The following is a 170403-nucleotide window of genomic DNA, read 5'->3' on the forward strand; positions in this document are numbered from 1 at the left end:
CGCATCGGCCCACCCCGATGTGCGCCTTTTGGGCCTGTTGCCGATCTTTTTCATTCTTATCTTCGCCACGAGCATGCTGCGACGCAAAAACGCTGTGGCGCGCGGTCTGTCCGGCCTTGCCGCCGGCGGCTTTGCCGGCATCATCACCTGGCAGATCACCCATGTCTTGCTGCTCGCGCTGGGCATGGCGCTCTATTTCGGGCTGGCTTTTTCCCGCAGCAGCGACACGCGCGCCACGCGCCGTCGCCACAGACGCGATGACGATGATGGCAACGACTGGTTCAGCGGCGGCTTCGGGGGAGGCTTTGGGGGAGGCTTTGGGGGAGGAGGCTTCGGCGGCGGCTTTGGAGGCGGAGGCGGTGGTTACAGCGGCGGCGGCGGCAGTTTTTCCGGCGGCGGCGCCGGCGGATCCTGGTAAGGAGCAGCAATGGCGATGCAACAATCCCTCTCGCGCACCCTGCGCAGCCTCACCAGCGCCCCCTGGCAGCACCGTTGGCTCAACGACAAAGCCATGCACAAGCTGGAAAGTGTGCTGGCCGAAGCCGAGCGCGGCCACAGCGGCGAAATTCGTCTGCTCATCGAGCGCCATTTGCCCCTGAGCGTGGCCTGGCATCAGGACGTGCGCACGCGCGCCGAAGACTGCTTCGCCCATTTGCGCGTGTGGGATACCGCCGCGCGCAGCGGCGTGCTTGTCTACGTCAATCTTGCACAGCGGCGGCTGGAAATCGTCGCCGATCGCGGCATCAGCGCCGTGGTCACGCAAGCGCGCTGGCAAGCGCTGTGCGACGCAGCGCTGGATGTCATGCGCAGCGGCCAATATGTCCGCGCCCTGAGCCAGCTCCTGGAAAACATCGGCGCGGAGATGCGCACGCATTACGGCATGCCCGACGACCCGCACGGCAACGAGCTGCCCAACCGCATCGAAACAAGATAGGCCTCAACGTGCACGTTTTTTGGCTTGGGGCTTGGCAGGCTTTGGGGGCCCATTGGCCCTGGCCTGCCAAAGCAACTGGCCTGCTTCAAAGCCTGTTCAAGGCTTCGGCTCCAAGGCCCAAAGGCCCAAAGCAGGCTTGGGGCTTGTTGAAATTTGGTTTGCACAGTGCAAAACCGCGCCACAAAAAACCCAAGGCCGCGCTTTGACAAGCGCAAGGCCTTGAAGGCGCTCAACACGGATAGATCGCGCCCAGAATGCGCGGGCCGGCGGCCTGCGTCACCGCCGGCAGATTGCCCGGCAGGCCCAGCAGGCACTGGCGCGCCAGCCAGGCAAAGGCGCAGGCCTCGACCAGCTCGGGGGCCAGCCCCCATTGGGCCGTGCTCTGCACCGCCACCGCTGCGCCCAGGTGGTGTTGCAGCCGCGCCATCACATGGCGGTTGTAGGCCCCGCCGCCGCACACGCCCAGCACCGGCTGGCCTTGCTGATAGCGCGCATAAGCCTGGGCGCAGCTGATGGCCGTCAGCTCCGCCAGGCTGGCCTGCACGTCCTCGGGGCGCAGCGCCGGCGCAGCGCCACCAGCATCGCCCTCTACCTGTGCGCACTGCGCCAGGCATTGCTGCAGCCAGTCCAGATTGAACACATCCAGCCCCGTGCTCTTGGGCGCAGGCTGCTGGAAATACGGCTGCGCCAGCATGCAGCGCAACAGCCCTTCATGCACCTGGCCACTGGCGGCCCATTGGCCGTCCCGGTCGTAGGGCTGGCCGGTGTGGCGCAGGCACCAAGCGTCCAGCAGCGTATTGGCTGGGCCGCAGTCAAAGCCCAACGTCTGCCCTTGGGCGTCGATCAGGCTGAGGTTGGCAATGCCGCCCAGATTCAGCACCGCCAAGCCTGCGCCGCCGCCCTCGGCAGGACCGAACAGCGCCTGATGAAAGGCCGGCGCCAGCGGCGCGCCCTGGCCGCCGGCAGCCATGTCGCGGCGGCGGAAATCTGCCACCACGCTGATGCCAGTGTGCTCTGCCAGCCAGGCCGGGTTGTTCAGCTGGATGGTGTAGCGCTGCAGCGGCACGCCCTGCGGCCGGTGGCGCACCGTCTGCCCGTGCGCGCCAATGGCCGCCACCTGCCGCGCCGCGATGCCGGCTTGCTGGCACAGGCGCTCCACGGCCTGCACGCAGCACTGCGCCAGCGCATTGGCCACCAGCGCCGCCTGGTGCAGCTCGTCCTGGCCGGGGAAGTTCAGCGCCATCAGCACCTCGCGCAGGCTGGCCTCGAAGGGCTGGTGCACATGGCCGCCAACCTGCACCGCCACTGCACCCAGCGCCCCGGTCTGCGCCTGTTGCCCAGCACGCGGCGCAAAACGCGCCAGAACGGCGTCCACACCGTCCAGCGAGGTGCCTGACATCAGGCCGATGTACCAGCCATCGCTGGCATTGGTGGTGCAGTGTGCAGGCAAGGTCATGGCAAAAAGGGGAAATAGTGGCTCGGGGCAGGCGGCGGCCATTGTAGGAGCCTGCCGCAGCCAGTAAGAACGGTTTGCACGCCCCCAGCGGCAAAGCAGGCACTGCGGCCCGGGATGGGATGCAAGGCGCGCAACCACAGCAATGGCCCAGCCATTGCGAGAACGAGCAACGCAGCAGAGCACCTGAATCCGCAGATGCGTACCGCTGCGATGCCCATAGAGCTTTCATAATTCGCACCATGATCGTCTTGAAGAATGTCGTGCTGCGCCGGGGCAGCAAAGTCCTGCTCGATGGCGCCAGCGTCAGCCTGCAGCCAGGGGAAAAAGCCGCGCTGGTAGGGCGCAACGGCGCGGGCAAATCCACCCTGTTTGCATTGCTCACCGGCCAGCTGCACGAGGACGGCGGCAGCTTTTCCATGCCGGCGGGCTGGCGCATTGCGCAGGTCGCGCAGGACATGCCCGAAACCGCCGCCAGCGCCACCGATTTCGTGCTCGGCGGCGATGCGCAGCTGCAGGCCCTGCAGGCGCGGCTGGCCGAGGCCGAAGCCGCCGGCGACGGCCTGGCCATGGCCCAGCTGCACGCCGAGCTGGCCGACGCCGGGGCCTACGACGCGCGCTCGCGCGCCCAGGCGCTGATCCTCGGCCTGGGCTTTGCGCCCGATGAGCTCGAACGGCCAGTCAACAGCTTTTCCGGTGGCTGGCGCATGCGCCTGCAGCTGGCGCGCGCACTGATGAGCCCCAGCGACCTGCTGCTGCTGGACGAGCCCACCAACCACCTGGACCTGGACGCGCTGATCTGGCTCGAAGGCTGGCTGGCGCGCTACAGCGGCACGCTGCTGGTCATCAGCCACGACCGCGAATTCCTCGACGCCACCACCCAGGTCACGCTGCACCTGGAGCACCAGGACCTGACGCGCTACGGCGGCAACTACAGCTTCTTCGAGGAGCAGCGCGCCCTCAAGCTGGAGCAGCAGCAGGCAGCCTTTGCCCGCCAGCAAGAGCAAATCGCCCATCTGCAACACTTCATCGACCGCTTCAAGGCCAAGGCCACCAAAGCGCGCCAGGCGCAAAGCCGCGTCAAGGCGCTTGAGCGCATGCAGCGCATCGCCCCCGTGCTGGCCGAGGCCGAGTTCAGCTTCAGCTTCAAGGAGCCTCTGGCCCTGCCCAACCCCATGCTCAGCGTGCGCCAGGCCGACATGGGCTACCAAAGCAAGGACGGCAGCGAGCACAAGACCATCCTGCGCGGCGTCAAGCTCTCGGTGCAGGCCGGGCAGCGCATCGGCATCTTGGGCGCCAACGGGCAGGGCAAGTCCACGCTGATCAAATCCATCGTCGGCGACATCCCACTGCTGTCAGGCGAGATCATCCAGGGCAAGGGCCTGGCCATCGGCTACTTCGCCCAGCAGGAGCTGGACGTGCTGCACGCTGGCAGCAGCCCGTTGGAACACTTCATCCGCCTGGCGCGTCAGTACGGCGCCCAGCCGCCCAACCCCGCGCGCGAGCAGGATCTGCGCAACTTCCTCGGCGGCTTCCAGTTCAGCGGCGACATGGTCGCCCAGCCCGTGGGCACCATGAGCGGCGGCGAAAAAGCCCGCCTGGTGCTGGCCATGCTCGTCTGGCAGCGCCCGGGCCTGCTGCTGCTGGACGAGCCCACCAACCACCTGGACCTGAGCACGCGCGAGGCGCTGAGCCTGGCCCTCAACAGCTTCGAAGGCACGCTAATGCTGGTCAGCCACGACCGCGCGCTGCTGCGCAGCGTCTGCGAGCAGTTCTGGCTGGTCAGCCAGGGCAGCGTGCGCAGCTTCGACGGCGACCTGGAGGACTACCAACAGCACGTGCTCGAACAGCAAAAGGCCCAGCGCGCCCAGCTCGAAGCCCAGCGCCCCGGCCAGTCCCAAGCTGCCGCCAGCCCCCCTCCCCCCGCCAACCAGCGCGAGCAACGCCGCATTGACGCCCAAAAGCGCCAGCAGCTGGCCGCGAAAACCCAGCCGCTGAAAAAACAGCTGCAAACCATCGAGCAGCAACTCAGCGACTGGCAGGCGCAGAAAACCACCCTCGAAGCCAGCCTGGGCGAACACAGCAGCCCGGCAGACTGGGCCGAAAGCGGCAAGAAAATCAAAGAGTTGCAAAGCGCCATCGACGACGCTGAGGAGCAATGGCTGAGCCTGTCGGAAACCCTGCAGGCCCTGCAGCAAGAAGCCGACGCTTGAACCCTTCAGAGCACTTCAAGTGCCGCGCGGGAAATTTTTCGGATTTTTTTGCGCGGCCTGTCAACGCCCTGGCCGGAGCAGCGTTGAGGGATGCATTGTGATTTTTTGAGGATAGAGACATGAACACCAAAAGCACCCGCATCTGGCCCGACGACGAGCGCGATCGCAAACGCTGAGATTGCCTTCTCTCACCGGCAATCGCGCTGCCGAGCCGCGCTGAGCTGCCTCCAAACAGTGGCCGGCAACCCAATAACTCGAACAACAGTCCATGCACCATTTACACCCCGCCTCTAGGCGGGGTTTGTCTTTTCTGGGATCAAAAAACCGCAATATCCAGCTTTGCCCGCCCCACAAGAAAACAAAAAGCCTCGTTGGAAATCGCAAACATTCGTATCCCACAAGCCATCCGGCCGGGCAAATATTGGTCAAACAACGCCAGCTCGCATCCTCTGTGCTTCATTCAGCGCATGAATCCGCCTCATGCGCCTGGGCTGTCCGTCACTTCCACCAGCTCGGTGGGGCTGGAACCCATGTGGAAAACCCGGCAGCGCATGTCCAGCAACACGCGCTTTTGCGCCTCTGCCTGCTCGCGGTTGAGAAAGACAAAGCGCACCTCCTTCAGTGGTTCGCCCTTATCCAAGCGCTTGTTGAAGCGCCAGTGCAAAATCTGCGCCACTTCACGCGGGGCAATGTCAATGCCCGGATCGGCCCAGGCGGTCACATCCAGCGTCTGCGTTTCGGCCTGGTAGTGCATGGACTGGATAATGCCTTGGCCCTGCTGGAAATAGTCTTGCTCCTCGGGATTCACAGAAAAACCCGTCATGCCACTGGCCAACGCTCCGTAGGTGGTCAGCTTCGGCTTGGCGGCTCGCGCCATTTGCCATTGCGCGGGGTATGTTGCCTGCTTGAAGGCCAACTCATCAATGATCGCGGGCGCGCGGCCCACCAGCATCCGTCCGTCCCCCAGATCACGCTGCGTGGACCAGGCTTGCCAGTACACCGATGGGTCTTCGTAAGCGGTCTCCACCTCGCTCTTGCGCACGATGCGAATCAGATCGCCGATATAGGCCAGCGGCGGGCTGGGGGCAAAGCCGTTACGACCCCGATCCATCACCAGATCCAACACATCGAAGTGGTCACAGAGAAAGTCCACCAGCGAGTGGGCCGCTGCAAAACTGGTTTGCGCTCGAGACAGTGCTTGATCATCCAGAAAGTCGGTTAAATCAAGGGCGATGCAGTGAGCGTGACCAAAGGTATTTCTTTGCTTGTCACCACGCCGTTGCTCGTCGTAGGTAAGCAGAAAAATTTTCCCGAACTGATCTGGTGAGGAGAAAAGCAAGTCTCTTAAAGCGGGGTTGGTGTATATGTCCGGCGTGGGCGGGCCTTCTTTTTCGGTTTTGCCGTACTCCAATTTTCCATTGGCCTTCAAGTTGTGTGCAGGCATCCACTGCTCAATCAGCGCAGTCGCCACCTCGGCCAAAGTGTACCGAGGCGACAAGACGCATTGCATGCGAATCAAAAATGGGGGCCTCATTTTTATTTCCATAAAAATCAATACTCTAATTGGGCTCCACTCTACCCAGAATAATGGCTTTCAGCGTAGCTTTGGAGGCAAATGATCTGCCACCATGAAGCACAGCTTTCGGGTGTTTGGATTGGCATAAATATCTCGAATGGGCGCTTTTTAGGTCTCAACCCATTTTTCGTCGCGCTCGTAATCAAAACCACCCTTGGCCACGAATTGATGCTCAGGCCTCCATTTTTCTAACAGGGCTGTGGCCACATCTGCCAAAGTGTGCTTGGGTGCCAGTGCGCAGCGAATGCTGATGTGATGGGGGTTTCTGACATGCTTCATTTGCTTGAAGGCTCCAATGTGATGGCCCGCTTCAATGGCTTGCTGGCAGTCTGCAGCCCATCCCCAATCGATTCTTTCCCTCCCCCGCGCCAAGATGCTGAAGCGGTTTTGAGACGCGATCGATCAGGCAGCAGGCCTGCCGCCAATGGGCGGCCTGCCTGCAACCAGCGCCGCCAGGGCAGGCGGCCTCATTCGCCCAGGTAGGCCGCGCGCACTTTGGGGTCGTGCAGCAGTTGCGCGGCTGGGCCTTGCAGGATGACCTGGCCCGATTCCATGACGTAGCCGCGCTGGCTCAGCTGCAGCGCCAGTTTGGCGTTTTGCTCGATGAGCAAGATGGTCACGCCCGATTGGGAGATGCCGCGCACGACTTCGAAGATTTTCTCGACCATGATGGGCGCCAGGCCCATGGTGGGCTCGTCCAGCAGCAGCAGCCGGGGCTTGGCGAGCATGGCTCGGCCCATGGCCAGCATTTGCTGCTCGCCGCCCGAGAGGGTGCCGGCCGTCTGGCGGCGGCGTTCGGCCAGGCGCGGGAACATGGCATAGACGTGCTCAGTGTCCTGCGCAATGGCGGCCTGGTCGCGGCGGCTGTAGGCGCCCATGAGCAGGTTTTCCTCGATGGTCAGCTGAGGGAAGATGCCGCGCCCCTCGGGCACCATCACCAGGCCCTGGCGCACCAGGGTGTAGCTGGGTTTGCCAAGCAGGCTTTGGCCCAGGTAGCGGATGTCGCCGCTGGCGGCGGGCACCAGGCCGCAGATGGCGCGCAGCGTGGTGCTTTTGCCCGCGCCGTTGGCGCCGATGAGGGCCACCAGCTCGCCCTGGTGCACGTGCAGATCGAGCTGGCGCACTGCACGGATGCCACCGTAGGCCACGTCCAGGCCGGAGATTTCCAGCATGGGCTGGCCAGTGTGCGCCGCGGCGGTGCTGGCCGAGGCCGTGGTCGCTGCTGTTGCGGTAATGCTGTCAGCCATGGCGCGCACCCTCCTCTGCTGCGGCGGCAGCGTCGCTGGCGGGCAGCAGGCCCAGCTCCTGCGCCGCGCCCTTGCCCAGGTAGGCTTCGATGACGGCCGGGTTGCGCTGCACGGTCTGGGGCTCGCCTTGGGCCAGCACTTTGCCGTATTCCAGCACCAGCACCTGGTCGCACAGGTTCATGACGAGTTTCATGTCGTGTTCGATGAGCAGCACGGTGATGCCACTGGCGCGGATCTTCTCGATCAACGCGCGCAGTACCAGGGTTTCCGATGGGTTCATGCCGGCGGCTGGCTCGTCCAGCGCCAGCAGCGTGGGCTCGGTGGCCAGCGCGCGGGCGATCTCCAGGCGGCGCTGGTCGCCATATGAGAGCGAGGCGGCCACTTCATTGGCGCAGTGGGCAATGCCCACATAGTCCAGCAGCTGCAGCGCCCGCGCTTCGATGCGCGCTTCCTCGGCGCGGGTGCGCGGCCCGCGCAGGATGGCGCCCAGCACGCCGGCGCGGGTGCGCAGGTGCTGGCCGATCATGACGTTTTCCAACGCACTGAGGCTGGAGAACAGCCGGATGTTCTGGAAGGTGCGCGCCAGGCCTTGCTGGGCGATCTGGTGCGGCTTGAGCCGCGTCAAGTCCACGCCCTGGAACAGGCAGCTGCCCGCCTCGGGCACGTACAGCGCGGTCATGACGTTGAACAGCGTGGTCTTGCCCGCGCCGTTGGGGCCGATCAGGCCGAAGATCTCGCCCTGACGGATGGTGAAGCCCACGTCATCGAGCGCCTGCAGGCCGCCAAAGCGCTTGCTCAGGCCGCTGGCCACGAGCAGCGGCTGGCCGATGGCCGGGCGCGCCGGGCTGGCGCTGGCTGCGGTGGTGGTGGTCGATGCCTGCATCATGCTCCGCGCCCCCCTTGCTGGTTGGCGTGCAGCTCACGCTTGCGCACGGCCGAGGGCCACAGGCCTTCGGGGCGGAAGATCATCACCAGCACCAGCGCCAGGCCAAAGAGCAGCATGCGGATGGCGTCCGGGTCGATCACCACGGCGCCAAACAGGCTGTGCTGCAGCGGCTCGACCACGGCGCGCAGGAATTCCGGGAACACGGCCAGCAGCAGCGCGCCGACGATCACGCCAGGCACGTGGCCCATGCCGCCGAGCACCACCATGCACAGGATGGCAATCGATTCGGTCAAGCCGAAGCTCTCGGGGCTGACGAAGCCCTGCATCGAGGCGAACAGGCAGCCGGCCACGCCGCCAAAAGATGCGCCCATGGCAAAGGCCAGCAGCTTGATGTTGCGGGTGTTGATGCCCATGGCCTTGGCGGCCACTTCATCCTCGCGCACGGCCTCCCAGGCGCGGCCGATGCGCGAGTTCTGCAACCGCACGCAAATGAAGACGATCAGCAGCACCAGCGCCATCAGCAGGTAGTAGTACTTCTCCGGCCCGGTGATGCGCCAGCCCAGGATGGTCTCGGCCCGGCCGAAGGCGAAGTCGCCGACGCGGAAGGTGTCGATGCGGTTGATGCCCTGCGGGCCGTTGGTGATGTTGACCGGCGCATCCAGGTTGTTCATGAAGATGCGGATGATTTCGCCAAAGCCCAGCGTGACGATGGCCAGGTAATCGCCGCGCAAGCCCAGCACCGGAAAGCCCAGCAGCATGCCCGCCAGCGCCGCCAGCATCACGCCCAGCGGCAACACGACCCAGAACGGCAGATGCAGGCCAAAGTGCGGCGAGGCCAGCATCGCCCAGACGTAGGCGCCCACGGCATAGAAAGCGATGTAGCCCAGGTCGAGCAGCCCGGCAAAGCCCACGACGATGTTCAGCCCCAGTGCCAGCATCACGTACAGCAGCGCGAAGTTCAGGATGCGCACCCAGCCCTGGCCGGCCACGCTGCCCAGCACGAAGGGCAGCACCAGCAGCACCGCGCCGATGAGCAGCGTGCCCAGCCAGACGCGAGCCGGAATGGCCCGGCGCTGCGGCGCGCCGGGCTCGGGTCGAGAGGGATTGGATACAGCGCTCATGCCCGGTCTCCTGCACGCTCACCCAGCAGGCCGGATGGGCGGAAAATCAATACCGCGATCAGCACGATGAAGCTGAACACGTCCTGGTAATGGCTGCCGAACACGCCGCCAGTCAGATCACCGATGTAGCCCGCGCCCAGGGCCTCGATCAGGCCCAGCAGCAAGCCGCCAAGCATGGCCCCGGGCAGGTTGCCGATGCCGCCGAGCACCGCCGCCGTGAACGCCTTGAGGCCAAGCATGAAGCCCATGGTGTACTGGGCCACGCCGTAGTAGGCGGTGATCATCACGCCGGCCACGGCCGCCAGGGCCGAGCCGATCAGGAACGCAGCGGAGATCACGGTATTGATGTTCACGCCCATCAGCCCGGCCACCTCGCGGTTTTGCGCCGTGGCGCGCATGGCCGTGCCCAGCCGGGTCTTGAGCACCAGCAGCAGCAACGCGCCCATGATGAGCGCGGCGCTGGCGATGATGCCGATTTGCAGCAGGCTGATGCGCGCCTGGCCCAGCTGCAGCACCACCGGCTCGATGACGTGCGGGAAGTTCAGATAGCCGCGCCCCCAGAACATCATGGCCAGGTTCTGGATGATGATGGACACGCCGATGGCGGTGATCAGCGCCGCCAGCCGTGGCGCGCGGCGCAGCGGGCGGTAGGCGTAGCGCTCGGCCGTCCAGCCGATGGCCATGCACACCGGGATGGCCGCCAGCAGCGCCAGGCCCAGCAGCGCCAGCGCCGGCCAGGCCGCGCCGCCGCCGGCCAGCGCCAGCACCACGCTGGTGGCCACCATGGCGCCCACCATGACCACATCGCCATGCGCGAAGTTGATCAGGCCGATGATGCCGTACACCATGGTGTAGCCCAGCGCCACCAGCGCATAGACGCTGCCGACCGTCAGCCCATTGATGATTTGTTGCAAAAAGGTATCCATGCGGGAGCGCTCCAGGCCCCGGGGCCGCAGACGGCCACAGCGGAAGAAAACGACGAGAAGAAAAAAGACGAAAGAAAAGCGCCGCCAGGGCGAGCCCATCCATCAGAGCTGCCCGCTGCCGCCACGCAAAGTGCGCAGCGGCAGCGGGCAGCTTCGTGCAGCAAGATCAATGCGGCGGCGGGCTTATTTGGCCGAATCCACCATGGTCTTGACCATCTCCCACTTGCCGTCCTTGACCTGGTAGATGGTCACCGACACCTCGTTGAGATCGCCGCGCTCGTCGTAGGCGATGTTCTCGCTGGTCGCGCCGCTGCGCTTGAGGCCGGCGAGCTTGCTCAGGTACTTCTCGGGCTTGGCCGAGCCGGCCTGCTGCATGGCGCTGATCATGTTCCAGGCGCCGTCGTAGGCATAGGGCGAGTACACGCCAGGCTCCTTGTTGAAGCGCTTCTTGTAGGCCTCAGCGAACTTGCCGCCCTGGGCCATGCTGTCGATGGGCACGCCCGCCAGCGAGGCATAGGTGCCGTTGGCCGTGTCGCCGGCCAGGCGCAGGAAGGTGTCGCTGCGCGTCATCTCGCCCGAAACCAGCGGGGCCTTGATCTCCAGCGTGGCCATCTGGCGGCGCATCGGGCCCGATTGCGCATCCAGCCCGCCGAAGAAGATCGCATCGGCGTTCTTGGCCTTGATGTTGGTCAGGATGGCGGTGAAGTCGCTGGCCTTGTCGGTGGTGTACTCACGCGCCACGACGGTGCCGCCAGCGCGCTGCACGGCCTTGGCCACCTGGTCGGTCAGGCCCTGGCCATAGGCGGTGCGGTCGTCGATCAGGGCAATGTTCTTGGCGCCCAGATCCTTGACCATGAACACGCCCACGGCCGCGCCCTGCTGCGTATCGCTGGTCATCATGCGGAAGGTCGTGTCGTAGCCCTGCTGGGTGTACTCGGGCGAGGTCGCCATGGCAATCTGCGGCAGGCCCGCGTCGTTGTAGATGCGCGAGGCCGGGATGGTCGTGCCCGAGTTGAAGTGGCCCAGCACGCCCTGCACGCCTTCATCGACGATTTGCTGGGCGACCTGCACGGCCGTGCGCGGGTCGGCCTGATCGTCCTTGGAGACCAGCTCGAACTGGGCCTTGGAGCCATCGAGCTCAATGCCTTGCGCATTGGCCTCCTCCAGCGCCAGCTGCAAGCCGTTGCGCATGTCTTCGCCATAGTGGGCCTGCGGGCCAGTCAGCGGCGCGGCAAAGCCCAGGCGCACAGTCTCGGCCTGGGCCGGGGCGGCCAGCGCGCAGGCTGCGGCCATGCTGGTGGCCAGCAGTTTGAATGTCGTCTTCATGGTCGTTGACTCCTTTGATGCAAGGTGAAAAGCCCACGGGCATGGCCGCAGGCATGGCAATGAGGGAAGCGATTATGGCCTTGACGGGGTGCGCCGCACGCATAGCCAAGGCGCGCTCATAGGGAAAGCGAGGATGCCCTTGCCCTGCCATCCGGCCTTCAGAGGCAGCCGTAATCCCTCCATGGCCACAAATGCCTTGCGGCGTATTGCGAAAAGGTGAAAAATCCAAAGGCCGCTTTGCAGCAGCCCCTTCGGGGCAGTTCGGCATTGCTCCAAAAGCATTGCCTCAATGCCCAATCAAAATAAAAACCATAACAATAAAATTAATTCTTAACCAATGAAAACCTTTTGATATTCCCATGGATTCAAGATGACTTCATCCAATATTCTGCACAAACCATTCCTGGCAGGCGCATTCCTGAGCATTTTCGCTGGAGTGACGATCGCGCAAGTACAAGTGTACAAATGCGGCAACACCTACAGCCAGACCCCTTGCGGCCACAATGCAGAAAAAATCGTGGTGACTCCGGCCTACCAATCGCCGCAACAGACTGACCACCAAGATTCCTACACGCCAACGAGCCGAACCGAGAAGCTGCACCAGCAAATTCGCGCCAGCCAAGACAAACGGCGGCTGCATGACTTGCAAAACCATCTGATTCCCAACCTGAGGCGAAAAATCGCCGCAGACACCGAGGCGTGCGAGAAATCCATTTCTGATCGGGACAGAAGCAAAATCTATTGGCTAAAAAATGTGGCCAAGCAAAACAAAAAAGAAATGGAAGAAATGCTCAATCAATGCCAAAAGAAGGCCGATGCCATGACGGCCAAGCTGCGCCGCCTGGAGGAGGAGGCGCAGGGCTTGTCCTTATCAAAATAATTTCCAAGAAGTCGGCGGCATAGGGCTGCCTTCTTGCCTCTTGCTGCCTGCATTTTTACAAGCATTCATCATAAGACAGAATTTTTCAACATCCAAAACAAGAGACTTCTCGGGGAATCAAAATGCCTTCATTGAATTTTTGCCACAAAAATTTCTTGACCAGCGCATTGCTGATTGCTCTCGCTGAAGCTGCAGGCGCACAAGTTTACAAATGCGGCAATACCTACAGCCAGACTCCCTGCGGGGAAAACTCACAAAAAATAGCGATTTCCCCAACCAGCTCATCGCAGCCACCATCAGATGATCAAGGCGTCCAGCCACAAACCACCCAAGCCGAGAAGCTGCGCCAGCAAATCCGCGCCAGCCAAAACAAGCGGCGACTGCATGATTTGGAAAATTACCTGATTCCCAACCTCAAAAGAAAGATCGCTGCAAACAGCGAAAAATGCAATCAAGCCATTTCCGATCTAGAGAGCAGCAAAATCTATTACATGAAAAATGTCGCCATATTGAATGCCAGAAAAATGCATGACATCACCCAACAATGCCAAAAAAATGCCGATGCCATGACAGCCAAGCTGCGCCGCCTGGAGGAGGAGGCGCAGGGCTTGTCCTTATCGAAATAATCTCCAAAAGGCAGGATGGGCCAGGGCTGCTTTTTGCGCTTTGCAGGCCATGCCCAAACACTTCTTCTCATTCACACCGAGATCTTGATCAAACCCTCAGCCATGCCCTGATGGCGCGTCGATGCTCATCAGGCTGGCATTGCCACCGGCAGCGGCCGTGTTGATGCTGATGGCCACTTCGCGCAGCAGGCGCTCATGGCGGTAGTGCGCGCCCTGGGCCAGTTCTTCAGCGCTCAGGCCCTGCACTGCCAGCAGCGGGCCGCTGCGCTGGGCGGCTTCAGTTTGGAAGGCCAGCAGCTCGTCGGCATCGCCCTCGAACAGCGCGGCCTGCAGCGGCAGCGCGGCGATCTCATCGGGGCGGCACCAGTGCAGCGCCACGTCCTGCGCGGCTTGACCAGGCGGCGCCTCTTGCGCCATCCCTTGCAGCCATTGCGCATACAGCTCGCGCAGTGCCTGGGTGTCGGCCAGCACCATGCCATTGCCCGATTGCGCGCAGGCCTGCCACTGGCGCTGCAAGCCCATCAGGCTTCGCGGCAGGCACCAGACCTGGCCGCGCGGCAGCAAGCGGTAGCGGTTGAATTCGCCAGTGGGGCCTTGCAACGTCCACTCTGCGCCGGGGCGCAGCACTTGCGCGCCAGGCTGCGGCCCGCGCACCAGACGCGGCAGGTACAGCGGCCCGCCGGCCTTGGGGCCGGTGCCCGAGAGGCCTTCGCCGCCAAAGGGCTGCACGCCGACCACCGCGCCGACGATGTTGCGGTTGACGTACAGGTTGCCGGCCTGGATGCGTGCGCTGACCTGGGCGATGGTTTCGTCCAGCCGGGTGTGCACGCCAAAGGTCAGGCCAAAGCCCAAGGCATTGATTTGCGCAAGCAGCGCATCGAAGCCGCTGCGCGGGTAGCGCAGCACGTGCAGCACGGGACCGAACACTTCGCGCTGCACGTCGGCCACGCGCTGCACCTCGATCAGCGTGGGGGCCACGAAAGTGCCCTGGCGGCACACGGCATCGAGCTGCAGGCGCTGCACGCCAAACCCAGCCTCGCGCATCTGCGCCACGTACTGCTCGATCTCGGCCTGGGCCTGGGCGTCGATCACCGGGCCGACGTCGGTGTTGAGCTGATCGGGCCGGCCCACGCGCAGCTCCTGCATGGCGCCGCGCAGCATCTGCAGCAGGCGCTCGGCGCAGTCCTCCTGCACGCACAGCAGGCGCAGTGCCGAGCAGCGCTGCCCGGCCGAGTCGAAGGCCGAGCTGAGCACGTCGGCCACGACCTGCTCGGCCAGCGCCGAGGAATCGACCACCATGGCATTGATGCCGCCGGTCTCGGCAATGAGGGGGATGGGCTTGCCGTGCTCGTCCAGCCGCGCGGCCAGGCTGCGCTGGATGCTCTGGGCCACGGCGGTGGAGCCGGTGAACACCACGGCCTTGACCTCAGGGTGCGCCACCAGCGCCGCGCCCACGGTCTCGCCCGGCCCGGGCAGCAGCTGCAAGGCGTCGGCGGGCACGCCGGCGCGGTGCAACAAGGCCACGGCCTGGGCGGCGATCAGGCAGGTTTGCTCGGCCGGTTTGGCCAGCACCACGTTGCCCGCAGCCAGCGCCGCGGCAATCTGGCCAACGAAGATGGCCAGCGGGAAGTTCCAAGGGCTGATGCACAGCACTGGCCCCAGCGGCGCGCCCTGCAGCGGCTGCGCGGGCGGCAGCGCCGGTGTGTCAGACGCCCCAAGCGCCCCAGGTGTGCCGGGCGCGCTGGCTGCATCGGGTGCGCCGCCCTGGGCCGACGGGGGCGGCGGCTGCAGCCCCAGCTGCCAGCCCTCTTCGGCCTGGCGCGCGTAGTAGCGCAGAAAATCCACGGCCTCGCGCACCTCGGCAATGGCGTTGGGCAGGGATTTGCCGGCCTCGCGCACCAGCAGGCCCATCAGCGGCTGCAGCTGGTCTTCCAGCCATTGCGCCGCGCGCAGCAGGGCCTGGGCGCGCTCGGCCACGGGCGTGGCCTGCCAGATCGGCGCGGCAGCCACGGCACGCGCCACGGCCTGCTGGGCCTGCTCGGGCGTGGCCATGCGCACGTGGCCGACGAGGTCGAAACGGTCGGCCGGGTTGCGCACCTCCTGCAGGGCCGTGCCGTCCTGGCCATCCTGGGCCTCGTCGCCAGCGGAGCCGGCCGGCTGCGCCAGCCAGCGCTGCTCGGCGCTGGCCAGCAGCGCGGCCGAGAGCGAACCCAGGCGCTGCTCGTTGCTCAAGTCCAGGCCCATGGAGTTGCGCCGTCCCTGGCGCTGGTACAAATCCACCGGCAGCGCGATGCGCTCGTGCGGGCGGCCCAGCGGCTGCAGCTGCAACGCGGCCTGCACGGGGTCGGCCACCAGCTGCTCGATGGGGATGGACTCGTCGCCAATCTGGTGCACAAAGGAGCTGTTGGCGCCGTTTTCCAGCAAGCGCCGCACCAGGTAGGCCAGCAGGGTTTCGTGCGAACCCACCGGCGCGTAGATGCGGCAGGGCCGCCCGAGCTTGCCTTGCGCCACAGGGCCGACCACCTCTTCATACAGCGACTCGCCCATGCCGTGCAGGCACTGGAATTCGTACTGGCCAGGATAGTAGTTCTGCCCGGCCATGTGGTAGATGCTCGCCAGAGTCTGCGCGTTGTGCGAGGCAAACTGCGGGTACACCGCATCGGGCGCGGCCAGCAGCTTGCGCGCGCAGGCCAGGTAGGCCACATCGGTGTGCAGCTTGCGGGTGTAGACGGGGTAGCCCTCCAGGCCGTCGAGCTGGGCGCGCTTGATCTCGCTGTCCCAGTAGGCGCCCTTGACCAGCCGCACCATCAGCCGGCGGCGGCTGCGCCGCGCCAGCTCGATCAGCCAGTCGAGCACGAAGGGCGCGCGCTTCTGGTAGGCCTGCACCACAAAGCCAATGCCATTCCAGCCCGCCAGGCTGGGCTCCAGGCACAGGCGTTCGAGCAGGTCCAGCGAGAGTTCCAGCCGGTCGGCCTCCTCGGCGTCGATGTTCAGGCCCACGTCGTACTGCCGCGCCAGCTGCACCAGCGCCAACAGGCGCGGGTAGAGCTGCTGCATGACGCGCTCGCGCTGGGCGCGGCTGTAGCGCGGGTGCAGCGCCGAGAGCTTGACCGAGATGCCTGGCCCCTCGTAAATGCCCCGGCCCTGCGCGGCCTTGCCGATGGCGTGGATGGCCTGCTCGTAGGACTGCAGGTAGCGCAGCGCATCGGCCTCGGTGGCCGCGGCCTCGCCCAGCATGTCGTAGGAGTAGCGAAAGCCTTTTTCCTCCCACTTGCGGCTGTTGGCCAGCGCTGCGGCAATGGTCTGGCCGGTGACGAACTGCTCGCCCATCATGCGCATGGCCGTGTTCACGCCCTGGCGGATCAGCGGTTCGCCGCCTTTGGCGATCAGGCGCGTGAGCGCCGCGCCCAGGCTGCGCTCGCTGTGCACGGCCACCAGCTTGCCGGTGATCATCAGCCCCCAGGTGGCGGCATTGACGAACATCGAGGGCGAATCGGCATGGGCCTTCCAGTCGCCCTGGCTGATCTTGTCGCGGATCAGCGCATCGCGCGTGGCCCGGTCGGGGATGCGCAGCAGCGCCTCGGCCAGGCACATCAGCGCCACCCCCTCCTGGCTGGAGAGCGAATACTCCTGCACCAGCGCCTCGACACCGCCGCTGCGCTTGAGGCGCTTGGCGCGCAGCGCCTGCACCAGGCGCGTGGCCAGCGCGCGCACCTGCTCGGGTTGCTGGGCGCGCGCAGCCTCGATCAGCACCGGCAGGCACTCGGTCTCGGGGCGGCGGTAGGCGGCCGTGATGGCCGCGCGCAGCACCGATTGCGGCTGCACATCCTGCGCCAGGGCCAGAAAGGGCGCGCTGCTCTCCACCAAGGCCGGCAAGGCCGCCGCCTCGGCATCGCCACTGGGCTGTGCCGCGCCCTGGCCCTGCTGCTGCCAATACGCCAGCTCCGGCGGCAGCACGCCTTTTTCGATGGCTTCGATATAAGCCAGCAGCGCCTGCTTGTGCAGCCAATGCGGCGAACAACCCAGCTGCTGCGCCGCCTGGCGCAGGCGCTCACGAATGCTTTCATCGACCTTGATGCCCAGCGTCGTTCCCATGGCGTTTCACTCCATCCAAGCCTTGACAGGCTGGCATTGTAGAAAGGTTAACCATCCAAACATCTGGAGTTAACCATTAAGAAAATCCTGGTAAACCATCGCTGTTGCCTGCACCCAGACAAGCCAAAGCCCCCTGTAAGGGGGCTTGTCGGAAGTAGCGACGTCAGAACGACCGGCCGCCCCGCTCAGCCTGCAGGCCATCCGGAGCGGCAGCGTCATCTGCCGATCAATCTCGCAATCAATCGTCGCGCTTTTCACGCAGCACGGCGCCAGTGCGCGGATCCAGGCGCAGATCGACCCGCAGCCCGGCCGGGTTGATGGCCTCAGCCTCCCAATAGCCGTCGTCGAAATCCAGATCGTGGATGTGGCGGTAGCCTGCACGCTGCAGGCGCGCAATCACCTCACTGGCCGGCAGCACGCCTTGCGGGCCCCAGGCTGGCTGCTGCACTTGTGGTGCGACTGGCGGGCGGTGGCGGTCGTCATCGCCCACTTCACTGAGCAGTTCCAACGTCACCGGATGCAATGTCAGATCCACAGACACCCCACGGCGGTTGATGGCATCGGCAGTCCAGAAGCCGTCGTCCATTTCCACATCTCGCACATGCTGGTAACCCAGGCTGTGCAAGCGTTGCAGCACGTCCTGCACCGAAGCAATCTGGGCCTGGCTGGCGGGGTTGCCCACTTCGGCCACGCGGCCAGCGCCATCGAGCAACAGCTGCACGCGCGTGCCGCCCTGGGTAGTGGCTTCGGCCGTCCAGTGCTGGTGCTTGAATTCCAGATCATGGATGGCCACATAACCCTGGTCTGTCATGGCCTGCACTGCCTGCGAGGCATTGCCGGCAGCCTGCACAGGGCTGGCCAACAGCGCCGCGGCCAGCAAAGCGGCGGCGCCAGCGCCCGCCCGGCGGGCGCGTACAGCGTTCAGGGCAAAGGGGAATGCGGTGTTCATACGGGTTTCCTTTCTTTCAAGTGTGAGGGCAGCCTTGTGATGGGCATGGGCAAGATTGTGAAAAGCCCTGCCTAAACACCGCCTGAAGCCAAGGTTCATCATTGGTTTAGACTGCCGCCCCCACCATTGCCGCCCATGCTTGCCCGCCGCCTGCCTTGCCCCTCTTTCGCCCCCGCGCGCGCTGCCCAGCCAGAGCCTGCCGGGGGCTTTGCCATGCCCTGGCTGCGCGCAACCGCGCTGGCCTGTGCACTGGCCTGTGCAGCGCTGAGCCCGGTCGCTGCACAAACCGATCAGCAGCGCAGCGTGCGCGAGGCCGTCTCCAGCGGGCGCTACAAGCCGTTGGCCGACATCCTGCGCATTGCCGAGCAGCACATCCCCGGCCGCGTGCTGGAGGTGGAGATGGAAACCAGCCGCGTCTACGGCCCGGTCTATGAGATTGAAGTGCTCGACCACAACAACCGCAAGCGCGAAATCAAGCTCCAGGCCGAAACCGGCCAGCTCGTGGAACTGGACGACACCCCCGTGGCCCAGTCGGGGCTGATGCCACTGCCAAGCATCCTGCGCCAGCTGGCGCAGCAGCACCCGGGCCAAGTCGTCGAAGCGGAGCTGCAAGCCTCGCAACAGCAGCAGGCGGTGTACGAGCTCAAGCTGCTGCAGCCGGACGGCCAGCAACAGGCGCTGGTCGTCGATGCGCGCAGCGGCGCCATCCTGCGCGGCGCGCCCAATCCAGGCCAGGCTGCCGGCCAGATGCTGCCGCTGGAGCAGATTCTGGAGCGGCTGCTCGATCAATTTCCAGGCACGGTCATGGAAGTCGAACTCGAGCGCGAGCGCTCGCACAGCGGCGATACTTGGTACTATGAAATCGACATCCGGCTGCAACAAGGCGGCACCATGGAACTGCACGTGGATCCGCACAATGCCGCCGTGCTGCGCCAAAAGCGCAAAGAGTGATTTGCCCATCGCCACCATTGCCGCGCCCGGCTTGAACGCGCGCGGCACAGCCTTGGCATTCACAGTTTCTGGCCATGCTGCCGACCATCCCCATCACGCAGCCCCACCCCATTCCATCACCGCATGCGCATCCTGATCGTCGAAGACGATGCCACCCTGGCCAGCCAGCTCCAGCGAGTGCTCACGCAGGCTGGCTTTGTTGCTGAACACACGGCCGATGGCCAAGAGGCCGTCTTTCTGGCCGAGACCGAGAGCTATGACGCCGCAGTGCTCGACCTGGGCCTGCCCGGTCTGGACGGCATCTCCGTACTGCGGCACTGGCGCGAAAGCGGCTGCCACATGCCGGTGCTGATCCTCACCGGGCGCAGCCGCTGGAGCGACAAGCTTGCCGGCTTCCAGGCCGGCGCCGACGATTACCTGACCAAGCCCTTCATGCAGGAAGAAGTCGTGCTGCGTCTGCGCGCCCTGCTGCGCCGCAGCCAGCCGCTGTCCAGCCAGAACGGCCAAGGCGGCGATACCGTGCTGCGCTCGGGCGGGCTGGAGTACGACTCCGTGACGCAGCGCGTGTACGTGGACGGCCAACACATCGCCCTGACGGCGCAGGAACTCAAAATCCTGGCCTATCTGATGCACCGCCCAGGCGCCACCGTCACGCGCACGGAAATCGGCGAGCACGTGTACTCGCGCGATCTGGACCCGGACTCCAACTCGCTGGACGTACTCATCGGCCGCATCCGCCGCAAGATTGGCGCAGCCCGCATCGAAACCCAGCGCGGCCTGGGCTTTCGGCTCGTCGATCCGCAGCAAGCGGACAACGCCAACTCCCCCAAGGAAAGCCGCCAGGCATGATGCAGCGCCTGGGGCTGACAGCCCGCCTGCTGGCCCTGGGCCTGCTGCCCAGCCTGGCGGCGCTGCTGCTGCTGGGCGCGCTGCTGCAAGCGAGCATGCGCGACAGCCTGCACACTGGCCTGGCCCAGCGCCTGGGCGACAGCGCCGACCGCATCCAGGCCCATCTCAGCTTGGCTGCAAACGGCCAGTGGCGCTACAGCGAAAGCACCCCGGGCGGGGCCTTCAATCAAATTTTCTCTGGCGCCTACTGGGTCTTGCAGGCACCGGACCAAACTCTGTATTCGCGCTCGCTGTGGGATGCCAGCCTGCAACCCCAGGCCCCTGCTGGCCGCAGCGGCCTGCTGCGCAACCGCGACCCGCGCGGCCGCGCGCTGCTCGGCCTGGAGCGCCCCATCGAGCAAGATGGCCAGCAAGCCACGCTGCGGGTGTACGTGCTGGCCGAGGAGACCGACCAGGCCCTGGCACGCATCCAGCGCATCCTCTTCATGGGTTTGGGCGCGCTGTTCATCGGAGCGGCGCTGACCACCGTGCTGCAAGTGCGCTGGGGCCTGCGGCCGCTGGCGCGCCTGCAGCGACGTCTGGCCGGCATGCACGGCGCCGCCCCCACAGACTCCATGCCCAGAGGCGACACTGGGCACACAGCGCTGGGCAGCGGCTATGGCCCTGACCTGGATCCGCTGGCCCATGAGATCGACGCCCTGCTCGAACGCAACACGCGCATGCTGGCGCGTGGCCGCGCCCATGCCGCCGACCTCAGCCATGCGCTCAAGACCCCGCTGGCGCGCCTGAGCGCCGAGGCCAGCCAAAGTCCCCAGGTGCCCAGCTCGCTGGTGCTGGCGCAAGTACAGAGCATGAACGGTCTGATCGAGCGCCACCTCAGCCGCACCAGCAGCAGCGGCGACGAGCATGCTGCCAGTGCCAACCGCCAGGCTGTGCCTGTGTATGAGGTGCTGCAACAGCTGATGCAACTGATGCAACACATCCGCCCGGAAAGAGGCCTGCACTGGCAACTCGACGCCGATCGCAATGCCCAAGCCCTGCGCTGGCGTGGCGACCGCTCCGACCTGGAAGAAATGGTCGGTAACCTGCTGGACAACGCCAGCAAATGGGCCAGCCGCCGCGTGCACATCCAGCTTCAGGCCCCTACCCCCTCCAGCAGCCCCGCCCTGCCACGCCCGGCGCTGTGCATCAGCATCGCCGACGATGGCCCAGGCATCGCCGCAGAAGATCTGCAACACGCAGGTCAGCGTGGCCAGCGCTTCGACCAAAGTACCCCTGGCAGTGGCCTGGGCCTGTCCATCGTGGCCGACATTGCCCACAGCTGGAATGGCCTGCTGAAGCTCAGCCCCAGCCCTGCACTGGGCGGCCTGCAAGCGCAGCTCTGGCTGCCCGCCTGAGGCCCATCGCACTGTACGACCCCTCCTTCAGCGATTTACAAGCCCGCCTCGCCCGCCCACGCAGGCCGGCGGGCATTGGTCGTGCTGCTCAGGTTAGGGGAAGACCACGGCCATTCCTGAGCGCCAAGCGCCACACACAGCCGCATCCAACTTTCCGCCTTTTGCGCCCATCCTGGGATTCTGGCCAGCAAAAATTTAGCAAAAACTATACTTTTATTAGCAGATGCTATAAATTCGCGGTTTTCTTGATTCTGCCTACAAGCCTCCTGCTGCCGGCAGGGCCGAACTGGCCGGAGCGCTCGTAAGGCGAGGGCCCGGCCAGCGCAGTGTTGGGGCTTTCTTCTTTGTGCATCCATCCCAAGGAGTTTTCATGTCTTGCCGTGACAGTCAACGCAACGCCAGACTTCACACCGCCTCCCCCGTTTGCGCTGCCGCCCTGCTGTGCCTGCTGGCCAGCGCGCCGCTGGCGCACGCTCAGGCCCAGCAGAGCGCTGATGCGGAGCGCACGTTGCCAACCGTGAACGTCAGCGTCGAAGAACGCAGCAGCCAAGGCTCGATGCGCCCGGGCGCGTTGCGCGACGAGATCGTCAAAACCGAATCCATCAGCGCCCGCACCATCGAGCGCAGCGGCGCGAGCAACCTCAACGAGAGCGTGGACAAGAAGCCAGGCATTGCCGTGCAGGTCGAGTGCTCGATCTGCAATGTGCGCAATGTGCTGCTCAACAACCTGCCCGGTCGCTACACCACGTTGCTGATCGACGGCATTCCGATGTATTCCTCCGTGTCCTCGGCCTACGGACTCGACAGCGTGAGCGTGCACGGCGTGGAGCGCATCGACGTGGCGCGCGGCGCCGGCGCCAGCCTGATCGCGCCCGAGGCCCTGGCCGGCACGGTCAACGTGGTGACCAAGCGCCCGCTGCGCAACGAGGCGCACCTGCGCACGCAGCTGGGCAACATGGGCTCGCGCCAGGCCGATGCCTATCTGGCGCGGCCGCTTGATGGCGGCGCGCTCAGCGCCACGCTGAACTACAACCGCCACGACGCCTGGGACGGCAACGGTGACGGCATTTCCGAATACACCGGCTACGACCGCCGCCTGGCCGGGCTGGGCTTTTTTGCCGATGACGCCGGCGGCTTCAAGCTGCGCGGCAGGCTGGATCTGGTCAACGAGAAACGCGGCGGCGGCGCGCTGGAGACCTACCGCCGCCCGGGCAGCGTGCAGGCCGATACCAGCGGCAATCCGTTCGACTTCAGCGCCGGCGCGGGCGGCTCGCCCATCGCGCACGGTTGGGTCAACCCTGCCGATGGCTCGCTGGTCGATTACGACCTGGGCAGGCTGGGCTATTCGGAATACATCCACACCCGGCGCGAGCAGTTCGTGCTCTCGGGCACGCGCCCATTGGGCGCTGGCGCGCTGCGGCTGGCACTGGGCACTGCGCGCCATCGCCAGGAGAGCTTTTACGAGTTCTCCGACTACCAGGCGCGCCAGGCTCAGCATTACGCCGAGGCCAGCTACCAGCTGCCCGTCAACGGCTGGCTGCTGACCGGCGGCCTGAACTACCGCTATGAGAACCTGCGCAGCCATGGCATCACCGAGGCGCGCGAGCATGTAGACGGCGTGGACAACTACCGCTATGAAGTTCCGGCCCTGTTCGTGCAGGCCTACAGCACCTTCCTGGACGACCGGCTGGAGCTCAACGGCTCGCTGCGCTACGACCGCCACAACGTCTATGGCGGCATCGTCTCGCCGCGCCTGAATGCGCTGTACCAGCACACCGGCCATGTCTCCAGCCGCTTTTCCGTCGGCAAGGGCTTTCGCGCCCCCACCAGCTTCTTCGAGCAGGACCACGGCATTCTGGACACCATCCGCATCGAGCGCCAGCTGGACAAGCCCGAGGTCTCGCACAACCTGAGCTATGCGCTGAACTACGCCGATGAGCGCCTGGCCGTCACCGGCTCCTACCACTACAACCGCATCAAGAACTTCGCCCTGCTCGACCTCAGCCACACCGATGCTGCGGGCAACCCGGTCACGCTGTTCACCAGCTCGCCAGGCAAAGTCGTGGTGCAGGGCGCGGACGTGAACCTGTCTTACCTGCTCACGCCCGCGCTGACGGTCTCGGCCGCGGCCGAAGTCTTCAACTACCGCTTCCCGGCCGGCACGCTGGTATTCGCCCGGCCAAAATCGCGCGCCTTCCTCTCGCTGGACTACGAGCGCGGCCCATGGGAAGCCATGGCCCGCGTCAACTTCACCGGTCCAATGGATTTGAACCGCTTCCACGACGACGGCTCGGGCAACCAGAACCGCTACAACTTCGATGGCACGCCCAAGCTGAAGAAAAGCCCCAGCTTTGCCACCTTCGACGCCCGCGTGCAATACAACCTGCATCGCAATGTTTCCCTGTTCGTCGGCGTGGACAACCTGTTCGATTACTACCAGAGCAAGAAGGAAAGCCCGCTGTGGGTGGACGCCGAAGGCGGCTACGACGTGACGCACATCTGGGGCCCGATGCGCGGGCGCTACGTCTATGCCGGCGCGAAGTTCTCCTTCTAAACCCGCACGGCCCGGCCCCGGCAGGCCCCGCCTGCACCTGCACCTGCGCCTGGCGGCCCGGCTGACGCCAGGCTGGGGCGGCGCGGTGCTGCTGAGCTGCGCCGCCACGCTGGCACAGCCAGCCTTGGCGCAGGCGCGGGCCTCCCAAGCAACCAGCGCCCAGCCGAGCGCAGACGCGCCCACCCGGCCTGCAATCCAGCCTGCGACCCGGCCCTGGTCCTTCGAGCTGGCCGCGCTCGACGGCAGCCGCTTCGTGCGCGCCAGCGACTTCGCCGGCCCAGTGCTGCTCAACTTCTGGGGGCGCGACTGCCCGCCCTGCATTGCCGAGCTGCCCATGCTGGAGCAATTCGCCCGCAGCCACCCGCAGTGGACGGTGCTGCTGGTGGCCACCGACACGCCGCGCCAGGCGGCGCAGTTTCTGGAACGCCGTGGCATCACCCTGCCCGCGCTGCGCGGCGGGGCACAGGTCGGGGCGCTGATGAAATCCGCTGGCAACCCGCGCGGCGCCCTGCCCTTTACCGTGGCCCTGCAAGGCCGCGCCATCTGTCGCACGCACACGGGCATGCTCAGCACCGCCGAGCTGCAAGCCTTGGCTGCGGACTGCGCAAATCCGCAGCAGCTGCCCACCGCGCAGGGATTTTGAACAGATTCAAAGGAGGGCGATCGGCTGCCTGCCTGCGCTAAGGGTTGTTGAGATTTAGGACCTGTTCACACTATGCAAGGCGGTTTTCGAGGTAAAAGCCGCAGCTGCTGCGCAGTTTTGATCGAAGCCACCGCTGCAACACTGAATCTCAACAGCCCTTGGCCAGCTCAGCCCGCCCCACCCGGCGGGTTTTCACTGCCCCATTGCAGATATTCGAGCTCTTGCTCGGTGAAACCTGCCGCGCGGCGCGCGTCCAGGTTCAGCGGCGGCTTGGGGCGCGGCGCCTCATACTGCGCCACCAGCTGCGGGTACAGGGCCACTGCGTCCAGCCCGCGCTGGTGGCACAGCCAGCGGTACCAGTAATTGCCGATGGCCACATGGCCCACTTCCTCTCGCAGGATGATGTCGAGCACGGCGCAGATGGCGTGCGCGTCCTCGGTATCGACCTGGCGCAGCTTGTGCTGGATCAAGGGCGTGGCGTCCAGGCCGCGCGCCTCCAGCGTGCGCGGCACCAGCGCCATGCGCGCCAGAATGTCGTGCCTGGTCTTGCTGCACATGGCCCACAGCCCTTGGTGCGCGGGGAAGTCGCCATAGTCAAAACCCATGGCCTGTAGCTGCGCGCGCAGCAGCTGGAAGTGACGCGCTTCCTCGGCGGCGATCTTCAGCCAATCGCCATAGTACGAAGCGGGCATGCCGGCAAAGCGCCACACGGCGTCGAGCGCCAGGTGGATGGCGTTGTACTCAATGTGCACGATGGCGTGCACCAGCACCGCACGCCCTTGCAATGTGGCTGGCGAACGCCGCGCCACCTCGGTGTGCGGCGCCAGCCGCAGGCCAGGCGGCATGCCCGGCTCATCGGGCTCGGGCGCGGCCAGGGCCTGCTGCACGTCCAGCTCCATATGGGCCTGGCTGGCGTGCAGCTGCAGCACGGCCTCGGCCTTGGCGGTGGGGTCTTGCCACTGCAGCAGCTGCCGCGCCCGCTGGCGCAGGCAGGCCGCTTCGGTAGCAGTGGGGGTCTGGCAGGCCTGGGTCATGGGCGGCGATTGTAGGGGGCGTTCTGGGCGATGTTCTGGACGGCGGCAGGCTGTGCAGGCTCCCTACAATCGCAGACTCATGCAAGCAAACGCTGCCCACGCAGGGCAGTCTCCAGCCCCACTGCTACCCCCACCACACGAGGAGAAACCCATGGCCCTGTATGAACTCGACGGCATCCGCCCCACCCTGGAGCCCGGCAGCTGGGTGGCCGACTCGGCCACGGTGCTGGGCCATGTCACGCTGGAGGCGCACAGCAGCGTCTGGTTCGGCGCCGTGATCCGTGGCGATGGCGATCACATCCGCGTCGGCGCGGGCAGCAACGTGCAAGACGGCAGCGTGCTGCACGTCGATCCAGACAAGCCGCTGGACATTGGCCGTGACGTGACCATCGGCCACCAGGTCATGCTGCACGGCTGCACGATCGGGGACGAATCGCTCATCGGCATCGGAGCCGTGGTACTCAACGGCGCCAAGATTGGCAAGAATTGCCTGGTCGGCGCGCGCGCGCTGGTCACCGAGAACAAGGAGTTTCCCGACGGCTGCATGATCCTGGGCAGTCCGGCCAAGGTGGTGCGCATGCTCACGCCGCAGGAGATCGAAGGCCTGCGCCGCAGCGCGCGCCACTACCGCGACAACGCACAGCGCTTTGCCCAAGGCCTCAAGCGCGTGGACTGAGGTCGGGCTCCAAGGCCCGCGACCAGCGCCCGCGAGCGACTTGCGCGGCATCCTTGAAAACAGCTGGCCCAACACCATCTGTGCGGCATTCCTTTGCCCAGGCGCTGCCGCGCTCCCCGCTACCGCGCCCCATCTGTCCGCCCCATGTCCGAAATCCAGAAATTCCTCTTTGAAGGCCTGCCCGTGCGCGGCTCCATCGTGCGTCTCGACGCCCCCTGGCAGGAGATGCTGGCGCGCCGCGCCGCCAACACAGAAACCGGGCCCTACCCCGAATGTGTGGCTCAGCTATTGGGTGAGATGAGCGCCGCAGCCCTGTTGATGCAGGCCAATATCCAATTTGACGGCGCGCTGGTGCTGCAAATCCAGGGCGATGGCCCGCTGCGCCTGGCCGTGGCCGAGGTCAAATCCAACCTGCGGCTGCGCGCCACGGCCCAGCTGGCCCCCGATGCCGCTGCCGCGTTGCAGGCCCTGCCAAGCCCCGATCTGCAGGCGCTGTGCAATGCGCACGGCCAAGGCCGTTGCGCCATTACCCTCGATGCCGAGCACAAGCAGCCCGGCTACCGGCCTTACCAGGGCATCGTCTCGTTGACCGACGCTCAGGGCCAGACCCTGCCCTCGCTGGCGGCCACGCTGGAGCAGTACATGCAGCAGTCCGAACAGCTCGACACCGTGCTGCTGCTGGCCGCCGATCAGCGCGTGGCCGCCGGGCTGCTGCTGCAGCGCATCCCCGTCAAGGGCCAGGCCAACCTGGGCGGCGCACTGCAAAACACCGACGAAGAAGACGCGCAAGGCCAGAACGAGCACTTCAACCGCATTGCCACGCTGGCGCGCAGCCTCACGCGCGAGGAATTGCTGACGCTGGACAGCGCCACCATCCTGCGCCGCTTGTTCTGGCAAGAGCAGCTGCAGCCGCTGGACACTGCCGGCCTCGCGCCGCACTTTGGCTGCCAATGCAGTCGTGAGCGCGTAGCCGCCATGCTGCAATCGCTGGGGCAGGCCGAAGTACAAGCCATGCAGCAGGAGCAGCCAGGCCAGCCGCTGGAGATCGGTTGCGAATTCTGCGGCGCGCAATACCGTTTTGACGCTGTGGACACCGCCCAGCTATTCACTCCGCTGGCCACACCTGGGCAGCAGGACCAGCGGCATTGAAAGCCACGCTGGGTTTGTGCGCAACATCCGTGGGGCATACTAGCCGCTTTTGCCCGGATCATGCCCATGAGCCCAGCCCCCAGCACGCCATCGCCCCAGTCCCAGGCCCAAGCAGCCGGCGCCAAGGCGCAATCAAGCAGCAGTTGCTGCGCTTGCCAAAGCGGCTGTGTCGGCAATGCCCCGCCCAGCGGCGCAAGCAACGACGCAAGCAGCAGCGCTGGCAGAGAAAGCGATGCGCAGCCAGCACTCCAAGACCATGCCAATGGTCAGAGCTGGCACTATTTGCGCATTCCCGACATGGACTGCCCCAGCGAAGAGGCCCAAATCCGTCAGGCGCTTGCAGGCATTAGCGGCATTGCACAGCTTCAGTTTCGGTTTGGCGAACGCCTGCTGGGTCTGGCCGCGCCAGCTGCGCAACTGCCTGCTGCGCTGGCCGCCATCCGCGCCGCGGGCTTCAAAGTCGAGCACCTTTCTGCAGCTTCCTCTGCAATTCCTAACGCACGCAGCCGCTTATGGGCCGGCAGCGGCCGGCTGCTGCTGGCGCTGGGCCTGGCCATCGCGGCCGAGCTGCTGTTCTTCACGCACCACGCGCCCGGCAGCGCGCTGACGCAGGGCAGCATGTGGCTGGGCATGGCCCTGGCCGCACTGGCCATTGCCCTGGCCGGCAGCGCCACCTACCGCAAGGGCCTGACGGCGCTGCGCCAGGGGCGGCTGAACATCAACGCGCTGATGACGGTGGCCGTCACCGGCGCCTTTCTGATCGGTCAATGGCCCGAAGCAGCCATGGTCATGAGCCTGTACGCACTGGCCGAAGCGCTGGAGGCTCGCGCCGTGGATCGCACGCGCCAGGCCATCCAGGGCCTGCTGGCGCTGGCCCCGCAGCAGGCCGAGGTGCAGCAGGCCGACGGCCAGTGGCTGCTCCAACCGGTGGCGGACATCGGCCCCGGCGCCCTGCTGCGCGTGCGCCCGGGCGAGCGCATTGCCCTGGACGGGCAGGTCGAGCGCGGCCACAGCACGGTGGACCAATCGCCCATCACGGGCGAGAGCCTGCCGCTGGACAAAGGCCCAGGCGATGCCGTCTATGCCGGCACCATCAATCAGGCCAGCGAACTGCAGGTGCGCGCCAGCGCCCCGGCCACAGACAGTACGCTGGCACGCATCATCCTCGCCGTCGAGCAGGCCCAGGCCACGCGCGCGCCCACGCAACAACTGGTCGATCGGCTGGCCGCCATCTACACCCCAGCGGTATTCGCCATCGCCCTGGCCGTGCTGCTGCTGTTGCCACTGCTGGGCCAGGCCAGCTGGCTGCAGGCGCTCTACCAGGCACTGGTGCTGTTGGTCATCGCCTGCCCCTGTGCGCTGGTCATCTCCACGCCGGTGACGGTGATCAGCGGGCTGACGGCCGCCGCACGCCGCGGCGTCCTCATCAAAGGCGGTGCATACCTGGAGGGCGCGCGCCGCATCCGCGCAGTGGCGCTGGACAAGACCGGCACCATCACCACCGGCAAGCCGCAGCTACTGCTTGCCCAATGCCTGGACGATGCCGCAGACCACGCCGCCACGCACCGCCTGGCGCGCAGCCTGGCGCAGCGCTCGGACCACCCAATTTCGCAGGCCATCGCCCAGGGCCTGGCGCAGGCCACCCAGGATGCGGACTGGCCAGTCGAGGACTTTCAGGCCGTGGCCGGGCGCGGCGTGCAGGGGCGCATTGGCGCGCAGCCCTATGTGCTGGCCAATGCCCGCTGGCTGGACGAGCGCGGCCAATACCCGGCCGAGCTGGCCGCGCTCGTGCAAGCGCAAACGCAGCAGGGCCACAGCGTTACGCTGTTGGCCGATGGCCAGCGCGCGCTGGCGCTGTACGCCGTGGCCGATGCCATCAAGCCCAGTTCGGCCCAGGCCATTGCCGCGCTCAAGGCCCAGGGAGTACACACCGTCATGCTCAGCGGCGACCATCTGGCCGCAGCACGCCACATCGCCACGCAAGCCGGCATCGACGCCGTGCATGGTGAATTGCTCCCCGAGGACAAGCTGCAGGCCATTGCCGCGCTGCAGCAGCGACTGGGCCCAACAGCCATGGCCGGCGACGGCATCAACGACGCCCCGGCCCTGGCCCAGGCCGACATCGGCTTTGCCATGGGCGGCATGGGCACCCACGTGGCCATGGAGGCGGCCGACGTGGTGGTCATGAATGACGACCTGCGTCGCCTGCCCGAGACCATTGCGCTGTCGCGCCGCACCCACGCGCTGCTGTGGCAGAACATCGCCCTGGCCCTGGGCATCAAGCTGCTGTTTTTGCTGCTGGCCATGACCGGCCAGGCCAGCATGTGGATGGCCGTCTTTGCCGACATGGGCGCCAGCCTGCTGGTACTGGCCAATGGCCTGCGGCTGCTGCGCCCGGCGCGGGCCTGGGCCGATGACGACAGACCCATCCAGTAAAAATGCGCCCATGAAAAAGCCGCCCCTTGAAGGGGCGGCTTTTTCATGGGCGCTGGCCGTGCCGGTTCAGCGTTCCGGCATGGGAGCCATGCTTACTGAGCCAGAGCGGCGGCCGTGGCCTGATCCAGGCGGCCGGTGACGGCCAAGCCATTGTCACGCTGGAAAGTGCGCAGCGCGTTGGCCGTGCGCTGGCCCATGCGGCCATCGGCCGTGCCAGCGTTGTAGCCCAGCTCGTTCAGGCGCGCCTGGGCGGCGCGCAAGTTCATGCGGCCGCCGGCAGCAGCGGGCTCGCCGGCGCGAGTTTGCGAAGGGGCCACGCCGCCATCAACGCCGAGGCGGCCGCCGCCGCCCAGGCCCTGACCCTGCACGCTTTGCGAGCTGTAGCCGCGCAGCGAAACCACCATCTGGTTGTAGGCGTCCATGAACGCGGCGGTAATGACCTTGCCCTGCGGCGTGCTGCTGTAGCCGCCCAGGCCGCCGCCAGCGCGGCCAAACAGCCCGCCAAAGCCGCCGATGTCCATCTTGGAGGCGCTGCCCTGCGCCGCAGCCACCTGCACGCCCGAGCGGTTGTCCACCAGCGTCAGCATGGCGGCAGCTTCGCGGCGCTGGGTGCCCGCGCCAATGGCAGCCAGGGCACGGCCGCTGCCGCCGCCGATCAAACCGCCCACTGCGCCCATCAGCGCGCCGGTGTTGTCATCGCTGAAGATGATCTCGGGCGAAAGCGCGTAGTCCGAGGCCACGACCTGACCACGACCAAAGTTGCTGCCACGGCGCATTTCGCCGCTTTGCATCAGCTCACGCTCACGGCTCATGGCGTTCATGCCGGCAGCGCCGCGCTCGACCACGACGAAGCAGTTGGACTGCTGGATCATCAGACGCAGCAGGTTGGCCGTGGGCGGCAGGCGATATTCATTGCGCAGGATGGTGTACCAGCCGGCGGCCTCGTTTTCCACCAGCGATACCGTACCCAGCGGCGAGTCGCAGCGCTCGAGCTGGGTGTTGGCGCCCGTGGCATTGCCACCGGCCGCGCCACCCGTGGCCACGGTGTTGCCGCCGCCCAAGTTCATCCCCATTGTCTGGCACCCGGCCAACGTCAATGCGGCCGCACAAGCCACACCCAAAATACCGATACGCTGCATAAAGAAATGCCTCACTAAGAAAGTTGTTGAATGGTTTGCCGTGCGCAGGGCCACTTGCCAGGGCCAGGCCTTCACACGCGAACACCGAAGCGGCACTGCGCAGCACACAACAGCACGCTGCGCTGGCTTACTTCGGCGAACGGCGAGCGATTCTAGCGGCCGGGGCTGGCTGCGCGAACAGTGCAAACAACATGTTACGCAACCAGCGCGCGCCCTCATCCCGGTGAAAACGCGGATGCCAGAAGCAATAGGTGCGCAGCACCGGGGCCTGTCGCCCCAGGCGCAACTGCCAAGCCCGCAGCGGCAAAACGGCCGAAAAAGTGCGTGCCAATTGCGCCGGCACCAGCGCCACGGCATCCGATTGCGCCACCAGCAGCGGCAGCGTCAACAGGCTGGCGCAGCGGTAGTGGGCCGGCTCTGCCCCTTGCTTCGCGCTGGCCACAGCCTGCACCGTCACATCAGCTCCCCGTCGTTGACGCCTGGCGGCGCTGCCTGCCAGCGCCAACAGGGCCTGCTGTGCTTGTGCATAAACGCCCTGCGGTTGTTGCAGCAGCGCGCAGGCAGCACCAGCCAGGCAGGCGGCGTCCAGCTGCGGCTGCTGGGCCAACCAGTGGCCCAACGGCAGCGGCTGGACGGCGCGGGCCGCGCGGCTGCGGGCCGGGTCAGGGCCGGGCGTGGCGGCATCGGGCAGAGCCGGGTGGCCGCTGCGCGCCAGCAGCACGAAGGGTTGCTCGAACAGCAGCTGCTGCAGCGCGCCTTGCGGCATGTCTTCAAAAGCGCCGATGGCCAGATCCACCGTGCCTTGCAAGAGCGCGGCCTGCACGCCGCCTGCGGCCTGCAACGGCGTTTGCACGGCAATGCCAATGCGCGGCGCATGGCGCTGGCAGTGCGCGACCAGCGCGGGCATGAAGTGCGCCTCGGCCGCATCGAGCATGGCGATGGTGAACTGGCGCTGGCTGCGCGCCGGGTCGAAGTCGGCGCGCACGCGCATGCTGCGGCTGATGCCGGCCAGCGCATCGGCCACCGGGCCGGCCATTTGCTCGGCCAGCGGGGTGGGCTGCATGCCGCTGCGGCCGCAGCGCACAAACAGCGCATCGCCCACCGCCTGGCGCAGGCGCGCCAGCGCCGCACTGACGGCCGGTTGCGACATGCCCAGCGCCTGCGCCGCGCGCGAAACGCTGCGCGTATCCATCAGCGCATGAAAGATCAACAGCAGGTTCAGGTCGAAGCGGCGCAGGCTGTCCAACGACATAGGGGCAAATCCAAGGTTGATTCATCAGCTTGATGAATAGTATTTATAACGCCATCTTTATTGCCAATAACCAGAGCCTGGCCACAATGGCTAGTTCTGCTGCGCCCAAAGCAAGGAATGCAGCACCACATCCAAGGGAATACAAGGAGACACCCCATGCCCACCACCACCGATGCGCCGCTGCAATACCTGAGCGGCTTTGCCAATGAATGGGCCACCGAGGCCCTGCCCGGCGCGCTGCCCGTTGGCCAGAACTCGCCGCAGACCTGCCCCTACGGCCTGTACGCCGAGCAGATCTCCGGCACGGCCTTTACCGCGCCGCGCCGCGCCAATCGCCGCACCTGGTTCTACCGCATGCGTCCGGGCGCGGCACACCAGCCCTTCGAGCGCATGGGCAACGGCGGCATCACGCAGGACTTCCTCGAGCAGCCCACCACGCCCAACCAGTTGCGCTGGGATCCGCTGCCGCTGCCGGCCGAAGGCCAGGCGGTGGACTTCATCGATGGCCTGCACACCATGGCCGGCAATGGCGATCCGCACGCGCAAAGCGGCTCGGCCATCTACATCTACGCCATCAACCGCAGCATGCAGGGGCGCTTTTTCTACAACGCCGATGGCGAAATGCTCATCGTGCTGCAGCAGGGCCGGCTGCGCTTTGCCACCGAATGCGGGCTGATCGAGGCCGAGCCACAGGAGATCGTCGTCATCCCGCGCGGCATCCGCTTTCGCGTCGAGGTGCTCGATGGCAGCGCGCGCGGCTACATCTGCGAGAACTACGGCGTGCCCTTCCAGCTGCCCGACCTGGGCGTGATCGGCTCCAACGGCCTGGCCAACCCGCGCGACTTCCAGACCCCTGTGGCCTGGTATGAGGACGTGGAGGGCGACTTCGAGCTGGTGGCCAAGTTCATGGGCAACCTCTGGCGCGCCAAGATCGGCCATTCGCCGCTGGACGTGGTGGCCTGGCATGGCAACTTCGCGCCCTACAAGTACGATCTGCGCCGCTTCAACACCATCGGCTCGATCAGCTACGACCACCCGGATCCGTCGATCTTCCTGGTGCTGCAGTCGCCCTCGGACACCGCAGGCTGGGACAACATCGACTTCGTGATCTTCCCGCCGCGCTGGCTGGCCGCCGAAAACACCTTCCGCCCGCCCTGGTTCCACCGCAACATCGCCAGCGAGTTCATGGGCCTGATCCACGGCGAATACGACGCCAAGGCCGATGGCTTCCGGCCCGGCGGCGCCAGCCTGCACAACTGCATGAGCGGGCACGGCCCCGATGCAGCCACCTATGAAAAGGCCACCCGCATCGACACCAGCACGCCGCAGAAGGTGGATGCCACCATGGCCTTCATGTTTGAGACGCGCCACGTCATCCGCCCCACCAAGGCAGCGCTGGCCTCAGCGCAGCTGCAGGCCAACTACCATCAGTGCTGGCTGGATGTGAAAAAATACTTCAATCCCGAGCAGCGCTGAGCTGCGGCCAGCAGCGCAACGACAAGCCAAGGCCTGGCGCCTTGGCTTTTTGCTGCTTTGTGTTGCTCTCTGTATTGCTTCGCGCCGCGCTGCCCCTGATACCCCATGACCTTGGACACCGCCATGAACCCCAGCCTGAACATCGACCACACCCACGACGCCAGCGCCACCAGCTGGGTGGCCTCGGCCAACTCCGCAGGCGCTGACTTCCCGCTGCAAAACCTGCCCTGGGGCCGCTACCGCGAAGCCGGCAGCCAGGCTGCCTGGTGCATTGGCGTGGCCATTGGCGACCAGATCCTCGACGCGCGCGCCGCCGGCGTTATCGACACCGACGACATGAACGCCCTGATGGCCTTGCCGCCTGCCCAGCGCCTGGCACTGCGCCATGCGCTGTTCGATGGCCTGCGCAGCGGCAGTGCCAAGCAGCAAGAGTGGCAGGCGCTGCTGCTGCCCCAGGCCCAGGCCGAAATGGCCCTGCCCTGCCGCATTGGCGACTACACCGATTTCTACACCGGCATCCACCACGCCACGGCCGTGGGCCGGCTGTTCCGCCCCGACCAGCCGCTGATGCCCAATTACCAATGGGTGCCCATCGGCTACCACGGCCGCAGCTCCTCCATCGGCGTGAGCGGCCAGAACGTGCGCCGCCCCAACGGCCAGACCAAGGCCCCCGATGCCAGCGCCCCGGCCTTCGGCCCCTGCCAGCGGCTGGACTATGAATTGGAGCTGGGCTTTTTCGTCGCGCAAGGCAATGCGCTGGGCGAGCCCATCGCGCTGGAGCAAGCCGAGGCGCATTTCTTCGGCGTGGTGCTGCTCAACGACTGGTCGGCGCGCGACATCCAGGCCTGGGAATACCAACCGCTGGGGCCATTCCTGGCCAAGAACTTCGCCTCCACCATCTCGCCCTGGATTGTCACCAGCGAAGCCCTGGCGCCGTTTCGCCGCCCCTTTGTCCGCCCGGCCGCCGATCCCCAGCCTCTGCCCTATCTGGATGGCGCGACCAACCGCGCCAAGGGTCAGCTGGCCATCACGCTGGAAGTGCTGCTGCAGACCGAGGCCATGCGCCAGGCCGGCGAACCGGCCGCGCGCCTGACGCTGGGTCGCGCCGACCAGGCCGCCTACTGGAGCGCCGCGCAGCTCATCACCCACCACAGCTGCGGCGGCTGCAACCTGCAACCCGGTGACCTGCTGGGCTCGGGCACCCTCTCTGGCCCGCAGCGCGAGGAGGCCGGCTCGCTGCTGGAGCTGACCGAAGGCGGCAAGCGCCCCATCACCTTGCCCAACGGCGAGGAGCGCCGCTTCCTGCAAGACGGCGACTGCCTGATCCTGCGCGCCTGGTGCGAGGGCGAAGGCGCACGGCGCATCGGCCTGGGCGAGGCCCGCGCCACGGTGCTGCCTGCACCCGCCCTGCCTGCAGCGCAGGTTTGAGGCGCCTGCCGCACCAACCACCCTGCACAACTGCCAAAGCCGCCCGGCCCAGCGCCGGGCTTTTTACTATCATCGAATTAATTATTTTCAATCAGAAAACCAACAACGATAGATCAAAACTAAATACAATCTCGCCATCCCAGCGCAGACTATGGCCTGGCGCCCCTACCCAACCACCCAGCAACCACACCACTAAAGGGTTTCCCATGAACGACCAAACCAAAAAGTGCCCCGTCACCCACCTCACCACCGCCTTTGGCGCGCCCGTGGTGGACAACCAAAACAGCCTCACCGCCGGCCCGCGCGGCCCGCTGCTGGCACAAGACCTGTGGCTGAACGAAAAGCTCGCCAACTTCGTGCGCGAAGTCATCCCCGAGCGCCGCATGCACGCCAAGGGCTCTGGCGCCTTCGGTACCTTCACCGTCACCAAGGACATCACCAAGTACACCCGCGCCAAGATCTTCAGCGAAGTGGGCAAGAAAACCGAGATGTTTGCCCGCTTCACCACCGTGGCCGGCGAGCGCGGCGCGGCCGATGCCGAGCGCGACATCCGCGGCTTTGCGCTGAAGTTCTACACCGAGGAAGGCAACTGGGACATGGTGGGCAACAACACCCCCGTGTTCTTCATGCGCGACCCGCGCAAGTTCCCTGACCTGAACAAGGCCGTCAAGCGCGACCCGCGCACCAACATGCGCAGCGCCACCAACAACTGGGACTTCTGGACGCTGCTGCCCGAGGCCTTCCACCAAGTCACCGTGGTGATGAGCGACCGCGGCATCCCCGCCAGCTACCGCCACATGCACGGCTTTGGCAGCCACACCTACAGCTTCATCAACGCGCAAAACGAGCGCTTCTGGGTCAAGTTCCACTTCCGCACCCAGCAGGGCATCAAGAACCTGACCGACGCCGAGGCCGAAGCCCTGATCGGCAAGGACCGCGAAAGCCACCAGAAGGACCTGTTCGAAGCCATCGAGCGCGGCGACTTCCCCAAGTGGACGATGTACGTGCAAATCATGCCCGAGCTGGACGCCGAGAAAGTGCCCTACCACCCCTTCGACCTGACCAAAGTCTGGCCGCACGCCGACTACCCGCTGATCGAAGTGGGCGAGTTCGAGCTGAACAAAAACCCGGAAAACTTCTTCCTCGACGTGGAGCAATCGGCCTTCGCGCCCAGCAACGTCGTGCCCGGCATCAGCGTCAGCCCTGACCGCATGCTGCAAGCGCGCCTGTTCAACTACGCCGACGCACAGCGCTACCGCCTGGGCGTGAACCACCACCAGATCCCGGTGAACGCCGCGCGCTGCCCCGTGCACAGCAACCACCGCGATGGCATGGGCCGCGTGGACGCCAACTACGGCGGCCGCATCCACTACGAGCCCAACAGCTTTGGCCAATGGCAAGACCAGGCCCAGTACAAGGAGCCGCCACTGAAAATCAGCGGCGACGCCACCCACTGGGACTTCCGCGAGGACGATAACGACTACTTCAGCCAGCCGCGCGCGCTGTTCAACCTCATGAACGCCGAGCAAAAGCAGGCCCTGTTCGACAACACCGCCCGCGCCATGGGCGACGCGCTGGACTTCATCAAGCACCGCCACATCCGCAACTGCCACGCCTGCGACCCGGCCTACGGCGAAGGCGTGGCCAAGGCCCTGGGCATGACCGTGGCCGACGCCCTGGCCGCCCGCGACAGCGACCCAGCCCAAGGCCAGCCTGGCCTGCTGTAATCAACAAAGGGGCGCCCACCAAGCCCCTCCCGAGCTTGGGCCATCGCAGCCCCAATGAATGCCCCGGCGCACCCTACAGCGCCGGGGCTTTTTTTCGTTGGCAGCACAGGGCGCGCCCGCATCCTGCCTCATCCAATGGCCTACGATGCGCGCCATCCCCAGCAAAACCGCCGCCCCATGCCCCACGCCGCCCGCCCGCTGGGCTTTTACGCCCGCCTGTCCATCGCCGCCGCCCTGGCCACCATGGCCCTCAAAGGCACGGCCTGGCTGCTGACCGGCTCGGTCGGCCTGCTCTCGGACGCGATGGAATCGCTGGTCAACCTGGCCGGCGCCGTCATGGCGCTGTGGATGCTGGGCATTGCCGCGCGCCCGGCCGATGCTGAGCACGCCTTTGGCCACAGCAAGGCCGAATACTTCGCCAGCGGTTTCGAGGGCTTTCTCATCATGGGCGCAGCCTGCGCCATCGCCTGGGCCGGGGCCCAGCGCCTGCTCTCGCCCGCGCCGCTGCACGACGTAGGGCTGGGCCTGCTGGTCTCGCTGCTGGCTTCGGCCATCAATGGCGCCGTGGGCATGGTGCTGCTGCGCGCCGCGCGCCAGCACCGCTCTATCGCGCTGGAGGCCGATGCCCGGCACCTGTTTGCCGACGTCTGGACCTCCGCGGCCGTGCTGCTGGGCCTGCTGGCCGCCTGGGCCAGCGGCTGGTGGTGGCTCGATCCACTTCTGGCGCTGCTGGTGGCCGTGCACATCGTGCGCGAAGGCCTGCGGCTGGTGCAACGCTCAGTCTCCGGCCTGATGGACCAGGCCCTGCCGCCGCACGAGATCGGAGCCATCGAGCGCGTGCTGGACACCTACCGCACCCAGGGCATCGAGTTTCACGCCCTGCGCACGCGCCAGGCCGGCGCGCGCAGCTTTGCCGCCATGCACGTGCTGGTGCCCGGCGCCTGGACAGTGCAACAAGGCCACGACCTGCTGCATGCGCTGGAGGCCGCCTTGCAGCAGGCCGTGCCCCAGCTGCACGTCATCACCCACTTGGAGCCTATCGAAGACCCAGCCTCATTCAATGAGCCAGGCCTGTAGATGGCCCGGCCCAGCCTGCTTGAGCGTTGGAGCACCGCCCATTGCAGTGATTGCAAAAAAACGCAGCCACTACTGCCAACGGCCCCATCCCTCCCCATGAACACCCTTGACCTCTTTGCCAGCGCGCCCGAGCCAGCGGCCAACCTGCTGCCGTGCGATGGCATCGTCAATGATTATGGGCTGCTCTATCCCGCCGATGAGGCCGACCGGCTATTGCAGCTGCTGCTGACGCAGATCTCCTGGCGGCATGACGAGGCGGTGATTTACGGCAAGCGCATCGTCACCGCGCGGCAGGTGGCATGGTATGGCGATGCGGCGTTCGACTACCGCTACTCCGGCACGACCCGCATGGCGCTGCCGTGGACGGATGCGCTGCTGGCCATCAAGGCTCGGGTGGAGGCGGCGATTGCCGCGATCAGCCCCACGCGCTTCAACTCCTGTCTGTTGAACCTCTACCGCGACGGCACTGAAGGCATGGCCTGGCACAGCGATGACGAAACCGAGCTGGGGCCGGAGACGGTGATTGCCTCGCTCAGCCTAGGTGCCACGCGCAAATTCGCCTTACGCCACCGGCGCAGCGGCGAGAAGCGCGAGTTGCAGCTGCAACACGGCCAGCTGATCGTGATGCGCGGCGCCACGCAAACGCACTGGCAACACGCGCTGATGAAGTCCGCGCGCGTGCATGCGCCGCGCGTGAACCTGACCTTCCGAACCTTTCGCAGCTTGTCGTCCAGCAGTTGAGCGCCGAGCCAGCGGCTCTGGCTTCAGTGCGTCTCCAGCCCGGCCATTTCCAACTGCGCCACGCGCTGGCGCCAGGCGCGCCAGACCAGCAGCGCCATGCCGCCCAGCTGCAGGGCCAGCGCCAGCCAGTGCAGCGCATCGAGCCGCAGCGGCGGCATGAATGGCGCCAGCCAGGGTTGCACGGCCAGCGCCAGAGGGAAGTTCCTCGCACCCAGCAGCATCAGGGGCAGCATGATGCCCAGCGCCACCCAGCCAAAGCTCAGCGCCGGGCCCAGGCGGCGCATCCCGATGGGCTGCAAGGCCCACAGCAGGACGAAGCCCGCATCGCGCAGCAGCGCCAGCAGCAGCAAGGGCAGTGCGCGCTGGAATGTGCCGGAGCCCGCGCCGGCAGCCGGCCACAGCAGCAGGGCCAGCGTTGCGGCGGCTGCCAGGCACCAGCTCACCGGCCACAAGGGCATGGCCTGCAAGCCGGCCAGCCAGCGCTGCTGGCCCCAGCAGACCTGCACGCGCCGCCATTGCGCAAAGGCCGTTTCGCGCTGGCTCAGGCAGGTCAGCAGGCTGCAGCCCAGGGCCAGGTATGCCGTCACGACCAGCCAGTGCCGGGCACCGGGCGCGTGCGGCCACAGGCCGGCCAGCATGGCCGCGGCCGCCATGCAGCCCAGCGGCATGGCCCAGGGCAGCGCCGGCACATCCAGGCGCATGCCCATGGTGCGCCACAGGGCCAGCAGGTTCAGGCCCAGCGCGGCCAGGCCAAACAGCCAGCCCAGTTCGAAAAAGCCCAGCGGCTGGCCCCACCAGCGTTTGAGGCCGAAATCCAGTATTTGCTCTTGCTGCAAGGTCGAGAACAGCATCCAGGCCAGCATGACCAGCACGGCCACGCGCATGCCGGGCTGATTGCGGCGCTGGCGTTCGGTGTCGATCTTCATCGGCGCGCTGGCCATGGCAAAGGCCTGCAGCGCCAGGCCCCACAACAGCGCCAGCAGGGCCAGCTTGGGCACCAGCCAGACCAGCTCGGCCAGGTGGGCATGGGCCTGTATCGGCTCGGCCAACAGCGGCGCCCAGGCGCCACCCTCTTGCGGCAGGCTGGCCAGGCGCCAGTGCCCGAACCAGGCCAGCGCCTGCGCCAGCGCGGCGCACACCAGCGCCAGCAGCCACATCGGCAGCGTGCTGCCCAGCAGCTTGCCCCAGGCCACTTGCCAGGGGCCCAGCGCGCTCAGGCGCTGCCAATCCCAGGTGTTTTGCACCAGCTCTTCCTGCAGGCTTCTGCCCGCCGTGCTGGCCCCGGGGAACACCGGCGCCAGGCACATGGTGAGCAAGGCCACGCCCAGCACGTTGCGCAGGCGCTCGCCGGGGGCGGACAGCACGGCCACCACCAGCGCAGCCAGGGCCACGAACAGCAGCAGCCACAACCCATGCCAAGGGCCCCAGCGCAGCCAGAGCTGGCGTTGGAATTCAGGGTTGCCAAGCATCATGGACGCTCTCCTGCGTGTGGGGGCTGATCGGTCGGCCACGGGCTGGGCGGCTCGGTTTGCAAGCTGCGCGCGTAGCGCTCTTGCAGGCGCTGACGCAGCGGCCACAGCCCGGCCACCGGAAGGCCTGCGGCCACCAGCTGCTGCACGAGCTGGGCGCGCGCGGCCGCTGCGGCGGGCAGCCAGAGCTGCCATTGCAGGCTGGCCGCAGGTTCTGCGCCATTGGGGGGCAAGTGGGCCTGCCCTGCTGGCAATGGCGACAGGGCCAATGGCGGCGATGCCGGGGCATGGCGCGCTGGCGAGGGCAAGCCCTGGCTGTGCGGCAGCTGGGCCCAGACGGCTTCGAGCCGGGCTTGCAGGGTCTGCTCCTGGCCGGGCGCGCAGGCCAGCTCCAGCAGGTGCGGATAAAGATGCTGGCGCTGCGGCGCGTCTGCGGCCTCTGGCGCAGGCGGCGCCACATCCCCGCCTGCGCCGGCCTCACCCGGCCCAGCAGGCTGGGGCCAGTGCAGGCTGGCGCGCAAATCCTCATGGCTGACGATGCGGCCCTGGCGGATGCTGAGGATGTGGGTGCTGTATTCGTCCAGCTCACTCAGGATGTGGCTGGAGACCAGCAGCGTCATGCCCTGCGCCTGCAGTTGGCGAAACAGCGCCGCCAGGCTGCTGCGCGCCTGCGGGTCCAGGCCACTGGCCGGCTCGTCGAGCAACAGCACCTGCGGGCTGTGGATGATGGCCTGGCCAATGGCCAGGCGCTGGCGCTGCCCGCGCGAGAGCTCGCCCGGGCGGCGCTGCAGCAACGCCGTCAAGTCCATGGCCTGCGCCACCTGCGCCACGCGCCCTGGCAGCTGCTGCCGCGCCACCCCCACGGCCAGCGCGGCATAGGCCAGGCATTGCCGCACGCGCAAGCCTTCGTACAGGCCGAAGAAGTCCGAGAGATAGCCCAGCTTGCGGTGCACCTGGCGCGGCGCATCGATCACCGAAATGCCATCGATGCGGATCTGCCCGGACAGCGGCGTCTCCAGTCCGGCCATGCAGCGCAGCAAGGTGGACTTGCCCGCCCCGTTGGGCCCCACCAGCGCCGTGACGCTGCCGCGCTCCAGGCGCAGGCTGACGCCATCGAGCGCGCGGTGCCCAGGGTATTCGAATACCAGTTGGTCGATCTCGATCAAGGCCATGGCCTTTTGCTCCTCCTCATGGCCTGGCCCGTGGTTGGCGACTTCCGCCGCCCACCTGCCGCCAACAAAAGCCGGACAAACGACAAACAACAGCGGGGCATTGTGCCAGCGCCGCCGCTCGGCTTTGCTCAGCCCAGGTCGCCGGCTGCTGGTTCGCTGCGGGGCTCGGCTTCAGGCTCGCTGGCGCGCAGCAGTTGCTGCATCAGCAGCGCGGTTTGCGCTTCCATTTCGCGCAGCCGCGCCGTCAGCGCCTCATTGGCATAGGCAGGCAGCTGAGGGTCGTGCATCTCGGCCAGCACCTGCAGACGGTGCTCGCTGCGCTCGGTGTAGAGCTCGGCCAGCTCGCGCGCCTTGGCCGGCTCGATGCCCAGGGCCTGCAGCGCCAGCCGCGCGCTGCGCATGGCGGCGTCGAAGGTTTCGCGGATCACGTGGTCGGCCCCGGCGCGGTGCAGCTCGTAGCCATTGCTCTGGTCGTAGGCGCGGGCGATGATGGGCAGCTTCGGGTAGTGGCGCCGCACGAACTGGATGATCTCCAGCGCGCGACTCTGGTCGTCAATGGCCACGATCAACAGCTTGGCATTGTGCAGCCCGGCCGAGGCCAGCAGCTCCGGGCGGTTGGCATCGCCGTAATAGGTTTTCAGGCCAAAGCGGGTCAGGCCCTCGACGGTCTCGGCGTGGTAGTCGATCACCGTCGCGTGAAAGCCGCAGGCGGCCAGCATGCTGTTGACCTGCACCCCAAAGCGCCCATGGCCCAGCAGGATGATGGGCTTGTCGCCACCGATCTCGTCGTGCGGCCGCTCCTGCGCGCCCTCGGGCTGCGCGCCACGCGCGGCCACCCAGTCGTAGAGCAAGAACAGCAGCGGCGTGGCCAGCATCGACAGCGCGATCACCAGCAGCAGGCGGTCGCCAATCAGCGGCGGCAGCAAGTGGCTTTGCTTGCTGATGGACAGCAGCACGAAGCCGAACTCACCGGCCTGCGCCAGGCTGAACACGAACAGCGTATTGGCCGCGCGGGGCAGGCGAAAGGCCCGGCCCAGCACATACAGCACCAGCATCTTCAGCAGCAGCAGGCCCAGCGTCAGGCCCACGATCAGCCACAGCTCCGCGCCCAGCAGCCGGAAGTTGATGCCCGCGCCCACGGTGATGAAGAACAGCCCCAGCAGCAGGCCCTTGAACGGCTCCAGATGGCTTTGCAGCTCGTGCCGGTAGGCGCTCTCGGCCAGCGCCACCCCGGCGATGAAGGTGCCCAGCGCGGGCGACAGGCCAATGACCGACATCAGCTCGGCAATGCCCACCACCAGCATCAGGGTGAACAGGGTGAACATCTCGCGCAGCCCGGTGCGGCCAATGTGGCGCAAGGCTGCCGGCACGATGCGGCGCACGCCCAGCACAATCGCCAGCAGCATCAGCGCCGTGGCCAGCGCCTGCAGCCAGACCGGCTCGCCAGCCAGCAGATTGATAGAGTGATCGACCCCCTCGGCCTGGGCCGCCGCGCCGGCCGCGCCCAGCAGCGGCAGCAGCGCCAGCATTGGGATTGCCGCCACGTCCTGAAACAGCAGCACCATGAAGCTGGCCTGCCCGCCCTGGCTGGACAGCAGGCCCTTCTCGCCCAGGGTTTGCAGCACGATCGCGGTGGAGGACAGCGCCAGAATGCAGCCGGCGGCCACGCCGATCTGCCAGCTTTGCCCCAAGAGCACCGTCACGGCGGCAATCAGCGCCGCCGTCAGCCCCACCTGCAGGCCGCCCAGGCCCAGCAGCTTGCTGCGCAAGGCCCAGAGCTTGTTGGGCGCCAGCTCCAGACCGACCAAAAACAGCATCATCACCACGCCGAACTCAGCCACCTGCTGGATGGTTTGCAGCTCCTTGCCCACCAACCCCAACACCGGGCCGATGGCAATGCCCGCCACCAGATAGCCCAGCACCGAGCCCAGGCCAAAACGCTTGGAAACCAGCACTGCGGCCACCGCCGCGAACAAATAAATAAAGGCGTAGAGCAGGATCTGGGTCATGGGGCAATCATCGGGCAAGCCAGCACAGAGCCAGGCCAAAACCAACGCAGCCAGTCGGCCATCGCGCAGCGGCAACATGCCAGATTCCATCACCTGCGCAGCACATGGTCTGCATGCCGATTCCATCTAGAGCGTGTTATGCACTTTTAGCCCCCCGCAAAAAGTGCATAACACGCTCTAGAATTTGCGCCATTCCGTCCAGGAAGGTCTGCACCAATCCGCCAGCCCAGTGTGCGCTGCGCCGCGTGCAGCCTTCCTTCAACCGCAAGGAGCGCCCATCATGAGCACCAGCTGGCCAATGCAAGAAGCCAAGAGTCGCTTTGGCGAAGTGATCGAGCGCGCCTTGCGCGAAGGCCCGCAGACCGTCACGCAGCGCGGCAAGCCTGTGGTGCGCGTGGTGGCTGTGGCCGGCGCTGACGCGCCGCCTGCACCAACGGCTTCGCAGGCAGGCGATTTTCTGACGTTCTTGTTGCACATGCCCAAAGTGCAAGGCGGCCTGCCTCACATGCCACGCCAGCGCAGTGCGGGCCGCCCGCCGCTGTTTGCCGATGATGAATGAGCCCCCCCTGCAGGCACGCTGGCTGCTGGACACCTGCGCCATTTCGGAGCTGAGCAAGCCGCACCCCGACGAGGGGCTACGCCAATGGCTGATGCAATACGCTGACCAGTGCGTGCTGTCCTCCGCATCGCTGGGGGAAATTCACTACGGCATCGCCTGTCTGCCCACAGGCGCCAAGCGCAACCAGCTCTACGCCTGGGCCAACTTGCTGGCGCAGCAATTCTCGGGCCGCATCATGAGCACCGACGACAACACCTGGAAATGCTTTGGCGAGCTCAAGGCCTCGCTGCGCGCCATGGGCCGCATGCAGGATGCGCTGGACATCGTCATTGCAGCCACCGCCATGGCGCATGGCCTGACCCTCGTGACCCGCAACACCCGCCATTTCACCGATACCGGCATTGCGCTGATCAATCCCTGGAAACCATGAACTACCTCTCCACCCGTGGCGACGCCACCCCCCGCCAGTTCTGCGACATCCTGCTCGAAGGGCTCGCGCCCGATGGCGGCCTGTACCTGCCCGAGCGCTATCCGCAGCTGAGCACCCCCGATCTGGCGCGCCTGCGCGGCGTGTGGCAGCAGCAAGGCTATGCCGCGCTGGCGTTCGAGATCCTCAGCCTCTACATCGACGACATCCCCGCCGCCGATCTGCGCGCCATTTGCGACAAGTCCTACACACAGCAGGTCTTCGGCACGCCTGAAATCACGCCGCTGAAGAAGTTGAGCGACGGCTTTTATCTGGAGGCCCTCTCCAACGGCCCCACGCTGGCCTTCAAAGACATGGCCATGCAACTGCTGGGCAACCTGTTCGAGTACGAACTGGCCCGGCGCGGCCAGCAACTCAACATCCTGGGCGCCACCAGCGGCGACACCGGCAGCGCCGCCGAATACGCCATGCGCGGCAAGCAGGGCATCCGCGTCTTCATGCTCAGCCCGCACGGGCGCATGAGCGCCTTTCAGCAGGCGCAGATGTTCAGCCTGCAAGATGCCAACATCCACAACATCGCCATCGAGGGCGTGTTTGACGACTGCCAGGACATCGTCAAGGCCGTGAGCAATGACTTGGCCTTCAAGCGCCAGCATCAGATCGGCACCGTCAACTCCATCAACTGGGCGCGGCTGTTGGCGCAGGTGGTTTACTACTTTGCAGGCTACTTCCAGGCCACGCGGGTCGATGACGAGCCAGTCGACTTCACCGTGCCCAGCGGCAACTTCGGCAACGTCTGCGCGGGCCACGTGGCACGCATGATGGGCCTGCCCATTGGCCAGCTCGTCGTCGCCACCAACGAAAACGACGTGCTCGACGAATTCTTCCGCACCGGCCGCTACCGCGTGCGTGGCAGCGCCGACACTTACGAGACCAGCAGCCCCAGCATGGACATCAGCAAGGCCAGCAACTTCGAGCGTTTTGTGGCCGACGTGCTAGGCCGCGACGGCGCGCGCGTCAAAACCCTGTTTGCCGATGCGCTGGCGCGCGATGGCCAATTCAGCCTGCCCGCCGAGCTGCAAGCCTGGCGCGATCGTGGGCAAGCCTGGGCCAGCGGCAAAAGCACCCATGCCGACCGCCTGGCCACCATTCGCAACGTGTACGAGCAGCACGGCGTGATGATCGACACCCACACCGCCGACGGCGTGAAAGTCGCCCGCCAGCACCAGCGCCCCGGCGTGCCCATGATCGTGCTGGAGACCGCCCTGCCCATCAAATTCGCCGCCACCATCCGCGAAGCCCTGGGCCACGAGCCCGAGCGCCCCGCGGGCCTGGAAGGCATCGAAAACCTGCCGCGCCGCGTGCAGGTGCTGCCCGCCGATGCAGCGCAGGTCAAGGCGCTGATCGCCCGGCACTGCGCCCAGCACGAGTAACGCGCCCGATGCGACTGCCCTGCCGCAAAGTTTCGATGAAGGAGGATGCACCATGCCCGACCAACAACCACCCCAATCCGCCTGGGCCCGCTTCTGGCAGGGCCTGTTCACCTACCTGTCGGCCGAAATCATCGTCAAGGGCCTCATCGCCATTGTCAGCGTCGTCATGCTGTTCTGGTTTCTGCGCGGGGGGCGCTGAAGCTGCACCAGGGCTTGTGGAGATGACGTGTTGCAGCGGCGGTGTTTTCGATCAAAAAACCGCTTCGCCCACCCAATCTCAACACCCCCTAAGCCCACGCTGAAGCCGCACCGCCATTCCAACGTTTCCATGTTCGCTACCCTCAGTCTGCTCGCAGGCGGCATTGGCCTGTTCCTGCTGGGCATGGTGTTGATGTCCGACAGCCTCAAGGCCATGGCCGGCGAATCGCTGCGCACCGGCCTGGCTCGGCTGACGGGCCGGCCCTTCAAAGCCATGCTCGCCGGCATGGGGGCCACGGCCGCCGTGCAGTCCTCCACTGCCACGACCATGGCCACCATTGGTTTCGTCAGTGCCGGCCTGCTGAGCTTTCAGAACGCCATCGGCGTCATCATCGGCGCCAACATCGGCTCCACCAGCACGGGCTGGATCGTGGCGCTGCTGGGCATGAAGTTTTCCATCTCCAGCCTGGCCATGCCGCTGTTGGGCCTGGGCGCAATCATGAAGCTGCTGGGCAAGCACCGCATGGCCCTGGTGGGCCTGACCATGGCCGGCTTCGGGCTGATCTTCGTGGGCATCGACTTCTTGCAACAGGCCATGGCCGACATGGCCCAGCGCGTGGACTTCACCCCGTTTTCCGACTCCAGCTGGCGCACGCGCCTGGTGCTGGTGGCCATCGGCATCATCATGACGATTCTGTTGCAGGCCTCCAGCGCCGCGCTGGCCACCACGCTGGCGGCGCTCTCCAGCGGCACCATCGACTTTGATCAGGCCACCTCACTGGTCATCGGCCAGAACATCGGCACCACCGCCACCGCGCTGCTGGCAGCCACCGGCGGCAGCGCCAGCGCCAAGCGCACCGCACTGGTGCATTTGCTGTTCAACCTGTGCTCGGCGGTGCTGGCCCTGCTGGCGCTGCAACCGCTGTTTTTGTACGCCATGCAGACCTGGGCGCCCGCCATGGGCGGCGTCAACACCGCCATGGCGCTGGCGGCCTTTCACACCGCCTTCAGTGTGCTGGGCGCGCTGGTGTTCTTGCCGCAAACCTCGCTGCTGGCGGGCATGGCCAGCCGCTTGGTCAAAGAGTCGGCCCCGCCGGCGCTGCGCTATCTGGACAACTCCCTGCAATCGGTGCCTGCGCTGGCCATTGCCGCCGCAGAAAAAACCCTGTGCCTGGGCCTGGCCGATAGCTGCACCCTGCTGGCGCACCGCCTGCAAGGCCAGCCGCTGACGCCCAGCAAAAGCGGCATGCCGCTGGACAAGCTGCTCATCGCCGTCGATGCCTACCTGGCCACGCTGCCCGTGCCGCAATCGAGCAGCGACCAGCAGCGCCTGATCCATCTGCTGCTGCTGATGGATCAGACCCGCGTGCTGCGCGACGATCTGGAGAGCATCGAGCACGCCGAGGTGCTGCGCGAGCGCCCTGCCCTGGCCGAGCTGGCCCAGCGCCTGGCGCCAGTGCTCGAGCGCAGCGCCCAATGGCTGGCCGACGACGCCCTGGCCCTGCGCGAAGACGTGACCGAAGAGCTGCGCCAGATCAGCGCCTGGGTCAATGAGCAGCAGGGCGCAGCGCGCCGTGCCGTGGTCGAGGGCGCAGCCAATTACCGCGTCAGCGCCGCCGCCGCCCTGGAGCAGCTGACCGCACAGCGCTGGCTGGAGCGCGTGACCAAGCACATGACGCGCATTGCCAATACCTTGGGCGAGGCCCGTGCGCTGTATGGGGGATGAGTGAGGTTTTGGGCGCGGCCGCTTGAGCTGGGGCCTGTGCCCGGCCCCTGCCGCCCGCACCGCACAGGCCCGGCAAAAAAATCAGCAAAAAAACTGTCCGGTTCTGCACGGCTGTTTCGTCTTCACGGTTGTACCGCTGGCCGCAAACCCCGGCCCACACTGGCCCAACCGCTTGAAAGGACAAGACAGCATGCCTTCCACCGCCTCGCCCTTCCCGCTCGCACCCGCCCTTGAACCTGCTTCAAAAGCAAGCCCTTCGCCCGCCGCCCTGCCGCACAGGCGGCAGGCCTGGGCCTGCACCGCCGTGGCTTCGGCCTGCGCCTGGCTGGCGCTGACGGCGGCTGCGGCTGCGCCAGCACAGGCGCAAGCCCAACCCAACGCAGCCGCCCCGCAGGCCCAGCGCGTACACGCCATTGCCCTGCCCGCGCAGGATCTGGCCCAGGCCCTGAACGCACTGGCGCGGCAGACCGGCCAGGCCATCTCGGCCGACCACGCCCTGATGGTGGGCAAAACCGCCCCCGCCGTGGCCGGGCAGCTCACCACCGCCCAGGCGCTGCGGCAACTGCTGGCCGGCAGCGGCTTACAGGCCGAAGCCGTCGCGGGCGGCTGGGTGGTGCGCCGCGCCCCAGCCGCCACACCGGCCCAACCCGCCGCTGCCGCCACGCGAGGCGAGGCCCAAACCCTGCCCGCCGTCACCGTCAGCGCCGCGCCCGACTTGAGCGGCACCACCGAAGGCACGCGCTCCTTCACCACCCGCGCCATGGCCAGCGCCACCGGCCTGGCGCTGTCGCCGCGCGAGACGCCGCAGTCGGTCAGCGTCATCACGCGCGAGCGCATCGAGGCCCAGGGCCTGGGCACCTTGAGCGATGCCGTGATGGCCACGCCTGGTGTTCACACCATGCCAAACGACGTGCGCGGCGACCGCATGAGCGCGCGCGGCTTTGAAATCAACAACTACCAGATCGACGGCGTGTCGCTCAACTGGCCCCGGCAATGGGACGCGGGCGAAACCCGCAACAACCTGGCCATGTACGACCGGGTGGAAGTGGTGCGCGGCGCCACCGGCCTGCTGACCGGCGCGGGCGAGCCTTCGGCCAGCATCAACATGGTGCGCAAGCGCGCCGAATCGGACGTGTTCACCGGCCAGGTGCAGGGCGAACTGGGTTCGTGGCAGCACCGCAGCGGCATGGCGGATGTGTCCGCCCCGCTCAACGCCAGCCGCAGCGTGCGCGCCCGCGTGGTGGCCCAGGCCACCAGCCGCGACACCTTCCAAGACCGCGAGCACATCGACAGCCAGCTCTTTTACGGCACGGTAGAGGCCGACCTGAGCCCTGGCACCCGCCTGACCCTGGGCGGCGATTGGCAAAACTTCAAGCCGCGCGGCGCACCTTGGAGCGGCCTGTTGCTTTGGGACAGCGAGGGCCGCCGCATCACCGATTGGCCGCGCGGCTACAGCCTCGCGGCCAATTGGGGCGGTTGGGCCAGCACGCAAAAAACCTTGTTCGCCAAGCTGGAGCACCGCTTCAACGACGACTGGACGCTGAAGCTGGACGCCCAGAACGCCGACAACAATGCCGACCTCAAGCTGAGTTGGCCTGAGGGCGCGCCAGACCGCCGCACGGGAACCGGCGTAGAGCTTTCAAACTATTACGACCAAAGCAAGCACAACCAGAAGAATGTGAACCTTCGCCTGAACGGCGCTTTCAATGCCTGGGGCCGCCGCCACGAGCTGATGACCGGCCTGAGCTGGGCGCGCCAGCGCTGGTGGGCCGAGGCGACCCATGAGGGCGAGTACGCGCTGCCCAACGTCTGGGCCTTTGACGGCACGGTGCCCGAGCCGCCCCGGCTGGCCGAACCTGAGCTGGCGGGCGATGTGCGCAGCACGCAGCGCGCCGCCTACGTGGCCACCCGCCTGCACGTGGCCGAGCCGCTCAAGCTCATCGTGGGCGCGCGCGTGACCGACCTCAAGCGCACCGGCGCCGCCGGGGCCATCGGGCATTACGCGTTCCAGACGCACGACAAACACGTGTTCACGCCCTACATCGGCGCGGTGTACGACCTGGGCGGCAGCTACTCGGCCTATGCCAGCGCCACGCGCATCTTCAAGCCGCAGGAAGATCGCGACCGCCACGGCCAGCCTCTGCCCTCGCTCCAGGGCCGGAACCTGGAAGCGGGCCTGAAGGCCGAATGGCTGGACGGCCAGCTCACCGGCAGCCTGGCCGTGTTCCAGACCACACAGGACAAGCTGGCGGTGCCAGACGGCAACCTGATCGTGCCCGGCACGGTGGACGAACAGGCCTACCGCGCCGCGAACAACGTGAAAACGCGCGGCTACGAGCTGGAACTGACGGGCCGCCTGGCCCCCGGTTGGGACGTGAGCCTGGGCTGGACGCAATTGAGTACCAAGGAAGCCGATGGCGCGCGTGTGCGCCCCCAGCACCCCAGCCGCATGCTCAAGCTCTATACCCAGTACCGCCTGCCTGGCGCGTGGAACAAGCTCACGCTGGGCGGCGGCCTGAACTGGCAAGGCCGCACTTACACAAACACGGAAAACCCCGTCACCGGCGCACCCGAACAACTGCGCCAGAACGCCTACGCGCTGCTCAGCCTGAACGCGCGCTACCAGTTCACCCCGCAACTGAGCGCGCGCCTGGCCGTGAACAACGTGCTGGACAAGCGCTACCTGTCCAACGTTTCGGCCTTCGACCGCCTGCAATACGGCGCGCCGCGCAGCGTGATGCTGACGGTGGATTACCGCTTCTGAGCGCGCCACAAAAATCCGCCCACGCGCCCTTGGCCTGGGCGCACTTGCCCTTCATGCCTGGCGCTCTTTGCAGGCATGGAGGGCAATTTCCTTTGTGGAGATAGGCTCTTCGGGAAAATCGCAATCTCTCTTTGGGAGGGCGGCAACAGAAAATTAATAGAATGCAAACCCTTCCTATTTAGATTGCACGCATCGCGCGTGCTTTTTGCAGCCTGGGCCGCCCAACCCTTCTTGGCTTGCCTTTTTGCTTTGCACGCGCATGTCTTTCACCCGCCATTACGACGAATTGCTGGGCCACTTCACCCGCGCCACGGGCGACCGCGAGGCCGCGCGCGATCTGGTGCAAGAGAGCCACGCCCGCGCCTGGGCGTTGGGGCCGAGGCTGGATGCGGTGCTGGATTTGCGCGCGCTGCTGTTTCGCATCGGCCGACATTTGGTGATCGACGAGGCGCGCCGCCGCCGGGCCGAGGCCCAGGCGCTGCACAACCTGGCGCTGCTGTGCGAGCAGGACGCCGCCCCCAGCGCCGAGCGCTGCTGCGCGGCCAGCCAGCAGCTCGAACGTCTGAGCGCGCGGCTGGCGCTGATGCCGCTGCGGCGGCGCACGGCCTTCATCCTGGTGCGGGTGCATGGCTTCAGCCATGCCGAGGCCGCAGCCCACATGGGCGTGAGCGTGGCCGGCATTGAAAAACACGTGGTGCGCGCCACGCTGGACTTGGCCCCGCGCGCGCTGCTGGCGGCAGCACGCGCAACTGAGTCGCACCAGGCGGATTCCACCGCTGCGGCCGCAGCCCCTGCCGTTATGGCGCAGCCATGAAGATGCCGCTGCCCCACGCCGCCGTGGCGCATGACAGCTTGACGGATGAGGCTTTGATGGATGAGGCCCCGAGCAACGATGCCCTGGTCAGCGAAGCGCTGTTGCTGCTGGCGCGCAGCCACGGCGGCGATGCACAGCAGGCGCAGGCGGCCCAGGCCGAGCTGCAAGCGCGCAGCGCGCGCGAGCCGGCCTTTGCCGCCGCCTGCCAGGCGGCGCGCCAAATCTGGCAGGCCACGGACGGCAGCGCCCTGCGCGAGAGCCTGAGCCTGCCGCCCAGCGCCCGCGAGCGCCAGGGCGCGCCGCGCCGCGCCGTGCTGGGCCTGATGGGCGTGGCGGCGCTGACGCTGGGGCTGGGCGCAGCCGGGCGCTGGCTATGGCTGCGGCCGACTTTTGCGCAGGCGCTGGCCACCGGCCAGGGCGAAATCCAACGCCTGAGGCTGCCCGATGGCACCGAGCTGGCGCTGGATGCGCAAACGCGCGTGCGCGTGAGCCTGTATCGCCAGCGCCGCGAGCTGCACCTGGAGCGCGGCGAAATTCACCTGCAAGTGGCCCCGGATGCAGACATGCCGCTGACGGTGTTCACCGCCCAGGGCCGGGTGCAGGTGCTGGGCACGCGCTTTAGCGTGGCCGTGCGCCAGGCGCACATGCACGTGGCTGTGGCCCAAGGGCGCGTGGCCGTGTGGGCGCAGGCCGATGCCCCGGCCGCCCAGGTCGAACCAAGCGCGCCGCTGGCGGAGCTGGGCGCGGGCCAGCAATTGCGCCTTGGCGCAGGCCACAGCGGCCAGCCCCAGCCCATCGACGCCGCCGACGTGGGCGCATGGCAAGGCGGTATGGAGGGTGGCTGGCTGGTGTTCCACGCCACGCCGCTGCCGGAAGTGGTGGAGCGCTGGAATGGCTACCTGCGCCCCGGCCTGCGCCTGGCGGGCAACGCCCAGCGCCTGCAAGCGCAGCGGCTGACGGGCAGCTTTCCCATCCGCGATCCGGGCGCTTTTCTGGCCAGCCTGCCGCGCACGCTACCCGTGCGCGTACAGCGCCAGGGCGACGGCGCCTGGCTGATTGCGCCGCGCTGATGTATGGCGTTGATGCAACGCATTGATTCGCCGCTTTCAGGCCCTGCTCTGAAACGGCCGTTTTCAAAGCGCACATGTGCGCGATCAAAAATCAAAAAACAGCGCGCCACAGCCAAGGCCACAGCGCCGCCAGCAGGCAGGCAGCCACGCCCCAGGCCACAAAGCGGTTGGCCCGGGCACTGGCGTAGGTCAGCAACAGGCCCAGGGCCAAGGCGGCAAAAGTCAGCAGCCCCAGCCAGACCAGCACTGCCAGCGCCGCAGGCCATTGGCTCAGGCACAGCAGCAGCGCCAGGCCCAGGGCGGCTGCGCCCTGCCCCCGCCTGCGCCGCAAGCTGCCCAGCCAAGGGCTGGGCGCAAACTCATCGCAGTGGCGCTGCATGGCGCTGGCCAGCAGCACGAAACCCGTAAAACTCAAGGCCAGGATCAAGGGCATGGCGTGCCAGGTGCTCATGCGCTGGGCTCCTGGGCAGCGATGCTGGCGGCTGTTGCCGCAGTGCTTGCCGCAGTGGTTACCTTGGATGAGGCAGCAGCCTTGGCAGGCCGCGCCTGGGCCTTGGCGCGGCTCAGCCACCAAGCCACTGCGCCGCAGGCAGCGGCCATCAGCAGCGCAATCGCATCCACGCTGGCCACGCCCCATTGCTGGCGCGCCAAGGCAAACGGCCATGCGACGCCGCCCGTCAAGGGGTTGAGCAGTGGCAGCAGCGCAAACAGCAAGGCCGCTGCGCTCATTTGCTCTTGCCAAGCACGGCCGTGGCTGCGCAGCCAGGGGTGCAGGGCGCACAGCAGCCAGACCAGGAAAAAGCCGCGAATTTCCCACAGCGCGCGATCGGCCAGGCTGGCAGGCAGCAGGCGGTTGAGCCAGAAGTAGCTGGCCGTGGCCACGCACAGCCCGGCGATGGCGGCGACGTTGAGCCGCTCGACCAGCCGGTGCCCGCGCGGGGTATGGCCCTGCTTGGCGCGCTGGGGCAGGCGTTTGACGACCCAGAGCACCATGCCGCTGCCGACCATCGCACAGCCCAGCAAGCCGGAGAGAAACAGCAGCCAGCGCACGGCAGGCTCGGCAAAGCGGCCCAGGTGCGGGGCCACGAGGATGTTGTAGCTGGCCCGCACCCAGGAGGGCTTGGCCGGCGCGGCGACTGGCAAGGGCGTGCCGTGGGCGTCAAAACGCAGGCTGCGGGCGTTGTGGTTGCGCGCGCTCAGGTGCTCGCCCCCGCCTTCGCGCAGCTCCACTGTGGCGCTGGGCGAGTAAGGGGCCTGGATGCTGATGCGGCCCACGCCGCGCTCTGGCCATTGCGACTGGGCCTGCGCCAGCAGGTTGTGCAAGGTGGCGGCGCTGATGGCCGGGGCATCCAAACGCTGCTGTGGCTGCTGTGCGCTGGTGCCTTGCACCGCCCCAGGCGCGGCCGATGCGCGGCCTGCTGTGGCTGGCGAGCCGAGCACTGGCCCCAGCCCGAGCGACTCCATGAAGTACGCGTTGGTATCGCCTTTGTAAACGGCCTGGGTCGGCCAAGGCATGAGCTGGCTGGCAAGCAGCAGCAGCCCGCTGAAGGTGATGACGATGTGAAAAGGCAGGGCCAGCACAGCGCTGGCGTTGTGCGCATCCAGCCAGGAGCGTTGCCCTTTGCCAGGTCGAAAAGTGAAAAAGTCGCTGAAGATTTTCTTGTGCGTGATGACGCCGCTGAGGATGGCCACAAACATCATCATGGTGGCAATGCCCACCAGCCAGCGCGCCCACAGGCGCGGCAGGCCGTACAGCTCGAAGTGAAAACGGTAGAGAAAGCTGCCCCCGCGCGTCTGGCGCGGCGTCAGCGGCTCGCCCGTGGCGGCGTCCAGGTAACGGGTGATTTGCCCTGCCCGGCCAGGCGGCGCGCTGCCTGCCGCTGCCGCCGCTGCGCCAGAGCGCTGGGGGACGCGCCAACTGACCGCCAGCGCCGTCTGCCGGGCGCTGGGCAGGGCAATCGCCCAGCTGTCGGCCTGTGGGGCCAGCCGCTGCAAAGCCTGCAAGGCATGGCCGACCGCCTGCGCTGGCGGCGTGGCAGGCGATGAGGCATGCAGCTCGGGCCGCATCCAGTCATCGATTTCGCTGCGCATGTAGCTGAGCGTGCCAGTGAAAAAAATGGCAAACAGCAGCCAGCCCAGCAGCAGGCTGCTCCAGGTGTGCAACCAGGACATGGCCTGGCGCAAGCCCTCGGGTTTTCCATCGGGCCTCATGCCGCACCCGCCCCGGCCTGCGCCCACCACAGCAGCGCCGCGCACGCCAGCGCGCCCGCGCCCAGTACGCGCCAGACGCGCCAGCCACTGGAGCAGGCAAAAGCCCATAGCAGCGCGCAGGCGTAGAGGATGAAGGCCAGCATGACCGCGAGGGTGACGGCATCGGCGCGCGGCAGGCCCAGCGCCTGCCACAGCAGCGCCAGCAGCGAGGCCGCCTGGGCTGCCAGCACGTACCCCAGGCCCACGCCCGCCAACGCGCGCGAGGCCACGGCCAGTCGATAGCGCCAAGGCAGTGCGGGGGCCGCAGGCCGTGCAACGGCAAAAGATGGGGGGTTGCTTTGCATCATGGTGTTCTTGTGCCTGCCTGCACCCATATGCGCCAAGGCAGCGCGCACTGTGTCTGAGTGCCTATGCAGGGCATGCGCTTTCCTTCCCAGGAACAAAAAAACTGTGCCAGCGTCGCTGACTGACACATTCTTTTTCAAATCATATAAGAATTATTCTTATTCTTGATAACTTTCAATAAAATTTTTCTGCGTGTCCCGCAGCTGCGCACGGCGCTTGGGTGCCTGTGCACGAATCAAGCCAAAAATCCCCCCTGTTGCGCCTGCACGCAGCATCTGAGGGTTTGCACGACCTGCCAAGGCGGCATGTGCTTGCTAGGATAGCGCCCGGCCTGAGCAGGGGTCACCCGCCCCGTGACGGCAGTGGCTTTGCAGGGCGACACACTCGCCCGCACAAGTCGATTTTTCCTGGGTCTTTGCCCCACATCCAAACCCCGCCAGGCCCGGCCCGGCGGGGTTTGCGTTGCAAGAGCGGCAGACCCTGCAACCAATGGTGGACACAATCCACTGGGAGACACCAACCATGCGCAAATCCAAGGCCCCCGCGCAGGGGCCAGGCAAAGGCAGGCTGCGCCTGCAAGTCCCGGAGCCATCGGCGCGACCGGGGCAGAAGACCGATTTTTCCTTCTTGAAGCTCTCTAAGGCCGGCGAAGTGCCCCGCCCGGCCATCGACTGCGCGTATGAGGACACCATCGCGCTGAAGAACAGCCTGATCCGGGTGCTCGACGAGAACCACCAGGCCCAGGGCCCGTGGGATCCCAAGGCCAGCGTCGAGGAGCTGCGCCGCGGCCTGCGGCTGATGATGCTCACGCGCGCCTTCGACGCGCGCATGGTGATCTCGCAGCGGCAGAAGAAAACCTCCTTCTACATGCAAAGCCTGGGCGAGGAGGCCATTGGCGTGGGCCAGGCCATGTCGCTCAACCAGGACGACATGTGCTTTACCTCCTACCGCCAGCAAAACATCCTGCTCACGCGCGGCATGCCGATGGTGCAGATGATGAACCAGATCTACTCCAACACGGCCGACCCGGTGAAGGGCCGGCAGTTGCCGGTGATGTACTCGGCCAAGGACTATGGCTTTTTCTCCATCTCCGGCAACCTGGGCACGCAGTACGTGCAGGCCGTGGGCTGGGCGATGGCCTCGGCCATCAAGCACGACTCGCGCATTGCCACGGCCTGGATTGGCGATGGCGCCACGGCCGAGGCGGACTTCTACACCGCGCTGGTGTTCGCGCAGGTCTATAACGCGCCGGTCATCATGAACGTGGTGAACAACCAGTGGGCGATTTCCACCTTCCAGGCCATTGCCGGCGGCTCCACCGCCACCTTTGCCGCGCGCGGCACGGGCATGGGCATTGCCTCGCTGCGCGTGGATGGCAATGATTTCCTGGCCGTACTGGCCGCCTCGCGCTGGGCGGCAGAGCGCGCGCGCGGCAACCACGGCCCAACGCTGATCGAGTGGGTCAGCTACCGCGCCGGGCCGCACTCCACTTCGGACGACCCGAGCAAATACCGCCCGGCCGATGATTGGCAGCGCTTCCCACTGGGCGACCCGATCGTGCGCCTGTCCAAGCACCTGACGGGCCTGGGCGCCTGGAGCGAGGCCGAGCACGAAGCCGTGCAGGCCGAGGTCGAAGCCGAGGTGCTGGCCGCGCAGAAAGAGGCCGAAGGCTACGGCACGCTCATCAGCGGCCCGCAGCGCACCGCCGCCGATATGTTTGACGACGTGTACGAGCAGATGCCGCCGCATCTGATTGCGCAACGCCAGCAGCTGGGGGTGTGAACATGGCCAAGATGACAATGATTCAAGCGCTGCGCTCGGCCATGGACGTGATGCTCGAGCGCGACGACAACGTGGTGGTCTATGGCGAGGACGTGGGCTACTTTGGCGGCGTGTTCCGCTGCACTGAGGGCCTGCAGGCCAAGTACGGCAAGAACCGCGTGTTCGATGCGCCGATCACCGAAAGCGGCATCGTCGGCGCCGGCGTGGGCATGGCCGCCTACGGCCTGCGCCCGGTGGTGGAGGTGCAGTTTGCCGATTACGTCTATCCGGCGCTGGACCAGATCATGAGCGAGGCGGCGCGGCTGCGCTACCGCTCGGCGGGCGATTTCTCCGCGCCGATGGTGATCCGCATGCCCTGCGGCGGCGGCATCTACGGCGGGCAGACGCACAGCCAAAGCCCCGAGGCGCTGTTCACGCACACCTGCGGCATCCGCACCGTGATGCCCAGCAACCCGTATGACGCCAAGGGCCTGCTGATCGCAGCCATCGAGAACAACGACCCGGTCGTGTTCCTGGAGCCCAAGCGCCTGTACAACGGCCCGTTCGACGGCCACCATGACCGCCCGGTCGTGCCCTGGTCCAAGCATGAGCTGGGCGAGGTGCCCGACGGGCATTACACCGTGCCGCTGGATTCGGCCAAGATCGTGCGCCCAGGCAAGGCCGTGACGGTGATCGCCTACGGCACCATGGTGTTCGTGGCCGAGGCCGCGGCGCAGGAGTCGGGCATCGATGCCGAAATCATCGACCTGCGCAGCCTCTGGCCGCTGGATCTGCCCACCATCGTGCAGTCCGTGCAAAAAACCGGCCGCTGCGTCGTCGTGCACGAGGCCACGCGCACCGCTGGCTTTGGCGCTGAGCTGCTGTCGCTGGTGCAAGAGCACTGCTTCTACCACCTGGAAGCGCCCATCGAGCGCGTGGCCGGCTGGGACATCCCCTACCCGCACGCACAGGAATGGTCGTACTTCCCCGGGCCCGAGCGCGTCGCCCAGGCCCTGAAGAAAGTGATGGAGGCATAAAGCAATGGGTATTCACATCATCAAGATGCCGGACATCGGCGAGGGCATCGCAGAGGTCGAGCTGGTGGCCTGGCATGTGCAGGTCGGCGACACGGTGCGCGAGGACCAGAACCTGGCCGACGTCATGACCGACAAGGCCGCCGTCGAAATCCCCTCGCCTGTGGCTGGCAAAGTGCTGGCCCTGGGCGGCAAGCTGGGCGAAATGATGGCCGTGGGCTCGGAGTTGATCCGTCTGGAGGTCGAAGGCGAAGGCAATGTCAGCGCCGACGAGGCCGCCGCCCCCGCTGCGGCTGCCCCGGCCACAGCTGCCGCTGCCACGCCCCCTGCACCGGCAGCGGCCCCTGCAACCCCAGCGGCCCAGCCAGCAGCTGCACCGGCCCCCGCCGCCAAGGCCCCGGCCAGCGCACCGCGCCCGGGCAGCGCCGCCCCGGTTGCCCAGGCAGCTCCTGCCGCGCGCAACTTTGGCGAAGCGCCGCTGGCCTCGCCTGCGGTGCGCCGCCGCGCCTGGGATCTGGGCATCGAGCTGCAGTTTGTGCCCGGCAGCGGCCCGCACGGGCGCATCCTGCACGAGGATCTGGACGCCTACATGCAGCGCGCCAGCGGCCAGGGCGGCCCGGCCAGCCATGCCGGCAGCGGCTACGCCATGCGCACCGGCGTGCAGCAGGTGCCCGTCATCGGCCTGCGCCGCAAGATCGCCGAGAAGATGCAGGAATCCAAGCGCCGCATCCCGCACTTCACCTATGTGGAGGAGGTGGACGTCACCGAGCTGGAAGCCCTGCGCGGCAAGCTCAACGCCCAGTACGGCAAGGAGCGCGGCAAGCTCACCATGATCCCCTTCATCGCCCGCGCCATGGTGGTTGCGCTGCGCGACTTCCCGCAGATCAATGCGCGCTTTGACGACGACGCCGGCATCGTCACCCGCTACGACGGCGTGCACCTGGGCATTGCCGCGCAGACCGACGGCGGTCTGGTCGTGCCTGTGCTGCGCCATGCCGAATCGCGCGACTTGTGGGGCAATGCCGCCGAAGTGGCGCGCCTGGCCGAAGCGGCCCGTGCGGGCAAGGCCACGCGCGACGAACTCAGCGGCTCGACCATCACCCTCACCAGCCTGGGCGCGCTGGGCGGCATCGTCAGCACCCCGGTGATCAACCACCCCGAGGTGGGCATCGTCGGCGTCAACCGTCTGGTGGAAAAACCCGTGGTGCTGGGCGGCCAGATCGTGATCCGCAAGACCATGAACCTGTCCTCCTCGTTCGACCACCGCGTGGTGGACGGCATGGACGCGGCGCGCTTCATCCAGGCCATCCGCGCCCTGCTGGAAACCCCGGCGCAGCTGTTCATCGACTGACCCACCAAGGGCGGGCGGGCCTGGCCCTTGCCAGAGCCCGCCCGGCACCACTGAAGCGATACCAGACTCTTTATGCAAACCCTTCAAACCAAACTGCTGATCCTCGGCGGCGGCCCCGGCGGCTACGTGACTGCCATCCGCGCCGGGCAATTGGGCATCCAGACCACGCTGGTGGAAGCCCAGGCCCTGGGCGGCACCTGCCTGAACATCGGCTGCATCCCCTCCAAGGCGCTGATTCACGCCGCCAGCGAATACGCCCGCGCCCAGGCCCAGGCCAGCGGCGACAGCCCGCTGGGTATCCGCGTGCAAAAGCCCAGCCTGGATCTGGCGCAAACCATCGCCTGGAAAGACGGCATCGTGCAGCGCCTGACCGGCGGCGTGGGCGCGCTGCTCAAACGTCAGAAAGTCCAAGTCGTGCAGGGCTGGGGCCACATCGTTGACGGCAAGACCGTCGAAGTGCGCGACGCCCAGGGCCAGGCCACGCAGCGCATCCAGTGCGAGCACCTGCTGCTGGCCAACGGCTCGCAGCCGGTGGAGCTGCCCATGCTGCCCTTTGACGGCCAGCGCATCATCTCCAGCACCGAGGCGCTCTCGCCCCAGCAGCTGCCCAAGACGCTGATCGTCGTCGGCGGCGGCTACATCGGCCTGGAGCTGGGCATCACCTACCGCAAGCTGGGCGTGGCCGTCAGCGTCGTCGAGGCCGCGCCGCGCATCCTGCCCGCCTACGACGCCGAGCTCACCCGCCCCGTGCAGGCACGGCTGGAAAAGCTGGGCATCGCGCTGTACCTGAACCATCAGGTCGTCGGCCCGGCCTCGGGCAAAGCCACCGGCGTGGACATCCGCCCCGCAGGCGACGCCAATGCCAAGCCCACCACCCTCAAAGCCGACCAGGTGCTGGTGGCCGTGGGCCGCAAGCCGCGCACCGAAGGCTACGGCCTGGAAGACCTGCAGCTGAACATGAAAGGCCGCGCCGTACAGATCGACGAGCAATGCCGCACCAGCATGCGCAATGTGTGGGCCATTGGCGACCTCACCGGCGAGCCCATGCTGGCGCACCGCGCCATGGCCCAGGGCGAAATGGTGGCCGAGATCATCGCGGGCAAGACGCGGCGCTTCCAGCCCGCGCAAATCCCGGCCGTGTGCTTTACCGACCCCGAGGTCGTCAGCGTCGGCCTCTCGCCCGAAGAGGCCAAGGCCGCCGGCCACGAAGTGCTCAGCGCCCAATTCCCGTTTGCCGCCAACGGCCGCGCCATGACGCTGGAGGACAGCGAAGGCTTCATCCGCGTCGTGGCCCGCAAGGACACGCACCGCATCCTCGGCTGGCAGGCCGTGGGCGGCCATGTTGCCGAGCTGGCCGCCGCCTTCTCGCAATCCATCGAAATGGGCGCGCACCTGGAAGACGTAGGCCACACCATCCACGCCCACCCCAGCCTGGGCGAAGCCATTCAGGAAACCGCCCTGCGCGCCCTGGGCCAGGCGCTGCATGTGTGAGGGGCTGTTCAATACAGCTTGCCCTGTTGACAGCCTCGGCCGAGTCCACGGGGCCCGGCCGAGGCTTTGCAACGCCGCAGAAGACCGCCCAAGTCCGCTTCATCGCCCGCCATGTAGAGGCTTTGAACAGGCTCTCAAGCTCAACACCGCCAAAGCCCAAGACATTGACCGGCTGGCGGACGCCACACACAATCGCTGCAGCCAACCACCAGGAGGATGTGCCATGCCCATCAATGTCGCCCTCGGCAATCACTTCGAGGCCTTCATCCGCGATCAGGTGCAAAGCGGTCGCTTCAACAACATCAGCGAAGTCGTGCAGGCAGGATTGCGCCTACTGCAAGAGCAAGAGGTGCGCAGGCAGCTCGAGCTCCAAGCCCTGCGCGAAGAAATCGCTGCAGGCCACGCCAGTGGCACTGCCCAGTGCGCCGATGCGGTGTTCGAGCGCCTCGAAACCAAGTACGCCTCGCAAGCCGATCGCTGATGCGCCTGGCCCTTACCCCGCTGGCCGAGCAAGACCTCGAAGCCATTGCTGATTACATCGCGGCCGACAACCCCGTACGCGCCCTGAGCTTTGTGCGCGAGTTGCGCGCGCGCAGTGCCAGCGCATTGCCCTCAGTCCACGCAGCTATCGCCTGCGTCCCGAGCTGGGCAAAAGCATCCGTTCATGTGCCCATGGCCGCTACGTCATCTTCTTCGAGTCTGACGAGCACGATGCCGTGCTGATCGTGCGCATCCTGCACGGCGCACGTGATCTGCCCGCCTTGTTCCAGGCAGGTGAACCCGGGGATTGAACCACTGAGCGTTCGCAGCCTGCCAGGCAAACGCAATAGCCGGGCCGCCCGCTGCCCCGGCAGATGAAACAAACCCCTGTGCGCCAATGGCGCACAGGGGTTTGTTTTCAGGCCTCACCACAACGGGCCGGTGCAAGCGGCCCGCTGTGATGGTCAAAGAGCAGGTTTACTTCTTCTTGGCCTTGGCCGGGTCTTTCTGGCCTTCTTGCTGGCCGGCTGCGCCTTCGCCGCGCTTGGGCGCGGGCAGCGAGGCATCGACCTGATCGACGCGGCCATCGCTGTTGCGGTCGACGCGCTGGAACATGCGCATGCCGCTTTGGACGAATTCCTCGGCCTCCAGGAAGTCGCTCTTGTCGGCGTCGAGGATGCCAAAGCGCACGCGCGCCTGGGTCATCTGCCGTGCCATGAGTTCGCTCACGCCTGCGTCAATGCGCAGATCGAACTCGGTGGCGTATTCGCCCAGGCTCAGGCGCCCGTCGCCATTGACGTCGGTGCGCTTGAATTGCTCTTCGCGCACTTTGTCAAACTCCTCGCGCGTGAGCTTGCCATCGCGGTTGAGGTCGTACAAGGCCATCATGCCAGCCTTGCTGTGATTGGTGGGCATGGCCAGCATGTTGGGGCGCTGCTGGCCTTGGCCTTTCTCGGCCTTGTCGCCATGGCCATGCGCTTGGCCTTGGCCCTGTTTGCTGGCAGAGAGCTTCTCCGGCAACTTGCCCTGCGCGAAGGCGGCGAAGGCGCGCTCGCTGGCCTGGTCGTAGCGGCTGCGGCTGACGTGGCTTTGCCCCTCGCCGGCCAGGGAGTTGAAGCGCACCAGCGTCATGCGGTCGATTTCTGCGCGATCGGCCACCATGCCGGCTTGCAGACGCTGTTGGAATTCGCTCACGTACTCCTGAATGTCGATCTTGCCGTCGCGGTTGGCATCGACGCGCTGGAAGTGCTCCATGCGCTGGGCGCGCACCTCCTCGGCAGTGACAGCGCCATCCTTGTTGCCATCCATGACCTGGATGTATTCACCAATGTCATTGCCATGGCCGACGGAGGCTGCGGGCCGGCTGCCCTGTACGGGGGTGGCCTGCTTGTGCTGCTCGGCCGGGGCCTGCGGCTGGGTGCTGGCGCAAGCGGCCAGCAACATGGGCAGCAAGGCGAGGGCAAGGTGACTTGGTTTGCGTGTGGGCATGGCTGTAGAACTCCTTGTCGTTGATGGAAAAACTGTGTCGCAACCGGCAGCGTTGCCACCTGGGCTGCTGGCCTTTCGGCCTGTCCTCAAACTCCTCGCGCCACACCTGGGGTTGTTGAGATGCTTAGTGTTGCAGCGGTGTTTTCGGTCAAAACCCGCTTTGCAGGCCAAATCTCAACACCCCCTTGTCCGAGGCATGGCGCTACGAGCGGTGCGAGGCGCTTGGGAGGACAGGAAAAGCAGGCGTTTATTTTTCAAATTGTACAGAACAATATCAATGCTTATTCTCATTTGTATTTTTGAGCATTGAGCGCTGGCTCCGCAAGCTCAAAAGACCAAGCTGCGCGGCGCATGCGGGTTTTGCAGGAATGCTTCTGCACAAGCAGCCTGCCAAAATGGCTGGGCACACCACAACTGTAACGGAGCGCATCTTGCCATGTCTGGTGCCCCGCCCGATTCCACACAGTCGCTCATTGGCAGCGTTGCAGAGCGGCCTGTTCACAGCGTCTGGATCGACAACGCCCGGCTGCTGGCCTGCGCCGCCGTGGTGCTGCTGCACGTGGCTGCCAGCGCCGTGGTCTATGCACCGCTGGGCTCGGCAGACTGGTGGGCCGGCAATGCCTGGGATGCGGCCATGCGATGGAGCGTGCCGGTGTTCGTCATGCTCAGCGGCTGCCTGCTGCTCACGCCGCACAGCGCCGCTGCCAGTTGGCAGGCGCAACGCCGGCGCATGGCACGTGTGCTGGCGCCGCTGCTGTTCTGGGGCCTGTTCTACAACGCATGGCTGTTGCTGCAGCAGGCCCAGCTGCCAAGCAGCCTGAGTGCGGCCTGGCAGGCTCTGGCGGCCGGCCTGGCGCGATCCTGGCTGGCTGGCGCGCCGCACTTTCACCTGTGGTTTCTGAGCATGCTGGCCGGGCTGTACCTGCTCACCCCCTGGCTTTCGCGCCACAGCGCTGCCATGCCTACGGCACAGCGTCGCGCCCTTTCCTTGGCCCTGCTGGCCATTGCCGCCATGCTGAGCTTGGTGCAGCACGGTGGCCTGCGCCTGCTGCCAGCGCTGTTCTTCACCCTCTGGCTGCCTTTTCTGGGCTACTACCTGTATGGCAGTACGCTGCAGCAGGCACCAGCAACGGCGCCGCGCCGGTCGGCCGCAGCGCCGCTGCTGTTTGGCTTGGCCATGTTGGCCACCATGTTTGGCCTGTATGCCGTAGCGCTGCGCCATGGCCTGGCTGCCGGCCTGTACTTTTACGATTACTTCAGCCCCGGCGTCATCGCCATGTCGCTGGCGGCAGTGCATCTGCTGCGCCGCCTACAGCGCCCCTTACTGGGCAGAGCAACCAGTGCCGTGGCACGCCACACGCTGGGCATTTACCTGCTGCACCCGCTGGTGCTCGACGCCATCGGCAGCTATCGCCTGCTGCGCCCCGACGCGCTGACGCAATGGGCATTCATCCCGCTGGTTGCAGCCTGCACGCTGCTGATCTCACTGCTGCTCAGCGCCCTGCTGGCCCGCCTGCCAGGCCTGCGCTGCGTGGTGTGAGCCAGCCCCTCTCAGGGCTTTCCTGCCCCTCTGGCCTTCTGCGCAGCGCTGCAGCCCCGGCCATCCCAGGCAAAAAACAGACATAGAATCAAGAACGATTCTCATCCCTGAAAATGCTTGGCGCCCACCCCACCTCCCCACAGCCCATGACTGCCGGCGCAGCGCTGGCGGTGTTTGGCCAGCACTATGAAGGCCTGGTGCGCTTTTTGCGCCAGCGCACTGGCTGCAGCGATGCCGCGCACGAGCTGGCGCACGAGACCTGGCTGCGCCTGGTCGTGCGTGCCGATGCCAACAGCGCCCAAGACAGCCCTTGCAGCACAGCACAGCCCATACTGGCTGGCCGCTGGCCCGAGGAGGCAGGCGCTGCCGCCCAACACGATTCGGCTCGGGCCTATATCTATGCCGTAGGCGCACGGCTGGCGCTCAACCGCCTGCGCGATCAGGGCAGGCAACAGCAGTGGATCGAAGTGGCCGGGCAGGAAGATACCGAGCAGCCCTGCCACTGGCCACAAACTCACGCCAACCCGGCCCGCGCCCATGAGTTGCGCCAGGCCTTGGCTGCGATCGACCAGCACCTGGGCCAGCTGGGCCAGCGTCAGCGCCAGGTGTTGTTGGCCCATCGGCTCGATGGCCTGCCCCAGGCCGAGCTGGCGCAGCAGCACGGCGTCTCCATCAAAACCATTGAGCGCGACATTGCCGCAGGCATGGCGGCCATTGAAGCTGCGCTGTACCAATGGCGTGGCGAAGCGCCAGCGACGCTGACTGCGCCCAAAGCCTCAGCCTCAGGCGCAACAGCCACGGCACCCCAGCCCACCATGTCAACCGCGCGCCGCCACGGCGGGCGGCGCCAAGCGCTTTCTGCCCTTCTGGGGCTGGGTGCGATGGGCGGACTGGCGCTCTTGCTGCGCCCCTGGCTGCTGCGCCAGGGCGGGCTGGGCGCGCCGCAATGGACGCTGGCGCTGGACAGCGGCATCGGTCAACTGCAGCGGCAAGATCTGCCCGACGGCAGCCAGCTCACGCTGGATGCCGCCAGTCACGTAGTGCTGCGCTATTTCAGCACCGAGCGCCAGGCCCAGCTGCACCGTGGCAGCGCCTTCTTCGCCGTCGCGCCCGATGCGCAGCGCCCCTTCACCGTGCATACCACGCTGGCCCACATCACCGTACTGGGCACCCGATTTGGCGTGGAGTGGCAAGGCACGCCCCAGTCACCACAGCTGCGCATCGCCGTGCAAAGCGGCCAGGTGCGAGTGCAGCCGCTGCCTGGCTCCCCCGATCAGCCCCGTCCTGCCCCCTTGCTGCTGGGCGCGGGCCAGCAAGTCATGATCGATGCCCATGGCCAGGCCCACCACACCCAGCTGGAGCGCCCCGAGGACGCGGCCGCCTGGCAGCACGGTTGGCTGCTCTTTGACGGCGAGCCACTGGCCGCGGCTGCGCAGCGCCTGGCGCGCTACCACCACGCCCCCATTCGCGTTGCCCCAGGCGCCGCTGCATTGCCGGTGCTCGGTCGCGTGCGCATCGCCATGGCCTACGAGTGGTTGCGCCTGCTGCCCCAATCCCTGCCCGTGCGCGTCCAACGCGCCAGCGACGGCGGCATCGACATCCTGCCCGCGCCGCAGGGCTGATGCGGCGCCAGAGAAGAGCATCCCCATTGCCAAGGGCTCGCGCCTGAGCGCCCTTGCCTACAATCGCGCGCTGTGACTCAACGCCCCATCAAAAGAACGATATGAAAGACGGTGAACGCTTGGCCGCTGTGGATCTGGGCTCCAACAGCTTCCGGCTGGAAATCAGCATCCTGCACAACGGCCACCTGCAGCGCGTGGACTATTTGAAGGAAACCGTACGCCAAGGCGCAGGGCTCGACGCCGACAGCTGCCTGGACGAAGCGGCCATGCAGCGCGGCTGGCAATGCCTGGCGCGCTTTGGCGAGCGGCTGCGCGACTTTGCCCCCAACCAAGTACGGGCGCTGGCCACACAAACCCTGCGCGAGGCGCGTAACCGCGCGCAATTTCTCGAACGCGGCGAACAACTGCTGGGCCACCCCATCGAAGTCATCTCCGGCCAGGAGGAAGCGCGCCTGATTTACCAGGGCGTGACCTATCTGCTGCCGCGCAACGTGCAGGAGCAGCGCCTGGTGATCGACATCGGCGGGCGCTCCACCGAGCTGATCGCCGGCATCGGCCAAACGCCCCTGGAGGCCGTGTCCTTCCCCTTCGGCAGCGTTTCCTGGTCACAGCGCTTCTTCAGCGACGGGCGCCTGAGCGCCAAGGCCTTCGCCAAAGCCGAGCTGGCCGCCAGCGCCATCATTGAGGAGCACCTGGCGCGCTTTGCCCGCTACCCGCGCGAATGCGTCTATGGCGCATCGGGCACCATGGGCGCGGTGGCGCAAATCCTGCATCAACTCGGCGACGCACCACAAACCATCACCCGCAGCAGCGCCGAGCAGCTCAAGGCCAGGCTGATTGCTGCCCAGCACGTGGATCGGCTGTGCTTTGAAGGTTTGCGCGAAGACCGCAAGCCCGTCATCGGCGGCGGCATTTCCGTGCTGCTGGCATTGATGCAAATGCTGGACATCGAGCGCATGCAAATCTCCGACGGCGCCCTGCGCCAGGGCGCGCTGCTGGACCTGATCCAACGCGATGACCACGACGCCAAGCAGCGCGACATCCGCCACAACTCCGTGGCCAGCCTGCTGCAGCGCTTCGGCTACGACCGCCAGCAAGGCCAGCGCGTGGCCGAAGCGGCCACGCACATCTGGGCCGCGCTGGACCCCGGCCACTGGGGCCAGGACGATCTGCAGGTGCTGCAATGGGCCGCGCAGCTGCACGAAATCGGCATCAGCATCGCCTATGAGCGCTTTCACCACCACGGCGCCTACATCCTGCGCCATGGCGATTGCCCGGGTTTTCTGCCCTCCGAACGCGAGCGCCTGGCGCGGCTGATCGTAGGGCATCGGGGCAAGCTCAAAAAAGTCGCCGAGGACATCAGCGGCCAGCCCGTCTTCACCCGCCAGCTGCTGTGCCTGCGCCTGGCCGCCCTGCTCTGCCACGCCCGCCAGCGCCCCCAGCTGGACACGCTGCAGTGGACGCTGCGCAAAAACGGGGCTCTGCGGCTGAGCCTGCCGCAAGCCTGGGCGCAACAACACCCGCGCTCTTTCTATCTCCTGCAGGAAGAAGCCGCCGCCTGGGACAAATTCGGCCTGCACATCGCCATAGAGGCCCAATGATGCAGTGATGGCGCGCCCGCCTCCAGCCCTCCCCCACCTGAAAGGATCCCCATGTTCAATCACATCATGCTTGGCTCCAACGACATCGATCGCTCCCAGCGTTTTTACGATGCCGTGCTCGGCGTGCTTGGCGCGGCTGCGGCCACGCGCAATCAAGCAGCCAGTGGCCAATGGCGCTTGTTCTACCGCCACGATGGCGGCACCTTCGCCCTGACCGAGCCACTCAACGGCCAGCCAGCCACGGCCGCCAACGGCGGCACCATCGGCTTCAAATGCCAATCGCCTGAGCAGGTGCAGGCCTTCCACGACGCCGCTGTGGCCCATGGCGGCCAATCTGTCGAAGACCCTCCCGGCCTGCGCGACACCCCCATGGGCCCGCTGTACCTGGCCTACGTGCGCGACCCCGACGGCCACAAGCTCTGCGCCATCCACCGCCCTGCCGCCGCGCCGGCCAAGGGCTGAGCCCGCTCAGCCAATCTCCAGGCCTTTGCTGCCGTTGCGGATGCTGCCCTCCAAGCCCATCTGGCGCAGCGCCGCCTTGGCATCGTGCATGCGGGCGTTGAGCTCCTGCGTGTTGCCGGTCTTGACCGCATCCACGTAGATGCCCAGTTGCAGGCTGCCCATCCAGTACAGGGTTTCGGCCATGCGCTGCTTCTGGGCCGCATCCATGCCGGCCACGCTCTGTTCGCCGGCCATGGCCGTCTGCAGCTGCTTGACCAGTGGCTGCATGCTCAAGCGATTCAAGTCCTGCTGCTGGGCGATGCCATAGTTCACCAGCACCCAGAAGGCCATGGCCGTGGCCAGGCTGTGCGGCTCATAGCCATCGGCGCGCAGCGCCTGATGCACCTGCTGCACGAAGCCAGCCTGCTGCAAGCCTTGCAGGCGCTGCTCGGCCTGGGCATCCAGGCGCCCTTGCTGGCGCAGGTAGTCGCGCAGCGATTGCACCATCTCGCCACTGACTTGCCGGGCCACGGCCTCGCTGTGCTGGTAGCGGTGCGCGTCGGGCCGCGCCGGGCGCTTGGCGCTGCCCATCGCCTTGCCTGGCTTGGCCGCGCCATAGAGCTGCCGGTACTGCGCGCTGCCTTCTGCCTGGGGCTTGCGCGCTTGGTGCCTGCGGCGGTTTTGTTCGTTGAGCAGCTTGTTCTGCTCCAGCGTGCGCCGATAGGCATCCTCAATCATCCAGGTCGGGTTGATGTAGGCGTCCACATACGCCTGCGCAGGCTGCAGCGGCAGGGTCAGCGCCAAGCCCAGGGCCAGCGCAGCCGCCTGCTGCCGCCTGCACGTTTGCTCTGGGTGACAGCCCTGGCTTCGACGACATGGCCGCGCGCTTGAAGTGCTTCTTGCATGATGTGTCCCTCCTCGGCTTGACGATCAAGAGCCTGCCATTGTCTCTGCACTGGGCTTGTGCCGGGCATCATTTACACTGCCCGTTCCTTTTAATTAGCCTAGGAGGCTCTTGCCATGAAACCCATTCAATTGATTGCCCTGACTGCCTTGGCTGCAGCCCTGACTGCCTGCGGCAGCGCCCGCAAACCGGCCGAGCCGCAGCAGGAAATTGCCAACGTGCCCGTCAGCCCGACCCAAGCCACCGATGGCGTGCTCATCGGCCCCAAGGGCATGACGCTCTACACCTTCGCCAAGGACAAGGCGCACAGCGGCACCTCGGTGTGCAATGACCAGTGCGCCATCAACTGGCCGCCACTGGGCGTGGACAGCAAGGCCAAGCCGATGGGCGACTACAGCATCATCGTGCGCGCCGATGGCAGCAAGCAGTGGGCCTATAAGGGCATGCCGCTGTACTACTTTGCCAAGGACAAGCAGCCAGGCGACAGACTGGGCGATGGCCTGCTCGAGGGCAACTGGCGTCTGGCCCGCCCCTGAGAGCCTGCTCTCTTCTGGAAAGCTCTGCCAAGGCTCGCGCAGAGCTTTCCTTGCCAGATGGGCGGCTGCCATGGGGATTTGAGGTGCTTTTGAAAATCAGCCCAAGCGCAAGCCCGTAGAATCCGCCCCATCATGGAGCCCGTTGCACTCAGTACCATTGTTCTTTTGCCGTTCATTGGCAGCCTGATTGCCAGCGCGCTGCCTTCCAACGCGCGCAACATCGAATCGACCATGGCCGGCCTGATTGCGCTGTTTTGTGCTGTGCAGTTGGCCATGTACTTCCCCGGCATTGCCCGGGGTGAAGTTTACGAGCAGGACTTCCTCTGGCTGGCCAGCTACGGCCTGAACCTGTCCATGCGCATGGACGGTTTTGCCTGGATGTTCGGCATGCTGGTGTATGGCATCGGCGCGCTGGTGGTGCTGTATGCGCGCTATTACATGTCGCCGCAGGATCCGGTGCCGCGCTTTTTCTCCTTCCTGCAGGCCTTCATGGGTTCGATGGCTGGCGTGGTGCTGGCGGGCAACATCATCCAGCTGGCCTTCTTCTGGGAGCTGACCAGCATCTTCTCCTTTTTGCTGATCGGCTACTGGCACCACCGCAAAGATGCGCGCCGCGGTGCGCGCATGGCCCTGACAGTCACCGGCGCGGGCGGGCTGTGCCTGTTTGCCGGCGCGCTGCTGCTGGGGCACATCGTCGGCAGCTACGACCTGGACAATGTGCTGGCCGCTGGCTCGCAAATCCGCAACCACAGCGCCTACACCACGGTGCTGGTGCTGGTGCTGCTGGGGGTGTTCACCAAGAGCGCACAGTTCCCGTTCCACTTCTGGCTGCCCAATGCCATGGCCGCGCCCACCCCGGTGTCGGCCTACCTGCACTCGGCCACCATGGTCAAGGCCGGGGTGTTTTTGCTCGGGCGCTTCTGGCCGGTGCTCAGCGGCACACAAGAGTGGTTCTGGATCGTGAGCATCGTCGGCGCCACGACGCTGCTGTTCGCGGCCTTCATGGCCATGTTCCAGAACGATCTCAAGGGCCTGCTGGCCTATTCGACAATCTCGCACCTGGGGCTGATCACGCTGCTGTTCGGCCTGAATCGGGAGCTGGCGGCCGTGGCTGCAGTCTTTCACATCATGAACCACGCCACCTTCAAGGCCTCGCTGTTCATGGTGGTGGGCATCGTCGATCATGAAACGGGCACACGCGACATCCGGCGCCTCTCCGGCCTGCGCAAGCTGATGCCGGTGACCACGGTGCTGGCCCTGGTGGCCACGGCGGCCATGGCCGGTGTGCCGTTCTTCAACGGCTTTCTCTCCAAGGAAATGTTCTTTGCCGAGACGGTGCTGGTGCACGCGCCTGCCTATATCCAGGCCAGCTTGCCGGTGCTGGCGGTGACCTTTGGCATCTTCAGCGCCATTTATTCACTGCACTTTGCCTACGACGTGTTCTTCGGCCCCAAGGCCGACGACCTGCCCAAAAAGCCGCACGACCCGCCCATCTGGATGAACGTGCCCGTCGGCCTGCTGGTGGTGATTTGCTGCGCCGTGGGCGTGCTGCCCAATCTGACGGTCGGCAGTTTCCTGGCCGCGGCGGCCACGCCCGTGGTCGGCGGCCAGCTGCCAGAATACAGCCTGGCCATCTGGCATGGCATCAACAAGCCGCTGATCATGAGTGTGATCGCGCTGGTGGTGGGCACGGGCCTGTTTTTCTTCGTGGCGCGCTACGTGCGCGGCAAGGGCTATCTGGTCGATTACGCCTTCACCTGGACGCTGACGGGTCAGCGTATTTTCGAGTACACGCTGGCCTCGCTCACGCGCACCAGCCGCTCGCTGCGCCTGCGCCTGACCACCAACCGCCTGCAGTGGCAGATGTTCTGGGTCGTCATGGTGACCTTCCTGGCCGTGGGCCTGCCGCTGTGGCATGGCGGGCTGACGATTGGTGACCGCGCCGTGCAACCGATCTCGCCGGGCTTTGGTGCCATCTGGTTCGTAGGCACCATCTGCGCCATCGCTGCGGCCTGGCAGGCCAAGTTCCACCGCCTGGCCTCCATGGTGATGCTGGGCGCCACCGGCCTGTGCGTGGTGCTGAGTTTTCTGTGGTTCTCGGCGCCTGATCTGGGGCTGACGCAACTGACAGTGGAAATTGCCACCACCATCTTGCTGCTGCTGGGCTTGCGCTGGCTGCCCCAGCGCGACAAGTCCATCCGCCCGGCCAGCTGGGCCATTGACCAGAGCGTGGCCCAGGCGCGGCGCGCTCGCGATCTGGTGATTGCGCTGGTTGCCGGCAGCGGCATCGCGCTGCTGACCTATGCCATGCTCAGCCGCCCGTTTGACGACAGCGCCTCGACCTTCTACCTGGAGCGCGCCTACACCGAGGGCGGCGGCACCAACGTGGTGAACGTGATGCTGGTGGACTTTCGCGCCTTTGACACCTTTGGCGAAATCGTCGTGCTGGCCATCGTGGCGCTGACGGTGTATGCGCTGCTGCGGCGCTTCCGCCCGGCCCGCGAAACCATGGACCTGCCCATGCAGCAGCGCGTGCTGCCCGGCGATTTGATCACCGACCTGTTCAACCCGCGCCAGGCCAAGGACACGGCCATCGGCTACTTGACCGTGCCGGCCGTGCTGGTGCGCCTGCTGCTGCCCATCACCACGCTGGTGTCGGTGTACTTCTTCATGCGCGGCCACAACGAGCCCGGCGGCGGCTTCGTGGCCGGGCTGGTGTTCTCGCTGGGGCTGCTGCTGCAGTACATCGTCTCGGGCACGCAATGGGTCGAGGCCAATCTGACGCTGTACCCGCGCCGCTGGATCGCCTTTGGCCTGGCCTGCGCCATCGCCACCGGCGCCGGTGCGTTCTATTGGGACTACCCCTTCATGACCACGCACACGGCGCACCTGGAGCTGCCCTACCTGGGCGAAATCCACATCGCCAGCGCCATGTTCTTCGACCTGGGCGTGTTTGCCGTGGTGGTGGGCGCCACGCTGTTGATCCTCACCGCGCTGGCCCACCAATCCACACGCGGCCACCGCTACCACGCGCGCAAGCTGGAAGAGGAGGCCGAGGCGCGCGAGGCCGCACGGGTCAACTACATGCGAGCCAAGGCTGCCTATGAGGCCGTGGCGCGCTTCAACGTCGATCCCCAGAACCCGCACAACAGCTGAGGAGAAGGCCACGCATGGAAATCGTCCTGTCCATCGCCATCGGGGTGCTCACCGGCGCCGGCGTCTGGCTGCTGCTGCGGCCGCGCACCTTTCAGGTCATCATCGGCCTGGCGCTGCTGGGCTATGCCGTCAACCTGTTCATCTTCTCGATGAGCCGACTGGGTCTGGCCATCGACAAAGAGCCCGTGCTGCGCCCAGGCGTGCCCCAGGATCTGCTGCACTATGCCGATCCGCTGCCGCAGGCCCTGGTGCTGACGGCCATCGTCATCGGCTTTGCCACCACAGCGCTGTTTCTGGTGGTGCTGCTGGCGCTGCGCGGCATGACCGGCACTGACCACGTGGACGGCCGCCTCTCCGCCGAGAAAAACGAAGCCTCATGAAAGACTGGCTGCACTCCCTGATGCCCCACCTCATCCTGGCGCCCGTGTTGCTGCCCATGGGGGTGGCGGCGCTCATCCTGCTGCTGGGCGAGGAGCGCCAGCGCATCAAGCTCACGCTCAGCCTGATGTCCTGCCTCAGCCTGCTGGGCGTGGCCGTATTCCTGCTGCAGTGGAGCCACCAGCAAAGCTCGGCCACGACCATGGGCGTGTACCTGACAAGCAACTGGCCGGCGCAGTTCGGCATCACGCTGGTGCTGGATCGGCTGGCGGCGCTGATGCTCACGCTCACGGCGCTGCTGGCGCTGGCCTCGGCCATCTATGCCTCGGCGCGCTGGCACCGCGCCGGCGTGCATTTCCACGCGCTGTTTCAGTTGCAGCTCATGGGCCTCAATGGGCTGTTCCTCACGGGCGACCTGTTCAACCTGTTCGTGTTCATCGAGATCCTGCTGGCCGCCTCCTACGGGCTGCTGCTGCACGGCTCGGGGCGTTTTCGCGTACAGGCCGGGCTGCACTACATCGCCATCAACCTGCTGGCCTCCTCGCTGCTGCTGATCGGCATTTCCATGCTCTACGGCATCACCGGCACGCTGAACCTGGCGCACATGGCCAGCATCATTCCCTACGTGGCCGACGAGGATCGCTCGCTGCTGCACGCCGCCGCTGGCGTGCTGGGCGTGGCCCTGCTGATCAAGGCCGCCGTCTGGCCGATGAATTTCTGGCTCACGCGCGCCTACAGCGCCGCCACCGCACCGGCCGGCGCGCTGTTTGCCATCATGACCAAGGTCGGCATCTACATGGTGCTGCGGCTGTGGACGCTGCTGTTCGGCTACGACGCCGGGCCTTCTGCCCAGTACGGCGGCCAGTGGCTGACCTACGCCGGCATGGCCACCATCGCCGTAGGCTCAATTGGCGTGCTCAGCTCGCAAAAGCTGGGCAATCTGGCCGGTTACAGCGCCATCGTTTCATCAGGCACGCTGCTGGCGGCCATGGGCTTTGGCCAGAATCTGCTGACGGCCGGACTGCTGTATTACCTGGTCAGCTCCACGCTGGCCATCAGCGCCTGCTTCCTGCTGGCCGATTTGATGGACCGCTGGCGCAACGACGGCGCGGATTACGCCCCCTACGAGGCCGAGGACGAGGCGCCCTTTCTCACCGCCGATCTGCAAGGCCGGCTGCAATCGCTCAACCTGGACGAGCGCGAGCAGGCCCTGGTGGGCCGGCCCATGCCTGCGGCCGTGGCGTTGCTGGGCCTGGGCTTCATGGCCTGCACTCTGTTGATTGCCGGGCTGCCGCCGCTGTCGGGTTTCATCGGCAAGTTCACCATGCTCACGGCGCTGCTCAATCCGCTGGGCATGGGCGGCTCCTCCGGCCAGCAGCTGGACAGGGATGGCTGGCTGCTGCTGGCCCTGCTGATCGGCTCGGGCCTGCTGGCGTTGATCGCCCTCTCGCGCGCGGGCATCCGCCATTTCTGGGCCTCGCACGACCGCAATCCGCCACTGGTCAAGATCGGCGAGGGCATTCCGCTGGCGCTGCTGCTGGGCTGCTGCGTGACCATGACGGTGCAGGCCGACGACGTGATGCGCTACATGCAAACCACCGCCAATGCGCTGTACGCGCCCGACGATTACATCCAGTCGGTGCTGCAAACCCAGGTCAAGCCCTATCCCACGCAAACCACTGGCAGCGCCGCAGGCTCTGCCGAGGCCGGGGCCAGTGTCGATGAGGCCGCTGCCAGCGCCGCGGCCACGCCCGGCGAGCAGACACCAAGCGGCACTTCGGGGCTGGAGGCCAAGCCATGATCGCCAGACTGTTCCAACTGCTGTTTCCCTCGCCACTGCTGTCGCTGCTGCTGATGGTGCTGTGGCTGGTGATGACGCAAATCTACACCCGGGGCAACGCGCTGCTGGCGCTGGTGCTGGGGCTGGTCATTCCAGTGTTCAGCGCCAATTTGCGGCCACGCTCCAAGCGCATGCGCCACCCGCTGACCGTGCTGCGGCTGTGCCTGACCGTCATGGTCGATGCCTGGCATTCAAACTGGTTGGTGATCCGCATCCTGCTGCAGCCCAGCCTGACGCGGCAGGACACCTCGATCTTCGTGCGCATCCCGCTGGAGATGCGCAACCCCAATGGCCTGGCGGTGCTGGCGGCCATTGTCACCATCACCCCCGGCAATGCCTGGGCCGAGCTGTCCATGGACCGCAGCACGCTGCTGCTGCACGTGTTCGATGGCCGCATCGACGAGCAAACAGTCATCCAGACCGTCAAACAGCGCTACGAGCGCCCCCTGATGGAGATTTTCGAATGAACGGATCCGTGCTGGCCTGGGCCCTGCCCATCACCCTGACCATGCTCGCACTGTCCATGCTGATGGTGACGGTGCGCCTGCTGATCGGCCCCAGCGCCCAGGATCGCATCCTGGCTCTGGACTGCCTGTACATGCTGGGCATGTACGTCATGCTCACACTGTCCATCTACTACGACAGCAGCGCCTACTTCGAGGCCGCCCTGCTGATTGCCCTGCTGGGCTTTGTCAGCACTACGGCCATGGCCAAGTTCCTGCTGCGCGGCGAGGTCATCGAATGAGCGAGGCCGCCACCTTCAACCTGCCGCTGTGGGCGGAAATCATCGTCGCCTTCTTTGCGCTGTGCGGCGGGCTGGTGGGCCTGCTGGGCGCTTCGGGCGTGCTGCGCCTGCCCACTTTTTTCGCCCGCGTGCACGCCCCGGCGCTCATTACCACCGCTGGCATCTGGTGCCTGATGCTGGCCACCATCACCTACTTTTCCGTGCAAAGCGGCAGCCTGGCGCTGAACGTGCTGCTGCTGGGCCTGTTCATTGCCATCACCGCGCCCGTGACCACCATCTTCCTGATGCGCGCTGCGCTGTTTCGCTCGCGCCAAAGCGGCGAAGACGTACCGCGCAGCGTCAACATGCTGCAACTGGCCGTGCCCAAGCTGGCGCCGGAAAAGGACGATGACGCCGGCGACAGCCATAACGATGGCGATAGCGATGGCGGCAATGCCGACGAGACCCGCGATGCGCCCGATATGAACGGGCCCGATATGAGCGCGCCCGATGCGCACTCGCCCGGCCCGAGCCCGAACACGCCCGAGCCAGCCAAGCCGCAATAACTCCGCCCAGCCCCGGCTGGCCGGCATGCCACAGCGCGCAGCGCGTGCCCCACTCCCTGCTTGACCCATGCCTTCTGCCTCCACCGCCGCGCCCAGCGCTTGGCCCTACCCGTTCTGGATCGCCCACCGCGGCGCCGGCCTGCTGGCGCCTGAAAACACCCTGGCGGCCTTTCGCCACGGCGCCTCGTACGGCTATCGCATGTTCGAATGCGATGCCAAGCTCAGCGCAGACGGCGTGCTCTACCTCATGCACGATGCCCAGCTCGATCGCACCACCAATGCCCAGGGCGCTGCTGCGCACTGGTGCTGGACGCAGCTGGCCCAGCTGGACGCCGGCAGCTGGCACGGGCGGCGCTGGGCGGGCGAGCCCCTGCCCACGCTGGCGGCGCTGATGCGTTGGTGCATCGCCAACCACTTCGCGCTGAACATCGAGATCAAGCCCATCCCCGGCACCGAAGAAGCCACCGGCGCGGCCGTGGCGCGGCTGGTGCAAACGCTCTGGCCGGCCGATCTGCTGCCGCCGCTGCTGTCCTCCTTCCAGCCTGCGGCGCTGCGCGCTGCGCAGCAGATCAACGCGCAGCAAATGCGCGCTCTGCTGCTGGCGCAGTGGCAGGAAGACGCCCTGCCCACCGCCCAGGCGCTGGGCTGCGCCGCACTGGTCTGCCAGCACACACTGTGGGATCCACAACGTCTGGCCGCCACCCATGCCCAGGGCCTGCGCGCGCTGAGCTACACCGTCAACGACGTGGCCCAGGCCCAGGCCCTGCAGGCCATGGGCACGGACGGCATCATCACCGACCGGGTTGACGCCTTCAGCCCCGCCGCACAGCCCCCTGCCGCCGTGCGCTGACCCTGCCGGGCGCAGGCCCTGGGCCAGCGCCTGCACCTCGCCTTCTTTTGCCAACCATGTTCAAAAACCTGTTGATCTACCGCATCGCACAGGGCTGGGAGCCCGAGCTGGGCGCCGCCACCCAGGCCCTGCAGGCGCAGCACTTCAGCCCCTGCAGCGCCACGCAGGAGCAATCGAGCGGCTGGCTGCCGCCGCGCGGCCAGGAGCACGCGCCCATGATCGAATCCATTGGCGGGCACTGGATCATGCGCCACGTCACCGAAAGCAAAATCCTGCCCGCCTCGGTCGTCGATGCCCAGGTCGAGCAAAAAGCCGCCGCCATCGAGGCCCAGACCGGGCGCCGCCCCGGCAAGAAAGAGCGCCGCGACCTCAAGGACGAGGCGCGCCTGAGCCTGCTGCCGCTGGCCTTCACCAAAACCCACGGGCACTGGGTCTGGATCGACCCGCGCCAGCAGCTGCTGGTCATCGACGCTGCCAGCCCGCAGCGCGCCGACGCCATCCTCACCGCGCTGGTCGAGCAATGGCCTGGCTTTGTGCCGCGCATGCTGCAAACGCAAGAGGCCCCAGCCTCGGCCATGGCCGCCTGGCTGCAGGAGCAGGCCGCGCCCGGCGCCTTCAGCCTGGGCGATGAGTGCGAGCTCAAGGCCACGGACGAAACCCGCGCCACGGTGCGCTACGCCCGCCACGCGCTGGAGATCGAGGAAATCCAGGGCCATCTGCAAGCCGGCAAGCGCCCCACCCGCTTGTCGCTGGGCTGGGGCGATCGCTGCCAATTCGTGCTTACCGATACCCTGCAGATCAAAAAACTGGCCCTGAGCGATGCCGTCTTCGAAGGCCAGGGCGGCAGCGACGAGCGCTTCGACACCGACGTGGCGTTGACCACCGGCGAGCTGTCGCAGCTCATCCCACAACTGCTCGAGGCCCTGGGCGGCGAGCAAGCGCCCGCTTGAGTGCCAGATCGAGCGCCAAATCGAGCGCCCATTCACGCCGCCGTCAAGACAATCCAGCCCATTCACGCACCGCCTGCCACACCGCGCCATGCCCGAATCCCTGCAACACCTGGCCTGGCTGTGGGTGCCCATCACACTGTTCGCCGCCCTGGCCCAGACCGTGCGCAACACGGCCCAGCGCAGCCTGATTCAGGAGCTGGGCACACTGCCGGCCACGCTGGTGCGCTTTCTCTACGGCCTGCCCTTTGCCGCGCTGTGGCTGGCCTTGCTGCACCTGCTGCCGGCGCAGCGCCCCGCACTGCCCGACATCAGCCTGACCTACCTGGGCTGGATTGCCCTGGGCGCCATCTTCCAGCTCGCTGGCACGGCCGCCCTGCTGCTGGCGATGAAGGAGCGCAACTTCGCCGTGGCCGTCACCCTGAGCAAGACGGAAGTGCTGCAGCTGGCGCTGTTTGCCGCCGTATTCCTGCATGAGCTGCCCTCGCCGCTGGCCCTGCTGGCCATGGCCGTGGCCAGCGCTGGCGTGCTGCTGCTGTCGCTGCCGCCGCGCGACCAGCTGCTGTCCCTGCCTGCCTGGATGAACCGCTGCGCCCTCTACGGCCTGGCCTGCGGCTGCTGCTTTGCCATCGCCACGGTGGGCTTTCGCGGCGGCGCGCTGGCCTTGAACGCCCCCAGCCCCTGGCTGTCGGGCGCCTGGGGCGTGCTGATCGCACAAACCTTGCAAACCCTGGGGGCCGGGCTATGGATCCAGTGGCGCACCCCGCAAGGCCTGGCGCCGGTGCTGCGCGCCTGGCGCATCTCGCTGCTGGCCGGCAGCATGGGCGCGGCCGCATCGCTGGCCTGGTTCACGGCCTACGCCATGCAAGGGGCCGCATCCGTGCGCACCCTGGGCATGGTGGAAGTGCTGCTGAGCTACCTGGTCTCACGCCGCCTGCTGAGCGAACACTTCAGCCGCGCCGAAAAAATCGGCATGGGCCTGATGCTGCTGGGCCTGGTGGTGACCTGCCTGCAGGCCTGAGGCCCGCCCGCGCTCAGCGCTGCAGCGCTTTGTGTGACGGCTATCATTTCGTGCGTCTTTGCGCGTCTTGCCCGCCGTCCCCGATGCCTGATTCAGCCTCTGCCCCAACTGCCGCCTCCGCTGCCACTTCTGCCTTTCGCCTAGCGCCGCTGCTGCTGGCCGCGCTGGTGGGCACCATGGCCATGATGGCCTACGTGGCCATCATCGGCCCCGTCGTGCGCCAGCTGGGCGTCTCGGAAATGGTGGCGGGCATTTCCATGTCCATCGGCGGCGTGTTCTGGATGCTGCTGGCGCGCACTTGGGGCCGCACCAGCGATCGGCTGGGCCGCAAGCCCGTGCTGCTCATCGGCCTGGGCGTGTTCACCCTGACCTATGCGCTGCTGGCCGTGTTCGTCGATCTGGCCCTGCACCAGGCCCTGCCGGCCGCGCTGATCGCCGCCGTGCTGATCGCCGCGCGCAGCATCATCGGCGCGTTTTACGCTGCCGTGCCGCCCACGGCGGCGGCCACCATCGCCGACCGCGTCGCGCCCGAGCTGCGCCACCAGGCCATGGCCAAGCTCGGCTCGGCCAATGCGCTGGGCATGGTGGCCGGGCCGGCCATCGTCAGCCTGGTCAGTGGCTGGGGCCTGCAGTGGGGCTTTTACGCCACTGCCGCCCTGCCCCTGCTGGGCCTGCTGGGCATTGCCCTGTGGCTGCCCGCCGGCCTGCCGCCACAGGCACCGCAAGGCAGCGGCAACCAGCCTGCCCATGCCGCCGCCCCAGCGGCCCAGACCAAGGCCCGGCCCCATCTGCCGCTGTGGGATGCACGCCTGCGCCTGGCCATGGCCACCGCCTTCGTGGCCATGATGTGCGTGGCCGTGGCCCAGGTGGCCGTGGGCTTTTTCGCCATGGACCAGTTCGGCCTGAGCGAGGAGCGCGGCGCGCGCCTGGCCGGCCACGCGCTGACCTGCGTGGGCCTGGCGCTGATCCTGTCGCAGCAGTGCGTCATCCACCTCAAGCGCATTGCGCTGCGCCATTGGGTGATGGCCGGCGCGGGCATCTCCGCGCTGGGCTTTGCCAGCGCGCTGCTGGCCAGCCAGCCCTGGCATTTGCTGCTGGCCTACGCCATCGGCGCCTTCGGCATGGGCTTTGTCTTCCCCGCCTTCCAGGCCATGGCGGCCAATGCCGTGCAGGCCCACGAGCAAGGCGCGGCCGCCGGCAATGCCTCAGCCGCGCAAGGCCTGGGCATGGTGCTTGGGCCCATGCTGGGCACAGGCCTGTACACCCTCTCGCCCGTGGCCCCCTACGCCGGCGTTGCGCTGAGCCTGCTGGCCCTGGCCGCCGCCGTGGCCTGGCATGGCGCACGGCGGCCTTGAAGCGCTCCGGCCACCCGCGCAACAATGCCCGGCGCAGCGCCTGCTGCAATGCCAAACGCCCTCGGATGCACCCACCCCAGGAGCTTTTTTGATGAAACACCGTTTACTCTGGGCAGCGGCCCTGTTGTTACCCGCCACGCTGGCGGCGCAAAGCCTGCCCGCACCGCCGCACGACGCCCAAACCACGCCCCAAGCCGCAACCCAGACGGCAGCCCAAACAGCAGACCAGACGCTGGCCGCCCATCTGCCCAGCCAGGCCCAGCGCGTGCAGGTCTATGCCAGCACGCATTGGTTCTTCGCCGCCCAGCCTTACGACCACCACACATTGCGCGGCATAGTGCGCGGCTGGCTGCAAGATCGGGCGCTGTACCGCGCGCTGGACGATGCGGCCCAGGTGCAGGCCAGCATGGCCCGCCTGCGCGCCGTGCGGGTGCGCACCGATGCCAAGGCACAGGCAACACGGACGGAGCAAGCGCCATGCCTCATCAACCCTTTTATGCTGTGGGACATCAGCGACGGGCAAGACGCACTGACCAGCCTGGCCCTGCCCATGCCCGCGCAAAAGCCCTCCAGCAAGGACAGCCCCGACCCCTTCATCCCAGCCTGCCTGGAGCGCGGCGGGCAGGCTTACGCGCTGGAGGTGAACCGCGCCGACGTCTGGCAAGCGATCGAGCCATTGCTGAAGCCGCCGCGCTAACCGCCCATTTACCTTCGCTTCAACAACAGCAGAAGTGCGCGCTCTGGCGAGCCGCTGCATGGCAAGTCCTTCCCCACAGCTGGGTCAGCATGCTGGCCTTTGTTCAAGCAGCAGCCCACCACAACGTCACTTTCTCCGCTGATTCAAAGACCTTGCTCAGGCCCTAAAATCGCGGCGCTTTTCAGCAATCATTCTTATTTGCGCTGTTTGTCATGACCAATTCACGCCACCGCCATCCCTTGCTGCAAACCTGGCCGCCCGAGTTCGTGGCGCGTTACCGCGCAGCGGGGTATTGGCGGGGCGAGACCATGGCCAGCTTTCTGCAGGCCCAGGCCCAGCGCCGCGCCGATCACACGGCCCTGGTGGGCTACTCAGCGGCCGGCGGTACTAGTCAGCCGCTGGCGCGCTGGAGCTATGCCCAGTTCTGGCAGAAGGTGGAGACGGCAGCGGCCGGCTTTCTGGCCAGCGGCTTGCAGCCGGGCGATCGCGTCGTGGTGCAAATGGGCAATGTGCCTGAGTTTTACAGCGTGGTGTTCGGGCTGTTTCGCGCCGGGCTGATTCCGGTCTATGCCCTGCCTGCACACCGCACGCGCGAGATCGCCCATTTCATCGACAAGGCCGAGGCCTCGGCCTACGTGGCCTTGCAGCAGTACGAGCAGTTCGATTACCGCACGCTGGCGCGCGAGTTGCGGCAGCGGGCGTTTTCGCACGATTTGTTTGAGCAGGTGTTCATCGTCGGCGGCGATGCGGCGGAGTTCACGGCGTTTGACGCCTTCCAGAGCGATGCGGCGCGCCTGCCCGATCTGGCCAGCGCCGATGCCGACCCGCAGGCCGTGGCCTTCTTGCAGATTTCCGGCGGCAGCACGGGCCTGTCCAAGCTCATCCCGCGCACGCACGACGATTACATCTACAGCTTCCGCGCCAGCAATGAGATCTGCGGCATCACGCAGGACAGCGTGTACATGGTGGCCCTGCCTGCGGCGCACAACTTCCCCATGAGTTCGCCCGGGGCCTTTGGCGCTTTTTACGCCGGGGCCACGGTGGTGCTCAGCCCCTCGCCCTCGCCCGAGGCGGCCTTCCCGCTGATTGCGTCCGAGCGCGTCACGGCCGTGGGCCTGGTGCCGCCGCTGGCGCTGCTGTGGGCGCAGGCGGCCAGCGGTACAGGTGGTGCGGGCCAGGCGCACGATTTGAGCAGCCTGCGCACGCTGCAGGTGGGCGGCGCCAAGCTCACGCCCGAGGCGGCGCGGCGCGTCAGCGCTAGCCTGAGCTGCCAGCTGCAGCAGGTTTTTGGCATGGCCGAGGGCCTGGTGAACTACACCCGGCTGGGCGATGACGAGGCCACCGTCATCGAAACCCAGGGCCGCCCCATCAGCGCCGATGACGAGGTGCTGGTGGTCGATGACCTGGGCCAACCCGTGCCCGAGGGGCAGCCGGGCTATTTGCTCACGCGCGGGCCTTACACCATCCGCCGCTACCACAATGACGATGCGGCCAATGCGCGCAGCTTCACCGACGATGGCTACTACCGCACCGGCGACATGGTGCTGCGCAACGCGCGCGGCTACCTGACGGTGCAGGGCCGCGCCACCGACCACATCAACCGCGCGGGCGAGAAGGTCTCGGCCGAGGAGATCGAAGACCATCTGCTGGCCCACCCGCAGGTGTTCGATGCGGCGGTAGTTTCCATCCCCGACGAATATCTGGGCGAGCGCAGCTGCGCTTTCGTCATCGCCCGCCAGGGCGAAAAACCGCGCGCCATCGAGATCAAGCAGTGGTTCAAGGGCCGCCAGATTGCCGCGTTCAAGATCCCGGACCAGATCGTGTTCGTGGACAGCTTCGAGACCACGGCCGTGGGCAAAACCAGCCGCAAGGAGCTGCGCGCCCGGCTGCGCGCGCAGTTGCTGGCGCAAGACGCGCCGGCAGCGCGCTGAGCGCCTGCGGCGGCGGCTCCATCAACGCCCTTGGGCGAATGGGTCGAAGACCTCGATGCCCAGGCCCGCGAAATCCCGCACATTGCGGGTCACCAGCGTCAGGCCATGCGTTTTGGCCGTGGCGGCGATGTAGGCATCGTTGAGCGGGCTTTTGTCCGGCACATGAAACTGGGCCGACAGCAAGGCGGCCTGGGCATCCAAGGGCAGGATGCGCTGGGCGAACTCGGGCAGCAGGCGCATTTTCAGCCAGTTTTGCAAGATCGCTGCCGCCTGTTCATCGCGCCGCGCCAGCAGCAAGATGCCAGTCTGAATCTCGGCCAAACTGATGACGCTCAAATAGGCGTGCTGAATCTTGATGCCTGAAAACCACTGCAGCACCTGGGCATCGGCCCGGCCTTTCTCCGCCTTGCGCAACTCGGAGACGATGTTGGTATCGAGCAGATACATCAATCGCCCCAGTCCGTTTCACGCACTTTGCTGCTGTGCTGGCGAATGCCGGCCAACAGGTCGTCGAAAGCCACGCTCAATGCGCCGCCCAATGCACCCGCTTCATGTCCGCTGGCAAACGCATCGGCCAGGCTTTTGCCCTCCTGCTGGCGGTATTGCTCATAACTGGAGAGCACGCCCACGATCTTGCCCCACTTGGTGATGAAAACAGGCTCATGCTGGGAGAGTTGCAGCATTTGGCTGGCTTTTTGATTGAACTCCCGGGTGCTCACGGTGATCGGCATAGGGCCTCCAATTTGTAGGAATGTTCTACAGTCTAGCGCCCCGCTAGCACACGGGCAAGCTGGGCCGCCTGGCCAGGGCCGTACTGGCCATGAGCCATGACTCTGTTCAAAGTCTCGGTGCGAGCGGGCAAAACGTGCACAATCGCCCGCTGCTGTTTTCCATCTTGGCGGGCCTGTGGCCGGCTGCCTTCTGGCCGCTGCCCTTTTGGCCCCCTATTGCCCACCCACTGCCACGCCATGCGCCTGCCTCTCGACCCCATTCACCTTCGCCTGCTGGGCATGGCCATGATCTGGGGCGCTTCCTGGCCGTGGGGGCGCATCGTGGCGCTGAACATGCCGCCACTGGCGGCGGCGGCGGCGCGTTTTTTGCTGGCCAGTGCGCTGCTGCTGGTGTGGATGGGGCGCAGCGGCCGCCTGCGTGGGCTGCGCAACCTCTCATCGCGCCAATGGCTGGGCCTGGCCCTGGCTGCGGCCACCGGGGTGTTTGGCTATGCGGTGTTTTTCATGCTGGCCTTGCAATCCGTGCCCTCCAGCCGGGCCGTGCTGGCCATCGCGCTCAACCCGGTGGCCACGCTGCTGCTGGCGGCGCTGGTGTTCAAGGAGCGGCTCAATGGCGCCATCGCGCTGGGCATGCTGCTGGCCATCTGCGGTGCGCTGCTGGCCATCGCCAGTGGCGCGCCCGCACCCAGCAGCCAGTTGCCCGGTGCTGGTGATGCCGGCCTGGGCGAGTGGCTGCTGCTGGGCTGCGTGCTGTGCTGGGCGGCCTATACGCTGATTGGCCGCGCCGTCCTGACCCGCGTGGATGCGCTCAGCGCCACCGGCGTTTGCTCGGTACTGGGCGCACTGCTGCTGGTGCTGCTCAGCCTGGGGGTGGAAGGCCCCAGTGCCTGGCACGCCATGGCGCAAGCCCCTGCTGCGGCCTGGTGGTCATTGCTGGCGCTGAGCTTTGGCGCCGCCGCGCTGGCCTATGCCTGGTATTACGCTGGCGTCAAGGCGCTGGGTGCGGGCGCTGCATCGGGCTATATCACGCTGGTGCCGGTGTTTGGCGTGCTGTGCTCCAGCCTCTGGCTGGGCGAACCATTGGGCGCCACGCTGCTGCTGGGTGGCCTGCTGGCCATCGGCGGCATGGCGCTGATGCACTGGGGGCGGCTGCGGGCTTGAGCGCCGGCAAACCCCACAATCTCACTACGCCAATTGCATGGGCTTGCGCCCAGTGGCCTGCCAGTGCAGCAGGCCCAGGGCCAGCCCCGCTGCGGCAAACACCATCCAGCCCATGCCTGCCTCCTGTCCGGGCACGTAACGCGCCAATCCATCGGCCAGCGCTGCGGGCAACCATTTGGCGCTGTGGAGCGCATGCAGCAGCGCAGAGAGCACGGTGGCCCCCATGGCCCAGCGCCACACCACCGTGCCCCAGCCCAACAAGGCCTGGCCCATGGCCAGCACGATCAACACGATGGTCAGCGGGTAGAGGAACACCAGCACCGGCACAGCCGCAGAAAGAATCGTGCCCAGCCCCAGGCTGGCAATGGCAAAGGAAACCAGCGCGAACAGCAGCACCAGCGCGCGGTAGTTCAAGATCGGCCACAAATGGTTGAAATAGGCCGCACAAGCGGCCAACAAGCCTACGGCGGTGGTGACGCAAGCCAGGAACACCATGACCCCCAGCAGCACCGCACCCCAAGCGCCGTAATAGTGCATGGCCACGCCGGAGAGCACCTTGGCGCCGTTGTCCAGCAGGCCCAGCTGGGCCAGGCTCGTGGCCCCCATGCGGGCAATGCAGACATAGACCACGGCCAGCAGCAGCGCGGCCACCAGGCCAGCGGCAAAGGTGGCGCGCATGACCTGGGCCGGCTCGCGGATGCCGGCCTGGTGCACGCTCATCAGCACCAGCATGCCAAACACCAGCGAGGCCAGCGCATCCATGGTGTCGTAGCCGGCCAGAAAGCCTTTGACGAAGGGCTGCGCTTGATACGCAGCCTGCGCCGCAGCCGGCGGGCCCATGGGCGCGACAAAAGTCGAGGCAATCAGCAGCGCCATGGCCAGCAGCAGCAAGGGCGTCAGCACCTTGCCGATGCGGCCGACCAGCTTGCCCGGCGAAAGGGCCAGCCACAGCGCAATGGCAAAAAACAGCGCCAGGCTGCCGATCTCCCACAGTTTGCGCCCCTGCTGCGGCAGCCACGGCGACAGCCCGATCTCAAACGCCACCGAGCCCGTGCGCGGCAGCGCAAACAAGGGGCCGATGGTCAAGTACAGGGCCACGGTGAACAACACGCCGAACCAAGGATGCACGCGCGAAGCCAGATCCTGCAACCCTTGCGCTCTGGACAAGCCCAATGCCAGTACCCCAAGCAATGGCAAGCCTACGCCGGTGATCAAAAAACCCCAGATTGCCGGCCACAGCGATTGCCCTGCCTGTTGCCCCAAAGCGGCAGGAAAAATCAGATTGCCCGCGCCAAAAAACAGCGCAAACAGCATCATTCCCGTGGCCATCAAAAGGCTCAGCGACAAGCGTTGACTGGCAGAAGGCATTTCAGGCACCCCAGAAAAAGATTGTTTGCACCCCTTGCATGGGTGGCGCAAAAAAGCCCTTCATGCAAACCATCGGTGCTGTGATGGCGCGATCTTAGAGCGTGTGATGCAGGCGCGGCGGTACACGAACAGCAATGCGGCAACAATGGCCAAAACGTAACGCCATACACGATTGCAAGCATTTGCAATAGGCCCTCTTCAGCCGCCCCAACCTGTTCTTCAGCCTTGAGCTGCCTCATGCTCCTGACCGGGGGCCTGGGGCCAAACACCGCTGATCCGATCACAATTGTGTGATTTTCCCCACTGATTCGGACGCAATGGCCGCGAAATCGCCAGCAATCTGCCCGCCAGGCGCTGCATTGCGGTATGGAGCCAGTACATAATTTGCGCCACCCCATGCGCTGCGCAGCACCAAGGCCCGCAACGCCAGCGAGCGCGGCATGTCTTCACTCTCGACCAGACAGGCCCCAACCATGCCAACCAACTACCGACTGACGGCGGCCACCGGCCTGCACAAAGGTGATCGCCAATACCAACAAGACCAGGTGGCCATCTACCAGCACCACCGCAGCAAGGAATGTGTGCTGGGCATCGTGGCCGATGGCATGGGCGGGCGCAGCGGCGGGCGCAAGGCGGCCGATCAGGTGCTGCTGACCGCGCGTCAACTGTTCGAGCGCTTCGACCCCGAGACGGACAAGCCCGAGCAGTTGTTGCACAGCATCGTCAAGGATGCGCACCTGGTGATCCGCCTGACGGCCGTCTCCGCCGAGCAGGAGCCGCACAGCACCATTGCGGCATTTTTGATCACGCCGCAGAACCAGTGCCACTGGATCCATGCGGGCGACTCGCGCATCTACTACTTCCAGTGGGGGCGCCTGGTGTTCCGCACCAAGGACCACTCCTACGTGCAATCGCTCATCGACAGCGGCGAGATCAGCGAGGAAGAGGCCACCAACCACCCCAACTCCAACGTGCTGGTGGGCTGCCTGGGCAGCGACATTGACCCGCCGGCCACGGCCTACAGCATCGCCAAACTCGAGGTTGGCGATGTGCTGCTGGCCTGCAGCGATGGGCTGTGGAGCCAGTTCACCCCCCAAGAGCTGGGGCAAACCACGCAAATGCTCAACGCCCGCGATGCGGCCATGTTCCTGGTCAACAAGGCCAATGAACGCGCCGGCGGCAGCAGCGACAATATCTCGGTGGCCATCATCAAGATCGAGCCCCTGCCCGCCGAGCAGCCCCAGCAAACCCTGGATCAGCGCACCGGCTTCAGCACCGACATTTCCGTCTGAGCGCCTTGGCGCAGCGCGGCCCCTGCCGGACAAGACTTCGAGCCTCCCCCCAGCCGCCCGGCCCGGGCGCGATCCTGCCGCCGTGACAAGATCGCGCGCGGGCTTTTATAATCGCCCGTTTTTCCGAGGAGCGTTGCAGCAACTTGCCGCCACAGGCCCAGCGCCGGGGCAATTGCCAGGCTCGGAAATCCTTGACTGTCATTGCACTGCGCAACAAAGGCCGTGCAGCGTCGCACCGGCGCCAACCCATGGCAGTCACTGGCATGGCGCAGCAGCGCCACGGGCCTGCGGCCCGCGATGTCCAGATTTCGCAACGACGCTCAACCGCCCGCAGGCGCATGCGGCGGCAAGAGCGCTTTGGCCCCGGCCCATCCACTTCTTGCTCACGCGTGCAGACACTGCGCTGGCGGTCCCTGTCCACCTGTTGCAATGAACTGGAGTTTGTCCATGAACGCCCAAAATGATCTTCCCCTGGCCGCGCACAGCGTGATTGCCGATCCGTCCCTGGCCGCCTGGGGCCGCAAGGAAATCGCCATCGCCGAGACCGAAATGCCCGGCCTGATGGCCATCCGCGAGGAATACGCCGCCAGCCAGCCGCTCAAGGGCGCACGCATCGCCGGCAGCCTGCACATGACGATCCAGACCGCCGTGCTGATCGAAACCCTGCAAGCCCTGGGCGCTGATGTGCGCTGGGCCTCGTGCAACATCTTCTCCACCCAGGACCACGCCGCCGCCGCCATCGCCTGCAACAGCGCCAATGGCGGCCAGGGCACGCCGGTGTTTGCCGTCAAGGGCGAAACGCTGCAGCAGTATTGGGATTACACGCACCGCATCTTCGAGTTCGGCAACAAAGGCAGCGATGCCGAAGGCCCGAACATGATCCTGGACGACGGCGGCGACGCCACGCTGCTGATGCACCTGGGCCAGAAGGCCGAGAAAGACGCCAGCGTGCTGGCCAACCCGCAAAGTGAAGAAGAGCGCGTGCTCTTTGCCGCCATCAAGGCCAAACTGGCCCAGGACCCGAGCTGGTACACCCGCAAGAGCGCTCAAATCATCGGCGTGACCGAGGAAACCACCACCGGCGTGATGCGCCTCAAGGAAATGTCCGCTAAAGGCGAGCTGCTGTTTCGCGCCATCAACGTCAACGACAGCGTGACCAAGAGCAAGTTCGACAACCTCTACGGCTGCCGCGAATCGCTGGTCGATGGCATCAAGCGCGCCACCGACGTGATGGTGGCGGGCAAGATTGCCGTCATCTGCGGCTACGGCGACGTGGGCAAGGGCTGCGCCCAGGCCATGGCCGCGCTGCGCGCCCAGGTCTGGGTGACGGAAATCGACCCCATCTGCGCCCTGCAAGCGGCGATGGAGGGCTACAAGGTGGTGACCATGGAATACGCCGCCGACAAGGCCGACATCTTCGTGACCACCACCGGCAACAAGGACGTGATCCGCCACGAGCACATGGTGGCCATGAAGAACGAGGCCATCGTCTGCAACATCGGCCACTTCGACAACGAGATCGACGTCGCCTCGCTGGAGCAATACCAGTGGGAGGAGATCAAGCCCCAGGTCGATCACATCATCTTCCCCACCGGCCGCCGCATCACCCTGCTGGCCAAGGGCCGCCTGGTCAACCTCGGCTGCGCCACCGGCCACCCCAGCTACGTGATGAGCAGCAGCTTCGCCAACCAGACGCTGGCGCAAATCGAGCTGTTCACCAAGCCTGAGCAATACCAGGCCGGCCAGGTCTATGTGCTGCCCAAAATCCTGGATGAACACGTCGCCCGCCTGCAACTGTCCAAACTCGGCGCACAGCTGACCGAGCTGACCGACTCGCAAGCGGCCTACATCGGCGTGAAGAAGGAAGGGCCTTACAAGCCCGATACCTATCGCTATTGATCCGCAAGCGCCTGGGTGCAGCGCCTGCCCTTGCAGGCGCTGCGCTCGGGCTGCACAACCACTGCGACCTTGATCCACCCAGCGCATTCGTGTGGAGTATGCTGGGCTTCTTGCTGCGATTTCGAGGAGGACTTTGCCATGCTGCCCCTGCTGATAACCTGGCTGCTCAGCGCGCTGGCGCTGATGCTGGTGGCCTACATGCTGCCTGGCGTGCAGATCACCAACTTCAAGAACGCCCTGCTGGCGGCCGTGATCCTGGGCCTGATCAACTCCCTGCTGCGGCCCGTGCTGCTGGTGCTGACTTTCCCCGTCACGGTGCTGACACTGGGTTTGTTCGTGCTGGTGCTCAACGGCCTGATGTTCTGGCTGGCCAGCAGCTTCATGCGTGGCTTTCAGGTCTCGGGCTTTTGGTCGGGCGTGTTCGGCGCCCTGCTCTACAGCGTCATCAACTGGGCCTTGAACAGCTGGCGTGCAGCAGGTTAAGGCCTGCTGACTGCGCAATGCACTGACCAGACTGCCCCATGCGTGCCGACCAACTGCTGGTGCACCGTGGCCTGGCGCAAACGCGCTCGCAGGCGCAACGGCTGATTGCCGCTGGCGTGCAGTGGCGCCTGCCCGATGCCCCCTGGCAGCCGGTGCGCAAAAACGGCGATGAGCTGCCCGGCGCGGCCGAGCTGCAATTGCTCGATGCCGCCGAGGCGCGCTACGTCTCGCGCGGCGGCCTCAAGCTCGAAGGCGCGCTGCGCGCGCTGGGCTGGCATGTGCAGGGCTGGCGCTGCCTGGACATCGGCCAGTCCACCGGCGGCTTCACCGACTGCCTGCTGCAGCACGGCGCGGCGCAGGTGGTGGGCGTCGATGTGGGCCACGGCCAGCTCGACGCACGGCTGCGCAGCGACTCTCGCGTGCAGGCCATCGAGCACTGCAATGCACGGCATCTGCAGCGCGCGATGGTGGACCCGGATGGCCAGGGCTTTGCGCTGATCGTCGGTGATCTGTCCTTCATCTCGCTGACGTTGGTGCTTCCCGCGCTGCTGCCCTGCATGGATGCGCATACCCGGCTGCTGATGCTGGTCAAGCCGCAGTTCGAGCTGCAGCCCGAGCTGCTGGGCAAGGGCGGCATCGTGCGCGATGCGCGCCACTACGAGCAGGTGCGCCAGCGCATCAACCAGGCCTGTGCCGCGCACGGCCTGCAACTGCTGCACTGGCTGCCCAGCCCCATCACCGGCGGCGATGGCAATCGCGAGTTTTTCATCGCTGCGCAACGCCACGCTGCTGACCTCAATCAATAGCTTCCGCCCCACAGCCAGGCTGTGCCAAAGGCCCGACTGGCTGGGGTTTTTCCGTTTCATTTACGGTCAGGGCTTCTGGCCGCCCGAGCCTGGCCCACTCCTTGCGTTTTCGATTGCCTTCCATGTCCGCTTCCGCACCCAGCCAACCACAGGCACCACGCGCCGCATTGAGTCTGGAATTCTTCCCGCCCAAGACCGAGGCCGGCGCACTCAAGCTGCGCGCCACGCGCCAGGCGCTGTATCCGCTGCAGCCGCAGTTCTGCTCCGTCACCTATGGGGCGGGCGGCTCCACGCAGGCGGGCACCTTTGCCGCCGTGCGTGAAATCCTGGCCGAGGGCCAGCAGGCCGCAGCGCACTTTTCCTGCATCGGCGCCACGCGCGAGAAGCTGCGCGCCGAGCTGGCCGAGCTGCAGGCCATGGGCGTGAAGCGCCTGGTGGCGCTGCGCGGCGACCTGCCCAGTGGCTATGGCCTGGGCGGCGAGTTTCAATACGCCAGCGATCTGGTGGCCTTCATCCGTGAAGAGACCGGCGAGCACTTTCACATCGAGGTGGCCGCCTACCCCGAAATGCATCCACAAGCGGCCTCGCCCGAAAAAGACCTGCAGGCTTTTGCCACCAAGGTGCGCGCCGGCGCCAACTCGGCCATTACGCAGTACTTTTTCAACGCCGACGCCTATTTCCGTTTCGTGGACGAGGCCCAGCGCCTGGGGCTGGATTTGCCCATCGTGCCGGGCATCATGCCCATTCACGCCGCCAGCCAGCTGCTGCGCTTTTCCGACGCCTGCGGCGCTGAAGTGCCGCGCTGGGTGCGCAGCCGCCTGCAAGCCTATGGCGATGACACGGCCTCCATCCAGGCCTTCGGGCTGGATGTGGTCACAAAGCTGTGCCAGCGTCTGCTGGCCGCCGGCGCGCCTGGCCTGCACTTCTACACCATGAACCAAAGCACGTTGGTGCTGGAAATCGCCCGCCGCCTGGGCCTGCCAACACATTGAGCGCGACGCTCGCGCGCAGCCATCGCCCCGCCATGCCTTCTTCCTGCCCTCCGCTTCGCCGTCTGGCCCTGCATGCCAGCGCCATGACGCTGCTGCTGGCGCTCAGCGCCTGCAGCACCCTGCCGCCCCAAAAAGCCAGCGACGAGCCCCCGCCGCAGCCCTGGGATGCCACGCGCCTGCTTGGCCTGGAGCTGCTGCCACCCATTTACGAGCTCGACACCCCAGAAGCCGGCGCTGCGCAATCCAGCCTTGGCCTGCAGCCCAGCCAGGATGTGGTTGACACCCGCCTGACCCCAGGCCTGAAGAAAGAGTTGCCCGCGCCCAGGGCCTCCGCGCTTGCTCCGCAAAGCCTGTACCAGACCGGCGTGGCTTCGTGGTATGGCAGGCAGTTCCACGGTCGCCTGACCGCCAATGGCGAGCGCTACAACATGAATGCGTTGACCGCTGCGCACCGCAGCCTGCCATTTGGCACCAAAGTCTGCGTGCGCAGCCTGGTCAATGGCAAGGAAGTGCTGGTGCGCATCAACGACCGCGGCCCCTATTCCGGCCGGCGCATCATCGACCTCAGCCGCGCCGCCGCCGAGCGCCTGGGCATGGTTTCGCTGGGCCTGAAAAACGTCTCGCTGTGGATCCCCAACGGCCAAGGCCCGCAGTGCGGCGAAGGCGAGGTGCCGCTTCGCGGCAAGGGCCTGCCCCCGCCAGTAAATCCACCGCGCAAAGAGCTGACCAAGGGCGACAAAAAGGCCCAAAGCGGCAAAGCCGCCAATGCCAGCGCAGCGGGCAAGAACAAGCCTCAAGCCTCCAAGGCCCGAGCGCCAGCTCGCAAACCTCGCGCAACCGTTGCAGCGCCCCAGGCTTCGCAGGCCAAAGCGGGCAAAGCCCAGGCTCGCAAACCCAACGCCAACGCAAAGCGCTGAGTCCTCCCCCAGCCATGCCAGCCTCCCCCATGCCCGAGGCCATGCCGCCCGCCCGGGCGCACGACGTCCCCTCGCCCCCGCTGCCCCAAGCCTGGCTCGCCCCCCTGCAGATCGGCCCCATCGCGCTGGCCAATCGGCTGTTCGTCGCGCCCATGGCTGGCGTCACAGATCGGCCCTTTCGCATGCTGTGCCGCCAGCTCGGCGCGGGCTATGCGGTCAGCGAGATGGTGACCTCCCAGCCACATCTGTATCGCAGCCTCAAGACCTCGCGCCGCGCCAACCACGATGGCGAGCCCGGCCCCATTGCCGTGCAGATTGCCGGCACCGACGCGCAGATGATGGCCGAAGCCGCGCGCTACAACATCGAGCGCGGCGCGCAAATCATCGACATCAACATGGGCTGCCCGGCCAAGAAAGTCTGCAACGCCTGGGCCGGCTCGGCCCTGATGCAAAACGAGCCATTGGCGCTGGCCATCGCCCAGGCCGTGGTTGCCGCCTGCCAGCCCCATGGCGTGCCAGTGACATTGAAGATGCGCACCGGCTGGTCCGCCCAGCACAAAAATGCCGAGACGCTGGCTCGCGCCTTCGAGCAAACCGGCATCCAAATGCTCACCGTGCATGGCCGCACGCGCGAGCAAGGCTACAAAGGTCAGGCCGAGTACGACACCATCGCCGCCGTCAAACAGGCCGTGTGCATCCCAGTCGTGGCCAACGGCGACATCACCAGCCCCGAAAAAGCCTGGCAGGTGCTGCAGTACACCGGCGCCGATGCGCTGATGATTGGCCGCGCCGCGCAGGGAACGCCCTGGATTTTCAGCGCCATCGCCCACTACCTGCACACCGGCACGCAAGCCCCGCCGCCGGCCACAGCCCAGGTGCGGCAATGGCTGCTGGCGCACCTGCTCGAACACTACAGCCTTTATGGCGAATACAGCGGCGTGCGCACCGCGCGCAAGCACATCGGCTGGTACCTGCGCGGCCTGCCCGGCAGCGAGGCGCTGCGCCAGCGCCTCAACCAGGAAGAAGACTGCCAACGCCAATGGCAGCAATTGGCCGATTACCTGCAAGAGCTGGCCGAACAATGCCCGCAATGGCCAGCCGCCGTGGGCAGCACACCAGCCCCGGACGACGAGGCCGAAGCGCAGAATGCTCCCGAGGCCAGCAGTGGGGCAGGCTCGCCGGCCAGCGCTGCTTGCTCCCCTTGCCGCCCGTGAAGCGGCCAGCCACAGATGCCGAGGCCATAATGCAGCCAGCCCGTGCGTTGCCCTGCGCCCCATGATGGGGATGGCGCGCTGCCCGTTTCACCCGCACTTTCCTGTGGCTCCATGAACGAACATCCCGCCCGCCCGCCTCAACCACCTGCCATGCCGCATCCTGCGTCAATGCGGCGCAAGGGCATTTACGTGTTGCCCAATGCCGTGACACTGGCAGCGCTGTTTTGTGGCTTCTACGCCATCGTCATGGCCATGCAGCAGCGCTTTGACCTGGCCACGCTGGCGATCTTCGCCGCCATGGTGCTCGACAGCCTCGACGGCCGCGTGGCGCGCATCACCAAGACGCAAAGCGCCTTTGGCGAGCAAATGGACTCGCTCTCGGACATGGTCTCCTTCGGCGCTGCGCCTGCATTGGTGGCCTATGAATGGGGCCTGCACAGCCTTGGGCGCTGGGGCTGGACGGCGGCCTTCGTCTACTGTGCCTGCGCCGCGCTGCGACTGGCGCGCTTCAACGTCAATACCGCCGTGGTGGACAAGCGCTGGTTCCAGGGCCTGCCCTCACCTTCGGCCGCCGCGCTGGTGGCCGGCTTTATCTGGTTGGCCAATGATGCCGAGCACGGCTGGAGCAGCTATCTCTCGCCTGCGGCCATGGCCTGGCTGATGTTTGCCATCACGCTCTACGCTGGCATCACCATGGTGACCAACCTGCCCTTCTACAGCTTCAAGGATTTGCGCGCGCGCCGCTCGATGCCCTTCATCAGCGTAGTGCTGGTGGTGCTGGTCATCGCCATCATCAACATCGACCCGCCTCTGGTGCTGTTCACGCTCTTCGTCGGCTACGCCTGCAGCGGCTTTGTGGTCTACGTACGGCGTCGCGCACGCGGCGAGCCCGTCAGCGTCATCAGCACCTCCACCGATGAGCCTGACGAGCAGGGCCTACATCGTTAGGGGTTGTTGAGATTTGGTTTGCAAAGCGGTTCTCAACACCCCCTTAGCAAAGGCCTGCTGCGAAAACAGGCAGCGCGCAAAAACTGTGATACATTGCCGCGATGCGCAAATTCTCCCTGAACCTACTACTAGCCGCGCCCCACGGGCGGGTTTGGTAGTGCGCGCATTGTTTTTCCATTCTTGGAAAACACCAGAGAACCCAACGGCCCGTGAGCTTGTGCAGCGACGGGCCGTTTTTGTTTTTCCAGGTGTGCCAGCACACCACCGGCTGCACCGGCAACATCCATCCCCATCTGCGAACAGGAGCTAGACCATGATGTTGAAGAACCCCGCCACCAAGTACCGCGCCTTTGCCCCCATCGGCTTGAAGGATCGCACCTGGCCCGATGCCGTCATCACAAAGCCACCCGTGTGGTGCAGCGTGGATCTGCGCGATGGCAACCAGGCGCTGATCGAGCCCATGGACGTGCCGCGCAAGCTGCGCATGTTCAAGACGCTGGTGGAGGTGGGCTTCAAGGAAATCGAGATCGGCTTTCCCTCGGCATCACAGGTGGAGTTCGACTTCACCCGCAAGCTGATCGAGGAAAACCTGATCCCCGAGGATGTGACTGTGCAGGTGCTCACGCCTGCGCGCGCGCCGCTGATCGAGCGCACCTTCGAGGCCCTCAAGGGCGCACCGCGCGCCATCGTGCACCTCTACAACGCCACCGCGCCGGTGATGCGCCGCGTGGTGCTGGGCATGAGCGAGGACGAGATCGTCGAGCTGGCCGCCTCGCACGCGCGCCTGTTCAAGGAGCTGGCCGCCAAGCAGCCCGAGACGAAGTGGGTCTTCCAGTACTCGCCTGAGATGTATTCGGACACCGAGCTGGCCTTCAGCAAGCGCGTGGTCGATGCCGTCACCGAAGTCTGGCAGCCCACGCCCGAGAACAAGTGCATCATCAACCTGCCCACCACCGTCGAGCACAGCACGCCCAACATCTTTGCCGACATGGTCGAATGGTCGCACCGCCACCTGCAGCGCCGCGACAGCATCATCCTCTCGGTGCACCCGCACAACGACCGTGGCACGGGCACCGCCAGCGCCGAGCTGGCCCTGATGGCCGGCGCCGACCGCCTCGAAGGCTGCCTGTTCGGCAATGGCGAGCGCACCGGCAACCTGGACATCGTCAACGTGGCGCTGAACATGTACAGCCAGGGCGTGCATCCGGGACTGGATTTCTCCAACATCGACGAGATCAAGCGCACCGTCGAATACTGCAACCAGCTGCCTGTGCACCCGCGCCACCCCTATGTGGGTGAATTGGTCTACACCTCGTTCTCCGGCTCGCACCAGGACGCCATCAAGAAAGCCTTCGGCGCGCGCCAGGAAGGCGAGATCTGGGATATGCCCTACCTGCCCATCGACCCCAAGGATCTGGGCCGCAGTTACGAGGCCGTGATCCGCGTCAACAGCCAATCGGGCAAGGGCGGCATCTCCTACCTGCTGGAGAGTGAGTACAAGGTGGCGCTGCCACGCAAGCTGCAGATCGAGTTCAGCCAGGTGGTGCAAAAGGCCATGGACAGCGAAGGCACGGAAATGACCGCCCACGACATCTGGGAGATTTTCCAGCGCGAATACCGCCTGCACGAGACCGCGCCCAGCTACCAGCTCGGCGGCGATGGCCAGGCCACCACCATCCAGGCCAGCATCCGCAAGAACGGCGCCCAGGCGCAGGTGCAGGGCCAGGGCTCCGGCCCTGTGGAAGCCTTCATCCACGCACTGCAACAGGTCGGCTGCGACGTGCGCGTGCTGGACTACGCCGAGCATGCCATCGGCGCCGGCGCCGATGCCCAGGCCATGGCCTACGTGGAAGTCGAGGTGGGCCAGCAACGCTGCTGGGGCGCGGCGCGCAACCCCAACATCGTCTCGGCCTCGATCTCGGCCATCCTCTCGGGCGTGGAGCGCGCCGGCGTCGATCTGAGCCAGCTGCGCATGGCCGAGGCCACCACGGCTTGAGCCCCAGGCCCTGAAACAAGCGCCCCAAAAGCCCGTACCGGCCCGCCCGGCACGGGCTTTTGGCTTTCTTGCCCGCCATTGGCGCCAAGGGCAGGCCTGCCCAAGGGCTTTCGCGGGGGGCGAAAAGCGCATAACACGCTCTAGAATCACACGGCGTTTTGGTGCAAGGCACAGCTGCAAAGGCCGATGGCAGGCCCTTTGAGCGATGCCGATTCCCCCCGCGCGACGGCGGCCCAGGGGGCAATTGGCATCAGCACCCAGCCCGATGCGCACAGGCTGCAGCCAGTGGGCCTTGCAAGCAGGTTCATCGGCTGCTCGTTTTTGCGTGACATGGAGCTTCGGTCTATGGAACCCACCATCTGGCAACAAAACTACGACCCGGCGGGCAACGTCTGGGTCTCGGCGCTGGTTGCGCTCATCCCCATCATCTTTTTCTTCCTGGCGCTGACCCGGCTGCGCCTCAAAGGCTATGTGGCCGGCACCATCACGGTGCTGCTGGCGCTGGCTGTGGCGCTGCTGTTTTATCGCATGCCGGTTTCGGCGGCGCTGGCCTCGGGCGTGTACGGCTTTTTCTACGGGCTGTGGCCGATTGCCTGGATCATCGTCGCCGCGGTGTTTCTCTACAAAGTCTCGGTCAAGACGGGGCAGTTCGACGTAATCCGCTCCTCGATCCTGTCCATCACACCCGATCAGCGGCTGCAATTGATTCTGGTGGGCTTTTGCTTTGGCGCGTTTCTGGAAGGCGCGGCGGGCTTTGGCGCGCCGGTGGCCATCACGGCTGCGCTGCTGGTGGGCCTGGGCTTCAAGCCGCTGTATGCCGCCGGCCTGTGCCTGATTGGCAATACCGCGCCGGTGGCCTTTGGCGCCATGGGCATTCCCATCATCGTGGCCGGGCAGGTTTCGGGCGTGGATGCGATGGCCATCAGCCAGATGGCCGGGCGGCAATTGCCCTTCATGACCATCATCGTGCTGTTCTGGCTGATGGCCATCATGGACGGCTGGCGCGGCATCAAGGAGACCTGGCCCGCCGTGCTGGTGGGCGGCGGCAGCTTTGCCATCGTGCAGTTTCTCACCGCCAACTACATCGGGCCGGAGCTGCCGGACATCACCTCGGCCATCGTCTCGCTGGTGGCGCTGACGCTGTTTCTCAAGGTCTGGCAACCCAAGCGCATCTTCCGCTTTGAAACCGAAGGCGGCGCCCAGGCTGTGGCCGCCCAGCAGGCCCAGGCGCAGAAAGAGGCCGAAGTGGAGCTGACCCTGGGCAAGGTGCTCAAGGCCTGGTCGCCCTTCATCATCCTCACGGCAATGGTGACGATCTGGAGCCTCAAGCCCTTCAAGGATTTGTTCGCCAAGGGCGGCGCGCTGGCCGATTGGGTGATTGCCATCCCCGTGCCCATGCTGCACAACCTGGTGCAGAAAATGCCGCCCGTGGTCGCCAGCGCCTCGCCCTATGGCGCGGTGTATTCCTTCAACTGGTTCTCCGCCACCGGCACGGCCATCATGATTGGAGCGCTGCTGACCATCCTGTATTTGCGCATGCGCCCGGCCCAGGCCGCCTGCACGCTGGCGGAAACCTTCAAGGAATTGGCCCTGCCCATCTACTCCATCGGCATGGTGCTGGCCTTTGCCTTCATCGCCAACTACTCGGGCCTGTCGGCCACGCTGGCGCTGGCCTTGGCGCACACGGGCGATGCGTTCACCTTCTTCTCGCCCTTTTTGGGCTGGATTGGCGTGTTCCTCACCGGCTCGGATACTTCGGCCAACGCCCTGTTTGGCGCGCTGCAAGCCACCACGGCCCAGCAGTTGGGCCTGCCCGAGGTGCTGACGGTGGCGGCCAACACCACTGGCGGCGTGACGGGCAAGATGATCTCGCCCCAATCGATTGCCATTGCCTGCGCGGCCGTGGGGCTGGCCGGGCGCGAATCCGATCTGTTCCGCTTCACCGTCAAGCACAGCCTGATCTTTGCGGTCATCATCGGCGCCATGACCACGCTGCAAGCCTATGTGCTGCCGTGGATGATTCCGCACTGATCGCGGCAGCACAGGCCGCCTCCATTCCAGCCCTAGAGCGTGCTGTGCACTTTGCGCCCCCGCGCTGGCCCAAGTGCATCACACGCTCTGATCGAACCTCCATACCGCGAGACTGCAGATGATCATCTCCTCCGCCAGCGACTACCGAGCCGCCGCCCAGCGCCGCCTGCCGCCCTTTTTGTTCCACTACATCGACGGCGGCGCCTACGCCGAGAAAACCCTGCGCCGCAACGTCGAAGACCTGGCCGACATCGCCCTGCGCCAGCGCGTGCTCAAGGACATGAGCGAGCTGGACACCAGCATCGAGCTGTTCGGCGAGCAGCTCGCCCTGCCCGTGGCCCTCTCGCCCGTGGGCCTGACGGGCATGTACGCGCGGCGCGGCGAAGTGCAGGCGGCCAAGGCGGCCTACAACAAAGGCGTGCCCTTTTGCCTCTCCAGCGTCTCCGTCTGCCCCATCGAGGAAGTCACCCCCGCCATCGGGCGGCCCATGTGGTTCCAGCTCTACGTGCTCAAGGACCGCGGCTTCATGAAAAACGCGCTGGAGCGCGCCAAGGCCGCAGGCTGCTCCACCCTCGTTTTCACCGTGGACATGCCCGTGCCCGGCGCGCGCTACCGCGACGCCCACTCCGGCATGAGCGGCCCCAACGCCAAGTGGCGCCGCTACCTGCAAGCCGCGCTGCACCCGCAATGGGCCTGGGACGTGGGCCTGCACGGCAAGCCGCACGATCTGGGCAACATCTCCAAATACACCGGCCGCGTCATCGGCCTGGAGGACTACATCGGCTACCTGGGCGCGAACTTCGACCCCTCCATCTCCTGGAAAGACCTGGAATGGATCCGCGAATTCTGGCCAGGCGCCATGGTCATCAAAGGCATTCTCGACCCCGAGGACGCCAAGGACGCCGTGCGCTTTGGCGCTGATGGCATCGTCGTCTCCAACCACGGCGGGCGTCAGCTCGACGGCGTGCTCTCCTCGGCGCGCGCGCTGCCGCCCATTGCCGATGCCGTCAAAGGCCAGATCAAAATCCTGGCCGACTCGGGCATCCGCAACGGCCTGGACGTGGTGCGCATGCTGGCGCTGGGCGCGGACTGCACCATGATCGGCCGCGCCTTCGTCTATGCCCTGGCCGCGCACGGCCAGGCCGGCGTGGAAAACCTGCTGGACTTGATGCTCAAGGAAATGCGCGTGGCCATGACGCTGACCAGCGTGAAAAACGTGGGCGAAATCACCAGCGACCTGCTGGCCTGATGGACTGGCTGGACAGGTTCTGATACGGAGAACACGCCCATGCCCGTGACCAAGATCGAAGTGCGCCGCCCGCGCAGCCCCGAACAGGTGCAAGCCATGATCGAGGCCGTGTACCAGGCGCAGCGCGTGGCCCTGCAAGTGCCCGAGGGCGACCGGCAGATTCGCTACATCGAGCACCGCCCCGAGCACTTTGCCGTGCCGCCGGGCAAGACGGAGGACTACACCTTCGTCGAAATCCTGCTCTTTCCCGGCCGCTCGCTGGCGGCCAAGCGCAGGCTTTACCAGGAGATCGTGAGCCGGCTGGGCACGCTGGGCATTGCGCCGGGCGACGTATTCATCGTGCTGCACGAGCCGCCGCTGGACAACTGGGGCCTGCGCGGCGGCCAGCCCGCATCCGAGCTGGACTTGGGCTTTCGGCTTGACGTTTGAGGGAGCTGGCAGCCCCACAGCCCGGCAGAAGCAGCCAGCGGCAGGACGGGCGATCGCCCCAGGCGTCAGGCGGGGGCAGCAAGCATTTGCACCACGCGCCAGCGCTGCCCATCGGGACTGTGCAGCACCGCGCCAGCCAGGGCCGGCGCTGTACCGCTGCCGTCACTGTCATCACTGCCATCACTGCTGCCAGTGCGGGCGGGCTGCCACAGCAGCGTGGCGGCAAAGCCGAAGCTGGGGTGGTGCACGGCATCCCAATCCAGCAGCGTGGCGCTGCCGGCCTCTGCGGGCAGGCCGGCAATGTGCATTGGCTGCGCGGGGGAGAGCTGGGCGCAGGCTCCATCCCAGCGGCTTTGGCACAGCCTGTGGACGCGGGCGGCCGCGCCGGCCTCGGGCTGCGCCAGCATGAACACCAGCGCCTGGCCCGCGCCCTGGCTGCACACGGCCAGCAGGCTGTGGCCGGCCAGCACGCGCGCCAGTTGCAGGGGCGGGGTCGCTGGCGAGGGGACAGGCGCGTTTTTGGCCTGCGCCAGCACGGCGGCGTTGTAGTCAGCCGGCGCGGGCGGGCCCAGCATCCAGAAGGGCGAGAGATCCGGCAGCAAATCATGCACGCCACGCAGCAGGGGCGCGCCAATCAGCCAAGGGGCCTGCGCGGGCGAAGGGCCGGGCAAGGCCGCCAGCCAGGCTTCCATGCCAGCCAGGCTGGCCCATTCGGCCGCGGGGGTGCTGGCTTCATCCACCGGCCACACGTCCAGCCCTTGCCAGCGGTCTTGAACGGCCAGCGGGCGCATGTGCCAGCGCAGCAGCAGCGCCTGGCCAAAGCCCGTGATGTCGCCATCGGCATCGCGCGGGCGCGGGCGCATGCCAGCAGCCCACAACTGGCCCTGATGCGCCCAGGCTGCATACACCTGCGCGTCGTCGATCGGGGGCAGCTCCACCGCCTGCGCCGCATCGGCCGCGAACACGCGCACCTGCGAGGCCGCATTGACCAGGAACACCATCAGCCCGCCCGCCTGCGCGGCCACCACGGCCGGATAGGGCGCATCCGGCGGTGCGCCGTCATGCCCCCAAGGCTGCCGGGGTTGAATCACCAAGGGGCGATGGCCGTCGATGAGCGCCAGGATGCGATCGTGCGTGGCCAGCCAAGGCGCCGGGTCGTGCGGCGCTGAGTGGCCCCAGCAGCGCATGGCCTGCCCGGCGCAGCCGCTCGCGGTCACGCCCGGCCAGGGCTGTACGGCAATGGGCGCGCCGCCCTGGCCAGGCGTGACTGTGAGCGCCTGGCCGTTCAGGCCGCGCAGCACAGGCTGGGCCTGGGCCAGAAAGCAGGGGGTGATGTCGGCTGTGAGGTTCATGCGTGTGTGCTTGCCGTGGCATTGGTGCAGCCGGGCTGCTGCGGGCCGATTCTGGCGCATTGCAGCGCCTTGGGGCCAAGCATCAGGCAGCGCCTACACGAGCCACAGCGTCGCATGCCCATGCGGATTGGACATGGTCTGCTTGGCCCGCAAATCCCATCCCGACCGGTAACGCACACTTTGCCGCTCGATGCACGCAGGCTTTCCTTGGCAAAGACATTGAAAGAAATGGCTCCAAGGCCCCGTTCTGATGGGCGCGCGTCATATGCAGGCCCAGGCCGCTGCTTGCGGGGCGTACTGCCGTTTTCACGCATTGTCCGCCTGGCCCGCTGCCGCTAATGTCCCTGCCTGACTGCGGCGCGCGCCAGCACCTGCAAGCGCTTGTCGACATGGGCAAGCAATTTGCGATGCGAAATGGTTTTGAGACCCTTCAAGCTCTGCAAAAATCGCCCCCCAACATCCACTGTGCCGCGCCCGGCCCCTCTGCGTCTCTTTTTCCGCAATCCAAGGCATTCATGACTTCCCACGCCAAATCTCTCTCCGAAGCCGAACAAGCCCTGCGCCTGGCCGCGCTCGAATACCACAGCGCGCCCAGCAAGGGCAAGATTTCCGTCAAGCCCACCAAGCCCCTGTCCAACCAGCGCGATCTCTCGCTGGCCTACTCGCCCGGCGTGGCCTACCCCTGCCTGGACATCCAGGCCGACCCCAGCAAGGCCTCCGAATACACCTCGCGCGGCAACCTGGTGGGCGTCATCACCAACGGCACGGCCGTGCTCGGTCTGGGCGACATCGGCCCGCTGGCGGGCAAGCCGGTGATGGAGGGCAAGGGCTGTCTGTTCAAGAAGTTCGCCGGCGTGGACGTGTTCGACATCGAACTGGCCGAGCGCGACCCGGACAAGCTCATCGAGATCATCGCCGCGCTGGAGCCTACGCTGGGCGGCATCAACCTGGAGGACATCAAGGCGCCCGAGTGCTTCTACATCGAGCAAGAGCTCTCCAAGCGCATGAACATCCCCGTGTTCCACGACGACCAGCACGGCACGGCCATCATCTCCTCGGCCGCGCTGATCAACGCGCTGGAGCTGGTGGGCAAGGACATCGGCCAGGTCAAGGTCGCCGTCTCCGGCGCGGGCGCGGCCGCCATTGCCTGCATCAACGTCATGGAAGGGCTGGGCGTGCGCCATGAAAACGTCTTCGTGGCCGACTCCAAGGGCGTGATCCACGCCGGGCGCGACAAGCTCGACGCCTCCAAGGCGCGCTTTGCGCACCAGACCGAGGCGCGCACCCTGGCCGACATCGTCAAGGGCGCGGACGTGTTCCTGGGCTGCTCCGCCCCGGGCGTGCTCACCGCAGAGATGCTCAAGACCATGGCCGACAAGCCCATCGTGCTGGCCCTGGCCAACCCCGAGCCGGAAATCCGCCCCGAACTGGCCAAGGCCGTGCGCCCGGACGTCATCATCGCCACCGGCCGCTCGGACTACCCCAACCAGGTCAACAACGTGCTGTGCTTCCCCTACATCTTCCGCGGCGCGCTGGACTGCGGCGCCACCAAGATCACGGACGAGATGAAGCTGGCCTGCGTGCATGAAATCGCCGCCCTGGCCAAGGCCGAAGCCAGCGATGAGGTCGCCGCCGCCTACTCCGGCAAGGAGCTGAGCTTCGGCCCCGAATACCTCATCCCCACCCCGTTCGATGGCCGCCTGATCCTGCGCATCGCCCCGGCCGTGGCCGAAGCCGCCGCGCGCTCGGGCGTGGCCACCCGCCCCATTGAGGACATCGCCGCCTACCGCGAAAGCCTGCAACGCTTTGTCTATCAGACCGGCATGTTCATGAAGCCCGTGTTCCAGGCCGCCAAGCAGCAGTTGCGCCGCGTGGCCTATGCCGAAGGCGAGGACGAGCGCGTGCTGCGCGCCGCGCAGGTCGCGGTGGACGATGGCCTGGCCCGCCCCATCCTCATCGGCCGCCCGGCCGTCATCGCCGAGCGCATCCAGCGCGCCGGCCTGCGCATTCGCCTCGGCCAAGACGTGGAAAACGTCAACCCCGAAGACGACCCGCGCTTTCGCCAGTATTGGGAGGCCTATCACAAGATCATGGGCCGCAACGGCGTCACGCCAGAGGCCGCCAAAGCCGCCGTGCGCCGCTCCAACACCATCATCGCCGCGCTGATGATCCACCTGGGCGATGCCGACGCCATGCTCTGCGGCATGGTCGGCGGCTTCGACAAGCATCTGCAGCGCATTCAGGACATCATTGGCGTGCGCCAAGGCAGCGAGGGCCTGGCCACCATCAATGCGCTGATTCTGGACGAGCGCACCCTGTTCGTGGCCGACACCTACATCCACGAAGACCCGGACCCCGAAGGCCTGGTCTCCATCGCCCGCATGGCCGTGCGCGAAGTGCAGCGCTTTGGCTTGCCGCCCAAGGTGGCCTTCGTCTCGCACTCGAACTTCGGCTCCTCCACACGCCCCAGCGCGCTGAAAATGCGCCGCGCGGCAGAGCTGTTCAAGCAGCGCTTTCCCGAGATCGAGTGCGACGGCGAAATGCATGGCGATGCTGCGCTGTCCGATGAAGTGCGTCAGCGCAACCTGCTCGACAGCTCGCTGAGCGCCAGCGCCAACATCCTCATCTGCCCCAACCTGGACTCGGCCAACATCCTCTTCAACGTGCTCAAGGAAGTGGGCGGCAACGGCACCACCATCGGCCCCATCCTGATGGGCGCGGCCGGCGCGGCCCACGTGCTGACCCCCTCGGCCACCGTGCGGCGCATCGTCAACATGACGGCCCTGGCCGCCGCCAACGTCAACGCGCCGCACTGAGCCTGGCTGCGCCGGCTGCAGCACCTGGCCTTGGCTGCCCCCTGGGGCTGCCAGGGCCAAGGCGCTGCAACAGGCCGCCCACCCGCCCTCAGCCAGCCCCGCCCGGCCCATGCCCACCTCGCCCCACTCACCCAAGACCGGCCTGGCCCGCCTGGGCCCGGCCCTGCGCAACTCCTGCCACGGCCTGGGCGCCGCCTGGCAGGAAGCGGCCTTTCGCCAGGAGCTGCTGCTGGCCGCAGTGCTCATCCCCCTGGCCTTCTGGGCCGGGCAAAGCTGGCTGGAGACCGCCGTGCTCATCGCCCTGCCCGTGCTGGTGCTGCTGGTCGAAATCCTCAACTCCGCCATCGAGGCCGTGGTCGACCGCATCGGCCCCGAATGGCATCTGCTATCGAAAAAAGCCAAAGACCTGGGCAGCGCCGCCGTGCTGCTGGCGCTGGCGCTGTGCCTGGGCATTTGGGCCTGGGCGCTTTGGGTCAAATGGGCTGCCTGCTGCACCGCCGGCGCCTGATGCCAGCCCCAAGACAGCGTCAAGGCTCCCTATAATCGCCTGAACATTTTTTACAAAAGCAAACACCTGCACGAACGGCGCCACAGAGCGCCTTGTTTGTGCCCGCGCCAGGCCCACTGGGCTGCGCAGCGCCTGTGTTTCAGGCAGGGGCTGGCGACTTGGCCACGCACGCCAGTTGCGGCATTCATTTTGGAGGGAACCGTGATGTTGAGTTGCATGCGCGCAAAGCGTTTGGCCATGCTGGCCTTGGCCGTCTCACTGGCTGCTTGTGGCGGCGGCGGCGATGGTCAATCCGACAACCGTCCTCCTGCGCCCAACCCAGCCCCTGGGCCACAGCCCGACCCAACGCCATCGCAGCCGCCAGCGCCTGCGCCGGTGCCCGCCCCACGGCCACCTGCACCTGCACCTGCACCTGCACCTGCACCTGCACCTGCTCCTGCTCCTGCTCCTGCTCCTGCTCCTGCTCCTGCTCCTGCTCCTGCTCCTGCTCCTGCTCCTGCTCCGCAGCCGCCATCACCGCCTGCGCCTGCGCCCAGTCCAGTTCCGTCTCCCGCACCCGCACCTGCGCCGCCATCGCCGCCGCCGGCTCCCGCGCCCACGCCTGCCCCTGCGGCAGAGCCCGTACCGCCGCCCACCGCCGGGGTTTGCGTGCCCATGCCTGCCTCTGCGCTGACGGTCAACGTCAAGGACAAAGGCGCCAAGGGCGATGGCCAGGCCGACGACACGGCGGCCATCCAGGCTGCGCTGGACGAAGCCGCCGGCAGCGGCGGGCGCGTCTGGATTCCGGCTGGCACCTACATGATCGACGCCACGGTCAACGCCTGCGGCGGCTGGGGCCAAGAGCGGTGCGGCCTGCAGATGCGCAGCGGCGTGACCGTGCACATGTCGCAGCAGGCCGTGCTCAAGGCCATGCCCAATGGCTCGCGGCACTACAACATCTTCCATTTCAACGATGTGGAAAACGCCCACGTGCTGGGCGGCCATCTGCAGGGCGAGCGCTACGCGCACCGCATCCCCGCCGACGGGCAGCTGGGCGAATGGGGCTCTGGCCTCGTGATGCGCGGCGCGCGCCATGCCGCCATCGAAAACGTCACGGCCCGTGAGTTCTGGGGCGATGGCTTTTACGTCGGCGGCGGCAGCCAGAACGTCAAGTTCTGCGCCGTGGTGGCCGACAAGAACCGCCGCCAGGGCATGTCCATCGTCGATGTCGACACCATCGTGGTGCAGGATTCGGTGTTCAAGAACACGCACGGCACCCCGCCCCAGGACGGCATCGACATCGAGCCATGGGGGCACGCGCAAGAGGCGCTTCGCGAGCACGTCAAGAACGTGACCATCCGCCGCTCGCAATTCATCAACAACGCCGGCCGCGGCATCGGCATGGTGACCACTTACCCCGGCCAGATCGAGAACGTCGTGCTGGAGGGCAACACCATCATCGACAACTCCATCGGCCTGGGCCTGGGCAATCGCAGCTGGAAAACCCGCATCACTGGCAACCGCATCATCAACAGCCAGTACCTCAACATCAGCCTGGAGCCGCTGGCGACCTTCATCACCGTCACGGACAACGCCATCACCGGGCGGCCCGGGGCATCGCTGGATCGCCTGATCGTCGACGAGCCCAACGCCGACGGCAGCCCCAAGCACAACACCATTGCCAACAATCGGCTCGATACTCTGGCCGCCGTGCCCCTGCTGCCGCCCGATGCGGCACCCGTGGTGGCCCCTGCGCCCATCCCGCCCGCGCCCGTGGCCAACCCCTCGCCCACGCCAGCGCCAACCGCTGGGCAATGCGCGCCCATGCCCGCTGCAGGCCAGGCCATCAACGTGCGCGACAAGGGCGCCAAGGGCGATGGCCGCAGCGACGACACCGCCGCCATCCAGGCCGCCATTGACCAGGCCGCCGGCACAAACGGCATGGTCTGGGTGCCCGAGGGCACTTACCTGATCGACCCGGCCAAGCGCCTGTTCATGCGCAGCCACATGACGCTGCGGCTTTCCGACCAGGCTGTGCTCAAAGCCAAGCCCGGCAGCGCCGGCTTCTACGACATCGTGCGCTTCCAGCAGGTGGACAACGCCCGCCTGGTCGGCGGCACGGTGCTGGGCGACCGCCACACGCGCCAAGGCGCTGAAGGCGCCTGGGGCACGGGCGTGATGGTGGCCGCATCGAGCCGCATCGTCATCGAGCAAGTCAAAGTCCAAGATGCCTGGGGCGATGGCCTGGCCGTGACCCAGGACAGCCGCGACGTGCGGCTGTGCAACGTGGTGGCCGAGGGCAACCGCCGCCGCGGCCTGGCCATCGCCTCGGCCCAGGACGTGTTGGTGCAGGGCGGGCGCTACCACAGCACGCACGGCGTGGCGCCCATGACCGGCATCGACATCCGGCCCGGCAAGGACGAAACCATCCACAACGTGCGCATCACCCAGGCGCACGTGGCCGGCAACCGCGGCTACGGCATTTATGCCGGCGTGCCCTACGAGGTCAGCGCCAGCAGCGCCCGCGTCAGCGGGGTGCAGATCGAAGGCAACACCTTCGAGCCCAACTATCTGCGCTCCGTCACGCTCGAGCGCATCAGCGGCAGCAGCATCCGCAACAACCGCCTCTGGCACACCGGCCTGTGGTTGACGGACACCACCTCGGGCAACACCGTAACGGGCAACTACATCCACAGCCACACCATCCTCGACCAGGGCACGGCCAACACCGTCAGTGGCAACACCCTTTTCACCCCCTGAGACCCCACCCGATGCAACCCCGCTTTTCCTTCTGCGTTTACTGCGGCTCGCGCAATGGCAGCAACCCGCGCATCATCGAAGCCGCCCAGGCCGTTGGCCGCTGGATCGGCGAGCAAGGCGGCCAGCTGGTCTACGGCGGCGGCAAATCGGGGCTGATGGGCCTGGTGGCCCAGGCCGCCAAGGAAGCGGGCGCGCGCGTGGTGGGCATCATCCCCACCGTGCTGGTGCACAAGGAAATGGCCAACGAAGCCTGCGACGAGCTGTTCGTCGTGGACACCATGCACCAGCGCAAGGCCATGATGGCCCAGCGCAGCGATGCCTTCGTCGCCCTGCCCGGCGGCATCGGCACCTTCGAGGAGCTGTTCGAGATCTGGACCTGGCGCCAGCTGGGCTACCACGACAAACCCATCGGCATCCTCGACGTGGACGGCTACTACAGCGCGCTGCAGCCCTTTTTGCAGCACTGCATCGCCAACGGGCTGCTCAGCGACTGGCAGATGACGCTGACCACCACCAGCAACAACACCCAGGCCCTGCTGCACGAGCTGCTGCGACAGCTGCAGCAAGGCCCGCAAGCCTCTGCGCCACTGAACGCCCAGGCGGGCAATGCCAGGGCCGCGGCAGGGCTGCTGGGCCGGTAAAATGCGCGCCGCGTTCTGCGCTCGGCGCCACTGCTCAGCGCCAGCGCGGACGCGGCTTTCTTTGTGGTTTGCAGGTGCCGCGCTGACTGGGTTCTTGGCAACCAGGGCAGCGGGTTCAACGGGAACAGGGTGCAAAGCCCTGACTGCCCCCGCAACGGTAAGCAAGGATGGGGGCGCCAGGCCGCCTGCTGCGCACACGCTGCGCCGGGCGGCAGCCACTGAAGTTGGGTGAAGTTCAGACCGCCGATGGTCTGGGCAGCCCTTTTGGGAAGGCGGCGCTCTTGGTCTTGCGAGTCCGGATACCGGCCTGCATTGTCAGGCAGTGCGCGCCCCGGCGTGCACCGCCGGTCACGGTGATCGTCTGCGGGGTGGCGGGCGACAGTGGCACGGCTGCACTGGGCGCGCCTGCGCCTGGCGGCTGCGGGCCTTGGCGCATGCGAATCAGCGCGATCACGGTGGCGGATTTCCTTGGCTGAGAAAACGCCCATGTCCCCAAAACACCTCCCCCTTTTGCCTCTCTTGCTGGCCCTGCCCGGCCTGCAGGCCCAGCCCAACGACACACAACCAGCCCAAACAAAACCCAAGGCCGAGGCCAGCACATTACCCGTTGTCGTCGTCACCGGCAGCCGCGCGCCCACGCCGCTGGCCGATGAGCCCCAGCGCATCGAGGTGGTCGATGCCGCCACCATCGAGGCCACGCCACAGCGCGAGCTGGTGGACGTGCTGAAGAAAAATGCCAGCGTCGATGTGATCCAGTACCCGGGCCAGCTCTCGGGCGTGGGCATTCGCGGCTTTGGGCCGCAGTTCAGCGGCTTGAACCAGCGCACGCTGCTGCTGGTCGATGGCCTGCCGGCCATGACCGACAACCTCAGCACGCTGGGCACTGGCGATCTGCAGCGCATCGAGGTGCTCAAAGGCCCGGCCTCGGCGCTGTACGGTTCACAGGCCATGGGCGGCGTGGTCAACCTGATCACGCGGCGCAGCACCGGCCCGCTTGAGGCCAGCCTCAGCGCCGGCCTGGGCCAGTTCAGCGCGCGTGAGCTTCAGGGCCGCGCCGGCGGCCGCATCAATGAGCGCCTGAGCTTCGACTACAGCGGCCAGTGGCAGGCCGAGGGCGACATGCGCATGGGCAATGGCCAAAAACGCCCGCATTCGGACTACAACATCCAAAAGCACGCACTGCGCCTGGGCCTGCAACTGGCGCCGCAATGGCAGCTGGACTGGCGCAGCAGCCTGTACCGCGGCAAGGACATTGCCTCGCCCGGCGACATCGCCTACGGTCTGCAAAACCAAGGCAGCAAGGATCTGGATCGCTGGGGTACGCGCCTGCAACTGCAGGGCCAGCTGGGCGCGCACGCCCTGAGCGCCAGCGCCTATACCGGCCGTCAGACGGCGGAGAATGCCACCGTCAGCTCGCGCTATGACCCGCCAGGCACCACCTACCCCTACCGCAGCTACGGCGGCACGCTGCGCTGGAGCGGCCTGCAGCTGCAAGACGCCTGGCAATGGGGCGCCGGCGCGCGGCTGGTGCTGGGTCTGGATGCCGACCGCGCCCAGTCCACCTCGCGCCGCTACGACAAGAGCGGCGCCCAGCTCGCGCCCTACTCGGCCAACAGCCGCCGCCAAAGCGCCGGCCTGTACGCCCAGCAAAGCTGGGAGTTCAACCAGGGCGCGACGGTGCTGAACCTGGGCGCGCGCCACGACCGCATCCGCGTGCAGACGCTGGCCACGCCGCTGCTCACCAGCTTCACGCCAGGCAAGGCGAACTTCGGCAAGGCCAGCCCCAGCGCTGGCGTGCAACAGCGCCTGGGCGGCGGCTTCACGGCCCATGCCAGCTACGGCGAAGGCTTTATGACGCCCGATGCCTTCCAGCTCACGGGCGAATCGCTCAGTGTCCGTGACGGCCGCCGCCTCATCACCCGCGGCAATGCCGCGCTGCGGCCCGAATCCAGCCGCAGCTGGGATCTGGGCCTGGGCTGGGAGAACCACGCCTGGCAGCTCGACGCCACCTATTTCGACACCCGCGTGCGCGACAAGATCGTCAGCGTCAAGGCCATCGACACGCCCGAGCAAAGCCTGAGCACCTTTGCCAATGCCCACCGCGCCCGCATGCAGGGCGTGGAGCTGATGGCGCGCTGGCGCTTCACGCCCGGCTGGTCGCTGGGCCTGTCGGGCACGCGCATGCTCAAGGCCCGCGATCAGGTCAAAGGTCAATGGGTCGATGCCAACAATGTGCCCCGGCAGACCTGGCGCCTGGCGCTCGAAGGCCAACACGGCCCTTGGAGCGGCCTCCTGGCGCTGCGCCATGTGGGCAGCCGCAAGGATCTGGACTGGGTCAACCCCGCCACCTACGGCCAGCAGCAAAGCTACGCGCCCTACAGCGTGGCCGACTTGAGCCTGCGCTACCAGTTCGCCGCGCAGCACGCGCTGCAACTGAGCGTGGACAACCTCACCGACAAGTTCTATTGGGAGAAATTCGGCTTCCCGCAGCCGGGCCGCCAGTTCAAGCTCCGCTACATCTGGGAGCTGTGATGAACGCCGCCAGCAGCCCCCCCGTCCCCAACGCACCGCAGCGCCGCACCGACCCCGATGGCAGCGTCAGCGAAGCCTGGCCCCTGCCCACCGACGAGGACACGCTGTGGATGCTGCTGCAGGACGTGTTCGGCCAGTGGTGGCAGCAGATCCACTTCGGCGTCTGCGAGCCCGGCGTCGTCTATGAAATCAAGGCCCCCAACGCGCCGCTGCGCGTGGGCCTGCTTGACGGCTACGCCACCATCGACTTCGGCGCCTGGCACTTTCACCTGTGCATTGGCGAGTTCAAGGGCGTAGCGCCCGAGCTGGCCCATGCGCGCCGCACCGGTCGCGCCGAGCTGTACCGCCTGCTCGACCGCGATGGCGCGCCGCGCAGCTGGGGCCTGCGCCTGTTCACCCACGCCGGGCACCAGCAGCTGACGGTATTCCTGCCCAACCCATTCCTGACCGACGAGCAGGCGCTGGCGGCTACGCCCGACTGGAGCCGTCTGGCGGCCTGGAACCAGCTGCGCAGCGACTACCTGAACCTGCCGCCCGACCCGGCCGACCAGAGCGGCAAAGGCTTTGTGTGCGGCGGCTGAATGTGCGACGGATGAAGCAAGCCCCTGTTGCGGCGCTGGCAATGCTGGCGGCGCTGGCAGGCTGCCAGAGGGCCGAGCAAGCTGGGCTGCCGCCTGCGGCCAGCCCACTGCCACAGGCCGTCAGCGAGCGCCCAGCCACCACTGCCACCGCCGAGGCAACACGCCCGCAGCGCATCGTCTCGCTCAACCTCTGCACCGACCAAATCCTGCTGCAACTGGTCGAGCGCTCGCGCATTGCCGCGCTCAGCCGCCTGGCCAGCGATCCGACCTCGTCCATGCTGGCCGAAGCCGCGCGCGGCATCCCCAGCGTGCGTGGCAGCGCCGAGGAAGTGCTGGCGCTGCAACCGGACTTGGTGCTGGTGGGCACGCACACCACGCTGCACACCACGCAGATGCTGCGCCGCTTCGGCATCCCGGTGCTGGCCGTGCCCGGCGCCGACGGTTTTGCCGATGCCCAGGCGCAAATCCTGCTCGTGGCGCGCAGCACCGGCGATGAAGCGCGCGGCCAGCAGCTGGTGCAGCGCATGCAGGCCGCACAGCAGGCCCTGGCCGCAAGCGTGGCCGCCGAAAACCCGAATGCCGTGCAACGCCCCGCCGCCGCTCTTTACGGCGCCAACGGCCACAGCGCCGGCGCCGGCACCATTTACGACGACATGCTCGGCCTGGCCGGCTGGCACAACGCCGCCGCCGAAGCCGGCGTGCCTGGCTATGGCCAATTGCCGCTGGAGCGCCTGGTCGCCCAGCGCCCCGAGCTGCTGCTCGTGCCACGCTGGGGCCACAACGCACTGGGCGCCCAGCGCCCGCTTCAGCACCCGGTGCTGGCAGAGCTGGGCGTGCAGCGCCTGGAGCTGCCCTCGCGCATGACCGTCTGCGGCGGGCCGTGGAACATCGCCGCCGCCGAGCGGCTGGCCCAGGCGCGCCGCGCTAACGCCAGCTCCCTGCCCCACCCCCACCCCATCACGCCATGAGCAACTTATTGCGTTGGCTGCTTGCCCCCGCCGCCCTGGCCCTGCTGGCGCTGCTGTCGCTGGCCGTGGGCTACATCGACACTCCTCTGCCGCGCCTGCTGCAAGGCGCCTGGCAGGGCGAACTCATCCCCACCCGCATCTTGCTGGACCTGCGCCTGCCGCGCACCCTGCTGTGCCTGGCCGTGGGCGCGGCGCTGGGCATGGCCGGCGCGGCGCTGCAAGGCCTGCTGCGCAACCCGCTGGCCGAGCCAGGGCTGCTGGGCGTCTCCAACGGCGCGGCGCTGGGCGCGGTGCTGGCGCTCTACACCGGCCTGAGCAGCGCCTTTGCGCTGGCCTTGCCGCTGGCGGGCATGGCCGGCACGGCCGCCGCCGTGGGCCTGGTGTTCTTTCTTGCCGGCCGCCAGGCCAGCACCACGCTGCTGATCCTCGCTGGCGTGGCAGTCTCGGCCATGGCCGGGGCGCTGATCGCGCTGGTCATGAACTGGACGAAAAACGTCTATGCCCTGCAGGAAATCGTCTTCTGGCTCATGGGCTCGCTGGCCGACCGCAGCCAGCGCGAAGTGGCCCTGGCCCTGCCCTTCATCGCGCTGGGTCTGGCGCTGCTGCTGCGCGCCAGGCGCGGCCTGCTGGCGCTGTCGCTGGGCGAGGAGACTGCCCACTCCCTGGGCATCAACGTGGCGCGGCTGCGCACCCTGGTGCTGCTGGGTACGGCCGCCAGCGTGGGCGCGGCCGTCTCCGTCTCAGGCAGCATCGGCTTCATTGGCCTGGTCGCGCCGCACCTGATGCGGCCGCTGGCGCGCGGCAACCCGGCGCAGCTGCTGCCACTGGCCGCCTGGGCCGGCGCAGCGCTGCTGCTGCTGGCCGACCTGGGCGTGCGCTGGCTTTACGTGGGCGGGCAGGAGCTGCGCCTGGGGGTGCTCACCGCCCTGGTCGGCGCACCCTTTTTCCTGCTGCTGATCCTGCGTCTGCACCGGGAGGGCCGCGCATGAACACCCCTGCACTGCAAGCCGTGCAGCTTCAGGCCCAGGCCGGCGCGCGCCGCCTGCTCGATGGCGCGCAGCTGCAGCTGGCCGCCGGGCAACTGCTGGGCATCGTCGGCCCCAACGGCGCCGGCAAGACCAGCCTGCTGCGCGCGCTGCTGGGCTGGCTGCCGCTGCGCGGCGGCCAGGTGCTGCTGCAAGGCCGCCCGCTGGCCGATTGGCCGCCAGCCGAGCGCGCGCGCCAAATGGCCTATCTGGCCCAGGGCGCGCAACTGCAATGGCCGCTGCCGGTGCGCGAAGTCGTGGCGCTGGGCCGTCTGCCGCATGGCGACGCCGCCCGGCCCAGCGGCCAGCAGGCCATTGACGCCGCCTTGCAGGCCACCGGCCTGCAAGCCCTGGCCGATCGCAACGCGCAAAGCCTCTCGGGCGGCGAGCGCGCCCGCGCGCTGCTGGCGCGCGCCCTGGCCGTGCAGGCCCCGGTGCTGCTGGCCGACGAGCCGCTGGCCGCACTCGATCCAGCCCAGCAACTGCACTGCATGGCTTTGCTGCGCGAGCAAGCCCGCCAGGGCCAGGCCGTGGCCGTGGTGCTGCACGACCTCAGCCTGGCCTCGCGCTTTTGCCACCAGCTGCTGCTGCTCGAAGGCGGCCGCACGCTGCGCCACGGCCCGCCGGCCCAAGTGCTGGACGACACAGCGTTGGCGCAAACCTTCGGCATCGCGGCGCTGCGCATCGCCCCCGGCGACGGCCAGCCGCCCTGCATCCTGCCCTGGCGCCCCCTGGAACGGCTTTGAAAGATCACGCCAGCCCCGCCCAGGTGCCCGACTAAAGCCGTGCGGATAACCCCATGAAGTTTGCTGGAATTCATAGAATCCGGCGCTTTTTCCCAAAGAGCCTTTGCAAGCGCTGCGGCGCTGGCCGATGGCTGTTTTGCAGGGGCTTGGGAAGGCCTACACGCATCGCTGCGCCTTGTGCATCTGCGGCATCTGCGCACTTCGCCGCCGGGTTCGTGCAGGCCTTGCCTTGCTGATTTTTTGCATTTCTTCCACCCATGGCACGCAACGGGCGCGCACGCGCTGCAAATTCAGAGATGGCCCCTGGCCTGCCGCACGGCCTGGCCCAGGCCAGAGGCTGGTGGCATGCCCTGCCCGCACTGGCCTCACTGCTGTGGGTCGGCCAGGCTTGGCAGATCGCCACAGCCATTGCCGCGCTGATGGCCTGGCAAAACGGCGGCGGCACAGCCGCCGGCCTGCCGCCACCCACGGCCACCATTGGGCAGGCTGCGGCCATCACCGTGGCCCTGGGCCTGCTGCGCGCTGCGCTGGAATACGCTGGCACGCAGCTGGCCTGGCGCCATGCCCGCCGCAGCCTGACGGCGCTGCGCCTGCAGCTGGGCCAGCGCCTGCGCCACAGCTCGCCGCTGGATGCGCGCCGCCCGCCTTCGGGCCAGATCACCAGCGCCTGGATGGAGCAGGCCGATGCCGTGCTGCCCTGGCTGGCGCGCTACCAGCTGGCGCAGTGGCGCGTGCTGCTCGTGCCGCCGGCACTGGCGCTGTGCGTGGGCTGGCATTCCTGGCTGTCGGCGCTCTTGCTGCTGCTGGCCGCGCCGCTGATCCCTTTGTTCATGGCCATCATCGGCTGGCGCGCCCAGGCCATCAGCGAGGCCCAGCTGCAAGCACTGGGGCATTTGCACGGCGATCTGCTGCAGCGCCTGCGCGCCCTGCCCAGCCTGCGCGCCTTGCACGCTGTGGAGGCCACGGCGCAGCGCATGAGCGCGCTGGGCCGCGACCTGGCGCAGCGCACCATGCGCGTGCTGCGCGTGGCCATGCTGTCCTCAGCCGTGCTGGAGCTGTTCTCTGCGCTGGGCGTGGCGCTGGTGGCCGTGTACGTGGGCTTTCACCTGCTGGGGCAGCTGCCTTTTGGCGCCTGGGGCGAGCGCCTGACGCTGCACGAAGGCCTGTTCGTGCTGATGCTGGCGCCGGCCTTTTTCGAGCCGCTGCGCGAGCTCTCGGCCGTCTGGCACGACCGCGCCAATGGCCGCGCCGCGTTGCAGCGCCTACAGACCCTGCTCGATGGACTGGCGCCGCTGGTGCCCAATGCCCAGACTGAGGACGAGGGCCAGAGCGAAGGCCAGCCCCCTGCCGCCAACACTGCCGAGCCCGCCGTCCCCGCAGGCGCTCCGGCCATCACGCTGCAGGCCGTGCAACCGGCGCTGCCGCTGGCCGAAGGCCAGGCCGCGCGCCCAGCCCTTGATCTGCACATCCCAGCCGGGGCGCATGTGGCCATCACGGGCCCCAGCGGCAGCGGCAAAAGCCTGCTGCTGGCCCTGGTGGCCGGGCTGGTGCAAGCTGCCAGCGGCCAAGTGCGCATCGGCGGCCAGCCCATGGATGCGGCCCACGCAGCAGCGCTGCGCCGCCGCATGGGCTGGATGGGCGCGCAGCCTTATTTGTTCGCCGGCTCGCTGCAGCGCAATCTGCGCCTGGGCCGCGCCGCACCAGCCACGCCCGATGACGAAGCCCGCGCACTGCAGCAAGTGGGCCTGGGGGCCTTTGTCCCACAACGCAACCAGGCCCTGCTGGGCGAAGGCGGCAGCGGCCTCTCCGGCGGCGAGGGCCTGCGCCTGGCGCTGGCCCGGCTCGTGGCCGCGCCCGAGGCCACGCTGCTGCTGCTCGACGAGCCCACCGCCCACCTGGACAGCGCCACCAGCGCCCAGGTACTGGCGCAGATTCTGAAGCTGGCGCAAGGCCGCACGCTGCTGCTGGCCACGCACGATCCGCAGGCCATCGCCGCCCTGCCCTGGGTGCTGGAGCTGAACGCCCAGGGCCAGGCCCACTGGCGTCGCCGCCCCGATGCACCAACGCAAGCGATGCGCGCCGCCGACAGGCCGATCGAGGAGGCTCTGCCGTGAGTGAGCGCCAACCCACCCATCTGCACCGCCACAGCCTGGCCCTGCTGTGGGCCGCGCTGTGGCAAGGCCACGGCCGGCGCATGGCCGCAGGCCTGCTGCTGGCCTGCGCCACAGCGTTGATGGGCGCCTTGCTGCTGGGCGTGTCGGGCTGGTTCATCACCGGCACGGCCCTGGCCGGGCTGAGCGCCGCCACGGCGCTGGCCTTCGACATCTTCGTGCCCAGCGCCAGCATCCGCTTTCTGGCCCTGGGGCGCACCGGTGCGCGCTATGCCGAGCGCCTGGTCGGCCATGCCGCCACGCTGGACGCGCTGGTGGCCTTGCGCGAGCGCCTGCTGCGCAGCTTTGCCCAGCCCCCGGCGCAAGCGCCGCAACTGGCAGCCGCGCAGCGCGCCTGGCGCCTGCAGCCCGCGCGCCTGCTGCTGCGCCTGACGCGCGACCTGGACGCCGCCGAGGCCCTGTACCTGCGCCTGGCCCTGCCCTGCGCCGCGGCCCTGGCCACCACGCTGGCCATCAGCCTGTGGCTGGCCTGGCAGCACCTGTGGCTGGGCCTGGCCTGCTGGCTGTGGTTCTGGGGCTGGGGCCTGGGCATCACGCTGTGGCTGGTGCGCAGCAGCAGCGCACTGGCGCTGGCCCAGTCGCGCCATGGCGAGCGCATGCGCCAGCAGGCGCTGGAGCTGGTGGGCGGCCAGGCCGAGCTGACCATGGCCGTGCAATTCGATGCCGCCAGCGAGCGCTGGCGCCAGCGCCAGGCCCAGCTGGCCGCGCTGGAGCTGCGCCTGCAACAGCGCGACGCCGCCGCCGCCGCGGCCTGGCAGGCGCTGCAGGCGCTGACGCTGGCCGCCGCCCTGGGCGTGGCCGCCTGGCTGGTGCTGGCGCGCGACATGCATGTGGCGCTGGCGGCCTTTTTCGTGCTGATGGCCATGGCCGGCATGGAGCCCTTTGCCGCGCTGCGCCGTGGCACGCTGGAGTGGGCCGCCTGCCTGTTGGCCGCGCGCCGCCTGCAGGCCCCGCTGGCGCGCAGCATGACGCCCGCCACCAACGCCACCAACGCCACCAACGCCACCAACGCCAACACCGCCCCCCCCAGCGCCACCCTGCCCGCGCCCGAGGCTGGCCTGGCCGCCCAGTTGCAGCACGTCTGGCTCGACAGTGGCCGCAGCGGCCTGGCGCGCCTGCAGGATTGCTCGCTGACGCTGGCCGAAGGCGAGGTGCTGGCCCTGGTGGGCGCCAGCGGCAGCGGCAAGTCCAGCCTGCTGGCGCTGCTGGCCGGCGAGCTGGCGGCCACGCGCGGCACAGTGCGCGCCCTGCCCAGCCTGGGCCTGCCGCAGCAAACGGCCTTGTTCAGCGACACGGTGCGCGCCAACCTGAATCTGCAACAGCGCGCGCTGGACGATGCGGCGCTGTGGGCCGCGCTGGAGCTCGTGGGCCTGAAGGACGCCATTGCCGCGCGCCCGGCCGGGCTGGACGAGCGCCTGGGCGAAGGCGGCCTGGGCCTGTCCAAAGGCCAGGGTCGGCGTCTGGCGCTGGCGCGGCTGCTGCTGGCCCAGATCCCACAGACCCCACTGTCTGGCACTGGCGCAGGCGGCGCTGGCGCAGCCGGTGCGCTATGGCTGCTCGACGAGCCCACCGACGGCCTGGACGCCGCCACCGCCCAGGCCCTGCTGCAGCGCCTGGCGCCAACATTGCGCGGCCGCAGCGTGGTGTTGGCCACGCACATGCGCCGCGAGGCCGCGCTGGCCGACCGCCTGCTGCTGCTGGAGCACGGCCGCATCACGGCCCAGGCCGTGCATGGCACGGCCGAGTTCGAGGCGCTGCTGGCGCGGCTGCGCGATGGCTGAGCCTTTTTTTGGCAACCCCGGTTTTTTCTCTCACCACTTTTCTTTTGCTCTTTGAACTACTGAAAGGTCTCCCCCATGGATCTCGACATAGTTGGTCTGTCACGGCTGCAATTTGCCCTGACGGCCATGTACCACTTCATCTTCGTGCCCCTGACGCTGGGGCTGTCCATCCTGCTGGCCATCATGGAGACGGTGTACGTCATGACGCGCCGGCCCATCTGGCGCCAGATGACCAAGTTCTGGGGCGTGCTCTTTGGCATCAACTTCGCCATGGGCGTGGCCACCGGCATCGTCATGGAGTTCCAGTTCGGCATGAACTGGAGCTACTACAGCCACTACGTGGGCGACATCTTCGGCGCGCCGCTGGCCATCGAGGCGCTGATGGCCTTCTTCCTGGAGGCCACGCTGGTGGGCATGTTCTTCTTCGGTTGGGAGCGCCTGTCCAAAGTCAAGCACCTGGTGGTGACCTGGGCCATGGCCATCGGCACCAACCTCTCGGCGCTGTGGATTTTGGTGGCCAACGGCTGGATGCAATTCCCCGTGGGCGCCAAGCTCAACCCGCACACCATGCGCATGGAGGTGGACAGCTTCTTTGACGTGGTGACCAACCCGGTGGCGCAGGCCAAGTTCGTGCACACCGTCTCGGCCGGCTACACCGTGGCGGCCGTGTTCGTGCTGGGCGTGGCCGCCTGGTTCGTGCTCAAGGGGCGGCACCTGGAGCTGGCCAAGCGCTCGATGACCGTGGCCGCCGCCTTTGGCCTGGCTGGCTCGCTGTCGGTGGTGGTGCTGGGCGATGAGAGCGGCTACCTCTCCTCCGAACACCAGAGCATGAAGCTGGCCGCCATCGAAGGCATGTGGGAGACCGAGCCCGCGCCCGCCTCCTTCACCGTGGTGGGCCTGCCCGACCAAGAGGCGCGCAAGACGCACTACGCCATCCACATCCCCTGGGTCATGGGCCTGATCGGCACGCGCAGCCTGGATACGCAAATCCCCGGCATCAAGGATTTGGTGGCCTCTGCGCAGCAACACATCCGCAGCGGCCTTGTTGCCTATGACGCGCTGGAGCAAATCCGCGCCCTCAACGGCAAGCAAGCGCCGCAGGCGCTGATGGAGCAGTTCGAGGCGCACAGCGACCGCCTGGGCTACGCCCTGCTGCTCAAGCGCTATGTGGACGATCCGCGCCAGGCCAGCGCCGCGCAAATCGAACAGGCCGCCTGGGACACCGTGCCGCAGGTCGCGCCGCTGTTCTGGACCTTCCGCATCATGGTCGGCCTGGGCTTTTTCTTCATCGCGCTGACGGCCACCTTCTTCGTGCTCTCGGCGCGCCGCCGCCTCGATGCGCACCCCTGGCTGCTCAAGCTGGCCGTGTGGGCCATCCCGCTGCCCTGGATTGCCGCCGAGTGCGGCTGGTTCGTGGCCGAGTTCGGCCGCCAGCCCTGGGCCATCGAAGGCGTGCTGCCGGTGGCCGTGGCCGTCTCCAACCTGGGCGCCAAGACTGTGCTGCTGACCATGCTGGGCTTTGTGGCCATCTACACCGTGCTGCTCATCATCGAGATGAAGCTGATGCTCGCTGCCATCCGCAAAGGCCCCGACGCGCGTGAGCTGCAAGCCCTGCCCGGCGACCTGCCGCTGCCCGCGCACCTGACCGCCAACCCATCCTTTACCCCCCGCGCCGCTGGAGAATCCGCATGATCTTGCATGAACTACTGAACTACGAAGTCCTTCGCGTCATCTGGTGGCTGGTGCTGGGCGTGGTCCTGGTCGGCTTTGCCGTCACCGACGGCTTCGACCTGGGCACCGGCACCCTGCTGCCCTTCGTGGCCAAGACCGACACCGAGCGGCGCGTGGTCATCAACACCGTCGGCCCTGTTTGGGAAGGCAACCAGGTCTGGCTGATCCTGGCCGGCGGCGCCATCTTCGCCGCCTGGCCGCAGCTGTATGCCGTGTCCTTCTCCGGCTTCTACCTGGCCATGTTCGCCATCCTGTTCGCGCTCATCCTGCGCCCCGTGGGTTTCAAGTTCCGCAGCAAGGTCGAGGACAGCCGCTGGCGCAACACCTGGGACTGGATGCTGTTCATCGGCGGCCTTGTGCCTTCGCTGGTGTTCGGCGTGGCCATGGGCAACGTGCTGCAGGGCGTGCCCTTCCGCATCGAGCCGGACATGCAAATCCACTACGAAGGCTCCTTCTGGGCGCTGTTCAACCCCTTCGCGCTGCTGGCTGGCGTGCTCTCCGTGCTCATGCTCACCTGCCACGGCGCCACCTGGCTGCAACTGAAGACCGAAGGCCCCGTACAACAGCGCGTGCGCCAATGGGGCATCGCCTGCGCCATCGGCAGCGCCGCACTGTTTGCGCTGCTGGGCCTGTACCTGGCCAAGGGCGTTGAGGGCTACCGCATCACCAGCGATGTGGTCGTCAACGGCCCATCCAACCCGCTGTACAAAACCGTCGTCGCCGATGGCGGCGCCTGGTTTGCCAACTACGCCGCCGCCCCCGTGCTGTGGCTGGTGCCGGCGCTGGGCATCCTCGGCTTCGTGCTGGCCGCGCTGATGCTGGCCGCACGGCGCGAAATCCTCGCCCTGCTGGCCAGCGGCGTGGGCATCGCCGGCATCATCCTCAGCGTGGGCGTATCCATGTTCCCCTTCATCCTGCCTTCCAGCTCCAATCTGGCCGCCAGCCTGACGGTGTGGGATTCGTCCTCCAGCCACATGACGCTGTTCATCATGCTGGTGGTCACCCTCATCTTCCTGCCCATCGTGCTGGCCTACACCAGCTGGGTGTACTCCGTCATGCGCGGCAAGGTGCGCAACGCAGACGTGGACAGTGAAAAAGGCCACGCCATTTATTAAGCACACCCCAAGGCCGGCCCCGCCGGGGCCGGCCTGTGAACGAATCAACCGTTTTGAAAGGAATCAACGATGTGGTACTTCGCCTGGATGCTGGGCCTGCCGCTGGCCGCCGCCCTGGCCGTGCTCAACGCCATGTGGTATGAGCTGATGGACGACGCCGCGCGCGAACGTCAAGCGCAGCGTTAAACCGTTGGGCATAGCCCAACAACAAACCGCCGCAACGGCCCAAGCCGTGCGGCGGTTTTTTTACAAAGGACGCCAGCCCCTCATCTACACCCCCCTGAACACATCAAATACTGCACTCTCCCTTGTCAAACATAAGGGAACAGTAAACGCGAAGCCGGACACCCTCCTTCGCAGGCGTGACGAGAACAGTCGGAACTTGCAGGAAATGTCTTCATGAGAATCAAAACCGCTTTAACAAAGACCGAAAAGCATCGAAGGGGCGAGACTCAAAAGTAGGCAGAGTGACGCTTCTGGGCCAATCAAATCGCCGATCTGCGCTCATAACAGTGAACTGCACTTGTCACCATCCACACTGCTGCCCCTGTCCATGCCCGCGGCTCCTACAATCCCGATCGACCGTACTTTGGACGGAACCAAGTCTTACAAGCAAATTTTTTGGATTCAAACGTGCCCCAATGAGCGCCCACTTCCAGCAACTCGCCAACTTCATCTGGTCGGTCGCCGACCTCTTGCGCGGCCCGTACCGCCCGCCGCAATACGAGCGCGTCATGCTGCCGCTGACCGTGCTGCGCCGTTTCGATGCCGTGCTTGCCCCCAGCAAGGAAGCCGTGCTCAAGCGTTACGGGCAGCTCAAGGCCAAGAAAATCCCCAATACCGATGCCATCCTCAACCAGATTGCCTCGGACGAGAACGGCAAGCCGCTGGGCTTTCACAACCACAGCCCCTTGGACTTTCAAAAGCTCAAGGGCGACCCGGATCACATCGCCCGCCACCTGGCCGACTACATCAACGGCTTTTCAGAAAACGTCCGCAAGATTTTTGAACACTTCGAATTCGACAAGGAAATCGAAAAACTCGAAGAATCCAACCGCCTTTATCAAGTCGTCTCCCAGTTCGCCAACATCGACCTACATCCCGCCCGCGTGGACAACATCACCATGGGCCTGGTGTTTGAAGACCTGATCCGCCGCTTCAACGAAGCCGCCAACGAAACCGCCGGCGACCACTTCACCCCGCGCGAAGTCATCCAGCTCATGGTCAACCTGCTGCTGGAGCCCGATACCCGCGTGCTCACCCAGGCCGGCGTCATCGTCACCATCTGCGATCCCGCCTGCGGCACCGGCGGCATGCTGGCCGAAGCGCAAAACTGGATTCGCGCCCACAACGAGCAAGCCACGGTCAAAGTCTTCGGGCAGGACTACAACGCGCGCGCCTACGCCGTGGCCGCCTCCGACCTGCTCATCAAAGGCCATCAGGATGGGCAAATCGCGCTGGGCAACACCCTCACCGGCGACCCCTTTCCAAAACACCGTTTCGACTACCTGCTCGCCAACCCGCCCTTTGGCGTGGACTGGAAAGCCGAAAAGAAAACCATCGACCGCTGGCCCGACTTTTTCGGCTACAGCGGCAAACTGCCGCGCATCAACGACGGCGCACTGCTGTTTCTGCTCTACATGATGAGCAAGTTTCAGGACCACAAACCCGGCGACCGCAACAAACCCGGCTCCCGCGCCGCCATCGTCTTCAACGGCTCGCCGCTGTTCACCGGCAGCGCCGGCAGCGGCGAAAGCGAAATCCGCCGCTGGATCATCGCGCGCGACCAGCTCGAAGCCATCATCGCCTTGCCCGAGCAGATGTTCTACAACACCGGCATCGGCACCTTTGTCTGGGTAGTCACCAACCGCAAGGCCGAACACCGCAAAGGCAAAATCCAGCTCATCGACGCCCGCGAACGCTACACCCCCATGAAGCGCAGCCTGGGCGACAAGCGCCGCTATCTGGATCAGGCCGCCATCGACCACATCAGCCGCGAACACGGCGCACTGGAAAACAGCCCCACCAGCCGCGTATTTGACAACCGCGACTTCGGCTACCGCCGCATCAGCGTACAGCGCCCATTGCGCCTGCGCTTTGAAATCACCCAAGACGCCCGCGAACGCTTTCTCAACACCTGCCCGGAACTGTTCGACGCCCTGCAAGCCGTGCAGGACGAACTGGGCAGCGAACCGCTGCTGGACTGGAATACCGTTTGGGAGCGCGTGCAACGCATCTTCAAAACCCTGCCCGCCCACATGGAAGGCTGGGCCAAAGGCGCCAAAGGCAGCGCCCAGAAAAAAATCTTCCGCGAATGCTTTACCACCGTGGACGGCCAGGCCGCCCCGGTGATCGCCAAACACCACAAAAGCGACCCGCTGGGCGGCAATCGGTTTTTCCCCGGCCAAAAGCTGCCTGAAAACTTCACCACCCAGGCTCTGTACGCCCTGCTGGGCCTCTACCCCGACGGCCAACGCGGCTTTATCGAATACGAACCCGACCCGGCGCTGAAAGACGCCGAAAACATCCCCCTCAAGGAAGACATCGTCAGCTACATGCAGCGCGAAGTCAGCCCCTACGTGCCCGACGCCTGGATAGACCGCGAAACCGTGGACGAGCAAGACGGCGGCATCGGCAAAGTGGGCTATGAAATCAACTTCAACCGCGTATTCTTCCAATACCAGCCCCCGCGCCCGCTGGCCGAAATCGATGCCGAACTGGCCGAAGTGGAAAAACGCATCATGGCGCTGCTGGGGGAGGTGGTGGAGTGACAGTCACCACGCCTTTCACAACACAACGGCTGAAATACGTAGCAACAATCAACGACGAAGCCCTTTCAGAATCAGCCGATCCTGAGTATGAAATCGCTTATATAGATATTGGCAATGTTGACTCACAAGGACAAATCCACGACATAGTGAACTATCGCTATGAAGATGCACCAAGCCGTGCCCGCCGTATTGTTCGGGATGGGGATGTCATTATTTCGACGGTTCGGACTTATCTTCAGGCCATTGCGCCAATTGAGAACCCACCAGAGAATTTGATTGTTTCAACAGGCTTTGCAGTAGTAAGGCCATCGAATTTGCTTGATCCGAAGTTTTGCAAGTACGCGCTTCGCGAAAGTCAATTTCTTTGGGAAGTTGAAACCCGCTCCACCGGGGTCAGCTATCCGGCAATCAATGCATCTGATTTGGGTGAGATCAAAATCAGCTTGCCGGATATACATTCACAACGGCGGATTGCCAACTACCTCGACCGCGAAACCGCCCGCATCGACCGCCTGATTGCCGAAAAAGAACGCATGCTGGCCTTGCTGGAAGAAAAGCGCAGCGCCCTGATCAGCCGCCTGGTCACCCGCGGCCTCAACCCCGACACCCCGCTCAAACCCTCCGGCCAGGAATGGCTGGGCGACATCCCCGCGCATTGGGAAATATGGAGACTAAAGTATATCGGACGAGTGGAGAGCGGTAGTGGATTTCCTCCAGATTATCAAGGAAATGAGAACTTCGAACTGCTATTCCTGAAGGTTTCTGATATGAACCTTCCAGGGAACGAGTACTGGATTTCGACATCCAATAATACCGTTTCCCGGGAAATGGCTCACCAGCTCTCAGCAACTGCGCTTCCATCAGGAGCTGTTGTTTACGCAAAAATTGGGGCTGCACTCCTGCTCAATAAGCGGCGAATACTGCAAAGAGAAGCATGCATTGACAACAACATGTCTGCATTTATTCCTAGTCTTGTCACTTCGGAGTGGGCGCACGCATGGCTTTCTATTCTCGATTTTGGTGAATTTGTGAACCCTGGTGCAATCCCTTCATTTACAGAAGGGCAGCAGAAAGAGCTTCCCATGGCAGTACCTCCAATTGAAGAGCAAACAGCAATCACACGATATATTGAAGGCGCTATTGAGCAGACCGGTACATTGGTAGCAGAAATTTCGCTTTCAATCGGACTATTACGAGAACGCCGCTCCGCACTGATCACCGCCGCCGTTACCGGCAAAATACCCCTTAAGGAGATGGACGCATGAAACTAGAATCCCTTTCCCTTAAGCACTGTGGCGGCTTTGAGCAGCTTAATATTTCTTTCGAGCCGGATGCAACGCTGATTGCTGGCGTTAACGGCGTAGGTAAGTCCACTCTACTCAAGGCTATTGGCGTCATTCTCAGCCGTGCACAACGACGAATGAATATTGCAGCGAGTCAGCCTTTATCCTTCAGTAAAGATGATATTTTTATCGGCAGTGATGACGTCCAGATAGTCGCTTCCATGGACTTTAATGGAAGAAAGATTTGCGCAGACTACTTGCAAAGTGCGAACGTAAAAGCGAGAAAAAAGTTTGACCTGTTAGGCGCAACTCCGGAGAAAGCGACAGCCGAATGCTTGGGAGTGTATTTTTCGCCCAAACGCCAATTACCCGGTCAGCCGCGTAACTTGCCCGAAGCCAAGCCCTTTGCCCCGTCCATTGCCTATGACCGCGCTCTGCATGATCGCGAGGTAGAGCTACGCGAGTTCATGCATTGGTTCCGTACCCAGGAGAAGCTGGGCGCGGACAATGAACCGCATCGCCTCAAGGTGCTGGATGCACTGCGAGCCGTGGTCAGCGACCTTATGCCTGAGTTCAGCAATCTGCGCATCCAAGAGCAACCGCGCCTTGGCTTTTTGGTAGACAAGCGTGGTCAGCCTTTTTACCTGCACCAGCTCTCCGATGGTGAACGAGGCCTGCTGGCTTTGGTGTTCGATCTTACCCGGCGCTTGGCCATTGCCAACCCGAACAGCGACGACCCGATTGCCGAAGGTACAGCGCTGGTTTTGATCGACGAAATCGAATTGCACTTGCATCCGAAGTGGCAGCGTGATGTGCTGCAGCGTTTGTGTGACACGTTTAAGGCTTGCCAGTTTGTGGTAACAACGCATTCCCCATTGGTATTGGGTGAAGTGGAAGCGCGTTGTATTCGTTTTCTTGCGATTCAGGAAGACGGCAAGATTGGCGTAACCACGCCTACAGAAGCTTTTGGTCTGGATGCCAACCGAATTTTGCAGGAGCACATGGGGGCGCGAATACGTAATCAAAAAATGGATGAAGAGCTAAAAAACCTTTTTCGATTGATTGACGACGAGAATTTTGATGAGGCTCGCAAGGCTATTAAGAAATTGGAGGATAGTCTCGGGGGAAATGAACCTGAATTGACTCGTGCCAGTTCGCTGATTCATTTTTTGGAAGGAGCGGATTAGTGCGAACTATTCAAAAAGGGAGCGAGCCTCGCAGCCTAACCCAACATAGAAAGCAGGCAGATGCAAGTTATGACAACTATGCCGATAAAGATGTTTTGCGGCAGGCTTTGGTGGCTGAACAGCGTGGCTTGTGTTGTTACTGTCAATCACGTATCCGTGCCACTTCTGATGGCATGAAAATAGAGCACTGGCAATGTCAATCCGATTATCCAGAAAGACAGCTTGACTTCAGTAACATGCATGGTGCATGCAAGGGTAATGAAGGGCAACCTATTAAAAACCAGCACTGCGATACCCGCAAAGGTAATAACGATCTTTGCTTTAGCGTATGCGATCCTGCGCAACCTATTGAGAACAGGATTAAATTTTTGGGGAATGGCATAATCATGGCAGATAATGCAAATATTGATCAGCAAATTAATGATGTGCTGAACCTTAATCAGGGGATATTGGTTGCAAATCGAAAAGCAGTGCTTGAAGCATTTCAGCAAAGGCTTCAACGCGGCAGCCGCATTAACCCAGTGCGTGAGCTACCGAATTGGGATGGCAGTCAGCCCGGAGAGTTGCCTGAGTTTGCACAAGTTGTTGTTTACTGGTTAAGAAAAAAACAAGCGAGGGCTACCTCATGAAACCCACCTCTGAAGCCGCTTTCGAATCTGCCATTGAGGCATCGCTGCTGGCCGGTGGTTATACGCAGCTTGCGGCCAGGGGTTTTGACCGTGAACGGGCGATTTTTCCGGAAGAGGCGCTGGCCTTTATCCGCGCGACGCAGGGCGCGACCTGGGACAAGCTAGCGGCTGTGCATGGCGAGCAAACCGGCGCGCGGGTGCTGGAGTCGCTGTGCAAATGGCTGGATACGCATGGCGCGTTGGCGACCTTGCGCCACGGTTTTAAATGCTATGGCCGCACCTTGCATATGGCCTATTTCCGCCCGGCGCATGGCTTGAATCCGGCGCTGGAGGCGCATTATCAGGCCAACCGCCTGGGGTTGACGCGGCAATTGCGCTTCAGCCCCAAGTCGGAACAGTCGCTGGATGTGGTGTTGTCGCTCAACGGTATTCCGGTGGTGACGCTGGAGCTGAAAAACCCCTTGAGCGGGCAGACGGTGGCCGATGCCATGCGCCAATACCGCCACGACCGCGATCCGCGCGAGCCGATTTTTGTGTTTTCCAAACGCGCGCTGGTGCATTTTGCGCTGGATACCGAAGAAGCGCATATGACCACCTGTCTGGCAGGCAGCGCCACGCGCTTTCTGCCGTTTAACCGTGGTTTTGACGGCGGCGCGGGCAACCCGCCCGACAGCGCCGGGCGCAATTACAAAACCGCCTATTTGTGGGAAGAGGTCTTGCAACGCGACAGCCTGCTGGATTTGCTGGCGCGTTTTTTGCATTTGCATGTCGAAGAAAAAACCGGCGACGATGGCAAAAAGCTGCGCAAGGAAAGCCTGATTTTCCCGCGTTATCACCAGTGGCAGGCGGTGCGGCAGATGGTGGCAGCGGCCGCCCGCGAAGGGGTGGGGCATAACTATTTGATTGAGCACTCGGCAGGCAGCGGCAAAAGCAACACCATCGCCTGGCTGGCGCACCGGCTCTCCAGCCTGCACAACGCCCGGGATGAGCGGGTGTTTGACAGCGTGGTGGTGATTACCGACCGCGTGGTGCTGGATCGCCAGTTGCAAAACACCATTTACCAGTTCGAGCACCGTCAGGGCGTGGTGCAGAAAATCGACGAGGATTCGCGCCAATTGGCCGAGGCGCTGGAAGCCGGCGTGCCCATCATCATCACCACGCTGCAAAAATTCCCGTTTGTGTCCGAGCAACTGGCGCGCCTTAATGAAGCGCGCGGCGAGGCGGGCAGCCACCTGCCCACGCGCAAATACGCGGTCATCGTGGATGAAGCCCACAGCTCGCAATCGGGCGAGACCGTGACGGAGCTCAAAGGCGTGCTGGGCGGCGCGGCGCTGCGCCAGCAGGCACAAATCATGGCCGAGGAAGAGGGCGAGGCCGAGCTGGAGCGGCTGTTTCGCAGCATGGCCCAGCGCGGCCGCCAGCCTAATATCAGCTTTTTTGCCTTTACCGCCACCCCCAAGCACAAAACGCTGGCGATATTCGGGCGCGGCGGCGAGCCCTTCCACCGCTACACCATGCGCCAGGCCATTGAAGAGGGCTTTATCGAAGACGTGCTCAAGCACTATGTCAGCTACAAGACCTATTACAAGCTGATCAAAAATGCCGAGGACGACCCCAATGTCGAGCGCAAAAAGGCGGCCAAGGCGCTGGCGCGTTTCCTGCGCCTGCATCCGCACAATATCGGCCAGAAAACCGAAGTGATGGTGGAGCATTTCCAGCAATTCACCCGCCACAAAATCGGCGGGCGCGCCAAGGCCATGGTGGTGACCGGCTCGCGGCTGGAAGCGGTGCGCTACAAGCAGGAGTTCGACCGCTATATCCGCGAAAAAGGCTATGCCATCAAAAGCCTGGTGGCGTTTTCCGGCGCGGTGGATGACGACAAAATCCCGCAAAAGCAATACACCGAAGTCGAAATGAACGGCGGGCTGAAGGAAAAAGACCTGCCCGACACCTTCGCCAAGCCGGATTTCCGCGTGCTGCTGGTGGCGGAAAAATACCAGACCGGTTTTGACCAGCCGCAGTTGCACACTCTGTATGTGGACAAGCGCCTGGCCGGGATTCAGGCGGTGCAGACGCTCTCGCGCCTCAACCGCACCCACCCGCTCAAGGAAGATACCTTCGTGCTGGATTTTGCCAACGACCCTGCCGATATTCAGGAAGCCTTCCGCCAGTATTACGAAGGCGCGGTGATGGGTGAGGCGGTTGACCCCGACCGGCTTTATGAAATCAAGGCCGAGCTGGATGCCTCGGGCATTTATCTGCAAACCGAAGTGGCCGAATTTGCGCGCGTGTTCTTCGCCCCCAAACGCCGCCAAAGCCCCGGCGACCATAGGGCCATGAATGCCCTGATTGACCTGGCTACGGCGCGTTTCCGGCAGTTGCAGGAAAGCGCAGAAGAAGAGGCCGAACTATGGCGCGGCAAACTGCAAGCCTTTCGCAACCTGTACAGCTTTTTGAGCCAGGTCATTCCCTATCAGGACAGCGACCTGGAAAAACTGTTCACCTACCTGCGGCATCTGGCGCTGAAACTGCCCAAGCGCACAAGCGGACCGGGCTACCAGTTTGATGAAGAAGTCGAACTCGATTACTACCGCCTGCAAAAAATCAGCGAAGGCTCAATCAGCCTGAACGAAGGCGATGCCAAACCGCTGGACGGCCCGCGCGAAGTAGGCTCGGGCATGGTGCGCGAAGAACAGGTACCGCTCTCGCGTTTGATCGACATCATCAACGAGCGCTTCGGCGGCGAACTCAATGAGGCCGACCAATTGTTTTTCGACCAGATTGCCGAGGCCGCCAGCCAGAACGAAACCCTGCAAAAAGCCGCCGAAGTCAACCCGCTGGACAAATTTCAGCTCGTTTTCCCCAGGTGTTGGAATCGCTCTTCATTGAGCGCATGGAGTTGAATGAAGAATTGTTCAGCGACTACATGAGCAAGCCGGACATGCAGGAGCTGGTTTCCAAGTGGCTGGGCGGCCAGGTTTATGAGCGGTTCTCTGGGATGAAGCGACCCGCTTCTTAGAGCAAGCAAGCTCTCCTTTTTGGAAGGCCCATCATCAAAAGATCAGGGACACTAAAAACGATAAATCCTGGTTTTCCCTTACCGTCTAAGTGCGCATTCAGCGCTCCAGCAGGCGCTCGCGTTGGGTGCGTTGCTGTTCTTGTTCGGCCAGGGCTGCCGGGGTTTGCAGGCGGGCGGCGGGCAGTTCGATGGTGAACTGTGAGCCGCTGCCGGGGGTGCTCTGGATGTGGAGCTGGCCACCGTGGCGCTGCACGACGTGTTTGACGATGGCAAGCCCCAGCCCGGTGCCACCAGTTCCGCGTGAGCGGCTGCGGTCGATGCGGTAGAAGCGCTCGGTCAGGCGCGGCAGGTGTTCGGCGGCGATGCCTGGGCCGCTGTCTTGCACGGTAAAGCGGGCGCTGCCGTCGGCCAGCCAGCGCCAGTGCAGGTCGATGCGCCCGCCGGCCGGGGTGTAGCGCACGGCGTTGGCGATCAGGTTGGAGAAGGCGCTGTGGATTTCCTTGTCGGCCCCGGCAATGCGGCCGGGCTGTTCTGGCCATGCCGGGCTGGGCTGGGCTGGCGCAAAGTCCAGTTGCAGGCCCTGGCTGTCGTCGGCGTAGTGCAGTGTGATGCGGTGCTGGGGCTGGCCGCCGGTGTTCGATGTGGCAGTCGATGCCGCAGTCGATGTGGCCGACGCTGCCGCAGCGCCAGTGCCAGCGCCTGCTGGCAGCGCCGCCAGCGAGGCCGAGAGGGCCAGCGCCTCGTCGCGGCAGCGCAGCAGCATGGTTTGCACTTCGATGAATTCGCCCAGGCTGGGCAGCGGGCTGCCTTCCAGGCGCGAGAGGGTCAGCAAGTCCTCCACCAGCACTTGCATGCGCTGGGTCTGTTGGCGCATGCGGCCGTAGTAGTGCATGCACTGCTCGGGCGTCAGTGGCAGGGTTTGCAGGGTTTCGACGTAACCGGCGAAGATGGTCAGCGGGGTGCGGATTTCGTGCGAGACGTTGGCGATGAAGTCGCGCCGCATGGCTTCGTTGTGTTGCACATGGGTTTCGTCTTGCGACAGCAGCAGGCGCTTGCCCTCGCCGTAGGGGAAGATTTGCACGGCCAGTCTGCTGCGCCCGGGCAGGCCGTGCGCGTCCAGGCTACGCCCGTCCATGTGCAGGCGTTCGCGGAAGTCGCCCACGGTGCAGTAGCTGGCAAATTCGGGGTCGCGCACCAGGGTCAGCAGGTTTTGCCCTAGGTCTTTGTGCGCGTCGAGGCCGAAGTGCGCACAGGCCTGGCCATCCAACCATTCGATGGCCCATTGCGCATCGAGCAACATCACGCCATTGGGCGTTGCCTGGATGGCCTGGCGCAGCTCTTGCAGGTTGCCCTGCAATTGGGCCTGGCTGCTCTGGTGCTGTTGCTGGCGCTTGCGCCAGAAGTACTGCAGCTCGGCCCAGATGCCAAACAGGCGCGGCGCTGGCTGCTCGGCTGACGGCGCGGGCGACTCGGCTGGCAGGCCATCGCGGCGCAGCCAGCGCAGCAGCCGCGCTTGCTGCCAGGCCTGCCACAGCCACCACAGCCAGGCGGCGCACCAGGCGCCCAGCAGCGCCAGCCAGCCCTGACCGCTCAGCCACAGCAGCGCCAGCGCGGCGGCCAGTTGCACCCAGAAAAAGGACCACCAGCGCATTAGCGGGCCTCTTGCACACGATGGCGCGCGCGGGCACTCATGGGCGCTCCAGTCATGGGCGCTCCAGACCGCCGAAGCTGGGCAGATGCCAGTGCCAGCGCAGCGCCGCCAGGCGGATGAGCAGCGTGACCACCATGCAGGCCAGCATGGCCCAGCGCGCATCGCCCCACCAGGCGTGGCTGAGCACCAGCACCAGGCCGCCGGCGATGCCGGCCGTGGCATAGACCTCGCGGCACAGCACCATGGGCACTTCGCGCGCGAGCACGTCGCGGATCATGCCGCCGCCCACGCCGGTGAGCACGCCCATGGCCACGGCGACGATGCCCGGCGCGCCCAGCTGCAAGGCCTTGTTGGCGCCAATGGCCGTGAAGGTGGCCAGGCCCAGGGCATCGGCGCGCAGCAGTAGCCAGCCCACACGCTCGTGCGAGAGCGGGCGCAGCAATGGCACGGCCAGCACGCAGGTGGCCACGATCAGCATCAGGTATTCGGGCTGGGTGACCCAGAACACCGGGCGCACGCCCAGCACCAGGTCGCGGATGGTGCCGCCGCCAATGGCGGTGACTGTGGCCAGCACCAGCAGGCCAAAGCCGTCCATGTGCAAGCGGCGCGCCAGCAGCACGCCGCTGAGTGCGAATACCACGGTGCCCATCAGATCCAGGCTGTAGAGCAGGCGGTCGGGCATGGCGGCTTGAAGCAAGGCGTCGTTCATGGGGGCAGTGTGAAGAATGGGCTAAACAGGCCTGGAGAGCCTGCGCATGGTGTCTGCGCAGGGCCTTTGCCAAGTATCGGGGCAAACCGGGGCTGCGCTGCCGCTCAGAGCCTGTTCAAAATCTCGGCGCGAGTGGGCAAGAAGCGGTTTGGGGTGGGCTGCAAGGCGCAAAACGCAGCCATAGCTGGGGCTATGGCGAGGCTTTGCGGGCGCAGCAGAGCGCCCAAATCCGCTCTCTTGACCGCCGTGCAAAGATTTTGAACAGGCTCTCAAGAACGACACCCAACAGTCTTTTAGGTGACAAATCGGGCCGCCGATGCGGGTTTGCCCGATGCCGCGCCGCCTGCGTGTCGATACCCTTGCGGCTTGCTTTGCTGGCCCCTGATTGCGCCATGTTGCGCGCGCCCTGCCCAGCCAGCCCCATCAACCATTCAAGATTCAAGGAGATCGCCCCCATGTCTTTGCAGCGCCCCAACGCCGTCTGGCACGCCGTGTTTGCTGCCACCACCACACTGTGCGCACTGGGCGCGGCCGGCAGCGTCCAAGCCCAGCAGGGTGAGACGGTGAAGATTGCCTGGATCGACCCGCTCTCGGGGCTGATGGCTTCGGTCGGCAGCAATCAGCTCAAGAGCTTTCAGTACGTCAGCGATTACTTCAATACGCAGAGCAAGAACAACCCGGCGGGCGTGAAGTTCGAGGTGCAGGGCTTTGACAACAAGCTCAGCCCGCAGGAGACGGCCAGCCTGGTGCGCTCGGCCATTGATCAGGGCTTTCGCTACATCGTGCAGGGCAATGGCTCGGGCAATTCGCTGGCCATCATGGAGGCGCTGGAGCGCCACAACGCGCGCAACCCGGGCAAGGAGGTGGTGTTCATCAACCATTCGGGCGTGGACCCGGAGATGACCAACGAGAAGTGCAGCTATTGGCACTTTCGCCTCGATGCCGACACGACCATGAAAATGCGCGCGCTGGCGCAGTTCATCGGCCAGCAAGGCGAGGTCAAGAAGGTTTATTTGATCAACCAGAACTACGGCCACGGCCAGCAGGTCACGCGCTATGCGCGCCAATACCTCAAGGAGTACGCGCCGGATGTGCAGATCGTCGGCGAGGACTTCCACCCGCTGGCGCAGGTGCGCGACTTTGCGCCCTACATCGCCAAGATTCGCGCCTCCGGCGCCGATGCCGTCATCAGCGGCAACTGGGGCTCGGACTTGTCTCTGCTGGTCAAGGCCGCCAACGACGCGGGCCTCAAGGACGTCAAATTCTTCGTTTACTACGGCACGGCCAGCGGCTCGCCCACAGCCTTTGGCGCGGCAGCCGAGGGCAAGGTCTATGAGGTGTTCTACAGCCACATGAACCTGCCCGGCGAGATCGGCGAGATCACCCGCGGCTTCAAGGACAAGTTCAAGGAAGACATGTACACCACCTCGGTCTACAACGGCCTGGCCATGCTCTCGCACGCCATGCACAAGGCCGGCTCGACCGATCCGCTCAAGGTTGCCGCCGCCATGGAGGGGCTGGAGTTCCCCGGTGCGCACGGCACGCTGACGATGCGCAAGGACGACCACCAGCTGCAACAAGGCCTGTTCATCACGCGCTGGAGCAAGGCCAGCGATGCCATGCCCTACTCGCAGGAAAACACTGGCCTGGCCTTCCAGCCGGTGCAGCACTTCGAGCCCGCGCAGGCCAGCACGCCCACCACCTGCCAGATGAAGCGCCCCTCCTGATGGGGGCGCAGAGGCCAGGCGCTGCCCTGTGCAGCGCCCGCTGCGGCCAGGCTGCGCGCGGCTTGGCGCCCTTCCCTCCCCCGCACCGATGACCAGCCATGAGTTTTGAATTCTTCGTCATATCGCTGCTCAACGGGCTGAGCTATGGGCTGCTGCTGTTCATGCTCAGCTCTGGCCTGACCCTGATTTTCAGCATGATGGGCGTGCTCAATTTTGCGCACGCGAGCTTCTACATGCTGGGCGCGTACTTTGCCTACGTCATCTCCAGCGCTGTGGGCTTCTGGGCTGCGCTGCTGATTGCGCCGCTGCTGGTGGGCGCGCTGGGCGCGGCGTTCGAGCGCTTCAGCCTGCGGCGCGTGCACAAGTTCGGCCACGTGCCCGAGCTGCTGGTGACGTTCGGCCTGTCCTACCTGGTGCTGGAGGTCGTGCAGCTGATCTGGGGCCGCGCGGCCGTGCCCTATGGCCTGCCACCATTCCTGCAAGGGCCGCTGTTCACGCTGTTTGACACCCAGTTCCCCCGCTCGCGCGCCTTCATCATGCTGGTGGCGGTGCTGATGCTGGTGTCGATCTGGCTGGTGCTCACGCGCACGCGCATCGGCCTGGTGATCCAGGCGGCGCTGACGCACCCGGAAATGGTCGAGGCCCTGGGCCACAACGTGCCACGCGTGTTCATGCTGGTCTTCGGCGGCGGCGCAGCGCTGGCCGGCCTGGCTGGCGTGATCGGCGGCAACACCTACATCACCGAGCCGGCCATGGCGCTGGCCGTGGGCCCCATCATCTTCGTGGTCGTGGTCGTTGGCGGCATGGGCTCGCTGGGCGGGGCCTTCATCGCCTCGCTGCTGATCGGCATCATGCAAACCTTTGCCGTGGCCATGGACCACTCGCTGCTGGGCCTGTTGCAGAGCCTGGGCGTGCAGGCCGGCCCCGAAACCTTCGGCTACCCGGTGCTGCGCCTGACGATTGCCCAGGTTGCGCCCATCCTGCCGTACCTGCTGCTGGTGCTGATGCTGATCCTGCGCCCGCGCGGGCTGATGGGCAAACGAGAGGGTTGAGACATCATGAACACCACCACCCACACCCCCACTGCCAAGACCGGCGACGCACGCGCGCACCTGCCCGCGCCGGCCCACGTGCCCATGCTCAACAAGTGGCGCATCATCATCTGGGGCGGCTTTGCCCTGGCGCTGCTGCTGGCACCCAAGGTCTTCACCAGCGGGCTGGCGCTGAGCATGCTCTCGCAGATGGGCTACCTCATCATCATTTGCCTGAGCTACAACATGCTGCTGGGCCAGGGCGGCATGCTCAGCTTCGGTCACGCCGTGTACGTCGGCCTGGGCGCGTTCATTGCCATCCACGTGCTCAACAAAGTCGGGGACGGCGCTTTCTTCGTGCCGGTGACGCTGATCCCGCTGGTAGGCGGCCTGGCCGGGGCCTTCTTTGCCGCGCTGTTTGGCTACGTCACGACCAAGAAAGCCGGCACGACCTTCGCAATGATCACGCTGGGCATTGGCGAGCTGGTGGCCTCCATGGCGCTGATGTTCCCCGAGTTCTTCGGCGGCGAGGGCGGCATCTCCACCGATCGCGTGGTGGGCCAGCCCTTCCTGGGCATCACCTTTGGCCCCTCGATCCAGATGTACTACCTGATCGCGGCCTATTGCTTTGTCTGCACGGTGCTGATGTTCGCCTTCACGCGCACGCCGCTGGGGCGCATGCTCAATGCCGTGCGCGACAACCCCGAGCGCGTGGAGTTCATCGGCTACAGCACCCAGCGCGTGCGCTACCTCTCGTTCATCATCTCGGGCTTCTTCGCCGGCATCGGCGGCGGGCTGATGATTCTGAACTTCGAGATCATCACCGCCATGGACAGCCTCAACGCCGTGCGCTCGGGCGCTTACCTGCTGTTCACCTTCCTGGGCGGCGCCACGCTGTTCTTCGGCCCCATCATCGGCGCCGTGCTGATGGTGCTGGCCACCGTGCTGCTCTCTGAGCTGACGCAGGCCTGGATGCTGTACCTGGGCATGGCCTTTTTGTTCATGGTGATGTTCGCCCCCGGCGGCGTGGCCAGCATCGTCATGCACAACGTGCGCGTCATGCAGTTTGGCCGCTTCGGGCCGCTGCTGCTGCCCTACGTGGCCCTGGCGCTGGCAGGCATTGCCGCCTTTGTGGCCTTTGCCGCGCTGATCGAAATGGTCTACCACCTGCAGATGAACGCCATCATGAGCCCCGAGCTGAAATTCATGGGCCTGACGCTCAACGTGCAGGACAAGACCCACTGGGCGCTGACAGTGGCTGCAGCCGTGCTGGGCGCCATCGTTTTCGCGTGGGTGCGCCGCGGCTTCATCAAAGTCTGGCACCGCCAGCAAGAGCTGATCGAAGCCGACTTGCGCGCCCAGCGCGGGGAGGCGCCAACAGCAGTCAGGCCAACAGGAGCCAGCACATGAACACCCATACTTCGTATGCGCTGCAACTGCGCGGCCTGACCAAACACTTCGGCAAGACCGAGATCATCCGCGGCGTCGATCTGGCCGTGCAGCGCGGCGAGCGCGTGGCCATCATTGGCCCCAACGGCGCGGGCAAGTCCACGCTGTTCAACCTCATCAGCGGCCGGCTGCAACCCAGCAGCGGCGAAGTCTGGCTGGGCGGGCAGCGCATCGACGGCAAGACACCCTATGAGATCAACCGCCTGGGGCTGGCGCGCAGCTTTCAGGTCAGCAACCTCTTTCCCAAGCTCAGCGTGTTCGAGAACCTGCGCTGCGGCCTGCTGTGGCACACCGGTTACCGCTACACCTTTTTGCGCTTTCTGGCCAACCTGCACGATGCCAATGCCCGCACCGAGGCGCTGCTGCACCGGCTGCACCTGGAAAAGCGCCGCAACGAGCTGGCCATGAACCTGACCTATGCCGAGCAGCGCGCGCTGGAGATCGGCATCACCATCGCCGGCGGCGCCGAGGTGATCCTGCTCGACGAGCCCACCGCCGGCATGAGCAAGACCGAGACTGCGCACTTCATCGAGCTCATCAAGGAAGTCACCGAAGGCAAGACCTTGCTGACCGTGGAGCACGACATGGGCGTGGTCTTCGGCCTGGCCGACAAGATCGCCGTGGTCGTCTATGGCCAGGTCATCGCCTTTGACACGCCCGAGAACGTGCGCGCCAACCCGGCCGTGCAGGAGGCCTACCTGGGCTCGGTGCTGGCGCAAAACCAGGCCAGCGCCGCCCTGCAGGGCACAGCCCCCCAACCCGCACAAGGAGAGCGCGAGCATGCTGCGCATTGACCAACTGCATGCCTATTACGGCAAAAGCCACATCCTGCACGGCGTGCAATTCGACGTGCGCCGCGGCGAGATCCTGGCCCTGCTCGGGCGCAACGGCTCGGGGCGCTCCACCACCGCCAAGGCCATCATGGGCCTGGTCGATTGCACAGGCCAGATCCTGCTGCAGCGCCCAGATGGCAGCAGCGTCAACCTGGTGGGCAAAAAACCCTATGAAATCGCCCACCTGGGCGTGGGCTACGTGCCCGAAAACCGCGACATCTTCCCCAAGCTCACCGTGCATCAAAACCTCATGCTGGGCGAGAAAAGCGGGCACAAGGGCAGCAGCCGCTGGAGTTTTGAAGACTCCTACCGCCTGTTTCCGCGCCTGCGCGAACGCCAGCACACCGAGGCGGGCGTGCTCTCCGGCGGCGAGCAGCAAATGCTCGCGCTGTGCCGCGCCCTCATGGGCGACCCCGACCTGGTGCTGATCGACGAGCCCACCGAGGGCCTGGCGCCCAAGATCGTCGAGCAGGTCGGCCAATTCCTCACCACCTTGCGCGAGCGCGGCGTCTCGGTGCTGCTGATCGAGCAAAAGCTCACCATCGCCCTGGAAATCGCCGACCGCTGCCTGCTCATGGGCCACGGCAGCATCGTCTTTGACGGCACGCCCGAACAGCTGCGCGCCGACGCCGCCATCCGCAAGGAATGGCTGGAGGTTTAGCAGCCTGCCAAGCCTTTTCTCTTTCTCAGAGAACCTGGTCAAAACCTCGGCAAAAGCGGGCAACACGCGGTTTGGGATGGCTGCAAGGACAAAAACGCAGCCAAGCCCATAGCGCGTTGCCATTGGTATCGGTATCGGCACGTTTTGCAAGGCCGCAGGCTGCCCACATCCGCTTGCTTGCTCACCGTGCAGGGATTTTGAGCAGGCTCTCAAAGCCCGGCGGCCGTAAAGAAGAAAGCGCAAACAGGCCTCAGAGCCTGTTCAAAATCTCGGCGCGAGTGGGCAAGAAGCGGTTTGGGGTGGGCTGCAAGGCGCAAAACGCAGCCATAGCTGGGGCTATGGCGAGGCTTTGTAACGCAGCAGAGCGCCCAAATTCGCTCTCTTGACCGCCGTGCAAAGATTTTGAACAGGCTCTCAGAACAGGCATTCACATCTTTTGCGCTGGCATTACACCCAGGCCTGCGCCCTTGGCCCCGGCACGGCCAAGGGCCGTAGGTCATAATCGCGCCCATACTCGGACCGCCCCTTCCGCCATGGAAGGTGTGCTCAGGCGGTCGGCGTCAAGCTTCAAGCCACACGCTGCCGGCCCAGGTCCTGCCGCCCCCATTCACTTGAGAAAGAGCTGCTTCATGTCCCACACACTTCGTATCTCGCTCATCGCGCTCGCCAGCGCCGCCGTGCTGGCCGCCTGTGGCGGCAGCGACGACCACAACGACGGCTACGTGCCGCCGCCCGCACAACCGCCGGTGCTGAACATCACCAAGGTTGACGGCCGCTACCACCACAACAAAAGCCACCAGGACTCGGGCTTTCGCGCCATGAGCAGCATGGCCCCCAGCGCCAACCAGGCCACAGAGATCGCGCTGCCGGCGCTGGATGCACAGGCCCAAGATCAGAAAGATACCCAGAGCGACGCCCTGGGCGGCCCCATCCTGATCGCCCACCCCCAAGCCGTGGCACAGGCCCAGACGGCCCAGCAGCTGGCCAGCCTGCTGCACTGGAGCCAGGACGCGCAAGGCCAACAAGTGGCCGCGCTGCGCGTGCAAGCCGCCGATGCCCTGGGCATTCGCCTGGGCCTGCTGGTGCAGGCGCTGCCCGATGCCGCGCTGCTGCGCTTTTATCCAGACAGCAAGACGGCGCAAGGCTATGAAACCACGGGCGCAGAGATCAACGCCGTGCTGCGCCTGAACGCCCAGGCCGGCGAGCAAGGCGACGCTGCCCGCACCTGGTGGTCGCCCGACCTGGGCGGCGATGCAGTGACCCTGGAGATCGTCCTGCCTGCCGGCAACGCCGCCGAGGCACTGCAACTGGCGCTGCCCAACATTTCGCGCCGCTTCGTGGACATCGACAGCGATGCCGCGCTGCAAGCGACGCCAGCGCAGCGCGCCGGCCTGAGCAAGGAGCGCATCCCCAGCGCAGGCAGTTGCAACCTGGACATGAGCTGCTACTCCAACGGCAGCGCCGAGCGCGATGCCGTGGCGCGCATGTCCTTCGTCAAGGACGGCAAAGGCTACTTCTGCACAGGCACACTGCTCAACGATGCCATCCAGTCGGACATCCCCTACTTCATCACCGCCAACCACTGCATCAGCTCGCAAACGGTGGCCGGCAGCCTGCAGACCGACTGGTTCTTCCGCACCGCCAACTGTGGCAGTTCCTACCTCGATGCGCGCCGCACGACCCGCACACGCGGCGCGCGCCTGCTGTTCACCAGCAACGTCGCCCAGGGCTTCGATGCCACGCTGCTGGTGCTCAACGACGCCGCACCGGCCGGCACCTACCTGGCGGGCTGGGATGCGGGCCTGAACAACTCGATCCAGAAAGTCTTCTCACTGCACCACCCCAGCGGCACACTGGGCAAGATCTCCGGCGGTGAAACCCAGAACTACGCCAACTGCGATGGGCGTCGCTGCCAGGCCGCCATCGACGGGCGCGGCCGCTACTACGAAGTGCGCTGGGGCGATGGCACCACCGAGGGCGGCAGCAGCGGCTCGGCCCTGTTCACGCAATCGGGCCACGTCATCGGCACCCTGCATGGCGGCACGGCCAGCTGCTCGGCCCCTGACGAGCCCGATTTCTACGGCCGCTTGGATCTGGCTTTTGAAAGTGGCCTGAAGAACTTCCTGGCCGCCGCACAACGGCCATTCTGAAAACTGCTGCCCTCCACAGCCCATGGCCTACAAGCCATGGGCTTTTTTCATGCCTACTAAACTGCTGCGCGCCAGCAAAACTGAGTCAAGGGCTGGTCTGGATTTTTCAAACATTGATTTACAAAACAATGCTTGAAAAACCGGGGCTTTATGCCCAACTCAGGCTTTCTGTCATTAACCCCCGCATCTGCGGATTTTCAAAAAAGGAAAAATCAAATGGGTATCACAGCCATCATCGGCACTTTGTTTATCGGCCTGATCGTGGGCCTGATCGCCCGCGCCCTCAAGCCTGGTCGCGACCCCATGGGCTGGATCATGACTGCGCTGCTCGGTATTGCCGGTTCTTTCCTGGCCCGCTTTCTCGGCGCGCAAGTCGGCTTCTACCGTGCCGACGAGCCCGCTGGCTTTATCGCTTCGGTGATTGGCGCCATCATTTTGCTGGTCATCTGGGGCGTCGTGGCAAAGAAGTAAGTTTGCCGCGTTCTCAACGCCTGTCCTCCAGAGGCCCGCACGGGCCTCTGTCTTTTTCTCCTCTGTCTTTTTCTCGACAGTGCCTCCACGGCACGCATTGGAGTTGGAGTGGCCATGATGAAAACCCCTCGCCTGAATACCCCACCCTCAGCGCTGGAGCTGGCCCAAGGCCATCCCCAGCTGGAAGAGGCCGTGCGCCGCAGCCGCAAGATCATGCACCGCAAGGCCCTGATGGCCGCTGTGGCCAGTTCCGTGCCCGTGCCTGGCCTGGATTGGGCCGCCGATGCAGCGCTCTTGAGCAAATTGATTCCGCAAATCAACCGCGAATTCGGCCTGAGCCCCGAGCAAATCGACGCTTTGCACCCGGAAAAGCGCGAGCAGGTGCAAAAAGCCATCGCCATGGTCGGCTCGGTGCTGATCGGCAAGTTGGTCACGCGGGAGATGATCGTCAAACTGGCCACGCGCATCGGCCTGCGCATGACCAGCAAGCAGGCCGCCAAGTTCGTGCCACTGGCTGGGCAGGCCATTTCCGCCAGCATTGGCTATGCCGCACTGCGCTATTTGGGCGAACAGCACCTGCGCGAATGTGTGCAGGTCGCGCGCCAGGCTCAGCTGCTGCTGGCCGCCCCTGCCAGTGGCGAAGAAACGCCCGGTGGCAACACGCCTGTGCGCAGCGCCTGAGAACCTGAGCAAACTCTCGGCGCGGGTGGGCGCCTTCCATAAAATAGCGCCCACTATGAGCTCCTTGCAAACCACTCTGATCGTTCTGGGCATTGTCGTCGTGCTGGCGGTGGTGGCCTACAACCAATGGCACCACATCCGCCACGCGCCGCGCAAGGCCCGTCGGCCTGCCAAGGATGTCCCCCCCAGCGCACAGCCATCGCGCAAAGAGCCGGGGCTCGATGACACCGGCCTCGCACCGCAGCCTGGCGCCAACAACGGCCCGCAGGAGCCATCGCTGAGCCCCGCAGCGCCCACCAGTTCAGCCGCGGCCGCCGAGCACGCGCCAGGCACTGGCCTGTTCGGCTTGGGCAAGGGCCTGGGTACAACAGCCCAAGCCGCAGCATCCGGCGAGCCTGCAGCTGCCACTCCAGCCACGGCTGCGCCCCAGTCCAGCGCCGCGCTGGCCTCCAGCACAGCGCCCGCCACAAACGCCGCAGCGCCCATGCCTGTGCAGTCCCTGCCCCCAGGCAGCCCCGGCCTGGAGTTCGACAGCCTGGTATTCAGCGTGGTCGAGCTCGCGCTGGACAAGCCCATCTCCGGCGATGCCGCGCTGGCTGCGCAGCCTCCAACGCGGCGCATCGGCAAAAAACAGTTTTTGATTCAAGGTCTGAACACACAAACCCGGCAATGGGAGGCGCCGCACGCCGGCTCCAAGTACAGCCAGCTGCAAGCGGCCATCCAACTGGCCAACCGGCAAGGGGCGCTCAACGAAATCGAGTTTTCCGAATTCGTGCTCAAGACGCAGGAATTTGCCGACGCCATCGGCGCAGCGCCGGACTTCCCGGACATGCTGCACGAAGTGGCGCGCGGGCGCGAGATTGACCACTTCGCGGCCCAGAACGACGCCGTGCTCAACCTGATGCTGCTGGCCAAGCGCGCCACCTGGAGCCCTGGCTACGTGCAGCAGTGCGCCGCCCGTCACGGCTTCAAACCCTCGGTCACGCCCGGGCGCCTGGTGCTGCCCGCCGTCGCCCCCCACGCCCCGCCAGTGCTGGTTCTCAGCTACGACGCCCAGGCCGCCATGGCCGATGATCTGGACCACGTGCCAGTGCACGAGCTGCTGATCACCCTGGATTTGCCCAACGTCGACCGCACGGAAAACGCCTTCGAGCGCCTGCGCGGCATTCTTGATGAGCTGGCCGAAACCATGGAGGCCCATGTCACCGACGCCGATGGCCGCAAGCTGCCGGCCATGGCCATGGATTCGATCGGCAGCGACATTGATCGCCTGTACGACGCGCTGGAAGCGCGCGGCTTCCCCGCCGGCAGCCCCTCTGCGATGCAGCTCTTCAGCTGAGGCCTGCACGCCATGCCCGCCCATACCGAACTGCATCAGCAGGCCGCCGCCCTGCGCGCCCAGCTCAATCGCGCCGCCCACCAGTACTACACGCTGGACGAGCCCGAAATCCCCGACGCCGAGTACGACCGCCTGTTCCAGGAATTACAGGCGCTGGAGGCCGCGCACCCCGAACTGCGCACGCCCGACTCGCCCACGCAGCGCGTGGGCGGCGCCGTGCTGGACGGCTTTGCCCCCGTGCGCCACCGCGTGCCCATGCTCAGCATCCGCACCGAAACCGACACCAGCCCCGCCGGCGCCCAGCGCTTTGACGAGCAGGTGCGCAACCACCTGGCGGGCGAGCTGCGCCGCTGTGAGCTCAAGGCCAGCGACCCGCGCCACCGCTCCGAGCCGCTGCACGCGCTGGCCCTGGCCGCGCTGGCCGGCCAGCCCATCGCCTACGTGGCCGAGCCCAAGTTCGACGGCCTGGCCATCAGCCTGCGCTACGAGCGCGGCGTGCTGGTGCAGGCGGCCACGCGCGGCGACGGCGAAACCGGCGAGGACGTGACGCAGAACATCCGCACCATCGGCCAGGTGCCGCTGCGCCTGCATACCGAGGGCGGCGCCCCACCTGCCCCGCCCGTGCTGGAAGTGCGCGGCGAGGTCTACATGCGGCGCGACGATTTCGAGGCCCTGAACGAAACCCAGCGCCAGAAAATGGCCGCGGGCGACAAGGCCGCCAAGACCTTCGTCAACCCGCGCAACGCCGCCGCCGGCGCGGTGCGCCAGCTCGACCCGGCCATCGCCGCCAGCCGGCCGCTGAGCTTTTTCGCCTACGGCCTGGGCGAAGTTACGCCGCCGACCGAAGGCGGGCCGGACTGGGCCAGCCACTGGCAGGCACTGCAAGCACTCAAGGCCTGGGGCTTTCCCGTCTCGGCGCTGGCGCGGCCAGCCAGCGGCGCGGCCGAGCTGATCGCCTTTCACGCCGAGGTGGCGGCGCAACGCGACGCGCTGCCCTTTGACATCGACGGCGTGGTCTACAAGGTGGACGCGCTGGCCCTGCAGCGCGAGCTGGGCTTCGTCACGCGCGAGCCGCGCTGGGCCGTGGCGCACAAATACCCGGCGCAGGAGCAGCTCACCCGCGTGCAGGCCATCGACGTGCAGGTGGGCCGCACCGGCAAGCTCACGCCCGTGGCCAAGCTCGCGCCCGTGTTCGTCGGCGGCGTCACCGTCACCAACGCCACGCTGCACAACGAGCTGGAAGCGCGCCGCAAGGACGTGCGCGTGGGCGACACCGTCATCGTGCGCCGCGCCGGCGACGTGATCCCCGAAGTCGTGGCCGTGCTGCCCGACAAGCGCCCGCCCGGCGCGCTGGAATTCACCATGCCCGCGCACTGCCCCGTCTGCGGCAGCGCCGTGCTGCGCGAGGAAGGCGAGGCCGACCACCGCTGCACCGGCGGCATCTCCTGCCCGGCGCAGCGCAAGCAGGCGCTGCTGCACTTCGCCTCGCGCCGCGCCCTGGACATCGAGGGCCTGGGCGACAAGCTGGTCGAGCAGTTGGTGGACGGCAACGTGGTGCGCAGCCTGCCCGACCTCTACCGCCTGGGCCTGGCCCCGCTGGCCGCGCTGGAGCGCATGGCCGAGAAATCGGCGCAAAACCTGCTGGACGCGCTGCAAGCGTCCAAGCACACCACGCTGGCGCGCTTTCTCTACGCCCTGGGCATACGCCACGTGGGCGAAACCACGGCCAAGGACCTGGCGCGCCACTTCGGCCGGCTGGAGGCGGTGATGGACGCCAACCCCGACCAGCTCCTGCAAGTGCCCGACGTAGGCCCCGTGGTGGCCGGCAGCATCCACACCTTCTTCGCCCAGCCGCACAACCGCGAAGTGGTGGCGCAGCTGCGCGCCGTGGGCATCACCTGGCCCGAGGGCGAACCGGCCGCCCACGCCCTGCTGCCGCTGACGGGCAAGACCTTTGTCATCACCGGCACCCTGCCCAGCCTGAGCCGCGAGCAGGCCAAGGACATGCTCGAAGCCGCCGGCGCCAAGGTGGCCGGCAGCGTCAGCAAGAAAACCCACTACCTAGTGGCCGGCGCCGAGGCCGGCAGCAAACTGGAAAAAGCCCAGGCCTTGGGCGTGCCCGTGCTGGACGAGGACGGCATGCGGGCGCTGCTGGCAGGGCAGGCGCCTTTGTCCGACTGAGCCCTCCCAGTCAGTGCGCCCTCAGGCGCACTGGCGCAGGGCAAAAAAATGGGCCATCGCTGCGATGGCCCATGCAAGGTTTTTTGGAGTTTTTTTCTTTGGTTTCGATCGTGGGTCGACCGTTATGGTTTGGCCAGCCTGCCCCTGCCAAGGCGGCCTTGGGGCAGGCCAGCGGATCAATGCCCTGCGCCTTCGTCCATTTGCGATTGCAGATAGTTGGGCAGGCCTGTTTGCTCAATCAGCGACTGCTGGGTTTCCAGAAAGTCGATGCGCTCCTCCACCTCATCGAGCATGCCCTGCAGCAGATCACGCGAAACAAAATCGGCCACCTGCTCACAGTGCGCGATGCCGGCCTTGAGCGTGGCTTGTGATTCGAGCTCCAGAGCCAGGTCGCATTCCAGCAATTCGGCCACGTCCTCGCCAATGCGCAGCTTGCCCAAGTCCTGCAAATTAGGCAGACCGTCGAGCAAGAAAATGCGCGCCATCAGCTCGTCCGATTGCTTCATGGCCTTGATCGAGGCCTTGTACTCCGTCTTGCCCAGCACGCCAAAGCCCCAGTGCTGCAGCATGCGGTAGTGCACGAAGGTCTGGTTGATATTGGTCAGCAAGATTTTGAGCTGCGCCTGCAAATGGCGCATGACTTGGGGATCGCCGGTCATGGTTGGGCTCCTGTTCGTGTCCTTGAAAAAAATGGCGAACCGGGCCATCAAAAGCCATGCCGCCCAGGCACATAAGGCGCCGGGCCTGCATGCAACGGGCGCCATTGTTCCAAGCCGCGCAGCGCCTGGCAATGCAAGCCCCCTTGCGCACGGTTTTGTTGCACGTGAGATTAAGAATGTTTCCTATGCCTTGCCAGGGCACACCCGGGCAGGCAGCGCGCGGCCACACACTCCAGCGGCGGCCTGCATGGGTGCGCTGGCGCTACAGCAAGGCATCCAGCGCGGCCAGCAAGGCCTGGCTTTGCTGCGGCGTGCCGATGCTGATGCGCAGGTGCTCGCGCAGGCGGGGCTTGTCGAAGTGGCGCACCAACACCTGGCGCTCGCGCAGCCCGGCGTAGAGCTGCGCGCCCGCATGCTGCGGATGCCGCACAAAGAGAAAGTTGGCGCACGAGGGCAGCACTTCAAAGCCGCGCTGTTGCAGAGCCTGTGCCAGGGCCTGGCGCGTGGCGACGATGCGGGCCGTGCAATCGCTGTAGTAGTCCCAATCCTGCAGCGCCGCCTGGGCCCCGGCCTGGGCCAGGCGCCCCAGCGGGTAGGAGTTGAAACTGTCCTTGACGCGCACCAGGGCTTCGATCAGCGGCGCCTGGGCCATGGCAAAGCCCACCCGCAGGCCTGCCAGCGCCCAGGATTTGGACAGGGTGTGCACCACCAACAAATTGGGGTAGCGCGCCACCAGTTGCACGGCCGACTGCGCGCCAAAGTCCACATAGGCCTCGTCGATCAGCACGGCCGATTGCGTGAAATGCGCCGCCAGGCGTTCGATGTCTTGCAGCGGCAAGGCCATGCCCGTGGGCGCATTGGGGTTGGCCAGTACCACGCCGGCACAACTGGCCGGGTCGATGGCCAGATAGTCCTCAATGGCGATGCGCCAATCCTCGCGCAGCGGCACTTGCTGCATCTCGATGCCGTGCAACTGGCAATAGACCTTGTAGAAGCTGTAGCTGATGTCGGGCATCAGCAGCTTGCGCCCAGGGCGCACGAACAGAGCCCGGAAGGCATGGCCCAACACCTCATCGGAGCCGTTGCCGACGAAGACCTGCTCGGCATCGATGCCGGCGCTGGCATGGCGCTGCGCAATGGCTTGGCGCAAGCGCAAAGACAAGGGATCGGGGTAGAGCTGCAACCCCTGCTGGGCGGCCTGCGCAATGGCGGCGATCACCTGGGGCGAGGGGCCGTAGGGGTTTTCGTTGGTGTTGAGCTTGACGAGATCGGCCACCTGCGGCTGCTCGCCGGGGATGTAGGGCTCCAGCGCCTGCAGGCCATCGCTCCAGAAGTTCATGGTTGGATTCAGTGTGTGTTGGGCTGTTGAGATTCAGTGTTGCGGCGGTGTTTTCGATCCAAACTCCGCAGACGCGCCTGGTAAAAACCAAGGGCCTGTTCAATCCTGCGCCGGCGGCTGCTCCAGGCTGCGGTAGGCCGCATTGAGGCGTTGCATGGTGCCGGCATTGAGTTCGCGCTGCGCCCTTTGCCATTGGGAGGTGGCCTGCTCGATAAGGGGCCTGAGGCGCTCGGCCCTGGCCCGGTCGCCCTGCTGGGCTGCGACGATGGCGTATTCGGCATGCACATGAAAGCCGCCATGGCGCTGCGCCAGCTGCTCGAACAGGTCATAGGCCGCAGGCACATCGCCACTGGCCGCCAGCGTCTGCGCCTGCAGGATGCCCACTTCCTCGGGGCGAAAGCCTGGCTGCTCGCGCTGCAGGAATTGCAGATGCTCCAGGGCGCGCCCTGGCTGCCCAGTCAGCGCAAAGGCCTGCGCCGCGCCCAGGCGGATGTCGGCATCGTTGGCAAAGGGGCCGCTGAGGCATTGCGCATATTCGTTGGCCGCTTCTTCGGCCTGGCCAGCAGCCAGCAGGGCCGCTGCCAGGCGCATGCGATTTTGCGCGGTGGGCGTGTACTCCCAGGCCTGGCGCGCCTCGCGCAGCTCCCGGCCCGGGTCCAGCACCTGCCCGGCAGCGGCCATCAGCTTGCGCCCTTGGCGCTGCATGCGCTGGTTGCTGGGCAGGTAGATGCTGAAGAAATAGGCCACGCTGCCCAGCAGCGGGAATGAGAACAGGATGAACAGCCAGTAGCTCTGCTGGCGCGTGCGCACCGCGTGCACGGCAAAAAACAGCGCCACCAGCAAATGCAGCCCAAGGCCGATGAATGGCATGCCCGTCTCCGATCTCTCAAGAAAAGAAGCGGCGATTGTAGATAGAGATGCGCCCTGCCCGGCTCTGTTGGCAGGCGCAACAGACTGCCTCCTCAGCCCTGCTGCGCCGGCGCATCAGGCTGGGCCATGGGTGCGGCCTGCTGGAAGGCCGGCTGTGCCAGGCAGTGCCGGTACACCGCCATGGTCAATGGGTAAGCCTCCGTCTCGCACTGCATGCGCAGCGCATTGGATACCTGCGGCACCAGGCAGCAATCGGCCCAGCTGGGCTGCGCGCCCAGACAATAAGGGCCTGCATGGCCCTGGCTACGCAGCTGCGCCAACAAATGCTCCACCACCTGCAGGCCCTGGGCAATCCAGTGCGCGTACCAGGCGTTTTTGCGCGCATCGTCCAACCCCAGCTCTTGTTGCAAATAGCGCAGCACGCGCTGGTTGTTCACTGGGTGGATGTCGCAGGCAATGGCATGGCACAGCTCCAGCACGCGCGCCCGCTGGCGCGGCTCGGCCGGCAGCAGCGCCGGCTGCGGGTGGCGTTGCTCGAGGTAATCGAGAATGGCCAGCGACTGCGTCAGCGCAAAGCCATCGTCGTCAATCAGCAACGGCACGCTCCCAGCCGGATTGCGCGCCAGATACTCAGGCATGCGCTGCTGCAGCGTGCGCAGGTTGATGGGCAGGTAATCAAAGGGCAGCTGTTTGAGGGCCAGCGCAATGCGCACTCGGTACGAGGTCGAGCTGTAGAAGTAATTGTAGAGCTGCATGCTGCGCTCCTGCAGGGTCGATTCAGTTTCTCAGTTGCGGCGCGTCTGCAGGCGCTCCGGCAGAGCCTTCAGGGCAGTGGTGCAAGCGTTGTCCGGGAAAGCGGCCAGGGCCTGCAGGGCGCGCTGCGCCTCGGCTTGAGCGCATTCACGCGCCACCTGCAAGGCCCCAGTGCTGCGCACGATGGCGATCACTTCTTCGAGCTGATCGACCGAGCCTTGCTCAATGGCCTCGCGCACGGTGCGCGCCTGCTGCGCATCGCCGCGCTGCATGGCCACGATCAGCGGCAGCGTGGCCTTGCCCTCGCGCAGGTCGTCGCCCACGTTCTTGCCCATTTCCTGGGCGCTGCCGTCGTAGTCCAGCACATCGTCGATGATCTGAAAGGCGGTGCCCAGCGCCTGCCCGTACACCGCAGCGGCCTGCTCCAGCGCCGCATCGGCTCCGGCCAGAATGGCGCCAACTTGGGTGCTGGCCTCGAACAGCTTGGCGGTCTTGGAGCGGATCACTTGCAAATACCCGGCCTCGTCCAGCGAGGCATCGTGCATGTTGATGAGCTGCTGCACCTCGCCCTCGGCAATGATGTTGGTGGCCGCAGCCACGACCTGCATGACGCGGATGTTGCCCGTGGCCACCATCATCTCGAAGGCGCGCGAGTGCAGAAAATCGCCCACCAGCACGCTGGCGGGGTTGCCAAAGCTTTGATTGGCCGTGGGACGGCCGCGCCGCATCGTCGACTCATCGACCACGTCATCGTGCAGCAAGGTCGCTGTGTGGATGAACTCCATCACCGCAGCCATTTCGTGGTGGTATTGCCCTTGGTAGCCCAGAGCTTTGGCCACCAGCAGCAGCATGGCCGGGCGCAGGCGTTTGCCACCCGCAGAAATGATGTAATGCGCCACCTGGCCGATGAGTGCAACATTGGTGGTCAGCCGCGCAGCGATCACTGCATCCACGGCCTCCATGTCCTGGGAGATCAAGGTCAAATCTTGGTCGTTGCGAGTCATTGCAAAAAAGCCCGGCGGCGATGGCGCCCACTGCGCCTGAAAAAAGGAAAATTATAGGGAGATTGCCAGCCTCCAAGGCCGCACCAAGGCACCGAAATGCCAGAGCCTGCGGCCATGTAAACGCCGTCGAACAAGAACGCATCTCAAGCGCTTTTGCATACCTATCCGTATGCATACCGCCTGGCTGGGGGCTTGTCTTCACAGGCCCTGCACGAAGGCCGATACTGCGCTCCAATTCAAGCTACGCAATAAGTGAGTGGGCAAGGCCCACAAAGCGCCTTTTCGAGTACCGCACAAGCCATAGGCGCCATGGCACAGCAGCCTTGGCTGCCCTGACATTTTTTTCAAGGAAAAATCCCATGCAAGGCAATCCCAAAGTCATCGACACCTTGGTGCAACTGCTGCGCGGCGAACTCGCCGCTCGCGATCAATACTTCTACCACTCGCGCCGCTACGAGGATCTGGGGCTGAAAAAGCTCTATGAGCGCCTGAATCACGAAATGGAAGAGGAAACCCAGCACGCCGACGACATCATGCGCCGCATCTTCATGTTGGAGGGCAAGCCCGACATGCGCCCGCTGGAGTTCACCCCTGGCGACACAGTGCCTGAAATGCTGCAAAAAGACCTGGACACGGAGCTGGAAGTGCGTGACCGCCTGCGCGCGGCCATGCAGCTGTGCGAAGCGCAAGGCGATTACGTCTCCCGCGACATGTTGCTCAGGCAGCTGCGCGATACCGAAGAGGATCACGCCTACTGGCTGGAGCAACAGCTGGCGCTGATCGAGAAAATCGGCTTGCCCAACTATCTGCAAACGCAAATGGGCTGAGCACAGGCCCAAAGAGAGGGCCTCTGCACACATGGCCTGGTGGGGGCCAGCTTTTTAGAGCGTGTTATGCACTTTTCGCCCCCCGCGCTGGCCCCAAAACCGTGTAATCGCAAGGCGGCGCGCGCCGCCAAGGCTGGCTGCCTTGGCAAACGGGCCAACGCGGCGAGTACATGGTTTTGGGGTCAGCCCGAAGGGAGAGCGCCCCGGCGTGCGCATTGCGGCGTTGCCATCGCCTTGCACTGCACACGCCGGGGCGCTCTCGCGGGGGGTGAAAAGTGCATAACACGCTCTAATTAAAGCACCCTCTTCGCTTCAGCCCTACTCCAGCGCATATTCCACCGCCGCCTGGGCCAGCAAGGCAGTGGAATCCAGTAGTGGCACACCAGCCTCTGCATCGAGCACCAACGGCAATTCAGTACAGCCCAGCACCACTGCCTGCGCGCCCTGCTCGCGGTGGTACTTGTCGGCCAGCGCACGAAAGTAGCTGCGCGCCGCCTGTGTGACCACGCCTGCCACCAGCTCCTCCATGATGAAGCGGTGCACCTGGTCGATTTCCTGCGCATCGGGTTTGAGCAGCTCAATACCGCTGCCTGCCAATCGCGGCTCGTACACCCTCCCCTGCATGGTCGCCTGCGTGCCCAGCAACAGCAGGCGCTGCAGCCCCTGCCGCTGTGCCGCACGCTTCACAGGCTCGGCAATGTGCAGCCAGGGGATGGGCAGCTGCGGCGCCACCTCAGCATAGACTTCGTGGGTCGTGTTCGCAGGGCAGATGAGGAAATCCGCGCCGCAGCCCTGGAGCTTGGCGGCCGAGCGCAATACCAGCTGCGGCCAACGCTGCTTGCGCTGCTCCCAGCTGCCCGCATACTCCGAAAACGAAAACGCATGCAGGGAGACTTCAGGATGGCGATGCCCGCCCAGGCGCGCCATGCTCAGTGCGCAAATCTGCCGGTAGGTCAGCGCCGCGCCTTCTGCCGTCGTAGCCAGGATGCCGATGTGTTTCATGCAACTGCTTCCCATGGCCTCAGTCCGGCATGGTCAACAAGGGGATGTCGTGCGCCTGGGCCATTGCATCGAGTTCGGCACAGCGGCGCGCGGCGCAGAATGCGGCCACCGCCTCGTGCGTGCCAGCGGCCAGCATGTCGCCCTCAGCCCCCGGCGCGCTGGGCATTTGCGCGTCCCCGGCCGCAGAGCACACCTGCTGCCACAGGCGCTGGGCGAAATGCGGCTCCAGCGCTGCCATGGCCACACGTCCATCGGCACAAGGGTAGAGGCGGTAGCCCGCATGCGCGCCGCCTGTCATGCCCTGCGGGGCGCAAATCCCCCAAACCCTCGGCAGCGCCAGCCAATGGGCCGCAGCAAGCAAGGACACTTCGATGCAGCGCCCCCGGCCATCGGCCTGGCGCGCCAGCAATGCCTGAAGCACCGCCTCGGAAGCCATCAGCGCACCGGCCATGTCGGCCAGCAGCGATGGCGGCATGTGCAAGCCGGGCACCAGCCCGGCCTCGGCCTGGTAGCTCAGGTCGTGGCCGGCCTCATTGGCGCGTTCTCCTGCCGCGCCGAAGATTTGCACCAGCGACAGCCCAGGGTAGCGCGCCTGCAGACTGGCCCAATCCACGCCCAGCTTTTTCATTGCCGCAGGCCGAAAAGAAGTCAGCAGCACATCGCTGCGTTCCAGCAAGGCCTGCAGCTGCGCCTGGCCAGCGGGCGTCTTCAGATCGGCTTGAACGCGCTGCACACCGGTGTGCATCTGTGCGTAGGCTGCAGGATCGTATTGCCCCATGGGGTCGCTGGTGCTGGCCCCGGCTGGAGCTGGGGCTTCCAGCTTGGTGCAATGCGCCCCCATGCCAGCCAAGCGCATCAATGCCGCCGGGCCAGGCAGGTTCAGCGCCAGGCTGAGGATGCGTACGCTTGCCAGTGGCCCTGCTGCCGCTGGCTGCTCAGTCGAGGTATGGGGATGGGAAGAAGCTACAGACATGGTGCAATGCAAAAAAGTCGTGTATGTATGCCTGCGCTACCCAATGATGGGACAACGCCGCGCCACTGAAGTGTGCACGATGCCGCGCGCCCTGGCTGTGCTGCGCCGGACATGGGGTTGCTGGAGATTGGGCTTGCGCAGCGGTTTTCGAGGCAAAAGCCGTAGATGCAAAGGCGAAAGTGCTTGCAAGGTGTACAGCCTTGCGCGCATTTTCAACGCAGCAGCTGCGCAGTCTTGGCCAGAAAACGCCGCCGCAATGTTCAATCTCAACACCTCCATGAGCAGCCTTCAATCCAAACGACGCGCAAAGCGCAAGCAAATCGTGCGCATCCGCTGACCAGCTCCGGTCCTGTACATGATGGGGCTGTACCACAGTCGCACAGACCCTCCTCCCAGAGGAGGCCCAGACGCCCACAGCAAAAAGCCTGCAAACCTTGGTTTGCAGGCTTTGGGAGGCAAGACCCTCGTGCCTTGGCGAAGGTCTGTTCAAAGTCTCTGATGACGCCGATTCAAAGTATGCCTTGCCCCTTGGCACGGGCAGCGCCCAATACTACGGCATCCAGGCCATTCACACTGACTTCAAAGCCGCTGCCACGCGCCAAGATCGTATAGAAAATGTCGGCTTCATAGGCCTTTTGCGACTCTTTCCCACGCATGGTCACCATCGCCTGGCAGGTATAGCGTCCGCTGGAGTGGTGTTCTATTTGTCGGACTTGGCGCAGCTCATAGCGAACGCCAGCTTGCAACTCTTTGCCAAAAGCATTCTGTGCAAAGGTCTCATTGAGCATCCCTTCTACCCGTTGCAGCGCCGAGGGCGCATCGCACTTTGGAATCTCCTCCCCCAAACAGCCCGCCAGTGCGGCTGCCGCAGCCAACATAGGCACCATCCGCTTCAGCCCCATCAGACGCACAGCATCCCCGTCATGCCTTGCTTCGTTTGTCATGAACAAGTCCTCCTCAGCCGATTGGACGGCCAGTGCAGCGTTGGCGCGTCCTTTTATTTGATGACCTGATTCGGATTTTAGTGCGACCAATTGTAATGGACGATGCAAAATACAATAATTAATGTCAATTAATAGTTAAAAATTTGAATGAAACAAATTTTTGAAAATCCCCTCGCATTAAAAATTCAAAAGAATCAAAAAATCAACAAAACATATTCAGATCAACTCATTCGAAATGTCAATATTTAGTACTTATTGCGGCCAAGCTCTCGATAACAAGCCCGATACTCATGCCTTTGTCACGATTGAGGTGCAAACCAAGGCTTTCCATCCCCATCAGGATTGCCCGCGCAAGCGTGTCTGCAAACGCTCCTGAGTCGTCTGTGCCACCTTGTCTCGGATGTATAGCGGCGCAACATCCATGGCCGTTTGCAGGCCATTGCGGGCTATCAGCATAGGGGCCAAGCGCAGCATGGCCTGTGCTGTGGGACGGGCGTGGTAATGCGGCGCCGTATGGTGCGCAAATGCTTCGGGGTATGCTGTCAAGGCATTGCCTGCCAGCACATAGCCTGGCGGCAGTTGCAGCGCGTGTGGCGGCAAAGCCAGGATCTCAGCCTCACGCTGCCAATGACCAGTGCCGGCCTCCTGGCCTGGCTGCCCAGTCCAATGCCAGCGGTAGGGGGCGACATAGACTTCCTGCATGCGCGCGTCAAGCACAGCCATGACACGCTCGGCGCCATGCTCAGCCCGGGCCAGTTCGGCAATCGCCTGCAGAGAGTCCACCGGCAAGGTCGGCACGCCACTGCCCCAGGCCAAACCCTGTGCAGCGGCACAGCTGGTGCGCAAGCCAGTGAAGGCGCCTGGCCCGCAGCCATACACAATGGCATTGAGATGCGCCAATTCCAGCCCTGCCTGTTGCAACAGCTCCAGCACTTGGGGCAGCAGCGTTTTGGACGACTGTGCACCTCCTGCCTGCTGCACTTGCCAGATTTGATCGCCTGCCTGCACGGCGATGGACAGCATGTCGGTACTGGTGTCGAAAGCAAGCAGGTTCATGCAAATTCAAGATTGGAATGGGCGCGGCAGTATATCGGCAGCCTCTGCTGCTTTGCACCGAATGCGCCGCGTGGGCACTCAGAGCCTGTTCAAAATCTCGGCGCGAGTGGGCAAGAAGCGGTTTGGGGTGGGCTACAAGGCGCAAAACGCAGCCATAGCTGGGGCTATGGCGAGGCTTTGCAACGCAGCAGAGCGCCCAAATCCGCTCTCTTGACCGCCGTGCAAAGATTTTGAACAGGCTCTCAGTGCCAGGGCGCTTGCATGAAGCGGTAAAAGTTGCGCAAGATGCTGGCCGTCACGCCCCAGATGAAATACTCGCGCCCCTGCGCCATATACGGCATGGACAGCCATTTGCGCTGCACTTGGCCCAGCGTGTAGGCATGGTGGCGATGGTTGGCCGGGTCGAGCACGAAGCGCAAAGGCACTTCAAAAATCTCATCGACTTCATGGGGATTGGCCCGCAGCGGCAAATCGGGCGCAATGACGCCAACGACCGGCACCACATGAAATCCCGTGCCTGTAACGTAAGCGGGCAGTTGACCGATCACCTCGACCCACTGCGCTGACAAGGCCACTTCCTCCTGGGCCTCGCGCAGGGCTGCAGCCACGGCGTCCGCATCCTGGGGGTCTATGCGCCCGCCCGGAAATGCGATTTGCCCTGAATGGGTCTTGAGCTGTGCCGAGCGCCGCGTCAACAACACTGTGGGCTCGGATCGCGCCACGATGGGGATCAGCACCGCAGCTTGAATCGGTGCGCGTTCAAGTGCGCCCAGCAGCGGCGACTCCCGAACCCACTCGGGCACCCAAACTGGCTGCCGTTCGAAACGCTCGCGCATGGCGGCGATCGTCTGCGCGGCATCGGGCACCTTGGGCAGTGCGTGATCCACGGCCAGAACTGGCACGTCCTGCGGTCTGAAACCCTTGGGCAACTGAATGCGCTCAGAAGCGGCTGAAGCGGTCTGCGATGCTGTATGAGCCGCAGCGGCAGGCGCGGGAGTCTTCTTAGTGCTCATGCGTGCGTTGCCCTTGGCATGGCCCCATGCAAACACAGCGTACGAGCATGCCCCTTGGATAGGCCATCATGTAGAACTGCCGCCAGCCCCTCGCGACAGGGGCTGGCGGCAATTCGCTTCGAAAATGTGTGCACAGGCATGCAGCAAATGGGGTGCCTCACAGGCCCATCACAACGAGGAGCCTACAAGTGAAAACAGCAGCTAAAAAGCTGCTGTTTCACAACACACCCGAGGCAGTTATGCCGCTTCGTTGGCCTTGACGCGCGAAGGCAGCTTTTCCTTGATGCGTGCAGACTTACCGCTACGCTCGCGCAGATAGTACAGCTTGGCGCGGCGCACATCGCCGCGACGCTTAACCTGGATGCTGGCGATCAATGGGCTGTACGTTTGGAAAGTACGCTCAACGCCCTCGCCACTGGAGATTTTGCGCACAGTGAAGCTGCTGTTCAGGCCGCGATTGCGCTTGGCAATGACGACCCCTTCGTAAGCCTGGACGCGCTTGCGGTTGCCTTCCACCACATTGACGCTGACAACCACGGTGTCACCAGGGGAAAAATCAGGGATTTGCTTGTTCAGCCGCGCAATTTCTTCGGCTTCCAGCGTTTGGATCAGGTTCATGTCAGTCCTACTCGATCGTGCCTGGCTTGAGGTTGATTGATTGGGCCGCTGGGCACCGTTGCGCTTACCGCAAACGAACCCAACTGGCAGTGTGAATGAGCCAAGTAGAGGATCAAAAGCGGGCGATTATAGCATCTGGAATTCAGGCCGCTCTTGCACGCGCAGCCCCTCACTCATCGCCAGCCTGCAAGCACTGCTCGTCGCCTTGGCTCAACCGGCCTTCAAGGCGGGCCTTGGCCAACAGATCCGGGCGCAAGCGGGCGCTGAGCAGCAGGCTTTGCTGGCGCCGCCAGCGGGCGATGCGCGCGTGATCGCCACTGAGCAGCACCTCCGGCACGGTCTGGTCGCGCCAAGTTACTGGCCGCGTGTAGTGTGGGCAGTCCAGCAGGCCATCGAGCTCAGGGTGGAAGCTGTCCTGCACATGGCTTTGGGCATCATTGAGCACATCTGGCTGCAAGCGCAGCACAGCGTCCAGAAATGCCGCTGCGGCCACTTCTCCGCCAGAGAGCACAAAGTCTCCCAGACTGAGCTGGGCATCGACATAGGCATCGACAAAACGCTGATCAACCCCTTCATAACGCCCGCACAACAGCACCGCACCATGGACACTGGCGGCAAACTCGGCCACCACAGCATGGCGCAATGGCCGCCCTGCGGGGGTGAAGAAAACCAATGGCGCGCGCTGGGCCAATGCGACCGAATCCACAGCCCCCAGCCCCTGTGACGGCCCCTGCGGCTCGCCGCGCGCCTGGCGGATGGCATCCATACAGCGCGCCAGCGGCTCGGCCAGCATGACCATGCCAGGCCCGCCCCCAAAGGGCCGATCGTCGATGCGCCGATAGCCGCCGTCGGAAAAGTCACGCGGATTCCAAAACTGCACCTGCACCCCCGCTTGCTGCGTGGCGCGCCGGTTCACGCCATGCTCAAGATAAGGGGCTATCAGCTCCGGAAATAAAGTGATCAGGTCAAAGCGCACGGCAGCTTGGCAGGTTCGAGTGGGCAACGCGCCATTCTGCATCAGGAGAGCAGGCCTCTGCGCTTGGGCAAGAACGCCGGCAGTGCAAGCGATCGGCCCCTATTGCCTGCGGCTTATGGTTTCTTGCAGGTTGTTCTTCAGCAAGTGTTGCCCTGGACGGTTCTGATGCGCCCACCGGCGCTGACACAAATACGGCGAGTCGCCGCCGAGCTGGCTGTGGCCGAGCCAGGAAACACTGAAACCCCCAAGGCCCCCAGCCCACCCACTTGCCCCCAGCGATCGAAGCTCAAAGCGCCGTTGACACTGCCTGAAACCAGCACCTGGGTTGCGCCTGGCGTGGTGACCGTGCGCAGGATTTGCTCACCATCGTCCCTGACTCTGTTTTCATTGCCATCAAGAAACATCTGCCAGCCACACCCCCACTGCGCATTGCCTGAGGCCAGATTGCAGCCATCCCGATTGGGCAACTTCTGCACAACGATCCGACCACCATGCTTGTACGCTTCAGATCGCGCCAGATAAATGGTGGACAGCATGCTGTCCACCACCTGTCTGACGCGCCAGTTCTCAATGAGAGGCTTGAAACTGGGCACGGCCAGCGCTGCCAAAATGGCCAACAGCAGCATCACGACCATCAGCTCCACCATGGTGAAGCCGGGCTGCCCCAACCGGCGGCGGGCATTCGCCCAACGGGCCGAATGGGCTGCAGGAGGGAAAAGTGCAGCATGTGTCATGGTGCCGAACATGCTAGGCATCCCCTGCGCCCAAGCCCCCTCACCCCGGACCAGCGGCGGGCGCATGCGGACAAGCGGCCGCTGCTGCGCCACGCGCAGGCGCTTCACGCCGCTGCCCTGGCGCGGTTTCAGCCTGCAAGCTGACCTGCCAGACGCACTGAGGCTGGCTGTGTCTTGCTCCTATAGAATGCGCGGTTTACCTTGCCAGCCCTTGGCCCGCAGGGGCTGCCTATATTCTTTCGCGCAGCCTTGCAACTCTTGGTACCTCTCAGCCAAGTCTATTTAGACAGACACCTCATTGGACAAGCATGTTTGAATTCATTCGCAAGCACCTCAAAGTGGTCATGATCGTGTTTTTCCCACTGGTGTTTTTCGCATTCGTTCTGGTGGGCATCGATGCCTCCATGCTGGGTAACAGAAGCCCCGTTGTAGCGCGCGTTGCTGGCAAGGACATCACCCAAAGCGATTGGGACTTCGCCCACCGGCAATACGCCGATCGGATGCGCGTCGAGAACCCTGGTCTGCCTGCCGAGATGCTCGACTCCCCCATGCAGCGCTACCTGGTGCTGGAAAACCTGGTGCGCGATGAAGTCTTCGCCACCGCCGCCGCCGACCGCCACTACACGATCAGCGATGCGCAACTGGCGCGCGAGCTGCAAAACCAGCCCGAAATCATGCAGCTGCGCGGCAGCGACGGCCGCCTGGACACCAACGCCTACCGCGACCTGCTGCGCCGCCACGGCATGACGCCGGAAATGTACGAGGCCAGCGTGCGCCAGCAATTGGCCCTGCAGCAGGTGCTGGGCGTGGTGCAAAACTCCGCCACCCTGACCCCGCGCCAGGCCCAGCCCGCCGTTGACGCCGTGTTCCAGCGCCGCGTGGTCGGCATCAAGCGCTTCAGCCCTGGCGACTTCAGCGCCCAGGTGCCCGTCGATGATGCGGCCCTGAAGGCTTACTACGACAGCCATTCGGCGCAATTCCAGCGCCCGGAGCTGCTGGACGTGGAGTACGTCGTGCTGGATTTGGAGAGCCTCATGGCAGGCATCGACGTGGCCGAGGAAGAACTGCGCAGCTATTACGAAAACAACAAGCCTGCCTACGCCCAGTCGCAAGAGCAGCGCCGCGCCCGCCACATTCTCTTTGCCACCGACAGCAGCATGTCCAGCGAGCAGCGCGAACAGGCGCGCGCCAAGGCCGATGCGGCCCTGGCGCAGCTGCGCCAGGATCCCAGCCGCTTCGAGGCCATCGCCAAGGAGCAGTCCGACGACCCTGGCTCCAAGGACAAGGGCGGTGACCTGGGCTTTTTTGCGCGCGGCGCCATGGTGGCCGATTTCGATGCCGCAGTCTTCGGCCTGGACAAGGACGCCATCAGCGACGTGATCGCCACGGAATATGGCTTTCACATCATTCAACTCACTGATGTCAAGCCCGCCATCATCCCCAGCTTCGAAGAAGTGCGCGAGCGCCTGGAAAAGGACGTGAAGAACAATCTGGCGCGCAATCGCTACATTGAGCGCACCGATCAGCTGCGCAATCTGGCCCACGAGCAGCCCGACAGCCTGCAGCCCATCGTCGATGAGCTGGGCCTGCGCATCGAAACCGCACAGAACATCGCTCAGAGCCCGGATGAGAAAAACCCTGCCGCCCTGCAGGCGCCCACTGTGCTCAATGCCCTGTTTGCCCAGCAGGCCAAGCAAGCGCGCGAGAACATCGAAGTCATCGACATCGGCAACAACAAGATGGTCACGGCCCGCGTGACCAAAGTGCATGAGGCGCAAGTCCAGCCCTTCGAGCAGGTGCGCGATCAGGTACAACGCTTGTATGTCGAGCGCGAGTCGGCCAAGCTCGCACGCCAGGCCGGCGAGGCCGCGCTGGCGCGCTGGCAAGCCGATGCCAACAGTATCGACACTGCACAAGACGTGACCGTCTCGCGCCAGCACCTGCAAGGCTTGAGCCCGGCCGATGTCGAACAAATCCTGGCCGTGCCCCAGGCTGAACTGCCCAGCCTGAAAGGCTTTGAGCAGGCAGACGGCGGCTACCTGCTGGCCCGCATCAAGGAAATCGCCCCCCTGCTCGACGAAAGCCAACCTGCCGACGCACGCGACACCATGCTCGAAGGCATGCGCCTGCAAGTGGCCCAAAGCCTGAGCAACGCCGAGGTCGAGGCCTACTACGAAGTGCTCAAACAAGCCTACGACGTGCAAATTCGCGTGCCAAGGCCAAACTGAGAAAAAATTCCCCTATAATCTCGTCTTTCATTTGGTGGCTGTAGCTCAGTTGGTAGAGTCCCAGGTTGTGATCCTGGTTGTCGTGGGTTCGAGTCCCATCAGCCACCCCAAACAGCAAACCCCTGTTGCCTTGGCAACAGGGGTTTTTTGTTTGGCCATGAATTGCACTCGTGAGCCATTCATTTCGCAGGCTGAGCGCCACAAGCCCATGCAGCAGAGTTGTCAATCGCCGATGCGAGCCCATCGCAGGCCCAGCGCTTTATGTCCTTTGACCAATGCCTTGATGGGTATACCCGTTTTGGGTATATTTTCGAACTTGCCCACACGAATCCAACGCACCCAGCGCGCGCCGCAGGCCGTCGGCACGGGATCGCAAGATGCAAACCGCCCGGATTCGCAGATGCACACGGCGCAGCGATTCATGCAGACCTTTCTTCGGGTTCTATCGCCCAAATCACGGCCAATAGCGCTCGTCTCAGGCAGGATGAGCGCTGCGCGAGAATTTTGATGACAGGCCCTCATCACCATGGACATCCTCAAGCGAAAAGACTTTGCGCGATGGCAGGCAGGGGAAAAATTGTCCGACGCTGCCCTGTGCAAGGCAGTCAAGGAAATGGAGGACGGCCTGATCGACGCAGACTTGGGCGGCTTGCTCTACAAAAAACGGCTGGCCCGCCCTGGTAGTGGCAAGAGCGGCGGCTACCGCACGCTGTTGTCGGCCAAGCTGGGGCAGCGCTATGTGTTCCTGCTGGGGTTTTCCAAGAGCGACAAAACAAACATCACGCACGATGAGAAGAAGGCGCTGCAATTTGCTGGCAAGGTGTTTCTGGAGCTGTCCGGCCAGGGCCTGTCCAAGGCGTTGAAGTCCGGTGTTTTATTGGAGGTGCACTGTGAGCAAGATCATTGAATCCCTGCGCGCCGATCTGGCGGCACTTGTCGAGGCCGGTTCGATCAGCAAGGTGACGATGCGCGAGTTCGACGCCATCTGCCCGCCGCCCGTGCGAGAGTTCAGCGCGGCTGACATCAAGCGCCTGCGCGAAGACCTGAAGTTCAGCCAGCCGGTCTTTGCGCTTCACCTGCACACCTCCGCATCCACCGTGCGCAAGTGGGAGCAAGGCCAAACTCAGCCCAGCGGCCCGGCACTCAAGTTGCTGAACATCATTGCGGACAAGGGCTTGCAAGCCCTTGTCTGATGGCTGCTGCAAGCCTTTGCTCAAATGCACGGCAGGCAATCACGGATTTGAGCGATCTGCGGCATTGCAAGCCCCCACCGTGCCGCCCGGCCCGCCAGCGTTTCGCGCCTTGCAGCCCATCCCCAAGCAATTCTTTGTTGCACCCATATCGTGCTGTCGAGCGGTACACGCACACCCTGCAACCCTGATCGACAACGCGCCGGCCAGTGCCCAGCCGCCGGCGATCGTCGGCCATCGCCACTGGCGGCCGGCAGACGCATGGGGCCCACTGCGCTCTCTATAATCGACGCCGCCCAGGCCCACCCCAAGCAGTGCAGTGGGCCGTGCGGCGCAGCTTCCCAAGCCCCTTTTCATCGTCCTGGCCAGCATGCGCCAGTGCCATGCCCCTGCCCAGGCAGGCGCGCAGCCAATGTCCGGGCCTGTTGCCTTTTGGGCCCGCATAGGGTCCGCACGCCACCACTGCTCTTGAACATTGAAGTCTTTCACACGCATGCACACCGCCAAAATTCCCGCCACCATCGTCACTGGCTTTCTCGGCAGCGGCAAGACCACGCTGCTGCGCCACATTCTGGACAACGCCAACGGCCAGCGCATTGCCGTGATCGTCAACGAGTTTGGCGAGCTGGGCATCGATGGCGACATCCTCAAGGGCTGCGGCATCGGCTGTGACGAGGCTGGCAACGAGCGCGAAGGCCAGCTCTACGAACTGGCCAATGGCTGCATGTGCTGCACGGTGCAGGAGGAGTTCTTCCCGGTGATGCAGCAGCTGGCCGCGCGCCGTCAGGACATCGACGCCGTGCTGATTGAAACCAGTGGCCTGGCGCTGCCCAAGCCCTTGGTGCAGGCCTTCCAGTGGCCGGAAATCGCCAATGCCTTCACCGTCGATGCCGTGGTCACCGTGGTGGACACCCCGGCTGCAGCGGCCGGTCAGTTCGCCGCCAACCCTGGCGCCGTCGATGCCCAGCGCCAGGCCGATCCGAATCTGGACCACGAATCGCCTCTGCATGAGCTGTTCGAAGACCAGCTCGGCGCGGCCGATCTGGTGGTGCTCAACAAGACCGACCTGAGCGCCGCAGCCGAGGTGGCCGCCGTCGAGGCGCTGGTGCGCGCCGAAGTGCCCGCCGAGGTGAAGATCGTGCACGCCCGCCAAGGCCAGCTGCCGCTGCAGGTGCTGCTGGGCCTGGGCAAGGCCGCCGAGGCGCACATCGACGCGCGCCCCAGCCACCACGACCACGACGAGGACCACGACCACGACGAGTTCGATGCCCTGCAATTGGAGCTGCCCGAGCTGGAGCGCGAGCCCTTGCTGGCCGCGCTGGCCGAGCTGGTGCAGCGCCACGCCATCCTGCGCATCAAGGGCTTCGTGGCCGTGCCCGGCAAGCCCATGCGCCTGCTGGTGCAAGGCGTGGGCAAGCGCTTTGACGCCCACTTCGATCGCCCCTGGCCCGCCGGGCAGGCGCGCAGCACGCGCCTGGTGTTCATTGGCCAGCAGCTCGATGCCGCGCAGCTGCGCGCCGAGCTGCTTGGCCTGCTGGGGCTGTGAGGGCCATGCCCACGCCACATCCGTCCACACCACGCCCGCCTGCCAGCGCCATGCAGGCCGCGCCGCAGCCGCGCAGCGCGCTGGACCAGGCCTTTGCACCGCTGCTGGCCGTGGCGCTGGGCCTGCTGGCCTGCTGGTCGGCCATCGCGCCAGCCTCGCGCGCCGTCTGGTACGCAGAAGCTTTGCCGGTGCTGGCCGTGCTGGCGGCGCTGGTGATCAGCCAGCGCTGGTTTCGCTTCAGCAACCTGGCCTATTTCCTCATGAGCCTGTGGATGGCCATGCACCTGGTGGGCGCGCACTACACCTTTGCCAACGTGCCCTTTGAATGGGGCAACCGCCTGCTGGCGCCGCTGTTGGGCGAGGGGCGCAACCACTTCGACCGCCTGGCGCACTTCATCATCGGCTTCTACAGCTACCCCATGGCCGAATGGCTGCTGCGCCGCCGCCTGTGCGGGCCTGTGCTGGCCTGCTTCTTTGCGCTGTTCTTCATCATGAGCGTGGCCGCCGCCTACGAAATCATCGAATGGCAGTACGCCGTGATCGAAGGCGGCGATGCCGGCATCGAATTCCTCGGCTCGCAAGGCGATGTCTGGGACGCGCAAAAAGACATCCTGGCCGACACCCTGGGCGCGCTCACGGCGCTGGGCCTGTTCCTGCTGGTGCGCCCGGATCGCCGCCTGCCGCCAAGCTGATGCCCTGCCCGGCTGGCAGGCCCGCAGACCCGCCTTTTTGCTCCGCCCCCCCCCTTTTGATTTGCCCGCCCGTGGCACCCACCCCGTCAAGCAAGCCATGTCCACCGCTGCCACCACCCCACCCCTGAACAACCGCCACATCGGCGCGCAAACGCGCCTGCTCAGTCCCAAGGAGCTGCTTGCCGCCCATCCCTTGAACGAGGCCGCGCGCGCCACCGTGACCCAGGGCCGCCACAGCGTCGAGGCCATTCTCGAGCGCCGCGATCCCCGCGTGCTGCTGGTCGTGGGCCCCTGCTCCATCCACGACCCGGCCGCCGCGATGGACTACGCCCGGCGCCTGAAGGCCCTGGCCGATGAGCTGCAGGACGTGTTCTGCATCGTCATGCGCGTGTACTTTGAAAAGCCGCGCACCAGCGTGGGCTGGAAGGGCCTGATCAACGACCCGGACCTCAACGGCTCCTTCGACATCGAAAAAGGCCTGCACATCGCGCGCCAGCTGCTGCTGGACATCAACGCGCTGGGCCTGCCGGTGGGCACCGAGGCGCTGGATCCGATCTCGCCGCAGTACATCGGCGATCTGGTGAGCTGGACGGCCATCGGCGCGCGCACCACCGAGAGCCAGACGCACCGTGAAATGTCCTCGGGCCTGTCCACCGCCGTGGGTTTCAAGAACGGCACCGACGGCTCGCTGGAGGTAGCCATCAACGCCATCGAAAGCGCCTCGCGCCCGCACAGCTTCCTGGGCATCGACGCCAGCGGCATGACGGCCATCACGCGCAGCACCGGCAACCCCTACGGCCATGTGGTGCTGCGCGGCGGCCACCGCGGCCCCAATTACGACAGCGTCAGCATCGCGCTGTGCGAACAGGCGCTGCGCACGCGCGGCCTCACCCCCAGCCTGGTGGTCGATTGCTCACACGCCAACTCCAGCAAAGACCCGCAACGCCAGCCGCTGGTGTTCCAGAACGTCATCGAGCAAATCGCCCACGGCAACCAATCCATCATCGGCCTGATGCTCGAAAGCCACCTGCAAGGCGGCAGCCAGCCGCTGGGCGATGACCCGGCAAAGCTGACCTATGGCCAGTCCATCACCGATGGCTGCATCGACTGGCCCACCACCGAGGCCCTGCTGCGCCAAAGCGCGCACACGCTGCGCCAGGCGCGCGCAGCGCAGCACAGCGCCAGCGCCAACGCCGCCCCAGCCGGCAGCGCGGCCTGAGAGGCACGGCGCGCCCATGCACCTGCTCAGCGCCCGCCCCGGCGGCTTCGTCGAAGACGAGGGCATCGTCACCCGCCTGGAACAAAGCCCGGCGGACATGGTCGTGCTCAGCAGCGCCGACACCACGCTGGCGCTGCTGGCCGATGCCTACGCCCAGCTGGCCGCGCAGGAAGCCCAATTTCCCTCATTGCGCCTGGCCAACCTGCTGCACCTGCGCCAGAACGCCTCGCTGGATCTGTACCTGGATGAAGTGCTGCAGCATGCGCGCCTGATCGTCGTCGATCACCTCGGCTCCGAATCCACCTGGCCCTACGGCATTGGGCAAATCAGCGCGCTGGCGCGCCAGCGCGGCCTGGCGCTGGCCATGTTCTCCGGCGATCTGCAGCAAGACCCGGCCCTGCTGGCGCGCAGCACCCTGCCGGCGGCCACCTGCCAGCAACTGTGGCAATACCTGCGCTTTGGCGGCGCGGCCAATGCCGCAGGCTTTCTGCGCGCCGCTGCGCACGCTGGCCTGGGCCACGGCCAGGCCGCGCCGCCCCCACGGCCGCTGCCGCAGCTGGCCATCCACCTGCCCGCCGAGCTGGGCCCGGCCCACGCCGTAGCCGGCATCGACGACTGGCAGCGCCACTGGCGGAGCGGCGCGCCCGTGGTGGCGCTGCTGTTCTACCGCGCCCACCTGCTGGCGGGCAACACCCGGCCCTTCGACGCCCTGGCGTTGGCGCTGCTGGAGCAGGGCCTGAACCCGCTGGCGCTGGCGCTGGACTCGCTCAAGGATCCGCTGTGCCTGCAGGCCCTGCGCAGCCTGTGCCAGCAGCACCAGGTGCAGCTGGTGCTCAACACCACCGCCTTTGCCGCGCTCAACCCCGGCCAGGCCGGCGCAGCCCAGCCCGCCGGCGAGGCAGACGCCTTTACCCCGCTGGCTGGCGACGCGCCTGTGCTGCAGGTGCTCATCAGCGGCAGCAACCGCGAGGACTGGCAAGGCGACGGCCAGGGCCTGCGCCCGCGCGACATCGCCATGCAAATCGTGCTGCCCGAGCTGGACGGGCGCATCATCGGCCGGCCCATCAGCTTCAAGGGCCTGCTGCGCCGCTGCGCGCTGACGCAGACCGACGTGGTCGGCTACCAGCCCGAGCCCGAGCGCATCGCCTTCACCGCCGAGCTGGCCGCGCGCTGGTGCCGCCTGCGCCAGCTGCCTGCGGCCGAGAAAAACATCGCCCTGGTGCTGGCCAACTACCCCGGCAGCGAAGGCCGCATCGGCAGCGGCATCGGGCTGGACACATCCGCCTCCGTGCTGGCCATCCTCGACGCGCTGCGCGCCCAGGGCCATGCGCTGGGCGCGAGCGAGCAATTGCCGCGCGACGGCGCGCAGCTCATGCAGCTGCTGCTGCAAGGCATTGCCAACGACCCGGCGCAATGGCCGCAGCGCCCGGCGCTGCAAAGCTACGCCCTGGCCGATTACCGCCAGCGCCTGGCGCGCCTGCCAGCGGGCATGGCCGCCGCCATCGACGCGCGCTGGGGCCCACCCGAGGCCGACCCCATGCTGCGCCAGGGCCGCTTCATGATCGCCGGGCTGCGCCTGGGCCGCGTCTTCATCGGCATCCAGCCCGCGCGCGCGCACCTTCCGGCGCAGCCCGGCGCGGCCACGCAGGACTGGGCCGGCTACCACGACGCCGAGCTCGTGCCGCCGCACCACTACCTGGCGTTCTACTTCTGGCTGCGCGACGTATTCGCCATCGACGCCGTGGTGCACGTGGGCACGCACGGCAACCTCGAATGGCTGCCCGGCAAAAGCCTGGCGCTGGGCGCGCACTGTTGGCCCGACGCCATCCTCGGGCCGCTGCCGCACCTGTACCCCTTCATCGTCAACAACCCCGGCGAAGGCGCGCAGGCCAAGCGTCGCAGCCAGGCCGTGCTCATCGGCCACCTCACGCCGCCGCTGACGCAGGCCGGCAGCCACGGCCCAATGCAGGCGCTGGAGCAACTCATCGACGAGTACTACGACGCCCTGCTGGTCGATGCGCGCCGCGCCAAGGCGCTGCGCCAACAGATCCTGCAGGCCGTGCGCCAGCAGCAACTGGCCGAGGAGCTGGACCTGGGCCAGGCCCTGGCCGCTGGCCAGGACGATGCCGTGCTCGAACGCATCGACGCCTACCTGTGCGAGCTCAAGGAAACCCAAATCCGCGACGGCCTGCACACCTTCGGCCACAGCCCGCAAGGCGCGCAGCGCAGCGAGCTGCTGCTGGCCCTGCTGCGCCAAGGCACACCCGAGCAGCCCAGCCTGCCCCAGGCCCTGGCCGCCGACCTGCAACTGCAACCGCACGGCGCCAAGGCACCGCCCCTGCCGCCCGAGCCCGCGCATTGGCCCAGCACCGCCGCCTGGCACGGCCCGCGCCCAGCGCTGCTGCAGGCCCAGAGCGCCGCCCCTTGGCGCCACCACGGCGACACGCGCGAGCGCCTGCACCTGCTTGCCCAGCAGGTGCTGCAACTGGCGCTGGGCGATGCGCCCACAGGCTGCGACGCCGCTAGCCATGCCAGTGACGACGCCCGCCACCATGCCAGCCACGACGCCCAGCACTGGCAGGCGCTGCGCCAGGCCCTGCCGCACTGGCCACAGACGCAGGCCGTGCTGGCGCGCCTGCGCACGCAGCTGGCCCCGGCGCTGGACGCCTGCGGCCCGCGCGAACTGCAAAGCCTGTGCGACGGCCTGCAAGGCCGCTTCGTGCCGCCCGGGCCCAGCGGCGCGCCCTCGCGCGGGCGGCCCGACGTGCTGCCCAGCGGGCGCAACTTCTACACCCTGGACACCCGCGCCATCCCCACGCGCACCGCCTGGGCGCTGGGCCAGCAGGCCGCGCAGCGCCTGATCGAGCGCTACCTGCAAGAGCACGGCGACTACCCGCAGGCGCTGGGCCTGTCCGTCTGGGGCACAGCCACCATGCGCAGCGGCGGCGACGACATCGCCCAGGCCTTTGCGCTGATCGGCGTGCGCCCGCGCTGGGCCGAAGGCAGCCAGCGCGTGGTCGATTTCGAGGTCGTGCCGCAAGTCGGCCTGGGCCGCCCGCGCGTGGACGTGACGCTGCGCATCTCCGGCTTCTTCCGCGACGCCTTTGCCAACGTCGTGCAAATGTTCGATGCCGCCGTGCAGGCCGTGGCCGCGCTGGACGGCGAGGACGAGGCGCAAAACCCCATCCGCGCCCGCATCCTGCGCGAAAGCGCCGCGCTGCAGGCCCAGGGCCTGGGCGCGCAGCAGGCCCGCGCCCAGGCCGGCTGGCGCGTCTTCGGCAGCGCCGCCGGGCGCTACGGCAGCGGCCTGGGCGAGCTGCTGCACAGCGGCCAATGGCAGGACCAGGCCCAACTGGCCCAGGCCTATCTGCAGGCCAGCGCCTACGCCTACGGCCAACATGCCGACGGCCTGCCCGCGCACGACGCGCTGCGCCGCCGTCTGGCGCAGCTGAACATCGTGCTGCACAACCAGGACCAGCACGAAAGCGACCTGCTCAGCGCCAGCGACTACGCCGAATTCCAGGGCGGCATGGCCAGCGCCGCGCGCCTGCTCAGCGGCCGCCAGCCAGCGCTCTACCACGGCGACCTGGGCCAGCCGCAGCAGGCGCGCGTGCGCAGCCTCAAAGAAGAAATCGGCCGCGTCGTGCGCGCGCGCGCCACCAACCCCAAGTGGATTGCCGGCGCCATGCGCCACGGCTACAAGGGCGCTTTCGACATCGCCGCCACCGTGGACTATTTGTTCGGCTTTGCCGCCACCACCGATGCCGTCAGCGACCACCACTGGGCGCTGCTGACCGATGCCTACGCCGGCGATGCCGCCGTGCGCCAATTCCTGGCCGAGCACAACAGCGCCGCACTGCGCGACCTGCTCGAGCGCCTGCTCGAAGCCATGCAACGCGGCCTGTGGCGCCAGCCCGGCCCCTACCAGGAGCTGGTGCAGCAGCACCTGCTCGAACTCGAAGACCAGCTGGAGCACTGACATGCCCCACAGCCCCGCCCCGCCACCAGCGGCCAGCGCCGCGCTGCCGCCGCTCTACCCCTTCGCCGCGCTGCAGGGCCAGCCCTTGCTGCAGCAGGCGCTGCTGCTGGCGGCCATCGACCCGGCCATCGGCGGCGTGCTCATCGAAGGCCCCAGCGGCACGGCCAAGAGCACCGCCGCGCGCGGCCTGGCCGAGCTGCTCGAGCCGGGCGCGCCCTTCGTCACCCTGCCGCTGGGCGCCAGCCTGGAGCACCTGGCCGGCTCGCTGGACCTTGGCCGCGCCCTGGCCGGCCACAGCGTTCAATTCGCCCCCGGCCTGCTGGCGCGCGCGCACGGCGGCGTGCTCTACGTGGACGAAATCAACCTGCTGCCCGATGCGCTGGTGGACGTGCTGCTCGACGCCGCCGCCAGCGGCGTGCACCGCGTCGAGCGCGACGGCATCTCCCACAGCCACGCCGCGCGCTTCGTGCTCATCGGCACCATGAACCCCGAAGAAGGCGCGCTGCGCCCGCAGCTGCTCGATCGCCTGGGCCTGTGCGTGCGACTGGGCGGCCTGCACGAGGCCGCGCAGCGCCAGCGCATCGTCAAGGCGCGGCTGGCCTTCGACGCCGACCCCATCGGCTTTCGCGCCCGGCACGCAGCGGCCCAGCAGGCCCTGGCCGCGCAGCTGCAGGCCGCGCGCCAGCGCCTGCACAGCGCCGACGCCCTGCCCTGGAGCGACGCCGTGCACGCCGCCGCCGCCGAGCACTGCCTGGCCGCCCAGGTGCACAGCCTGCGCGCCGACATGGTGCTGCTGCGCGCCGCGCGCGCGCTGGCCGCCTGGGAAGGCGCAGCACACATCGGCACGCAGCACGTCGATCAGGTGGCCGAGCTGGTGCTGGCGCACCGCCGCCGCCCCGCCAGCACCCACCAAGCCGCCCAGGCAGACAGCGCCACGCCCCAGCCAGCCCCCCAGGCCCAAAGCACACCGCAGGCTGCCGCGCCAGAAGGCGCACCCGCACACAGCAGCAACGCACCGCATCGAGGCCCAAACCAGCCGCACAGCGGGCACAGCCATCATGCCGGCAGCCCCAATGCCCATGACAACGAAAGCAGCGACACCGGCAGCGCCCAGCGCCGCGCCAGCGAGGCCGACTGGGGCGCGCTGCCGCCCGAGCCCGTCGGCCTGCAGCCGCTGGGCCCTGGCCAAGCGCTGGACCTGAACGCCCTGCCCCTGCACCAGCGCGCAGGCGCGCCTGGCCAGCCGCTCACTGCGGCAAAAAAAGCCTAGGCCTTGCGCCGCGCCGGCCTGCCGGCGCAAGGCCGCCCACGCCAACGCCCAGCCTGGCCACCCAAACTGCCAGCGGCAACGCCGCAGCCAGCTCCTGGGATTGGGTGCGCACGCTCATCGCGCGCGGCAGTGCCGAGCTGCAGCCCCAGCACCTGCGCCGTCAAAGCACACTGGCCCAGCCGCCTCAGCTGCACTGCATCGTGCTGGACTGCTCGGCCTCCATGCTGCGCAGCGGCGCGCTGGCGCAGGCCAAGGGACTGCTGCTGGCGCTGATGCAACAGGCCTACCAGCAGCGCCAGCACATCGCCCTGCTGTGCTTTGGCGGCCAGGGCGTACAGCTGCGCCTGCCGCCGCAGCGCCCACCCGCCTGGAGCCAGGACTGGATCGCCCCCATCCCCGGCGGAGGCGGCACGCCGCTGGCCCTGGCCGTGGCCCAGGCCGACCAGCTGCTGCACCGCCACGCCGGCCGCAACGGCCCTGCCGGCCACAGCCTCTGGCTGCTCAGCGACGGCCGCAGCCAGAGCCTGCCCCAGCGCCCGGCCCATGCCCAGCAGCTGGTGCTGATCGACTGCGAACGCGCCCGCATCCGCCTGGGCCGCATGCGCACCCTGGCCGAGCAATGGCAGGCGCATTACCAGTTGCTGCCTGGGGCTTGAGGCAGGCCGCCAAGCGCAAGCCGCTCAATGGCTCAATGGCTCAATGGCTCAATGGCTCAATGGCTCAATGGCTCAATGGCTCAATGGCTCAATGGCTCAATGGCTCAATGGCTCAATGGCTCAATGGCTCAATGGCTCAATGGCTCAATGGCTCAATGGCTCAATGGCTCAAGGGCTCAAGGGCTCAAT

The 170403-nt window shown here is 66.0% G+C and carries 143 protein-coding genes, 1 tRNA gene, 1 pseudogene and 2 riboswitches (1 of these 147 only partly in view); of the genes and pseudogenes, 104 read left to right on the plus strand and 41 right to left on the minus strand.

Features of this window, described 5'->3' with window-relative positions; translation table 11 throughout:
- Together CK620_RS11310 and CK620_RS11315 are read left to right on the plus strand one after the other, a co-directional pair.
- A protein-coding gene (locus CK620_RS11310) for a TPM domain-containing protein (RefSeq protein ID WP_275250714.1) crosses the window boundary here: on the plus strand, nt 1-418 show its end. It extends 533 nt beyond the left edge of the window; 418 of the gene's 951 nt are visible here — the last part of the coding sequence; the start codon falls outside the window, past its left edge; it ends in the stop codon at nt 416-418.
- Between the two features lie 9 nt (nt 419-427).
- Nucleotides 428-934 carry a TPM domain-containing protein gene (locus tag CK620_RS11315; RefSeq protein WP_095550388.1) on the plus strand — a complete coding sequence of 169 codons (507 nt, stop codon included), beginning with the start codon at nt 428-430 and terminating at the stop codon, nt 932-934.
- Between the two features lie 229 nt (nt 935-1163).
- On the opposite strand, the gene CK620_RS11320 is transcribed toward CK620_RS11315, so the two are convergent.
- The gene (locus tag CK620_RS11320; RefSeq protein WP_095550389.1) at nt 1164-2390 is read right to left on the minus strand and encodes an anhydro-N-acetylmuramic acid kinase; all 1227 of its coding nucleotides are present in this window, start codon (nt 2388-2390) and stop codon (nt 1164-1166) included.
- A 239-nt stretch (nt 2391-2629) separates the two neighbouring features.
- On the opposite strand from CK620_RS11320, the gene CK620_RS11325 reads away from it, so the two are divergent.
- Nucleotides 2630-4600, plus strand: coding sequence for an ABC-F family ATP-binding cassette domain-containing protein (locus tag CK620_RS11325; protein ID WP_095550390.1), 1971 nt, complete (start codon nt 2630-2632; stop codon nt 4598-4600).
- Nucleotides 4601-5078: 478 nt separating this feature from the next.
- Here CK620_RS11325 and CK620_RS11330 read toward each other — a convergent pair whose 3' ends face one another.
- The 6 genes from CK620_RS11330 to CK620_RS11355 form a co-directional block, all read right to left on the minus strand.
- Nucleotides 5079-6044, minus strand: coding sequence for a hypothetical protein (locus CK620_RS11330; RefSeq protein WP_143326079.1), 966 nt, complete (start codon nt 6042-6044; stop codon nt 5079-5081).
- Nucleotides 6045-6643: 599 nt separating this feature from the next.
- Complete coding sequence (locus CK620_RS11335) at nt 6644-7348, minus strand: ABC transporter ATP-binding protein (RefSeq protein WP_238946125.1); 705 nt, start codon at nt 7346-7348, stop codon at nt 6644-6646.
- 67 nt (nt 7349-7415) lie between these two features.
- Nucleotides 7416-8309 (minus strand): ABC transporter ATP-binding protein, encoded by an 894-nt coding sequence (locus CK620_RS11340; RefSeq protein ID WP_238946108.1) that lies wholly within the window; start codon nt 8307-8309, stop codon nt 7416-7418.
- On the minus strand, nt 8306-9430 hold the full coding sequence (locus tag CK620_RS11345; RefSeq protein ID WP_095550392.1) for an ABC transporter permease subunit: 1125 nt from the start codon (nt 9428-9430) through the stop codon (nt 8306-8308). Before CK620_RS11345 ends, CK620_RS11340 begins: the two co-directional genes overlap by 4 nt.
- A complete protein-coding gene (locus tag CK620_RS11350) occupies nt 9427-10356 on the minus strand; it encodes a branched-chain amino acid ABC transporter permease (protein ID WP_095538567.1) in 930 nt (309 codons plus the stop codon). The genes CK620_RS11345 and CK620_RS11350 overlap by 4 nt, the downstream gene beginning before the upstream one ends.
- 183 nt (nt 10357-10539) lie before the next feature.
- On the minus strand, nt 10540-11682 hold the full coding sequence (locus CK620_RS11355; RefSeq protein WP_095538566.1) for a branched-chain amino acid ABC transporter substrate-binding protein: 1143 nt from the start codon (nt 11680-11682) through the stop codon (nt 10540-10542).
- Nucleotides 11683-12052: 370 nt separating this feature from the next.
- Between CK620_RS11355 and CK620_RS11360 the strand changes: the two genes are divergently transcribed.
- Nucleotides 12053-12562, plus strand: a complete 510-nt coding sequence (locus CK620_RS11360) for a hypothetical protein (RefSeq protein ID WP_095550393.1) — start codon at nt 12053-12055, stop codon at nt 12560-12562.
- Nucleotides 12563-12684: 122 nt separating this feature from the next.
- Entirely contained in the window at nt 12685-13188 is a 504-nt protein-coding gene (locus tag CK620_RS11365; protein WP_095550394.1) for a hypothetical protein, read from the plus strand.
- 96 nt (nt 13189-13284) lie between these two features.
- On the opposite strand, the gene putA is transcribed toward CK620_RS11365, so the two are convergent.
- Nucleotides 13285-17283, minus strand: coding sequence for a bifunctional proline dehydrogenase/L-glutamate gamma-semialdehyde dehydrogenase PutA (putA, locus tag CK620_RS11370; RefSeq protein WP_095550395.1), 3999 nt, complete (start codon nt 17281-17283; stop codon nt 13285-13287).
- Nucleotides 17284-17521: 238 nt separating this feature from the next.
- Complete coding sequence (locus CK620_RS11375; protein WP_172424234.1) at nt 17522-18232, minus strand: PepSY domain-containing protein; 711 nt, start codon at nt 18230-18232, stop codon at nt 17522-17524.
- Between the two features lie 135 nt (nt 18233-18367).
- Here CK620_RS11375 and CK620_RS11380 point away from each other — a divergent pair, with 135 nt between their 5' ends.
- From CK620_RS11380 to CK620_RS11400, 5 genes are all read left to right on the plus strand, one after another.
- Nucleotides 18368-19183 (plus strand): PepSY domain-containing protein, encoded by an 816-nt coding sequence (locus CK620_RS11380; RefSeq protein WP_095550396.1) that lies wholly within the window; start codon nt 18368-18370, stop codon nt 19181-19183.
- A 123-nt stretch (nt 19184-19306) separates the two neighbouring features.
- Nucleotides 19307-20032 (plus strand): response regulator transcription factor, encoded by a 726-nt coding sequence (locus CK620_RS11385; protein ID WP_095541893.1) that lies wholly within the window; start codon nt 19307-19309, stop codon nt 20030-20032.
- The gene (locus CK620_RS11390) at nt 20029-21429 is read left to right on the plus strand and encodes a sensor histidine kinase (RefSeq protein WP_095550397.1); all 1401 of its coding nucleotides are present in this window, start codon (nt 20029-20031) and stop codon (nt 21427-21429) included. The genes CK620_RS11385 and CK620_RS11390 overlap by 4 nt, the downstream gene beginning before the upstream one ends.
- Nucleotides 21430-21799: 370 nt before the next feature.
- Nucleotides 21800-23983 carry a TonB-dependent receptor plug domain-containing protein gene (locus CK620_RS11395; RefSeq protein WP_095550398.1) on the plus strand — a complete coding sequence of 728 codons (2184 nt, stop codon included), beginning with the start codon at nt 21800-21802 and terminating at the stop codon, nt 23981-23983.
- The gene (locus CK620_RS11400) at nt 23958-24626 is read left to right on the plus strand and encodes a TlpA family protein disulfide reductase (RefSeq protein ID WP_095550399.1); all 669 of its coding nucleotides are present in this window, start codon (nt 23958-23960) and stop codon (nt 24624-24626) included. The genes CK620_RS11395 and CK620_RS11400 overlap by 26 nt, the downstream gene beginning before the upstream one ends.
- A gap of 167 nt (nt 24627-24793) precedes the next feature.
- Here the strand turns inward: CK620_RS11400 and CK620_RS11405 are convergent, their stop codons facing one another.
- Nucleotides 24794-25660, minus strand: coding sequence for a ferritin-like domain-containing protein (locus CK620_RS11405; RefSeq protein ID WP_095550400.1), 867 nt, complete (start codon nt 25658-25660; stop codon nt 24794-24796).
- A 151-nt stretch (nt 25661-25811) separates the two neighbouring features.
- On the opposite strand from CK620_RS11405, the gene CK620_RS11410 reads away from it, so the two are divergent.
- From CK620_RS11410 to CK620_RS11420, 3 genes are all read left to right on the plus strand, one after another.
- The gene (locus CK620_RS11410; protein ID WP_095550401.1) at nt 25812-26336 is read left to right on the plus strand and encodes a gamma carbonic anhydrase family protein; all 525 of its coding nucleotides are present in this window, start codon (nt 25812-25814) and stop codon (nt 26334-26336) included.
- A 144-nt stretch (nt 26337-26480) separates the two neighbouring features.
- Nucleotides 26481-27485 (plus strand): Hsp33 family molecular chaperone HslO, encoded by a 1005-nt coding sequence (gene hslO, locus CK620_RS11415; protein ID WP_095550402.1) that lies wholly within the window; start codon nt 26481-26483, stop codon nt 27483-27485.
- A 66-nt stretch (nt 27486-27551) separates the two neighbouring features.
- Nucleotides 27552-29921, plus strand: coding sequence for a heavy metal translocating P-type ATPase (locus CK620_RS11420; RefSeq protein ID WP_095550403.1), 2370 nt, complete (start codon nt 27552-27554; stop codon nt 29919-29921).
- Nucleotides 29922-30013: 92 nt separating this feature from the next.
- Here the strand turns inward: CK620_RS11420 and CK620_RS11425 are convergent, their stop codons facing one another.
- On the minus strand, nt 30014-31060 hold the full coding sequence (locus tag CK620_RS11425; protein ID WP_095550404.1) for a peptidoglycan-binding domain-containing protein: 1047 nt from the start codon (nt 31058-31060) through the stop codon (nt 30014-30016).
- A 127-nt stretch (nt 31061-31187) separates the two neighbouring features.
- The gene (locus tag CK620_RS11430) at nt 31188-32312 is read right to left on the minus strand and encodes a LysR family transcriptional regulator (protein WP_095550405.1); all 1125 of its coding nucleotides are present in this window, start codon (nt 32310-32312) and stop codon (nt 31188-31190) included.
- 156 nt (nt 32313-32468) lie between these two features.
- On the opposite strand from CK620_RS11430, the gene hmgA reads away from it, so the two are divergent.
- The 5 genes from hmgA (at nt 32469) to CK620_RS11455 (ending at nt 38761) form a co-directional block, all read left to right on the plus strand.
- Nucleotides 32469-33788, plus strand: a complete 1320-nt coding sequence (gene hmgA, locus CK620_RS11435; protein WP_095550406.1) for a homogentisate 1,2-dioxygenase — start codon at nt 32469-32471, stop codon at nt 33786-33788.
- Nucleotides 33789-33893: 105 nt separating this feature from the next.
- Complete coding sequence (fahA, locus tag CK620_RS11440) at nt 33894-35216, plus strand: fumarylacetoacetase (RefSeq protein WP_238946109.1); 1323 nt, start codon at nt 33894-33896, stop codon at nt 35214-35216.
- Nucleotides 35217-35422: 206 nt separating this feature from the next.
- Nucleotides 35423-36943: a catalase gene (locus CK620_RS11445; protein ID WP_095550407.1), complete on the plus strand. Its 1521-nt coding sequence runs from the start codon at nt 35423-35425 to the stop codon at nt 36941-36943.
- A 177-nt stretch (nt 36944-37120) separates the two neighbouring features.
- The gene (locus tag CK620_RS11450; protein WP_095550485.1) at nt 37121-38020 is read left to right on the plus strand and encodes a cation diffusion facilitator family transporter; all 900 of its coding nucleotides are present in this window, start codon (nt 37121-37123) and stop codon (nt 38018-38020) included.
- Nucleotides 38021-38116: 96 nt separating this feature from the next.
- Entirely contained in the window at nt 38117-38761 is a 645-nt protein-coding gene (locus tag CK620_RS11455) for an alpha-ketoglutarate-dependent dioxygenase AlkB family protein (protein WP_095550408.1), read from the plus strand.
- A gap of 23 nt (nt 38762-38784) precedes the next feature.
- Here the strand turns inward: CK620_RS11455 and CK620_RS11460 are convergent, their stop codons facing one another.
- The 3 genes from CK620_RS11460 to CK620_RS11470 all read right to left on the minus strand — a co-directional run bounded on the left by CK620_RS11460 (nt 38785) and on the right by CK620_RS11470 (nt 43411).
- Nucleotides 38785-40233 carry a hypothetical protein gene (locus CK620_RS11460; RefSeq protein ID WP_095550409.1) on the minus strand — a complete coding sequence of 483 codons (1449 nt, stop codon included), beginning with the start codon at nt 40231-40233 and terminating at the stop codon, nt 38785-38787.
- Entirely contained in the window at nt 40230-41402 is a 1173-nt protein-coding gene (locus tag CK620_RS14345; RefSeq protein ID WP_238946110.1) for an ABC transporter ATP-binding protein, read from the minus strand. The genes CK620_RS11460 and CK620_RS14345 overlap by 4 nt, the downstream gene beginning before the upstream one ends.
- 128 nt (nt 41403-41530) lie before the next feature.
- Nucleotides 41531-43411: a cation:proton antiporter domain-containing protein gene (locus CK620_RS11470; RefSeq protein ID WP_095550487.1), complete on the minus strand. Its 1881-nt coding sequence runs from the start codon at nt 43409-43411 to the stop codon at nt 41531-41533.
- A 280-nt stretch (nt 43412-43691) separates the two neighbouring features.
- Here CK620_RS11470 and CK620_RS11475 point away from each other — a divergent pair, with 280 nt between their 5' ends.
- The 8 genes from CK620_RS11475 (at nt 43692) to CK620_RS11505 (ending at nt 52402) form a co-directional block, all read left to right on the plus strand.
- Nucleotides 43692-43970: a type II toxin-antitoxin system prevent-host-death family antitoxin gene (locus tag CK620_RS11475; RefSeq protein WP_095550410.1), complete on the plus strand. Its 279-nt coding sequence runs from the start codon at nt 43692-43694 to the stop codon at nt 43968-43970.
- A complete protein-coding gene (locus CK620_RS11480) occupies nt 43963-44400 on the plus strand; it encodes a type II toxin-antitoxin system VapC family toxin (RefSeq protein WP_095550411.1) in 438 nt (145 codons plus the stop codon). Before CK620_RS11475 ends, CK620_RS11480 begins: the two co-directional genes overlap by 8 nt.
- Complete coding sequence (gene thrC, locus CK620_RS11485) at nt 44397-45830, plus strand: threonine synthase (RefSeq protein ID WP_095550412.1); 1434 nt, start codon at nt 44397-44399, stop codon at nt 45828-45830. Before CK620_RS11480 ends, thrC begins: the two co-directional genes overlap by 4 nt.
- A 52-nt stretch (nt 45831-45882) precedes the next feature.
- Entirely contained in the window at nt 45883-46029 is a 147-nt protein-coding gene (locus tag CK620_RS14115) for a hypothetical protein (RefSeq protein WP_172424232.1), read from the plus strand.
- Nucleotides 46030-46158: 129 nt separating this feature from the next.
- A complete protein-coding gene (locus CK620_RS11490) occupies nt 46159-47754 on the plus strand; it encodes a Na/Pi cotransporter family protein (protein ID WP_095550413.1) in 1596 nt (531 codons plus the stop codon).
- A 190-nt stretch (nt 47755-47944) separates the two neighbouring features.
- A complete protein-coding gene (locus CK620_RS11495) occupies nt 47945-50518 on the plus strand; it encodes a TonB-dependent siderophore receptor (protein ID WP_143326081.1) in 2574 nt (857 codons plus the stop codon).
- 259 nt (nt 50519-50777) lie between these two features.
- Nucleotides 50778-51332, plus strand: a complete 555-nt coding sequence (locus CK620_RS11500; protein ID WP_095550415.1) for an RNA polymerase sigma factor — start codon at nt 50778-50780, stop codon at nt 51330-51332.
- Nucleotides 51329-52402, plus strand: a complete 1074-nt coding sequence (locus CK620_RS11505) for a FecR family protein (RefSeq protein ID WP_238946111.1) — start codon at nt 51329-51331, stop codon at nt 52400-52402. The genes CK620_RS11500 and CK620_RS11505 overlap by 4 nt, the downstream gene beginning before the upstream one ends.
- Nucleotides 52403-52493: 91 nt before the next feature.
- Here CK620_RS11505 and CK620_RS11510 read toward each other — a convergent pair whose 3' ends face one another.
- Genes CK620_RS11510 through CK620_RS11520 form a run of 3 tightly spaced genes read right to left on the minus strand, consistent with a single transcriptional unit; the run spans nt 52494 to nt 54960 of the window.
- On the minus strand, nt 52494-52853 hold the full coding sequence (locus CK620_RS11510) for a DUF3325 family protein (RefSeq protein ID WP_095550416.1): 360 nt from the start codon (nt 52851-52853) through the stop codon (nt 52494-52496).
- The gene (locus CK620_RS11515) at nt 52850-54574 is read right to left on the minus strand and encodes a PepSY-associated TM helix domain-containing protein (protein ID WP_238946112.1); all 1725 of its coding nucleotides are present in this window, start codon (nt 54572-54574) and stop codon (nt 52850-52852) included. The genes CK620_RS11510 and CK620_RS11515 overlap by 4 nt, the downstream gene beginning before the upstream one ends.
- Before the next feature lie 35 nt (nt 54575-54609).
- Complete coding sequence (locus CK620_RS11520) at nt 54610-54960, minus strand: iron transporter (protein WP_238946113.1); 351 nt, start codon at nt 54958-54960, stop codon at nt 54610-54612.
- A 520-nt stretch (nt 54961-55480) separates the two neighbouring features.
- On the opposite strand from CK620_RS11520, the gene CK620_RS11525 reads away from it, so the two are divergent.
- The 7 genes and pseudogenes from CK620_RS11525 (at nt 55481) to CK620_RS14420 (ending at nt 61386) form a co-directional block, all read left to right on the plus strand.
- On the plus strand, nt 55481-56740 hold the full coding sequence (locus CK620_RS11525) for a thiamine pyrophosphate-dependent enzyme (RefSeq protein WP_095550491.1): 1260 nt from the start codon (nt 55481-55483) through the stop codon (nt 56738-56740).
- 2 nt (nt 56741-56742) lie between these two features.
- A complete protein-coding gene (locus tag CK620_RS11530; RefSeq protein ID WP_172424231.1) occupies nt 56743-57756 on the plus strand; it encodes an alpha-ketoacid dehydrogenase subunit beta in 1014 nt (337 codons plus the stop codon).
- Between the two features lie 4 nt (nt 57757-57760).
- Nucleotides 57761-59104: a dihydrolipoamide acetyltransferase family protein gene (locus CK620_RS11535; RefSeq protein ID WP_095550417.1), complete on the plus strand. Its 1344-nt coding sequence runs from the start codon at nt 57761-57763 to the stop codon at nt 59102-59104.
- A 72-nt stretch (nt 59105-59176) separates the two neighbouring features.
- Complete coding sequence (gene lpdA / locus CK620_RS11540; protein WP_095550418.1) at nt 59177-60595, plus strand: dihydrolipoyl dehydrogenase; 1419 nt, start codon at nt 59177-59179, stop codon at nt 60593-60595.
- 223 nt (nt 60596-60818) lie between these two features.
- The gene (locus tag CK620_RS11545; RefSeq protein ID WP_095550419.1) at nt 60819-61076 is read left to right on the plus strand and encodes a type II toxin-antitoxin system ParD family antitoxin; all 258 of its coding nucleotides are present in this window, start codon (nt 60819-60821) and stop codon (nt 61074-61076) included.
- Nucleotides 61076-61135 (plus strand): annotated as a pseudogene (locus CK620_RS14415) (type II toxin-antitoxin system RelE/ParE family toxin); the annotation flags it as partial. The gene CK620_RS11545 and the pseudogene CK620_RS14415, both read left to right, overlap by 1 nt.
- Before the next feature lie 104 nt (nt 61136-61239).
- The gene (locus CK620_RS14420) at nt 61240-61386 is read left to right on the plus strand and encodes a type II toxin-antitoxin system RelE/ParE family toxin (protein ID WP_275250715.1); all 147 of its coding nucleotides are present in this window, start codon (nt 61240-61242) and stop codon (nt 61384-61386) included.
- Between the two features lie 166 nt (nt 61387-61552).
- Here CK620_RS14420 and CK620_RS11555 read toward each other — a convergent pair whose 3' ends face one another.
- Complete coding sequence (locus CK620_RS11555) at nt 61553-62563, minus strand: hypothetical protein (protein WP_095550420.1); 1011 nt, start codon at nt 62561-62563, stop codon at nt 61553-61555.
- A gap of 436 nt (nt 62564-62999) precedes the next feature.
- Here CK620_RS11555 and CK620_RS11560 point away from each other — a divergent pair, with 436 nt between their 5' ends.
- From CK620_RS11560 to CK620_RS11575, 4 genes are all read left to right on the plus strand, one after another.
- Nucleotides 63000-64103, plus strand: a complete 1104-nt coding sequence (locus tag CK620_RS11560; RefSeq protein WP_095550421.1) for an acyltransferase — start codon at nt 63000-63002, stop codon at nt 64101-64103.
- Nucleotides 64104-64249: 146 nt separating this feature from the next.
- Entirely contained in the window at nt 64250-65725 is a 1476-nt protein-coding gene (locus CK620_RS11565; protein ID WP_179290643.1) for a sigma-70 family RNA polymerase sigma factor, read from the plus strand.
- A gap of 101 nt (nt 65726-65826) precedes the next feature.
- Complete coding sequence (locus CK620_RS11570; protein WP_095550423.1) at nt 65827-67326, plus strand: Ppx/GppA phosphatase family protein; 1500 nt, start codon at nt 65827-65829, stop codon at nt 67324-67326.
- A gap of 51 nt (nt 67327-67377) precedes the next feature.
- The gene (locus CK620_RS11575) at nt 67378-67788 is read left to right on the plus strand and encodes a VOC family protein (protein WP_095543189.1); all 411 of its coding nucleotides are present in this window, start codon (nt 67378-67380) and stop codon (nt 67786-67788) included.
- Nucleotides 67789-67794: 6 nt separating this feature from the next.
- Here CK620_RS11575 and CK620_RS11580 read toward each other — a convergent pair whose 3' ends face one another.
- Nucleotides 67795-68571 carry a DUF6683 family protein gene (locus tag CK620_RS11580; protein ID WP_095550424.1) on the minus strand — a complete coding sequence of 259 codons (777 nt, stop codon included), beginning with the start codon at nt 68569-68571 and terminating at the stop codon, nt 67795-67797.
- 216 nt (nt 68572-68787) lie between these two features.
- On the opposite strand from CK620_RS11580, the gene CK620_RS11585 reads away from it, so the two are divergent.
- The 13 genes from CK620_RS11585 to CK620_RS11645 all read left to right on the plus strand — a co-directional run bounded on the left by CK620_RS11585 (nt 68788) and on the right by CK620_RS11645 (nt 82672).
- Nucleotides 68788-69207: a COG4315 family predicted lipoprotein gene (locus tag CK620_RS11585; protein WP_172424568.1), complete on the plus strand. Its 420-nt coding sequence runs from the start codon at nt 68788-68790 to the stop codon at nt 69205-69207.
- Between the two features lie 132 nt (nt 69208-69339).
- Nucleotides 69340-72363: a monovalent cation/H+ antiporter subunit A gene (locus tag CK620_RS11590; protein WP_095550425.1), complete on the plus strand. Its 3024-nt coding sequence runs from the start codon at nt 69340-69342 to the stop codon at nt 72361-72363.
- Between the two features lie 14 nt (nt 72364-72377).
- Nucleotides 72378-72743 (plus strand): Na+/H+ antiporter subunit C, encoded by a 366-nt coding sequence (locus CK620_RS11595; RefSeq protein ID WP_095538420.1) that lies wholly within the window; start codon nt 72378-72380, stop codon nt 72741-72743.
- Nucleotides 72740-74542, plus strand: a complete 1803-nt coding sequence (locus tag CK620_RS11600; protein WP_095550426.1) for a monovalent cation/H+ antiporter subunit D — start codon at nt 72740-72742, stop codon at nt 74540-74542. The genes CK620_RS11595 and CK620_RS11600 overlap by 4 nt, the downstream gene beginning before the upstream one ends.
- Nucleotides 74539-75048 carry a Na+/H+ antiporter subunit E gene (locus tag CK620_RS11605; protein WP_238946114.1) on the plus strand — a complete coding sequence of 170 codons (510 nt, stop codon included), beginning with the start codon at nt 74539-74541 and terminating at the stop codon, nt 75046-75048. The genes CK620_RS11600 and CK620_RS11605 overlap by 4 nt, the downstream gene beginning before the upstream one ends.
- On the plus strand, nt 75045-75326 hold the full coding sequence (locus tag CK620_RS11610; protein ID WP_095538418.1) for a K+/H+ antiporter subunit F: 282 nt from the start codon (nt 75045-75047) through the stop codon (nt 75324-75326). The genes CK620_RS11605 and CK620_RS11610 overlap by 4 nt, the downstream gene beginning before the upstream one ends.
- A complete protein-coding gene (locus CK620_RS14440) occupies nt 75323-75871 on the plus strand; it encodes a monovalent cation/H(+) antiporter subunit G (RefSeq protein ID WP_095550427.1) in 549 nt (182 codons plus the stop codon). The genes CK620_RS11610 and CK620_RS14440 overlap by 4 nt, the downstream gene beginning before the upstream one ends.
- A 67-nt stretch (nt 75872-75938) precedes the next feature.
- The gene (gene ugpQ / locus CK620_RS11620; protein WP_095550428.1) at nt 75939-76721 is read left to right on the plus strand and encodes a glycerophosphodiester phosphodiesterase; all 783 of its coding nucleotides are present in this window, start codon (nt 75939-75941) and stop codon (nt 76719-76721) included.
- A gap of 56 nt (nt 76722-76777) precedes the next feature.
- On the plus strand, nt 76778-77671 hold the full coding sequence (locus tag CK620_RS11625; protein ID WP_095550429.1) for a recombination-associated protein RdgC: 894 nt from the start codon (nt 76778-76780) through the stop codon (nt 77669-77671).
- Between the two features lie 88 nt (nt 77672-77759).
- Complete coding sequence (locus CK620_RS11630; protein ID WP_095550430.1) at nt 77760-78689, plus strand: hypothetical protein; 930 nt, start codon at nt 77760-77762, stop codon at nt 78687-78689.
- Nucleotides 78690-78772: 83 nt separating this feature from the next.
- Nucleotides 78773-80044 carry an MFS transporter gene (locus tag CK620_RS11635; RefSeq protein ID WP_095550431.1) on the plus strand — a complete coding sequence of 424 codons (1272 nt, stop codon included), beginning with the start codon at nt 78773-78775 and terminating at the stop codon, nt 80042-80044.
- Nucleotides 80045-80135: 91 nt separating this feature from the next.
- Complete coding sequence (locus CK620_RS11640; RefSeq protein ID WP_143326083.1) at nt 80136-80741, plus strand: hypothetical protein; 606 nt, start codon at nt 80136-80138, stop codon at nt 80739-80741.
- A 212-nt stretch (nt 80742-80953) separates the two neighbouring features.
- Nucleotides 80954-82672 (plus strand): (2,3-dihydroxybenzoyl)adenylate synthase, encoded by a 1719-nt coding sequence (locus tag CK620_RS11645; protein ID WP_095550433.1) that lies wholly within the window; start codon nt 80954-80956, stop codon nt 82670-82672.
- 21 nt (nt 82673-82693) lie between these two features.
- On the opposite strand, the gene CK620_RS11650 is transcribed toward CK620_RS11645, so the two are convergent.
- Both CK620_RS11650 and CK620_RS11655 read right to left on the minus strand, forming a co-directional pair.
- Nucleotides 82694-83119, minus strand: coding sequence for a type II toxin-antitoxin system VapC family toxin (locus tag CK620_RS11650; RefSeq protein WP_095550434.1), 426 nt, complete (start codon nt 83117-83119; stop codon nt 82694-82696).
- Entirely contained in the window at nt 83119-83403 is a 285-nt protein-coding gene (locus tag CK620_RS11655; RefSeq protein ID WP_095550435.1) for a type II toxin-antitoxin system Phd/YefM family antitoxin, read from the minus strand. Before CK620_RS11655 ends, CK620_RS11650 begins: the two co-directional genes overlap by 1 nt.
- 237 nt (nt 83404-83640) lie before the next feature.
- On the opposite strand from CK620_RS11655, the gene CK620_RS11660 reads away from it, so the two are divergent.
- Entirely contained in the window at nt 83641-84564 is a 924-nt protein-coding gene (locus tag CK620_RS11660; protein WP_238946115.1) for a DMT family transporter, read from the plus strand.
- A 24-nt stretch (nt 84565-84588) separates the two neighbouring features.
- On the opposite strand, the gene brnQ is transcribed toward CK620_RS11660, so the two are convergent.
- Complete coding sequence (gene brnQ / locus CK620_RS11665; RefSeq protein ID WP_238946116.1) at nt 84589-85932, minus strand: branched-chain amino acid transport system II carrier protein; 1344 nt, start codon at nt 85930-85932, stop codon at nt 84589-84591.
- 280 nt (nt 85933-86212) lie between these two features.
- Nucleotides 86213-86374 carry a hypothetical protein gene (locus tag CK620_RS14120; RefSeq protein ID WP_179290644.1) on the minus strand — a complete coding sequence of 54 codons (162 nt, stop codon included), beginning with the start codon at nt 86372-86374 and terminating at the stop codon, nt 86213-86215.
- A gap of 31 nt (nt 86375-86405) precedes the next feature.
- On the opposite strand from CK620_RS14120, the gene CK620_RS11670 reads away from it, so the two are divergent.
- From CK620_RS11670 to CK620_RS11730, 12 genes are all read left to right on the plus strand, one after another.
- Nucleotides 86406-87224, plus strand: coding sequence for a PP2C family protein-serine/threonine phosphatase (locus CK620_RS11670; protein ID WP_095550436.1), 819 nt, complete (start codon nt 86406-86408; stop codon nt 87222-87224).
- Nucleotides 87225-87343: 119 nt separating this feature from the next.
- Nucleotides 87344-87475, plus strand: a riboswitch (S-adenosyl-L-homocysteine riboswitch).
- A gap of 196 nt (nt 87476-87671) precedes the next feature.
- Nucleotides 87672-89123, plus strand: a complete 1452-nt coding sequence (gene ahcY, locus CK620_RS11675; protein WP_095550437.1) for an adenosylhomocysteinase — start codon at nt 87672-87674, stop codon at nt 89121-89123.
- Between the two features lie 141 nt (nt 89124-89264).
- Nucleotides 89265-89606, plus strand: a complete 342-nt coding sequence (locus CK620_RS11680) for a phage holin family protein (RefSeq protein WP_095543203.1) — start codon at nt 89265-89267, stop codon at nt 89604-89606.
- A gap of 38 nt (nt 89607-89644) precedes the next feature.
- Nucleotides 89645-90412 (plus strand): TlyA family RNA methyltransferase, encoded by a 768-nt coding sequence (locus CK620_RS11685; RefSeq protein WP_095550438.1) that lies wholly within the window; start codon nt 89645-89647, stop codon nt 90410-90412.
- 122 nt (nt 90413-90534) lie between these two features.
- Nucleotides 90535-91404 carry a methylenetetrahydrofolate reductase [NAD(P)H] gene (gene metF, locus CK620_RS11690; protein ID WP_095550439.1) on the plus strand — a complete coding sequence of 290 codons (870 nt, stop codon included), beginning with the start codon at nt 90535-90537 and terminating at the stop codon, nt 91402-91404.
- 32 nt (nt 91405-91436) lie between these two features.
- Nucleotides 91437-92321, plus strand: coding sequence for a septal ring lytic transglycosylase RlpA family protein (locus tag CK620_RS11695; RefSeq protein WP_238946117.1), 885 nt, complete (start codon nt 91437-91439; stop codon nt 92319-92321).
- A 152-nt stretch (nt 92322-92473) separates the two neighbouring features.
- On the plus strand, nt 92474-93535 hold the full coding sequence (gene dusB, locus CK620_RS11700; protein ID WP_238946126.1) for a tRNA dihydrouridine synthase DusB: 1062 nt from the start codon (nt 92474-92476) through the stop codon (nt 93533-93535).
- Nucleotides 93536-93646: 111 nt separating this feature from the next.
- Entirely contained in the window at nt 93647-94483 is an 837-nt protein-coding gene (pssA, locus tag CK620_RS11705; RefSeq protein WP_172424332.1) for a CDP-diacylglycerol--serine O-phosphatidyltransferase, read from the plus strand.
- Between the two features lie 316 nt (nt 94484-94799).
- Nucleotides 94800-96479: a 2-isopropylmalate synthase gene (gene leuA, locus CK620_RS11710; RefSeq protein ID WP_095550497.1), complete on the plus strand. Its 1680-nt coding sequence runs from the start codon at nt 94800-94802 to the stop codon at nt 96477-96479.
- Between the two features lie 345 nt (nt 96480-96824).
- Nucleotides 96825-98510 carry an L-lactate permease gene (lldP, locus tag CK620_RS11720; protein WP_095550442.1) on the plus strand — a complete coding sequence of 562 codons (1686 nt, stop codon included), beginning with the start codon at nt 96825-96827 and terminating at the stop codon, nt 98508-98510.
- A 118-nt stretch (nt 98511-98628) separates the two neighbouring features.
- Nucleotides 98629-99759, plus strand: coding sequence for an FMN-dependent L-lactate dehydrogenase LldD (gene lldD, locus CK620_RS11725; RefSeq protein WP_095550443.1), 1131 nt, complete (start codon nt 98629-98631; stop codon nt 99757-99759).
- A 39-nt stretch (nt 99760-99798) separates the two neighbouring features.
- Nucleotides 99799-100188 (plus strand): tautomerase family protein, encoded by a 390-nt coding sequence (locus CK620_RS11730; protein ID WP_095550444.1) that lies wholly within the window; start codon nt 99799-99801, stop codon nt 100186-100188.
- 65 nt (nt 100189-100253) lie between these two features.
- Here CK620_RS11730 and CK620_RS11735 read toward each other — a convergent pair whose 3' ends face one another.
- Nucleotides 100254-101540 carry a hypothetical protein gene (locus CK620_RS11735; RefSeq protein WP_143326085.1) on the minus strand — a complete coding sequence of 429 codons (1287 nt, stop codon included), beginning with the start codon at nt 101538-101540 and terminating at the stop codon, nt 100254-100256.
- A gap of 515 nt (nt 101541-102055) precedes the next feature.
- Here CK620_RS11735 and CK620_RS11740 point away from each other — a divergent pair.
- Nucleotides 102056-104356 (plus strand): NADP-dependent malic enzyme, encoded by a 2301-nt coding sequence (locus CK620_RS11740; protein WP_095550498.1) that lies wholly within the window; start codon nt 102056-102058, stop codon nt 104354-104356.
- Nucleotides 104357-104465: 109 nt separating this feature from the next.
- Complete coding sequence (locus tag CK620_RS11745) at nt 104466-104864, plus strand: diacylglycerol kinase (protein WP_095550446.1); 399 nt, start codon at nt 104466-104468, stop codon at nt 104862-104864.
- Nucleotides 104865-105048: 184 nt separating this feature from the next.
- Here the strand turns inward: CK620_RS11745 and CK620_RS14125 are convergent, their stop codons facing one another.
- Nucleotides 105049-105438, minus strand: a complete 390-nt coding sequence (locus CK620_RS14125; RefSeq protein ID WP_179290645.1) for a hypothetical protein — start codon at nt 105436-105438, stop codon at nt 105049-105051.
- 80 nt (nt 105439-105518) lie between these two features.
- On the opposite strand from CK620_RS14125, the gene CK620_RS11755 reads away from it, so the two are divergent.
- The 17 genes from CK620_RS11755 to CK620_RS11835 all read left to right on the plus strand — a co-directional run bounded on the left by CK620_RS11755 (nt 105519) and on the right by CK620_RS11835 (nt 129667).
- Entirely contained in the window at nt 105519-107603 is a 2085-nt protein-coding gene (locus tag CK620_RS11755; protein ID WP_095550447.1) for a glycosyl hydrolase family 28-related protein, read from the plus strand.
- An 11-nt stretch (nt 107604-107614) separates the two neighbouring features.
- On the plus strand, nt 107615-108244 hold the full coding sequence (locus CK620_RS11760; protein ID WP_095550448.1) for an LOG family protein: 630 nt from the start codon (nt 107615-107617) through the stop codon (nt 108242-108244).
- A 56-nt stretch (nt 108245-108300) separates the two neighbouring features.
- A riboswitch (cobalamin riboswitch) is annotated at nt 108301-108569 on the plus strand.
- A gap of 185 nt (nt 108570-108754) precedes the next feature.
- Nucleotides 108755-110776 carry a TonB-dependent receptor plug domain-containing protein gene (locus tag CK620_RS11765; RefSeq protein WP_179290646.1) on the plus strand — a complete coding sequence of 674 codons (2022 nt, stop codon included), beginning with the start codon at nt 108755-108757 and terminating at the stop codon, nt 110774-110776.
- Nucleotides 110776-111357 carry a DUF7676 family protein gene (locus CK620_RS11770; RefSeq protein WP_238945023.1) on the plus strand — a complete coding sequence of 194 codons (582 nt, stop codon included), beginning with the start codon at nt 110776-110778 and terminating at the stop codon, nt 111355-111357. Before CK620_RS11765 ends, CK620_RS11770 begins: the two co-directional genes overlap by 1 nt.
- Before the next feature lie 11 nt (nt 111358-111368).
- A complete protein-coding gene (locus CK620_RS11775; RefSeq protein WP_095550450.1) occupies nt 111369-112325 on the plus strand; it encodes an ABC transporter substrate-binding protein in 957 nt (318 codons plus the stop codon).
- Nucleotides 112322-113314, plus strand: a complete 993-nt coding sequence (locus CK620_RS11780; RefSeq protein ID WP_095550451.1) for a FecCD family ABC transporter permease — start codon at nt 112322-112324, stop codon at nt 113312-113314. The genes CK620_RS11775 and CK620_RS11780 overlap by 4 nt, the downstream gene beginning before the upstream one ends.
- The gene (locus tag CK620_RS11785) at nt 113311-114096 is read left to right on the plus strand and encodes an ABC transporter ATP-binding protein (protein ID WP_095550452.1); all 786 of its coding nucleotides are present in this window, start codon (nt 113311-113313) and stop codon (nt 114094-114096) included. Before CK620_RS11780 ends, CK620_RS11785 begins: the two co-directional genes overlap by 4 nt.
- Before the next feature lie 296 nt (nt 114097-114392).
- Nucleotides 114393-116210, plus strand: a complete 1818-nt coding sequence (cydD, locus tag CK620_RS11790; RefSeq protein ID WP_095550500.1) for a thiol reductant ABC exporter subunit CydD — start codon at nt 114393-114395, stop codon at nt 116208-116210.
- Nucleotides 116207-118048, plus strand: a complete 1842-nt coding sequence (locus CK620_RS11795) for an ATP-binding cassette domain-containing protein (RefSeq protein WP_238946118.1) — start codon at nt 116207-116209, stop codon at nt 118046-118048. The genes cydD and CK620_RS11795 overlap by 4 nt, the downstream gene beginning before the upstream one ends.
- A gap of 75 nt (nt 118049-118123) precedes the next feature.
- Entirely contained in the window at nt 118124-119740 is a 1617-nt protein-coding gene (locus CK620_RS11800; protein WP_095550453.1) for a cytochrome ubiquinol oxidase subunit I, read from the plus strand.
- Entirely contained in the window at nt 119737-120894 is a 1158-nt protein-coding gene (gene cydB, locus CK620_RS11805; RefSeq protein ID WP_095550454.1) for a cytochrome d ubiquinol oxidase subunit II, read from the plus strand. Before CK620_RS11800 ends, cydB begins: the two co-directional genes overlap by 4 nt.
- A 69-nt stretch (nt 120895-120963) precedes the next feature.
- Nucleotides 120964-121080 (plus strand): cytochrome bd-I oxidase subunit CydX, encoded by a 117-nt coding sequence (cydX, locus tag CK620_RS11810; protein WP_095543705.1) that lies wholly within the window; start codon nt 120964-120966, stop codon nt 121078-121080.
- Nucleotides 121081-121535: 455 nt separating this feature from the next.
- The gene (locus CK620_RS11815; RefSeq protein ID WP_095550455.1) at nt 121536-123665 is read left to right on the plus strand and encodes a type I restriction-modification system subunit M; all 2130 of its coding nucleotides are present in this window, start codon (nt 121536-121538) and stop codon (nt 123663-123665) included.
- Nucleotides 123662-124930 carry a restriction endonuclease subunit S gene (locus tag CK620_RS11820; RefSeq protein WP_095550456.1) on the plus strand — a complete coding sequence of 423 codons (1269 nt, stop codon included), beginning with the start codon at nt 123662-123664 and terminating at the stop codon, nt 124928-124930. The genes CK620_RS11815 and CK620_RS11820 overlap by 4 nt, the downstream gene beginning before the upstream one ends.
- Nucleotides 124927-126135, plus strand: coding sequence for an AAA family ATPase (locus CK620_RS11825; RefSeq protein WP_095550457.1), 1209 nt, complete (start codon nt 124927-124929; stop codon nt 126133-126135). The genes CK620_RS11820 and CK620_RS11825 overlap by 4 nt, the downstream gene beginning before the upstream one ends.
- Nucleotides 126135-126764: a retron system putative HNH endonuclease gene (locus CK620_RS11830; RefSeq protein WP_095550458.1), complete on the plus strand. Its 630-nt coding sequence runs from the start codon at nt 126135-126137 to the stop codon at nt 126762-126764. The genes CK620_RS11825 and CK620_RS11830 overlap by 1 nt, the downstream gene beginning before the upstream one ends.
- Nucleotides 126761-129667: a type I restriction endonuclease subunit R gene (locus CK620_RS11835; RefSeq protein ID WP_238946119.1), complete on the plus strand. Its 2907-nt coding sequence runs from the start codon at nt 126761-126763 to the stop codon at nt 129665-129667. Before CK620_RS11830 ends, CK620_RS11835 begins: the two co-directional genes overlap by 4 nt.
- Before the next feature lie 213 nt (nt 129668-129880).
- Here CK620_RS11835 and CK620_RS14355 read toward each other — a convergent pair whose 3' ends face one another.
- Nucleotides 129881-131434, minus strand: coding sequence for an ATP-binding protein (locus CK620_RS14355; RefSeq protein WP_238946120.1), 1554 nt, complete (start codon nt 131432-131434; stop codon nt 129881-129883).
- Nucleotides 131435-131486: 52 nt separating this feature from the next.
- Complete coding sequence (locus CK620_RS11845) at nt 131487-132143, minus strand: trimeric intracellular cation channel family protein (RefSeq protein WP_238945049.1); 657 nt, start codon at nt 132141-132143, stop codon at nt 131487-131489.
- 455 nt (nt 132144-132598) lie between these two features.
- Here CK620_RS11845 and CK620_RS11850 point away from each other — a divergent pair, with 455 nt between their 5' ends.
- The 10 genes from CK620_RS11850 (at nt 132599) to ligA (ending at nt 144666) form a co-directional block, all read left to right on the plus strand.
- Nucleotides 132599-133870: a branched-chain amino acid ABC transporter substrate-binding protein gene (locus CK620_RS11850; RefSeq protein WP_095550503.1), complete on the plus strand. Its 1272-nt coding sequence runs from the start codon at nt 132599-132601 to the stop codon at nt 133868-133870.
- Nucleotides 133871-133968: 98 nt separating this feature from the next.
- Nucleotides 133969-134922 carry a branched-chain amino acid ABC transporter permease gene (locus CK620_RS11855; RefSeq protein ID WP_095550459.1) on the plus strand — a complete coding sequence of 318 codons (954 nt, stop codon included), beginning with the start codon at nt 133969-133971 and terminating at the stop codon, nt 134920-134922.
- Nucleotides 134923-134928: 6 nt separating this feature from the next.
- Nucleotides 134929-136311 (plus strand): branched-chain amino acid ABC transporter permease, encoded by a 1383-nt coding sequence (locus tag CK620_RS11860; protein ID WP_095550460.1) that lies wholly within the window; start codon nt 134929-134931, stop codon nt 136309-136311.
- Nucleotides 136308-137144 (plus strand): ABC transporter ATP-binding protein, encoded by an 837-nt coding sequence (locus tag CK620_RS11865; protein WP_095550461.1) that lies wholly within the window; start codon nt 136308-136310, stop codon nt 137142-137144. The genes CK620_RS11860 and CK620_RS11865 overlap by 4 nt, the downstream gene beginning before the upstream one ends.
- On the plus strand, nt 137131-137844 hold the full coding sequence (locus CK620_RS11870) for an ABC transporter ATP-binding protein (RefSeq protein WP_095543334.1): 714 nt from the start codon (nt 137131-137133) through the stop codon (nt 137842-137844). The genes CK620_RS11865 and CK620_RS11870 overlap by 14 nt, the downstream gene beginning before the upstream one ends.
- 629 nt (nt 137845-138473) lie before the next feature.
- Nucleotides 138474-139994, plus strand: coding sequence for a trypsin-like serine peptidase (locus CK620_RS11875; protein ID WP_179290647.1), 1521 nt, complete (start codon nt 138474-138476; stop codon nt 139992-139994).
- A gap of 222 nt (nt 139995-140216) precedes the next feature.
- Nucleotides 140217-140465, plus strand: coding sequence for a GlsB/YeaQ/YmgE family stress response membrane protein (locus tag CK620_RS11880; RefSeq protein WP_095550504.1), 249 nt, complete (start codon nt 140217-140219; stop codon nt 140463-140465).
- A 114-nt stretch (nt 140466-140579) separates the two neighbouring features.
- Entirely contained in the window at nt 140580-141146 is a 567-nt protein-coding gene (locus tag CK620_RS11885; protein WP_238945908.1) for a hypothetical protein, read from the plus strand.
- A gap of 55 nt (nt 141147-141201) precedes the next feature.
- Nucleotides 141202-142485, plus strand: coding sequence for a cell division protein FtsZ (locus CK620_RS11890; RefSeq protein ID WP_095550463.1), 1284 nt, complete (start codon nt 141202-141204; stop codon nt 142483-142485).
- A gap of 12 nt (nt 142486-142497) precedes the next feature.
- A complete protein-coding gene (ligA, locus tag CK620_RS11895; protein WP_095550464.1) occupies nt 142498-144666 on the plus strand; it encodes an NAD-dependent DNA ligase LigA in 2169 nt (722 codons plus the stop codon).
- Nucleotides 144667-144842: 176 nt separating this feature from the next.
- Here ligA and bfr (CK620_RS11900) read toward each other — a convergent pair whose 3' ends face one another.
- The 5 genes from bfr (CK620_RS11900) to CK620_RS11920 form a co-directional block, all read right to left on the minus strand.
- Entirely contained in the window at nt 144843-145325 is a 483-nt protein-coding gene (gene bfr, locus CK620_RS11900; RefSeq protein WP_095543330.1) for a bacterioferritin, read from the minus strand.
- Nucleotides 145326-145587: 262 nt separating this feature from the next.
- Complete coding sequence (gene hisC / locus CK620_RS11905) at nt 145588-146664, minus strand: histidinol-phosphate transaminase (RefSeq protein ID WP_095550465.1); 1077 nt, start codon at nt 146662-146664, stop codon at nt 145588-145590.
- Between the two features lie 99 nt (nt 146665-146763).
- The gene (locus CK620_RS11910; RefSeq protein ID WP_095550466.1) at nt 146764-147534 is read right to left on the minus strand and encodes a hypothetical protein; all 771 of its coding nucleotides are present in this window, start codon (nt 147532-147534) and stop codon (nt 146764-146766) included.
- Nucleotides 147535-147626: 92 nt separating this feature from the next.
- Nucleotides 147627-148289 (minus strand): maleylacetoacetate isomerase, encoded by a 663-nt coding sequence (gene maiA, locus CK620_RS11915; protein ID WP_095550467.1) that lies wholly within the window; start codon nt 148287-148289, stop codon nt 147627-147629.
- A gap of 30 nt (nt 148290-148319) precedes the next feature.
- Nucleotides 148320-149249, minus strand: a complete 930-nt coding sequence (locus CK620_RS11920) for a polyprenyl synthetase family protein (protein ID WP_095550505.1) — start codon at nt 149247-149249, stop codon at nt 148320-148322.
- A 401-nt stretch (nt 149250-149650) separates the two neighbouring features.
- Here CK620_RS11920 and bfr (CK620_RS11925) point away from each other — a divergent pair, with 401 nt between their 5' ends.
- Nucleotides 149651-150118 (plus strand): bacterioferritin, encoded by a 468-nt coding sequence (gene bfr / locus CK620_RS11925; protein WP_095543326.1) that lies wholly within the window; start codon nt 149651-149653, stop codon nt 150116-150118.
- A gap of 318 nt (nt 150119-150436) precedes the next feature.
- Here bfr (CK620_RS11925) and CK620_RS11930 read toward each other — a convergent pair whose 3' ends face one another.
- Both CK620_RS11930 and CK620_RS11935 read right to left on the minus strand, forming a co-directional pair.
- Nucleotides 150437-151120 (minus strand): aspartate/glutamate racemase family protein, encoded by a 684-nt coding sequence (locus CK620_RS11930; RefSeq protein WP_095550468.1) that lies wholly within the window; start codon nt 151118-151120, stop codon nt 150437-150439.
- 19 nt (nt 151121-151139) lie between these two features.
- Nucleotides 151140-152093, minus strand: a complete 954-nt coding sequence (locus tag CK620_RS11935) for a CoA transferase (protein WP_095550469.1) — start codon at nt 152091-152093, stop codon at nt 151140-151142.
- On the opposite strand from CK620_RS11935, the gene CK620_RS13920 reads away from it, so the two are divergent.
- Nucleotides 152092-152430: a hypothetical protein gene (locus tag CK620_RS13920; protein WP_143326089.1), complete on the plus strand. Its 339-nt coding sequence runs from the start codon at nt 152092-152094 to the stop codon at nt 152428-152430. The two genes, CK620_RS11935 and CK620_RS13920, sit on opposite strands and share 2 nt — an antisense overlap.
- 172 nt (nt 152431-152602) lie before the next feature.
- Here CK620_RS13920 and CK620_RS11940 read toward each other — a convergent pair whose 3' ends face one another.
- From CK620_RS11940 to CK620_RS11965, 6 genes are all read right to left on the minus strand, one after another.
- Nucleotides 152603-153037: a hypothetical protein gene (locus tag CK620_RS11940; protein ID WP_143326091.1), complete on the minus strand. Its 435-nt coding sequence runs from the start codon at nt 153035-153037 to the stop codon at nt 152603-152605.
- A 336-nt stretch (nt 153038-153373) separates the two neighbouring features.
- Complete coding sequence (gene tsaB / locus CK620_RS11945; RefSeq protein WP_095550471.1) at nt 153374-154093, minus strand: tRNA (adenosine(37)-N6)-threonylcarbamoyltransferase complex dimerization subunit type 1 TsaB; 720 nt, start codon at nt 154091-154093, stop codon at nt 153374-153376.
- Nucleotides 154094-154335: 242 nt separating this feature from the next.
- Nucleotides 154336-154995 carry a CoA pyrophosphatase gene (locus tag CK620_RS11950; protein ID WP_238946121.1) on the minus strand — a complete coding sequence of 220 codons (660 nt, stop codon included), beginning with the start codon at nt 154993-154995 and terminating at the stop codon, nt 154336-154338.
- A 348-nt stretch (nt 154996-155343) separates the two neighbouring features.
- The gene (gene rplS, locus CK620_RS11955; protein WP_095550473.1) at nt 155344-155724 is read right to left on the minus strand and encodes a 50S ribosomal protein L19; all 381 of its coding nucleotides are present in this window, start codon (nt 155722-155724) and stop codon (nt 155344-155346) included.
- 169 nt (nt 155725-155893) lie between these two features.
- Nucleotides 155894-156700: a tRNA (guanosine(37)-N1)-methyltransferase TrmD gene (trmD, locus tag CK620_RS11960; RefSeq protein ID WP_095550506.1), complete on the minus strand. Its 807-nt coding sequence runs from the start codon at nt 156698-156700 to the stop codon at nt 155894-155896.
- A gap of 137 nt (nt 156701-156837) precedes the next feature.
- Nucleotides 156838-157446 carry a GspH/FimT family pseudopilin gene (locus CK620_RS11965; RefSeq protein WP_238946122.1) on the minus strand — a complete coding sequence of 203 codons (609 nt, stop codon included), beginning with the start codon at nt 157444-157446 and terminating at the stop codon, nt 156838-156840.
- A 296-nt stretch (nt 157447-157742) separates the two neighbouring features.
- On the opposite strand from CK620_RS11965, the gene CK620_RS11970 reads away from it, so the two are divergent.
- The 10 genes from CK620_RS11970 (at nt 157743) to CK620_RS12015 (ending at nt 170214) form a co-directional block, all read left to right on the plus strand.
- Nucleotides 157743-159662, plus strand: a complete 1920-nt coding sequence (locus CK620_RS11970) for a SurA N-terminal domain-containing protein (protein WP_095550474.1) — start codon at nt 157743-157745, stop codon at nt 159660-159662.
- A 34-nt stretch (nt 159663-159696) separates the two neighbouring features.
- Nucleotides 159697-159772 (plus strand) — tRNA-His (locus CK620_RS11975).
- 416 nt (nt 159773-160188) lie between these two features.
- Nucleotides 160189-160569 carry a type II toxin-antitoxin system RelE/ParE family toxin gene (locus CK620_RS11980; protein ID WP_095543659.1) on the plus strand — a complete coding sequence of 127 codons (381 nt, stop codon included), beginning with the start codon at nt 160189-160191 and terminating at the stop codon, nt 160567-160569.
- Nucleotides 160553-160855 carry a helix-turn-helix domain-containing protein gene (locus CK620_RS11985; protein WP_095543660.1) on the plus strand — a complete coding sequence of 101 codons (303 nt, stop codon included), beginning with the start codon at nt 160553-160555 and terminating at the stop codon, nt 160853-160855. Before CK620_RS11980 ends, CK620_RS11985 begins: the two co-directional genes overlap by 17 nt.
- A gap of 490 nt (nt 160856-161345) precedes the next feature.
- Complete coding sequence (gene cobW / locus CK620_RS11990; RefSeq protein ID WP_095543661.1) at nt 161346-162398, plus strand: cobalamin biosynthesis protein CobW; 1053 nt, start codon at nt 161346-161348, stop codon at nt 162396-162398.
- Nucleotides 162399-162403: 5 nt separating this feature from the next.
- Nucleotides 162404-163090, plus strand: a complete 687-nt coding sequence (locus CK620_RS11995) for a DUF2238 domain-containing protein (protein ID WP_238946123.1) — start codon at nt 162404-162406, stop codon at nt 163088-163090.
- 97 nt (nt 163091-163187) lie between these two features.
- The gene (locus tag CK620_RS12000; RefSeq protein WP_095550509.1) at nt 163188-164309 is read left to right on the plus strand and encodes a 3-deoxy-7-phosphoheptulonate synthase; all 1122 of its coding nucleotides are present in this window, start codon (nt 163188-163190) and stop codon (nt 164307-164309) included.
- A gap of 16 nt (nt 164310-164325) precedes the next feature.
- Nucleotides 164326-168288, plus strand: a complete 3963-nt coding sequence (gene cobN / locus CK620_RS12005) for a cobaltochelatase subunit CobN (protein WP_095550475.1) — start codon at nt 164326-164328, stop codon at nt 168286-168288.
- Between the two features lies 1 nt (nt 168289).
- Nucleotides 168290-169558, plus strand: a complete 1269-nt coding sequence (locus tag CK620_RS12010; RefSeq protein WP_095550476.1) for an ATP-binding protein — start codon at nt 168290-168292, stop codon at nt 169556-169558.
- A 104-nt stretch (nt 169559-169662) separates the two neighbouring features.
- A complete protein-coding gene (locus CK620_RS12015; RefSeq protein ID WP_238946124.1) occupies nt 169663-170214 on the plus strand; it encodes a vWA domain-containing protein in 552 nt (183 codons plus the stop codon).
- Nucleotides 170215-170403 lie beyond the last annotated feature (189 nt).

The sequence above is a fragment of the Vandammella animalimorsus genome (assembly GCF_002285285.1).
GTDB lineage: Bacteria > Pseudomonadota > Gammaproteobacteria > Burkholderiales > Burkholderiaceae_C > Lampropedia > Lampropedia animalimorsus.

Bases quoted from the DNA above. Each gene is read 5' to 3' on its own strand.
- CK620_RS11470 (WP_095550487.1), bottom strand. From the start codon at position 43,411: ATGACCCAGATCCTGCTCTACGCCTTTATTTATTTGTTCGCGGCGGTG.
- CK620_RS11380 (WP_095550396.1), top strand. From the start codon at position 18,368: ATGCTTGCCCGCCGCCTGCCTTGCCCCTCTTTCGCCCCCGCGCGCGCT.
- CK620_RS11430 (WP_095550405.1), bottom strand. From the start codon at position 32,312: ATGTCGTTGGACAGCCTGCGCCGCTTCGACCTGAACCTGCTGTTGATC.
- CK620_RS11635 (WP_095550431.1), top strand. From the start codon at position 78,773: ATGCCTGATTCAGCCTCTGCCCCAACTGCCGCCTCCGCTGCCACTTCT.
- CK620_RS11395 (WP_095550398.1), top strand. From the start codon at position 21,800: ATGTCTTGCCGTGACAGTCAACGCAACGCCAGACTTCACACCGCCTCC.
- CK620_RS11445 (WP_095550407.1), top strand. From the start codon at position 35,423: ATGAACGACCAAACCAAAAAGTGCCCCGTCACCCACCTCACCACCGCC.
- pssA (WP_172424332.1), top strand. From the start codon at position 93,647: ATGAACGAACATCCCGCCCGCCCGCCTCAACCACCTGCCATGCCGCAT.
- CK620_RS11460 (WP_095550409.1), bottom strand. From the start codon at position 40,233: ATGATGCTTGGCAACCCTGAATTCCAACGCCAGCTCTGGCTGCGCTGG.
- CK620_RS11965 (WP_238946122.1), bottom strand. From the start codon at position 157,446: ATGTTCGGCACCATGACACATGCTGCACTTTTCCCTCCTGCAGCCCAT.
- CK620_RS11585 (WP_172424568.1), top strand. From the start codon at position 68,788: ATGAAACCCATTCAATTGATTGCCCTGACTGCCTTGGCTGCAGCCCTG.
- CK620_RS11650 (WP_095550434.1), bottom strand. From the start codon at position 83,119: ATGTATCTGCTCGATACCAACATCGTCTCCGAGTTGCGCAAGGCGGAG.
- CK620_RS14355 (WP_238946120.1), bottom strand. From the start codon at position 131,434: ATGCGCTGGTGGTCCTTTTTCTGGGTGCAACTGGCCGCCGCGCTGGCG.
- CK620_RS11490 (WP_095550413.1), top strand. From the start codon at position 46,159: ATGTTCGCTACCCTCAGTCTGCTCGCAGGCGGCATTGGCCTGTTCCTG.
- CK620_RS11730 (WP_095550444.1), top strand. From the start codon at position 99,799: ATGCCCGTGACCAAGATCGAAGTGCGCCGCCCGCGCAGCCCCGAACAG.
- thrC (WP_095550412.1), top strand. From the start codon at position 44,397: ATGAACTACCTCTCCACCCGTGGCGACGCCACCCCCCGCCAGTTCTGC.
- CK620_RS11780 (WP_095550451.1), top strand. From the start codon at position 112,322: ATGAGCAACTTATTGCGTTGGCTGCTTGCCCCCGCCGCCCTGGCCCTG.
- fahA (WP_238946109.1), top strand. From the start codon at position 33,894: ATGACCTTGGACACCGCCATGAACCCCAGCCTGAACATCGACCACACC.
- CK620_RS11875 (WP_179290647.1), top strand. From the start codon at position 138,474: ATGTCCCACACACTTCGTATCTCGCTCATCGCGCTCGCCAGCGCCGCC.
- CK620_RS13920 (WP_143326089.1), top strand. From the start codon at position 152,092: ATGGTGCAATGCAAAAAAGTCGTGTATGTATGCCTGCGCTACCCAATG.
- CK620_RS12010 (WP_095550476.1), top strand. From the start codon at position 168,290: ATGCCCCACAGCCCCGCCCCGCCACCAGCGGCCAGCGCCGCGCTGCCG.
- CK620_RS11685 (WP_095550438.1), top strand. From the start codon at position 89,645: ATGCGTGCCGACCAACTGCTGGTGCACCGTGGCCTGGCGCAAACGCGC.
- CK620_RS11600 (WP_095550426.1), top strand. From the start codon at position 72,740: ATGAAAGACTGGCTGCACTCCCTGATGCCCCACCTCATCCTGGCGCCC.
- CK620_RS11670 (WP_095550436.1), top strand. From the start codon at position 86,406: ATGCCAACCAACTACCGACTGACGGCGGCCACCGGCCTGCACAAAGGT.
- CK620_RS11755 (WP_095550447.1), top strand. From the start codon at position 105,519: ATGCCTGCCTCTGCGCTGACGGTCAACGTCAAGGACAAAGGCGCCAAG.
- CK620_RS11340 (WP_238946108.1), bottom strand. From the start codon at position 8,309: ATGATGCAGGCATCGACCACCACCACCGCAGCCAGCGCCAGCCCGGCG.
- CK620_RS11515 (WP_238946112.1), bottom strand. From the start codon at position 54,574: ATGTCCTGGTTGCACACCTGGAGCAGCCTGCTGCTGGGCTGGCTGCTG.
- CK620_RS11885 (WP_238945908.1), top strand. From the start codon at position 140,580: ATGATGAAAACCCCTCGCCTGAATACCCCACCCTCAGCGCTGGAGCTG.
- CK620_RS11595 (WP_095538420.1), top strand. From the start codon at position 72,378: ATGGAAATCGTCCTGTCCATCGCCATCGGGGTGCTCACCGGCGCCGGC.
- lpdA (WP_095550418.1), top strand. From the start codon at position 59,177: ATGCAAACCCTTCAAACCAAACTGCTGATCCTCGGCGGCGGCCCCGGC.
- CK620_RS11410 (WP_095550401.1), top strand. From the start codon at position 25,812: ATGGCCCTGTATGAACTCGACGGCATCCGCCCCACCCTGGAGCCCGGC.
- CK620_RS11335 (WP_238946125.1), bottom strand. From the start codon at position 7,348: ATGCTGGAAATCTCCGGCCTGGACGTGGCCTACGGTGGCATCCGTGCA.
- CK620_RS11775 (WP_095550450.1), top strand. From the start codon at position 111,369: ATGAAGCAAGCCCCTGTTGCGGCGCTGGCAATGCTGGCGGCGCTGGCA.
- CK620_RS11555 (WP_095550420.1), bottom strand. From the start codon at position 62,563: ATGCCCACACGCAAACCAAGTCACCTTGCCCTCGCCTTGCTGCCCATG.
- CK620_RS11850 (WP_095550503.1), top strand. From the start codon at position 132,599: ATGTCTTTGCAGCGCCCCAACGCCGTCTGGCACGCCGTGTTTGCTGCC.
- CK620_RS11510 (WP_095550416.1), bottom strand. From the start codon at position 52,853: ATGAGCACCTGGCACGCCATGCCCTTGATCCTGGCCTTGAGTTTTACG.
- cydX (WP_095543705.1), top strand. From the start codon at position 120,964: ATGTGGTACTTCGCCTGGATGCTGGGCCTGCCGCTGGCCGCCGCCCTG.
- tsaB (WP_095550471.1), bottom strand. From the start codon at position 154,093: ATGAACCTGCTTGCTTTCGACACCAGTACCGACATGCTGTCCATCGCC.
- CK620_RS11385 (WP_095541893.1), top strand. From the start codon at position 19,307: ATGCGCATCCTGATCGTCGAAGACGATGCCACCCTGGCCAGCCAGCTC.
- ahcY (WP_095550437.1), top strand. From the start codon at position 87,672: ATGAACGCCCAAAATGATCTTCCCCTGGCCGCGCACAGCGTGATTGCC.
- CK620_RS11610 (WP_095538418.1), top strand. From the start codon at position 75,045: ATGAACGGATCCGTGCTGGCCTGGGCCCTGCCCATCACCCTGACCATG.
- CK620_RS11570 (WP_095550423.1), top strand. From the start codon at position 65,827: ATGAAAGACGGTGAACGCTTGGCCGCTGTGGATCTGGGCTCCAACAGC.
- CK620_RS11545 (WP_095550419.1), top strand. From the start codon at position 60,819: ATGCCCATCAATGTCGCCCTCGGCAATCACTTCGAGGCCTTCATCCGC.
- CK620_RS11405 (WP_095550400.1), bottom strand. From the start codon at position 25,660: ATGACCCAGGCCTGCCAGACCCCCACTGCTACCGAAGCGGCCTGCCTG.
- dusB (WP_238946126.1), top strand. From the start codon at position 92,474: ATGGCTGGCGTCACAGATCGGCCCTTTCGCATGCTGTGCCGCCAGCTC.
- lldP (WP_095550442.1), top strand. From the start codon at position 96,825: ATGGAACCCACCATCTGGCAACAAAACTACGACCCGGCGGGCAACGTC.
- CK620_RS11315 (WP_095550388.1), top strand. From the start codon at position 428: ATGGCGATGCAACAATCCCTCTCGCGCACCCTGCGCAGCCTCACCAGC.
- CK620_RS11815 (WP_095550455.1), top strand. From the start codon at position 121,536: ATGAGCGCCCACTTCCAGCAACTCGCCAACTTCATCTGGTCGGTCGCC.
- CK620_RS14115 (WP_172424232.1), top strand. From the start codon at position 45,883: ATGCCCGACCAACAACCACCCCAATCCGCCTGGGCCCGCTTCTGGCAG.
- hslO (WP_095550402.1), top strand. From the start codon at position 26,481: ATGTCCGAAATCCAGAAATTCCTCTTTGAAGGCCTGCCCGTGCGCGGC.
- ugpQ (WP_095550428.1), top strand. From the start codon at position 75,939: ATGCCTTCTGCCTCCACCGCCGCGCCCAGCGCTTGGCCCTACCCGTTC.
- lldD (WP_095550443.1), top strand. From the start codon at position 98,629: ATGATCATCTCCTCCGCCAGCGACTACCGAGCCGCCGCCCAGCGCCGC.
- hisC (WP_095550465.1), bottom strand. From the start codon at position 146,664: ATGAACTTCTGGAGCGATGGCCTGCAGGCGCTGGAGCCCTACATCCCC.
- CK620_RS11980 (WP_095543659.1), top strand. From the start codon at position 160,189: ATGGACATCCTCAAGCGAAAAGACTTTGCGCGATGGCAGGCAGGGGAA.
- bfr (WP_095543326.1), top strand. From the start codon at position 149,651: ATGCAAGGCAATCCCAAAGTCATCGACACCTTGGTGCAACTGCTGCGC.
- CK620_RS11835 (WP_238946119.1), top strand. From the start codon at position 126,761: ATGAAACCCACCTCTGAAGCCGCTTTCGAATCTGCCATTGAGGCATCG.
- CK620_RS11360 (WP_095550393.1), top strand. From the start codon at position 12,053: ATGACTTCATCCAATATTCTGCACAAACCATTCCTGGCAGGCGCATTC.
- CK620_RS11350 (WP_095538567.1), bottom strand. From the start codon at position 10,356: ATGGATACCTTTTTGCAACAAATCATCAATGGGCTGACGGTCGGCAGC.
- rplS (WP_095550473.1), bottom strand. From the start codon at position 155,724: ATGAACCTGATCCAAACGCTGGAAGCCGAAGAAATTGCGCGGCTGAAC.
- CK620_RS11625 (WP_095550429.1), top strand. From the start codon at position 76,778: ATGTTCAAAAACCTGTTGATCTACCGCATCGCACAGGGCTGGGAGCCC.
- cydB (WP_095550454.1), top strand. From the start codon at position 119,737: ATGATCTTGCATGAACTACTGAACTACGAAGTCCTTCGCGTCATCTGG.
- CK620_RS14125 (WP_179290645.1), bottom strand. From the start codon at position 105,438: ATGGCGGCGCAGGTGCGGGTGCGGGAGACGGAACTGGACTGGGCGCAG.
- CK620_RS11825 (WP_095550457.1), top strand. From the start codon at position 124,927: ATGAAACTAGAATCCCTTTCCCTTAAGCACTGTGGCGGCTTTGAGCAG.
- CK620_RS11530 (WP_172424231.1), top strand. From the start codon at position 56,743: ATGGCCAAGATGACAATGATTCAAGCGCTGCGCTCGGCCATGGACGTG.
- CK620_RS11860 (WP_095550460.1), top strand. From the start codon at position 134,929: ATGAACACCACCACCCACACCCCCACTGCCAAGACCGGCGACGCACGC.
- CK620_RS11345 (WP_095550392.1), bottom strand. From the start codon at position 9,430: ATGAGCGCTGTATCCAATCCCTCTCGACCCGAGCCCGGCGCGCCGCAG.
- CK620_RS11660 (WP_238946115.1), top strand. From the start codon at position 83,641: ATGCGCCTGCCTCTCGACCCCATTCACCTTCGCCTGCTGGGCATGGCC.
- CK620_RS11785 (WP_095550452.1), top strand. From the start codon at position 113,311: ATGAACACCCCTGCACTGCAAGCCGTGCAGCTTCAGGCCCAGGCCGGC.
- CK620_RS11560 (WP_095550421.1), top strand. From the start codon at position 63,000: ATGTCTGGTGCCCCGCCCGATTCCACACAGTCGCTCATTGGCAGCGTT.
- CK620_RS11495 (WP_143326081.1), top strand. From the start codon at position 47,945: ATGCCTTCCACCGCCTCGCCCTTCCCGCTCGCACCCGCCCTTGAACCT.
- leuA (WP_095550497.1), top strand. From the start codon at position 94,800: ATGTTGAAGAACCCCGCCACCAAGTACCGCGCCTTTGCCCCCATCGGC.
- CK620_RS11500 (WP_095550415.1), top strand. From the start codon at position 50,778: ATGTCTTTCACCCGCCATTACGACGAATTGCTGGGCCACTTCACCCGC.
- CK620_RS11995 (WP_238946123.1), top strand. From the start codon at position 162,404: ATGCCCACGCCACATCCGTCCACACCACGCCCGCCTGCCAGCGCCATG.
- CK620_RS14345 (WP_238946110.1), bottom strand. From the start codon at position 41,402: ATGGCCTTGATCGAGATCGACCAACTGGTATTCGAATACCCTGGGCAC.
- CK620_RS12000 (WP_095550509.1), top strand. From the start codon at position 163,188: ATGTCCACCGCTGCCACCACCCCACCCCTGAACAACCGCCACATCGGC.
- CK620_RS11745 (WP_095550446.1), top strand. From the start codon at position 104,466: ATGCCCACCTCGCCCCACTCACCCAAGACCGGCCTGGCCCGCCTGGGC.
- ligA (WP_095550464.1), top strand. From the start codon at position 142,498: ATGCCCGCCCATACCGAACTGCATCAGCAGGCCGCCGCCCTGCGCGCC.
- CK620_RS11320 (WP_095550389.1), bottom strand. From the start codon at position 2,390: ATGACCTTGCCTGCACACTGCACCACCAATGCCAGCGATGGCTGGTAC.
- CK620_RS11365 (WP_095550394.1), top strand. From the start codon at position 12,685: ATGCCTTCATTGAATTTTTGCCACAAAAATTTCTTGACCAGCGCATTG.
- CK620_RS11420 (WP_095550403.1), top strand. From the start codon at position 27,552: ATGAGCCCAGCCCCCAGCACGCCATCGCCCCAGTCCCAGGCCCAAGCA.
- CK620_RS11475 (WP_095550410.1), top strand. From the start codon at position 43,692: ATGAGCACCAGCTGGCCAATGCAAGAAGCCAAGAGTCGCTTTGGCGAA.
- maiA (WP_095550467.1), bottom strand. From the start codon at position 148,289: ATGCAGCTCTACAATTACTTCTACAGCTCGACCTCGTACCGAGTGCGC.
- metF (WP_095550439.1), top strand. From the start codon at position 90,535: ATGTCCGCTTCCGCACCCAGCCAACCACAGGCACCACGCGCCGCATTG.
- CK620_RS11940 (WP_143326091.1), bottom strand. From the start codon at position 153,037: ATGACAAACGAAGCAAGGCATGACGGGGATGCTGTGCGTCTGATGGGG.
- CK620_RS11645 (WP_095550433.1), top strand. From the start codon at position 80,954: ATGACCAATTCACGCCACCGCCATCCCTTGCTGCAAACCTGGCCGCCC.
- CK620_RS11455 (WP_095550408.1), top strand. From the start codon at position 38,117: ATGAACACCCTTGACCTCTTTGCCAGCGCGCCCGAGCCAGCGGCCAAC.
- CK620_RS11920 (WP_095550505.1), bottom strand. From the start codon at position 149,249: ATGGAGGCCGTGGATGCAGTGATCGCTGCGCGGCTGACCACCAATGTT.
- CK620_RS14440 (WP_095550427.1), top strand. From the start codon at position 75,323: ATGAGCGAGGCCGCCACCTTCAACCTGCCGCTGTGGGCGGAAATCATC.
- CK620_RS11890 (WP_095550463.1), top strand. From the start codon at position 141,202: ATGAGCTCCTTGCAAACCACTCTGATCGTTCTGGGCATTGTCGTCGTG.
- CK620_RS14120 (WP_179290644.1), bottom strand. From the start codon at position 86,374: ATGCCGCGCTCGCTGGCGTTGCGGGCCTTGGTGCTGCGCAGCGCATGG.
- hmgA (WP_095550406.1), top strand. From the start codon at position 32,469: ATGCCCACCACCACCGATGCGCCGCTGCAATACCTGAGCGGCTTTGCC.
- CK620_RS11910 (WP_095550466.1), bottom strand. From the start codon at position 147,534: ATGCCATTCATCGGCCTTGGGCTGCATTTGCTGGTGGCGCTGTTTTTT.
- CK620_RS11525 (WP_095550491.1), top strand. From the start codon at position 55,481: ATGCGCAAATCCAAGGCCCCCGCGCAGGGGCCAGGCAAAGGCAGGCTG.
- CK620_RS11520 (WP_238946113.1), bottom strand. From the start codon at position 54,960: ATGATGCAAAGCAACCCCCCATCTTTTGCCGTTGCACGGCCTGCGGCC.
- CK620_RS11740 (WP_095550498.1), top strand. From the start codon at position 102,056: ATGACTTCCCACGCCAAATCTCTCTCCGAAGCCGAACAAGCCCTGCGC.
- CK620_RS11590 (WP_095550425.1), top strand. From the start codon at position 69,340: ATGGAGCCCGTTGCACTCAGTACCATTGTTCTTTTGCCGTTCATTGGC.
- CK620_RS11935 (WP_095550469.1), bottom strand. From the start codon at position 152,093: ATGTCTGTAGCTTCTTCCCATCCCCATACCTCGACTGAGCAGCCAGCG.
- CK620_RS11400 (WP_095550399.1), top strand. From the start codon at position 23,958: ATGCCGGCGCGAAGTTCTCCTTCTAAACCCGCACGGCCCGGCCCCGGC.
- CK620_RS11760 (WP_095550448.1), top strand. From the start codon at position 107,615: ATGCAACCCCGCTTTTCCTTCTGCGTTTACTGCGGCTCGCGCAATGGC.
- CK620_RS11355 (WP_095538566.1), bottom strand. From the start codon at position 11,682: ATGAAGACGACATTCAAACTGCTGGCCACCAGCATGGCCGCAGCCTGC.
- brnQ (WP_238946116.1), bottom strand. From the start codon at position 85,932: ATGCCTTCTGCCAGTCAACGCTTGTCGCTGAGCCTTTTGATGGCCACG.
- CK620_RS11575 (WP_095543189.1), top strand. From the start codon at position 67,378: ATGTTCAATCACATCATGCTTGGCTCCAACGACATCGATCGCTCCCAG.
- CK620_RS11425 (WP_095550404.1), bottom strand. From the start codon at position 31,060: ATGCAGCGTATCGGTATTTTGGGTGTGGCTTGTGCGGCCGCATTGACG.
- CK620_RS11870 (WP_095543334.1), top strand. From the start codon at position 137,131: ATGCTGCGCATTGACCAACTGCATGCCTATTACGGCAAAAGCCACATC.
- CK620_RS11845 (WP_238945049.1), bottom strand. From the start codon at position 132,143: ATGAACGACGCCTTGCTTCAAGCCGCCATGCCCGACCGCCTGCTCTAC.
- CK620_RS11535 (WP_095550417.1), top strand. From the start codon at position 57,761: ATGGGTATTCACATCATCAAGATGCCGGACATCGGCGAGGGCATCGCA.
- CK620_RS11855 (WP_095550459.1), top strand. From the start codon at position 133,969: ATGAGTTTTGAATTCTTCGTCATATCGCTGCTCAACGGGCTGAGCTAT.
- bfr (WP_095543330.1), bottom strand. From the start codon at position 145,325: ATGACCGGCGATCCCCAAGTCATGCGCCATTTGCAGGCGCAGCTCAAA.
- CK620_RS11390 (WP_095550397.1), top strand. From the start codon at position 20,029: ATGATGCAGCGCCTGGGGCTGACAGCCCGCCTGCTGGCCCTGGGCCTG.
- CK620_RS11695 (WP_238946117.1), top strand. From the start codon at position 91,437: ATGCCTTCTTCCTGCCCTCCGCTTCGCCGTCTGGCCCTGCATGCCAGC.
- CK620_RS11605 (WP_238946114.1), top strand. From the start codon at position 74,539: ATGATCGCCAGACTGTTCCAACTGCTGTTTCCCTCGCCACTGCTGTCG.
- CK620_RS11735 (WP_143326085.1), bottom strand. From the start codon at position 101,540: ATGAACCTCACAGCCGACATCACCCCCTGCTTTCTGGCCCAGGCCCAG.
- cobW (WP_095543661.1), top strand. From the start codon at position 161,346: ATGCACACCGCCAAAATTCCCGCCACCATCGTCACTGGCTTTCTCGGC.
- CK620_RS11640 (WP_143326083.1), top strand. From the start codon at position 80,136: ATGAAACACCGTTTACTCTGGGCAGCGGCCCTGTTGTTACCCGCCACG.
- CK620_RS11970 (WP_095550474.1), top strand. From the start codon at position 157,743: ATGTTTGAATTCATTCGCAAGCACCTCAAAGTGGTCATGATCGTGTTT.
- CK620_RS11930 (WP_095550468.1), bottom strand. From the start codon at position 151,120: ATGAAACACATCGGCATCCTGGCTACGACGGCAGAAGGCGCGGCGCTG.
- cydD (WP_095550500.1), top strand. From the start codon at position 114,393: ATGGCCCCTGGCCTGCCGCACGGCCTGGCCCAGGCCAGAGGCTGGTGG.
- putA (WP_095550395.1), bottom strand. From the start codon at position 17,283: ATGGGAACGACGCTGGGCATCAAGGTCGATGAAAGCATTCGTGAGCGC.
- CK620_RS11800 (WP_095550453.1), top strand. From the start codon at position 118,124: ATGGATCTCGACATAGTTGGTCTGTCACGGCTGCAATTTGCCCTGACG.
- CK620_RS11505 (WP_238946111.1), top strand. From the start codon at position 51,329: ATGAAGATGCCGCTGCCCCACGCCGCCGTGGCGCATGACAGCTTGACG.
- CK620_RS11770 (WP_238945023.1), top strand. From the start codon at position 110,776: ATGAACGCCGCCAGCAGCCCCCCCGTCCCCAACGCACCGCAGCGCCGC.
- CK620_RS11655 (WP_095550435.1), bottom strand. From the start codon at position 83,403: ATGCCGATCACCGTGAGCACCCGGGAGTTCAATCAAAAAGCCAGCCAA.
- CK620_RS11375 (WP_172424234.1), bottom strand. From the start codon at position 18,232: ATGAACACCGCATTCCCCTTTGCCCTGAACGCTGTACGCGCCCGCCGG.
- CK620_RS11330 (WP_143326079.1), bottom strand. From the start codon at position 6,044: ATGCCTGCACACAACTTGAAGGCCAATGGAAAATTGGAGTACGGCAAA.
- CK620_RS11630 (WP_095550430.1), top strand. From the start codon at position 77,760: ATGCCCGAATCCCTGCAACACCTGGCCTGGCTGTGGGTGCCCATCACA.
- CK620_RS11865 (WP_095550461.1), top strand. From the start codon at position 136,308: ATGAACACCCATACTTCGTATGCGCTGCAACTGCGCGGCCTGACCAAA.
- CK620_RS11325 (WP_095550390.1), top strand. From the start codon at position 2,630: ATGATCGTCTTGAAGAATGTCGTGCTGCGCCGGGGCAGCAAAGTCCTG.
- CK620_RS11565 (WP_179290643.1), top strand. From the start codon at position 64,250: ATGACTGCCGGCGCAGCGCTGGCGGTGTTTGGCCAGCACTATGAAGGC.
- CK620_RS11480 (WP_095550411.1), top strand. From the start codon at position 43,963: ATGAATGAGCCCCCCCTGCAGGCACGCTGGCTGCTGGACACCTGCGCC.
- CK620_RS11450 (WP_095550485.1), top strand. From the start codon at position 37,121: ATGCCCCACGCCGCCCGCCCGCTGGGCTTTTACGCCCGCCTGTCCATC.
- cobN (WP_095550475.1), top strand. From the start codon at position 164,326: ATGCACCTGCTCAGCGCCCGCCCCGGCGGCTTCGTCGAAGACGAGGGC.